Genomic DNA, 226449 nt, shown 5'->3' with positions numbered 1-226449 from the left:
ACGCTTTCCAGCTTCTTGCGCTCCTGCTCAGCCTTGGCCTGCAGCACCAGGTCGATCACGAAGTAGTGTTCGCGGTCTTCGCCACGGGAGCTGACGATGATCTTTTCCACCGGCACGAAGAGGTATTCGGCGCTCTCCTGCTCTTCCTCCTCCCCGGCGTCTTCCTTGCCGCCCTCCTTGTCGGAAGCAGCAGCGGCCGGGGCGAGGCTGGCGGACTTGATCATCTTGTAATTGACGAACACGCCACCCAGCACGACGGCGATATTCACGATGAGCATCAGTAGAACGAGACGCGGCGTGGACATGGGGTTTCTCGAAAAATCCTGTGGGGATGCGGACCGCAGACGGCCTACACGGTAATCAGTACGTCGCTGTCGCCACGCGGCGCGGAGCGCTCGCCCGCCTGCGCATCGCGCGGGTTGGCGGCGACCGCGACCTGCTCGTCGGCAAAGCGCTGGCGGTTCTGCTGGCCTTGCTGGCCGGACTGGGCATCGGGCGAGACCTGCACGTTGACCTGCAGGAAGTTCTGCCCGACCAGCTCCTGGCGCAGTCGCTCGCTGGTGTTCTGCAGCAGGCGCACGACGTCGCCGTTGCTGGCGGAAATCTGCACGTTGAGCTGGCCGGCCTCGTGGCGCACGAGGATCTCCATGGCGCCCAGCTCCGGCGGATCGAGACGGATCGTGGCGTTCTGTACGCGCTGGGTCAGTTGCAGCTCGACGTTGTCGCGCAGCGCCGTCAGCATCTGCTCGCCCCAATGGGCCTCGGTGTTGCCCTTGAGGTGCAGGGGCTTGTCGAACAGTGGCGTCGCGGCTGCGCTGACAGTGGCTGGAGCGTTGTTGTCGCCGGCCGGAAGACTCGTGACGGGCGCTGCACCAGGCAATGACGGCGCGGGGGATTCCGGTGCCACCGAGGTCGCAGTCAGGTGCTGTTGCAGCAGCGTCTGCGCCTGGCTCTGGGTGGCCTCGCGCGGGGCCGGGGCAGCGACTTTCCCAGCCTCGTCCTGCGGCTCGGCGGGCGGCAGCAGCATGTCTTCGGGCTTGACCGCAGCGGGTGCGGACTGCACAGATGGATCGACGGACTGGGTGGCGAACCCCGGAACCTGTGCGGAAGTCCGTGCCGGTGGATTATCCCGCGCCTGGACCACCAGCCCGGCCTGGCTGAGCATGCCGGCGAGCCAGCTTTCCGCGCCGGAAGGCGAGGCATCGTCGACCCGCTGGGCGGACATGTCGGCGTCGGTGTCTTCCGCAGGCAGTGCCTCGGGAAGCCCCGGCTGCGCGACGGTCGGTGGCTGCGTGGTTTGCTCGACCTGCGCCGTGTCGAACTGGGTCAGGAAGGACTGCACGCTGATCGCCCGCTCGCCGGCATTCGACTGCGTCGGCTGCTGCGCGCGGAAGCCGGCAACGCGTGAGTCGTCACGCGTTGAAACCGGCGGACGTGCCTCGGCCACCGGGCGCGCATCGCGGTCCGTGGTGGGCGGGGATTGGGTCGGTAACTGGATCACGGTCTATCGACCCTCCTGGAAGCTGTCCACCTGCATGTACGCCGAACGCCCCTCGGCGTACTCCAGGTGCGACAGCAGCAGGCGACGCAGGCGCTCGCACTCCTCGGCGCAGGCCTGGGATGCCTGCTCATGCAGGCGCTTGAGACGTTTCTTGGCCAGCAGCACATCGGCCGCCAACCCGGCTTGCGACGACATCGTCACCAGTTGCGCGCGGATCGCCAGGTCGACCTGCCCCATGGCTTTCCAGTCCTTGCGCTGCAGCGCCGCACCGAGCCGTTCGTACAGCTCGAGCAGGCGCTGGCGATCATCCACGAGCGGCACTCACGCCCTCCCAGCCTTCGCGCAGGATGCCCAGCAGGCGCACGACTTCATCGATGCCGGCGACGTCCAGCGACACGCTGACGTCGGAGAGCCGGTAGATGCAGTAGTCGTACAGGCGCGCCAGGCCCTGGACGGTGTCGCCGCCATTCTCGTAGTCGAGCGCGCCGTTGAGCCCATTGAGGATGTTCAGGCACTTCTCCAGCGAGCGGCCCTTCTGCTGATAACGCTTGTGCTCGATATGCCCACGGGCACGGGCCAGCTCGTCGAGCAGGCCGTCGAACAGCACCAGCACCAGTTCATAGGGCGAAGACGACGCGGCCTTGGCCTCCAGGTCGATCATCCGATAGCTGTCGTAGCTTTCGTTCATGCCGTAGGCACTCATCCGAACATCCCGCTGGTCTGACTCATCGACTGCATGACCTGCATCATCGAGGTGTATTGCTTGAGGTAGCGCGCGTAGTAGGTGTCGTACTGCTTCTGCAGGTTGTCGTAGTCATCGTCGACGCGGCGCAGGCTGTTGTTCAGCGCGTCCTTGCGGTTCTTCATCACACCGTTGGTGCTGTTGGTGTAGACCGCGACACCCTTGTCCAGGCTGTCGAGCAGGTTGCCCTTGCCCATGAACAGCTTGTCGAGCCCTTCCGGGTCGGCGGCGATGGCCTTCTCGAAGCGCGTGGCATCGAGGGTCAGCTTGCCGCTGCGGTCGGCGCTGATGCCGAAGTTGATCAGGTTGGCGCCGCCGAAGGTGGTGCGGACCATCTGGTTCAGCGCGTTCTCGATGGCCCGCACGCTGGAGTCGCCAGCCAGGGCGCCACGGGCGTTGCCGTTCTGGTCGCCGGCGGCGGTCAGGCTGTCGATCTGGCCGGCCAGCGCATTGAAGGCGTCGATGAAGGTCTGCACCTTCTTCTTGGTCTCGCTCTGATCCTGCGCCACGGTCATGGTGATGGGCGCCTCGCCGGGCTTCTGCGCCTGGGTGAAGGTGACGCTGACGCCGTCGATGATGTTGTCGAAGGTGTTGCTGGCGTTGCTCAGCAACATGCCGCTCTCGCCGCCCAGGCGGACACGGGCGTCCTGCGCCTTGGACAGCTCCTGCGGATTGCCGATGGCGTTCTCGAAGGCGCTGTTACCGCTGTCGGTGCCGCTCAGCGACAGGCTGATGGCATTCGCCGCGCCGGACTTGTCCGCGCCCAGTACCAGCGAGACCTGGCCGTTGCTGCGCACCAGGGTGGCCTTCACGCCGGTGTTGTCGGTGGCCTTGTTGATCGCCGCAGCCAACTCGTCCAGCGAGTTGCTGCCGTCACCGTCGGTGTCGATCTTGCTCAGGTCGATGTCGAAGGACTTGCCGTTCTGGCCCAGGGTCAGGGTGCCCTGGGTGTCGATGTCGCTGGCCTGCAAACCGGAGAGCGACAGCTGGTGACTGGTGGCGAGCTGCTCGACGAAGAAGTCGTAGCTGCCGGGCACAGCGGTCTTGTCCACCTTGGCGGTCAGGTAGCCGTCCTTGCTCAGGGTGGCGCTGTTGACCAGCATGCTGGTCTTGCTGCCGGTCACGCCCTGCAGGTTCTTCACCGCCGTGGAGAAGCTCTTGAGCGCCGTCTCCAGGGAGGTCACCGCGGTCAGCTGGGACTGGTACGACGACTTGTTGCGATCAGCCTTGCTCAGGCCGTTCTGCACTTCGTACGTGGCCAGCTGCTGGGCCATCTGTTTGACGTAATCGGAATCTATGGTCGCCATCTGAATCCACCTCTTTGTGCCCCCCCTCTGCATAAGGTCAGGAGCAATTACGATGCCAATGCCGTAAGGCCCGTCGTTCAAGGCTTTGCGGGCTACCCGGGGAGAAGGTGAACTTCCGCCCGGCGTGGTTTGGCGCGTAGCGGGAAGCGGAATTTCCGCCTGCCGGGCGCGCGCCCTGATGCAGAGGAAGGGCGACCGTGGGGAGGGATTTGTTAAGGGGTTTCGGCGGGGTGTTTTTGCAGACTCTGCAGCCGCTGCCGGACGTATCGCTGCCAGCGGCCTTCCCTCACCCCAGCCCTGGCTACGCGCCCCGCTCCTGAGGGAGAGGGGGCAGATTGTGCTGGCTGATGTCGAGGTTTCATCCTGCGCCGAACGGTCCCCTCTCCCGCAAGCGGGAGAGGGTTAGGGTGAGGGGCCTTGTGCACTGCACAGAGAGACAGGAACTCGCGTAGGAGCGGACTCCGTCCGCGATAGGTCCGCATCACGCCGGACACCATCGCGGACGGAGTCCGCTCCTACGAATCAGGTCAGTACAGCTGCTGGGAATACACCGGCTGTTCGCGCGGATCGCCCATCAGCTGGCTGAGGATGTCGTGGTGCATCGCCAGCAGCTTGCCGTTGCGCTCGTTGAGGCGCTTGCACTGGGCAGTGAGCTGGCCCAGTTGCAGCCACTCCTGCTGCAGCTCCTCACGGCGCGGCGGCGTGTAGTTGGAGAGCAGCGTGCGCATGCCCTCTGCGTCCATCGGCAGATGGAAGGCGCGCAGCACGCGGCTGCGGCGCTGGGCGCGGCCGGCGACAGCGTCGAGCAGCGCCTGGATATCGGGATTCAGCGCTTCGATCTGCGCGCTGTCCCGCGCCAGCAGGTGGCGATACAGCTCCTGCAGGCGCTCGCGCAGCGCCAGGCAATCGCGGGCATCCTGCTGGATGTCCTGCTCGATCACCTGCAACAGCCGCGCGCGCTGGGTCATGCGTCGCTGCCGCGATGGTAGGAGAGAATGCTGGTGGCGAGCAGGCGTGTGTCGTTGGCCAGATCGCCATTCATCAGGGCGCGGCGGATTTCGGCGACGCGATCCTGGTCCACGTCGGGCATGGCGCGCAGGGTTTCCTGCATCTCGTCCAGGCGCAGCGAATCGCTGACCGGCGCACTGGCGCTGGTCTCTGCCACCGGGGCGGCACGCTCGCTGCGCGCGCTCTTGGCGGACTCGCTGGTGGCCAGCGCGGCGCTGGTCAGTTGCCGGGTGATTTCCATGGTCGTTATCCGAGTATTTTTGGGGCTTTCCCTCAGAGGGCGACCGCCTCGAAGGAAAACTTAAATGCCATGTTCAGAGTTCGCCAAACGGCCGGCGGATAACCGCAAGCGGTTATTCGCCCTACGGCTCCATGTCCCGGCGTAGGGCGCATAACGCGGAACGCGTTATCCGCCATGTTCACCGGTTTCAAGCCCGCGCCCGCCACCAGGACTGCGCGGCGAGGCCATCCTGGATTTTCTGTTCCTGCTGCGCAAGCTGCGCCTGCCATTGGCCGACCTTGGCCTCGATGACCTGGGTCAGCACCTTCTCGCTGCGCATGGCCGCCAGCAACTCGCCCTGAATACGCGCCAGGGCCTGTTCGGCGACTTCCAGCTCGCGGCGCTGCAACTGCAGCATCTTGTGCAGGGTCGCCTTGTACTGCTGCTGGTTGTGCCGCTGCAACGGCGTGCTGGTGGCGACACTGAAGCCACACAGGCGGTCGAGTCCGGTGATGTTGTTGCGGTAGCGCTGGCACAGCGTCTGCTGGTAATTCACTCGACCCAGCAGCTCGCGGACCTTGCCACCGCGCACATCGGCCAGGCGCCCGAGCATGTCGATCTGCGCCTTCATCAGCGGCCACCAACGATGCTTTGCAGGGTGGCGACGCTGTTGGCCAGCTCGGCACCATCCGCCGTTTCCTGGCGCAGGTAGCGCTCCAGCATCGGCGCCAGCTGCACGGCGCGGTCGGTCTTCACGTCCATGCCCGGCGTGTAGCCGCCCAGCGGGATGAGCTCCTTGATGCGCTCGTAGGTGCCGCTGAACTCCTTGAACTGCCTTGCCGCGGAAAGATGCAGAGGGTCCGCCACCTGGCTCATGCAGCGACTGACCGAAGCGCCGATGTCGATGGCCGGGTAATGTCCGACATCCGCCAGGCGCCGCGACAGCACAATGTGCCCATCGAGGATCGCACGGGCGCAATCGACGATCGGGTCCTGGTGGTCGTCGCCTTCCGCCAGCACGGTGTAGATGGCGCTCAGGCTGCCCGTCTCGCCCTCGCCGTTGCCGGCACTTTCCACCAGTTCCGGGAGCATGCCGAACACCGACGGCGGATAGCCCTTGGTCGCCGGCGGCTCGCCCAGCGCCAGGGCGATCTCGCGCTGGGCCATGGCGTAGCGGGTCAGGGAGTCCACCAGCAGAAGCACGTCCTTGCCCTGGTCGCGGAAATACGCGGCGATGCTGTGGCACAGCTCGGTGGCCTTCAGGCGCATCAATGGCGATTCATTGGCCGGCGCCACCACCACCACGGCCTTCTGCAAACCTTCCGGGCCGAGGGAGTGCAGGATGAACTCCTGCACCTCGCGGCCGCGCTCGCCGATCAGGCCGACGACTACCACATCGGCCTTGGTCTGCCGGGTGATCATCCCCAGCAGCACGCTCTTGCCCACCCCGCTGCCGGCGAACAGGCCGACGCGCTGGCCCTTGCCCAGGGTCAGCAGGCCGTTGATGGCGCGCACGCCAACGTCCAGCGGCTCGGACACCGGGCGCCGGCGCAGCGGGTTCACCTGCGGCAATTCGGTGGGCAGGGGATGACGGCCAGCGAGTTTGCCGAGGCCGTCGAGCGGTTCGCCGAGGCCGTTGACCACGCGCCCCAGCCAGGAATGATCGATATGCAGCACTGCTTCGTCCGGTGCCGGGAATACCCGCGAGCCGGAGGTCAGGCCGACGGGTTTCTTGAAAGGCATGAGGTAGGTGATATCACGGTTGAAGCCGACCACCTGCGCCTCCAGGCGCTCGCCGTCGGCGACTTCCACGTAGCAGCGCTGGCCGGTCATGCGCCGGCAGCCGAGGCTTTCCAGCAGCAGGCCGGAGACGCGCACCAGGCGACCGCTGACCCGCGCCAGCTGGACCGAATCCAGCGAGCGCAGCGCTTCTTCGAGCTTGAAGCCGTCGCCCAGGGCCACGTCAGTCTTCGTCCTGCAGGTGCGCGCTCAGCGCTTCCATGCAACTGTCCAAGCGCTGCTGGCAACCGATGTCGGCTTCGGCCTGGGCGGTAACGACACGGCATTCGCCCAGCGCCAGGCGCTCGTCCGGCACCAGTCGCCACCTGGCGGCGCGCTCGGGGTTCAGCTCACGAATCCGCGCGCATTCTTCCGGGTTGAGCAGGATCTGCACCTCGCCCTGCTCGCCCGGCATCGCGGCAAGGGCTTCCTCGGCCAGCGTCAGCAGCTGCGTGGGATTGAGCGTGAGTTCAACACGAATGACCTGCTTCGCCACCTTCTGCACCAGCTCCAGCAGCTCTTTCTGCCGCGCATGCTGGAAGGCCTGGTGATAGTCGGTGAAGGCCTCGACGGCGGCCTGCAACGGCGCGCTGGCTTCATCGAACACTTGCCGGCCAGCGGCTCGACCTTCCTCGCGGCCCTTGCGCAGGCCGTCCTGGCGACCAGCCTCGAAGCCTTCGCGCAAGCCTGCCTCGCGGCCTTCGCCGACGCCGTCCTGGTAGCCCTTCTCCAGGCCTTCCTGGAAGCCTTCGGAGATGGCGCGCTGGCGCGCGGCCGGGTCGCTGTCCCAGCCGTGGTTGTCGGCGCTGGCGGTCGCGCAGCGTGGCGGGAAGCGGTACGGGCGCCAGGCACGGCTGTCGGCCTTGATGACTTTGATCGCCATGCGCGGTTACTCCACCGTCTGCTCGCGGAACAGCTGCACCTGCAGGTCGCCCTCGGCGGCGAGATCACGCACAACGCCCATGATCTCCTTGCGCACCTGCTCCACGCGGCTCAGCGGCACCGGGCCCTGGCGGCGGTTGATCGACTCCATCTGCTGCATCTGGCGCTTCGGCATGGCGCCCTGGATGGCGCGCACCAGCTCGGGCTCGGCGCCTTTCAACGCGACCACCCACTCGTCCAGCGGGATGACTTCCAGCAGGGTCTGCAGCACTTCCTGGTTCTGCCGGGAGAGGATGAAGAAGTCGTACATCTCATCCTCGATCTTGCCGACCAGGCTGTCGTTGTGGGCGCGCAGCAGCTCGAACATCTGGTTACGGTCGCCCTTGAAGCGGTTCATGATGTCCGCCGCCTGCTTGACCCCGCGTACCTGCGAGCCCTGGGTGGAGAGCACACGCAGGCTGCGGTCGATCAGTTGTTCCAGCTCGGCGATGACGTCGCTGTTCACTTCGCTGAGGTTGGCGATGCGGAACAGCAGTTCGTCCTGGCGTTCGGCGGGCATCGCCTCGAGCACGTCGGTGGCCATGCCCGGCGGCAGGAAGGCGAGGAACACCGCCTGCATCTGCGCGTGTTCCTTGGCGATCAGCGCGGCGAACTGCTTGGGATCGATCCACTCCATGCGCGCCATCTTGGCGCGGATTTCCTCGCCGTAGATGCTGTCCAGCAGGTTGCGCGTGATGTCGCTGCCCAGCGCCTTGCCGAGCATGCCGGCGAGGTAGGAGCGCGAGGCGCCCTTGATGCTGGACTGCAGCTTGTAGTCGTCGAAGAAGCGCCCGATGACGTCGGAGACGGTGTTCTGCTTGACGTTGGACAGCCGCGCCATCGCCTGGCTGATGCTGACGATCTCCTCGCGGCTGAAATTGCGCAGGATGCCCGCGGAGGCTTCGTCACCCATGCTCAGCATGAGGATCGCCGCCTGTTCCAGCGAGCTCACGGCGCGCATCTGCGGGCCGCGCTTTTTCGGTTCTTCAGGCAGGCTCGTGTCGGTCATTGCGGCCAATCCAGTGCTTGATCACTTCCGAGACCCGTTCCGGGTCGTTCTTCGCCAGCATCTGCAGATGCTCGATCTGGTGTTCCAGCCCCGACCCCGGCGCCGGCAGGCGGATCTCCGAGAGCGGGTTCAGCTCGCCGAGGACGTTGAGGCCACCGACGGTTTCATTGGAAAGCGCCAGGCGCCGCTCGGCATCCAGGGCCAGCGGGTAGTCGCCGGCACCGTCGGGCAGGGCCACGGTGGCTGCCGGCTGGGTGCGCTGGGTCAGGCTGCGCACTGCCGGGCGGACGCCGAAGAGCAGGAACAGCAGCGCGATCAGGCCGAGCACGGTGTAGCGCACCAGGGATTGCAGGGCGCTGCTTTCCCACCAGCTCGCCGAGGACTCTTCCACCGCGGTGGCGGCGAACGGGAACACGCTGACGGTGATCAGGTCGCCGCGCTGCGCGTTGAAGCCCACGGCGCTCTTCACCATGGCTTCCAGGTCGGCGCGGGCCTTGTCGGTCCAGCCGCCTTCGGGGGCCGTGCTGGCGTTGATCACCACCGCCACGCTCTGCTGACGCAGGGCAAAGGCCGGGTACTTGATGTGGGTGACGCTCTGGTCGAAATCGTTCTGCCGGGTGGTCTCGTTGCGGGTCGAGGTCGCGGCCTTGTTGTCGGTGCTGGCGGTCTTGCCGTTGCCGGCCGGGGCGTTGGCGTTCTGCGCCTGGCCCTGCTGCGCCTGCGGCGGCGGCTCCGGCGGACGGTTGCTCAGCGAGCCGGGTACGCCAAGGGCCAACTGGTCGAGTGTGGTCTCGTTGCGCAGCGATTCACTGCGCAGACGCGGCGCCTCGCCGTAGGCCTGCAGGGTTTCTTCCTTCTGGCTGAAGTCGATGTCGGCGGAGACGCTGATGCGGTAATTGCCCAGGCCCAGCACCGGCGCCAGCACTTCCTCGACATTGCCCACGGCCTTGCGCTGGTACTCGTCCACCGCCTGCCAGTTCTGCGATGGGCCGCCAGCGCCGTTGATGCCGCGCGACAGCAGCACACCGTTCTGGTCCACCACGCTGACGTCTTCGGGCTTGAGCTGCGGCACGCTGCCGGCCACCAGGTTGACGATGGCGCCGACCTGCTCCGGGCTCAGCCGCTGGCCGGGCGCGAGTTGCAGCAGCACCGAGGCCTTGGCCGGTTCGCGACGGCCTACGACGAAGGAATTGCTGTCCTCGCGGGCGACATGCACACGCGCCTGCTCGATACCCTTCAGGCCCATGATGGTCCGCGCCAGCTCGCCTTCCAGGCTGCGCTTGAGGCGCACGTCCTGGAGGAAATGGCTGGTGCCCAGCGGCTCATCCTTGTCGAACAGCTCGTAGCCAGCCGGCACCGATACCTTCACGCCCTTGGCCGCGAGCAGCATTCGCGCGCGGGCCAGGTCCTCTTCGCGCACCAGCACCTGGCCGCTCTGCGGGTGCAGGCGATAGTCGAAGGCTTCGGCGTCCAGCACCTGCATCACGTCGGCGGCCGGGTAGGCTTCGCCGGCGCCGTACAGCGGGCGGTAGGCCCCCTGGTCGCGCCATAGATAGAAGACCACGGCGGCGGCCAGCAACGCAGCGCCCAGGGCGATAACGAGCAGCCCCAGGCGCGGGTCGAGCTTGAGTTTGTCGAGCGGCAGGCGCCCTTTGAGTTTCTGCAGCACTGTCAGTCCTTACAGCGGCATGCGGATGATTTCGTCGAAGGCGCCGGTGAGCTTGTTGCGCACCTGCAGCAGCGCAGAGAACGACACGCTGGCCTTCTGACTCTGGATCATGGCGCCGACCAGGTCGTCGCTCTGGCCGCTGTCCACCGCGGCCATGGCGGCGCTGGACTGGTGCTGCTCGGCGTCCACCGAACGCAGCGCCTGCTCAAAGCTGGCGCCGATGCCCTGCGCCGGCGCATTGCCGGAAAGCTGCGCGGCGGGCCGCACGGCCGGGCCGCTGGCCAGGTCGGCGTAGCGGTTCATCCGGTCCAGCATGTCCTGCTGCACCTGCATGATCGAACTCATGGAAGGTCTCCCCCGGAAGACGAAATCAGAAGTGCACCTGCACGCCCTGCTCACGCATCGCGTTGAGCCGGTAGCGCAGTGCGCGGGTGGTCATGCCCAGGCTCTCGGCGGCCTTGGTCTTGTGCCCGCCGAAACGGCGGATGGTGTCGATCACGTGCTGGTACTCGGCGAGCTTGCCGCTGGCGCGCAGCGCAGCGCGGCCGCCCTCGGCCGCCAGCGGGATCACCGCGGCAACGGTGGCCATGGGCGCTTCCGGCGCAGCCAGGCCGAGGTCGCGAGGCTGGATGAACAGGCCGTTGCGCAGCACCAGGGCGCGTTGCAGGGTGTTCTCCAGCTCGCGCACGTTGCCCGGCCAGTCGTGCTGCAACAGCGCGCGGCTGGCGGACTCGGTGAGCAGGTCGTGCTCGGCGTCCTGCGGGGCGTACTGGCGGATGAAGCGGCGGGCCAGTGGCAGCACGTCCTCCTTGCGCTCGCGCAGGGGGGAGATGTGCAGCGGCAGCACGTCGAGGCGGAACATCAGGTCGGCGCGGAAGCGCCCTTCGTTGACCTCGGCCTGCAGGTCGCGGTTGGTGGCGGCGATGATGCGCACGTCCAGCTCGATCTCGCGGCGTCCGCCCAGGCGCTCCACGCGCTGCTCCTGCAGCACGCGCAGCAGCTTGGCCTGCAGCGCCAGCGGCAGTTCGCCGATCTCGTCCAGCAGCAGGGTGCCGCCATTGGCCAGCTCGAACTTGCCCGGCTGGGCAGTCACCGCGCCAGTGAAGGCGCCGCGTTCGTGGCCGAAGAGGATGGATTCGAGCATCGCCTCGGGGATCGCTGCGCAGTTCACTGCGATGAAGGGCGCGTCCGGGCTGGCGATGCCGTGGATGTAGCGGGCCAGCAGCTCCTTGCCGGTGCCGGTCTCGCCGGTGATCAGGATCGGCGCGCGGGTCTGCGCGACGCGTTGCGCCATGGCCAGCAGGCGGCGGCCGGCCTGGGAACGCGAGACGAACAGTTCCTGGGCGGCGCTGGAAGCTTCCTGGCGGCGCAGCAGCGCGGCCAGCTGGCCGGCGCCAAAGGGTGACAGCAGGTAGTCGACGCAACCGAGGTCGAGCAGGGTGGCGGCCTTGTCCTGCTCTTCATAGCCGACGATGGGCACCACATCGCGTTCGCGACCGTCGCTGAGCAGCGCGCCGACCTGCGCATAAAGGTCGGGCGCGGGGAAGGCGCCAGCGAGGATGAACAGCAGGGAGGCGTCGCTGCGTGCGCGAGCCAGTTCGGCGAACCCGGAGAAGCGTTCGACGCGGCAACCTTCGGCCAGCAGCGCCTGCAATAGAAGCGCGTGAGCGGCGTCCGAGGACGGCCCGATGATCGCAACTTTTTTCTGCGCAGGCCGCTCTTCGAGCAGCGTTTCACATAAATGATCGATCGACTGGCTTAAACTGGTCACCGCAACTTTCCATTCGCTAGTGCGTTCGATAGCCGCCATTCGTTACATCGCTTGCGTCTCCCGAAACATACATCGGGAACAGCGGAACGTTTTCCAGGACGGCTTATCTCACGGGTGGCATTGCAGCAACTTACGTCTCCATGAAGTTGCGCAACCTATAACCAACCCGCCCACACTAACAAGTGCCAGTAAATCGCCATAGCTTCCCGCCGATTAATTAAGATCAATAGACAAAAAGTTCCGTCAAAAACAGCATTTGATATCTATTGATTTAATCGGGCGACCTCAGATCGCTATCATTGCGCCATGTCAGCAGCCTGTGACGCAGCAGTCACGGGCCTCCTGACAGACAGAGCATGCCGCGAGCAACGATCAGCCGACCCCGGCGGTCAAGACACCTTGCGTGTCCTTGGGCAGATGGCAGATCGAACCTGGAAGTACGACGCTGAGCATGACTGGCAAATCAAAAGTCCACCATGGCGTGCCCGCCGACAGTCTGATTCGACTGAAACCGCAGAAACTCGGCCGGCATTATCACAAGATTCCGCAGCATATCAAAGAGATCTCCGGAAAGTATCCGCGGATCATCAGCGACTATTTCCTGCGGCATTATCGAATCAATCTCGAACTGGATAACCTGCGTATTCACGAGGAACTTCCCCGTGAACTGGAATGCCTGTTCGATTCGCCTTTGGGCAAGTTCGGTTTCGCCATGGACCGTGCCCTGCTGACCGAAGTCATCGAGTGTTATTACGGCGGCACCCTGGTCGCCAATCGCGATACGCCGCCGATCAGCAGCTCCGAGCAACGCATGCTCGACCGCCTCGGCCTGGACGTGGTCGACCTGTTCGGCCGCGCCCTGCTGATGGGCGAGTCGGTGGGCCGGCTGCAGCAGATCGACCCCACCTATGAAGAGGTGCAGTGGGAGTACGTGGCCGAGTTCAGCTACGTCAGCCACCTGACTGGCGAACATTCCTCGCTCTACCTCTACCTGGACAACCCGCTGGCGGACGAACTCACCCGCCGCCTCGCCGGCCCGCCACCACCGCGCCTGACCGGCAACCCGGTGGAGCACATCAAGCACCTGCCGCTGCGCCTGGATTGCGTCGTCGCCGCCGCCAGGATGCCGCTCTCGCAAGTGCTCGGCCTGGAGCCTGGCGATGTGCTGACGATCCGCCCGCTGGACCGCGTCGAGGTCCGCGTGAACCAGCAGAAGCTGTTCCGCGGCGCCATCTTCGAAGACGACGGCACCCTCTTCCTCTCCTCCCTGGAAAGCGTGAAAAACCCATGACCGGTTCTCTCTCCGACTCCGAGTTCGAGTCGCTGATCAACGATGGCGACCTCGACCTGACCCAGGACGTCACCGACATCCCCGCCGAGCCCGTGCGCGCGTCGCTGCCGCAGCAGGACCTGAGCTTCTTCGGCAAGATTCCGGTGAACGTCACCCTGGAGGTCGCCTCGGTCGAGATCTCGCTGAAGGAGCTGATGGACGTCGACGCCAACAGCGTGATCATCCTCGACAAGCTCGCCGGCGAGCCGCTGGACGTGAAGGTCAATGGCGCGCTGTTCGCCAAGGCCGAAGTGGTGGTGATGAACGGCAACTATGGCCTGCGCGTGCTGGAACTGTGCGGCGCCAGCCTGGACGCGCTGACCGCATGATCTGGCGCCGACGCCTGGCGGCTGCGGGCCTTTGCCTGGCCGCCCTGTGCCCGCTCTACGCGCAGGCGGCCGGCGGCGAGGTCACGCTGTTCAACCTGCACGACACGGCGGACGGCCAGGCCTTCAGCGTCAAGCTGCAGATCCTCATCGTCATGACACTGCTGGGCTTCCTCCCGGCGATGCTCATGCTGATGACCTGCTTCACCCGTTTCGTCATCGTGCTGGCGATCCTCCGGCAGGCCATCGGCCTGCAGCAGAGCCCGCCGAACAACGTGCTGGTGGGCATTGCCCTGATCATGACGCTGCTGGTGATGCGCCCGGTGTGGCAGGACATCTACGTCAACGCCTACCAGCCCTTCGAGGCCGACCAGATCAGCCTGGAAGACGGCCTGGGCCACGCCAAGCAGACGCTGAGCCGCTTCATGCTCGCGCAGACCAACCGCACCTCGCTGGAAACCATGGTCTCGCTGGCCGGCGAAACCCTGCCGGAGAAACTGGAGGACCTGGACTTCTCCCTGCTGCTGCCGTCCTTCGTGCTCAGCGAGCTGAAGACCGCGTTCCAGCTGGGCTTCATGATCTTCATCCCGTTCCTGGTGATCGACCTGGTGGTGGCGAGCGTGCTGATGGCGATGGGCATGATGATGCTCTCGCCGATGATGATCTCGCTGCCGTTCAAGCTGATGATCTTCGTGCTGGTGGACGGCTGGGCCCTGATGATGGGCACGCTGACCAGCAGCGTGCAGCCGTTCTAGCGGCCTTTCGGAAAACGCCATGCTTACCCCGGAAAGCGCCGTCGACATCGTTTCCAACGCCGTGCACATCACCGCGCTGATCGTCTGCGTGCTGATCGTGCCGAGCCTGATCGGCGGCCTGCTGGTCAGCATTTTCCAGGCCGCCACGCAGATCAACGAACAGATGCTCAGCTTCCTGCCACGCCTGCTGATCACCCTGGGGATGCTGGTGTTCGCCGGGCACTGGATCCTGCGCACCCTGTCCGAACTGTTCATCGAGTCGTTCCACCAGGCAGGCCGCCTGGTCGGCTGATGCCATGCAGCAAGGTGCATCCATCCTGCAGGCCTTCGACTACCTGCAAACGCTGCAGGCCTGGTGGTGGCCCTTCTGCCGGATCATGGCGGTGTTCGCCCTGGCGCCGATCTTCAGCCACAAGGCGATCCCCATGCGCCTGCGCATCCTCCTCGGCCTGGCGCTGACCGTCGCCCTCGGCGCCGCGCTGCCGCGCCCGCCGGCCATCGATCCGCTGTCGGCCCAGGGGTTGTTGGTGGCACTGGAGCAGGTCGCCTTCGGCCTGATGCTGGGCCTGGCGCTGATGCTGGTGTTCACCGTGTTCACCCTGGTGGGCGACGTGATCTCCACCCAGCTCGGCCTGAGCATGGCGGTGTACAACGATCCCATGAACGGCGTGTCGTCGTCCTCGATCCTCTACCAGCTGTACTTCATCCTGCTGGTGTTCCTGTTCCTTTCCATCGACGGCCACCTGCTGGTGGTGAGCATCCTCTACCAGAGCTTCGTCTACTGGCCGGTGGGCAGCGGCCTGCATTACCTGGGGCTGGAATCGGTGGCCGGCAGCCTGGCCTGGGTATTCGCCGCCGCGGTGCTGATCACCCTGCCGGTGGTGTTCTGCATGACCCTCGTGCAGTTCTGCTTCGGCCTGCTCAACCGCATCTCGCCGGCGCTGAACCTGTTCTCCCTGGGCTTTCCCATGGCCGTGCTGGCTGGCCTGATGTGCATCTGGCTGACCCTGCCGGACATCCCCGAGAACTACCTGAAGCTCACCCGCCAACTGCTCGACGCCATCGGCGTGATCTTCCGCGAGGGGCACCATGGCTGACCAGCACAGTGCCCAGGAGAAGACGGAAGAGGCCTCCCAGCAGAAGCTCAAGAAGAGCCGCGAGGATGGTCAGGTCAGCCGCTCCAAGGACCTCTCCACCACGCTCTCGCTGCTGGCCACGCTGATCGCCCTGAAGTTCTGCGTGGAGCATTTCTACGACGGCCTGAAGCAGGGCTTCGCGCTGTCCTTCATCGACCTGAGGAACAGCGAGATCGGCCTCGACGACCTGCCGCTGGTGCTCGGCCACCACCTGGTGCTGTTCATCACCACGCTGCTGCCGCTGCTGGTCACGCCACTGCTGGTGGTGCTGTTCTCGATGATCCCCGGCGGCTGGATCTTCTCCAGCAAGAACTTCATGCCCAAGCTGTCGAAGCTCAACCCGATCACCGGGTTCGGCCGCATCTTCTCGCTGCAGAACTGGACGGAGCTGGCCAAGTCGCTGCTGAAGATCGCCGTGCTGATCGCTGTCGCCCTTTACCAACTGCACGGCGCCCTGCCCGGCCTGCTCGCCTTGCAGCGCGGCGATGTGCGCAGTGCCATCGCCACGGCCTTCGGCACCTTCTACGACATCACGCTTTCACTGCTGGTGGTGTTCATCCTGTTCTCGGTCATCGATATCCCGATCCAGTACTTCTTCTTCAAGAAGAAGCTGCGCATGACCAAGCAGGAGCGCAAGGAAGAGCACAAGAACCAGGAAGGCCGCCCGGAGGTGAAGGCGCGCATCCGCCAGTTGCAGCGCCAGCTGGTGCACCGGCAGATCAGCAAGACGATCAAGACCGCCGACGTGGTGATAGTGAACCCGGTGCACTTCGCCGTGGCGCTGCGCTATGACCCGAAGAAGGCCCAGGCGCCCTACGTGGTCGCCAAGGGCCTGGACGAGACCGCGCTGTACATCCGCAAGATGGCCAAGGCCCATGACCTCGAAGTGCTCGAACTGCCGCCGCTGGCCCGTGCGATCTACGCCACCACCCAGGTGAACCAGCAGATCCCGGCGCAGCTGTACAAGGCCGTCGCCCACGTCCTGACCTACATCCTCCAGCTCAAGGCCTGGCGCTCCGGGCGCCGTGAACGCCCGGAGCTGATCCGTAACGTCCCCATTCCCGAAGAACTGCTGAACAGAGTCTGACCATGCGCCTACTGCAGTCACTATTGCCGACCTTCCAGAGCGGCCGCATCGGCATCCCGCTGATCATCCTGTCGATCCTCTCGATGATCATCCTGCCGCTGCCGCCGCTGGTGCTGGACGCCCTGTTCACCTTCAACATCGTCGTGGCGATCCTGGTGCTGCTGGTCAGCGTGTCGTCGAAGAGTCCGCTGGACTTCTCGCTGCTGCCCACGGTGATCCTGGTCACCACGCTGCTGCGCCTGACCCTCAACGTCGCTTCCACTCGCGTGGTGCTGCTCGACGGCCACACCGGCACGGGCGCGGCGGGCAAGGTGATCGAGGCCTTCGGCCACGTGGTGATCGGCGGCAACTTCATCGTCGGCCTGATCGTCTTCGTGATCCTGATGATCATCAACTTCATGGTCATCACCAAGGGCGGCGAGCGCATCTCCGAGGTGACCGCGCGCTTCACCCTGGACGCCCTGCCCGGCAAGCAGATGGCCATCGACGCCGACCTCAACGCCGGCCTGATCGACCAGAACGAAGCCAAGCGCCGCCGCTCGGAAGTGGCCAAGGAAGCCGACTTCTACGGCGCGATGGACGGCGCCTCGAAGTTCGTCCGTGGCGACGCCATCGCCGGCATCCTGATCCTGCTGATCAACCTGTTCGGCGGCCTGGCCATCGGCGTGTTCGTCTACGACCTGCCAGCCGGCGCAGCCTTCCAGCGTTACGCCCTGCTGACCATCGGCGACGGCCTGGTGGCGCAGATTCCGGCGCTGCTGCTGTCCACCGCGGCGGCGATCATCGTCACGCGGGTCAACGAGTCGGCGGAAATCACCAGCCTGGTGCGCCGGCAGATGCTCGCCTCGCCGTCGCTGCTGTACACCGTCGCCGGCATCCTCGTGGTGCTCGGCCTGGTGCCGGGCATGCCGCACACCGCCTTCTTCGCCTTCGCCGCGCTGGTGGCCTTCATCGCCTGGCGGCTATCGCTGGCCGGCCCGCCCATCGAAGCACAGACGCTGGAGCAGACCCAGGCGCTGACGCACGCGATGGACCAGGAAAAGGCGCAGCAGCTGGCCTGGGAAGACATCCCGCTGGTGGAGCGGCTGTCGATCTCGCTGGGCTACAAGTTGGTCAGCCTGGTCAACGAGGCCAGCGGCGCGCCGCTGCCGCAACGGATTCGCGGGGTACGCCAGACGCTCTCGGAGAACCTCGGCTTCCTCCTGCCGGAAGTGCAGATCCGCGACAGCCTGCGCCTGAAGGCCTCGCAGTACGCCATCCACATCAACGGCGAGCGCATCGACGGCGCGGAAATCCACGCCGACCGGCTGATGGCGATTCCCTCGCCGGAGCTGTACGGCGAGATCGACGGCATCCTCGGCGTCGACCCGGCGTACCGCATGCAGGTGGTGTGGATTCTCCCGGCCGACAAATCCCGCGCACTGAACCTGGGCTACCAGGTGATCGATTGCGCCAGCGTGGTCGCCACGCACCTGAACAAGGTGGTGCGCGAGCACCTGCCGGACATCTTCAAGCACGACGACGTCGAGCACCTGATGCAGCGCCTGACCCTGCAGGCGCCCAAGCTGGCCGAATCGCTGAAGGCGCAGCTGACCTATTCGCAGCAGCACCGGGTGTTCCGCCAGCTGCTGCAGGAAGAAGTGCCACTGAAGGACATCGTCACCATCGCCAGCGCCCTGCTCGAAGGCAGCGAGACCACCAAGGACCCGGTGCTGCTGGCTTCCGATGTGCGCTACGCGCTGCGCCGCAGCATCGTTTCCTCGATTGCCGGCGACCGGCCGGAGCTAACCGTGTTCGTCCTGGAGAACGCCCTGGAGAACACCCTGCTCGGCGCCCTGAGCATCGCCCAGCAGGCCGGTCCGGTGAGCCTGGACAATATTCCGGTGGAGCCCAGCCTGCTCAACCAGCTGCAGCACAGCATGCCGGTGGTGAAGGAAAAACTGCGCAAGGAAGGCCACCCGCCGATCCTCACCGTGATGCCGCAACTGCGGCCTCTGCTGGCGCGCTATGCGCGGGTGTTCAGTCCGGGGCTGCATGTGCTGTCGCAGAACGAGATTCCGGAGCGGGTGGGGGTGCAGATATTGGGGACGTTGGGGTGATGAGGTCTGGCGGAGCGGGTGCTTTCCTGAGCGCCCGGTGTGTGTGCTTTCCCCTCACCCTAACCCTCTCCCAAAGGGAGAGGGGACTGTCCGGAGCGGGCTGGTAGTTGCAGGCTCGCCGGCTGACTCCGGAATAGCCACAACACACCGAACGGCCCCCTCTCCCCCTGGGAGAGGGCTGGGGTGAGGGCCCGCCCGAGCGCCGAACTACCCCACCCGCAAATCCATCACGACAACCGCGCCCGCCCCAACAAACTGCGGTTGAAACTCACCGACATCGACGTCACCAGCTCGGTAAACGCCGCACTCGGCCGATCCAGCTTGAACCCCTGCTCGAAGCGAGCATTCTTGGCGTCCTTCTTCGACCACTGGCAGATCGCAGTGATATCCACCGATCGGGTGTGGTCCTCACGCACCGGAATCTCCAGGCGCATGTCGTAGCAACTGCCCGGCGCCAGTGGCTCCTCCGTCACCAGCCGCAAACCTCCCATCGAGACATCGAGCACCGTCCCCATGGAATCGCCGCTCAGGCGGTTGGTCACGTTGATCTGGCCGATGTGGCGGAAGGTCAATCGACGGTGCTTGCGCATGCTGGCCTCTTGTAGGGAACGGGCTCTGGGACGGACAGGTAAGAAAAACGCGCGCGCATCCTAGCAGCGCCAGCCGCTCAAACGAACTCAAAAGCTATCAACTGGCCAGTATTCAGCAAGAAATCCCGCGCCTTCCATCGCCCGGCACGCCGCTGCAACCACGCAGCAGATACTCTGCAAACTGCGCTGCGCACTTGCACAGAGTGCTGCGATTTTGCACACACCCCTTCCGCGCCCCCACGGCGCACGGGCGTTTCAGGCTGGCATGCAACATGCCTTGCTCTCCCTGCGGGCCGCCGAGTGGCCGCACCGCCGTGTTGGGAATTTGCATTGGAGATCTGCCTTGGAGGGAGAAATGGACCCGCTAAAACTGCTGCTGGACAGAGGCCTGTTGCTGTCCGACAGCCTGACGTCCCAGGGACGCTTCATCGAGGTTTCCGCCGAGCAGACCGACCAGCTCGGCTATGCGCCGGGTTCGCTGGACGGCCAGGGCGCCGAGCTGATCTACACCGCCGACTCGCTGAACGCGCTGATGCAGCTGTTCGCCAACCCGCCGGCCGATGAGCGCGTGCAGGACCTGGAGCTGACCCTGATTCGCCACAACGGCGGCCTGCTGCCGGTGCTTGCCAGCGGCGTGCTGCAATGGCGCGACGGCGAGCCGGCGCGCCTGTATCTGGTGAAGATGCCGCTGGGGCCGGTCAGCCGCCGGCTGGGCGAGCTGCAAAGCGCCAATGAAGTGATGAGCCAGATGCTCTTCAGCGCGCGGGTGGCCTACTGGTGCATCGAGTTCGCCGAGTCGGTGGATGTGCGCGAGACGCCGGACGAAATCGTCCGCCAGGTGTTCGAAAACCGCTCCTACTGGCGCATGTGCAACCGCGCCATGGCCAACATTTATGAGATGCCCGCCGACGTCGATTTCAGCGAACAGCCGGTGCGCCTGTACTGGCCGCGCAGCCCAGCCAACGAAGAGTTCGTGCGGCGCCTGATCGAGGCGGAATTCCACGTCGATGGCGCGCTGTCGGTGGACCGCCGTCACGACGGCTCGCCGGCCTACGTGGAGAACGACGTGCGCGCCAGCATCCACAACGGCCGCCTGCTGCGCATGTGGGGCAGCCTGCGCGACGTCAGCCAGGAGCTGCGCATGCAGCACGACGCCGAGCAGCGTATCGAAGCGCTGCGCCGGGTGTTCGATGCGGTGCCCGACGCGGTACTGGTGATCGACGAAGCGGCCCAGCCGCAATGGCGCAACGCGGCCTTCGAGCAGACCTTCGGCATCACCCGCGCCGCCGGCCTGGCTTCGACCCTGAACCGCATGCCGCTGCCCGAGCGCACCTGGCAGGTGCTCGACCTGCCGGACCAGTTCGGCAACTACCAGTCCTTCAACAGCCACTGCTCGCGCATCCTCATCCGCGAGGGCGTGGCCTGGCGCGTCTTCGTGCTGCGCCTGGCGAACAAGGCGACGGAGCTACATCCATGAGCAAAGAAGCATGAGCGAAGAAGGCTTCTTCGCGCCGCTGCGGATGGGCATGCGCTCCTCGGTCAGCGCGTCCGGGGAGATGCTCTCCGCGCTGCTGGAAACCCCGGCGCTGCACGCCCTGCTGGACAGCTTCAGCGAGGCGCTGATCGTCTGCGACGGTGACTCGCGGGTGCGCTTCATCAACCTCGCGGCGGAACGGGTCAACCGCGTCACCCGCGTCGATGTGCTGGGCCTGCCCGACGTGGACTTCTTCCAGCGCTCGGCGCTGCAGTTCGACGATTTCCAGCAGGCTCTGCGCCGTGGCGGCAAGAGTGCACTGACCCGCTCGCGCGATGGCCGGGTGTTCCTCACCCGCGCCCAGGCCGTGCCCACTGGCGCCTACGAGAAGCCCTACAGCCTGCTGATCCAGCGCGAATACGAGCCGGGCACCGCCGGCAGCCTGCGCAGCCCCTCCGGGCGCGCCTCGACCACCGACCTGCAAGGCCTGGGCGACCCGCAGGACAATGCGCTGCACATGTCGCCGCTGCTGTCCTCCATCGCCGACATGGGCGTGCGCGCGTTCCGTCGCCGTGCGCGCCTGCTGCTGCTCGGCGAACCCGGCGTAGGCAAGACCGCCATTGCCCGGCACATCCACCGCGCCGCCGGCTGGGGCGACCGGCCCTTCATCGATGTGAACTGCGCGAGCATCCCGGAGACGCTGTTCGAGTCCGAGATGTTCGGCTACGAGCGCGGCGCTTTCACTGGCGCGCTGCAATCGGGCAAGCGCGGCTACATCGAGAGCGCATCGGGCGGGACGCTGTTCCTCGACGAGATCGGCGAGATCCCGCTGCAGGTGCAGGCAAAGCTGCTCAAGTTCCTGGAAGACGGCACCATCCAGCCAGTGGGTTCGCCGCTGTCCAAGCAAGTGCAGGTGCAGGTGATCGCCGCCACCAACAAGGACCTGCGCGCCCAGGTCGCGGCCGGCGAATTCCGCGCCGATCTCTACTACCGCCTGGCCGTGCTGCCGGTGGAAATCCCGCCGCTGCGCGCCCACCGCGACGACCTGCCGGTGCTGATGGACATCCTCCTGGCGCGGATCAACCGTGATCGCCAGCCGCCGCTGCGGTTGTCCTCGGCATGCCGCGAACGCCTGCTGGGCTATGACTACCCCGGCAACATCCGTGAGCTGGTGAACATCTTCGAACGCCTGGCGGTACTGGCCGACGATGTCGCCGATGAACTGCACCTACCGCCGGAGCTGCTCGGCGCACCGCCGGCCGGCAGCCCAATCGCCGCCGCCGAACCGGTCGCGGCCATCGACGACCAGCCACTCAAGGCCCAGGTGCAGCGCTACGAGCGCCAGGTCATCCTGCGCGCGGTGCGCCTGTGCGGCAGCAAGCGCAAGGCGGCGATCCACCTGGGCATCGACGTCGGCACCTTGATCCGCAAGCTGCAGCGCGACGATTGAGCGCCGCCTGACATAGCGCACCTTGCCCCAAAGCCCCTCACCCTAACCCTCTCCCAGAGGGAGAGGGGACTAATCGGCGTGAGCTTCACCCTACGAGTTCATCGACTGACTCTCTGCTTTCAGCACGCTCCAGACGGCCCCTCTCCCCCTGACATAGCGCACCTTGTCCCAAAGCCCCTCACCCTAACCCTCTCCCAGAGAGAGGGGACTAATCGGCGTGAGCTTCACCCTACGAGCTCACCGGCTGACTCCCTGCTTTCAGCGCGCTCCAGACGGCCCCCTCTCCCTCTGACATAGCGCACCTTGTCCCAAAGCCCCTCACCCTAACCCTCTCCCGGAGGGAGAGGGGACTATTCGGCGTGAGCTTCACCCTACGAGTTCACCGACTGACTCCCTGCTTTCAGCACGCTCCAGACGGCCCCCTCTCCCCCTGACATAGCACACCTTGTCCCAAAGCCCCTCGCCCTAACCCTCTCCCGAAGGGAGAGGGGACTAATCGGCGTGAGCTTCACCCTACGAGTTCACCGGCTGACTCCCTGCTTTCAGCGCGCTCCAGACGGCCCCCTCTCCCCCTGGGAGAGGGCTGGGGTGAGGGCAGCCGCAGGCACCGAGGTACGGCGAGGTTCGCGAGCAAGCTCGCTCCTACAAATGTTATTTCCTCACCACCCGACCGCACCGCTTACCCACGCCCGGCAGAAGTCCCCTGCGACAATCCACCGCTGCATCCCTGCCTACAGCCGTTGTCATTTCTGCTTACACCTCTGATTTCGTAATTTTACTTTTTCTTTAAATTTCAATTACTTAACTATTTGGCACAGCCTGTGCTCTGTGTATCTCCGACCCGTGACCGTGCGCGGGTCCTCGAATCGCGCTGGCGCTCCTCAACGAGAGCGCCGGCAGTTCTGGAGGCACAAGAATAATGCTCATCACAGGTATCAAGAGCCGGCCGGTCTACGACCAGTTGCGTCCGCTCGCCGGTGGCAACCACCACATCATCGCCGGCCAGGGCAGTGGCGGCGGCGCCATGCTCCGTCTGCTCGCCGAGATGCCGCGCAGCGCGCCGATCCGCGTGCTGTATTCCCGCGAATCCTTCTCCGGGCAGGATCACCTCGCCGCGTTGCGCGACCTCACCGACGTGGAGTTGACGATCTACCCGAGCAACCGCGCGCTGGTCGACGACCTGCACGCCCTGCTCGGCCAGTCACGCATGGGTACCCGCCTGTATCTGGCCGGCTCGGAGAGCTTCATCGGCACCGCCATGCAGGCCGCCGACGCAATCAACCTGAACAAGGACGAAGTGCTGCGCGAACACGCCGGCTCCTTCGTCCGTCGCGTCTGGTGCGTGCATTGCGACGGCTACACCGAGAACGTTACCCAACGCGTCTTCGACTGCCCGCATTGCGCCCGCACCCTGGTGGTCCGCGACCACTACTCCCGCCGCCTCGCTGCCTTCCAGGCGGTGAAGGCCGACGCCGAAGTCCCCGGCGAGCTGCCGGAAGCCGAGGAGCTCGACACATGAGCCAGTCCAACGGAACCCTGAATGTCCGTGTCACCCGCATCGAGCAGGTGACTCCGGAGATCAAGCGCTTCACCCTGGCTTCCACCGACGGCGCGCACCTGACGCCGTTCTCCGGCGGCAGCAACGTCGTGGTGCTGATGCCCCACGCCAGCGGCACCTACCGCAACGCCTACTCGCTGATGAGCTCGCCCTACGACGCCAGCGCCTACCAGATCGCCGTGCGCCGCGTGGAAGAAGGCCGTGGCGGTTCGAAGCACATGCATGACGTGGTAAAGGAAGGCGACGAGCTGGAAATCCTCCGCCCGGTGAACCTGTTCCCGCTGAGCAAGCATGCGCGCCTGCACCTGTTCATTGCCGGCGGCGTGGGCATCACGCCGGTGTGCTCGCAGCTGGCCGAACTGCGCCTGCGCGGCACGCCCTTCGAAGTGCATCTGGCCGTGCGCGGCGACGCCCACGCACGCCTGGGTGAAGAGCTGCTGCGCGAATACGGCGATGCCGTGCACCTGTACCGTGACGACCGCGGCGAGCGCCTGGACATCAGCGCCGTGCTGGCCGACCGGCCACTGGGCAGCGACGTCTACGTCTGTGGCCCCGAGGGCATGATCCAGGGCACGATCGACGCCGCCCGCGCCCACGGCTGGACCGACAGCCACATCCACTACGAACGCTTCCTCGAACAGGGCAGTGTCGGCGAGGCGTTCCAGGTCACCCTGGCACGCAGTGGCGCAACGATCGATGTGTCGCCCGACCAGAGCCTGCTGGAAGCCGCCGAGGCCGCCGGCCACGACATCCCGTACCTGTGCCGCGGCGGCGCCTGCGGCATGTGCGAGACCAACGTCCTCGAACTGGACGGCGAGATCCTCCACACCGACGACTGGCTGTCCGACGAGGACAAGGCCGCCAACAAGAAAATCATGCCCTGCGTGTCGCGTGCCAAGTGCTCGCGGCTGGTCATCGACTGCTGAGCCGGAGAACGAACATGACCATCCAATTCCGCCCCGACGAAACCTACCGCGACGACTACACCTACGCGAACAGCCAGGCCTGTATCGACCGCGCGCCCTGGCCCTTCCCGGACGACGAGTACATGTACTCGATGAACCTGGAGCCGCACGTCTCGGTGGGCACCGATGCCTTCCGCGCGGTGTTCGACATCGACGAGCACTACATCAGCGAGTGCCGCGACCGTGCGATCACCCTGGAGAAGGACCCGGGCATGCACTACGTCTCCGCGCCGCACATGATGGAGGCGCAGTGGGACCTGCTCGAACTGATCATGGAGTCCTACGCCAAGGACTACCCGGAGTACTTCTCCCTGGAGAAGGACGGCACCCGCTGGCACTGGACCAACAAGCTGCTGAACATCGACGACACCTTCACCTTCGGTGATCCGTCGACCCTGCCCTACGAGCCGATGGAGTACGTCACCCGCCAGGCCCAGGGCGACTGGGTATTGCAGGAAGAGCGTGACGGCACCCTGTACTGGGGCGCGGGCATCGCCACCCAGCGCGCCGACTATTCGCTGCGCTTCAACCTCGGCATGGCCTGGCACGAGTTCCACGGCCCGGTGCCGCTGGTGAAGGAAACCGGCATGCTCGATCGCGCGCTGAAGTTCCTCCTGCGCCTGCGCAACGGCCACCCGGTGCGCCGCCTGAACTGGTCGCTGACGGTCAACCCGCGCCTGGACGTCTCCGCCGAGTCCCTGCCCGAGTGGGCGCCGGACCGCACCACGGTGACCGCCGAGAACGCCGGGAAAAAGGTCTACTTGCGCATCGAACTCCAACCGCTGCACCGTCTGCCGCGCAGCAACGCCATCGTGTTCCCGATCCGCACCTACCTGCTGAGCCTGGAAGACATCGCCACCAACCCGGCGTGGGCCAAGCGCATGCACCGCGTGCTCAAGTCCCTCAACCAGGAACTGGTCGACTACAAGGGCTTCACCCGCTACCACCCGCAAGCGGTGGAGTGGCTCTCGCAGTACGACGACGGCCAGTGATCGTCGCTTCGCACACATAAAAACCAACCCGAAAAGGGAACCGGCGGGCGTCGTGAGGCCCGCCGGACGATTGCCTTCTGCCCATCAACCCCCTGAGAGGAAACAACGATGAGTGGGTCCCCTGCCAAGCGTGCCGCTGGCGTTACCGATCAAGACGCCGAGCAGCTCGCTGCCCTCGGCTACAGCTCCAACTTCGAACGCAGCATGGGCCTGTGGGAGAACTTCTCCCTGGGCTTCACCTACCTGTCGCCGGTCGTCGGCGTCTACACCCTGTTCGGCCTGTGCCTGGCCGCTGGTGGTCCGCCGATGTTCTGGACCTACCTGCTGATCGGCCTGGGCCAGCTGCTGGTGTGCCTGGTGTTCTGCGAAGTGGTCTCGCAATTCCCCATCTCCGGGGGCGTCTACCCCTGGGCCCGTCGCCTGGTGGGCAAACGCTGGGCGTGGATGGTCGGCTGGGTGTATGCCTGGGCGCTGTGTACCTCCATCGCCGGCATCGCGGTGGGCGCCAGTCCGTACATGGCCGCCATGCTCGGCTTCGAGATGCACGGCAACGCCGCCATCGGCATCGCCCTGGGCCTGATCGCCCTGTCCACCGTGCTCAACCTGTCCGGCACCAAGCTGCTCGCCCGCGTCGCCATGTTCGGCTTCATCTGCGAGCTGGGCGGTGCGCTGCTGGTGGGCGGCTACCTGCTGATCTTCGAGCGCCACAACGACTTCAGCGTGTTGTTCAACACCTTCGACATCAAGGTCGATGGCAGCTACTGGCCGGCCTTCCTCGCCGCATCGCTGGCCGGTCTGTTCCAGTACTACGGCTTCGAAGCCTGCGGTGACGTCGCCGAGGAAACCCCGAACCCCGGCAAGATGATCCCCAAGACCATGCGCATGACCATCTACATCGGTGGTGCGGCGGCGATGTTCGCCTGCCTGGCGCTGATCCTCTCGGTGCCGGATATCCAGCGCGTGATCAACGGCGAAGACACCGACCCGGTGACCACCATACTTGCCAATGCCTTCGGTCCGGTAGGCTCGAAGCTGGTGATGGCGGTGGTGATGGTGTCGTTCGTGTCCTGCGTGCTGAGCCTGCAGGCCGCCGCCAGCCGCCTGCTGTTCGCCTATGCCCGCGACGAGATGATCGTCGGCAGCAAGGCCCTGTCGAAGCTCAACAGCAACCACGTACCGGCCGTTGCGCTGATGGTGGCGGGTGTGATGCCGGCAGCCATCGTCTGCCTGGGCCTGTTCATGGCCGACGCCGTGGCCACCATCGTCGGCTTCGCCGCGATCGGCATCTACATCGCGTTCCAGCTGATCGTCGTCGCCGCACTGATCGCCCGCGCCAAGGGCTGGGCACCGGGCGGCCAGTTCACCCTGGGCAAGTGGGGCGTGCCGGTGAATGTGGCGGCGCTGCTCTATGGCGTGGCGGCGATCACCAATATGGTCTGGCCGCGCACCCCGGACGCGCCCTGGTACATGAACTACTCGATGATCCTCACCACGGTGATCGTGCTCGGCGCCGGCCTGCTCTACATGCTGCTGGCCAAGCCCTACGACAAGGGCACTGCGCCAGCGGGCGACGCCCACCGGATTTCCCGCCGCCAACCATCCGTGCGCGCTGCGGGCGCGCTGACCGAACCGGCTTGATCGCAACGTTGACGCAATTCGGGCCATACGCCTGAGGGGCTGCGTCTGGAGCGCCACCTATTCCCGGTGACGCTCCCCTGCGTTTGCGCGACGGACCGCCTTCTCCCGAGGGTTGGTCCGTTTTTTTTATGGTGGCCCGTTCCCACGGGAAGTGTCGGCGCTCGGGTCGGCCCTCACCCTAGCCCTCTCCCTGAGGGAGAGGGGACCGTTTGGAGCAGGAGGAAGTCAGCCGGCCCCGAGAGTTAACTCTCCCTGCGGAAGATCGGTCATTCAACACAGGAGAAAGTCCCGGTATCAGCCGGCACGGACAGCCCCCTCTCCCTGAGGGAGAGGGCTGGGGTGAGGGGGAAGCACGGCACGGGTTTAGCCGAAAGAATTCACGGCTCGTACTGCTATCGCGCGATCCACAGCAGGCACAGCGACAGGGTCACCAGCGAGCCGAGGGTGGACAGCAGAATGCTCCGCGACACCACCGCCGCCTCGCGCTGGTAGTACTCGGCGAGCATGAACGGCCCGGTGCCGGTAGGCAGCGCACTGAGCAGCAGCGCCGAATCGGCCCACAGCGGCGGCAGGTCGAAGACCTTGTAGGCGAGGAAACCGGTAAGCAGCGGCTGGCCGATCAGCTTGATCGCTACCAGCGGCCAGGCGCCGACCTGCTCGCCCTCCTGGCGCTGGGCCAGGAACAGGCCCAGGGACACCAGCGCGCACGGCGTGGTGGCGGCAGCCAGCAGGTCGAGGAAGTGCAGCAGCGGCGCCGGCAGGCCGATGCCGGTCACCGCCCACAGCCCGCCGATGATCGGCGACACCACCAGCGGGTTCTTGCCCAGCGCCTTGGTCACCACCCACACGGCGCGGCCGATGTGTTTCTCGGTCTGCAGACCGACCTCAATGAAGACTACCGAGATGGCGAACAGCACGCAGACCACCAGCAAGGAAGCGATCAACGCCGGCTCCAGGCCGTCCTGGCCAAACACCAGCAGGCACAACGGGATGCCCATGTAACCGGTGTTGGCATAGGAAGCGCTGAGCCCGTCGATGCTCGCCGCCGGCAATGGGCGGCCCTGCATCAGGCGCCAGATCAACGTGGCGAAAAACACCAGCAGGCACCCGCCGGTGAAGGCTGCGAGGAAGCCCGGCTGCCAGATTTCTGCCCAGGTCGCGGTGGCGGTGACCTTGAACAGCAGTGCCGGCAGGCACAGCCAGACCACCAACTTGTTCACCTCCGACGCCGCCTGCGGGCCGAGGCGGTTGCTGCGCCGGCACAGCCAGCCCACCAGGATCAGCGCGAAGATCGGCAGGACGACGGACAGGACGTGGAACATGGCGACGCAACCAGGCAGTGGAACGGCCGGTGAGCATAGGGGCGAAGGCCACCACCGTCCAATACGTCCTCGGTCGAATACCGCGAGTCAGACGCGCCCAGTAACCGGGATACACGCGCCGGTAATCGCCGCCGCGTTGTCCGAGGCAAGGAACAGCAAGGTCGCCGCCAACTGCTCCGGACGCACCCAGCGGTCGAACTCGGCCTCGGGCATGTCGGCGCGGTTCTGCGGGGTATCGATGATGCTCGGCATCAGCGCATTGACGGTAATCCGCGCATCCTTCAGCTCTTCCGCCAGAGCCTCGGTGAGGCGCATGACGCCGGCCTTGGACGCGGCATAGGCACCCATCCCCAGCGCCGCACGGGTGGCGGCGGCCGCCGCGATGTTGAGGATGCGCCCGCGGCCACGCGCCTTCAGATGCGCCAGCGCGGCCTGGCTGGACACCACAGCGGTGCGCAGGTTGATGCGGTACATCAGGTCCCAGGTGTCGACGTCGCCGTCGGCCAGGGTTTCCCAGTGGAAGCCGCCGGCCACGTTGATCAGCGCATCCAGCGCGCCGAAGTGCTGGTTGACCTGATCCAGCGCGGCGCGGGCGGCGGTCGGGTCGGTGAGATCGACGCTGCCAACGGACAGTGCCCCGGCTTGTGGATAACGCGGACTGACGGCGCGGTCCAGCAGAGCGACCTGCCAGCCGGCATCGGCGAACGCCTGCCCGACCACGCTGCCCAGGTGCCCGAAACCACCGGTGATGGCGACGATTCTGTTCATGTCGTGCTTCCTCGCGAAGAAGTGGGAGGCGCACTTATAGGGTTAGCAGTCCCGGCGTGAAAGGTCGCGGGCGTCAGATGGGGGGACGGGCATTCCGGGAGGAGGGCGGTGCTGGGCGCTACCCTCACCCTCTCCCAAAGGGAGAGGGGACGGATCGGCGCGACGGGTGACTCTTGTGCCCGATGCGATATCCGCCGAGCGACGTATACGGATCACGGCGGCATCTTCGGCTGGTAGAGGACGGCCCCCTCTCCCTATGAGCGGGGCGCGTAGCCAGCGCTGGGGTGAGGGGAAAGGCCCGCTGCGGAGCCAAACCCTTACCTCACCAACCGCGCATCCAGGCTGTTCTGCGCCAGCCGCTTGGCCTGGTCCTGGGTCATGCCCAGGTGCTCGTGCAGGGCCTGGAAGTTCTCGGTGACGTAGCCGCCGAAGTAGGCCGGGTCGTCCGAGTTCACCGTCACCTTCACGCCGCGCTCGAGCATGTCGAGGATGTTGTGCTCGCGCATGTGGTCGAACACGCAGAGCTTGGTGTTGGACAGCGGGCAGACGGTCAGCGGGATCTGCTCGTCGATGATGCGCTGCATCAGCCGCTCGTCCTCGATGGCACGCACGCCGTGGTCGATACGCTCGATCTTGAGCAGGTCCAGCGCTTCCCAGATGTACTCCGGCGGGCCTTCCTCGCCGGCGTGGGCGACGGTCAGGAAGCCTTCGCTGCGGGCGCGGTCGAACACGCGCTGGAACTTGCTCGGCGGGTGGCCGACTTCGGAGCTGTCCAGGCCGACGGCGATGAAGGCATCGCGGAACGGCATGGCCTGGTCGAGGGTCTTGAACGCCTCTTCCTCGGACAGGTGGCGCAGGAAGCTGAGGATCAGGCCGTGGCTGATGCCCAGTTGCTTCTCGCCATCCTTGAGCGCGCCCTGGATGCCGCGCAACACGACTTCAAAGGGAATGCCACGGTCGGTGTGGGTCTGCGGGTCGAAGAAGGGCTCGACGTGGATGACGTTCTGCGCCTTGCACTTCTGCAGGTAGGCCCAGGTCAGGTCGTAGAAGTCCTGCTCGGTGCGCAGCACGTCGGCGCCGGCGTAGTAGAGGTCGAGGAATTCCTGGAGGTTGTTGAACGCATAGGCCTTGCGCAGGCTCTCGACGTCGCCCCAGGGCAGGGCGACCTTGTTGCGCTCGGCCAGGGCGAAGAGCAGCTCGGGCTCCAGGGAGCCTTCGAGGTGCAGGTGCAGTTCGGCCTTGGGCAGGGCATTGAGCCAGTCGTACATGGTGAGATCTCGTTATCAGGCAATCGCGGGAATTATCGCATGGCTCGGGCGGCGTGCAGGGACTCGTGCCGATGGAGTGCGCGGGTTCCCAACCCGCCGACTGCCTACGCCACCTCCTCGCGCCGGTAGGCATAGGTCGCCGCGAAGCGCGCCGTCAGCCAGTCGCCACAGGTAGTCGGCGGGTACTTCGGCGGATTGCCTTCGTCGAAGCAGCCTGGCAGGCACTCGATGGTGGTGTCCATGTGCGGCTCGGCGAAGAACGGCATGGAGTAGCGGTCCACGCCCTCCGGACTGATGACCCGGTGCGGGGTGGAGCGGTACCGGTCGTTGCTCCAGCGCGCCATCATGTCGCCGATGTTGACCACGAAGGTGCCGGCAATCGGCGGCGCGTCGATCCACTGGCCCTGGCGGTTCTGCACCTGCAGGCCGCCGGCGTCGTCCTGATAGAGCAGGGTCACGCAGCCGTAGTCGGTGTGCGCGCCGGCGCCGGGTTGGTCGCTGCTCTGGCGGGCGGCGGCCGGCGGGTAGTGGATCATGCGGAACACGCTGACCGGCTGGACGAAGCGCCGGTCGAAGAAGTCGCGGTCGATGCCCAGGGCAATGGCCAGGGCGCGCAGCACGGTCTTGGCCAGTTCCTGCATGTCCGCGTAATGCGCTTCCAGCAACGCCTCCCAGCCCGGCTGGTCGGGGTGGCGGTTGGGGCCGTAGAACGACTTGCCGGCCAGCACGTCGGGATGCTCAGGCGGCAGGTTCAGGGCCATGTCGAAGGTTTCCTTGAAATCGCTGGGCAGCGCAGGATCGAGCTGCTCGGTGGCGATTGCCCCGTAGCCCCGATGGTTGGGGCTCTGGGTGATATCGATCTTCAGCTTCTCTTCGGCCGGCTGGGCGAAGAAGACCTTGGCCGCGTGCAGCAGCGCGTCGAAACGCGCGGCCGACAGCGGATGGCCCTTGATGTAGAAGAACCCCCACTCGCGGCAGGCGCTGTCTATCTGCCGGGCCACCTCGGGCCAGGCGGCTTCGTCGCGGCCGTAGAGCGGGGCGATGTCGATGATGGGTAAGCGGTCCATGGGCGTTCTCGCTGGCTCCGGGCGGGAGCGACTGTCTTCGATTGGATGTTCGCGCCAGCCCCGGCCTTCTTCCGCAACGACAAGGGGCAGGCGGTGCCGGCTGGCAACTGGGGTCATTCTGCGCCGATCAGTCCCTCTTCCCCCTGGAAGAGGGACCGTGGCGCAGGTTTACTTGGGCAGGTCGGCCTTGATGCCGTCGACGTAATAGTCCATCGAGGCCAGGTCGGCGTTGGTCGCCTTCACGCCGGCGGCGAAGCGCTCCTTGCCGCTCTGGTCCTTGATCGGGCCGGTGAAAGGGTGGAACGCACCGCTCTTGATGTCGGCGATGATCTTGCTCGCTTCCGCCTGCACGTCGGCGGGTAGCACGTCCTTGTTGAGCGGCAGGACGATGGTCTCCTCGGCCAGCCCGCCCCAGAAGTCCTGCGGCTTCCAGGTGCCGTCCATGACCGCCTGGGTCGACTTGATGTAGTGCGGGCCCCAGTCGTTGACGATGGAAGTCAGCACGGTCTTCGGTCCGAAGTGCTGCATGTCCGAGGCGTAGCCCACGGCGTACACACCCCGGCGCTCGGCGGCCTGGATCGGCGCCGGGCTGTCGGTGTGCTGGAACAGCACGTCGACGCCCTGGTCGATCAGCGCGTTGGCCGCGTCGGCCTCCTTGCCCGGATCGAACCAGGTGTTCACCCACATCACTTTCAGTTCGGCCTGCGGGTCGTATTTGTTCAGCGCCAACTGGATGGCATTGATGTCGCGGATCACCTCCGGGATGGGGAAGGAGGCGATGTAGCCAATCTTGTGGGTCTTGGTCATCTTCGACGCGAGGTAGCCGCCAACGTAGCGGCCCTCATAGGAACGCGACAGGTAGGTGCCGAGGTTCTTGTCCTGCTTGTAGCCAGTGGCGTGCTCGAAGGTGACCTTGGGGAACTGTCGGGCTACCTTGGCGGTGGGATTCATGAAGCCGAAGGACGTGGTGAACACCAGGTCGTAACCGTCCTTGGCCATGTTGCGGATGACGCGCTCGGCGTCGGCGCCCTCGGCGACGTTTTCGACGAAGCTGGTCTTCACCTTGTCGCCGAAGTGCTCCACCAGTTCGCGGCGGCCCATCTCGTGCTGGTAGGTCCAGCCATGGTCGCCCACCGGGCCGACATAGACGAAGCCGACCTTCAGCGGGTCGGCGGCGCTGGCGCCGAGACTGGCGCCAAGGCCCATGGCCAGGACGAGGCCACGCAGCAGGGTGTTCAGGGTCTTGTTGTTCATTGACGCTCCTGTCGATGCAGTGCTGTGCGAGTGACGGAGCGCGCGGCGCTCCGGGCCCGACGGCCAATGCAATTACCTGACCAGGTGGACAAGTCACCGGTGCCAGGGCCTTCGCGGGCCCTTCGCGAACCGCGCATGACTCCCGATGGTGCGTCACTGCTCGCGCTGGTGCGCCTCTGGTGCATTGCCTAAGATGGCAAACCCGCCTCTCTCCGGAACGGATATCCCTCGATGCTGCGTGCGCTCAAAGACGAAAAATTTCTCATCATCGCCCTGCTGGTGGCTGTCGCGGTGTACCCGCTGGAGCACAGCCTGCTGGGCGGCGGCAAGATGGTCGCGGGGATCGCCGCGACGCTGCTGCTGGCGGTGATCATCAGCGTCTCGTTGCGGGTGGCGCACCACGCCGAGATTCTCGCCGAGAAGGTCGGCGAACCTTACGGCACGATGATCCTGACCCTGGCGGCGGTGCTGGTGGAAGTCGTGATCCTGGCGATCATGATGGGCCACAACCACTCGCCGACCCTGGCCCGCGACACCATCTATGCCGCGGTGATGCTCGACATGAACGGCATCCTCGGCCTGGCCGCGCTGCTGGGCGGCCTCAAGCACGGCGAGCAGTCGTACAACGACGACTCGGGCAAGACCTACGTGACCATGATCCTGACCGCCGTGGGCATCTCCATGGTGGTGCCGGAGCTGATCCCGGCCGAGCAGTGGAAGCTCTACTCGTTCTTCACCATCGGCTGCATGGTCATGCTCTACGCGCTGTTCCTGCGTATGCAGACCGGCCAGCACAGCTACTTCTTCAGCTACAACTACGCGACCCACGGCGAGCACGCCGAGGGCCACGAGGCGCCGGGCAGCAGCAAGCAATCCATGACCCTGCTGGTGGTCGGCGTGGTGCTGATCGGCGCGCTGGCCGAGGTGATGTCCAAGACCCTGGACGTCAGCCTGGAAGGCAGCGGCGTGCCGCCCATCGTACCGGCGTTGCTGGTGGCGGCGATCTCCGCCAGCCCGGAGATCCTCACCGCCCTGCGCGCCGCGCTGGCCAACCGCATGCAGCCAGTGGTCAACATTGCCCTGGGCGCCTCGCTGTCCACGGTGATCCTTACCGTGCCGGTGATCGAAGCCCTGGCACTGTTCAAGGGCCAGCCGATCCAGATGGCGATGACCCCGCTGCAGACCGGCATGATGTTCCTCACCCTGATGGTGGCCGGCTACAACCTGCATGACGGAAAGACCAACGCCATCGAGGGCATGACCCACTTCGTGCTGTTCGCCACCTTCCTGATGCTGTCGCTCATGGGACTGTGACCATGCTGAAGCTTTACCTCGCCGGCCCCGACGTGTTCCGCCCCGATGCCTTCGAGCAGGGCGAGCGGCTCAAGGCCCTGTGCGCCGAATTCGGCGTGCAGGGGCTGTACCCGCTGGATCATTCGGTGCCCGAGGGCATCGTCGAGCCAACGGCGCAGGCGCGCTGGATCTACCAGGCCAACCTGGCGCTGATCGCCGAGGCCGACGCGGTGCTGGCCAATCTCAACCCCTTCCGCGGCGCCGAGCCGGACAGCGGCACCGCCTTCGAGCTGGGCTACGCCGCCGCGCTGGGCAAACCGTTGTTCGGCTACATCGAGGAAGGCGGCAGCTGCGCGGAGCGTCTGCCGTGCGAATGGAAAGGCAACGAACCGGATCGGGATCGCGATGGCAACCAGATCGAAGGCTTCGGCCTGCCGCTGAACCTGATGCTCGGGGTGCCGGCGAAGATTGCCGTGGGCGGCCCCAGAGAAGCCCTGGAACTACTGCGCATGGAGCTGCCGCCGTTGTAGGAGCGAGCTTGCTCGCGAACATTTCTGGCCCGGATGCAGAGAGCCCCTCACCCCAGCCCTCTCCCGAGGGAGAGGGGGCTGTCCGGAGTGCGCCAGCACTGGCGGAGCCAGCCGGCAAACACAGGACGCTCCAGACGCGCCGATCAGTCCCCTCTCCCAGAGGGAGAGGGTTAGGGTGAGGGCAGCCGGCGGTATCGGTATCCACCGGTGTTCGCGAGCAAGCTCGCTCCTACCAAAGCCGTTCCCCTGACGACAAAAAACGCGCCCTGGGGCGCGTTTTTCGTTTGGCTCGCAATGGCTGTCAGCGACGCCCTTCGAGCTTGAAGAAGAACACCTTGGTCGCCTGGCGGGCGACAATCCGGCCGCCACTGACGCGGGGCTCGAAGCGCCACTTGTCCATGGCGTCGCGCACGGCATTGTCGAACATGCGCGGCGGCGACGACTCCAGCACCTGGATATCGGCGATGCGGCCATCGCTGGTGATGGTGAACAGCACCTTCACACGACCTTCGATGCTACGGGTCAGCGCCATGCGCGGATAGACCGGCGGGTCCATGCGCAGCGGCTTGATGTCGCTGTCGTTGAGGCTGCCGGTGGGCAGGCCGGCGGGACCCTGGGAGCCGGTCGGCGCGGCCTGGGCGCCCTGGGTGAACTGGCCAACGGTCGGCGCGGCAGGCGGCGGCGGGGCGGCCGGGGTCGGCGGCGCGACGGCTTCCTCGGCGGGCTCGGGATCCGGCTCGGGCTTGGGTTTCGGCTTTGGCTTGGGCGACACCTTGGGCACGGCCTTCTCGACCGGCTTGGGTTTGGGCTTGGGCTTTTCCACCGGCTTGGGCGGCTCGATGGGTTTGGGCGGCTCGGGCTCCGGCGGCGGCGGGGTCGGCGCGGCGGCGGGCGGTTGCTGCACCGGTTCGGGCTTGGGCGGCAGGGTGACAACGCTCACCTGCATCGCCTTGGGCATCTCGCCCGCACCCAGGTTCAGCTCGGCAGGCGTGGGCATCACCCAGACCAGCGCGGCGACGATGGCCACGTGCATGGCAATGGCCAGGCCCGAGGACTTCCACCAGCCACCGGTCGGCGGCGGCCCCTCGCCCTCTTCCACGCCTTCGACCGGCGCGGCGTAGGGGATCAATACCTCTTCGGGAACCACGTCCTCGTCGCGACGCGCACCGGCGCAGCTGACGAGTCGCAGGGTCGCCTCATTGACGCGCTGGGCATTCACGCTGGGCAAATGGGCGCCCTCTTCCGCTGTGGCGGAAGTGAACAGCTGTTCCTCAGCGTCCACGGCGGAATGGGTGTCCGCCGCTTTGCGCGGTTGGGGTAACGACATGAGAAAGCCTGCGGGAAGAGTTCACGAAGCAGTATCTGCTGATAATTATTATCATTCACTCGTTACGCGAGGGCAACCTCGTCTGTCAGTTAGGTGCGATGGCGCAGCGCAGAAGCCCGTCCTGCAAGGCCTGCGCATCGAGCTCGGCAGCCAGGATCAGCTCGATGCGGCTGTCCTTGCGCCAAGCGCTGGGCGTCCACGGCGCCGGTTCGTGGGTGCGGTTCAGCGCCAGCCAGTTTCCCTCGTCATGCACTATCGCCTTGGCGCGCAGCAGGCCGGGAAGCCCGGCCAGCCAGGCATCCAGCTCCGCGATGCGGAAGCTCCAGTCGCGGTGAAAACGCCAGCCAACCGCCTGTCGCCCCTCATCGAGACGCACCTGGCGCAGCGGCAGCTCGCGGCGCAACAGCAACCCCGGCTCGTTATTCCCCGACATCCGCGGCAATTCGCCGCCCGCTTCCTCGACATCCAGCATGGGCAGTTCATCCAGCGCGAGATGTCCCTGCGTCGTCCAGCGCAACGGCGCGGCGGGAAGACCAGCGGCGAGGGCCGCACGCGCCGAATCGTCCAGCCCTTCGGACTTGTTCAACAGCAGCAAGGCGGCATGCTCCAGCGCCAGCTGCTGCGCTTGCGGCAAGGGTTGTCCGGCGGCCAGTGCGGCGGCATCCAGCACCATCACCAGCGGCTGCACGGCCAACACACCCTGCCAGGGCGCCGCCCGCAACTGCGCCAGCAACTGCGCCGGATGGCCAAGGCCGGAGGGTTCGATGAACACGCGTTGCGGTCGGGCCTTGCGCAGCAGGCGAGCGAGGCCGACCTGGAACGGCGCGCCGTTCACACAGCACAGGCAGCCGCCGGCGACTTCGCCCAGGGCGATGCCGTCCTCGTCGCGGGACAGCAAGGCGACGTCCAGGCCGACCTGGCCGAATTCGTTGACCAGCACGGCCCAGCGCTCGCCCGCCGGGCGTTGCGCCAGCAGGGACTGCAGCAGGCTGGTCTTGCCCGCCCCAAGGGGGCCGGCGATGAGGTGAGTCGGGATCTGCTTCAACATTCGCCCATGGTGCCGCCTGACGCTTGCCGGGAAAAGCGCTAGAGTCGCGGCTTGTTCACACGACCCCGGATCGACCATGCGCCTGCTCCTGCCTTTCGCACTCGCCTGCCTTCCCCTCTTCGCTCATGGTGAGGCCTGCGTGGTGCACAGCCAGGGCAAGGGCGTCGACGTAAAGGTCTGCCAGCAGAACCGCAGCATTCCGCAGAAACTCTTCCGCGAGGGCTTTTGCCAGCCGCAGCTGAAGGACCAGAAAGTCGAGGTGACCTACGCCGACAGCTGCCCGACCGGCGCCTTCGGCGTCTGCGAAAATGCCCAGGTGCAGGGCGCGCCATACCGCCAGGACATCCACTACTACGGCGTCGCCAGCGACGCGCGCGTCCTCCAGCCCTTCTGCGAAAGCCAGAGCCACGGTCAGTGGCGCAAGCCCTGACAACCGTTCATCGCCCTGTCACACAACGCAGGCTTACTGATCGCGGGTACCTCACACCCTCTCGGCACCCCACGCCGGGCATGATCTTGGTGAATTGGGCCGCTCTCCCGGAGCGGCCTATTTTTTTTGCAACGCCCATGGCCTGACCATTACGTGGGTGGAGACAGGCGAATTCAGAGGGATATCAGCCTTCCGCCTCCCACGGCTCGAACGGATCAGGCAGGCGCTTCCAGGCGGTGGTGCCGGCGGCCATTTCGTCGTCGTCCAGCAGGCAGCGATCGAGTTCGGCAAACAACCGATCGAAGTCCATGTCCTGGCCGATGAACACCAACTCCTGCCGGCAGTCACCGCTGTCCTCGCGCCAATGGCGCAGCACGCCCTGCAGCTCGGTGGTGTCCTGCGGCCAATGCTCACGCGGGACGAAGCGCCACCAGCGCCCTGCCAGGCCATGGCGCATCAGCCCGCCGGCCTGGGACCAGCTGCCCGCCTCGCGGTAGCGGCTGGCCAGCCAGAAGAAGCCCTTGGAGCGCAGCAGCCGGCCGTTGCTCCAGGGTTGGCCGAGAAACGCGTGGAAGCGCTGCGGGTGAAAGGGTCGGCGCGCGCGGTAGACGCTGGAGGAAATGCCATAGGCCTCGGTCTCCGGCAGGTGCTCGCCGCGCAGCTCCTTGAGCCAGCCCGGCGCGCGCTCGGCACGCTGGAAGTCGAAGCGGCCGGTATCGAGGATGCGCGCCAGCGGCACCTGGCCCATCACCATCGGCAGGATGTCGGCGTCGGGATTGAGCCTGCGCAGGATCGCCAGTAACTCGTCGCGCTGGGCGCTGCCGATCAGGTCGATCTTGCTCACCAGGATCACGTCGGCGAACTCCACCTGCTCCACCAGCAGATCGCTGAGCGAGCGCTCGTCATCCTCACCAAGCGTTTCGCCGCGCTGGGCGAGGCTGTCGTGGCCCTGGTAGTCGGCGAGGAAGTTCAGGCCGTCGACCACGGTGACCAGCGTGTCGAGGCGCGCCAGGTCCGAAAGACTGCGCCCCTGTTCGTCGCGGAAAGTGAAGGTCTCGGCCACCGGCAGCGGCTCGGAAATACCGGTGGACTCGATCAGCAGGTAATCGAAGCGGCCCTCGCCAGCGAGACGGCTGACCTCTTCCAGCAGGTCCTCGCGCAGGGTGCAGCAGATGCAGCCGTTGCTCATCTCCACCAGGCGCTCCTGGCCACGGTTGAGACTGACATCGCGCTGCACCTCGCGGCCGTCGATGTTGATTTCGCTCATGTCGTTGACGATCACCGCGACCTTGAGACTCTCTCGATTCTTCAGCACGTGGTTGAGCAGCGTGCTCTTGCCGGCGCCGAGGAAGCCGGACAATACGGTGACGGGAAGTGGCGCTCTTGGGGACGTTTTCACGGGGCTGCTCACGGGTGGACTCCAGACAATCAGGCTTCGCGGACGTGCAGTTCGCGCCGTTCCTGGCGCTCCTTGGCCTCGATGCACAGCGAGGCGGTGGGGCGCAGCAGCAGGCGGCGCAGGCCGATCGGTTCGCCGGTTTCCTCGCACCAGCCGTAGTCGCCCCGGGCCAGGCGCTCCAGCGCCTGGTCGATCTTGTCGAGCAGCTTCTTCTCGCGCTCCAGCAGGCGCAGCTGCCACTGGCGCGCCTCCTCGCGGCTGGCGACATCAGCCTCGTCGCTGGCCCGCTCGGTGTCCTGCAGCGCCTGGAATTCCTCGTCGATGCGCCCCTGCAATTCGTCGCGCTGGTCCAGCAGCAACGCGCGGAAATAGCCCTGTTGCGCCTCGCTCATGTAGACCTCGCCGGGCTGGGCGAGCAGTTCCTGTTCGGTCATGACCGTCTCCGGAAGGGAGTGATTTTTATGTTATATTATAACCTTCCATTCTCGACAATAGCCCTCCGACGTGCGATACCCATGCTCCGCCCCACCCGCCTTTCGAGACCCTCAATGCTGCGCCGCGCCCTGTTGCTCTGCCTGTTCACTCCCCTCGCCCAGGCCAGCGGTTCTGCGCCACTGCCCTTCCCCGGCGAAGAGCCGGCGCGCTGCGCCTGGTCAGCCTCGGTGCTGGCCTGCATGGACGACTCGGGGAATCTCTACAGCATCGCCACCCAGGGCCATGACACCTACCTGCGCGGCTTCGAGGCGAGCAGCGGGCGGCGCTGGGCGCAGACCGGCACGCGCTACGGCAGCCTGACCTTCTTCAGCGGCATCACCAGCGACGGCCAGGTGTGGGTCGGCACCAGCCGCGGCATCGGCTGGACCAATATCAGCCGTTTCAGCAGCTCCTCGGGCGACAGCGCGCGGCTGACCTGCGGCCGGGTCAGCGGCTGCAAGCAGCAGGAACGCTGAAGCTCTGACGAACCCATTGCGGGAACGCCGGGAAGCAAATACGTTATATTATTACAATTGCCGACCGTGACCCGCCCATGACCACCCTGCTCCCCGATATCGCCTGCCAATCCACCCGCCTGCCCATCGCGCTCGACTGGGTCGGCATGCAGGGCATCGCCGTGCCGCTGCGGATCGCCGGCGAGCGCGTCGCGGCGTTCGCCGATGCGGGCGTAAGCCTCGATGAAGCCGACGCGCGCGGCATCCACATGTCACGCCTGTACCTGGCGCTGGAAATCCTGGAAGACCACGAACTCTCGCCCAAGCTGCTGAGGGAGTTGCTGGGACGATTCCTCAAGAGCCACGCGCAGCTCTCCCGCAGCGCCAGCCTGACGTTGCGCTTCGAGCTGATGCTGCGGCGGCCGGCGCTGGTCAGCGCGTTGAGCGGTTGGAAGCGCTACACGTGCGAACTTCATGGGCATCTGGAGGATGAATCGCTGCAGTTGGAACTGCGCCTGTCGCTGCCCTACTCGTCGACGTGTCCGTGCTCCGCGGCACTCGCGCGTCAACTGATCCAGGAACGCTTCGACGCCGATTTCGCCGGGCGCGCCCTGAATGCCAGCGACGTGCGCGCCTGGCTTGGCAGCACCCAGGGCATAGTCGCCACGCCGCACAGCCAACGCAGTGAAGCGCAGCTGCACATGCGGCTGGATCCGACGGCAACACGGCTGCCGTGCGCCGAGCTGATCGACCACGCGGAAGCGGCTCTCGGCACGGCCGTGCAGACCGCCGTGAAACGCGCCGACGAGCAAGCCTTCGCCCTGGCCAACGGACAGAACCTGATGTTCTGCGAAGATGCCGCACGCCGGCTGCACCAGGCTTTGATCCAGCGTGACGAGGTGATCGGGTTCGAGGTGCGCGTGGTGCACGCCGAAAGCCTGCACGCCCATGACGCGGTCGCGATCAGCCGATGGACGCGCGGCTAGGGATTCAGCTCGATCGCCAGGCGAATCTGGTCGCGGCACTGGATGCCGTTTTCGAAGATCGGCTCGGGATAGTGGCGGAGGAAATGGTCCGGCTCGACGCCAACGATACGAAAGCCCAGCCGCTGGTAGAGGCCCAGTTGAGCGAGGCTGGAGTTGCCGGTGGCGATGCACAAGCGGCGCAGGCCGCCGTCGCGTGCGCGCTCGATGGCAGATTCCAGCAACCTGCGTCCGAGACCGCGCCCTTGCCAGGCTTCGTCCACCGCTAGGTTGGTGATTTCCGCCTCGCCGTTGTCACCCGGCGTGACCACCACCACACCGACGGCACGTTCGCCATCGAGCATTGCCAACAGCCGTGATTGCGGCAGGTAGCTCAGCACCTGCTCACGGCTCGGATCGGCCAGCAACAGCAGTGGCCAGGGAGCCTGGTGGAAATCGAGTTCACGTAGATACAGCGAAGCCGTCATGGCGAGGTCCGTCGTAAATCCCTAGAGTCGGCCTCATTGTGCCCACTTTCATGACAGGGATGGTCATGTCGCCCAAGGAATGGCTTTCAATCTGGAACCAGCTGGATCGTGGCCTGCGCAGGCAGGCTCTGCAGGCGTGGCCCTTGCTGATGGCGCTACTCGTGGTGGCGGCGATGGTTGGCTCGATTGTCCTGGTCGGCGCGGTGAGGCGCGTGGTGGGGTACATGTAACTGCATGACTCGCCCTATCCGGGTATGTCCGACGCCGCCTTCAGCCGTTGCCTGGAGATCTCCGAGCAAACACTCAATGCCCGTGAAGCCGTCGCACGGTTGGGACGCACCCCGGCCGCCGGCACCGCCAGCGACGCCGCCCTGCAACGCGTGGAAACCCTGGCGCAAGACTATCGGCAACACTGCGATGCACAGCGTTGGGCAACAGCCTTCGAGGCAGGGAAAAGGAACAGCGGGGTAGCGCCAGCGACCAGCCCCGAAGGCTGGCTGGCCGCCGACAATGACTGACGATCAGGCGTAGATGTCGCCTCGGTTCCAGGGCAATTCCTGGCTGCCATCGGCGTGGGGTTTGCTGGCCAGTATCTGGTGCAGGTTGATCCAGCCCTTCTTGAAGCCATAGGCGCAGCCAGCCAGGTACAGACGCCAGATACGCAACGCCTCTTCGGGTACCAGCCTGGCCGCTTCGGCGAGTTTCGCTTCGAGGTTGGTGCTCCAGAAATCCAGGGTACGTGCGTAGTGCAGGCGCAGGCCTTCGACGTCCACCACTTCCAGGCCCGCCTCACTCATCCGCGCCACGGCCAGCGACAGGTGCGGCAGCTCGCCGTGAGGGAAGACGTAGCGATCGATGAAATCGCCAGCGCCTCGTCCGACCGGACGGCCATCGGTGTTGCTCGAGGTGATGCCATGGTTCATGACCAGTCCGCCCGGGCGCACCGCGTCATACAGCTGCTGGAAATACAGCCCCAGGTTGGCGTGGCCGACGTGCTCGAACATGCCGACGCTGACCACCTTGTCATAGCGGCCATCGCGCGGCAGGTCGCGGTAATCCAGCAGCTCCAGCGTCACCTTGCCTTCCAGGCCATCTGCCTTGACCCGCTCGCGGCCGAGCTTGAGCTGCTCCTCGCTGAGGGTGATGCCGTGTACCTCGACGCCGAACTCCCGCGCCGCCAATCGCGCAAGGCCGCCCCAGCCGCAGCCGACATCGAGCAGCTTCTCGCCGGCCTTCAGGCGCAGCTTGCGGCACAAGTGGCGCAGCTTCGCCAACTGGGCGGTCGCAAGATCCTCGGTGCCGCTCTCGTAGTAGGCGCAGGAATACACCATCTCCGGATCGAGCCAAAGCTGGTAGAAGTCATTGGAGAGGTCGTAGTGGTAGTGGATGGCCTCGGCGTCGGTCACCTTGTCGTGGCTCTCGCGAACGTAGTCGCCAGGGTCATCCTCGTCGCCCAGCGCTGTGCTCAGCGCATCGGCCATGGCGATCACCTCGCCAATGGGACCTTCGATGTCCATGCGCTTCTCGACATAGGCCCGCCCCAGCACATCGAGGCTGGGATGGGTGATCTCGGTCAGCAGCGCGGGATCGCGAACAACGAGAGTTACCTGCGGATCCGGCCCCAGGTCGAATGCCTGGGCCTCGCCGATGCGGATACGCAGCGGCAACTGCAGGGACAGCAACTCAGAGGGCAGATTGGCGTTCATGCATACCTCCTGGTCACAGGGCTGAAAAACTATAGACCAGCTCATCCATAGTCTTCCCCTATGGCCTGGCCCGCCAAAAAACTATCGGGGCACCGACCACGTGCCGACTCCTTTGCAGTGGAGTGCATCCGGGTGAAATGCGTTCCAAAAAACCCTGCACCGCAACGGAAGGATAGTTCGCTACGCAAGCGTAGCAGCCGATTCGCCAGCAATCGTTTCCAGGCCTGAGATAGAGCCTTTACTACCCGGCAACGATGACGTCGGCATGACAGTCCATGGCTCCATTGCACTACACTGTGGCTCCCTCCGCGCGCATTCCGACCGGAGGACCTCTGAAGTGAAGGGGGCCGTCTTGAATACCTTTTCCGAGCCGCGTCCGGCGGTCCGCACCGTGCTGGTGGGACTCATGCTGGCGATCTTCCTCGGTGCGCTCGACCAGACCATCGTCGCCGTCTCCCTGCCGGCGATCTCCGCCGGCTTCGGTAATTTCGACCTGCTCGCCTGGGTCATCTCCGGCTACATGGTGGCGATGACCATCTCCATGCCGATCTACGGCAAGCTCGGCGACCTCTATGGGCGCCGCGTGCTGATGCTGTTCGCCATCGGCCTGTTCACCGCTGCCTCGCTGCTGTGCGGCGCCGCCCAGAGCATGGAGCAACTGGTGATCGCCCGCGTCCTGCAGGGCATCGGCGCCGGCGGCATGATGTCGGTGAGCCAGGCGATCATCGGCGACATCGTTCCGCCACGCGAACGCGGCCGCTACCAGGGCTACTTCAGCAGCATGTACGCGGTGGCGAGCATCGCCGGCCCGGTGCTGGGCGGTCTGCTCACCGAATACCTGTCCTGGCGCTGGGTGTTCCTGATCAACCTGCCGGTAGGCCTGGTCGCCTTCGCCGTTTCCCGCCGCACCCTGCGTGGATTGCCGGTGCCGGGCCGCAAGCCGGTGATCGACTACCTCGGCACGATGCTGATGATCGCCGGCCTGGGAAGCCTGCTGCTGGCGATCACCGAGGTGGGCCAGGGCGCACGCTGGAACGATCCGAAGATGCTCGCGCTGTTCGCCGCCGCACTGCTGCTGATCGCGCTGTTCGTGCTGCAGGAACGCCGCGCGCCGGAACCGCTGGTGCCGATGCACCTGTTCGGTATTCGCGCGGCGACACTGAGCTGGCTGATCAGCTTCTTCGCCAGCTTCCAGGTCATCTCGCTATCGGTGCTGGTACCGCTGCGCTTCCAGTCGGTGACCGGCGCGGGTGCCGACAGCGCGGCCCTGCACCTGCTGCCGCTGGCCATGGGCGTGCCCATTGGCGCGTACTGCTGTGGCCGCCTGACTGCCATCATAGGCCGCTACAAGCCGCAGATCGTCGGTGGCGCGCTGCTGATGCCCCTGGCGATTGCGGGCCTGGCCCTGACGCCGCCGAGCGCGTACTTCCTTTCGGGAATCTGCATGCTGCTCACCGGCATCGCCGCCGGCACGCAGTTCCCCACCAGCCTGGTGGCGGCGCAGAGCGCGGTCGAGACGAAACACCTGGGTGTGGCGACCAGCAACATCACGCTGTTCCGCTCCCTCGGCGGCGCCGTAGGGATCGCTCTGATGTCGGCCCTGCTGCTGGCGATGCTGCAACCGCTGGCAGGCGATGCCGGCCACGGTCTGTCAGCCAGCGCCTTGCTGGCCAGCCTGAGTGGTGAAGGGCATGAGGAGCAGCGGCACGTGCTCGACGGGGTGTTCGGCCACCTGTTCCTGATCAACGCGGGCTTCGGTGCCCTGGCACTGCTGATCGGGCTGTCGCTGCCCGACCACGCGCTGCGCGGCCGGGCCAACGACTAGCCCTTCAACGCAGGGTCAGTCCTCGTCGTTGAGGTAGCTGACCTTGCGCAGGTCCGGCAGCAGCAGGCAGACCACCAGCGCCACGCCGCACATGACCGAGACATAGATGTAGAACACGTCCTCCATACCGATGCTCTTCAGGCCCAGCGCAGCGTACTCGGCGGAGCCACCGAAGATCGCGTTGCCCACCGCGTAGGACAGGCCCACGCCCAGGGCACGGATCTGTGGCGGGAACATCTCCGCCTTGATCAGGCCGCTGATGGAGGTGTACAGGCTGACGATGGCCATCGCCAGGATGATCAGGCCGAACGCCGCGTAGGGACTGCTGACGGTCTTCAGCGCCGCCAGGATCGGCCAGGTACACAGCATGCCCAGCGCGCCGAACCAGAGCATCGAGGTCTTGCGGCCGATCCGGTCGGACAGCGCGCCGAACAGCGGCTGCATGCACATATAGCAGAACAGCGCGAAGGTCATCACGCCGCTGGCGACCTTGGCGTCCATCCCGGCGGTGTTCACCAGGTATTTCTGCATGTAGGTGGTGAAGGTGTAGAAGATCAGCGAACCGCCAGCGGTGAAGCCCAGCACGGTGAAGAAGGCGCGCTTGTGGTGGGCGAACAGCTCGGTGAGCGTGCCGGACTCCTTGCGGTTGAGGTTGGCTTCCTTGGCCGTCTCGTTCAGCGAACGGCGCAGGTAGAAGGCGATCACCGCGGTGATCGCGCCGACCACGAAGGGAATCCGCCAGCCCCATTCCTTCAGCTCATCGGTGGTCAGCAGTTGCTGCAGGACCACCACCACCAGCACGGCGAGCAGTTGGCCGCCGATCAGCGTGACGTACTGGAACGAAGCGAAGAAACCGCGTTGCCCCTTGAGCGCTACCTCGCTCATGTAGGTCGCGCTGGTGCCGTACTCGCCACCCACGGACAGTCCCTGGAACAGCCGGGCGATCAGCAGCAACGCCGGCGCCGCGACGCCAATGGTGGCGTAGGTCGGCATTACCGCGATCGCCAGCGAGCCGCCGCACATCATCAGTACCGAGATCATCATCGCGGTCTTGCGACCCTTCTTGTCGGCGATGCGGCCGAACAGCCAGCCGCCGATGGGGCGCATCAGGAAGCCCGCGGCGAATACCCCGGCGGTATTGAGCAGTTGTACCGTCGGGTCGTCCGAGGGGAAGAAGGCGTGGGCGAAGTACAGCGCGGTGAAGGCATAGACGTAGAAGTCGAACCACTCCACCAGATTGCCCGACGAGGCGCCGACGATGGCCAGGATGCGCGAGCGGCGCTCGTGGGCGGAATACTGCGGTGCAGGTGCGTTCATGGGGATTCTCTTGTCGGTTTAACGTACGTCCCGGTTCGGTGGACGGAAATCCCTGTGCCGTCCCGAGTCGGCGCAATCCATCCCAAGGCGGGATTTTTCGCCGACACATTCGGAAACAGTATAGACACCTCCGATAGCCGGCTAACGAAATCCGCGGGTCCGACCACCGCTTTCGGTTCGAATATCGGACAACGATGAACGCGCGTTTGTCGTTTCTGATTGACCGGCCACTAGCCAGCTTCTATCGTTGGCCCGCTCCCGGCCCTGCGGGAGACTTGTCAGGTACCCCTCGCAGGGCAGGAGCCCGACCTTGTCCACAAGACAAGGTCGATTTCCATTCCCCTCGTGTAGCGGCTCAAGCCGCCTGGCCTCGGTGCCCCGTCCACACCCCCGGACGTGCAGGCACCGGGGGAATGTTGATCTTCCCCTCGCCTCTACTCCCGAATTCCCGCGCCCTGAAACGAAAAAAGGCCCCCGAAGGGACCTTTCTCGTTGCGCCTGCGCGCTTATTCCACCGTGACGGATTTCGCGAGATTGCGCGGCTGGTCGACGTCAGTGCCCTTGAGCACGGCGACGTAGTAGGACAGCAACTGCAGCGGCACGGTGTAGAGAATCGGCGCCAGGCTGTCATGGATCGCCGGCATGCCCACCACGTGGGTGCCCTCGCCATTGGCGATGCCGGTGCCGCCTTCGGCGAAGACCACCAGCTCGCCGCCACGGGCGCGCACTTCCTGCAGGTTGGACTTGAGCTTCTCCAGCAGTTCGTTGTTCGGCGCCACGGTAACCACCGGCATGTCGGCATCGACCAGCGCCAGCGGGCCGTGCTTCAGTTCGCCAGCCGGGTAGGCTTCGGCGTGGATATAGGAGATTTCCTTGAGCTTCAGCGCGCCTTCCATCGCCACCGGGTACTGCGCACCGCGACCGAGGAACAGGGTGTGGTGCTTCTCGGCGAACAGCTCGCTGACTTTCTCCACCACCTTGTCCATCGCCAGTGCTTCTTCCAGGTGGGTCGGCAGGCGGCGCAGCTCGCCCACCAGCTCGGCCTCGACGCCATCGCCCAGGCGCTTCTGCACCTGGCCGATCCCCAGGGTCAGCAGCAGCAGGGCCACCAGTTGGGTGGTGAAGGCCTTGGTGGACGCCACGCCGATTTCCGGGCCGGCGTTGGTCAGCAGGGTCATGTCCGATTCGCGCACCAGCGAGCTGGTGCCAACGTTGCAGATCGCCAGGCTCGACAGGAAGCCCAATTCCTTGGCATAGCGCAGCGCGGCCAGGGTGTCGGCGGTCTCGCCGGACTGGGAGATGGTGACGAACAGGGAATCCGGGTGCACCGCAACCTTGCGGTAGCGGAACTCGCTGGCCACCTCGACCTGGCAAGGAATGCCGGTCAGGCTCTCCAGCCAGTAACGGGCGACCATGCCGGCGTGGTAGCTGGTGCCGCAGGCGACGATCTGCACGGTGCGCACCTTGGCCAGCAGCTCGCGGGCCTGCGGCCCGAAGTTGTCCACCAGCACCTGTCCGTCACCCAGGCGGCCTTCCAGGGTGCGCTGCACCACGGCGGGCTGCTCGTGGATCTCCTTGAGCATGAAGTGGCGGTAGCCGCCCTTGTCGGCCGCCTCGGCGCCTTCGTGGTAGCGCACTTCCTCGCGCTGCACCGGATTGCCGTTCACGTCCCACAACTGCAGGCCGTCGCGGCGGATTTCAGCGATGTCGCCTTCTTCCAGGTAGATGAAGCGGTCGGTGACCTGGCGCAGCGCCAGTTGATCGGAAGCGAGGAAGTTCTCGCCGTGGCCCAGGCCCACCACCAGCGGGCTGCCGCTGCGGGCGGCGAGGATGCGATCGGGCTGCTTGCTGCTGATCACCGCCAGGCCATAGGCGCCGTGCAGTTCCTTCACCACGGCCTTGAGCGCGATCGTCAGATCGCCCAGCTCGGTCAGGCGCAGGTGCAGCAGGTGGGCGATGACTTCGGTGTCGGTCTGCGAGGTGAACTCATAGCCACGCGCCTTGAGCATCTCGCGCAGGCTTTCATAGTTCTCGATGATGCCGTTGTGTACCACCGCCACTTCGCCGCGGGAGAAGTGTGGGTGGGCGTTGGCCTCGGTGGGCGCGCCATGGGTGGCCCAGCGAACGTGGGCGATGCCCAGGCGGCCAAGCAGCGGCTGCTCCTCGATGGCTTGCTCCAGGCTGGAGACCTTGCCCGCGCGACGGCGGCGTTCCAGCGTGCCATTGGTGTCGATCACCGCCACCCCGGCGCTATCGTAGCCGCGGTATTCCAGGCGCTTGAGGCCTTCAACGAGGATCGGGGTGATGTTGCGTTCGGCGATCGCGCCTACGATTCCACACATGGCTGTGTTCTCCTTCAGTCTTCGCAGCGGGCGCGGATCACTTTCACGCCACGCGCCTGGATCAGGTCGAACGCCTCGTCACTCAGGCGTTCGTCGGTAATGAGGGTCTGGACGCTGCTCCATGGCAGTTCCAGGTTGGGGATGCGCCGGCCCAGCTTGTCAGCCTCGGCCATGACGATCACCTCGCGGGCGACCTCGGCCATGACCCGGCTCAGCCCCAGCAGTTCGTTGAACGTCGTGGTCCCGCGCGCCAGATCGAGTCCGGTTGCGCCGATGAACAACTGATCGAAATCGTAGGAGCGCAGCACCTGTTCGGCCACCTGCCCCTGGAACGACTCGGAGTGCGGGTCCCAGGTGCCACCGGTCATCAGCAGCACCGGCTCGCGCTCCAATTCGCGCAGGGCGTTGGCGACGCTCAGCGAGTTGGTCATCACCACCAGGCCGGGCTTGCGGCCCAGCTCCGGGATCAGCGCGGCGGTGGTGCTGCCGCTGTCGATGATGATCCGCGCGTGCTCACGGATGCAGGCAGCGGCTGCCTTGCCGATGGCCTGCTTGTAGCGCGACAGCGGCTGGCTCGGCTCGGCAATCAGCTCATGGGGCATCGGCACCGCGCCACCGTAGCGGCGCAGCAGCAGGCCGTTGCCTTCCAGGGCGGCCAGGTCCTTGCGGATGGTCACCTCGGAGGTGGCGAAGCGGCGGGCAAGATCGTCCACGCTGACCTCGCCCTGATCGGCGAGCAGCGCCAGGATGTCGTGGCGGCGTTGCGGCGTATTGCGTTTCGACATGGACGATTAAGTTTCGATTCGAAAGATAATTGTGCGAATCAAAACCTATGTGCTTTCGTTCGTCAAGAATTTCCGGTCAGAACGGAAGCGTTTTCCTGTAGGAGCAACGCGATCAGTCGACTTCGAGACGGTTGCGCCCACCGCGCTTGGCACGATACAGCGCCTGGTCGGCACGCTCGAAGACGGTCTCGGCGCGCTCGCCTTCGCGGAAAGCCGTCAGGCCCGCCGAGCAGGTGATGCTCAGGCGTTCGCCCTTGAAGTGAAACGGGCAGGCTTCGATGGCACCGCGCAGGACGTCGAGCAATTGCTGCCCGCCTTCCAGCGGTGTGGCGGGCAGCAGGACAACGAACTCCTCGCCGCCATAGCGGGCGATGAAATCGGTCTTGCGCACACGCTTGGCCAGCTCGTTGGCGATGATCTTCAGCACCTTGTCGCCGGCCAGATGGCCGAAGTCGTCGTTGATGCGCTTGAAGTGATCGACGTCCAGCACCGCCAGCAGCAGGTCGCCGCCGTAGCGCTGCCAGCGCGACACCTCCAGCTCCAGGCGTTCGCTCAGCGCTGCGCGGTTGGGCAGCCCGGTCAGCGCATCGGTCATGGCCTTCTGGCGCTGATCCTCGATGTTCGCCTGGAAGCTGCGGGCTTCTTCCTCCATGCTGGAGACGCGGGTCATCAGCGACTGGATGCGCTCGCCCACTTCACGCTCGCGGGCTTCGCGCTCCTCGCGGAAGCGGTCCATGGTGCCCACCAACCCTTGCAGGCGGCTTTCCACGTTGCGCTTGAGGCCTTCCAGGTCGGTGGCCTCGAGCACGCTCTCCTTCAGACCGCTGACCTGTTCGCGCAAGGTGTCGTCGAGGTCGCGGGCACTGGAGCTGGAACCGGCGTGGTTCTCGTGCACCGCTTGCAGGCCGTCGAGGAAGGCTCCCAGGCGCGCGTTGAGCTGATGCAGGTAGCCTTCGAATTCGCGCTGGCCGCTGTCGTTGAGCGACAGAACGAGCACCGCCAGGTCGTCCAGCACGGGCACCAGTTCGTACCAGTTCAGGCTACCGTGGATGCGCGAGCGCAGCGCCTCGGCCTGCGGCTGGTGGGTGAGCGGCAGGTGCATCTCGTCCAGCAGGTGCAGCAGGCTCGCCTCGATGTGCGGCGCCACCGCGCTGTACCCGGGCTCCGGACGCGCCGGCAGCGCGTAGGGATCGTTGGCCTGGCGCGCCTCTTCCGGCGTGCCGAACAGGCCCGGTGGCACCGGCAGGCTATCGAGCAAAGCGGGATCGCTGTTCGCGGCAGGCGTGGCGACTGGCGCCAACGCCGACAGGGACTCGGCCATCATCGTCGGCGCGGTCTGAGCGCCCGGCTGCCGCGCGCTGTCCTGCGCAATCACCACGGGCGCGGCATGCGGCGGGGCAATCGCTTCCGCCAGCGCCACAACCGCATCCACCGCAGGTGCGGACTCCATCGCCGGTTCGGATTTCACCGCCGGTGCCAGCTGGAGTTCGGCAGGCGCCGGATGTTCCGGCAACGCCAGTGCCGCCACGGCCGTTTCGCCAGCCGAGACCTGCACACTCGGCACCTCGGTGACAGAGGCCGGGCCGAGCTCCGTGGTCGCATTGTCGCGACCGCCGAAGAGCCGTTGCAGGAAACCGGGCCGCTGTTCCGCAGCGGCGCTGCCGAAATGCTCCAGCACCCCACGCTGCAGGCGGCTCAGCTCACTGAGCAGCGCCGGCAGCTCACGCGAGGTACTGGCGCGGCTGGGAATGTCCTTGGCCAGGCGCTTGAGCGGCTTGCGCACTTCGCCCGGCACGTCCAGGGCCAGCAGTTGCTGGGACAGCTGGCTGAGCGCGGCGATGTTCTGTTCGATGCGTTGCTGTCGGCGCTGCTCGGAGTCGAGCACGGCCTTCTCCAGCTGCGGGATGAGCCGCGCAAGGCCGGCGTCCATCTCGTCGCGCCGCAGGACTTCACGCAGCTCCTGCATGCAGGCGTCCACCGCCTTGTCGCTGCCTTCGGCGGCGAGGCTGCTGCGCACCAACCCGCGGCGCAACAGATCGACCCGCGCGTCCCAGCGCCGCTCGAGCTTTTCCTGCTGCTCGAGGCTGTCCAGGTACTTCTGCTTCCAGCGTTGGTCGTCGTCGCGACTCATTCAGGGGCCTCGTCGCACAAGGCGAGCGACGAGGACGAACGCAGGGCATCCGGCAGGCGGATTTCCACGGCCACGGGCAGGTGGTCGGAAATCGGGTGCGGGAGGACACTGACGCGTTCCAGCGCCAGCTCGGAGCTGAGCAGGATGTGGTCCAGGCAGCGCTGCGGGCGCCAGCTGGGGAAGGTGGCCTCGACCTGCGGGGCAATCAGCCGGAGGTCGCGCAAGGGCGAGCTTTCCAGCAGGTCGGTGGCATGGGTGTTCATGTCGCCCATCAGCACATGGTGGCGGTAGTCCTGCAGCAGCTCGCGGATATAGGCGAGCTGGCGGGTCCGCGTACGGGCGCCGAGGGCCAGGTGCATCATCACCACCGCAAGCGCGTCCTTGCCTTCGCCGAAGCGCATGAGGATCGCGCCGCGGCCGGGCGGGCCGGGCAGAGGATGGTCTTCCAGGGCGGCGGGTTGCAGGCGGCTGAGCAGGCCGTTGCTGTGCTGGGCGATGCGCCCGAGATTGCGGTTGAGCTGCTGGTACCAGTAGGGGAAGGCACCGAGCTGGGCCAGGTGTTCGACCTGGTTGATATTGCCGGAGCGGATGCTCCCGCCATCGGCTTCCTGCAGGGCGACCACGTCGTAGTCGGCGAGCAGTTCACCGATGCGCTGCAGGTTGTTGGCGCGCCCGGCGGCGGGCAGCAGGTGCTGCCAACCGCGGGTCAGGTAGTGTCGGTACCGTTCGGTACTGATGCCAACCTGGATGTTGAAGCTGAGCAGCCGCAGCCGGCCGTCTTCGGGCAAACCGGTGGAGGCGCCGTGGGCGGTGTTCACCCGCGGACTGCAGGCCTCCGCGACACGTTCACGAGTCCGCCGGCGCAGCATGCTCGTCGGACCTTACTGAGCAGCCTTGGCGTCGGCGCGTTCCTTGGCGATCAGCTGGTCAGCCAGCTGCAGCGCCTGTTCCGGACTGCCGGCCGAACCGATGTCGAAGCGGTATTTGCCATTGACCACCAGGGTCGGCACGCCGCTGATCTGATAGGACATCGCCAGTTTCTTGGCCTTCTCGATCTGGCCCTTGATGGCGAACGAGTTGAAGGTGCTGAGGAACTTGTCCTTGTCGACGCCCTGCTCGGCGACGAAGTCAGCCATTTCTTCCGGAGTGGTCAGCGCCTTCGGGTTGTTGTGCAGCTTCTCGAAGATCGCGTGGTGGACCTTCGTCTCGACACCCATGGATTCCAGGGTCAGGAACAGCTGGCCGTGGATGTTCCACAGACCGCCGAACATGGCCGGGATACGCACGAAGTGCACGTCGGCCGGCAGCTTCTCAATCCACGGATTGATGGTGGGTTCGAAGGCATAGCAATGCGGGCAACCGTACCAGAACAGCTCCACCACCTCGATCTTGCCCGGCTGGGAAACAGGCACGGCCTGGCTCAGCTCGGTGTAGTTCTTGCCAGCTTCGAAATCGGCAGCGTTCGCGTTGAGGGCGAACAGGCCGGCGAAGGCAAGCGCGGCGGTGAAAATCAGGTTACGCATGGTTCACTCCTTGGCTGAGCGGGTCCGCCGAGCGCGGGCGCGGCGGGATGAAGCGGTTTGACCGGAGGGGCCAGACACGGTTCCAGCATTGTAGTGGCGTCGGATATAAAAAAGGGCAGCCGAAGCCACCCTTTTTTCATTCCGTCGATTTCCGCCGGTTCGGCTGCTTAGTGCAGGCCTTCGATGTAGCTGGAGATCGCGGCGATGTCCTTGTTGGACAGCTTGGCGGCGATGCTGCGCATGATCATGGCGTCGCCGTCGTTGGTGCGCTCGCCTTCGCGGAAAGCGGTCAGCTGCTTGGCGGTGTAGGCCGCGTGCTGGCCACCCAGGTGCGGGAAGCCGGCTTCGGCGTTGCCCAGGCCGCTGGGGTTGTGGCAACCGGTGCAGGCCGGCATGCCGTCGGCCAGCTTGCCGCCACGGAACAGGGCTTCGCCCTGGGCGACCAGCTTGGGATCGGCGGCGCCGATGCTGCCGTTCTGGCTGGAGAAGTAGGCGGCGATGTCTGCCAGGTCCTGATCACTCAGATTGGTCAGCAGGCCGGTCATTTCCAGCACGGTACGCTTGCCGTCCTTGATGTCGTGCATCTGCTTGAGCAGGTAACGCTCACCCTGCCCGGCCAGTTTCGGGAAGTTGGGCGCCATGCTGTTGCCATCGGCACCGTGGCAGGCACCACAGACAGCAGCTTTCGCCTGACCGGCCTTGGCATCGCCAGCGGCGTGCGCCACACCGACAAGACCCAGGGTCAACAGCAGACTCACGATCAATTTGTTCATCAGCTAATCCAATAACGGCTAAGGGTGAAAGAGTAAGGCCTGGGAAGTTACTTCGACATCCACTGGATAATTGTCTGGTAATCCTCGGCGCTGCAGTCGGTGCACAGGCCGCGAGGCGGCATCGCGTTGAAACCGTTGGTCACATGTTGCACCAGCGTATCCATGCCCTTGTCCAGGCGTGGCTTCCAAGCGGTGGCGTCGCCCTTCTTCGGCGCCATTGGCAACTGACCATTGTGGCAGGCGCCACAGGCTCTGTTGAAAACGGCTTCCGGATCCTGGGCCGCCAGGGCGCTGGATGCCAGCGCGGCAACGATGGCTGCGAACAGCAGTTTCTTCATGATTATCCTCATCGCAGGGAACATCCACGTTCTTGTTTGCGCGGACTTCAACGTTCCCGTGTGGCTCGACCCTGGGGGATAAAGCGCACACAAAATCCGCGGCATTATATACTTCCGATGCCCAAACGGAAACGAAACCGCCCCCCGCGACACCGCGTCGCACCCGCTGCGAAGTTACCCATGTCCTCGAAGAACGCTACGAAAAACCCGATTCTCGGCCTCTGCCAACAGGCCACTTTCCTCATTTCCGCCGCCAAGGTGAACCAGTGCCCGGAAGACTCCGGACTGGAAGTCGCCTTCGCCGGCCGCTCCAACGCGGGCAAGTCCAGCGCGTTGAACGCGCTGACCCACGCGAACCTGGCGCGAACCTCCAAGACCCCCGGCCGCACCCAGCTGCTGAACTTCTTCCGCCTGGACGACGAACGCCGCCTGGTCGACCTGCCTGGCTACGGCTACGCCAAGGTGCCGATCCCGCTGAAGCTGCACTGGCAGCAGCACCTGGAAGCTTATCTCTCCAGCCGCAATGCGCTAGCCGGCGTGGTGCTGATGATGGATATCCGTCATCCGCTGACCGACTTCGACCGCCTGATGCTCGACTGGGCGCAGGCCAGCCAGTTGCCGATCCACGTGCTGCTGACCAAGGCCGACAAGCTGGCCTACGGCGCGGCGAAAAACGCGCTGCTCAAGACCCGCAAGGAAATCCTCGACGGCTGGGGCGATGTCGCCACCCTTCAGCTGTTCTCGGCGCCCAAGCGCCAGGGCGTGGAAGAGGCGCAGTTGGTCCTGGCCGGCTGGCTGGGGCTGCTGGATGAGGAAGAAGAGGAGGCCGGCGAGGAGGCCTGAGGCCAAATCGCAGGCAAAAAAAACCCCGAGCTTCGTATGGGGAGGGGGAAGTTCGGGGTTTAAGTCCGGACCGCTAGGGCGGGGTCCAGTAATCTGCCAACACTAAACACTGCAAAGGAGCATCGAAGGGCTTCACCAGCCATTCACGAGTTCTGACTCGGCTCCCAGCGGGAAAGTTCAGCGGGTCACAAAAGATTTTTTCGCGGCGCCCTGAAAAGTCCTTTGCCGCTACGTCAGAAGGCCCGGCTGATGGGCCCTCTGACCGTTCGTCAAGTCGATCAGTGGGCCTCGTCCCAGTTCGCCCCCACCCCGGCTTCGACGACCAGCGGTACGTCCAGCTGCGCCGCTCCGCTCATCAGCGGCCGAATGGCATCACGGACCTGATCGACCAGGTCCTCGTGCACTTCCAGCACCAGTTCGTCGTGGACCTGGAGGATGACGCGGGCGTCGATGCCGCTCTCCTGCAACCAGTTATCCACAGCCACCATGGCGCGTTTCATGATGTCCGCCGCGGTGCCCTGCATCGGCGCGTTGATCGCGGTGCGTTCGGCGGCCTTGCGCATGGCGCCGTTCTTCGAGGCGATTTCCGGCAGGTACAGGCGGCGACCGAACAGCGTCTCGACGAAGCCCTGCTCGGCGGCCTGGGCGCGGGTGCGCTCCATATAGGCCAGCACGCCCGGATAGCGCGCGAAGTAGCGGTCGATGTAGGCCTGGGCCTCCTTGCGCTCGACGCCGATCTGCTTGGCCAGGCCGAAGGCGCTCATGCCGTAGATCAGGCCGAAGTTGATCGCCTTGGCGCTACGGCGCTGATCGGAGCTCACGTCATCCAGCGGCACGCCGAAGACCTCGGCGGCGGTGGCGCGGTGCACGTCGCGGTCGTGGCGGAAGGCGTCCAGCAGACCTTCGTCCTTGGCCAGGTGGGCCATGATGCGCAGTTCGATCTGCGAGTAGTCCGCCGCCAGCAGCTTGTAGCCCTTGGGTGCGACGAAGGCCTGGCGGATGCGCCGGCCTTCGGCGGTGCGGATCGGGATGTTCTGCAGGTTCGGGTCACTGGAGGACAACCGGCCGGTGGCCGCCACCGCCTGGTGGTAGCTGGTGTGGATACGCCCGGTGCGCGGGTTGATCTGGTCCGGCAGCTTGTCGGTGTAGGTGCTCTTGAGCTTGCTCAGCGAGCGGTACTGCATGATTACCTTGGGCAGCTCGTAATCCTGCTCGGCTAGCTCGGCGAGGACATTCTCGGCGGTGGACGGCTGGCCGGTGGCAGTCTTCGACAGCACCGGCAGGCCCAGCTTTTCATAAAGAATGGCGCCCAGTTGCTTGGGCGAGCCGAGGTTGAACTCCTCGCCTGCCAGGTCGAAGGACTGGCGCTGCAGCTCGACCATCTTCTCGCCCAGCTCGACGCTCTGCTTGCCCAGCAGGTTGGCGTCGACCAGCGCGCCGTTGCGCTCGATACGCGCCAGCACCGGTACCAGCGGCATTTCGATCTCGGTCAGGACCTTGGCCAGCGACGGAATGGCTTCCAGCTTCTGCCACAGGGTCTGGTGCAGGCGCAGGGTCACGTCGGCGTCTTCGGCGGCGTACGGGCCGGCCTGCTCCAGGGCGATCTGGTCGAAGGTCAGCTGCTTGGCGCCCTTGCCGGCGATGTCCTCGAAGCGGATGGTGCTGTGGCCGAGGTACTTCAGCGCCAGGCTGTCCATGTCGTGGCGGGTCGCGGTGGAGTCCAGCACGTAGGATTCGAGCATGGTGTCGTAGGCAATGCCCTGCACGGCGATAGGCGTCGAGGCGTTGGCCAGGACGTTCATGTCGTACTTGGCGTGCTGGCCGACCTTGCGCTTCTTCGGGTCTTCCAGCAGCGGCTTGAGTGCCTTGAGCACGGCGTCGCGGTCCAGTTGCGCCGGCACGCCCATATAGCTGTGCGCCAGCGGTACGTAGGCGGCTTCGCCTTCCTTGACCGCGAAGGACACGCCCACCACCTGCGCCTGTTGCGGGTCGAGGCTGGTGGTCTCGGTGTCGAAGGCGATCAGGTCGGCGGCTTCCAGCTTCTTCAGCCAGGCGTCGAACTGAGTCTGCTCCAGGACGATCTCGTAGCGCTTCTCCTCCGCCGCAGCCGGGGCCTCTTCCAGCGCCAGCTGCGGGCTTCCGGCCTTGGCCGCCTGGCGTTGCAGGTCGTCCAGCCCGGTCTTGAACTCCAGGGTGCGATACAGCTCGGTCAGCGCCTCGCGGTCCGGCTCGCCGGGGTGCAGGGCATCGATCTCGATATTCAGTTCGACATCGCACTTGATGGTGGCGAGCTTGTAGGACAGGTAGGCCATGTCCTTGTGCTCTTCGAGCTTGGCCGGCAGGCCCTTGGCGCCGCGGATTGGCAGCTCGGGCACCTTGTTCAGGCTGGCGTAGAGCACATCGAGGCCGCCACCCACGCCGGTAAGCAGGCCCAGCGCAGTCTTTTCGCCGACGCCGGGCACGCCGGGGATGTTGTCGACCTTGTCGCCCATCAACGCCAGGTAATCGATGATCAGCTCAGGACCGACACCGAATTTCTCCTTCACGCCATCCACGTCGAGCGTGCTACCGGTCATGGTGTTGACCAGCGTAATGTGCCCGTCGACCAGCTGTGCCATGTCCTTGTCACCGGTGGAGATCACCACCGCCCGGCCTCCGGCCGCGCTCTGGCGGGCCAGGGTACCGATCACGTCATCGGCTTCCACGCCCTCCACGCAGAGCAGTGGCAGGCCCAGGGCGCGCACGGTGGCGTGGAGCGGCTCCACCTGCACGCGCAGGTCGTCCGGCATCGAGGGGCGATTGGCCTTGTATTCGGCAAACATCTCATCGCGGAAGGTCCCGCCCTTGGCATCGAAGACCACCGCGAACGGGCTGTCCGGGTACTGCTTGCGCAGGCTCTTGAGCATGTTCAGCACGCCCTTCACCGCGCCGGTCGGCATGCCGGTGGAGGTCATCAGCGGCGGCAAGGCGTGGAAGGCGCGATACAGGTAGGACGAGCCGTCCACGAGGACGAGAGGTGCTTGGCTCATGAGGGGAATCAACCTTTTCAGAAGGGCTCGGGCTAAAATGTCCGTAGCCAATTCGACAAAGGGACAAGGTTATCATGCGTACGTTGAACCGCCTGTTGCTCGCCGCTCTACTGGGTCTTGGCGCGACATCCGTCATGGCGGCGGACGACGCCCCGACGCCGGAACCGGATGTGACCATCCGCCAGGAGGGCGACAAGACCATCCAGGAATACCGCGTGAACGGATTCCTCTACGCCATCAAGGTCATCCCCAAGCACGGCAAGCCGTACTTCCTGGTGCGCCAGGACGGCAGCGATGGCAACTTCATCCGCTCGGACCAGCCCGACAAGCTGATTCCGCAGTGGCAGATCTTCAGCTGGTAAATCTTCCCCTCCACGACGCTCCAGAGGATTGAGCATGTCGGTATTCACGCCTCTGGACCGTCCGGTTCTCGAAGACTTCCTCGCGCCCTACGGCCTCGGTCGCCTGCGCGACTTCCGCGGCATTGCCGAAGGATCGGAGAACAGCAATTTCTTCGTCAGCCTGGAGCAGGGCGAATTCGTCCTGACCCTGGTGGAGCGTGGTCCGGTGCAGGACTTGCCGTTCTTCATCGAACTGCTGGACGTGCTGCACGAAGCCGACCTGCCGGTGCCCTATGCGCTGCGCACGAAAGACGGCGAAGCCCTGCGCCAACTCGAAGGCAAGCCGGCGCTGCTACAACCGCGCCTGGCAGGCCGCCATGAGCGATCGCCGAACAACCATCACTGCCAGGAAGTCGGCAACCTGCTGGCCCGCCTGCACCTGGCAACCCGCGAGCGAATCATCGAACGCCCCAGCGACCGCGGCCTGAGCTGGATGCTGCATGAAGGCGAGACGATGCAGTCGCATCTCTCCGGCGGTGCCGCGACCCTGCTGGGCGATGCCCTGGAAGAAATCGCCCGCCTGCTTGCCGAGCAGCCGGCGCTGCCGCGCGCCAACCTGCACGCCGACCTGTTCCGCGACAACGTGCTGTTCGATGGCCCGCACCTGGCAGGGGTGATCGACTTCTATAACGCCAGCTCCGGCTGGATGCTCTACGACCTGGCGATCACCGTGAACGACTGGTGCTCCAACGACGATGGCACCCTCGACGGCCCACGCGCCCGCGCCCTGCTGGCGGCCTATGCGACCAAGCGGCCATTCACCGCGCTGGAAGCCGAACTGTGGCCGGAGATGCTGCGGGTGGCGTGCGTGCGTTTCTGGCTGTCGCGCCTGATTGCCGCCGAAGCCTTCGCCGGACAGGACGTGCTGATCCATGACCCGGGCGAATTCGAGCGACGCCTGGCGAACCGGCAGAAAGTGGACATCCACTTGCCTTTTGCGCTGTAGGCGCAGTCAGAGTAGCGCCAGGACATTGAGATATTCCCGACAGAAATCCAGGTAGGCACGCACAATCGCCGAAGGATGCCGGTGCGACGGATACAGCAGGTTGATCCGCTGCTCCGGCAGCGGGAAATCCGCCAGCACCGGCACCAGCCGCCCATCGTCCAGCCCCGCCCTGGCCAGGAAGGGTGGCAACTCCGTCACGACTTCACCGGCCAGCGCACGGCTGCGCAGATGTGCGTAATCGTTGCTCGCGAGCAGCGCATCCGGCCGCAGACTCTGTTCGCCGAGCCGCCATGCCGTGCGCGCATTGGCGCCCTGGGACCAGATCGCGCAGGGGAAGCGGTGCAGGTCGTCCGGCACTTCCGGCGCGCCCAGGCGCTCGATCAGCTCGGGACTGGCCACCAGCAGGTGGCGGTAGTTGAGCAGATGCCGCGCCACCATCGACTCGTGTTCGACGGCGCCCACCCGCAACGCCACGTCGACGCCGTCCTCGATCAGGTCGACGCGTCGCTCCGTGGTGAATATCTGCAGGTGCACGCCCGGATAGCGCTTCTGGAACTCACCGAGCAACTCCCACCACGGCTCGAACGCCGGCGGTAGCGAGAGGCGCAGACGGCCGCGCAACAGCACCTGATCACTAAGCACCGCCCGCTCGGCTTCGCCCAGCGCCTCCACACCGCGGCTGGCGAACTCGTAGAGCCGCGTCCCGGCATCGGTCAGGTGCGTGCCGCGCGCCGAGCGCTCCAGCAATTGCACGCGCAACTCGCGCTCCAGTTCGCGCACGCGCCGGCTCAGCGTCGGCAAGGGAATCTCCAGGCGGGCCGCAGCCGCCGACAGGCTACCGCTCTGCACCACGCTGACGAACATGCGGACGGCATTCAGATCCATGGCGACTCCCTCTCGATATTGAGAGGAAGACTATCACCTGGCGATCTACCGGCTCGAATACGAGTAGCAGAAAGTGGAGTCGTCGCTGGCCAACCAGCCTCCCACCCGAAGGAAACCACTCCATGAAAGCCTATGTCATCGAACAACCCGGCGGTCCCGAAGTCCTGCAACTGCGCGATATTCCGGCCCCGGAAGCGAAAGCCGACGAAGTCCTCATCCGCGTGAAAGCCTTTGGCCTAAACCGCGCCGAGCTGTATCTGCGCGCTGGCAAGATGGGCGAAATCACCTCGCCCCGCGTACCCGGCATCGAGGCCGTTGGCGAAGTGATTCACGACGCATCCGGCACCTTCCGCAGTGGCCAACGTGTGGCCACCGCCATGGGCGGCATGCAGTTCGATCGTACCGGCAGCTATGCGGAAGTCGTCGTGGTGAAACGCAGCAACGTCATGTCGCTGGACGGTTTGCCACTGCCCTGGGAGGAACTGGCGACGCTACCGCAAGCTTTCCTCACCGTGTGGGGTGCTTTCAAGCACAGCCTGAATGTGCAACCGGGCCAGACGCTGCTGGTACGCGGCGCTACCTCATCGGTGGGGCTGGCGGCGGTCACCTATGCCAAGGCGCTGGGCCTGAATGTCTTCGCCACCACGCGCACCGAGGGGCATCTGCCGCGACTGACCGAGGCCGGTGCCGACGAGGCACTGCTCGACGTGGGACAGATTGCCCCGAAGATCCGCGAGATGTTGCCCATCGGGGTCGATGCTGCCCTCGATGTCGTCGGGGGGGCGACCTTGCTTGAGACCGCAAAGGCGATTCGCCCACTTGGCGCGATGAGCGTAATAGGACTTCTCGGCGGCGCACCGCTGCTGGAGAATTTCAACCCCATGCAAGACTTGCCCGGTTCCATTCGCCTCAGCTTCTTCTCCAGCCATCTGCTGGGTACTCCAGCCTTGCCGTTGGATGACGCACCGCTGGCGTGGATAGCCCACCAGATGCTCGGCCGACACATCCCGTCGCTCCGCGCGATGACCATGGAGTTCGACGAAGTGCCCCAGGCTCATCGGCTGATGGAAAACAACCAGGTGCTTGGCAAGCTGGTGATTCGGCTCTAGCGGCACGCCTCTGCCTGAGCGGCCAACGCCCTGCCATGGCAGGGCGCTGGCCGTTCACTCACGGGGCGATGCGAGCGGGCGTGACGCTCGGGCGAGGGGCTGGCATCGCTGTCGGAGTCCCTCTGCTGAAGTTCAGCCACGACCCGGCCATCCATGGCCGGGCGTTCGCCCTTCAAAACGCATGCGTTTTGAGCGGGCTCACCCGCACTTCGAATGCCCGCAGTTCAGGCACGTTGCGCAGCCATCCATCTGCACCACGGCCATGGTGTTGCACTTGCCGCACAGCTGCGCACCGGCGGGGAAGCCTTCGCCGGGTTCGGCCTTGTTGGTGCCCTGGGCGGCTTCGTAAGCGGCGCGCTTCTCGGCGAGATACAGGCGCTGCTCCTCGTCCAGCTGCGGGCCTTCCATCAGGCCGATGGCGACCAGGTGGCGCTCCACCACGGCGCCGATCTCGGCGACGATCGACGGCATATAGATGCCGCCGCGCTTGAGGTAGCCACCGCGCGGGTCGAACACCGCCTTCATCTCCTCCACCAGGAAGGTGCAATCACCACCCTTGCGGAACACCGCGGACATGATCCGGGTGAGCGCGACGATCCACTGGAAGTGGTCCATGTTCTTCGAGTTGATGAAGATCTCGAAGGGCCGGCGCTGCTCGTACGGGGTGTCGGGGTTGAGCACCACGTCATTGATGGTCACGTACAGCGCATGTTCGAACAGCGGCGACTTGATCTTGTAGGTCGCGCCTACCAGCAATTCCGGCCGCTGCAGGGTTTCATCCATCTTCACCACGGCGGCCGCCGCGGCGGCTTCCACGCGGGCCTTTTCCTCGGCCACGTCCACCACCTGGAAGCCTTTGATCTTCTGGTTGATCTTGACGCTCATAACTCTCTCCAGGGGTATCAGTACTTGCCGTAATAGCCTTCTTTCAGGGCATCGAAAAGGTTGGCGGCGGTATGGATCTCACCGTCGTACTCCACTTCCTCGTTGCCCTTGAGCTCGACCACGCTGCCGTCTTCCAGCTCGAAGCGGTACACCGTTTTCTCCAGGTCCGACTCCTTCACCAGCACGCCCTGGAAGGCCGCCGGGTTGAAGCGGAAGGTGGTGCAGCCCTTCAGGCCCTGGCGCCAGGCGTAGAGGTAGATGTCCTTGAAGTCCTCGAACGGGTAGTCGGTGGGGACGTTGGCGGTCTTGGAGATCGAGGAATCGATCCACTTCTGCGCGGCGGCCTGGATGTCCACGTGCTGCTGCGGGGTGATGTCGTCGGCGGTGATGAAGTAGTCCGGCAGACGGTGCTTCTCTTCCTCGGCACCCGGTACGGCGTGGTGGTCCACCTGGTCGCGGTAGGCCAGCAGTTCGTAGCTGAAGACCGAGATCTTCTCCTTGGTCTTGCGGCCAGGGCGGATCAGGTTGCGCGAGTAATGGTGGGCGAAGCTCGGCTCGATGCCGTTGGAGGCGTTGTTGGCCAGGCTCAGGCTGATGGTGCCGGTGGGCGCGATGGAGCTGTGGTGAGTGAAGCGCGCGCCGTGCTCGGCCAGCGCCTCGATCAACTGCGGCGCGTGCTCGGCGACGCGCTGCATATAGCGCGAGTACTTGGCGTGCAGGACGCGGCCCGCCACCTTGTCGCCGACCTTGATTCCGTCGGCCTTCATTTCCGGACGCTTGCGCAGCATCTCGGCGGTAACGTCGTACTCCTTGGCCAGTGCCGGCGCCGGGCCTTTCTCGCGAGACAGCTCCAGCGCGACTTCCCAGCCGACCAGCGCCATCTCGCGCGCCACTTCCTCGGTGAACACGCAGGCTTCCGGGCTGCCGTAGCGCAGCTTGAGCAGGGTCAGCGCCGAGCCCAGACCGAGGAAGCCCATGCCATGACGACGCTTGCCGAGGATCTCCGCGCGCTGCTGTTCCAGCGGCAGGCCGTTGATCTCCACTACGTTGTCGAGCATGCGAGTGAACACCCGGACCACTTCGCGATAACGCTCCCAGTCGAAGCGCGCGTTGCCGCCGAAGGCATCGACCACGAAGCTGGTCAGGTTCACCGAGCCCAGCAGGCAGGAGCCGTAGGGTGGCAGCGGCTGCTCGCCGCAGGGGTTGGTGGCGCGGATCGCCTCGCACCACCAGTTGTTGTTCATCTCGTTGACCCGGTCGATCAGGATGAAGCCCGGCTCGGCGTAGTCGTAGGTGGACACCATGATCATGTCCCACAGGTGCCGAGCCTTGACTCGGCCATAGACCTTGCAGGCCACGCGGCCGTCGTCACCGAGCAGGTATTGATCGTGCACGGGCCAGTCGCGCCAGATCACTTCGTCGGCATTCTCCAGGTCGACTTCGTCTCGTTCCTTCTGGTGGATCGGGAAGATCAGCGGCCAGTCCTCGTCGTCCTCCACCGCGTTCATGAATCCGTCGGTGATCAGCAGGCTGAGGTTGAACTGACGCAGGCGACCGTCTTCACGCTTGGCGCGGATGAATTCGCGCACATCTGGATGGCTGACGTCGAAGGTGCCCATCTGCGCGCCGCGCCGCCCGCCGGCGGAGCTGACGGTGAAGCACATCTTGTCGTAGATATCCATGAACGACAGTGGCCCGCTGGTGTGCGCGCCGGCGCCGGAGACGTAGGCGCCGCGCGGGCGCAGGGTGCTGAATTCGTAGCCGATGCCGCAGCCGGCCTTCAGGGTCAGGCCGGCCTCGTGGACCTTCTCCAGGATGTCGTCCATGGAGTCGCGGATGATCCCGGACACGGTGCAGTTGATGGTCGAGGTGGCCGGCTTGTGCCCCTGGGCGCCGGCGTTGGAGATGATCCGCCCGGCCGGGATGGCGCCGTTGCGCAATGCCCAGAGGAAGCGCTCATACCAGTGCTCGCGCAGGGCTTTGTTGGCCTCGACGTCGGCCAGGGCGCGGGCGACGCGCTGCCAGGTCTCGTCGACGCTGCCGTCGATGGGTTTGCCGCTCTTGTGTTTCAGGCGGTACTTGCTGTCCCAGATGTCCTGCGAGGCAGGTTGCAGGGCGAGAACTCCTTGGTCGGCGCCGCGAGGGCGCGCATCGGTCTTGGCCATCCGAGAAATAACCTCCTGTCGGTTGGGTGGCAGGGCGCAAAGAAGCGCGAGTAGACCCAATATGTAGGCACGAAAGACTGATCGACATCAATATCTAGTGCCTGACGCCTCCACCTTCAGACGATAGACGGTTGAGCGGAAGGCGCAGCAAATGAGCCATGTAGCCGACGATTGGCGGGAAGTTGCGGGCTAATCGGGAGGGGGAGTCTCTGGCAAGGATGGTGCGACGATCAGGCGCGGCAGTGGGATTCTACGGGAAGGTATGAGTGCGGACGGTTGCACCCTCTCCCTAGCCCTCTCCCTGAAGGGAGAGGGGACTGTCCTGAGCAGGCGGCAAGTTCGGTTTTCTCCGGCTAACTCTGATGTATTCAAACATGCCGGACGGCTCCCTCTCCCTTCAGGGAGAGGGCGGGGGAGAGGGAAATCCGAGGCCGAGGAATATCCTGGAAAGCCCTGATCAAAGCTTCTCCAGACACCCCGCAAACTCATCCACCAGATTGCCCAGCAGATTCTCGTACCCCTGGGCATCCACCTTCACCCCCACACCCAGGTCGTCCAGCTCGGCCAGGCGCACCGGCAGGCCTTGGCCCAGGGTATCGGCCAGGCGCGGGCGGATCGGCGGTTCGCTGAAGATGCAGGACGGGCCCGCCTTCTGCAGTTGCGTGCGCATGGCAGCGACGTGGCGGGCACCCGGCTGGACGTCGGCGGAAACAGCAAATACCCCGGCATGACGCAGGCCGTAGGCCTCCTCGAAGTAGTCGAACGCCTCGTGGAAGACGAAGAACGGCTTGCCCTTGAGCGGATCGATGCGCTGCTTCAGGCGAGTATTCAGCGTCTCCATGCGCTCATCGAAGGCCTTGAGGTTGGCCTGGTAGCGGCTGGCATTGGTCGGGTCGGCGATGGCCAGGTCCTCGGCCATGCGCGCGGCGATCACCTGGGCGTTGGCCGGCAGCAGCCAGAGGTGGGCGTCGATCATGCCGGGACGATGGTCGTGATCATGGCCAAGGTCGTCATGATCGTGATCGTCATGGTCCGGGTGGTTGGACTCACTGAAGTCGGCGAACTTGCGCAGGTGCATACCGGCCTGGTCCTGCAGCGCCACGCTCGGGCCCTTGCGGCTATCCAGCACCTTGGGCAGGAAGTTCTCCAGGTCCGGGCCGACCCAGTAGAACAGCTGCGCATCGCGCACACGGCGGATGTCCGAAGGGCGCAGCGAATAGCTGTGCGGCGAGGCGCCCGGCGGCAGCAGCACGTCCGGCGTCCCTTCGCCGTCCTGGATGGCGGCGGCGATCAGTTGCAGCGGCTTGATGCTGGTCAGCACGCTGACCTCGGCACGCACGGGGAGGCTGAGCAGCAGCGCGCAGCAGGCGGTCAGCAGGGCGACGGGACGGAAGGACACGGCGGCACTCACACAGGGGAGACATGAAAGAGTAATATAATAACGTCTCTGAATCCGAGCGTCGCCGCGCATGTACAAGATTGCCCCCAAGACTCCCCTCGCCTGCCGCCCGCACGACCACGCCAACTGCGTGGCCAGCGCCCTGGCCGACGCCGACGCGCTGTGCGCGCGCCAGGGCGTACGCCTGACCGAGCTGCGCCGGCGTGTGCTGGAGCTGGTCTGGGCGAGCCATAAGCCGCTGGGCGCCTACGACATCCTCGCCGTGCTGAGCGAGGAAGACGGCCGCAAGGCGGCGCCGCCGACGGTCTACCGCGCGCTGGACTTCCTCCTGGAAAACGGCCTGGTGCACCGCATCGCCTCGCTCAACGCCTTCATCGGCTGCGCCCATCCGGAACACGCCCACGAAGGCCAGTTCCTGATCTGCCGCGCCTGCCACACCGCCATCGAGCTGGAACAACCGGCCATCAGCGAAGCCATCGTCGCTGGGGCCAAGGGCGTCGGCTTCGCCGTGGAAACCCAGACCGTCGAGATCGTCGGTCTCTGCGGCGCCTGCGTCCCCGGCCAGCGGGAGGCGTGATGAGCGACGCCCTGATCCGCCTGCAAGGCGTCGGCGTCAGCTACGGCGGCCAGGCGGTGCTGCAGAATGTCGACCTGACCATCGCTCCCGGCGAGATCGTCACCCTGATCGGCCCCAACGGCGCCGGCAAGACGACCCTGGTGCGCAGCGTGCTCGGCCTGCTCAAGCCCGACACCGGCAGCGTCTGGCGCGCACCGAAGCTGTCCATCGGCTACATGCCGCAGAAGCTTCACGTCGACCCGACCCTGCCGCTCACCGTCTTCCGCTTCCTTCGCCTGGTACCCGGCGTGCAGCGCACCCAGGCGCTCGATGCGCTGAAGGAAGTCGGCGCAGCCCACGTGATCGACAAGCCGCTGCAAAGCGTTTCCGGCGGCGAGCTGCAGCGCGTGCTGCTGGCCCGCGCCCTGCTGCGCAAGCCGGAACTGCTGGTGCTCGACGAACCCGTGCAGGGCGTCGACGTCGCCGGGCAAGCCGAGCTGTACCGCCTGATCGGCCGCCTGCGCGACCGCCTCGGCTGCGGTGTGCTGATGGTCTCCCACGACCTGCACCTGGTGATGAGCGCCACCGACAAGGTGGTCTGCCTGAACCGCCACGTCTGCTGCTCCGGGCATCCGGAACAGGTCAGCGGCGACCCGGCCTTCGTCGAGCTGTTCGGCCAGGACGCCCGCAGCCTCGCGGTCTATCACCACCATCACGACCATTCCCACGACCTGCACGGCGAGGTGGTGAAACCCGCCTTCCCCGCCGGCACGCGCTTCACTCCGGTCCACCAGCACGGCCCCGACTGCAACCATGGCTGATTTCCTGCTCAACGCCCTCCTCGCCGGGCTGGCCCTGGCGGTGGTCGCCGGGCCCCTGGGTTCGTTCGTCGTCTGGCGGCGCATGGCCTATTTCGGCGACACCCTCTCCCACGCCGCCCTGCTGGGCGTCGCCCTCGGCTTCCTGCTGGACGTCAGCCCGACGCTCGCGGTGACCGTCGGCTGCGTGCTGCTCGCCGTGCTGCTGGTCACCCTGCAGCAGCGCCAGCCGCTGGCCGCCGACACCCTGCTCGGCATCCTCGCCCACAGCACGCTGTCGCTGGGCCTGGTGACGCTGAGCTTCATGAAGGAAGTACGCGTCGACCTGATGGCCTACCTGTTCGGCGACCTGCTTGCCGTCAGCCAGACCGACCTGCTGTGGATAGTCGCCGGCAGCGCCCTGGTGCTGGGGCTGATCTGCTGGCTGTGGCGCCCGCTGCTGGCGATCACCGTGCACGAGGAACTGGCGCGGGTCGAAGGCCTGCCTGTAACTGCCATCCGCCTGGCGCTGATGCTGCTGATCGCCATCGTCATCGCCGTGGCCATGAAGATCGTCGGCGTGCTGTTGATCACCTCGCTGCTGATCATTCCCGCCGCCGCCGCCCAGCGGCATGCTCGCAGCCCCGAACAGATGGCTTTCGGCGCGAGTCTGATCGGCCTGGTGGCGGTGTGCGCCGGACTCTCGCTGTCCTGGTTCAAGGACACTCCCGCCGGCCCCTCCATCGTGGTCAGCGCGGCGGCCCTGTTCCTGCTGAGCTTTGTCCTGCCGCGCCGGACGGTGTAGAATTTGGCGATTTTTTGATCAAAAGAGACCCTGACGCATGAAGTCGTTCGTCATCCGCCTGTTCTCGCTGATGGCCCTGGCGCTGGCCCTGACAGCCTGCCAGAGCACCGCGAGCAATCCGGCCAACAGCAGTGGCTTCGAAACCGAACTGGCCGCCGGCCGTCTGGAATCCGCGCAGCTCGCGCTGGGCTCCGAACAGGAAGACGCCACCCAGCTCGCCGAGCGCCGCAAGCGCCTGGCCGACGCCTATCTGGAGCGCAGCCGCGAGGCCCTGGCCAAGGGCGACGTCAACGGCGCCACCACCGCCCTGACCCGCGCCCGCTCGCTGATGCCCCGCGCGCCCGGCGTAGCCGCCGATGTCAGCGGCCTGCAGAAGCCCGCCACGCCCGCCGCCCAGCCAACCTGCACTCCGTAAGCCTCCGGGCGCCCGCTCGCGGCGCCCGTTATTTCCTTTTGTTCCGTGCTTAGCTGAACAAAGATTAATCAGCCATATAAAAGCAGGTTAAAATGCGCGGTTTTGGCTGACCGCCTACGCTCGTTTCCTACGCCTGTTCATCCGACGGCCCAGGCAGCGAGCGGCGCCTCTTCGTACCCACAAGGTTCGCTAAGTGATCGAATTCCACGACGTCCACAAGACCTATCGCGTCGCCGGACGCGATATTCCGGCCCTGCAGCCGACCCGCCTGTCCATCGAGGGCGGCCAGGTCTTCGGCCTGATCGGCCATTCCGGCGCCGGTAAAAGCACCCTGCTGCGCCTGATCAACCGCCTGGAAGAACCCAGCGGCGGGCGCATCGTCATCGACGGCGAAGACATCACCGCCCTGGACGCCGACGGCCTGCGCCGCTTCCGCCAGCGCGTCGGGATGATCTTCCAGCACTTCAACCTGCTGGCCTCCAAGACCGTCGCCGACAACATCGCCATGCCGATGCGGCTCGCGGGCACCTTCAGTGCCGCCGAAATCACCGCGCGGGTGGATGAACTGCTCAAGCGTGTCGGCCTGCAGGACCACGCCCGCAAGTACCCGGCGCAGCTTTCCGGCGGCCAGAAGCAGCGCGTCGGCATCGCCCGCGCCCTGGCCTGCCGGCCGACCATCCTGCTCTGCGACGAGGCCACCAGCGCACTCGACCCGCAGACCACCGGACAGGTGCTGGAACTGCTGGCGCAGATCAACCGCGAACTGAAGCTGACCATCGTCCTGATCACCCACGAGATGGACGTGATCCGCCGCGTCTGCGATCAGGTGGCGGTCATGGACGCCGGCAGCATCGTCGAGCAGGGTGAGGTCGCCGACGTCTTCCTGCACCCGCAGCATCCGACTACCCGCCGCTTCGTCTTCGAGGCCGAGCGCGTGGACGAGAACGAGCAGCACGACGACTTCGCCCACGTGCCGGGGCGCATCCTGCGCCTGACCTTCCGTGGCGAGGCGACCTACGCGCCGCTGCTGGGCACCGTCGCGCGCCAGACCGGCGTCGACTACAGCATCCTCGCGGGGCGTATCGACCGCATCAAGGACCAGCCCTACGGCCAGCTCACCCTGTCGTTGGTGGGCGGTGATATCGAAGCCGCGATGGCGCAGCTGAACGCCGCCGAAGTGCATGTCGAGGTGCTGCGCGCATGAGCGAGTTCTTCTCCAATATCGACTGGTCGGAAATCCTCCAGGCCAGCATCGACACCTTCTGGATGCTCGGCGGTTCGCTGCTGTTCACCATCGTCCTGGGCCTGCCGCTGGGCGTGCTGCTGTTCCTGACCGGGCCCAAGCAGATGTTCGAGAACCGCGGGGTCTATGCCCTGCTGTCCTTCGTGGTGAACGTGTTGCGCTCGCTGCCGTTCATCATCCTGCTGATCGTGATGATCCCCTTCACCGTGCTGATCACCGGCACCTCGCTGGGCGTCGCCGGGGCGATTCCGCCGCTGGTGGTGGGCGCCACGCCGTTCTTCGCGCGCCTGGTGGAAACCGCGCTGCGCGAAGTCGACAAGGGCATCATCGAAGCGACCCAGGCAATGGGCGCCAGCACCCGCCAGATCATCTGGAACGCCCTGCTGCCCGAGGCCCGCCCAGGCATCATCGCGGCCATCACCGTTACCGCCATCACCCTGGTGTCCTACACCGCGATGGCCGGCGTGGTCGGCGCCGGCGGTCTGGGCGACCTGGCGATCCGCTTCGGCTACCAGCGCTTCCAGACCGACGTGATGGTCGTCACCGTGGTGATGCTGCTGGTGCTCGTACAGATTCTGCAGACCGTCGGCGACAAGCTGGTGGTCCACTTCTCCCGCAAATAACCACAAGGCCCGCCGGATGCGGGCCGACACAGGAGCCAACCATGAAGAAACTGTTCGCCGCGTTCGCTGCCGCCGCAGTCATCGCCGCCCCGCTGGCCCAGGCCGCCGACAGCCTGACCGTCGCCGCCACTCCGGTGCCGCACGCCGAGATCCTCAACTTCGTCAAACCCATCCTGGCCAAGGAAGGGGTCGAGCTGAAGGTGAAGGAATTCACCGACTACGTGCAGCCCAACACTCAGGTCGCCGAGAAGCGCCTGGACGCCAACTTCTTCCAGCACCAGCCGTACCTGGATGAATTCAACAAGGCCAAGGGCACCCACCTGGTCGCCGTCACCGGCGTGCACATCGAGCCGCTGGGCGCGTACTCCACCAAGTACAAGAAGCTCGACGAACTGCCGGCCGGCGCCACCGTGGTGATCCCCAACGACGCCACCAACGGCGGCCGCGCCCTGCTGCTGCTGGACAAGGCCGGCATCATCAAGCTGAAGGACAACACGTCCATCACCGCGACCCCGAAAGACATCGTCGAGAACCCGAAGAACATCAAGGTGCGTGAGCTGGAAGCGGCCACCCTGCCGCGCGTGCTGACCCAGGTCGACCTCGCCCTGATCAACACCAACTACGCGCTGGAAGCCAAGCTGAACCCCACCAAGGACGCGCTGGCCATCGAGGGTTCCGATTCGCCCTACGTGAACATCCTGGTTGCCCGCCCGGACAACAAGGACAGCGCCGCCATGCAGAAGCTGGCCGCCGCCCTGCACAGCCCCGAGGTGAAGCAGTTCATCCTCGAGAAGTACAAGGGTGCCGTCGTTCCGGCGTTCTGATCGCCGACGCAGCTTCACCTCTGAAAAGCCCGGTCGAATGACCGGGCTTTTTCGTTTTTGGCTTTTGGTTTTTTGTAGGAGCGAGGGGGACGCCTAGTTCTTGCTCGCGAACCCGCCCAGCTCCGGAGCGGCCTGAAAATCCCGTTCGCGAGCAAGCTCGCTCCTACAGGCAACCGTCTATTTCGGCGCTCCCAGTCAATTTTTCGCCAACCTTCCCTGCATATTTTCCATGCCGCAAAGGCATCGGCTTTTTTCGATTTCGCTCAAAGGCACGAATGGCGCGGCCTGTAGCGACCCAGCAAAACCGCATAGTCCCGAAAGTTATTTCAATAACAAAAATAATCACTTCAAGAGCTAAGGCGCTCCGCCAATCATGCAGGTCCGTTTCAAGCGCGACTTAGAGCCGCGCAGACCTGCAAGGAGATCGTTCATGGCTCAACCCCAGCATGCCCTCGCGCCGGATACCTTCCTGCGCCACGTGCCCGGCGGCGACCTGGTCGATCTCGGCCGCCCGCTGCGCCACGCGCTGGAGCTGGGCCGCCACGTGCCGGCGAAAGCTCGCGCGCTGAGCCGTCGTGAAGCTGTCCTGCTCGGTCTGTTCGCCCTGGCGCTGCACGGCGCGGTGATCTACTGGCTGAGCCAGCAGCCCACGCCGCAATTGCCGGAGGTGCCGCCGCAGGTTCCGCCGATGACCATCGAATTCACCGCGCCCACCCCGCCGGTGGTCGAGCCGCCGCCGCCCGAACCGATCCCCGAGCCCGTGGTGCAGGAGCCGCCGCCCCCGGTGGTGGACGAGAACGCGGTGAAACCGCCGCCGCCCAAGCCGATCCCCAAACCCAAGCCGAAACCGGTCGCCAAACCCGTGCCCAAGCCGGTCGAGCAACCGGCGCCGCCCAAAGCCGAAACCCCGCCGCCGCAACCGGCTCCGCCGGCCCCCGCGGCACCGGCTCCGGCACCGCTGACGCCGCCCTCGGCCAATGCCGGCTACCTGCACAACCCGGCGCCGGAATACCCGTCGCTGGCCCAGCGTCGCGGCTGGGAAGGCACCGTGCTGCTGCGCGTCCACGTCCTGGCCAGCGGCAGCCCGAGCGAGATCCAGGTGCAGAAGACCAGCGGCCGCGACGCCCTGGACGCCGCCGCGGTGAAAGCCGTGCAGCGCTGGAAATTCGTGCCGGCCAAGCGCGGCGACGTGGCCCAGGACGGCTGGGTCAGCGTACCCATCGATTTCAAACTGAATTGATTCAACTTGCCCAGATCAGCCGCACGAGAATCGCGGAAGGAGAACACCCATGAGTCTGCCCCTGAACCCCCTGGAATCCGTCGAAGGCGCAGTCATCTGGCTGCTGGTCGGCTTCTCCGTCGTCACCTGGGCCCTGGCCCTGGTGAAAGGCGTCCAGTTCACCCGCCAGAAGTCCCAGGACAAGCGTTTCCAGAAGCAGTTCTGGAGCGCCACCAGCCTGGAATCGGCCGGTGACCAGGCCGCCGGCAAGCCCGGCGCCGGCGCCCGCGTGGCCCAGGCCGGTTTCGCCGCCATCCAGGTCCAGGACAACGGCCAGCCGGACCTGGCCCAGTCGATCAATCACCAGGATCGCCTCGAACGCGCCCTGCGCCAGCAGATCCAGCGCGAGCGCCGCTCCCTGGAATCGGGCCTCGCCGTGCTCGCTTCGATCGGTTCCACCTCTCCCTTCATCGGCCTGTTCGGCACCGTGTGGGGCATCATGGAAGCGCTCAAGGGCATCAGCGCCGCGGGTTCCGCCAGCCTGGAAACCGTCGCCGGGCCCATCGGCAGCGCACTGATCGCCACCGGCGTGGGCATCGCCGTCGCCGTGCCGGCGGTGCTGGTCTACAACTACTTCCTCCGTCGCCTGAAGCTCACCGCCGCCGACCTCGACGACTTCGCCCACGACTTCTACAGCCTCGCGCAGAAGAGCGCCTTCCGCGTCGTCGCCCTGCCCACCGCCGCGCGCAAACCAGCTGCCGGCGCCAGCGTGAAGGAGGCGAGCTGACATGGCCTTCTCGACCCAGGACAGCGACGAGGTTCTCTCCGAGATCAACGTCACCCCGCTGGTGGACGTGATGCTGGTGCTGCTGGTGGTGTTCATCGTCACCGCGCCGCTGCTGACCAACGCCATCCCGATCAACCTGCCGAAGACCGAAGCGGTCGCCCCGCCGGAGCAGAAAGACCCGCTGGTGGTGAGCATCGACGGCGGCGGCAAGTGGTTCATCAACAAGGATGAGATCCAGCCCGAACTCCTGCAAAGCAACCTGCAGGCCGCCAAGGCGAAAGACGCTGAAGTGCGCGTGCAGCTGCAGGCGGACGAGAACGTGAATTACGGCCAGGTCGCCAAGGCCATGGCCTCCATCGAGAAGGCAGGCATCACCAAGCTGGCGGTGATCACCGCGCGCTGAGGAACCTGTAAGACGCCTGAAACAGAGCGGGTGTAGAAAGGGATCTCCACAACGTACCGAGCTTCAAGGCCGCTCTCCCAATACTCAGGCAGGGGTGAGCGGCCTTTTTTTATTCGCACATTTTAATCTGCACACTGCGCGCGCCCCGCGCCGGTGCCCGGTATCGCGTAGGAGCGGACTCCGTCCGCGATCGATTCCCGGCAACTCCGAGCGGACCTCTCGCACATCGCGGACAAAGTCCGCTCCTACGCCTAGTCAGCACACCAGTGCGGCCGCCGTTCGTCGTCATCCCCGCCCCGGCAATAACCCTATGCCTTTCAGGCCCTTCCGTGGCCGCCGCACTTCCACTAAGTTGATGACAGTTCGGAGACCTGAGGGGTACCGCATGACATCGTCTCCCGCTTCGGAAGGCCCGTTTTATCCGCCGACACTGGGGGTGCCGGAACGTTTCACACCCGCACAGCTGCGCGCCTCGCTCGACATCACCATGAGCGAACATGGCGCCGGTCCCGTGTGGCTGTTCGCCTACGGCTCGCTGATCTGGCGCCCGGAGTTCCCGGTGGCCGAGGCGCGCCGTGCGCGGGTGCACGGCTACCACCGCGGGCTCTACCTGTGGTCCCTGACCCACCGCGGCACGCCGGAAGCGCCCGGCCTGGTGCTCGGCCTGGACCGCGGCGGCTCCTGCTCCGGCTTCGCCTTCCGCCTGCCGGAGGACCACCTCGACGCCAACCTCTACGCGCTCTGGGAAAGGGAGATGCCCTACGCCTCCTATCGCCCGGAATGGCTCAACTGCCGCCTGGACGATGGCACCCGCGTGCGCGCCCTGGGCTTCGTCCTCGAACGCCACCTGCCCAGCTACGCCGGCTCCCTGCCCGACAACGTCGTCGAGCACGTGCTGGCCAGCGCCCAGGGACACTTCGGCACCACCCGCGAGTACGTCGAGCAGACCGCCCGTGCACTGCGCGAATACGCCATGCCCGATCTCAATCTGGAAGGCATCCTGGCGCGCTGCTGCCCGTTGCGGCGGGCGCAGGAATAACCGCTTATAGCCATTCGTTTAGCTTAAATACTGCATAAGCAAAGAATTTCTTATTCCTTAACGAATATTAAAACCCTCCCTAGAATGCCTTCTCATGACGATTCGAGAGGGCCGCTCCATGCGCAACGAACGCATCCGCTATCTGATCGTGCCGGGCTGGCACGGATCCGACGACGCCCACTGGCAGAGCCACTGGCAGCGTGCCCTGCCGAATGCCGCGCGGGTGCAGCAACGCGACTGGATCACCCCGCAGCGCGCCGACTGGGTCGCCGAACTCGATCGAGAAATCCGCCGCGAGCCCGGCCATGTGGTGCTGATCGCCCACAGCCTGGGCTGCGTCACCGTCGCCGCCTGGGCCGCCCGCGCCGACCGCCGCGCACTCGCCCAGGTCGTCGGCGCCCTGCTGGTCGCACCGGCCGACGTGGAACGGGAAACCTGCCACGAGGCGCTGCGCAATTTCGCGCCCATCGCCTCGCAAAGCCTGCCTTTCCCTGCCGTGCTGGTGGGCTCGGACAATGACGCCGCCTGCAGCCCGCAACGCGCCATGGCGCTGGGCCGCACCTGGGGCGCCGAGACGGTGATCCTGCCGTCCGCCGGGCACATCAACGTGAAATCCGGCCACGGCGCCTGGGAAGCGGGCTACCGTCATCTGTATCGCCTGCAGTACCTGATCGACCAGCAGTCGCGTCAGCGCGCCTGAGACTCGCAAGCGGGTGCGGCATGAGCGCCGCACCCATCCCATCGGCGCGCGGATTCGGTTAGGGTGAGGCACAGCCCCCGCCGGAGACCGCCATGCCACCGTTGCACGATCTGTCCGCCGTCGAACTGCTCGCCCTCTACCGCTCGCACCAGCTTTCCCCGGTCGAGTACCTCGACCACCTGATCGCCCACATCGAACGCTGGGAACCGCAGCTCTGCGCGCTCTATACCTTCGACCCGCAGCGCGCGATCGAGCAGGCGCGGCGCTCCGAGGCGCGCTGGATCCGCTGCGCGCCCTGCGGCGAGCTGGACGGCGTGCCGGTGACCATCAAGGAACTGATCGCCACCACAGGCGACCCGATTCCCCAGGGCAGCGCCGCCACCCTCCTGCAGCCGGCGACCGGCAACGCGCCGCCCGCCGCACGCATGAACGAAGCTGGCGCCATCCTGCTGGGCAAGACCACGGTGCCGGACTTCGGCATGCTTTCCTCCGGGCTTTCCAGCTTCCACAAACTGGCCCGCAACCCCTGGGACCTGCGCATGAATCCGGGCGGCTCCAGCGCCGGCGCAGCGTCCGCCGCGGCAGCCGGCTACGGGCCGCTGCACATCGGCACCGACATCGGCGGCTCGGTACGCCTGCCGGCGGGCTGGTGCGGGCTGGTCGGCTTCAAGCCGAGCCTGGGGCGAATTCCCATCGATCCGTACTTCACCGGTCGCTGCGCCGGCCCGATGACCCGCACGCTGGATGACGCGGCGCTGATGATGAAGCACCTGGCTCGCCCCGACTGGCGCGACGCCACGGCCCTGCCGCCCGCCGATCTCGACTGGCACATCGACTACGCCGAGGTCCGCGGCCTGCGCATCGGCCTGCAACTCGACCCCGGCTGCGGCCTGCAACCCGAGCCCGAGGTGTGCGCCGCGGTGGAAGCCGCCGCAAGACAATTCGCCGCTGCCGGCGCGGAAATCATCGAGGTACGACCGATCCTCGACCGCGAGTTGCTCGAAGGCCTGGACAAGTTCTGGCGCGCGCGTCTGTGGGCCGAGCTGGAAAACCTGCCGGCGGAACGCCAGGCCAAGGTCCTGCCCTACATCTTCCAGTGGGCCGAGGGCGGCGCGGCGGTGAGCGGTGCCGACGCCGTGCGCGGCTTCAACTGCACCTTCGAGATGCGCCGGCGCGCCGCCGAGCAGTTCCAGGGCATCGATTTCCTGCTCTCGCCCACCAACCAGATCGCCGCCTTCCCGGCGGAGTGGGCATCACCGACCAACGATCCGGCGCAGCCTTTCGAGCACATCGGCTTCACCGTGCCATGGAACATGTCCGAGCAACCGGCACTCTCAATCAACTGCGGCTTCACGGCCGAAGGCATGCCCATCGGCCTGCAGATAGTCGGGCCCCGTTTTGCCGATGTCGATGTGCTGCGGTTGGGAAAAGCCTTCGAACATTGGCGCGGTCCCATCCACCGCTGGCCGCAACCGCCGGCAGCCAACTAAGCTCAGCCCACTCGCCGACCACAAGGAACTGATCGCGCGCCCATGCATTACTCCGCCTACATCGCCCACTTCCTGGTGGTGGTCCAGCTACTCGGGATCATCGCCGCGGTCCATGCCGTGCTCAGCGTGCGCACCGCGCAAGGCGCCATCGCCTGGGCGACTTCGCTGGTGTTCATGCCACTGCTTACCCTGGTGCCGTACCTGGTATTCGGCCGCAGCCGCTTCGACGCCTACATCGGCGCACGCCGTCAGGCCAACGAGGAAATGCACGTGGCCGCCGCCGAGCTGGATTGGCGCCCCTGGGTGGAAGAAGCCCTCGCCGCCCGCCAATACGACGGCTACAAGGCCCTCAAGGCGATGGTCGGCCTGGCGCGCATGCCGACCCTGGCGAACAACGAGGTACGCCTGCTGGTGAACGGCAAGGCATCGTTCGACGCGATGTTCGAAGCCATTTCGGCGGCGAAGAAAGTCGTGCTGGTGCAGTTCTTCATCATCCGCGACGACGTCCTCGGCCAGCGCCTCGCGCAGCTGCTGCTGGAGCGCGCGGCCAACGGCGTCGACGTATTCCTGCTGTACGACGGCATCGGCAGTCATTCGCTGCCGCGGCGCTATGTCGACAAGCTGCGCCAGGGCGGCGTGCAGGTGCACGCGTTCAGCACCGGCAGCGGGATGATCAACCGCTTCCAGGTGAACTTCCGCAATCACCGCAAGATCGTCGTGGTCGACGGCGTACGCGGCTTCGTCGGCGGCCACAACGTCGGCGTCGAATACCTGGGCGAGAAGCCACCACTGGCGCCCTGGCGCGACACCCACATCGAGCTGCGCGGGCCGGCGGTGGCATGTTTGCAGGAATGCTTCGCCGAGGACTGGTTCTGGGCCACTCACACGCTGCCGACGCTGATCCTGCCCGATGGCTACGACGATGCCGGGATGCTTTGCCAGGTGGTGCCCAGCGGCCCGGCGGACACCCAGGAAACCTGCTCGCTGTTCTTCGTCGAATCGATCAACGCGGCGGTGGAGCGGGTGTGGATCACCACGCCCTATTTCGTGCCGGACGAAGCCGTCGCCGCCGCCCTGCGCTTGGCGGTGCTGCGCGGCGTGGACGTGCGCATCCTGTTGCCTTCGCGGCCGGACCACAAGACGGTGTACGCCGCGTCCAGCCTCTATGCGCTGGAGGCCGTGCGCGCCGGTGTGCGGGTATTCCGCTACCAGCCGGGGTTCCTGCACCAGAAGGTGATCCTCATCGACCATGACAGCGCCGCCGTGGGCAGCGCCAACCTGGACAACCGCTCGTTCCGCCTGAACTTCGAGATCATGGTGATCACCGTCGACGAAGACTTCGCCCGTGACGTGGAGAGCATGCTGGAAGAGGATTTCGCCCAGTCCGTGGAGATGACCCTGGACGACCGCAAGCGCTTGCATCGGATGCAGCAATTGGGGATGCGGGTGGCGCGGTTGGTGTCGCCGATTCTCTGAGGGTTCGGAGCGGGGCGCCTCCCTCACCCTAACCCTCTCCCAGAGGGAGAGGGGACCGTTTGGCATGGGTGGACACTTCTGCGCTCGCTGGCTAATTCCGATATGAGTCGATGCAGAGGACAGCCCCCTCTCCCTCTGGGAGAGGGCGGGGGTGAGGGCGAATCCCCGCGCCAGACTCACCCGGCAAATTCCGCACAAAAGAAAACGCCCGATCCACTCTCGTGAACCGGGCGTTTCTTTCTCTAGCGCGAGGTCATCAGGCTGGCGCGGAGGAGCGGATCAGGTGGTCGAAGGCGGAGAGCGACGCCTTGGCGCCTTCGCCGACCGCGATCACGATCTGCTTGTACGGAACGGTGGTCACGTCACCGGCGGCGAAGATGCCCGGCAGCGAAGTCTCGCCGCGAGCGTCGACGATGATCTCGCCACGCGGGGTCAGTTCGATGGTGCCCTTGAGCCATTCGCTGTTGGGCAGCAGGCCGATCTGCACGAAAATGCCTTCCAGGTCGATGGACTTGAACTCTTCCGAGTTGCGGTCCTTGTAGACCAGGCCGGTGACCTTCTGGCCATCGCCTTTCACTTCGCTGGTCAGCGCGCTGGTGATCACCTCCACGTTCGGCAGGCTGAACAGCTTGCGTTGCAGCACGGCGTCGGCGCGCAGCTTGCTGTCGAACTCCAGCAGGGTCACGTGGCTGACGATACCGGCCAGGTCGATGGCCGCTTCGACGCCGGAGTTGCCGCCGCCGATCACCGCGACGCGCTTGCCCTTGAACAGCGGGCCGTCGCAGTGCGGGCAGAAGCACACGCCCTTGGCCTTGTATTCCTTCTCGCCCGGCACGCCCATTTCACGCCAGCGGGCGCCGGTGGCCAGGATCACGGACTTGGCCTTGAGGCTGCCGCCGCCCTCGAACTGCACTTCGTGCAGGCCGCCGACGGTCTTGGCCGGAATCAGCGCGCTGGCGCGCTGCAGGTTCATGATGTCGACGTCGTAGTGCTTGACGTGCTCTTCGAGCTGGCGAGCCAGTTTCGGGCCTTCGGTCTCGGTCACCGAGATGAAGTTCTCGATGGCCATGGTGTCCAGCACCTGGCCACCGAAACGCTCGGCGGCAACGCCAGTGCGGATGCCTTTACGGGCGGCATAGATCGCAGCCGCGGCACCAGCCGGGCCACCGCCGACGACCAGTACGTCGAACTCTTCTTTCGCCGACAGCTTCTCGGCTTCGCGGGCAGCGGCGCCGGTATCGATCTTGGCGAGGATTTCTTCCACGCCCATGCGGCCCTGGCCGAACACTTCGCCGTTGAGGTAGATGCTCGGTACAGCCATCACCTGGCGGCGCTCGACTTCTTCCTGGAACAGCGCGCCGTCGATGGCGACGTGGCGGATGTTCGGGTTGAGCACGGCCATCAGGTTCAGCGCCTGGACCACGTCCGGGCAGTTCTGGCAGGACAGCGAGAAGTAGGTTTCGAACTCGAACGAACCCTGGATGCCCTTGATCTGCTCGATCACGTCGGCTTCGAGCTTGGACGGGTGGCCGCCAACCTGCAGCAGCGCCAGTACCAGGGAGGTGAATTCGTGGCCCATGGGGATGCCGGCGAAAGCCAGGCCGATGTTCGCCCCCGGGCGGTTCAGCGAGAAGGAGGGCTTGCGGGCGTCGCTGCCATCTTCACGCAGGGTGATCTTGTCGGTCAGGCCGACGATGTCGTGCAGCAGTTCGCTCATCTCGCGGGATTTGTCGCTGTCATCGAGGGAAGCGACGATCTCGAACGGCTGCTGAACCTTTTCCAGGTAGGCCTTCAACTGGGTTTTAAGAGTGGCGTCCAACATGATCCAGATCCTCGAAATTTGAGCAAAGGGGTTCCCCGGCGAGCTCTTGGGCCCACCCTACGCACGCTTTTGGCTTTAGGTAGGGAGGATGCCGGTAGGCATCCTCGGGGTACTGCAAAACGGTGGGGGAAGCGCTGTGGGCGGGCGCCCGGTGGTTGCGCGGCAGGAGCTGCCGCGCAACCGCTTCCCGGCCGTTCTTAGATCTTGCCGACCAGGTCCAGGGACGGAGCCAGGGTCTTCTCGCCTTCTTTCCACTTGGCCGGGCAAACTTCGCCCGGGTGAGCGGCGGTGTACTGGGCAGCTTTCAGCTTGCGCAGGGTCTCGCCAACGTCACGAGCGATTTCGTTGGAGTGGATTTCGACGGTCTTGATCACGCCTTCCGGGTTGATCACGAAGGTGCCGCGCAGGGCCAGGCCTTCTTCCGGGATGTGCACGCCGAAAGCGTTGGTCAGCTGGTGGGTCGGGTCGCCGATCAGCGGGAACTGAGCCTTGCCAACAGCCGGGGAGGTTTCGTGCCACACCTTGTGGGAGAAGTGGGTGTCGGTGGTCACGATGTAAACCTCGGTACCAGCGTCACGGAACGCAGCGTAGTTGTTGGCGGCGTCTTCGATCTCGGTCGGGCAGTTGAAGGTGAAGGCTGCCGGCATGAAGATCAGAACCGACCACTTGCCCTTCAGGGACTGCTCGGTGACTTCGATGAACTTGCCATTGTGGAAAGCGTTGACCTTGAACGGTTGGACTTGGGTGTTGATCAGGTTCATTAGGCAATTCCTCGTAGAGAGTTGTCGTTTAATCGAGTGGGTCGATCGTTTTAAATTCGACAGTTAGAAGATTATCGCCTGATGACAGAAAAGGCCCATTGATTTAGGGCATTACGGACATTGAGTCTCTCTATGGAGACATCTATAAAAGGAAGAAGATTCCTATCGTCCAGGGCGCTCGCGTCGTACACACGAACACCCGCCCCCGGGCCTCAATGTCCGGCCTTCCAGGGCTGCCCCAAGGAAACCGGCGCGAACAGGCGAGTGCGCACACCATCGCGCGAAAGCAGCACCAGCACAACAATGGTCGCGACGTACGGCAGCATCGCCAACAGGTTCGCCGGGATCGCCACGCCGACACCCTGGGCCACCAGGTGCAGGATACTGGCGATGCCGAACAGCCAGGCACCGAGCAGCACGCGGAACACCCGCCAACTGGCGAATACCACCAGCGCAAGGGCGATCCAGCCGCGGCCGGCGGTCATGTTCTCCGCCCACATCGGGGTGTAGGCCAGCGACAGATAGCCGCCTGCCAGCCCCGCCATGCCGCCGCCGAACAGCACCGCCAGCGTGCGCACGCGAAGCACCGGCAACCCCATCGCGCTGGCCGCGTCGGGGTTCTCGCCCACCGCCTGGATCACCAGCCCGATACGGCTCTTCAGCAGCACCCAGGCCACCAGCGCGAACAAGCCGAAGGACAGGTACACCAGCAGGTCCTGGGCGAACAGCATGCGCCCCAGCAGCGGTAGCTCCGAGAGCAACGGAATCGCCAGCGGCGCAAAACCCTGCAGCGGCTTGCCCACCCAGGCGGCGCCGACGAAGGACGACAGGCCGACGCCGAAGATGGTCAGCGCCAGGCCGCAAGCCACCTGGTTGGCGTTGAGTCCCAGCGCCACGCCGGCGAATAGCAACGACAGCAGCATCCCGGCGAGGATCGCGAACAGCACGCCCAGCCACAGGTTGCCGGTGCTGAAGGCGACCATGAAGCCGATCACCGCGCCGAACAGCATCATCCCTTCCTGGCCGAGGTTGAGCACCCCGGACTTCTCGCACACCAGTTCGCCCAGGGCCACCAGCAGCAGCGGCGTGCCAGTGCGCACCATGGCGAACAGCACGTTGGTCAGCAGATCGATATCCATCACCACTCCGAATAGTTTTCCTGCGCAGGCGAGCCTGCGCGCGCCGCACGGAACAAGGGTCGTCAGACGGCGGCGCCCTGCCGGAACGCCCACGCGCGCAACCGAAATCCGCGCGCCAGACGCGGCCGATAGAGAATCAGCACGTCACAGGCGAGCAGGAAGAACAGCATCATTCCCTGGAACAATCCGGTCAGCGCCAGCGGCAGGTTGAGGCTCATCTGCGCCGTCTCTCCGCCCAGGTAAAGCAGCGCCATCAACAGGCTGGCGAAGAGAATGCCGAAAGGATTCAAGCGACCGAGGAAGGCCACGGTGATCGCCGCATAGCCATAGCCGGGCGAGACCTGCGGCACCAGTTGGCCGATGGGCCCGGCGACCTCGCAGACACCCGCCAGCCCCGCCAGCGCACCGGACAGCAACAGGGCGATCCATACCAGGCGCTTCTCGCGGAAACCGACGAAGCCGGCGGCGCGCCGGTCCAGCCCCAGCACCTTGATCTGGAAGCCGAGAAAGCTGCGCTGCACCAGCACCCAGACCAGCACCAGGGCGAACAGCCCGAACAGCGCGCCGATGTGCACCCGGCTGTCCTCGAACAGTACCGGCAGCAGGCTGGCCTGGCCGAACATCGCCGATTGCGGGAAGTTGAAGCCTTCCGGGTCCTTCAGCGGACCGTGCACGCAGTACAGCAGCAGGTTCAGCGCGATGTAGTTGAGCATGATGGTGGTGAGGATCTCGTTGGCGTTGAAGCGCGTGCGCAGCCACGCCGCGAGTCCCGCCCAGGCCGCACCACCGAGCACCCCGGCTGCCAGTACCCAGACCAGCGCCCAGCGGCTTTCCCACTCCAGCAACTGCAGCGCCATGGCACTGCCGGCCAGTGCGCCGATCAGCAACTGGCCCTCGGCGCCGATGTTCCAGATACGCGCCTGGTAGGCCAACGCCAGACCCAGCGCACAGAGCAGGATGGGCATGGCCTTGACCAGCAGCTCACCGACGCCATACCAGTCCTTGACCGGCTCGATCAGCACCGTGTGCAGGGTCGCCAGCGGATCGTGGCCGAGGAAGGCGAACAACGCCGAGCCGCACAGCAGCGTCAGCACGCCCGCCAGCAGCGGCGAGACAAACAGCATGGCGCGCGATTGCTGGCCACGGGGTTCGAGGGAAATCAGCATGTCGGTTCCTCAGGCGGCGGCGTCGAACTGCCCGGCCATCCAGCGGCCGACAGCGAGGGGATCGGTGGCGGCGGTGTCCACCAGCGGCGACAGGCGCCCGCTGCATAGCGCGCCCAGGCGATCGCTGATCTGGAACAGCTCGTCGAGGTCCTCGGAGATCACCAGGATCGCCGCGCCGGCATCACGCAGCGCGATCAGTGCGCGATGGATCACCGACGCCGCGCCGACGTCGACGCCCCAGGTCGGGTGCGCGGCGATCAGCAGGCGCGGCTGCTGGAGGATCTCGCGGCCAAGGATGAACTTCTGCAGGTTGCCGCCGGACAGGCTGCGCGCCGCGGTCTGCGCGTCCGGCGTCTTCACACCGAAGCGCTGGATGATGGCTTCGGCGAAGGCCAGTACCTTGCGCCGATCGATCAGCCCATGGCGCAGGAGCCCCTGCTGGAAGCCAGTGAGCAGCCCGTTGTCCGCCAGGCTCATCTCCGGCACCGCGCCGTGGCCCAGGCGCTCTGCCGGCACGAATGCCTGGCCGCGTGCGCGTCGCGCGTCCGGCGGCAGGTGGGCGATGGCCTCGCCGTCCAGGCGGATCGCCCGCGCCTCGCGCAGCCGCACTTCGCCGCTGAGCAGCGCCAGCAGTTCGTCCTGGCCGTTGCCGGCGACCCCGGCAATGCCAACGATTTCGCCGCTGCGCACGTCGAGGTCGAGACCTTCGAAGGACACGCCGAAGGGATCGTCGTTGTGCCAATGCAGATCCCGCACCTGGAGAAAATCCTGGCTGCCGCGCACCTTCGGATACCGCGCCGCAAGGCCTTCGGTATCCCCGACCATCAATCGCGCCAGCTCCAGATCGCTGCACTGCGCCGGAACGCAAGCGCCGGCGACGCGACCGCCGCGCAGCACCGTGGCACGTTCGCAGAGCGCGCGTACCTCACCCAGCTTGTGGCTGATGAAGAGGATGCTGCAGCCTTCCGCCGACAGCCTGCGCAGCACGGCAAACAGGTCGTCGGCCTCCTGCGGGGTCAGCACCGACGTCGGCTCGTCGAGGATCAGCAGGCGGATGTCCTGCATCAGGCACCGGACGATCTCCACCCGCTGGCGCTCGCCAATGGACAGGCTGTGCACCAGCCGCTGCGGTTCCAGCGGCATGCCGTAGCGCTGCGATACTTCACGGATGCGCGGCGCCAACTGCTGCGGCGTGCCGGCATCGGCGCCGAGCGCCAGGGCGATGTTCTGCGCGACGCTCAAGGTCTCGAACAGCGAGAAGTGCTGGAACACCATGCCGATGCCCAGCGCGCGGGCCTGGGCGGGGTCCTTCACGGTCGCCGTCGCGCCGTCCCACAGCAACTCGCCGCCATCGGGGCGGACCACGCCGTAGATGATCTTCATCAGGGTGCTCTTGCCAGCGCCGTTCTCGCCGAGCAATGCGTGGATTTCGCCGGGCTCGATGCGCAGGTCGACGCGATCGTTGGCCAGGCAACCCGGATAGCGCTTGCTGATGGCGCGCAGTTCCAGGCGTGGCGGTACGGGATGGGTCATGGGGTCGGGCTCGGTCGGGAATTCACCAGTGCCCGGACGTAGCAAGTTCCTGGCCAGCTGGTCAAAAACTCGCCCGAGCCTATGCTTGCCTTGAGGGCCCGCCACATCGTCCTGGCAGGATTTCTGCTTTATCTGACCATGTGGACAGCTTTAGCGGGGCGTCCGAGAGCCTTCCGGCCGCAGCGCCTCGCGTGATGACGAGGACTCCCCATGATCGAATTTCTGCTCGGCGACGAGCGAGTACAAGTCGATGGCCTGGCACCGGAAACGAGCCTGCTCGACTACCTGCGCACCCATCTGGGGCGAACCGGCACCAAGGAAGGTTGCGCCTCGGGCGACTGCGGCGCCTGTACCGTGGTGCTGGTCGAAAGCGACGGCGACACGCTGCGCTATCGCGCGGTGAATGCCTGCATCACCCTGCTTGGCGCCGTGCACGGGCGCCAGGTGCTGACGGTCGAGCACCTGGCCGAAGGCGGCGCACTACACCCGGTGCAGCAAGCGATGGTGGACTGCCACGGCTCGCAGTGCGGCTTCTGCACGCCGGGCATCGTCATGTCACTGTTCGCCTGGCGCCACTCACCGATCGCGCATGATCGTGAGTCCGCGCTGACGGCGCTGTCCGGCAACCTGTGCCGCTGCACCGGCTACCGGCCGATCCTCGATGCCGCCACGCAGATCGCCGAACAGCCCTGTGCGGATGCCTTCCAGCGAAATGCCACGCTGACGCTCGCTCGCCTGCGCGATATGCCGGCCAGCGGCACGCTGCAGGAGGGGGCCGCGATGGCCTGGCTGCCCACCTCCCTGGACGAACTGGACGACCTGCTGCAGCGCCATCCACAGGCACGTCTGATTGCCGGCGGCACCGACCTGGCACTGGACGCCACGCAGAACCTGAAACCCTTCCCGGCGCTGATCCACCTCGATCGTCTGGGCGAACTCCAGCGCCTGGAAATCCACCCCGATCACCTGCTGATCGGCGCCGCGCGCCCCTATGTCGATTGCCTCGACGCGCTGGCGGAATTCCCCGGCCTCGGCGACCTGCTCGAACGCCTAGGATCGCTGCAGATTCGCCAGCGCGGCACGCTGGGCGGCAACATCGCCAACGCCTCGCCCATCGGCGACCTGCCACCGGTGCTGCTGGCACTGGATGCCTGCCTGCGGCTGCGCCGCGCGGGCGAGGTGCGCGACGTGCCCGTCGATGGCTTTTTCACCGGCTACCGCCAGACCATCCTGCAACCGGGCGAGTACATCGAGGCGGTGCGAATTCCGCGTCTGCGCGACCATCAGCGCTTCCGCGTCGACAAGATCTCCAAGCGCCGCGACGACGACATTTCCTCCGTGTGCCTGGCGTTGCGCCTCGACCTCGATGCCAACGGCGTGGTGAGCGATGCACGCCTGGCCTGTGGCGGCATGGCGGCCACCGCGCAGCGCGGCGCGCACAGCGAAGCGGCCCTGCGCGGCAGGCCATTCGACGCGGCGGCGGTCGCGGCGGCCCAGGCGGCCATCCCCGAGGACTTCCAGCCCATCGACGACCTGCGCGCCAGCGCCGCCTATCGCCTGAAGGTAGCGCAGAACCTGCTGCAACGAGCATTACTGGAGTGGGCTCCGAGCCTTGCGGAGGTGCACCATGCGTAGCCTGCCACCGCTGGCCAGCAACGGCGTGGCGGCCGCCGTACACAGCGCGGGACAGCCCCGCGAACACGACAGCGCGACGTTGCACGTCACCGGCGCCGCCCGCTATGTGGATGACCTGAAGGAGCCGCGCGACCTGTTGCACGCCGCTGTCGGCATCACTGAAATCGCCTGTGGCGGCGTACTTTCCCTCGACCTCGACGCCGTGCGTCGCGCGCCTGGCGTGGTGGCCGTACTGACGCTCGCCGACGTGCCTGGCCACACCGACATCGGCCCGGTCTTCCCCGGCGATCCGCTGCTGGCCGGCGACCGGGTCAAGTACCACGGCCAGGCACTGTTCGCCGTCGCCGCCGAGACACTGGTCCAGGCACGTCGCGCCGCGCGCCTGGCCAAGGTGGAGTACGCGACGGAAATCCCGCTGATCGATCCGCTCCAGGCCAAGGCCGAGGAGCGCTTCGTCCGCCCGCCGCACCACATGCGCCGTGGCGATGCCGACAGCGCCCTGGCGCGCGCTCCGCGAGTGCTGGAGGCTCGCCAGTTCATCGGCGGCCAAGAGCACTTCTACCTCGAAGGCCAGGCCTCCCTGGCGCTGCCCACCGATGATGGCGGCATGCTGGTGCACACTTCCAGCCAGCACCCGAGCGAAGTGCAGAAGCTGGTGGCCGAAGTGCTGGCGATTCCGCTGGCCAAGGTCACGGTGGAAGTGCGGCGCATGGGCGGCGGCTTCGGCGGCAAGGAAACCCAGGCCGCCCCCTTCGCCTGCCTCGCCGCGTTGCTCGCGCACAAGACCGGCCGCGCCGTGAAACTGCGCCTGCCACGCGCGGACGACATGCGCCTGACCGGCAAGCGCCACCCGTTCCACAACCGTTACCGCATCGGCTTCGACGACGAGGGCCGGCTGCTCGCCGCGCAGCTGGAAGTGGTCGGCGATTGCGGCCATTCACCGGACCTCTCCGACGCCATCGTCGACCGCGCGATGTTCCACGCCGACAACGCCTACTTCATCCCCGACGTGGCCATCTCCGGCTACCGCAGCTTCACCAACATCGTCTCGCACACCGCCTTCCGCGGCTTCGGCGGGCCGCAGGGAATGATGATCATCGAGCGCGCCATGGACGACATCGCCCGCGCGGTGGGCAAGGACCCGCTCGACGTGCGCAAACTCAATCTCTACGGCGGAATGGGGCGCGAGCTGACGCCGTATCACCAGAAGGTCGAGCACAACCTGCTGGGCGAGCTGATCGCGCGCCTGGAGGCGAGCAGCGACTACGCCACGCGCCGCTCGGCGATCCATGACTTCAACGCGCGCAGCCCAGTGCTGAAGAAAGGCCTCGCGCTGACGCCGGTAAAGTTCGGCATCTCCTTCACCGCGCAGCACCTCAACCAGGCCGGCGCGCTGGTCCACCTCTACACCGATGGCAGCATTCAGCTGAACCACGGCGGTACCGAGATGGGCCAGGGGCTGAACATCAAGGTGGCGCAGATCGTCGCCGAGGAATTCCAGGTGCCGCTGGAGCGCGTGGTGATCACCGCGACGCGCACCGACAAGGTGCCCAACACCTCGCCCACCGCCGCCTCCAGCGGTACCGACCTGAACGGCATGGCCGCCCGCGATGCGGCGCGTACGCTGAAGAAGCGGCTGGTCGATTTTCTCGCCGAACGCGACGGGGTGAAGCCGCAGGAGGTCCGTTTCGAACACGGCGGCATAACGGTGGGAACACGGCACCTGGATTTCGTCGAGGTCATCCAGGCCGCCTACTTCGCGCGTATCCAGCTTTCCGCCACCGGTTTCTATCGCACGCCGAAAATCTTCTACGACCGCGAGAAAGGCCAGGGCCATCCGTTCTTCTACTTCGCCTACGGCGCGGCGGTGTCCGAGGTGGAGGTCGACACGCTCACCGGCGAGTACCGCGTGCGGCGCGTGGACATCCTCCATGACGTCGGCCGCAGCCTGAATCCGGCCATCGACATTGGTCAGATCGAGGGCGGCTTCATCCAGGGCATGGGCTGGCTGACCACCGAGGAGCTGCGCTGGGATGCCGCCGGCAAGCTGCTCACCGTGGGCCCTGCGACCTACAAGATTCCGGCGGCGAGCGATACGCCGGAGGACTTCCGCGTGACGCTGTTCGACCGCCCCAACGAAGAGGACAGCGTGTACCTGTCCAAGGCCGTGGGCGAACCGCCGTTCATGCTGGCGATCTCGGTGTGGTCGGCGCTGCGCGACGCCATCGCCAGCCTCGCGGACTATCGCGTGAGTCCCGACCTGGATACGCCGGCGACGCCGGAGCGGGTACTCTGGGCCTGTGAGGCGATGCGGCGGATTGAGCAAGAGCGCCCTCACCCTAACCCTCTCCCGCAAGCGGGAGAGGGGACTGATCGGTGTGAAACGAGCCCACCGATTCAGCCGGTAGCTACGGCCTCCGGTACCGCGACGTTCGCGACCGTTGCAGCGGACGGCCCCCTCTCCCTCCGAGCGGGGCGCGCAGCCAGGGCTGGGGTGAGGGGAAATCCACCTGCTCCGAACTCGAAAGAAGGTCCACTGTAATGACCACCTGGATGGACGCCATCGCCCGCCTGCGCGACAGCGCCGAGGCCTACGTGCTGATCACGGTGATTGGCGTGCAGGGCTCCACGCCCCGTGAATCCGGCTGCAAGATGCTGGTCACCGCCGGGGAAACCGTCGACACCATCGGCGGCGGACACCTCGAATTCGCCGCCATCGAGCACGCCCGCACGCTGCTCGTGGAAGGGCGCGACCGCCAGGCGCTGGAGCACTTCCCGCTCGGCGCGCGCCTGGGCCAATGCTGCGGCGGCCGCGCCAGCCTGCTCTTCGAGTGCTTCGCCGCGCGCGGGCCGCAGGTACTGCTATTCGGCGCCGGGCATGTCGGGCGAGCGCTGGCGCCATTGCTGGCGGGACTGCCATTGCGCCTGGAGTGGGTGGACAGCCGCGCGGCGGAGTTTCCCCGGATCGGGCCTGAGGGTGTGCGCATGCGCCTGCTGGAGGAGCCCGAAGACGCCGTGCACGAGGCGCCGCCAGGCAGCTACTTCCTGGTCATGACCCACAACCACCCGCTGGACTACGCCATCGCCGAAGCCGTGCTCAAGCGCGGCGACGCCGGCTTCCTCGGCATGATCGGCTCGCGCACCAAGGCGCGGCGCTTCCAGATGAGGCTGGAGCAGCACGGTTATCCCCAGGAGGTGATCGCGCGCATGCACTGCCCGATCGGTCTCAGCGAAGTCCCCGGCAAGCGCCCGCTGGAGGTCGCCATCTCGGTCGCCGCGCAGGTCATCGCCCGTTATCACCAGGATGCGCCGGCGCGGCAGACGCGCGAGGGCGTCGAATGGGCGGCGCTCTGCAGCGAAGGCTCGTGCAGCGATTCCCCAGCCAGGGAAAACGCAAAAACCTGACCAATGGGACAATAGTTTTTCCGCTCCTCGCCGATACGCTTCTGGCCCCGCCTTATTTCGTTCGCCAACCACCCGCGAATGGACTCGCCGAGCGTTCCGAGGAAAACAATAAAATGCGCCTGCGTAGCATCCAGACCCAACTGATCCTCAGCATGGGAGCCGCCCTGCTGATCAGCCTTCTCATCGTCCTCGGCCTCTATGCCGTGCTGGTCAATCGCCTCAGCGAGCGCTACCTGCTCGAACAGGCCCTGCCAGCCAGCATCCAGGCCATCGCCAACGATTTCGAGCGCCGCCTCACCGGCCCCATCACCGCCGCCTCCGGCATCGCCAACAACACGCTGGTGCAGGACTGGCTGGCCGCCGGCGAAGACCCCGCGCGGCTCGGCGACTTCACCCATTACCTGACCGGCGTGCGCAACTCGCAGAACGCCTTCGCCGCGCTGATCGCTTCGAGCGCCAGCGGCGGCTACTACAGCGACAAGGGCAAGGAGCGCACGCTCAGCCGCAGCAATCCGCAGGATGCCTGGTTCTTCCAGTTCATCGACAGCGGCAAGCCGCGCATCTGGAACATCGACACCGACGTGGGCACCGGCGAACTGGCGCTGTTCATCGACCAGCGCGTGGAACAGAACGGCAAGCTGCTCGGTGTCGCCGGCCTGGGCCTGAACATGCGCGAGCTGTCGGCGCTGATCCGCGACTTCCGCTTCGGCCAGTCCGGCCGGGTCTACCTGGTGAAGAACGATGGGCAGGTGCAGATCCATCCCGATCCGGCGGTGACCAAGGAGCGTTCGCTGGCCGATCTGGTCGGCGCCTCGGCAGCCTCCGCGCTACTGGGCAAGTCGAACTTCCAGAGCGCCCCCTTCGAGCGCGACGGCAAGGATTTCCTCGCCGCCAGCCTGCCGCTGCACGACCTGGGCTGGACCCTGGTCAGCGAGGTGCCCAAGGCGGAGATCTACGCCGATGCCCGCGAGGCGCTGGTGTTTTCCGGCCTCGCCGGCACCATTGTCGCGCTGCTCTGCCTCGGCCTCGTGGTGCTGATGGCGCGCAGCCTGGCCCGGCCGATCCGCCAGGTCACCGGCGCACTGCTGGAGATCGGTGGCGGCGGCGGCGATCTCACCCGCCGCCTCGACGACAGCCGCGCCGACGAGCTGGGCGACCTGGCGCGCGGCTTCAATCGCTTCCTCGAAGGCCAGCGCGCCTTGATCGGCGCGGTACTCGCCACCAGCCAGCAATTGCTGCGCACGGTGGGCGAGGTGGCGCGGGTGGTGGATAACACCGCCGAGCGCGCCGGCCGCCAGCAGGAGATGACCGACATGGTCGCCACGGCGGTGAACGAGATGGGCAGCACCGTGCAGGAGATCGCCCGCAATGCCGAGCAGGCCGCCAGCGCCTCGCAGCAGGCGCGGGAAGAGGCCGGCGAAGCGCGCCGCGTGGTCGGCGGCTCGCTACAGGTCGGCCAGCGCATGTCCGGCGAGATCGGTGAGGCGGCCAGCGCCGTGGGCGAACTGGCCGGCCAGGTGGCGAGCATCGACCAGGTGCTGGCGGTGATCCGTGGCGTTTCCGAGCAGACCAACCTGCTTGCCCTGAATGCCGCCATCGAGGCGGCGCGGGCCGGCGAGCTGGGCCGTGGCTTCGCGGTGGTGGCCGACGAAGTGCGCACGCTCGCCAGCCGTACCCAGGGCTCCACGGACGAAATCCTCGCGATCATCCAGCGCCTGAAGGACGGCGCCGAGGCCGCCGTGCGCTCGATGCAGTCGGGCCAGCAGGCCACCGGCCAGAGCCTGGCCGCCAGCGAGCAGGCCGGGGCCTCCCTGGGCGCCATCGCCGATCAGGTGGAGCGCATCAGCGACATCAACCATCAGGTCGCCACCGCCACCGAGGAACAGTCGGCGGTGACCGAGGAGATCAACCGCAACGTGCAGGGCATCGCGGACCTGGCCCATGCCACCGCCCACGAGGTGCAGCACGGTCGCGAACAATGCCGCGAGCTGCGCAGCCTCGCCGACGACCTGTCGCGGCAGATGGCGCAGTTCCGTCTCTGACGCCCTCCGGCGCCGGCTTCAAGCCGGCGCCTTTTCCCCACAGTTACCCACAGCTTTTCCGCCTCTAGCAGACCGCCCCGGCGCTTCGCTGGAGGGGCCTGCGGGTCGATCAGCGAACATCCTGTCATCCTGCGCGCCGTTATCTGCCCACAACTTGCCCACAGATTGTCCAGAGACTTTCCCCCAGCGCGACGAGCCGCTGTCGACGTTCGAGTGGAAAGCACGATACCAGGCGGTTCGAGGCCTGCATCCATCCCGTGAATAATTCACCGACCGGTCAGGACACGAAACCCGAGCTATCGCCCAGGCATTCGATCCACACGTTTTCCACAGCTTGTTCAGAAATCGATCAACAGTCCTGAAGCGAAATGATCAAAAAGTGATCGGCTCCCGGGGAGCCACGGACGATCAGGGCGAGCGCCGTCAGGCCACAGGTTATCCACAGGCGGCTCCACGGCAATTGGGGAGAAGGATCAGGCGTCCAGCGCTTGCGCCTGGATGCGCCCGCGACTGAGGTCGTTGAGCTGGCGTTGCAAGGCGTCCACAAGGGATGTGGGCAGGTTGAGCGTCACGCGAACGCCGTCGGCGCCAAAGGCCTCATCTTCGATCGACGCACCGAGCGCCAGCACCCGCGCCTTGAACAGCGCGTGCTCGGCGAAGCTGCAGGCGAAGGCCAGCCGGCTGGTCGGCACCAGCTCGATGCGCTCGGCGTCCTGCAGGCACTTGGCTGCGCAACCGCCATAGGCGCGGGCCAGGCCGCCGGTGCCGAGCTTGATGCCGCCAAACCAGCGGCTGACCAGCACCACGACGCGGTCCATGTCCTGGCCTTCGATGGCCACCAGCATGGGCCGACCCGCCGTGCCACCGGGCTCGCCGTCGTCGCTGAAGCGGTACTGGTTGCCGAGCTTCCACGCCCAGCAGTTGTGCCCGGCGCCGGCATCGCGATGCGCGGCGAGGAAGGCCATGGCCTCCGCCTCGCTGGCAATGGGTGCGGCGGCACAGTGGAAGCGGCTCTTGCGGATGTCTTCCTGGTAAACGGCGGGCGCGGCGAGGGTGAAACTCATGCCGTCGCCGGCGGCGTCAGCCCGCAACCCTTGAGGATGATGCGGATGAGGTGGTCGCTGGCATCGCTGAAGTCCTGCTTGGACATGCGCTTGCGGCCGGTGACGAAGCCGATCTGGGTGGCGAAGTCGGCGTAGTGCTGGGTGCTGCTCCAGATCAGGAAGATCAGGTTCACCGGGTCCACGGCGTCCATCTTGCCGGCGTCGATCCAGGCCTGGAACACGGCGGCGCGGCCGGCGAACCAGGTGCGGTAGTCCTGGCTGAAGTGTTCGGAGAGGCATTCGCCGCCGCTGATGATTTCCATGGCGAACACCCGCGAGGCCTGCGGATAGCGGCGGGAGAACTCCATCTTGGCGCGGATGTAGGTCGCCAGCGCGGCGGCCGGGTCGTCATCCACGGTGAGGTGGTTGAAGGTGCTGTCCCACAACTCGAGGATGTTGCTCAGCACCGCCACGTACAGCCCCAGCTTGTTGCTGAAGTAGTAGTGCAGGTTGGCCTTGGGCAGGCCGACGCGCTGGGCGATGGTGTTCATGCTGGTGCCCTTGAAACCGTGGCGGGCGAATTCCTCCTCGGCGGCGGCGAGGATGGCTTCCTCGTTCTTCTGGCGAATGCGGCCGGCGGGCTTTTCAGCGTTGGGCGCGGTATGGGCGGGTACCTGGAGGGTCATGCGGCATGTCCATGCGTCAGCGGGGTGCGCAGCATGGATAACCCAGCCGGGGCGGGCGATTCAAGCCCGATGTCGGAGAAAACTTCGATCACGCCGCTAGCGCGACGCAGGAGCGCACGGGCCCCGCCATGCGGCGGGACCCTGCGAGCCATCAGAAGTGGTACTTGACCAGGGCGCTGATGGTGTTCTGGTCGGTGGTGAAGTACTGCGAATCCTTGATGCCGTACTTGTCGGACCAGTAGTCGTACTCGATACCCACGTACAGGTGCTTCGCCTCGTAACCCAGGGACTTGCCCAGGTCGTACTTCAGCTGCGGGTTGAAGTGCAGGTTGGCGTGGTAGTCCGACTGGTTGCGCTGGCTGGAGCTGGCGTCCTTGTTGTTCACGACCCAGTCCATGAAGCCGTCGAAGAGGATGTCGGAGTTGCCCACCGGGATGGTGATGGCCCAGGCCGGGGTGATCTGCCAGGCGCCGGACGGTACGCGGTTGCCGTCGGGCTTGCGGTAGTAGAAGTTCAGCTGGAAGTAGTCGAAGCCCGGCAGCGCCAGGTCGAAGCCCGGACCGACCAGGTAGGACTCGACGTCGCCTTCGCCGAATTCGTAGGTGGTGGCCAGCAGCACGTCCTTGACCGGGCCGAAGGACAGGTCGGTGCCGGTGATCTTGCCGAACGACAGGCGCGGGCTGAACTCACCGTAGTAGGTGTTCTTGCCGTTGGTGGCGCTTTCCTTGCCGTTGTAGTTGATCTGGTCGACGAAGAACCAGATGTCGCCCCAGGTCCAGGCGCTCGCGCTCTCGAAGGTGAAGGTCTGCTGGATCGGCGGGTCGACCTTGAAGTTCTTGCCCCACAGGTAGGACAGGCTTTCGTTGTGCCAGATCAGCGGACCATCGTTGACGGCCTTGGCCGGCTCCAGGTCTTCACCGCCAGCCATGGCCTGCCCGGCCGCGAGCAGCCCGCCGGCGAGCAGCAGGGATGCGAGAGTGCGAGTCATGCGTTGCTCCTAATCAGTGCAGTCGTGTTGCGTTTGTAATTGTGAGTGGAACCTGTCCGGTCGGTCAGGCCTGGCGAGGAAAAGCAAGATTGGCGCCAATCCTGACCAAATGTTCCACTTTTATGTCGAATCCCTAGGGATTCGTCCTTTGGCAGGGATTACGCGGGTATGCGGAGCGGGAATTTCCTGACCCACAGGACAAGTTCGCCTGAATTTGGGGCAGGACCGACTCGGATGGCACAGGAATGGAGATCACCGAGAAAAAGATTGGATACATGATGAATCTGTGTTGAATCGAATCAATACAAATTGTGTATACAACCAGCCTGTGGGAAATCTACCCATCGCCTTTCGGAACACACCGCGCGTTTTTCCGGGCGCGGATAATGCCAGACAAGGGCCTTCCCCACACCTGTCAGAGTGCCTCGGGCCGCCGGGCGGTCACCGCGCAACCCGCGGGTTGTGGGGCTCCCGCCGTCCTGCCAGACTTTGCCAGTCAGCGATATTCAGCCAAGCGATACCGATGAAAGGACAAGCCCCCGAACTGCAACGCCTGATCCCGGTGCTCGAGCGCCTGCCACGGCCGGTCTACGCCCGTGCGGAGCGCCTGCGCGCCGGCTCCTGGACCAGCCGGCACCACCATGCCTGGGTGCAGCTTTCCTACGCGATCACCGGCGTGCTCGGCGTGCATACGGCCGAAGGCAGTTTCTTCGCCCCGCCGCAGCGGGCCATCTGGATTCCGGCCTTCCTCGATCACGAAGTGGTGACCTCGACCCAGGCGGAAATGCGCAGCCTGTACATCCGCGACGACGCCTGTCGCTGGGCACCGGATCGGTGCCGGGTGCTGGAGGTGACGCCGCTGGCCCGCGAGCTGATCAAGAGCTTCTGCGAGCTGCCGGTGGACTATCCCCAGGACGACAGCGCCGAGTCGCGGCTGGTGGGCGTGTTGCTGGACCAGTTGCGCCTACTGCCGGAGGTCGCCTTCTCATTGCCGATGCCGCAGGAGGGCCGCCTGCTGCAGCTGTGCCAGACGCTGATCGATGAGCCTACCGACAGCCACACCCTGGCCGACTGGGCGCAACGCATCGGCACCTCGGAAAAGACTCTCTCGCGCCTGTTCCAACGCGAGACCGGCATGACCTTCCGCCTCTGGCGCCAGCGCCAGCGCCTGCTCGCGTCCCTGGGGTCGCTGGAGGCCGGCGATAGCGTCACCGCCGCGGCGCTGGATTGCGGCTACGACTCCACCTCGGCGTATATCGCCTCGTTCAAGGGGTTGTTCGGGTTCACCCCGGGGGATTTGTTCCGCCAGCGGTAGGGTCTGTGCCGGCTGATAGCAATCGCGGACGGAGTCCGCTCCTACCCGAAGCCTGACCTCGCGTAGGAGCGGACTCCGTCCGCGATTGGCTGAATCCCCCACCGAATCCACGCTGAAGCGCCTTTCTACAGGCGTCCCACACATCGGCGGATTTCCGCTCAACATCCTCGCCAATCGGCGCCGCTTCGCCTGCCGCCGTCCCCCTGAAAATCCCCTGACCCCTTGTGCCACGCGGCTTTCGCGCCTTGGCACGCTGCCTGCTATCGCCCTGCACACTGCGCCGCCCTCGCGGTGCGCCGGCGTGCCGTTACCAGCAGTCCGCACGCCTGACGACAACAACGACAAAGAGGAATACCCATGGATAGCGCAAGCGCCGTCTCAGATTCTGCCGCACCCCGTACGACTTCCCAGCGCATCAAGTCGATCTTCAGTGGCTCGGTCGGCAACCTGGTCGAGTGGTACGACTGGTACGTCTACGCCGCCTTCTCGCTGTACTTCGCCAAGGCGTTCTTCCCCCAGGGCGATATGACTGCCCAGTTGCTGAACACCGCCGCGATCTTCGCCGTGGGCTTCCTGATGCGCCCGATCGGCGGCTGGCTGATGGGCATCTACGCCGACCGCAAGGGTCGAAAAGCCGCGCTGCTGGCCTCGGTCCTGCTGATGTGCTTCGGCTCGCTGATCATCGCCCTCACTCCCAGCTACGAGACCATCGGCTTCGGTGCGCCGGTCCTGCTGGTGTTCGCGCGCCTGCTGCAGGGCCTGTCGGTCGGCGGCGAATACGGCACCTCCGCCACCTACCTCAGCGAGATGGCCAACAAGGAACAGCGCGGCTTCTTCTCCAGCTTCCAGTACGTGACCCTGATCTCCGGCCAGCTCATCGCGCTGGCGGTGCTGATCGTCCTGCAGCAGACCCTGAGCGTCGAGCAACTGGAAAGCTGGGGCTGGCGCATTCCGTTCTTTATCGGCGCGCTGTGCGCGGTCGTCGCCATGTTCCTGCGTCGCGGCATGGAAGAGACCGAGTCCTTCAGCACCAAGAAGGAAGAGCCCAAGGAAAGCCTGATGCGCTCGCTGATGCGCCATCCCAAGGAAGTGCTGACCGTGGTCGGCCTGACCATGGGCGGTACCCTGGCCTTCTACACCTACACCACCTACATGCAGAAGTACCTGGTGAACACGGTGGGGATGAGCAAGAACGACTCCACCATGATCTCGGCGGCCACGCTGTTCCTGTTCATGCTGCTGCAGCCCATCGTCGGCGCGCTGTCGGACAAGATTGGTCGCCGTCCGATCCTGATCGCATTCGGCGTACTGGGCACCGTCTTCACCTACCCGATCCTCAGCACCCTGCACACCATCGACACCTGGTGGGGCGCGTTCTTCCTGATCATGGCCGCGCTGGTCATCGTCAGCGGCTACACCTCGATCAACGCAGTGGTGAAGGCCGAATTGTTCCCCACCGAAATCCGCGCCCTGGGCGTGGGCCTGCCGTACGCGCTGACCGTGTCGATCTTCGGCGGCACCGCCGAGTACGTGGCGCTGTGGTTCAAGAGCATCGGCATGGAGAGCGGCTTCTACTGGTACGTCACCGCGTGCATCGCCTGCTCGCTGCTGGTCTACGTGACCATGAAGGACACCCAGAAGCACTCGAAGATCACTACCGACTGATTGGGCATCTTGCCCAGGCCCCGGCGCACACTCTTCGGGGCGTTTTATCCACAAGGCCCGGCATTTCTGCCGGGCCTTGTCTTTCATGCGGGACACACGCCTCCCGCCATACGCTCTGCGCTATTCTCGGCAGCGTCCAACCAGCGTATGCATCCCATGAGCCTTTCCCCCTTCCCGGCCGGCACGCTGCGTGTTCGCGGCTTGCGCGGTGCCCTCAGCGGGCCATTCGATCTCGATCTGGAACCCGGTCGTTGCACGGTGCTCAGCGGCCCCTCCGGGATCGGCAAGAGCCTGCTGCTGCGAATGATCGCCGACCTCGATCCGAACCAGGGCGCCGTCAGCCTGGGCGGAATGAGCCGCGAGAGCCAGCCGGCCCATGTCTGGCGGCGCTGGGTGACCTACGTGCCGGCCGAGTCCGGCTGGTGGGAAGACGACGTCGCCGCGCATTTCGCCGATCTCGATGCGGCGCGCCGCCTGTTGCCGCACGTGAACCTCGACCCGGCGCTGCTCGCGGCCCAGGTGACGCAACTGTCGACAGGCGAGCGGCAGCGCCTGGCCCTGGTACGCGCACTGGTGCAGCAGCCGCATTTCCTCCTGCTCGACGAGCCGACGGCGGCGCTGGACCCGGCCAGTCGTGAGCGCGTCGAACAGCTGCTGCTGGAGATCAAGGCGCAGGGCGCGGGCCTGCTGGTGGTCACGCACGATCCCGAGCAGGCGGGCCGGCTCGGCGAGCGGCAGTTGCACCTGGACCGCGACGGCCTTTCGGAGGGACACCCATGACACCCCTGCAACTGAGCGTGCCGGAACTGGCCCTGGCAGCCCTGCTGATCGTCGCGGCGGCGGCACTCTCCTGGGCGCTGCGCCTGGGCTTGCAGCGGACCCTTCTGGTCTCCGCGGTACGCCTGGTCGTGCAACTGCTGCTGGTCGGGCTGTTCCTGCGTCAGGTGTTCGCCTTGTCTTCGCTGTGGCTGACCTCGCTGGTCGTCGCGGTGATGCTTCTCGCGGCCACCTTCGAAGTTGGCTCGCGGCAACGTCGGCGTCTCACCGGCTTCTGGCACCTGGGTATCGGCGGCGGCAGTGTCGGTATCGCCACCCTGGGCATCGCTCTGTTCGCCTTGGCTGGCAGCTTGCGCCCCACGCCGTGGTACGACGCGCGGCACGCCATCCCGCTGGTGGGCATCATCCTTGGCACCGCCATGAACGCCGCGAGCCTCGCGCTCAACCAGGTATTCACCGGCGTCACCCGCGAGCGCGCCGCCATCGAGGCACGCCTGGCCCTGGGCGCCGACCGCCACACGGCGTTCAGCGGCCTGATCCGCCGGGCGCTCTACACTGGTCTCATTCCGACGCTGAACCAGATGGCGGCGGCCGGCATCATCACCCTACCCGGCATCATGACCGGCCAGATTCTCGCCGGCATGGACCCGCTGGACGCGGCGCGCTACCAGATCCTGCTGATGTTTCTCCTCGCCGCCGCCGGCTTCCTGGCCGCCCTGGGGGCCGTCTACCTGTCGTTGTGGCGACTCAGCGATCCCCGTGAGCGCCTGCGCCTGGACCGTCTGCGCACGGAAGATTGAATCGCGCCGGCGTATGCTGGGCACTTTCCCTCGCCACAGGAGCCTGCCATGACCACCCCGAAATCCGCCCTGATCATCGGCGCCTCGCGCGGCCTCGGCCTGGGCCTGGTGCGCGAACTGCTGGACCGCGGCTGGGACGTCACCGCCACCGTGCGCGACGCCGCCCAGCCCGGCGAGCTGGCCGCGCTGCCGGTGCGTGTCGAGTCGCTGCTGCTGGACGACGTGCATTCCCAGGATCGCCTCGCCGAAGCCCTGGCCGGCACACGCTTCGATCTCATCTACATCAACGCCGGCATCTACGGCCCGCCGCACCAGTCGGCCATCGACGCCAATCTCGCTGACGTCGGCCAGTTGTTCATGGTCAACGCCATCGCCCCGCTGCGCCTGGCCGAACGCCTGCTGCCGCGCCTGGACGGCGACAACGGCGTGCTGGCCTTCATGACGTCCGAACTGGGCAGCGTCGCCGGCAACGTATCCGGCGGCATGGCGCTGTATCGCGCGAGCAAGGCGGCGCTCAACTCGCTGACCCGCAGCTTCGTCGCCGAGCTGGGCGAAACCGGCATCACCGTGCTCAACCTGCATCCGGGCTGGGTGCGCACCGACATGGGCGGCGAATCCGCGCCGCTGGACGTGCAGACCAGCGTGAAGGGCCTCGCCGACCAGGTCGAAGGCCACGCCGGACGGGGCGGGCAGTTCTACCTGGACTACCAGGGGACGACGATCGACTGGTGACGAGTCGCGCCGTGGGCGTTACCATGCGCCCACGCCTGACTCCAGAGTCAGCGAACCTGGATCAGCAGACAGGGTGAACACTGAGCTGGCTTCCCATGAACCCATGGAGCCGGCTCGAACGAACGGCTCCGTCCGTTTGGAGAATTCACCCATGTCCTCCCCGCGTCTCTGGCTGCGCAACCCGCTGGCCATCTTCACCGCTAACGACCTCGACGCCCGTGGCGGCATCGTCGTCCAGGATGGCCGCATCGTCGAACTGGTCGCTGCCGGCCAGCAGCCCTCGGCTCCCGTCCAGCAAACCTTCGACGCCAGCCAGCACGTGCTGACCCCCGGCCTGATCAACACCCACCACCACTTCTACCAGACCCTCACCCGCGCCTGGGCGCCGGTGGTGAACCAGCCGTTGTTCCCCTGGCTGAAGACCCTCTACCCGGTGTGGGCGCGCCTGACCCCCGAGCAACTGGGTGTGGCCACCAAGGTCGCCCTGGCCGAGCTGCTGCTGTCCGGCTGCACCACCGCCGCCGACCACCACTACCTGTTCCCCGACGGCCTTGAGCAGGCCATCGACGTGCAGGCCGGCGTGGTCCAGGAACTGGGCATGCGCGCCATGCTCACCCGTGGCTCCATGAGCCTGGGCGAGGCCGACGGTGGCCTGCCGCCGCAACAGACCGTGCAGAGCGCCGAAGCCATTCTCGACGACAGCCAGCGCCTGATCCGCGAGTACCACCAGCGTGGCGAAGGCGCCCAGGTGCAGATCGCCCTGGCGCCCTGCTCGCCGTTCTCGGTCACCCCGGAAATCATGCGCGCCAGCGCCGAACTGGCCGAACGCGAAGACGTGCGCCTGCACACCCACCTCGCCGAAACCCTCGATGAAGAAGACTTCTGCCTACAACGCTTCGGCCAGCGCACCGTGGATTACCTGGACAGCGTCGGCTGGCTCGGCCCGCGCACCTGGCTGGCCCACGGCATTCACTTCAACGATGAGGAAATCCAGCGCCTGGGCGCCGCCGGCACCGGCGTCTGCCATTGTCCCAGCTCGAACATGCGCCTGGCCTCGGGCATCTGCCCGACCGTGGCGCTGGAAGCCGCTGGCGCCCCGGTGGGCATCGGCGTGGACGGCTCGGCCTCCAACGACGCCTCCAACATGATCCTCGAAGCCCGTCAGGCCCTGTATATCCAGCGTCTGCGCTACGGCGCCGAGCAGATCACCCCGGAGCGCGCGCTGGGCTGGGCGACCAAAGGCTCGGCGAAACTCATCGGCCGCAGCGACATCGGCGAGCTGGCCGTGGGCAAGCAGGCGGACGTTGCGCTGTTCAAGCTCGACGAACTGCGCTTCTCCGGCAGCCACGATCCGCTCTCCGCGCTGCTGCTGTGCGGTGCGGACAAGGCCGACCGGATCATGATCGGCGGCAGCTGGCGTGTGGTCGACGGCGAAGTCGAAGGCCTCGACCTCAAGCGGCTGATCGCCGACCACACCCAGGCGGCGCGCAAGCTGCTCGGTACGCTGTAAACACCCTCCGCGCCCATACGAGCGGAGCCCCTCACCCTAACCCTCTCCCATAGGGAGAGGGGACCGTTCGGTGCAGGGAGAACCTCCAGCGTCAGCCGGCACAATCTGCCCCCTCTCCCTATGGGAGAGGGCTGGGGTGAGGGCAAGCCCCGAGCGAATATCTGCCCGCCTGTAATCCGCGCTACCCAGCCTGCCGACAAGCTTCCTAATCGAAGACCATCACGTGGCTCCGGATGCCATTCCCGCGGGCACGTTTTGCCATCAAAAAATCGCTACAGCCCGCGCCGCACAAGGGCTGCGTACTACCGCCCGTCGCCATCCAAACAGCCGCGATAAGCGGTCATTCACTGAAAACCCCTCTAGATCAAGGGTCTATCCCTCGCGACGGGAATATGCCGTCAGTTTGACATCACCCATTGGCACTCTAGTTTTAAATCGCCAGGCCGAATTCCTGCTCAAGACGTTGTCAGCAGCCGTTTGGCCCGGTTACCGGCGCCCGGCAATGGAGTGCACTTCAATGCGCGAATCACAGTTGAACCCTCTGGCGGTTCAAGAAGCCGGCCAGGGTTGGCCACGGCGCCTCGTCATCCAGTCCCTGCCCTGGGTGGTGGTCGCGGGCCTGTGCGCCGTCGGCGTGCCGTTCTGGTGGGTGCTGCCGGTAGGCTGGATCTCCAGCCTGGTGCTGAGCAGCCTGCTCTGCGCTGCCGCAACCAGGGCAGCCGATCCCCAGGCCACTACCCTGAGCGCCGAGGAACTGCCGCAGTGGCGCCCCCTGCAGGAAGCCGTGGAAGGCCACCTGGCCTCGCTCAACGGCCATAGCCACCAGATCGACAACATCCTGCACCAGGCAATCCGCCAACTGACCGACAGCTTCCACGCCCTCGTCGATCGCATCGACACCCAGCGCGGCCTGTCGCACTCGCTGATCGAGCGTTACGACGGTCGCGGCCACATGGACGGCGACATCGACTTCCAGCGCTTCATCCACGCCACCCAGGAAACCCTCGGGCTGTTCGTCGAAGCCACCCTGGAAACCAGCCGCACCTCGCAGCAGCTGGTCGAGCGCATGGACCGCGTGACCCACAAGATCGCCGAGATCCTGCAGTCCACCCAGGACATGGACGCCATCGCCAAGCAGACCAACCTGCTGGCCCTCAACGCCGCCATCGAAGCCGCCCGCGCCGGCGAGAGCGGCCGCGGATTCGCCGTGGTGGCTGACGAGGTGCGCGCGCTGTCGACTCGCTCCACGCACTTCTCCCAGGCCATTCGCGAACACGTCGACGTGGTCTACCACGAGATCAAGGACGCCGAAGGCGCCATCAGCCAGTTGGCCGACAAGGACATGACCTTCGCCCTGGATTCACGGCAGAAGATCCAGCACATGCTCGACGACCTCGACGCCATGAACCAGCACACCGTGAAGGTGGTGCAGGAGCTGGACCGCATCTCCCTGGAAGTGGGCGACGGCGTCAATGCCGCGGTCACCGCCCTGCAGTTCCAGGACATGAGCAGCCAGTTGCTCGGCCAGATCGGCAAGCACAGCGCCCGCCTCGGTGCGCTGGCTGTCGGCCTCGGCGCACTGGATGGCCGCGAGCCCCGCGAATGGGGCGAACGCCTGCGCGGCGAAGTCGCCGAGCTCGGCCGCCCGCTGAGCAACCCGGTCGCCCAGACCAGCCTCAGCGCTGGCGAAGTGGAACTGTTCTGAAGCCCCAGGAGCCACCGACATGTTGCAGTCCATCTTCGAATACCTGGCCAACCTCGCCCTGATCGGCTGAGACCCCCACACCATTTCCGCGCGCCGGGATGGCGCGAGTTAGCGCGTGCCTGGCAACCAGCAAACGCATTGCAATCCGAGGAGAACCAACGCAATGGGAAAGCAGATTCTGATCGTCGATGACTCGGCCTCGATCCGGCAGATGCTGAGCTTCACGCTCAAGTCCGCCGGCTACGAGGTGGACGAGGCCGTGGACGGCAAGGACGGCCTGGGCAAGGCCCAGCGCAAGACCTACAACCTGGTCTTCACCGACCAGAACATGCCGAACATGGACGGCCTGTCGCTGATCCGCAGCCTGCGCGACATGGCCGGCTACCGCAGCACGCCGATCCTGATGCTCACCACCGAATCCAGCGACGCGATGAAGCAGCAGGGCAAGAGCGCGGGCGCCACCGGCTGGCTGGTGAAGCCGTTCGACCCGCCGAAACTGCTGGAAGTGACCCGCAAGGTCCTGCCCTAGGGGAATCCTGAATGGCTACCGGTATGGAGCAATTCCTCCAGGTCTTCTTCGAGGAAACCGACGAACACCTGGCGACCCTCGAACTCCTGCTGATCGGGCTCAACCTCGATCAGCCGGATGCCGAGACGCTCAATGGCATCTTCCGCGCCGCCCACTCGATCAAGGGCTCCAGCGGCATGTTCGGCTTCGACGACCTGACCGCCGTGACCCACGAGCTGGAGACGCTGCTCGACCGCATCCGCTGCGGGCAGACCGCCCTGCACGTGGACATGATCGGCGTGTTCCTCGAAGCCCGCGACGTCCTGCAACGCCTGCTCGATGCGCACCGCAGCCAGGTGCCCGATCCGGACGTGCCGGTCGCCGCCACTGTTGAGCGCCTGCGCGCCTGGCTGGCGGAGCCAATCGCGGCTGCCGCCGATGACGGCGCCGGCCTGCTCGCTGGCGCTCCCGCTCCGGCCGAAGCGAGCGCAAGCAGCGACGATGATTTTGGCTTCTTCGACGATGCTCCCGGCATGCCCGCCGCCAGCGAAACCAGCGCCAGCGCGGGCGACGATTTCGGTTTCTTCGACGACGCGCCCGGCGCACCGGACGCCAAGCCGGTCGAGCCCTACGGCATCTTCGACAAGGCACCCGGCGCACCTGCCGCCGCCGCTCAGGTCGCCGTCAGCGAAGCGCCGAAAGCCGCGCCGACCGTGGCGAAGGCAGCCGCCGCACCGCGCGCCGACAGCGAATCCAGCTCCATCCGCGTCAGCGTCGAGAAGATCGACAGCCTGATCAACCTGGTCGGCGAGCTGGTGATCACCCAGGCCATGCTCAGCCAGCTCAGCGAGGACCTCGATCCCGCGCACTTCGAGCGCCTGCAGCAGGCCCTGGCGCAGCTCGAGCACAACACCCGCGACCTGCAGGAATCGGTGATGTCGATCCGCATGCTGCCGATCAGCTTCATCTTCAGCCGCTTCCCGCGCCTGGTGCACGACACCTCCGCGCGCCTGGGCAAGCAGGTCGAACTGATCCTCCAGGGCGAGCACACCGAGCTGGACAAGAGCGTCATCGAAAAGCTCAGCGACCCGCTCACCCACATCGTCCGCAACAGCATCGACCACGGCATAGAAACGCCCGCCGAACGCCTGGCGGCCGGCAAGCCGGCACAGGGTTCGGTAAAGCTCGCCGCCAGCCACCAGGGTGGCAGCGTGGTGGTGGAAATCTCCGATGACGGCCGTGGCCTGTCCCGCGAGCGCATCCTCGCCAAGGCCCGCGAGAAGGGCCTGCCGGTGCATGACGCGATGACCGACGCGGAAGTCTGGCAACTGATCTTCATGCCAGGGTTCTCCACCGCCGAGGCAGTCACCGAACTCTCCGGCCGTGGCGTCGGCATGGACGTGGTGCGGCGCAACATCCAGGCCATGGGCGGGCGCATCGACATCGATTCGGCGCCGGGCATGGGCACCCGCATGAGCATTCGCCTGCCGCTGACCCTGGCCATCCTCGACGGCCTGATCGTCGCCGTGGAGAAGGTCAACTACGTGGTGCCGCTGACCTACATCGTCGAGTCGCTGCAGGCCCGCGCCGACGACGTGCGCGGCCTGGCCGGCGAGGAGTCGACGGTGATCCGCGTGCGCGGCGAATACCTGCCGCTGTTCTCGCTGAACCAGCTGCTGCACATCGATGCCCAGCCGTTGCCGCCGGAACAGGGGATCGTGGTGATCCTCGAATCCGAGGGCAAGAGCTTCGCCCTGCAGGTGGACGAACTGGTCGGCCAGCAGCAGGTGGTGATCAAGAGCCTGGAACAGAATTTCCGCCGGATCGACGGGATCGCCGGCGCCACCATCATGGGCGACGGCAGCGTCGCCCTGATCCTCGATGTCGATGCATTGCCGCGCCTGGCGGCACAAGGAGAGTCCACCCATGAGCGCAGCTGAAGCCAGCGCGGCGAGCAGCCCGGTGCAGGAGTACCTGACCTTCACCCTGGGCCGCGAGGAATACGCCATCGACATCCTGCGCGTGCAGGAAATCCGTGGTTACGACCAGGTCACGGCGATCGCCAACGCCCCCGCCTTCATCAAGGGCGTGATCAACCTGCGCGGGGCGATCGTTCCCATCGTCGACCTGCGCATCAAGTTCAACCTGGCCGACATCAGCTACGACCAGTTCACCGTGGTGATCATCCTCAACGTCGGCCGGCGCATCGTCGGCGCGGTGGTGGATTCGGTCTCCGACGTGATTGCCCTGGCCGGCGAGGAGATCAAGCCGCGCCCGGAATTCGCCGCCAGTTTCGACACCGAGTACCTGCTGGGCCTGGCCACCTGTGGAGAGCGAATGCTGATCCTGGTGGACATCGAAAAACTCATGACCAGTCGCGAAATGGCGCTGGTCGATGAAACCGCCGCCTGATTGCGACACGACCAGAAGAATTAGCCGAGGATAACCACAATGGGCCTGTTCAACGCACACGCCGTGGCGCAGCAACGCGCCGACCGCATCACCGCCATCCTCCACAGCCTGGTGGACGGCAACCTCGACGTCGCCATCGGCGAAGCCCCCGCGCCCGGTTACGAGCGCCTGTACGACGGGCTGCGCAACGTCCAGCGCAGCCTGCGCGAGCAGCGCACGGAACTGGCCCAGGCCGAAGCCCTGGAAGCCGGGCTGATCGAGATGACGCGCCAGCACGAGCTGGGCTGGATCGACGAGGTGATCCCGGTGGACAAGTTCGCCGGCCGCCCGGCGCGCATCGCCAAAGGCATCAACGACCTGGTCGCCGCGCACATCGCGGTGAAGATGAAGGTTGTTGCCACCGTCACCGCCTACGGCAAGGGTGATTACTCGGTGGAAATGGACCGCCTGCCGGGCAAGAAGGCCATGATCACCGAAGCCATCGACGGCGTGCGCAACAGCCTCAAGGCCAGCGCCGATGCCGCCGAGTACAACGCGCGGATCAAGAGTGCGCTGGATAACGTCTCGGCCAACGTGATGATCGCCAACAACGATCTCGACATCATCTACATGAACCGCACCGTCACCGAGATGCTCGGCAACGCCGAATCGGACATCCGCAAGCAGCTGCCGAACTTCAACGCCAGCCGCCTGATGGGCGCCAACATCGACATGTTCCACAAGAACCCGGCGCACCAGCGCGGCATGCTCGCGCACCTCACCGCGCGGCACAAAGCCGAGCTGAACCTGGGTGGCCGCCGCTTCGCCCTGGACGTGGTACCGGTGTTCAACGACGCCGGCGAGCGCCTGGGTTCGGCGGTGCAGTGGACCGATCGCACCGAGGAATTCCGCGCCGAGCAGGAAGTCTCGCAACTGGTGGAAGCGGCCGTGGCCGGCGACTTCACCAAACGCATCGAAGCGGACAACAAAGAAGGCTTCTTCCTCAAGATCGCCACTGGCCTGAACAACCTGGTGGACACCGCCGACAAGGGTCTGCGCGACGTCACCCGCGTACTCGGCGCCCTGGCCCAGGGCGACCTGACCCAGCGTATCGACGCCGACTACCAGGGCACCTTCGGCGAGCTGAAGGACTACGCCAACGAGACCGCGCAGAGCCTGTCGCGCATGCTTGGGCAGATCCGCGAAGCGGCCGACACCATCCACACCGCTGCCAGCGAGATCGCCAGCGGCAACGCCGAACTCTCCACCCGCACCGAGCAGCAGGCGTCGAGCCTGGAAGAAACCGCCTCGAGCATGGAAGAGCTGACCAGCACCGTGAAGCTCAACGCCGAGAACGCCCGCCAGGCCAACTCGCTGGCGGTGAACGCCTCGGAAGTCGCCACCGAGGGCGGCAGCGTGGTGCAGAAGGTGGTGGGCACCATGTCCGCGATCAACGACTCGGCGCGCAAGATCGCCGACATCATCGGGGTGATCGACGGCATCGCCTTCCAGACCAACATCCTCGCGCTCAACGCCGCGGTGGAAGCGGCGCGCGCCGGCGAGCAGGGTCGCGGCTTCGCCGTGGTGGCCGGTGAAGTACGCACCCTGGCGCAGCGCTCCGCTGCCGCCGCCAAGGAGATCAAGACGCTGATCAACGACTCGGTGGACAAGGTCGAGAGCGGCAACACCCTGGTCGCCCAGGCCGGCCAGACCATGAGCGACATCGTGGTCGCGATCAAGCGCGTCACCGACATCATGGCCGAGATCGCCGCCGCGAGCGCCGAGCAGAGCAGCGGCATCGAGGAAGTGAATGGCGCCGTGTCGCAGATGGACGAGATGACCCAGCAGAACGCCGCGCTGGTGGAAGAAGCCGCCGCCTCGGCCGAGGCCTTGCAGGAGCAGGCCGGCAACCTCAACCAGCAGGTCGCGGTGTTCAAGCTCGAATCCATCGCGGCCACCGTGGTGCCGCTGGCGTCGGCCCGTCCGGCACGCGCCGAGCCGGTCGCCCATGCCTCCCGCGCCGCCCGCGGCGTGGCCAAGGCGGTGCGCGCCAAGGGCAAGGAGGACGACTGGGAAGAGTTCTGATCGGGCGGGGCTGAGGGATGGCGGCGGCCGGAGCAATGGGAGGGTCGGCTGCTGCGGGCGGACCAGGGATGGTCAGGCGATGACGGCTGATGTAGGCGCCAAGAGCCCCTCACCCTACCCCTGGCTGCGCGCCCCGCTCCGGAGGGAGAGGGGACTGATCGGCATGACTGGAAGTACCGCGCCACCCGGACACACCGAACGGCCCCCTCTCCCCCTGGGAGAGGGCTGGGGTGAGGGCAGCGCCCAGCGCAGAACTATCCCGATCAGACGAATGAAGTAGGGCGCATAACGCCACAGGCGTTATCCGCCATCGCGGCGGATAACCCGTTCCGGGTCATGCGCCCTACGCAATCCGCTCACCGCTGAGACCAACCAATGCCCATCCACCTGCCCGCCCCCGAGCACGAATTCCACTACACCCGCCGGGACTTCCAGCAGGTGCGTGAGCGCTTGTACCAGCACGCCGGCATCAGCCTCTCGGAGAACAAGCAGCAACTGGTCTACAGCCGCCTCTCGCGGCGCCTGCGCAGCCTGCGGCTGGGCAGCTTCGCCGAGTACTTCGCCTACCTCGAAAGCCACGAGGAAGAGTGGCAGCAGTTCGTCAACGCGCTAACCACCAACCTCACCGCCTTCTTCCGCGAGAAGCACCACTTCGAACACCTGGGCCGCTTCGCCACCGAGCAGCTGCGCGACCACCGGCCGCTGCGTTTCTGGTCCACCGCGTCCAGCACCGGCGAGGAGCCCTACTCCATGGCCATGACGTTGGTCGATGCGCTGGGCAGCTTCACCCCGCCCATCGAGCTCATCGCCTCGGACATCGATACCGGCGTATTGCAGTGCGCGCGCCACGGCATCTACCCGCTGGAGCGCATCGAAACCCTGAGCCCGGCGCAGAGGCGGCGCTTCTTCCTGCGCGGCACTGGAGCCAACGCCGGCAAGGCGCGGGTGGTCCAGGAGCTGCGGCAGATGATCGACTACCGGCAGATCAATCTGCTGGACAAGGACTGGGGCATCGCCGGCGGGCTCGACGCGATCTTCTGCCGCAACGTGATGATCTATTTCGACAAGTCGACCCAGACCCGTCTGCTCGAACGCATGGTGCGCCTGCTGCGGCCCGGCGGGCTGTTCTTCGCCGGGCACTCGGAGAACTTCGTCCACGCCAGCCACCTGGTGCGCTCGGTGGGCCGCACGACCTACCAGGCGGTGGGGAGCCACTGATGGGTGCAGCCCTGGACCACAACCGCTACTACGACCCGCGTTTCGGCATGGAAGCCGTGAAGCTGCTGCCCGGCGAGTGCTACGTCACCGCCGAGCCACTGATGCTGGTCACCGTGCTCGGCTCCTGCGTCTCGGTGTGCCTGCGCGATCGCAGTAGCGGCCTGGGCGGCATGAACCACTTCATGCTGCCCGGCGATACGGGTATGCCGGGCCTGCTGTCCAATTCCGGGCGCTATGGCGTGCACGCCATGGACCTGTTGATCAACGGCCTGATGCGCTGCGGCGGACAGCGCCGGCACTTCGAAGCCAAGATTTTCGGCGGCGGCTCGGTGCTGAAGAACCTCAGCGCCGACGTGGGCAAGCGCAACGTGGAGTTCGTCCTGGAGTACCTCGACAACGAGGGCATTCCCCTGGCAGCCCAGGACCTGCTCGACGTGCACCCGCGCAAGGTCTATTTCTTCCCCGGCAGCGGCCGGGTGCTGGTGCGCAAGTTGCGCGCGCTGGCCAACGACACGGTGCTGCAGCGCGAACAGCTGTACCGCCAGCAACTGTCCCACCGCGTACGCGGTGGGAGCATCGACCTGTTCTGAAGGAGGTACGCGCGATGTCGGTCAAGGTACTGATCGTCGACGACTCGGCGCTCATACGCAGTCTGCTCAAGGACATCATCCAGGGCGACCCGGAACTGCAATTGGTAGGCGCCGCGCCCGACGCCTTCGTCGCCCGCGACCTGATCAAGCAGCACGAGCCGGATGTCATCACCCTCGATGTCGAGATGCCGCGCATGGACGGCCTGACCTTCCTCGACAAGTTGATGAAAGGCCGGCCCACGCCGGTACTGATGATCTCCTCGCTGACAGAAAAGGGCTCCGAGGCCACCCTGCGCGCGCTGGAACTGGGTGCCATCGACTTCATCGCCAAGCCGCGCCTGGGCATCGCCGACGGCATGCAGGCCTATGCCGAGGAAATCTGCGCCAAGCTCAAGACCGCCGCCCGCGCCCGCCTGCCTCGCGCTCGCCCCAGCGCCTCGGCCAGCGCACCGGCAACGAGCAGCGCGCCACTGCTGAGTACCGAGAAAATCTTCGCCATCGGCGCCTCCACCGGCGGCACCGAGGCGATCAAGGAAGTCTTGCTGGGCCTGCCGCCGGACAGCCCCGGCACGGTGGTGACGCTGCACATGCCGCCGGGCTTCACCAAGTCGTACGCCGAACGCCTGGACCGACAGACCCGTCTGTCGGTGCGCGAAGCCCGTGATGGCGACCGCATCCTCCCCGGCCATGTGCTGGTCGCCCCCGGCGACTTCCACATGGAGGTGCAGCGCAGCGGTGCCAACTACGTCGTGCGCCTGCAGCACGAGCCGCCGGTGAACGGCCATCGTCCGGCGGTGGACGTGATGTTCAACTCCCTCGCCCGCTGCGCCGGGCGCAACCTGATCGCCGCCCTGCTGACCGGCATGGGCAAGGATGGGGCCCGGGGGTTGCAGGCGATTCGTCAGGCCGGCGGCCATACCGTCGCCCAGGACGAGGCCACCTGCGTCGTCTACGGCATGCCGCGGGAAGCGGTGGAGTTGGGCGCGGCCAAGGAAGTCCTGCCGCTGGAACGCATTGCCGCCTCGCTGCTGCAGCAGGCGCGGCAAAGCGGAAGTGGGAACCGCGTCTAGTTATGCGTGAATCATCCTCTTTGCTGGAGCGACTTTTCACACAGTGTCTAGACTCAGGCCAATCGAGTGGCGCCAAAAATATGGCGATTCGATATCAATTTGGTTTGATTGTGCCCGTATACAAAATGCACAATTGCTTTCGCCAAAAGACCGGCACACGGCGGGCGACGAGGGGAATTGGAATAGCCATGGCGGCAAGATGGGGGTTGCGCGGCAAATCGGTGGTGGCATTGCTCATCGCCTGTCTCCTGGCACTGGTACCGGCAGTCATGCTGGGCTGGAAGGCCATGGAGGACATCCGCACGCATTTCGGCCTCGCCTTCGCGAGAAACTTCACGCTGCTCAACCAGCAGAAGATCATCGCGCCGGTGATCCGCGAGCTGGCGCTGTCGCGGCGCCTTGCCGAGTCCGTGGTGACCCAGGACTGGCTGCTCGATGAAAACGATCCGGCGCGCCGCTCGCTGTTCTTCCGCGAGGCCGACGGCTATCGCGCGGACCAGCGCAACTATTCCTATTTCGTCGTGGTGGACTCCTCGCGCCACTACTACTTCAACGACTCCAGCTCGCCACTCTCCAATTCCCCGCGCTACACCCTGAGCGACACCGACCCGCAGGATCGCTGGTACTTCGATACCCTGGCCCGCGATGAGACCTACAACATCAACGTCAACTACGACGCCAAGCTGAAGGTCACCAAGGTCTGGTTCAACATGGTGGTGCGCGCCGGCAACGAGAAGGTCGGCCTGGCCGGCGGCGGCCTGGACCTCACCGAATTCCTCGACCAGTTCATCTCGCGCCGGGAAGCCGGGGTGATACCGATGATCGTCGACCCGGACGGCGCCATCCAGGCGCACCCGGACACCAAGCTGATCGCCTATGCCTCCGGTTCCAGCGGCCAGGCTCAGCACCACGTATTCGACCTGCTCGCCAATGACCAGGAACGCACCGCCCTGCGCCAAACCCTGCGCCAGGCCGAGGCCAACCCCGGCGAAGTGGAAACCATGTGGGGCACCGTCAACGGCAAGGAGCAACTGATCGCCACCGCCTATATCCCGCAGCTGCGCTGGCATGTGCTCAGCGCCATCGACCTGCATGCCGCGCAGGTCCTCGACAGCCGCTGGATCTGGCCGCTGGCGGGCACTCTCGCCGGCCTGCTGGCGATCCTCCTGCTCGGCTTCGCCTACACCGTCGACCTGCTGGTGCTGCGCCCGCTGCGCGGCCTCAAGCAGTCGGCCAAGGCGATTGCCGCGGGGCAGTACGACAGCCCGCTGCCACGCACCCGTCCGGACGAGATCGGCGAGTTGTCCAGCGCCTTCGCCAGCATGGCCGACCAGGTGCGCCGCCACACCGAAGAGCTGGAAGACAAGGTCCAGCAGCGCACCCAGGCACTGGAAGCGGCCAACCGCGAGATGGCCGCGGCGCAGAAAAAGATCGGCGACTCCATCGACTACGCCAGCCTGATCCAGCGCGCCATCCTCCCGGACCGCCAACTGCAGGCCTCTCTGGGCGAGCACCATTTCGTCCTGTGGAAACCGCGCGACGTGGTCGGCGGCGACTTCTACATCTACCGCGAAGGCCCCGGCGACAGCCTGATCGGTGTGGTCGATTGCGCCGGCCACGGCGTGCCCGGCGCCCTGATGACCATGCTCGCCCTGGCCGCCATCGACCACGCCATCGACAGCGTGAAGAGCCACGACCCGGCGGCCATCCTGCGCGAGACCGACCACGTGATGCGCGGCATGCTCAGCCAGGAAGAATTCGCCCACTCGCTGGCCACCAACATGGATGCCGGGCTCGTGCGCGTCGACCACCAGAGCCACCTGCTGCACTTCTCCGGGGCGAAGATTTCCCTGTTCGCCAGCGATGGCACCGAGGTGCGCGAATACAAGGGCGCGCGCCGGGCCATCGGCGACAAGCGCCAGGGCGACTATCAGGACGTGGAAATCCCGATGGAAGCCGGCTGGACCTATTACTTGTGCACCGACGGCTTCCTCGACCAGGCTGGCGGCGAGCACGGCTTCGGCTTCGGCAACAGCCGCTTCGCCGACCTGCTGCGCAACCACGCGCGCAGGCCACTGGCCGAGCAGGCCGACGCGTTCGCCGCTACCCTCGCCCAGTACCAGGGCGAGCGCCCGCAGCGCGACGACATCACCATTCTCTCTTTCCGCTTCGACTAGGGGTTATTCCATGGAATCGCTAGATCTGTTGGCCATGCGCGAGAGCTACACCCGGCAACGCATCCTGCTCTGCTTCAACGGGCCCATCTCGCGCAGCCTGATCGAGGAAATCGGCCACGCCCTGCGCAACTACATGCAGGCCGAACAGGCGCACCCCAGCGAAGCGATGGACGTGTTCGCCGTCTACATCGAGATGACCCAGAACATCCGTCACTACGCCACCCTGCGCGGCTACAACGACCAGGAGGCCTCCGCCACCGTGGCCATCGCCCGCGACGATGAAGGCCACTACGTGGTCTCCGCCGGCAACCTGGTGGAACTGGCCGACGGCCAGGGCCTGGTGCGCAGCATCGAAGGCATCGCCGGGCTGGACAAGGCCCAGCTCAAGGCCGCCTACAAGGAACAGCTGCGCCGCCCGCGCGACGCCGAGGCATCCACCGGCGCGGGCCTGGGCCTGCTGGACATCGCCCGCAAATCCAGCGCGCCACTGCAGACCTCCCTCACCGAACAACCCGACGGTCGCGCCTTCTTCAGCCTGCGCGCCGTGATCTGATCTTGCGAATTCAGGAAGACCCGACATGAGCGATCTACACGTCAACGGCACCCAATCCACCCCACAGATCCACGGCGACTGGCAGGCCGGCATCCTGGCGATGCAGGGCGACTCCTACCCGGAGAACTCCTACGAACTGTTCGGCCAGGTGATCGAATGGGTCGAGCGCTTCCTCACCCAGGAACAGCGCCCGCTGGAACTCGACCTGCGCCTGCTGTACCTCAACACCAGCTCGATCAAGGCGATGATGGACATCTTCGACCTGCTCGAAGAAGCCCACCGCGAAGGCCGTGCCGCCAGCGTGGCGTGGCACTACGACCGCCGCAACGAGCGCGTCGCCGAACTGGCCGAGGAATTCCGCGAGGACTGTACCTTCCCGTTCGTCATCCAAGCCTACGACGAGTAACAGCCATGACTAGCGAGCGCGAGCTGGACCTGTTGATCGAAGAGCTGCTGGCCGACCCCCAGTACGAAGGGCATCCCCTGCGCGAGGCCCTGTACGAAAAGCACCAGCAATCCCTCGACCAGCTCGCGCGCCTGGAGCGCATCGCGCGGATTTCCGACGGCTTCCAGTCCATGGCGCGGGCGCAGAACAGCACCCTCTCCGAGCGCTACCACAAGCAGCTGCGCCAGCTGGAAAAGGTGGCGCGCATCTCCGACCGCTACCAGGACATGATGCGTGACCTCAACGTCGCGCTGAAGGAAGCCTCGACCCACGACACCCTCACCGGCATCGCCAACCGCCGCCTGCTCATGGAGCGCCTGCGCGAGGAAAGCGAACGCGCCCAGCGCCACGGCGAGCCGTACGTACTGGCCATGCTCGACGTCGACCGCTTCAAGCTGGTCAACGACACCTGGGGCCACGAAGTGGGCGACCGCGTACTGGTGGAAATCGGCCGCGCCATGGAGTCCGCCCTGCGCCAGTACGACCTCTGCGGCCGCTGGGGTGGCGAGGAATTCCTGCTGATCCTGCCGGAAACCCGCCTGGCCGACGCTACCGCGATCATCGAGCGGGTGCGCAACGATATCCGCTGCCTGGCGGTACGCGTGGGCACCGACGCACTCTCCGTCACCGCGAGCTTCGGCGTCGCCGAGCACCACCCGGGCGAGAGCTACTCCCAGACCCTCAGCCGCGCCGATGCGGCCCTGCTGGACGCCAAGCGCAGCGGGCGTGACAAGTGCGAGTTCGCCACCGGCTGAACGGGCGCCGGCGCGAGCACGCGTTCACACAGGTGGTATCCCGAGCCCAATCCGATTAAGGTCCGAGGACCGCAAGGAAAGGATGCAGCATGGCCACCAAATCCTCCGCTCCGCGACAGCAGACGCACCTCGCCGTCCTGATCGACGCCGACAACGCCCCCGCCGCCATCGTCGAAGGCCTGTTCGAGGAGATCGCCAAGTACGGCGTCGCCAGCGTCAAGCGCATCTACGGCGACTGGACGAAGCCCAATCTGGGCAAATGGAAGCAGGTGCTGCTGGATCACTCCATCCAGCCGATGCAGCAGTTCGCCTATACCAGCGGCAAGAACGCCACCGACAGCGCGCTGATCATCGACGCCATGGACCTGCTCTACACCCGCCGCTTCGACGGCTTCTGCCTGGTCTCCAGCGATAGCGACTTCACCCGCCTGGCCGCGCGCCTGCGCGAGGAAGGGCTGACCGTCTACGGCTTCGGCGAGGAGAAAACGCCCAAGCCGTTCGTCTCCGCCTGCGACAAGTTCATCTACACCGAGATCCTGCGCGCCACGCCCGAAACCTCCGTCGAGCCGGTACCCGTCACCGACAAGACTGCCGCTCCGAGCGCCAACGACACGCCCAAGCCCGCCGCCAAACCCAAATCGCAGAAAGTGCCGCTGGACTTCATCGCCAAGGTGCTCGACGACATCGACGGCGACGATGACGACTGGGTCCAGCTGGGCGCGCTGGGCCAGAACATCAGCAAGCTGCAGCCTGCGTTCGATCCGCGCCTGTACGGTTTCAAGAAGCTCAGCGACCTGATCAAGGGCCATCCCAAGCGCTTCGAACTGCAGGCACGCGGCACCAGCGGTACCGGCGGCAAGGACCTTTACGTGCGCAATGTGAGCGCGGCGCGCTGAGGACCGGCGCAGCTTCAACTGATCGATACCCGCGCAAGGAGCCGCTCTGAACGATGCTCCTTTCCGCGCGGTTCTTCGCTGCACGCCCGCCGCTACCCAAGGCACCTACCCATCGCGACAGCATCTCCCTAGACTGGGTGCCTTCGCCAATCCGGAGGGCATCATGCAAAGCCAATTCAATTTCACCCTCGGCATCGACCCGCAGGCGCGCGACGTCGTGGTCAAGGGCCTGCTCGCCTACAACCTCGGGCAGATGGGCCGCAGCAACACCTACGACGACTTCGAGCTCTACGCCCGCAGCGAAGACGGCGAAGTGGTCGGCGGCATGTTCGGCCAATCCGGCATGGGCTGGCTGTACATCGACTATCTCTGGCTGCAGAACGACCAGCGTGGCAGCGGCCTGGGCAGCCAGCTCATCGCCCTCGCCGAAGACGAAGCCCGCCGCCGTGGCTGCGTTGGCCTGTTCCTCTACACCTACAGCTTCCAGGCTCCCGGCTTCTACGAGAAACAGGGCTTCGAGCGCATGGGCGTGCTCGAGGATTGCCCGCCGGGACACCAGCGCATCTACCTGAAGAAGCATCTGGGCTGATCGCCACTCCGTGTAGGAGCGAGCTTGCTCGCGAACCCACCCAACGCAGCGCTCGACGGGCCACTCGCGAACAGAGTCCGCTACCCAATGGTTCCGTGCCCGGATCGGCCCTCACCCTAACCCTCTCCCAGAGGGAGAGGGGACCGTTCGGAGCAGGATGGAACCAAAGTGTCAGCCGGCACGGACAGCTCCCTCTCCCTGGGGAGAGGGCTGGGGTGAGGGGCGGCACGAGCACGGACTCGCCAGCAGAAGACAGCGAGCGGCGGATAACCCGTTCCGGGTTATCCGCCCTACGTCTTGGCTCTGGCTCTTAAAGACTTCCAGAAAAACACCCGCGCACTCCGAACTGCCCCGTTCAGGAGGCCTCGTTGAAACTTCGATTCAACGGGGGAATTTTTCGCCTAAGCGAAAAACCAGACGGGAGGGGCAAGCCCTTTGGTTACTTTCTTGGGGGCGGCCATCCGTCGTTTGAGAAAGCGGCTCGCCCGAGGGGGCGAAACAGGAAGTCCACGCGCACGCCGAAGCGGCGCTGGAACACCTAGATGGCACGCCAACAACACCCAAGCACCGGCTCCAACCTGTAGGAGCGCGCCATGCGCGCGATCGCGGACAAGGTCCGCTCCTACAGGGAGAGACCGGCGCTGGGCGGTTCGCGAGCAAGCTCGCTCCTACACGCGCGCCGGAATCAAGCCCCAACAATAGGAAACATTCCATCTTGGGTGATCGAGAAGAAGTCAAAAAATAAAAAAGCCGGTCAATAGACCGGCCTTTTTCTTAACGCTTATTCACCATCAGCCATTGCTGGGGAAGGCAAACTGCGCCGCTTCGTGCGACTTACGCTGCGGCCAGCGCTGGGTGATGGCCTTGCGCTTGGTGTAGAAGCGCACGCCATCCGGGCCGTAGGCGTGCAGGTCGCCGAACAGCGAACGCTTCCAGCCGCCGAAGCTGTGGTAGGCCACCGGTACCGGCAGGGGTACGTTGACGCCGACCATGCCGACTTCGATCTCGTCGCAGAACAGGCGGGCCGCTTCACCGTCGCGGGTGAAGATGCAGGTGCCGTTGCCGTATTCGTGGTCGTTGATCAGCTGCATGGCTTCTTCCAGGCTGTTCACGCGCACGATGCACAGCACCGGGCCGAAGATTTCTTCCTGGTAGATGGTCATGTCCGGGGTCACCTTGTCGAACAGGGTGCCGCCGACGAAGAAGCCGTTCTCGTGACCGGCAACCTTGTAGTTGCGGCCGTCGACCAGCAGCTGGGCGCCCTGCTCCACACCGGTGTCGATGTAGCCGGTGACCTTGGCCTGCGCCGCGCCAGTGACCAGCGGGCCCATGTCCAGGCCGCAAGAGGTGCCGGCGCCGATTTTCAGGGCCTTGATCTGCGGAACGATCTTCTCGACCAGCGCGTCGCCGATCTGGTCGCCCACGCACACAGCCACGGAGATGGCCATGCAGCGCTCGCCGCAGGAGCCGTAGGCCGCACCCATCAGGGCGCTGACGGCGTTGTCCAGGTCGCAGTCGGGCATCAGCACGGCGTGGTTCTTGGCGCCGCCCAGGGCCTGTACGCGCTTGCCGCGCTTGGTGCCTTCGGAATAGATGTACTCGGCGATCGGGGTCGAACCGACGAAGCTCAGGGCTTTGACTTCCGGGGCCTCGATCAGTGCGTCGACGGCGGTCTTGTCGCCGTGCACGACGTTCAGCACGCCCTTGGGCAGGCCGGCTTCTTCGAAGAGTTCGGCGATCAGCAGGGTCGAGCTCGGGTCACGCTCGGACGGCTTGAGGATGAAGGTGTTGCCGCAGGCGATGGCCAGCGGGTACATCCACAGCGGCACCATGGCCGGGAAGTTGAACGGGGTGATGCCGGCGACCACGCCGATCGGCTGGAAGTCGCTCCAGGCGTCGATGTTCGGGCCGACGTTACGGCTGTATTCGCCCTTGAGGATTTCCGGGGCGGCGCTGGCGTATTCGACGTTCTCGATACCACGCTTGAGCTCACCGGCGGCGTCTTCCAGGGTCTTGCCGTGTTCTTCGCTGATCAGCTGACTGATGCGCGCTTCGTTGGCTTCGAGCAGTTGCTTGAAGCGGAACAGCACCTGGGCGCGCTTGGCCGGCGGGGTGTTGCGCCAGGCCGGGAAGGCGGCCTTGGCGGCGTCGATGGCCTGCTGCACGGTTTCGCGGCTGGCCAGCGGAACCTTGCGGATGGCTTCGCCGGTGGACGGGTTGAAGACGTCGGCGGTGCGGCCGGTGTCGGCGATCATTTCGCCGCCGATCAGGTGCTTGACGGTGGTCATGGGAAGTCTCTTCTCGCTGAAAGTGTGGGGCGGGGCTCTTACAAGAGCCCCTCACCCTAGCCCCCTCCCAGAGGGAGAGGGGATTGTTCGGTATGAAGCGTGGGCGGCAAGGCACGCCGGCGGCCACTCTAAGATGACTCGGTCGGCGACGCCTTCTTGCGGGCCCGCGCGCTCAGTGGGCGTGCGGCTGCCCGTCCTTGAGCTCGATCTCGATGAAGGCCACTTCGTGATCGCACGGGTTGATCACGTTGTGCTCGGTACCGATCTGGCGGGTGTAGCTCTGGCCCAGGACCAGCGGCGCGCGCCGCTCGCCCTCGGGGGTTTCCAGCAGCAGCTCGCCGCCGGTCACCGGGACCACGACGTATTCCATGCCGTGGCGGTGCCAGCCGGTCTCGGCACCGGGGGCGAAGCGCCACTCGGTGACCAGGACCTTGTCGTTGTCGATCTGTACCGTCGGGACGGCCTTCGGACGCTCGCTCACTTACGCCACCCCGTTGAGGGCGTCGCCGACGGCGCTGAACAGGCGGTCCAGGTCCTCGGGCTTGGCGTTGAAGGTCGGGCCGAACTGCAGGGTGTCGCCGCCGAAGCGCACGTAGAAACCTTCTTTCCACAGCTTCATGCTGGCTTCGAACGGACGCACGATGGCGTCGCCGTCACGGGCGCCGATCTGGATGGCGCCGGCCAGGCCGCAGTTGCGGATGTCGACGACGTTCTTCGCGCCTTTCAGGCCGTGGAGGGCCTTCTCGAAGTGCGGAGCCAGTTCCAGGGACTGCTGGATCAGGTTTTCTTTTTCCAGCAGGTCCAGCGCGGCGAGACCGGCGGCGCAGGCGACCGGGTGCGCGGAGTAGGTGTAGCCATGGCCGAACTCGACGGCGTATTCCGGCAGGTTCTGGCCCATGAAGGTGTCGTAGATTTCGCTGCTGGCGATCACCGCGCCCATGGGAATGGCGCCGTTGGTGACCTGTTTGGCGACGTTCATGATGTCCGGCTTCACGCCGAAGAACTCGGCGCCGGTGGCCTTGCCCATGCGGCCGAAGGCGGTGATCACTTCGTCGAAGATCAGCAGGATGTTGTGCTGGTCGCAGATTTCGCGCAGGCGCTGCAGGTAGCCCTTCGGCGGAACCAGCACGCCGGCGGAACCGGACATCGGCTCGACGATGACGGCGGCGATGTTGGACGCGTCATGCAGCTCGATCAGCTTCAGCAGTTCGTTGGCCAGCTCGACGCCGCCAGTCTCGGCCATACCCTTGGTGAAGGCCATGCCCGGCTGCAGGGTGTGCGGCAGGTGGTCGACGTCCATCAGTTGGCCGAACATCTTGCGGTTGCCACCGATGCCGCCCAGGGCGGTGCCGGCGACGTTCACGCCGTGGTAGCCACGGGCGCGACCGATCAGCTTGGTCTTCTGCGCCTGGCCTTTCAGGCGCCAGTAGGCGCGGGCCATCTTGATCGAGGTGTCGGCGCACTCGGAGCCCGAGCCGGTGAAGAACACGTGGTCGAGGCCGGCCGGGGTCAGCTGGGTGATCTTCTCGGCCAGCTTGAAGGACAGCGGGTGGCCGTACTGGAAGGCCGGGGAGTAGTCGAGGGTGGTCAGCTGCTTGGCGACCGCGTCGGCGATTTCCTTGCGCGAGTGACCGGCGCCGCAGGTCCACAGGCCCGACAGGCTGTCGTAGATCTTGCGGCCCTTGTCGTCCACCAGCCAGCTACCTTCGGCGGCGACGATGATGCGCGGGTCTTTATGGAAGTTGCGGTTGGCGCTGAAGGGCATCCAGTGGGCCTTCAGGTTCAGTTCGCTGGCCACCGACGGGGTGACGTTCACTTGCTGGTTCATGCAGCTTGTCCTCGAAGACAGTCTTGTTGGGCGCGCAGGCCGCGGTGGGCCTGGTGCGATGGGACTAGATTGGGCCTGACTTAACGTGAGTTAAAGCTTATTCTTCTTACGTTCAGTTTCGGATTGGTAAAACTAAAATGGCGAAACAACGAGCGCCTTCCCTGGGCCAGGTCAGCGACTTCGAGATCCGCCTGCTGCGCATCTTCAAAACGATAGTCGAGTGCGGCAGCTTCTCGGCCGCCGAGAGCACGCTGGGTATCAGCCGCTCGGCCATCAGCCTGCACATGGGCGACCTGGAGAAGCGCCTGGGCATGCGCCTGTGCCAGCGCGGCCGGGCGGGCTTCGCGTTGACCGACGAGGGCCGCGAGGTGTACCGCGCGACCCAGTCGCTGCTGGCGGCGCTGGAAGGCTTCCGCGCCGAGGTCAACGAGCTGCACCAGCACCTGCGCGGCGAGCTGAACATCGGCATCATCAACAACCTGGTGACCCTGCCGCAGATGCGTATCACCCACGCCCTGCGGGCGCTGAAGGCCAGCGGGCCAGGCGTGCGGATCAATATCGGGATGACCACGCCCAACGAGATCGAACTGGGGGTTCTCGACGGACGGTTGCATGTGGGCGTGGTGCCGCTCATCAGTCCGCTGTCGGGGCTGGAGTACTCCTCTCTATATGAGGAGCGCTCGCTGCTGTTCTGCAGCCAGGAGCACCCGCTGTTCGAGCGCGACGACGCGAGCATCACCGTGCAGGAAATCCATGCCTGCGACGCGGTGGCGCCGAGCTACCGCATCCCGGCCGAGGCGCAGGAACGGCACCAGGAGCTCTCCGGCAGCGCCACGGCCTCGGACCGCGAGGGCATGGCCTTCCTGATCCTCACCGGCAGCTACATCGGCTATCTGCCCGACCACTATGCCGCCGACTGGGTCGCCCAGGGCCGCCTGCGCGCGCTGCGGCCGGAGCGTTTCCACTACGACATCCCGCTGACCGTGGTGACCCGCAAGGGCCGCCGGCCGAACCTGGTACTGGAGCGGTTCCTCGAGGCGGTGGCGCAGAGTCGCTGAGCCTGACGCTTTCAGGAGCACGGCAGGCCTGCGGCCCCTCACCCTAACCCTCTCCCGGAGGGAGAGGGGACCGGTCGGCGTTTCGTGGCTCCTTTGGCGCTCGCCGGATAGCACCTCCATTCCGACCCGGCTCGGTCCGCCCCCTCTCCCCCCGGGAGAGGGCTGGGGTGAGGGCTGTCGCAACACGCCGAACTCCCCTGCAAGACCGTGCGGAACGCTTCGGCCTTACTCGCCGCTGCGGACTCTGTTCGCGAGCACTGACTGGGCGTCCCCCACGCTCCCACAAAGGGCACAAGGCATATTCTGCCTATCCAATTTGTCGCCCCAGCCACCAAAAATCCTATAGCCCCTCCCCTGCAGCCCGCGGGCCGCGGGGTTTGCGTGGGTGCAGCTTTTCCCTAGCCTGCGACTACAAAAAACATAATTTCGCTATTCACAGCCTCTGAACAGAATGCGGCCAACACCTCCTCCCTAGCCGCAACAAGAACAAACGTGATCAGAGTCTGAGGAAGCAAGCCATGACCGACCTGAATCCAGGCGCCTTCGGCAAGAAGTCGCTTGATAACCTGGAAATCGACACGCTGGTCGTTGGCGCCGGACAAGCCGGCGTCGCCATGAGCGAGCACCTGACCCAACAGGGCGTGCCGCACATCGTGCTGGAAAAGAGCCGCATCGCCGAAGCCTGGCGCACCGGCCGCTGGGATTCGCTGGTAGCCAACGGCCCGGCCTGGCACGACCGCTTCCCGAACATGGAATTCCCGGTCGGCCCGGACGACTTCCCGCACAAGGAGCAGGTGGCGGACTACTTCGTCGCCTACGCCAAGCAGTTCAACGCGCCGATCCGCACCGGCGTGGAAGTGAAGAAGGTCACCCGCAACGAAGGCCGCCCCGGCTTCACCGTGGAAACCTCCGAGGGCACCATTCGCGCCCTGCGCATCGTCTCCGCCACCGGCCCGTTCCAGCGCCCGGTAATCCCGGCCATCGCGCCGAAGGACGAAGGCCTCTACCAGATCCACTCGGCCAAGTATTACAACCCGCAGCAGTTGCCCGAAGGCGCCGTGCTGGTGATCGGCGCCGGCTCCTCCGGCGTGCAGATCGCCGACGAGCTGAACCGCGCCGGCAAGAAGGTCTTCCTCTCGGTTGGCGCCCATGACCGTCCGCCGCGCTCCTACCGCAACCGCGACTTCGTCTGGTGGCTGGGCGTACTCGGCCTGTGGGACGCCGAAGAAGTACAGCCAGGCCGCGAGCATGTGACCATCGCCGTGAGCGGTGCCCGTGGCGGCGAGACCATCGACTTCCGTCGCCTGGCCAACGAGGGCATCACCCTCACCGGCCTGACCAAGTCCTTCGCTGACGGCAAAGTGACCTTCCAGGACGACCTGGTGGCCAACCTGAAAGCCGGCGATGACAACTATCTCGGCCTGCTGGACGCCGCCGACGCTTATATCGAGCGCAACGGCCTGGACCTGCCGCTGGAGCCGGAGGCCCGCAAGGTCTACGCCGACGCCGAGTGCATCCGCAATCCGATCCAGGAACTGAACCTCGCCGACGCCGGCATCACCGCGATCATCTGGGCCACCGGCTACGCCGTGGACTTCAACTGGCTGCAGGTCGACGCCTTCGACGACAAGGGCAAGCCCAAGCACCAGCGCGGCGTGTCCCGCGAGCCGGGCGTGTACTTCGTCGGCCTGCCGTGGCTGTCCCGTCGCGGTTCCACCTTCATCTGGGGCGTCTGGCACGACGCCAAGCACGTGGCCGGCCACATCGCCACCCAACGTCGTTACGTCGAATATCAGGACGCCTCGCAGCGCGAAGGCTCCTCCGTTCAGAAAGCCGCATCCTGGGAGTAAGAGATGCCTACCCATACTCGCATCCGCATGTTCAACACCAAGGACACCTACCCGAACCAGACCCTGGACAACGACCTCTGCCAGGCCGTGCGTGCCGGCAACACCGTGTACGTGCGCGGCCAGGTCGGTACTGACTTCGAGGGCAACCTGGTGGGGCTGGGCGATCCGCGTGCCCAGGCCGAACAGGCGATGAAGAACGTCAAGCAACTGCTGGAAGAAGCCGGCAGCGACCTGTCGCACATCGTCAAGACCACTACCTACCTGATCGACCCGCGCTACCGCGAGCCGGTGTACCAGGAAGTCGGCAAGTGGCTGAAGGGCGTGTTCCCGATCTCCACCGGCCTGGTGGTGTCGGCCCTTGGTCAGCCGCAGTGGTTGATGGAAATCGATGTCATCGCGGTCATTCCGGACTGAAAGCTACTGCGCTAGCCATGCTGCGTTGGGGCCGGTCGAGAAAATGCTCATTTGCTACAGCAAACTCCGCTTTTCTCGCCCAACCCCGCCTCGCCTGGCCTTCGCTCGTGACGCTTTCAAGCGTGCAGGCGATGCGGATTTTCCGCATCGCCCTTTGTCGTTTTAGCTATTAGAACAAGCAAGGAGCCACCATGACCTTCTCCATCGTCGGCCGCTGCGCCGAAACCGGACAACTGGGTATCGCCATCAGCTCCTCGAGCATTGCCGTGGGCGCCCGCTGCCCTTGGGTACGCGCCGGCGTCGGCGCGGTGGCCACGCAGAACATCACGCTGCCGGCCCTCGGCCCGCAGATCCTCGACCAGCTCGAAGCCGGCCTGGAGCCGGGTGCGGCGCTGGACAAGGCGCTCTCCAGCAACGGCTACAGCCAGTACCGCCAGGTGACGGTGATCGACCAGCACGGCAAGGTCGCGCTGTTCACCGGCAGCGAGGCGCTGGGCGTGTACAACGCCGTGGCGGGTGAGAACTGCGTGGCGGCCGGCAACCTGCTGTCCTCCACGGCGGTGATCGAGGCCATGACCCAGGCCTTCGAAGGCGCCAACGGCTGCCTGGCCGAGCGCCTGCTGGCCGCGATGCAGGCGGCGATGGCCGCCGGTGGCGAAGCGGGCCCGGTGCATTCGGCGGCGCTGAAAGTGGTGGGCGATCTGGTCTGGCCGATCGTCGACCTGCGCGTGGACTGGGCGGACGAAGCGCCCATCGATGAGCTGGAGAAACTCTGGGTGGCCTACAAGCCGCAACTGGAGGACTACCTCGTGCGCGCCCTCGACCCGACCAAGGCACCGAGCTACGGTGTGCCGGGCGACGAGTAACGCCATGCCTTACCTGTGAGAGCCCCTCTCCCTAACCCTCTCCCTGAAGGGAGAGGGGACAGATCGGCGCAGGATGAAACGGAGCTATCAGCCGGTACTGACAGCTCCCTCTCCCTTCAGGGAGAGGGCAGGGGAGAGGGTAGCCGCCCGGGCATTCAAAGTATTGCATCGCCAAAAAACGCTCTGAAGCAGGACCCAACCATGCCTTCCAGCCGTGAAATCCTCGCCGACCTGATCGCCTTCGACACCGTCAGCCGCAATTCCAACCTGGCGCTGATCCACTACATCCGCGACTACCTCGCCGGCTTCGGCATCGCCTGCGAACTGTTCCACGACGCCGAAGGCGGCAAGGCCAACCTCTACGCCACGCTGGGTCCGCAGGATCGCGGCGGTGTGTGCCTGTCCGGCCACACCGACGTGGTGCCCACCGACGGCCAGCCGTGGACGGTCCCGCCGTTCGAATTGACCGAGCGCGATGGTCGTCTCTACGGACGGGGCACGGCGGACATGAAAGGCTATATCGCCTGCGTGCTGGCGGCGGTACCGGCCTTCCTCGCCCAACCGCTGCGCCTGCCGGTGCACCTGGCCTTCTCCTATGACGAGGAAGTCGGCTGCCTCGGCGTGCGCTCGCTACTCGCCGCGCTGGAGCACCGCGAGCACAAGCCGATGGTCTGCATCATCGGCGAACCCACCGAACTCAAGCCGGTGCTCGGCCACAAGGGCAAGCTCGCCATGCGCTGCCAGGTGCACGGTGCGCCGTGCCACTCGGCCTATGCGCCGCAGGGCGTGAACGCCATCGAGTACGCGGCGAAGCTGATCGGCCGCCTCGGCGAGATCGGCACCCGCCTGGCCGCACCGGAGCGTCACGATCCGCGCTTCGATCCGCCCTATTCCACCGTGCAGACCGGCGTGATCAGCGGCGGCCGCGCACTGAACATCGTGCCCGCCGAGTGCCAGTTCGATTTCGAAGTACGCGCGCTGCCCAGCGACGATCCGCAACAGGTCGCCAATGACCTGCGCGCCTTCGCCGAAACCGAACTACTGCCGAAGATGCGCGCGGTGAAAGCCGAGACGGATATCCGTTTCAGCGAGCTGTCGGCCTATCCCGCCCTGGTCACCGACCAGCAGGCGCAGGCCGCCGAGTTGATCGCGCTGCTCAGCGGCTCGCGGGACTTCACCACCGTCGCCTACGGCACCGAGGGCGGATTGTTCGACCAGGCCGGCATTCCTACCGTGGTCTGCGGCCCCGGCAGCATGGACCAGGGCCACAAGCCGGACGAGTTCGTCAGCCTGGAGCAGTTGGCCAAATGCGATGAAATGATGGCGCGGCTGGCGGAGTGGCTGCGCACCTGAGTCCCAGCCCTTCGTAGGAGCGGATCTTATCCGCGATGCTCTTCGTCCCGGCTGCGCGGGATTTCGCGGATAAGATCCGCTCCTACCCCCATTCGGAAGCTCCTCTGCACCTGCAGGTGAGCGCTTGCTCGCGAACCGCTTAGGCACAGGAATCTGCTGGGCCGGATGGCGGAGTGGTTACGCGCCTGAATCCCAGCCCTTCATAGGAGCGGATCTTATCCGCGATGCTCTTCGTCCCAGCTGCGTGGGGATTTCGCGGATAAGATCCGCTCCTACCCCCATTCGGAAGCTCCCCTGCACCTGCAGGTGAGCGCATGCTCGCGAGCCGCTCCGGCACAGGAATCTGCTGGGCCGCATGGGGAGTGGTTACGCGCCTGAGTCCCAGCTCTTCGTAGGAGCGGATCTTATCCGCGATGCTCTTCGTCCCAGCTGCGCGGGATTTCGCGGATAAGATCCGCTCCTACCCCCATTCGGAAGCTCCTCTGCACCTATAGGTAGGCGGGGGCTTGCTCGCGAGCTGCTCCGGTACAGAAGCCTCAGGCAAACGCCGCGCGCAGCTCGTCCATGCTTGCGAAGTAGTGCGCCGGGCTTTCCGCCATCAGCTCGTCACGGCTGCCGAAGCCATAGCCAACACCCGCAGCGGACAGGCCATTGCGGTGCGCGCCAATCAGGTCGTGCTTGCGGTCGCCGATCATCAGCGTCTGCGCCAGGTCCAGCTTCTCGATCCCCAGCAGGTGCTCGATCAGCTCCACCTTGTTGGTGCGGGTGCCGTCCAGCTCGCTGCCGTAGATCACCTTGAAGTGCCGGGCAAAGTCGAAGTGGCGGGCGATTTCCGCCGCGAACACGGTCGGCTTGCTGGTGCAGATGTACAAGGTGCGGCCCTGGCCGCCGAGCAGCTGCAGCAGCTCGCCAACGCCGTCGAATACCTTGTTCTCGTACAGCCCGGTGTCCTTGAAGCGCACGCGGTAGTGGTTCACCGCTTCCCAGGCGCGCGCCTCGTCGAAGTCGTAGGTGCTCATGAAGCACTGCAGCAGCGGCGGGCCGATGAAGTGTTCGAGCTGGCGCAGGTCGGGCTCGTCGATGCCTAGCTGGGCGAGCGCGTACTGGATCGAGCGGGTGATGCCCTCGCGCGGGTCGGTGAGGGTGCCGTCGAGGTCGAAGAGGATGTTCTGGTAATGCATGGGATCGGCGTCCGGCCACGAAAGTCGTGAGCAAGGATACTGGGCCGGCGCTGCTGGTGCGACGTCCGACTGGTCGACTTGCCGGTGATCAGTTGCCCGCCGCTGCCCAGGTCGGGCGGCGCTGCCAGCGCTGGTACCAGTCGAGCAGTTCGTCGGCGGGCATCGGCCGGGCAATGCCGGCGCCCTGCCCGAGCAGACAGCCGAGCTCCAGCAGCCGCGCGCCGTGGTGGGTCGTCTCCACGCCTTCGGCGATGATCTCGCACTTGAAGGCTTCCGCGAGGCCAAGGATCGCCTGCAGGATGGAGAGGTCCTCCGGATCGTCGAGCAGGCCCTGGATGAAGACCCGGTCGATCTTCAGTTGCGCCACCGGCAGGCGCTTGAGATAGCTCAGCGAGGAGTAGCCGGTGCCGAAATCGTCCAAGGCGAAGCGCACACCGATGGCGGCGCAGGCGCGGATAGTCCGCGATACACCATCGATCTCTTCCAGGGCGCTGTTTTCGAGAATCTCGATCACCAGCAGTTGCGGCGGTACGCTCGGGTGGGCGGCCAGATGCGCCTCCAGGCTCGAGACGAAGTCCGGCTGCTGCAGTTGGCGGGCGCCGACGTTGATACTCACCGGAATCCGCACACCGGCGGCCAGCCAGGTTTCGAGCTGCACCAAAGCGTTATCGATGACCCACTCACCGAGTACCTCGGACAGGTGGTTGCCTTCGATCAGCGGCAGGAAGGCATCGGGGAGCAACAGACCTTTCTCCGGGTGCTGCCAGCGAATCAACGCCTCGGTGCCGACCACTTCGCCAGTACGCATGTTCACCTGGGGCTGATGAAACAGAACGAATTCGCGCTCGCGCAAGGCCTGGTCGATACGGTCGAGCTGAGCGTTGTAGCCGCGCAGGTCGAGATCATGCTGGGCATCGAAGACGTGAAAGCGGCTCTTGCCCGCCAGCTTGGCCTGGTACATGGCCTGATCGGCCTGGCGCAGCAACTGGTCTCCGCCGATGTCGGCCGCCTGCGGAAAATAACTGACGCCGATGCTGGCCGAAACGTTGGCGCAGATACTGTCCACCGGGATCGGTTGTGAAACGATCAGCAGCAGACGCTCGAGGATCGGCAGGCTGTCATCCAGCTCTTCGAGGTCGGCGATGATCACCACGAACTCGTCGCCGCCCAGTCGGGACAGGACGCAGCCCTCGCGCAGGGTCAGCTTCATCCGTTGGGCGACCAGGGCCAGCACGCGGTCGCCCGTTTCATGACCGTACAGGTCATTGATCGACTTGAAGCCGTCAAGATCGAGGTAGGCAACTGCCAGCTTGCTGTTCTGCCGCTGAGTACGAGCCATTGCCTGCTGCAGGCGCTGGGTGAGTAGCACGCGATTGGGCAGGTGGGTCAGTGGATCATAGTGGGCCACATACTCCAGCTGACGGCGATGCTCGTGCAGCTCCGTGATGTCGGTGAACAGGGATACGTAGTTGCGCACCCCGCCGAGAGGGTCGCAGATGGCCGTGATGGTCTGCCCGGCAACGAACACTTCGCCGTTGCGGCGACGGTTCCACAGCTCGCCTTGCCAGTAGTGGTGTTCGGCCAGGCAATGCCAGAGCTCGGCGAATCGTTCGCGCTCGGTCATGCCCGAGCCCAGCATGCGCGGATTACGGCCCAGCACTTCGTCACGCGAGTAACCAGTGATGCTGCTGAAGGCCTCGTTGATTTCGACGATGTTGCCGTCCGGATCGGTGATCATGATGCCCTCGCGGGCATGGGTGAACACACTGGCGGCGAGGTTCAGCTGGCTTTCGATGGCACGACGTTCGGTGAGGTCGGTGAGGCTCACGCGAACCTCGTCGTTGTCCATTCCCTGGCGGGTGCAGTCCAGGTGCGCATACCAGTGCGATCCGTCTTCGCGCAGCAGCGTCAGCTCGCAGGCCTGGGGGGTGAAGCCACGGCACACCAGCACAAAGGTGCGATACCAGTGATCGAGATCGGGCTCGGCGATACGCGCACTGAAGCGCCGCCCCAACAGGCTTTCCCGCGGCAGGCCGATCAACTGGGCGCCGGTCAGGTTGACGGCGTCGATCTGGCCATTGAGTCCCAGGGTCAGGTAGCCAACCGGTGCATGTTCGTAGAGGTCCAGATACTGGTCCCGGGACGCTTCCAGCGCCACCTGGGTCTGGAGCAGATTCTCGTTCTGCAGCTCCAGCTCGATCTGGTGGACGTGCAGCTCGTGCAGCAACGCCTCATGGCCAACCGGCCCGTCGGGGTCGATGCTCAGGTCGGTTTCGTCGGATAACGGCTGAACTTCGATCGGGGGCGTTCTGGACATTCCATCCGGGCCTCTAGCTTCTCGGCGGCTGCATCTGCATGGCGAGCAGGATCAGGTGGGGACGAGCGCCCTTGCCTGTTACGCGTCGAGCGTTGAGGGTGATGGTTCGCGGGCCGATGCTCGGGAAGTGGTGCTCCACGACAAACCCATCGAAACTGGTATCACCCTCAAGAATGGTACCCAACTGGGTACGCAGCGCCGGTATGTCCCACTGCCGGCTGCCCAGCTCATATAGCGTGCGGTCGACCGTGTCGGCCGCGGTGGTGCGAAATTCACGGTAATAGGAGCGACTGGCCGATACGACGTGCAAGCGTTCATCGAGAACCAGCAAAGGTTCGATCATCGTGTCGACGATCGCCTCGGCGAGGTCCCGTGCGGCCTGCACCGACTGCTCGTTGGCTACGCGGGTATTGATGTCGTGGAAAGTGAGGACTACTCCGTCGATCACATTGTCCAGTGTTCGATACGGGAGCAAACGCGCCAGGAACCAGTTACCGGTCGTGGTGCACAGTTCGACCTCATAGGGAATGAGGGTATCCAGCACTTCCTGTGCGCGCACGAGCAGATCCTTTCTATCCAGATAGGACGTGATATCGGCCAGGGGGCGGCCAACATCCTTCGGAATCAGCCGGTAGATTTTCACCGCGTCACGGGTGAACCTGCGAATGGCCAACTGCGCATCAAGAAAGATAGTTCCGATATTGATGCTGTCTAGCAGATTCTTCATGTCGTTCTGCATGTCGCCGAGCTGCTCGATCTTGGCCTGCAACTCGGTGTTCACGGTCACCAGTTCCTCGTTGACCGACTGCAATTCCTCACGGGAGGTTTCCAGCTCCTCGTTGGACGACTGCAGCTCTTCATTGGTGGACTGCATTTCCTCGTTGGCCGAGCTGAGTTCCTCGTTGGCATCCTGCAGTTCGTCGATGGTCGCCTGCAGGTTCCGGCGCGTGTAGGCGAGGTCGTGCTCCAGCAACTGGATGCGCGCGGAGACCTGCGCCGAATCGCAATCGGTCGGCTGTTGCAGGGATGCAACAGGGACCTGCGCCGGCATTTCCTGGAAGCTGATCAGCAGCAGATCGCCCTGCTGGCCCTCCGGCAAGCGCCGCACGCTCAGACGGATGGCACGGGTCAATTGACCGCCGGTAATTGCGACGTCCCGGCCCAGGGTGTCCGCGCCGCCCTGTGCGGCCTGCTGAACCGCCGTGCGCAGGTCCAGCTTGAGTCCTTCGCGGGCCATGTCGATGACGTTCAACGTCGCCTGCCCCGGCGCGGGACGCAGGTAGTTACCGGTATCGCCGTGGATATAAATGATGTTGCCCTGCAGGTCGGTGACGACCGAGGCGGGGACAAAGTCCTGCAGCAGCATGCGACGCGTCAGTTCGGCGACGTTGATTTCTTTGACCATTTTCGGGGAGGTATCCGGTGGTGTGTTGACCCGCTCCGGCACCCACGACAGGTTGCCGCTCAGTGTCACGGACTTGGAAGACGATGCCTTGTTCACTCGGTAGAACTTCCATTTGCGGTGCAGCGCGGTGAACAGCGCCGTATGCCCGCCGACGCTCTCCGAAGGCGAGAGGAACAATACCCCACCGGGTCGGAGCGCGTAATGGAAGGTCGGCAGCAGCCGGTTCTGCAACTGTGGCCCGAGGTAGATCATCAGATTGCGGCAGCACAGCAGGTCCAGGCGGGTGAAGGGCGGGTCCTTGATGACGTTCTGCACCGCGAACACGATCATCTCGCGGATTTCCTTGCGAATCCGGTAGCCACCCTCTTCCTGGGTGAAGTAGCGCTGCAGTCGCCCGGCGCCGATGTCCGCGGCGATCCCTGGCGGATAGAGACCGGCGCGGGCAGTCACGATGGCGTCCTCGTCCAGGTCGGTGGCGAAGAATTGCAGTGCCAGCGACCGGCCGCTGCGCTCCATCAGCTCATGCAGCAGGATGGCCACGGAATAGGCCTCCTCGCCGCTGGCACAGCCCGCCACCCAGACGCGGAAGACATAGTCATCGGGCTTTTCCGCCAGCAGTGGCGCCAGCACTTCTTCCTTGAGTACAGTGAAGGCGTCTGAATCGCGAAAGAACTGGGTGACGTTGATCAGCAGCTCGTTGAACAACTGCCGGGCTTCATCGGGATGCTGCCGGAGATAGTCAGCGTAGCCCTGCTGGTCGTCGATCTGCTGGAGCAGCATGCGCCGCTCGATGCGCCGCAGGATGGTGCTCTGCTTGTACTGGGTGAAGTCGTGGCCGGTCACCTGGCGCAGGAACGTCAGGATGGCGCTCAACGCATCGGCCTGCTCCTCGGGCAACGCATTGCCGCGCGCTGGCCGCCCCCCCATCAGGGCTTCCGGCATGTCGTGCACCGAAAGTACCTGGCCGGCATTGCCGGCAAGGATCGCACTGCTGGGCATCCCGCCGTAGGCCGCATCTTCGGGCGTCTGGACCAAGGTTCGACCGCCGTGGTCGAGAATCGCCCGGCAGCCCAGCGTGCCATCCGCGCCCGTGCCGGACAGTACGATACCCACCGCCCGGCGCCCGTAGCGCTGCGCCAGTGAGGCGAAGAAGGTGTCGATCGGCAAGTGCGTCGTGCGTGGTGGCAGCCAAGCGGTCACATGCAAGGTGGCCTTGCCCAGGCTCAGGTCGTGGCGGGGAGGAATGACATAGACAGTCCCCGCCTCGACCGCCATGCCCTCCGCCGCCTCGACCACGCGCATGCGGGTTGCACGGCCAAGAATCTCGCACAGCAGGCTGGGATGGCCCGGGTCCAGGTGCTGAACGATCACGAATGCGAAGGCGGAGGTCTGCGGCATCGCGCGCAGGAATTCCTCCAGTGCCTCCAATCCCCCGGCGGATGCGCCCAGTCCGACGACGGTCAGGGGAGTGTCAACACCGGCGGCGCGCTTGGCTTGGGAAGGTTTGCGTGGGGCCACGTCGCGTCCTGGGGTGCCTGGGGTTCGATTGCGGAAGTCCTATCCTACCCCGCGCGGGGCCGCTGTCGTCAGTCGCCTGGCAACGACAGGTGTCACGGGGCCGGCGCCGCATACCCCTGTCCCTGGCGCAACACGCGGAATCCACCGGTAGCACTGATGGGCTCGTCCGGTGCGGCGCCAAAGGACTGGCTGTCGACGCCTGGTTCATCCTCCGGCTGCGCCAGCTGGCCGGCGAGCTTTTCCTGCACCCGCCCGCCGAGGTGATCGACGCCGGCCATCACGCCGCCGTCCGGGTCGCGCATCAGCGCCAGCCATTGTTCGTCGAACGCGGCGTTGATCTCCTTGCGCAACTGGGTTTCCACCTCCGGCCGCGCGTGGTCGTTGCCGGCCATGCTGAACAGCGTGAAGGCCACGGAGATCACGGAGCCTGCGACCTTGCCGGCCGCACCCGCGACCACGCCAACGATGCTGCGGTTCTTCAGTTCGTTGACCAGCTTGGCGCTGGTGCGCTGGGCGACCGGTGACACCCCGCTGACCTTGGTGCCAGCGCCGGCCTTGCCCGAGGCCGTGCGGATTTCCTGCATCAGCGCGGCAAAGGCGGGGAGCTTGCCGATGTCCTTGACGCGCACCACATCGTAGAGCGATGCATCGCGGCTGGACGGCGGCCCGAGGCTGATCGCCGGAATGCCCATCAGGTGCTCATCGAAGGCCTTCTGCGGGATGCCTCGGCGCTGGGGAATTTCCTTCAGCGCCACGGTCAGCAGCTCGACGTAGTGCCGGGTGGCTTTCTCCATCACGGCATCGGGGTCGACCTGTTTCGCCACGGGCACCAGCACCTGCTTGCGGTACTGCTCCTGCAGATAGGCGGCGAGCTTGTCGACGGTGGGGTCGAGGTCGCCGTGGGAGCCCATCTTGTACCAGGCGACCTTCATGCCGAGCCATTGTTGCGTCCAGTAACTGGAAAACCAGGGAATGAACTGCTGGTCGGTGCGCTGGTAGACCAGGTCCATCCACTGCTGCATGGCGTCTTCGGCGTAGGCGCGGGCCTGGGAAGTGGCGGCCAGCGAGGCGGCGCCGATGTCGGCATCGACCTGGCGCCAGGTGGCTTCGGTGATAGGCGCAGTCGGTTCTGCGGAGTGATGGGCGCAACCGCCCAGTGCCAGCAGAAGCAGGGCAATGATGCCGCTACGCTGCCAGGGCGAAGCGGTGGCGCTGGGAGAGCACAGACTGATCATGGCCGCTCGCCGGCTGGGCGACATCCCCGGCGCCGCCCGCTGTTCAGTTCGGCCGGGCACGCCCTGGCGTCCGGTCACCTTGGGTCAGTATAGGGCGTGGGGCTTGGCGCGGCGGGCCGTCTGGCGGTATGTCGGGCCTCGAAGCCTGGCTGCACAAGAGCCCCTCACCCTAATACTCTCCCGCGAGCGGGAGAGGGGACCGTTCGGCGCAGGGTGAAGCCTTGGTATCAGCCGGCACAATCTGCCCCCTCTCCCTGAGGGAGAAGGCTGGGGTGAGGGGGCAACATCGACGCTGTCGTATCAGAACGCTAAACGCAGGGCGGAAAAAGCGCTGCGCTTTATTCACTCTACGTCCAGGGTTCGCGAGCAAGCTCGCTCCTACAGAAAGCCGTAACGCCGCGAGTGCGCCCGTTGCAGGAGCGCGCTTGCTCGCAAAGCAGCAGCCCAGAAGGAATCGATCAGCCCGCAAACCCCTCGGCAATGTGCTGATCCTTCAGCTTCACGTAATTCCCGGCGGTATAGCTGAAGAACGCGCGTTCCTTGTCGGTCAGCGGGCGGGCCTTCTTCACCGGGCTGCCCACATAGAGGAAGCCGCTCTCCAGCACCTTGCCCGGCGGCACCAGGCTGCCGGCGCCGAGGATCACCTCGTCCTCGATCACCGCGCCGTCCATCACGATGGAGCCCATGCCGACCAGAATCCGGCTGCCGATGGTGCAGCCGTGCAGCAGCACCTTGTGACCGATGGTCACTTCGTCGCCGATGGTCAGCGGGAAGCCGTCCGGATTGAACGGGCCGGCGTGGGTGATGTGCAGCACGCTGCCATCCTGCACGCTGGTGCGCGCGCCGATGCGGATACGGTGCATGTCGCCGCGGATCACCACCAGCGGCCAGACCGAGCTGTCGGCGCCGATCTCCACGTCGCCGATGACCACCGCGCTGGCATCGACGAACGCGCGCTCGCCGAGGGATGGCGTTTTGCCCTGATAGGTTCGAATCGTCACGATAGCTTTCCTGTGGCTGCGGATGGGTCCGATTGTATTTAAGATGGCCGGGTGTTTCTTCAGCCAAGGTGCCACCGTGAGCGCGAATCCTCTTCTGCAGAGCTACGACCTGCCGCCCTTCTCGTCCATTCGCCCCGAGCACGTGAAGCCGGCCATCGAGCAGATCCTCACCGACAACCGCGCGGCCATCACGCACATCCTCGCCCAGCAGAACGGCACCCCGACCTGGGCCGGCCTGGTGCTGGCCATGGACGAACTGCATGACCGCCTGGGCAAGGCCTGGAGCCCGGTCAGCCACCTCAACGCGGTATGCAACAGCGCCGAACTGCGCGAAGCCTACGAAGGCTGCCTGCCACTGCTGTCCGCCTACTGGACCGAGCTGGGACAGAACCCCGAGCTGTTCAAGGCCTACGAGGCGCTCGCCAGCAGCCCCGAGTCGAAGGGCTACGACGTCGCCCAGAAAACCATCCTCGAACACGCCTTGCGCGACTTCCGTCTGTCGGGTATCGACCTGCCGGCCGACCAGCAGCAGCGCTACGCGGAAATCCAGACGCGCCTGTCCGAGCTGGGCAGCCGCTTCTCCAACCAGCTGCTGGACGCCACCCAGGCCTGGACCAAGCACGTCACCGACGAAGCCGCCCTCGCCGGCCTGACCGACTCCGCCAAGGCGCAGATGCAGGCCGCCGCGCAGGCCAAGGAACTGGACGGCTGGCTGATCAGCCTGGAGTTCCCCAGCTACTACGCGGTGATGACCTACGCCGAAGACCGCGCCCTGCGCGAAGAGGTCTACGCCGCGTACTGCACCCGCGCTTCCGATCAGGGCCCGAACGCCGGGCAGAACGACAACGGCCCGGTGATGCAGGAAATCCTCGACCTGCGCCAGGAGCTGTCGCAGCTCCTGGGCTTCAAGAACTTCGCCGAGCTGTCCCTGGCCACCAAGATGGCCGAGACGCCCGAGCAGGTGCTGAATTTCCTCCGCGACCTGGCCGTGCGCAGCAAACCCTTCGCCGCCCAGGACCTGGAGCAGCTCAAGGCCTACGCCGCCGAGCAGGGCTGCCCGAACCTGTCGAGCTGGGACGCCAGCTACTTCGGCGAGAAGCTGCGCGAGGCGCGCTACAGCGTGTCCCAGGAAGCCCTGCGCGAATACTTCCCGATCGACAAGGTGCTTGGCGGTCTATTCGCCATCGTGCAGAAGCTCTACGGCATCCAGATTCGCGAACTGAACGACTTCGAGCGCTGGCACCCGGACGTGCGCCTGTTCGAGATCGAGGAAAACGGCCAGCACGTCGGCCGCTTCTACTTCGACCTCTACGCCCGCGCCAACAAGCGCGGCGGCGCCTGGATGGACGGCGCCCGCGACCGTCGCCGCACCGCTGGCGGCGAACTGCAAGCGCCAGTGGCCTACCTGGTGTGCAACTTCACCCCGGCCGTCGGCGGCAAGCCGGCGCTGCTGACCCACGATGAAGTCACCACCCTGTTCCACGAATTCGGCCACGGCCTGCACCACCTGCTGACCCGCGTCGAACACGCTGGCGCCTCGGGCATCAACGGCGTGGCCTGGGACGCAGTGGAACTGCCGAGCCAGTTCATGGAGAACTGGTGCTGGGAGCCCGAAGGCCTGGCGCTGATCTCCGGCCATTACGAGACCGGTGCGCCGCTGCCCCAGGACCTGCTGGAAAAGATGCTCGCCGCGAAGAACTTCCAGTCCGGCCTGATGATGGTCCGCCAGCTGGAGTTCTCCCTGTTCGACTTCGAGCTGCACGCCACCCATGGTGACGGCCGCAGCGTGCTGCAGGTGATCGAGGCGATCCGCGATGAAGTCGCGGTGATGCGCCCGCCGGCGTACAACCGCTTCGCCAACAGCTTTGCGCACATCTTCGCCGGCGGTTACGCGGCCGGTTACTACAGCTACAAGTGGGCCGAGGTGCTCTCCGCCGACGCGTTCTCCCGCTTCGAGGAAGAAGGCGTGCTCAACCCGGCGACCGGCGCGGCCTTCCGCGACGCGATCCTGGCCAAGGGCGGCTCCCAGGAGCCGATGGCGCTGTTCGTCGCCTTCCGTGGCCGCGAGCCGTCCATCGACGCCCTGCTGCGCCACTCCGGCCTGACCGAGGAGGCCGCGTGATGAGCGAGGTGAAGAAGCGCTTCATTGCCGGGGCTGTCTGCCCGGCGTGCAGCGAGCAGGACAAGATCGTCATGTGGGACGTCGACGGCGTACCGCACCGCGAATGCGTCGCCTGTGGCTACGCCGACACCCTCAACGCCCAGGGCCAGTCGGTGCCCAAGGAGCTCTCCACCCGCGTCAACACCAGCGCGCTGGAAAAGCCCAAGGACCCGAAGGTGCAGGGCGTGCAGTTCTTCCCTAATCCGAAGCTGAAGAAGCCGCAGGAATGATTCCCTAGCCACGGATGGCACATGAAGTACCTGATTCTTCCCAGCCTGCTGCTCGCGCTCGCCACTTCGGCGAGCGCAGCGTTTCATGTCGAGCCGATCAAGGCGACGCACCCAAACGGGTCCGAGTACCGTTTCCCGCTGCTGACGGACAAGAATGAGGCGGCAGCCAACATCAATACCTGGCTACAGGCAGTCAGCCTGCAGAAGTTGCCGGGGCGCTATGGCAAATCGGCGTTCGAGGATATCTGGCCGGAAGGCGACGATGGCTGGCAGGGCGTGACCAGCATGGACTTCCAGCTAGTCAGCGATGAACCGGGCTACCTCAGCATGGACATTGCCTACGAGTACATGTCGGCTTACCCGTCGCAGCACACCACCACATACAACTTCGATGCGCACACCGGGCAGCCCATCCAACTACGTGATCTTTTCACCCCGGATGGTCAGCAATGGCTACGTCTGCAAGCAAGCCAAGCACGGGTGAAACGGATCGAGGGATTCCTGACCGGAAACCTGCCGGAGAAGGACTTGCGCCTTCGGAGTGATCCCGAGGAGGCCCAGGAGCAGAAACATATCTACGAGAACTGCCTGCCGTATGTTCGCGATGATGATCTGAGCTACAACGACCTGGTCCTCGGGAAAGATGCGCTGACACTGGTTCGCGAGCTGTGCGCTCCCCACGTTGTCCAGGCACTGGACGATCTCGGCGAGTACAGCAACAGCTGGAAGTACACCGAACTCACCAGATACCTGAGCGATTATGGTCGTTGCCTGCTGGTGGAGAAACATACCGACTGCGCGCCTGATCCCGCCCGCCTCTCGGCCGGCGTATCGCGAGGCAAGCTCGACGGGCGCTATCCAATCATCCTAGTGCTCGAAAACGAAAACTCGGATGGCACCGTCAGCGGCGCCTATTTCTACGAAAAATATGCCCGTTACATCAGCCTGAGCGGCAAGCGCGATGCCCAGGGCAACCTGGTGCTACGGGAAGCGGGGCCGCCGCCAGCGCTCTTTTCGCTGACGCCGAGCGCTAGCGGATTGAGCGGTACGTGGCAGCAGGAAGGCCAGAAATCGTTGCCAATTGACCTGCATTGATTCCACCCACGCGGGGGCCGGCTAGTCTGTAGAGCATCGCCGCAAGGAATCCCCCGATGCCGCCACCGACCCGAAGGAAGCCCCACCGTGCTTGATCGCTTTGGCATGCTGGAGGTGATGCGCGCCTCGCGGCTGACCCAGTTCCCGATCAGCCCTGTCCTGCGCGAGACCCACGGCTTCAAGGGGCGGCTGACGTTCTTCCTGCTGCTGGCCGCCGCGCTGGTCTTTACCTTCGCCGCGCTCGCCCATGACATCCGCGCAAGCGGCACACACCTCGAGGCCGGTTGGCCAGTGGTGGTGCTGGTGGTGGCCGTACTGATCGCCCTGGGCTTCGAGTTCATCAACGGTTTCCACGACACGGCCAACGCGGTGGCCACGGTCATCTACACCAACGCGTTGCCCCCGCGCTTCGCGGTGGCCTGGTCCGGGGTCTGGAATTTCCTCGGTGTGCTCTTCTCCAGCGGCGCGGTGGCCTTCGCCATCGTCTCGCTGCTGCCGCTGGACCTGCTGCTCAAGGTGGACAGCAGCGCCGGGCTGGCGATGATCTTCGCCCTGCTGATCGCCTCGATCCTGTGGAACCTGGGGACCTGGTGGCTGGGGCTGCCGGTATCGTCCTCGCACACGCTGATTGGCTCCATCGTCGGCATCGGCCTGGCCCACGGCGCCATGGCCGGGCACATCGGGCTGTCGGGCAATGCCTGGTCGCAGCTGACGACGGTGGGCTACGCGCTGTTCCTGTCGCCGGTGGTGGGTTTCTTCGCCGCCTTCGCGCTGCTGCGGGTGATGAGCTCGACGATCCGCAACCGCGCGCTGTTCCACGCGCCGGAAGGCCGCACTCCGCCGCCACGCTGGATTCGCGCGATCCTGATCCTCACCTGCACTGGCGTTTCCTTTGCCCACGGTTCCAACGACGGACAGAAGGGCATCGGCCTGATCATGTTGATCCTGATCGCCACCGTTCCACTGGCCTTCGCCGTGGATCGCTCCCACTCACCGGAGCAGACGCGCCAGTTGCTCGCCCTCACCCAGGCCAGCCAGGAACACCTGCAGCGCGCGGGCGGCAGCCCTGCGGCCGATCCCCGCCAGACGCTACTGAGCTACCAGGAAGACGAAGTGGTGCGGCCCGAGCTGCTGCCGTCGCTGGGCAGCGTGATCGGCGATGTGCGCGAGCGCCTGCAGCGTCACGGGCAGATGGACAAGGTGCCCGCCGAGGAAGTCCAGGATCTGCGCAACGATCTCTACCTGACGCTGGAAACCATCCGCCTGCTGGACCGCAGCGACCAGCGCTTCGAGCTGGAAACCTGGAGCAGCCTGCAGGCACTGCGCCATGAAGGCGACCGGGCCATCCGCTTCATCCCGGTGTGGGTCAAGGTCGCTGTGGCGCTGGCCTTGGGTCTGGGCACGCTGGTGGGCTGGCGGCGCATCGTCACCACGGTCGGCGAAGGCATCGGCAAGACGCCGCTGACTTATGCACAAGGCGCCTCGGCGCAGTTGGTGGCGATGCTGACCATCGGCGCGGCGGATGGATTCGGCCTGCCGGTGTCGACGACCCAGGTGCTCTCCTCCGGCGTGGCCGGCACCATGGCCGCCAGCGGCAGCGGCCTGCAGTGGCCGACCATCCGCAACATGCTGCTGGCCTGGGTGCTGACGCTGCCGGCGGCCATCGGCCTGGCGGCGGGGCTGTACTGGTTGTTCACCCGGCTGCTGTAGAACCCCGTAGGAGCGAGCTTGCTCGCGAACAGAATTTCCCGACTGCTTGGGAGCCAAGCGGTTCGCGAGCAAGCTCGCTCTTACAAAGAACCCGTTTCCGTATAAAGACGGCGTGCCCGGTGAGCAGCGCCGACCGCCGAGCAGTTATCGCTGGCTGTGGAAAACTTCGTGGATTACTGTATTCATATACAGTATTTCTTCAGAGTTTTCCCACATGACCAATGCCCTTCCACCCCGCGGCCGAGGCACCGCCAGCAATCCACACAACCGCTTCGCGCCGACCACCTCGGTGCCTGTGGATAACGATTGGTACGACGAAGTACCCAAGCCCCAGGTGACCGAAATCCGCACCGAGCTGGCAAAGACGGTGATCTCGCGCAATCAGTCGCCGGACCTGCCCTTCGATCGCTCGATCAACCCCTATCGCGGCTGCGAGCATGGTTGCATCTACTGCTACGCGCGACCCAGCCATGCCTACTGGGACCTGTCGCCGGGGTTGGACTTCGAGACGAAGCTGATCGCCAAGACCAACGCCGCCGAGGTTCTGGAAGAAGAGTTGAGCCGGAAAGGCTACGTCTGCGCGCCGATCAACCTGGGCGCCAATACCGACCCTTACCAACCCATCGAGCGCCAGCAGCGCCTGACCCGGCAGATTCTCGAGGTGCTGCTGCGCTTCCGCCATCCGGTGACCATCGTCACCAAGGGCTCGCTGATCCTGCGTGACCTCGACCTGCTGGCTGAGCTGGCCCGGCAGAACCTGGTTGCCGTGATGATCAGTCTCACCACGCTGGACGATGAGCTGAAACGCATCCTCGAACCCCGCGCCGCTGCGCCCTCCGCGCGCCTGCGGGCGATCCGCGTGCTGCGCGAACAGGGCATTCCAGTGGGCGTGCTGTGTTCACCAATGATCCCGATGATCAACGACCGCGAGCTGGAAGCCTTGCTCGAAGCGGCCCACGACGCTGGCGCGCAGAGCGCCAGCTACATGATGTTGCGGCTGCCGCGCGAGGTCGGCCCGCTGTTCGAGGAATGGCTGGCGGCGCACTACCCGCAGCGCGCCAACCATGTGATGAGCCTGATCCGCCAGCTGCGCGGAGGGGAAATCTACGACAGTCGCTTCGGCCACCGTTTCCGTGGCGAAGGCCCGTTCGCCGACCTGCTGGCCAAGCGCTTCGAGGTCGCCATGCGCCGCCTGGGGCTGGGCCGGCGCGGCAGCTTCAACCTGGACTGCACGGCGTTCGCCCCGCCGCGCAGCCAGATGAGCCTGTTCTGAGTTACCGGTCGGGCGCTACCAGGTCAGCCATCATCTGGCTGAGCTCCAGCGGCGAGTTGAGCAGCTTTTCGATGACCACCAGCACGCTCTTCTCCGCCTTGCTGACCTTGCTGCCGAAGCCGAAGAAGCCGCCGGAGGACTCCGCCACGGCCTTGCCCAGGGCCAGCAGGTCCTCCTTAAATGCCGCTGCGTCAGCGTCGCTGGCTTGCTGCTTGAGCAGGCGGTTGACGTCGACCAGGTACTGCAAGCGGTTGAACTCGGGGCTGACGAAGCGCTGCAGGAAATCCATCAGCACCGCGCGACCACTGGGCGTATCCGGGCTGAGTTCGGTCATCACCCGCTGCATCAGCACGCTGGGGTATTTGCCGGACTCCTTGAACAGCTTGCCGAAAGCTTCGGCCTCCTTGGCGTCTATCTCGCCGTCGGCGCTGGCGACCATGCAGAAGATCGCCACCGGAGCCTCGCGCAGATGCTTCCAGTCCTCGGCGGAGAAACCGGCGAAACCGGTCATGCCGGTGATCTGCTCCTGCTGGTGCTCCTTCCAGATCGCACGGCCTTCGGCATTTTCGTCGCGACCTTCATAGAAAGCATCGATCAGCGGTTGCAGCTCGTCCTGGGCGATACCAGTCACGCCCAGCAGCTTGGGCTTGAACACGGCGAAGCCTTCGTGGCTGTGGGCATGGCGATAAGGAACCGCCAGTTGCATCTCACGGCGCGGTTCAGCGTAGGAAACGACATTCAGGATCAGCGCATCGACCTTGCCGACTTCCTTGTGGGTCACGAAGCCATCGACGATCCATACCGCACCCGTCGCCTGGTGGGTGTTCTCCTGGTACATGCGCTGGCCGGCCTGCATGGCTTCTTCACCGGTATCCGCCATCAGCACCACCATCTTGAGCCGGCCATCGGGCTCCAGGCAGTGGAACATCGGCATCAGCAGCTCGCCGCCGCTGACCGTCTGCACCGCGCTCGCAGCCGCATTGCCGGCCATCTTGTAGATGTCTTGCATGGTCACATCCTTGTGTTTTTGAGGGGACTGGAGGGAAGGTCCGGCGTCGTGCGCCACGCTCGTCATCCTGACCAAGCGGTAGGCCCGATGGTCCGGGTCTGACAGCAATCGCCACGAATAATGTCACATTGCCGGCAGCGAAAATATACGCATCATCACACTAGCACCGTGACATTCCATCGCCATGATAGCTTGTCGATATCATCTTGAAATGTCGGCGAAACATCATGCAAAAGCTCATTCCAGAGCGGTTTTTTAATTTTGGTTTAATCTTGATTGTCTAGGGTTTGAGCGGAAGTGACCGGCCAGTCACTGCAGTTTTTTTTCGCACGCCTGTGTCTTTTCTCCCTAGGGAGAACGTCGGCTGACGTGGGAAAATTCTTTGTCATTTTTCGAGGCGGATACATGAACGACAAAACGCACGGTGAAGATCTGGCCCACGAAAGCGCTGACGAGGCGCTGCGCCGTATCGTCGAGGGCTTTCGCCAGTTCCGTCACGACGTCTTCCCGCAGCAGGAAGAACTGTTCAAGAAGCTGGCCCATGCGCAGAACCCACGCGCCATGTTCATTACCTGCGCCGATTCGCGCATCGTTCCGGAGCTGATCACCCAGAGCTCGCCGGGCGACCTGTTCGTCACCCGTAACGTCGGCAACGTCGTTCCACCCTATGGCCAGATGAACGGCGGCGTCTCCACCGCCATCGAATTCGCGGTCATGGCCCTGGGCGTGCAGCACATCATCGTCTGCGGCCACTCCGACTGCGGCGCGATGAAGGCAGTGCTGGCTCCGCAGACGCTGGAAGGCATGCCGACGGTGAAAGCCTGGCTGCGCCACGCCGAAGTGGCCCGCACCGTGGTCGCCCAGACCTGCGGTTGCGCCACCCAGGAGCACCTTGGGGTGCTCACCGAGGAGAACGTGGTTGCCCAACTCGACCACCTGAAAACCCACCCGTCCGTGGCCGCGCGCCTGGCGTCCGGCCAGCTGTTCATCCATGGCTGGGTGTACGACATCGAGACCAGCGCCATCAAGGCCTACGACGCCCAGGAAGGCCGCTTCCGCGCCCTCGACGGCGAAGGCCCGACGCCCAGCGCCACCCCGCGCCCGCGCTACTCCCCCCAATAAGCTTCTGATACCAGCGAGTTCCCAGGGCGCGGCGCCCCACCAGAACAATCGCCGCGCCCTTCATCTGCTTGATCCTGCCTGAGGCGCACGCTTCCACCGCGTTCGCCACTTCCTTGAATTGCGCGTGTCGATGCGGTCGAGACCGGCGTCGTGGGCTTTCGCGCGCCCGAAAAATGCTCAGGAGAACAGCGCCATGTCGGCTCCCCACTCTGTTCCATCCGGATTTTCCCAGCTACGCCACGTGCTGCCGCGCGACCTGCTCGCGTCGGGGGTGGTCTTCCTCGTCGCCCTGCCGCTGTGCATGGGCATCGCCATCGCCTCCGGCATGCCGCCGGCCAAGGGTTTGGTGACCGGCATCATCGGCGGCCTGGTCGTCGGCTTTCTCGCCGGCTCGCCGCTGCAAGTGAGCGGCCCGGCAGCGGGACTCGCCGTGCTGGTTTTCGAACTGGTGCGCGCCCATGGCATGGCCATGCTCGGGCCGATCCTGCTGCTGGCCGGCGCGCTGCAATTGTTGGCCGGAAGGCTGCGCCTGGGCTGCTGGTTCCGCGTCACTTCACCTGCCGTGGTCTACGGCATGCTCGCCGGCATCGGCATTCTCATCGTGCTGTCACAGGTTCACGTGATGCTCGATCTCAAGCCACAGGCATCCGGGCTGGATAACCTGCTGGCCTTCCCCGCGGCATTGCTATCCGAGGCCAGCGGCTTCGATGCGGCGCTACTCGGGCTGGGCACCATGGCCTGCATGGCGCTGTGGGACCGCTTCAAACCGGGCCGGCTGCGCATGCTGCCCGGCGCCCTGATTGGCGTGAGCCTGGCGACGCTGGCGAGCATCTCCCTGCAACTCGATGTGCTGCGCGTGAGCGTGCCGCAGAACCTCGGCGATGCCATCGACTGGCTGCGCCCGGAGGATCTTGGCGCCCTGCTCGACCCGACGCTGCTGCTGGCCGCCGTGGTAGTGGCCTTTATCGCCAGCGCTGAGACGCTGCTCTCGGCCGCCGCGGTGGACCGCATGCACACCGGCCCGCGCTCGGACATGGACCGCGAGCTGAGCGCCCAGGGCGTGGGCAACATGCTCTGTGGCCTGGTCGGCGCGCTGCCGATGACCGGGGTGATCGTGCGCAGCTCGGCCAACGTGCAGGCCGGCGCGCGCAGCCGCGCCTCGGCGATATTCCATGGGCTGTGGCTGCTGGGTTTCGTCGTGCTGCTGGGCGGGCTGCTGCGGCAGATTCCCATCGCCAGCCTGGCGGGCGTACTGGTCTACACGGGCATCAAGCTGGTGGACCTGAAAGCGCTGCGCTCGCTGGGGCGTTATGGGCGGATGCCGGTGCTGGTGCATGCCGCGACCGCGCTGGCCATCGCCGCCACCGACCTGCTGACCGGCGTGCTGCTGGGGTTTGCGCTGACGGTATTAAAGCTGGTGTTCAAGGCCGCACGGCTGAAGATCAACCTGCGCTATGACGAGACGGGCAACGGCGCCGAGCTGCGCCTGGTCGGTGCGGCGACCTTCCTCAAGGTACCGGCGCTTTCCAAGGCCTTGCAGTCGGTGAAACCGGGCACGCATCTGCGCGTGCCGCTGCAGCACCTGAGCTACATCGACCACGCGTGCATGGAGCTGCTGGAAGACTGGGGCCGAACCGCCGCGGCCAGCGATTGCCGGTTGTCCATCGAGGGCAACGGCCTGCGCCGCCGGGTGGAAGGCCGGGTACGCGCGCTGCAGGGTGCGAGCTGAGGCTCAGTCGCGGCCCAGCTCCAGTTCGACGCCGAACTGCCGCGACAGGCACGGCCACTGCTGCCAGGCCATCACCACCTGCGGGTCGTTGAGGCGCGCGCGGTAGCTGAGCGCGGACTCGGCGCTGAAGGTGCTGTCGTCGAGCATGCCGTTGACCGCATGGTGCACCGCTTCATCCAGCTGGTTGGCGAAGGGTTCGCCGATCAGCTGGTGCGCCACCAGGTTGGCCACCGTGGTGTCCAGCGGAATCAGCGGCTGGTTGAAATGGGCGATGTAGCGGTCGTTCACTTCCTCCACCAGGCGGTGGGCGAGGTAGGACTCGTCCAGCAGCGCGTCCAGGCCGTCGTGGCCGTCGAGCAGTGCCGGCGGCGTGAGGAAGAACTGCTCGGCGAGCTTGAGCACCGGCTTGATGCGGTCCTCGATACCGGCCGCGCGGGCCACCGCGTTGGCGGCGTCGAGGAAGTCCGGCACCTGTTCGATGTAGGCGTGCACGAAGCGCGTCAGCGTACCGCTGGGGTCCTCGCCAGCCAGGGCGATACTCGGGTGCAGACTTTGCAGTTGGCTCTGGATCAGGCGGGCGAGATGGCCGTGGCGGGATTCGAGCAGATGGGCATTCCGGATCAGCTCACGCAGTGCAGCGGTGTTCATGACGGCTCCAAGACAGCGGGTTTTGGAAATGAAGAAAGACCTTAGCCGGTGGCAGGGCGCAGCTAAGACGCGATTGTCATATTCATGAACTGGTTATGCCGGCACGGCATATCAGACGGCCATTATGGTACTCCAAACCCGCGCCGTCCGTGGCTTTGAGATCACACTTCGGTCTTTGAAAACGGTTTTTTACTCTGCGTTGTTATGTCGCAACCCATGGCTATACTCCCGTTCGACACACCGAAAACCTGATGGACCCGGCCTGCCCTGTGTGCGCCGAGGTGAAGACGGTCAAAGTTAAGTTGTCTTGGCGGTCCCTCCCTTGGCCGTTGGCTTGTTCAGGCTCGAACCCTCTGGAATGGGGTTCATAGCCGGGGCGCAATGCCGGCGGGATAAAAACAACGATAAGGGGAACCCGAATGCTGCGACATCCACGAGTCTGGATGGGCTTCCTTTTGCTCTTGGCTTTCAGTCAGGCAAACGCCGCCTGGACGGTCAACATGGCCCCCGGTGCGACGGAAGTCAGTCGTAATGTCTTCGATCTGCACATGACGATCTTCTGGATCTGTGTCGTCATTGGCATCGTCGTCTTTGGCGCGATGTTCTGGTCGATGATCGTCCACCGTCGGTCCACCGGGCAGCAGCCCGCGCATTTCCACGAAAGCACCACGGTGGAAATCCTCTGGACCGTCATTCCCTTCCTGATCCTGGTGGTGATGGCCGTTCCGGCCACCAAGACGCTGATCCACATGTACGACACCTCGGAGCCCGAGTTGGACGTGCAGGTCACCGGCTACCAGTGGAAGTGGCAGTACAAGTACCTGGGCCAGGACGTGGAGTTCTTCTCCAACCTCGCCACGCGCCAGGACCAGATCCACAACAAGGCCGACAAGGACGAGCACTACCTCCTCGAGGTGGACAACCCGCTGGTGCTGCCAGCCGGGGTCAAGGTGCGCTTCCTCGTCACGTCCAGCGACGTGATCCACTCCTGGTGGGTACCGGCCTTCGCGGTCAAGCGCGATGCCATTCCCGGCTTCGTCAACGAAGCCTGGACCAAGGTCGACCAACCCGGCGTCTACCGCGGCCAGTGCGCCGAACTGTGCGGCAAGGACCACGGCTTCATGCCCATCGTCGTCGACGTCAAATCCAAGCCGGACTTCGACAAGTGGCTGGCCGAGCGCAAGGAAGAGGCCGCCAAGCTCAAGGAGCTGACCAGCAAGGAGTGGACGAAGGAAGAGCTGGTCGCCCGTGGCGACAAGGTCTACCACACCGTCTGCGCCGCCTGTCACCAGCCCGAAGGCCAGGGCATGCCGCCGATGTTCCCGGCGCTCAAGGGTTCGAAGATCGTCACCGGGCCCAAGGAGCACCACCTGGAGACTGTCTTCAACGGCGTGAGCGGCACCGCGATGGCGGCCTTCGGCAAGCAGCTCTCGGAAGTGGATATCGCTTCGGTGATCACCTACGAGCGCAACGCCTGGGGCAACAACGACGGCGACATGGTGACCCCGCAAGAAGTGGTCGCCTACAAGCAGAAACAACAATAAGGAGGCCGCGATGAGTACAGTGATCGATCACCCCGACCATTCTCACGCCGGCGACCACCACCACGGCCCCGCCAAGGGCCTGATGCGCTGGGTACTGACCACCAACCACAAGGACATCGGCACGCTGTACCTGTGGTTCAGCTTCTGCGCCTTCCTGCTCGGCGGCTCCTTCGCCATGGTGATCCGCGCCGAACTGTTCCAGCCGGGCCTGCAGATCGTCGAGCCGGCGTTCTTCAACCAGATGACCACCATGCACGGCCTGGTGATGGTCTTCGGCGCGGTGATGCCGGCCTTCGTCGGTTTGGCCAACTGGATGGTGCCGCTGATGATCGGCGCGCCGGACATGGCCCTGCCACGGATGAACAACTTCAGCTTCTGGCTGCTGCCGGCGGCCTTCGGACTGCTGGTGAGCACCCTGTTCATGCCCGGCGGCGGCCCGAACTTCGGCTGGACCTTCTACGCGCCGCTCTCTACGACCTTCGCGCCGCACAGCGTGACCTTCTTCATCTTCGCCATCCACCTGATGGGCATGAGTTCGATCATGGGCGCGATCAACGTGATCGCCACCATCCTCAACCTGCGCGCGCCGGGCATGACGCTGATGAAGATGCCGCTGTTCGTCTGGACCTGGCTGATCACCGCGTTCCTGCTGATCGCGGTGATGCCGGTGCTAGCGGGTTGCGTGACCATGATGCTGATGGACATCCACTTCGGCACCAGCTTCTTCAGCGCGGCCGGCGGCGGCGACCCGGTGCTGTTCCAGCACGTGTTCTGGTTCTTCGGCCACCCCGAGGTGTACATCATGATCCTGCCGGCGTTCGGCGCCGTCAGCTCGATCATCCCGGCCTTCAGCCGCAAGCCGCTGTTCGGCTACACCTCGATGGTCTACGCCACCGCGTCGATCGCCTTCCTGTCCTTCGTCGTGTGGGCGCACCACATGTTCGTGGTCGGCATCCCGCTGGTGGGCGAGCTGTTCTTCATGTACGCGACCATGCTGATCGCCGTGCCCACCGGGGTGAAGGTGTTCAACTGGGCGTCGACCATGTGGCAGGGCTCGCTGACCTTCGAGACGCCGATGCTGTTCGCCGTGGCCTTCGTCATCCTGTTCACCATCGGCGGTTTCTCCGGCCTGATGCTGGCCATCGCGCCTGCGGACTTCCAGTACCAGGACACCTACTTCGTGGTGGCGCACTTCCACTACGTGCTGGTGCCCGGCGCGATCTTCGGCATCTTCGCCTCGGCCTACTACTGGCTGCCGAAATGGACCGGCCACATGTACGACGAGACCCTGGGCAAGCTGCACTTCTGGATGAGCTTCATCGGCATGAACCTGGCGTTCTTCCCGATGCACTTCGTCGGCCTGGCCGGCATGCCGCGGCGGATTCCGGACTACAACCTGCAGTTCGCCGACTTCAACATGGTCTCGTCCATTGGCGCCTTCATGTTCGGCACCACGCAGCTGCTGTTCCTGTTCATCGTCATCAAGTGCATTCGCGGCGGCCCGGCAGCACCGGCCAAACCCTGGGATGGCGCCGAAGGCCTGGAGTGGACGATTCCCTCGCCCGCGCCGTACCACACCTTCACCACCCCGCCCGAGGTGAAATGACGGGTCTTGCGTAGGAGCGGACTCCGTCCGCGATCGGCTCCCGCCACCAGCGGAGCCCGCCCCTGCGAAACGAGGACGACGAGATGAGCGACGGCAACATCGAAACGCGCAAGCTGGTAACCCGGCTGGTCATTGCCGTGGTCGCCATGTTCGCCTTCGGCTTCGCCCTGGTGCCGCTGTACGACGTGATGTGCAAGGCGCTGGGCATCAACGGCAAGACCTCCGGCACCGCCTACCAGGGCGACGGCCAGGTGGTCGATCAGTCGCGCGAGGTGAAGATCCAGTTCGTCGCCAACAACAACATCGACATGGTCTGGGAATTCCACCCCGAGTCAGAGCAGTTGGTGGTGCATCCGGGTGCGGTGAACCAGATGCTGTTCGTGGCTCGCAATCCCACCGACAAGCCGATGACCGCCCAGGCGATCCCGAGCATCGCGCCGTCGGTGGCGGCCACCTACTTCCACAAGACCGAATGCTTCTGCTTCACCCAGCAGGTGCTGCAGCCGGGCGAGCGCATCGAGATGCCGGTGCGTTTCATCGTCGACCGCGACCTGCCCAAGGATGTGCGTCACCTGACGCTTGCTTACACGCTGTTCGACATCACTGCCCGCAAGCCGCCCGTGGCCAGTAACGAGCGCTGAGAAGTCGGTGGATGATCGTGCGAGCTAGAGTGAGGCAAGGCGGAACCGGCCGAGGAGCCGGAGTTTACGAGCTGTAAATGAGGACTCCGAGGCCGGTTCCAACGCAGCCTCACCGACGCGCAGTAGATCAGCAACCGACTTCTGGGCAAGGAGAACAAGAACAATGGCAACCCACGATCCCTATTACGTCCCCGCGCAGAGCAAGTGGCCGATCATCGCCACCGTCGGCATGCTGGTGACGCTGTTCGGCGTCGGCACCTGGATGAACGACATGAGCGCCGGCCATGAGAAGTCCCACGGTCCGTGGATCTTCTTCGCTGGCGGTCTGATCCTCGCCTACATGCTGTTCGGCTGGTTCGGCAACGTCATCCAGGAAAGCCGCGGCGGGCTCTACAGCCCGCAGATGGACCGCTCGTTCCGCTGGGGCATGAGCTGGTTCATCTTCTCCGAGGTGATGTTCTTCGCCGCCTTCTTCGGCGCGCTGTTCTACGTGCGCCACTTCGTCAACCCGTGGCTGGGCGGCGAAGGCCACCACGGCATCTCGCACATGCTCTGGCCGCAGTTCGAAACCGGCTGGCCGCAGCTCAGCAACCCGGACAACAAACTCTTCCCGCCGCCCAAGGAAGTGATCGATCCGTGGAAGCTGCCGCTGATCAACACCCTGCTGCTGGTCACCTCCAGCTTCACCGTGACCTTCGCCCACCATGCGCTGAAGAAGAACCATCGCGGCCCGCTGAAGATGTGGCTGGCGCTGACCGTGGCGCTGGGCGCGTGCTTCCTGGTGCTGCAGGCCTACGAGTATCACGAAGCCTATAGCGAGCTGGGCCTGACCCTGGGCTCGGGCATCTACGGCGCGACCTTCTTCATGCTCACCGGCTTCCACGGTGCCCACGTGACCATCGGCGCGATCATGCTGAGCATCATGCTGATCCGCATCATTCGCGGGCACTTCGACGCCGACAAGCACTTCGGTTTCGAAGCGGCCAGCTGGTACTGGCACTTCGTCGACGTGGTATGGATCGGGCTGTTCATCTTCGTTTACGTGCTGTGAGGGAACCAGGCTCGCGGCTAGTTCAAGAACCCCTCTCCCCAAGGGAGAGGGGACAGTTTGGCGCAGGGTGAAAACGTAGCGTCAATCGGAACGGGCTGCCCCCTCTCCCTGAGGGAGAGGGCTGGGGTGAGGGGGAAACACAGGCACGGCGGTTTCAGAAGGAGACGATTGCTCCTGCCCAGAGCAATGCGGGATCAGAAATGCCAGGGTGCGGAGCTGCCGAGTTGGCCGCTGAAGAAGCCCCAGGCGATGAGAGCGAGAGTCAGGGCGGTGAGGGTGACACGCACGGTCAGCGCATTGACCACCCGTGAACCGTGGCCCTCGTCCTTGACCAGGAAGAACAGGCCACTGAACAGACTGACGACGGTCGCCAGCAACAACAGAACGATCGCAGCTTTGAGCACTACCGGCCTCCTGTCCGCAGGGGACTGGGGTTGAGGGGGATGTCTTGCAGTATAGCCACCACGCTACTGAGCACCGTCAAGGCCGCGCCACGCGCGCCTTCCGGCCCGGCATCGCGCCAACCCTGGTGGTCCTCGCGCTGCTGCCGGTGCTGATCGGCCTGGGTTTCTGGCAACTCTCCCGCGCCGCCGAAAAGCGCACCCTCCTCGTCGCCGCCGAAGTGCAGCGCCAGCAGGACCCGATCAGCATCGCCGAACTCGAACGCCAGCCGCCGCGCAGCTACGTCCGCGTGCGCCTGCAGGGCCAGCTCGACGCCGAACATACCGCCCTGCTCGACAACCGCACCCGCAACGGTCAGGCCGGCGTCGAGGTTCTGCAACCCTTCTTCGATCGCGTCGGTCACCAATGGCTGCTGGTCAACCGTGGCTGGGTGCCGTGGCCAGACCGCCGCGTGCCACCGAAGATCGACACGCCCACTCATGACCTGCTGCTGGATGCCTGGACCTACGTCCCGCCGCCCGCAGCCCCGATCGCGCCGGTCGCCGGCTGGCCGCGCCTGATCACCCAGGTCGACGCGCCCTTCCTCTGGGACCAGCTCGGCCGCGAAGGGCAAGCAATGGAAATCCGCCTGGAACCAGGCGACGCCGCATTCGACACCGACTGGCCGATCGTCGCCATGCCCCCGGAGCGCCACGTCGGCTACGCCGTGCAGTGGTTCGCCCTGGCCATCGCGCTCTCCGGCCTCTACCTCTACCTCGGCATCCGTCGCGCACGGGAGACCTTCGACCATGACCGCCATGACTCTGTCTGACTCCACCGCCCGCCGCCGTGGGCGCGTGCAACTGCTGCTGATCCTCGGCATGGTGCTGGGGCCGATGCTGCTCGCCACCGCTATGTACAAACTGCAATTCTGGGTGCCGGAAGGCCGCAGTTACAGCGGTGACCTGATCGCCACCGGGCAGACCCCCGCGGACCTCGGCGTACAGGCGGACAAGTCGAGCGAGCATTGGCAACTGTTGGTCACCGCACCGGAAACCTGCACCGCCGACTGCCAGCAACTGGTCTACCTGGCCCGTCAGATCAATATCGGCCTGGGCCGCGAAGCCAGCCGCGCCGAACACGCCCTCGCCTTCGCCAAGCCGCTGCCCGCCGAGTTCACCGGCCTGCTCGACAAGGACTATCCGCGCCTGCAGCGCCTGGGCCTGACGCCCAACCAGCACACCGGCGCCCAGCCGCAGCTGTGGATCGTCGACCCCCACGGCAACCTGGTGCTGCGCTACGACGCCAAGGCCAACGGCAAGTCGATCCTCAAGGACCTGCAGCTGCTGCTGAAGCTGTCCAACATCGGTTAAGAACCTGTTTACGATCTCGCGAGCTAGAGCAGAACAAGGCAAAAGCGGGCTAAAAAAGCGGAGTTTACGCGGCGTAAATGAGCATTTTTTAGCCCGCTTTTAACGCAGTTATGCCGACGCGCAGCAGATCGTAAACAGGTTCTAAGAGCTCGCCAGCCCCAGACAACAACAAGATCGGGAGCGACGCATGATCCAGGCAAGACGCAAACCCGCCTTCTACCTCGCCGTGCTGGCCACGGCGCTGGCCTTCGTGGTCATCCTGCTGGGCGCCTACACCCGCCTGACCCACGCCGGCCTCGGCTGTCCGGACTGGCCCGGCTGCTATGGCTTCGTCCACGTGCCGCTGAACGAAGCACAACTGGCCCACGCCGAAATGCATTTCCCCGACTCGCCAGTGGAAGCGCAGAAAGGCTGGAACGAGATGATCCACCGTTATTTCGCCGGCAGCCTCGGCCTGCTGATCCTCGGGCTGGCAGTGCACGCACTGGTGCGTCGTGGCCGCGACGGCCAACCGGTGCGTTTGCCACTGCTACTGCTCGCCGTGGTGATCGCCCAGGCCGCATTCGGCATGTGGACGGTCACCCTCAAGCTCTGGCCGCAAGTCGTCACCGCGCACCTGCTGGGCGGTTTCACCACGCTGTCGCTGCTGTTCCTGCTCAGCCTGCGCCTTTCCGGCGCCTTCGCCCCGCTGCAGTTGCCGTCGAAGCTGCGCGCACTGGCCGCTATCGCACTGCTGATGGTGATCGGGCAGATCGCCCTCGGTGGCTGGGTCAGCAGCAACTACGCCGCGGTGGCCTGCATCGACCTGCCGATGTGCCACGGCGAGTGGTGGCCGAACATGGACTTCGCCAACGGCTTCCACCTCACCCAGCACATCGGCCCCAACTACCTGGGCGGCCAACTCGACAGCGACGCCCGCACGGCCATCCACATGACCCACCGCATGGGCGCGCTGTGCGTGACCGCGGTGATCCTGCTGCTGGCCTGGAACCTCCAGCGCCACGGCCTGATCGGCATCACCGCGCTGATGCTGCTGGGCCTGTCCTTCCAGATCGGCCTGGGTATCAGCAATGTGCTGCTGCACCTGCCACTGCCGGTGGCAGTCGCGCATAACGGCGGCGGCGCCTTCCTGCTGCTGATGCTGGTGCTGGTGAACTACCGGGTACGTGCCCCCGCGACCAAGCACGTTGAGCTGCCCGCCAGCAACCCGATCGCCCTGGACGCCCTGGATCGTCCGGTGGCCTATCCCTCGCAGGGATGACTTTGCACGCTTGAGTACGACGGCCGGCCGGCGCCGAGGCGCGCCGGTCCCCATTCACCCGATGGAGAAATACCCATGGCCAGCGTCATCAGCACTTCCAGCCAAGCCAGCTGGCGCGACCTGCTCGAACTGACCAAACCCAAGGTCGTGCTGCTCATGCTGATCACCTCGCTGATCGGCATGCTGCTCGCCACCAAGGCCGGCGTGCCCTGGCAGGTACTGGTATTCGGCAACCTCGGCATCGGCCTGTGCGCCGGCGGCGCGGCGGCGGTGAACCACGTGGTGGACCGGCGCATCGACTCGATCATGGCGCGCACCCACAAGCGCCCGCTGGCCGAAGGCCGAGTCTCGCCGCCCATCGCTCTGGGCTTCGCCATGCTGCTGTCGGTGGCCGGGATGGCGGTGTTGCTGGTGTTCACCAACGCCCTGACCGCCTGGCTGACGCTCGCCTCACTGCTGGGCTACGCGGCGCTCTACACCGGCTTTCTCAAGCGCGCCACGCCGCAGAACATCGTCATCGGCGGCCTCGCCGGCGCCGCCCCGCCGCTGCTGGGCTGGGTCGCGGTAACCGGGCAGGTCTCGGCCGAACCGCTGCTGCTGGTGCTGATCATCTTCGCCTGGACACCGCCGCACTTCTGGGCGCTGTGCCTGCACCGCAAGGACGAGTACGCCAAGGCCGACATCCCGATGCTGCCGGTGACCCATGGCGAGCACTACACCAAGCTGCACATCCTGCTCTACACCCTGGTGCTGTTCGCCGTGACGCTGATGCCCTTCGCCATCCACATGGCCGGGCTGGTCTACCTGTTCGCCGCGCTGGCCCTGGGCGCGCGCTTCCTCGACTGGGCCTGGGCGCTCTACTGCGGCAGCCGACCCCATGCGGCGATCAAGACCTTCAAGTACTCTATCGCCTACCTGTTCCTGCTGTTCATCGCGCTGCTGGTGGACCATTACCTGCCGCTGCACCTGAACTACTGAGGGTTCGCGAGCAATAACCAGGCGCCCCCTCGCTCCTGCAAGGTGCTTTTCTGTAGGAGCGAGCTTGCTCGCGAACCTCTCTGCTTCATTCCAGACGTCCCGACCCACGAGTACCCCATGACCCGAGTCAACAAGACCGTCTTCATCCTCGTCGCCATCGTCGCCGTGATCCTCGGCCTCACTGTCCAGAAGGTGCTCAACCAGCGCCACCAGCTCGATCCGACCGTGTTGCTCGACGCCGGCATCGTGATTCTGCCGCAGACCCGCAGCGTCCCCGACCTGACCTTCACCGACCAGGACAGCCAGCCGTTCCAGACCGCCAGCCTGAAGGACAAGTGGTCCCTGCTGTTCTTCGGCTACACCTTCTGCCCGGACGTCTGCCCCACCACCCTGGCGCAACTGCGCGAGCTGCAGACCAAGCTGCCGCCAGAAGTGGCGAAGAACCTGCAGGTGGTGTTCGTCAGCGTCGACCCGCATCGCGATACCGCGCCGCGCATCAAGGAGTACCTCGGCTTCTTCAATGCCGGCTTCAAGGGCATCACCGGCTCGGAAGAGAACGTGCAGAAGCTGGCCAACGCCATGAGCATTCCCTACATCCCGGCGGACACCAGCAAGCCCAACTACACCGTCGACCACAGCGGCAACCTGGTGCTGATCGGCCCGGACGGCACCCAACACGGCTTCATCCGCGCGCCGCTGCACAACGACAAGCTCGCGGCCCAACTACCCAGCGTGATCAGCGCCGGCAACTGATCCCCGCGACACCGTGTCTCACCCCGGACGGCCACCCGATTGAGGTGGCCGTTGTTTTTTCTGCGTCATTCGTCCCTGAACCGGACAAACACGAACTTTCTGCTAAACCTCATCTCATGGCTCTGGCACGGTGTAATACGCGGTCTTGAAGCTTCCGGATGATTTTCCTGACCCCGTAGTCAATGTAAAAAATCTGCTACAGAAAGTCAGGCATCAGGAATGACTCATACTCCATATTAGAAACATTAATTAACACCTATGCCTGAGCCTGTTGCAGGATTACCGGGCCTTTCGGTGGGCATGGGGAGCCTCTGATGGGTGGTCATTCACGGCGAGGATGACATTTCCGTCCGGTCACAATAGGCAATTAGGCTAAACGCCAGGGTCCACGCGGCCTCGGTGGCGACCGGAAAACCACGGGTCCGAACGTGACTTGTAGTTATCGCTTCGTACCACTCCAGAACTTCTTGATGCCCTCCAGGTTCGATTGCACAATGCCGCGGCCACCGGGTCACAGCCCGGACAGAGAATCAGCTCCTAGAACAAAAAAATAGACCGTTGCCAGTTCAAAACCCGGGTCGCCAACGTAGTAGCCCGGACAATCCCAGGATCACGCAGGAGATTTGCGAGTGCAGATCGGTGTACCCCTCGAGACCCAAGCCGGTGAGACGCGGGTCGCAGCAACGCCGGAGACGGTCAAGAAACTGATCGGGCAAGGCCATCAGGTGGTCATCCAGAGTGGTGCGGGCGTTAGCGCCAGCCAGCCGGATGCCGCCTACGAAGCCGTTGGCGCGAAGATCGGCACTGCCGCCGATGCGCTCGGCGCGGAACTGGTGCTGAAGGTTGTCGCGCCCAGCGAAAGCGAGCTGGCGCAGATGAAATCCGGCGCCGTGCTGCTCGGCATGCTCAATCCGTTCAACAACGAGAACATCGCCCGCATGGCCGAACGCGGTATCACCGCCTTCGCCCTGGAAGCCGCGCCGCGTACTTCCCGCGCGCAGAGCCTGGACGTGCTCTCCTCCCAGGCCAACATCGCCGGCTACAAGGCCGTGTTGCTCGCCGCCCACCACTATCCGCGCTTCATGCCCATGCTGATGACCGCCGCCGGCACCGTTAAGGCTGCCCGCGTGCTGATCCTCGGCGCCGGCGTTGCCGGCCTGCAGGCCATCGCCACGGCCAAGCGCCTGGGTGCGGTGATCGAGGCCTCGGACGTTCGTCCGGCGGTGAAGGAGCAGATCGAGTCCCTGGGCGCCAAGTTCGTCGACGTGCCCTACGAGACCGATGAAGAGCGCGAGTGCGCCGAAGGCGTCGGCGGTTACGCCCGCCCGATGCCGGCCTCGTGGATGGAACGCCAGGCCAAGGCCGTGCACGAACGCGCCAAGCAGTCGGACATCGTCATCACCACCGCGCTGATTCCGGGCCGCAAGGCACCGACCCTGCTGCACGAAGCGACCGTCGCGGAAATGAAGCCAGGCTCGGTGGTCATCGACCTCGCGGCATCGCAAGGCGGCAACTGCCCGCTGACCGAAGCCGACCAGGTGGTGGTCAAGAATGGCGTGACCATCGTCGGCCTGAGCAACCTGGCCGCGCTGGTACCGGCAGATGCCTCCGCACTCTACGCACGCAACCTGCTCGACTTCCTCAAGCTCACCCTGACCGCCGAAGGCTTCACGGTGAACATGGAAGACGACATCGTCGCCGCGTGCCTGATGTGCCGTGACGGCCAGATCGTGCGCAAGAACGGCTGAGCCCTTCTTATATAAGAACGCGCCGGACCCCGCGTCCGGCCCTGAAGACCGGTGAGAAACTATGGAAGACATGCTGATCTCCCACGGCATCTACAACCTGATCATCTTCGTGCTGGCCATCTACGTCGGCTACCACGTGGTCTGGAACGTCACCCCTGCCCTGCACACCCCGCTGATGGCGGTGACCAATGCCATTTCGGCAATCGTGATCGTCGGCGCCATGCTGGCCGCCGCCCTGACCGTCACCCCGCTGGGCAAAGCCATGGGCACCCTGGCCGTGGCCCTGGCTGCAGTGAATGTGTTCGGTGGCTTCCTGGTCACCCGCCGCATGCTGGAAATGTTCAAGAAGAAAGCGCCGAAGGCGGAGAAGCACTGACATGAGCATGAACCTCGTCACCCTCCTCTACCTCATCGCCTCGGTCTGCTTCATCCAGGCCCTCAAAGGCCTGTCGCATCCGACCACTTCGCGCCGCGGTAATCTGTTCGGCATGATCGGCATGGGCATCGCGGTACTCACTACCGTGGCCCTGGTGTTCAAGATCAGCACCGAGATCGCCACCACCGGCATCGTCTACGTGATCGTCGGCCTGCTGATCGGCGGCACCGCTGGTTCGATCATGGCCAAGCGCGTCGAGATGACCAAGATGCCGGAACTGGTCGCCTTCATGCACAGCATGATCGGCCTGGCCGCCGTGTTCATCGCCATCGCCGCTGTGGTCGAGCCGCAATCCCTGGGCATCGTGCAGAACCTGGGCGACACCATCCCGGCCGGTAACCGCCTGGAGCTGTTCCTCGGCGCGGCCATCGGTGCCATCACCTTCTCCGGATCGGTGATCGCCTTCGGCAAGCTGTCGGGCAAGTACAAGTTCCGTCTGTTCCAGGGCGCCCCGGTACAGTTCACCGGCCAGCACATGCTCAACCTGGTGCTGGGCCTGACCACCCTGGGCCTGGGCCTGCTGTTCATGTTCACCGGCAACCTGACCGCCTTCGTCGTGATGCTGGCCCTGGCCTTCATCCTCGGCGTGCTGATCATCATCCCGATCGGCGGCGCGGACATGCCGGTAGTCGTGTCGATGCTGAACTCCTACTCCGGCTGGGCCGCGGCAGGTATCGGCTTCTCGCTGAACAACTCGATGCTGATCATCGCCGGCTCGCTGGTGGGCTCCTCGGGCGCGATCCTCTCCTACATCATGTGCAAGGCGATGAACCGCTCGTTCTTCAACGTCATCCTCGGCGGCTTCGGCGCCGAAGCGGACGCTGGCGGCCCGGCCGGTGCCAAGGAAGCCCGCCCGGTGAAATCCGGTTCGGCCGACGACGCCTCGTTCCTGCTGACCAACGCCGACAGCGTGATCATCGTCCCCGGCTACGGCCTGGCGGTGGCCCGTGCCCAGCACGCGCTGATGGAACTGGCCGAGAAGCTGACCCATCGCGGCGTCAACGTGAAGTTCGCCATCCACCCGGTTGCCGGTCGTATGCCGGGCCACATGAACGTCCTGCTGGCCGAGGCCGAAGTGCCTTACGAGCAGGTGTTCGAGATGGAAGACATCAACTCCGAGTTCGGCCAGACCGACGTGGTACTGGTACTGGGCGCCAACGACGTGGTGAACCCGGCCGCGAAGAACGATCCGAAGTCGCCGATCGCCGGCATGCCGATCCTCGAGGCCTACAAAGCCAAGACCGTGATCGTCAACAAGCGCTCGATGGCCAGCGGTTACGCCGGCCTGGACAACGAACTGTTCTACCTGGACAAGACCATGATGGTCTTCGGCGACGCCAAGAAAGTCATCGAAGACATGGTCAAGGCCGTCGAATAACGTCAATCCTCGCCCTACAAGACACCGGCCTCGCGCCGGTGTCCTTGTTTTTGGCTCCATGATGGCCTGATTGCCCCCAACATGTTTAGATAACGCCGCTGGCGCCTCCGGGAGGGGATGCGCCAGACACGCGGTGCCGTGAGGGCGCGCGCGTCGACCTACAACAAGAAAGCCAAAGAAGTCACGATGACAACTACCAGCCCTTCGCTGCGACAGAATGTTCCGGGCAATGTCCTCTTCCTGCTCGCCGCCCTGGCCTACATGACCTTCCATGCCCTGGGCTGCTTCTTCATCGAGGCAGACAGCTACATCTACTTCCGGGTCGCCGAGAACATTGCTTACGGTTTCGGCTACGCCTTCAGCATCGGCGACACTCCGATCTTATCCGGCAGCGGCCCCCTCTGGCAGTACCTGCTCGTGCTGGGAGTGTCGCTGGGATGCAATGTGGTGGTGCTGGCCAAGGCAATGGGCCTGATGTTCGGGCTGGGCACACTGTTCGTCTTCTATCGCGTCGCCCGACCACTTTCCACGCCGGTGACGGCGGGGGGCCTGGCAATAGCCTGCGTGCCCCGGCCACATGCGGACGGCTGGCTCAGCGCACTGGCATTCGCCCGTCGGGAAGCTTTCATCAGCGTCGGCGTCCTGTACGTCCTGCTGAGCGGCCGTCGTACACTCGCAGTCCCCACCCTGGTACTGGGCACCCTGACCTACGGCGGGTACCTCGTCTTCCGGCCACTACGGCTGAGCCTGCAATTCTTTCCCATACCCGCCGCGCGAAAGTCGCGGCGGGAACCCCGACCGTCCCGATGACACGGATGTCCGTCATGCCCGTCACACCAACGCCCACGAGAGAAGCCACCCTGGGTCGCGCACTGGTTGCGCTGGCTTTGCTCCTTTATTGCGTACTCACGGCGCTCGCCTACTTCTTCATCGAAGAAGACAGCTACATCTACTTCCGAGCGGCTGAGAACATCGCCGGCGGTTTCGGCTACGTCTTCAACATCGGCGACACACCCGTGGAATCGGGAAGCGGGCCGCTCTGGCAGTACCTGCTCGCCCTGGGCATCTACCTCGGCGCTGCACCGATCCCGTTGATCAAACTGCTGGGCCTGTCGTGCGGACTGGGCACCGTGTACCTGGTCTATCTGGCGGGCAGAAACTTCGCCAGCCCCGCCTGGGGCGGCGCCGCTGCGTTGATGATCGCCGGCAGCACGCCCTTCGTCTGGTGGGCCAATAGCGGACTGGAATTGGCCGCCTATACCTTGCTGTTGTCCGGCTGCCTTCTGATCTGCTCGCGCCCAGGGAGGATAGGGGGATGGCGGGCGATACCCTTCGTCCTGCTGCTGTTCGTGCGACCCGAGGCATTCCTGATCGTGCCTGTCTTCCTGCTGTTCTTCGCCTTCAACGGCCAACGGGCCTTCGCCCTGCGCGTCCTCATTTCGTGTGCCCTTGGGTACAGCTGCTACCTGGCGTTCCGGCTCTTCTACTTCCACGAGGTGCAGGTCAGCGCGTTCTACTCCAAGATCACGGCCGAGGGCGCCAGTTGGTCCTATATCTGGTTCGTCCTGAAGGAACTCCGGATTCTCTATCCGCTCGCCCTGGCGATTCCGGCGTTACTGCTGCTCAAACGAATGAGCCAGCCGGCAAGCTTCATGCTGCTGGTGGCACTGTCCCTGATGGGGATCTTCTTCGCTGGCTCGAACTTCGACTTCAAGCCCTATTTCCGTTTCTATGCGCTGGCCCTGCCGCAGTTCTACCTGCTGTTCGCCTGCGCGGGCCACGCGCTCAGTCAGCTGACCTGGCGTCCCAGCCGAGCCATGGTGGCGGCCTACGCGTGCTTTGCAGTGGTCGCCGTCATCTGGGTACCGCGCATAGAGCTCTTTGCCGGACGCAGCCCAAACGCACTGCTGCTGATGGGTCGCTTGATAGCAGAGGACCCCGCACGCGCGCTGGCCTCCTACCGCGACAAGTTACGTGATCCGCAGAGCCAGGTGCCGCTCGATGGCATGCTGGCGGAGCGTTCGCCCTTGCTTGCAGCGCAGTGCCTGGATCAGAACTACCAGGCGGCCATCGGCCACTTCCTGCGCGAAAACTATCCACAGGGTCTGCGCATCGTCTACGACCAGATGGGCCAGACCGCCTACCTGGCCGGCAAGCAGCAACATTTCGTCGACCTGCTCGGCCTCGCCTCGCCGCCCGTATCGCTGTACTACTTCAACCTCAACGCCGCCAATAGTCACGCGAAACAGCTCTACAAGCGTGTCGTCGACCCGCTGGTCGGACTGAGCTCGGACAGCAATCGCGACATCGGTCTGGAAGACGCCCTGCAATACGTCTATGACCAGAACCCGGACGTGGTTCTGATCCATGGATTTGTCACTCGCAATCCTCTGACGCTCACCTATCACCTCTCGCAGAGCCAGTGGCTGCGTGACAACTACATTCCGCGCTACCAACTGGCGCACTGGGTGACGGTCTACGAACGCAAGGACCATCCGTACCCGCTCAAGGCCAGCAGCTTCCCGCCGTCCCTGGACTTCCGGGCTCTCTAGCCAGCCGTTCATCCGACATCGGGCAGGTGCGCCGGGCCCATTGCCCTCCGGCAATACGCGCGCCCATGGACTTTGGTAGTAAGAAGGCAACCGGCCGGGCGATTTTTCGACCTTGGTATAAGAGCCAAAAATCGCCGAGTCCCTAGACTGGCGGCCTCGCACTTCCTACTGCCCGAGGTTTTCCCATGTTCCGTGATCGCGTGCGTATGTCCTCCCTGTTGGACAAGGTGATGACTGCCGACCAGGCCGCGGCCCTTATCAAGGACGGCATGACCGTCGGCATGAGCGGTTTCACCCGCGCCGGCGAAGCCAAAGCCGTGCCCAAGGCCCTCGCCGAGCGCGCCAAGCAGGAGCCGCTGCGCATCAGCCTGATGACCGGCGCCAGCCTGGGCAACGACCTCGACAAGCAACTCACCGAAGCCGGCGTGCTGGCCCGCCGCATGCCCTTCCAGGTCGACAGCACCCTGCGCAAGGCGATCAACGCCGGCGAGGTGATGTTTATCGACCAGCACCTGTCGGAAACCGTCGAACAGCTGCGCAACCACCAGCTCAAGCTGCCGGACATCGCTGTCATCGAAGCCGTCGCCATCACCGAGGAAGGCCACATCGTGCCGACCACCTCGGTGGGCAACTCGGCCAGCTTCGCGATCTTCGCCAAGCAGGTGATCGTCGAGATCAACGTCGCGCACAACGCCAACCTCGAAGGCCTGCACGACATCTATATCCCGACCTACCGTCCTACTCGTACGCCGATCCCGCTGACCAAGGTCGACGACCGTATCGGCAGCACCGCGATCCCGATCCCGGCGGAGAAGATCGTCGCCATCGTCGTCAACGACCAGCCGGACTCCCCGTCCACCGTGCTACCGCCGGACGGCGAAACCCAGGCCATCGCCAACCACCTGATCGACTTCTTCAAGCGTGAAGTGGACGCCGGCCGTATGAGCAACAGCCTCGGCCCGCTGCAGGCCGGCGTCGGCACCATCGCCAACGCCGTCATGTGCGGCCTGATCGAGTCGCCATTCGAGAACCTGACCATGTACTCCGAAGTGCTGCAGGACTCGACCTTCGACCTGATGGACGCCGGCAAGCTGCGCTTTGCTTCGGGCAGTTCCATCACCCTGTCCGCGCGCCGCAACGCCGAAGTCTTCGGCAACCTGGAGCGCTACAAGGACAAGCTGGTGCTGCGCCCGCAGGAGATCTCCAACCACCCTGAAGTGGTCCGCCGCCTGGGCATCATCGGCATCAACACCGCGCTGGAATTCGATATCTACGGCAACGTGAACTCCACCCACGTGGGCGGCACCAGGATGATGAATGGCATCGGCGGCTCGGGTGACTTCGCCCGCAACGCGCACCTGGCCATCTTCGTCACCAAGTCCATCGCCAAGGGCGGCAACATCTCCAGCGTCGTACCAATGGTCAGCCACGTCGACCACACCGAGCACGATGTGGACATCCTGGTCACCGAGGAAGGCCTGGCCGACCTGCGTGGCCTGGCGCCGCGCGAGCGCGCCCGGGTGATCATCGACAACTGTGTGCACCCGTCCTACCGCGACGCCCTGAACAGTTACTTCGATGCCGCCTGCGAGCGCGGCGGCCACACTCCGCACATCCTGCGCGAGGCCCTGGAGTGGCATATCAATCTGGACGAACGCGGCCACATGTTGGCGGCGAGCTGATCCAGAGCCGCTTGCGGGTCATTCAGCAATGAATGGCCCGCAAGGGTTTACAGCCGAAAAAAAACCACGTAAAAACACTCCTGAACAGATTTTTATCCCGCCTCAACTGTTCAGCTCTCCTCGCCGCCACCCTGGCCGGCACCCTCGAAATACCTCAGACGCCCACCAATTGCGCACCAGAATGGAGCGCAACGGTACAGTTCGCCCTGAAAAAGACCATTACAGTTCAAAATAACAATCGCCTGACCAGCTGCAATACTGTGCAACTGTACCTGTCCGTCCTGACCAAATAGTCAGATCATATGCTCAATCAATTCAGCAACTGACTACTCGCCACAAGCGAGAAGGATGACCACCATGGAACGTACCCTCGGTTCCGCAGCTCTCAGCACTACCCGTAGCACCTCCAGCGCCCATCGTGGCCTCGTCGGCACCGTTCGCCTGTGGCAGCGCCGCATGGAAAGCCGCCGTCAGCTGGCTCGCCTGGACTCCCGCCTGCTGGCCGACGCCGGCATCAGCGAAGCCCAGCGTTACGCCGAACTGAACAAGCCGTTCTGGCGCTGATTCAACAGTACAACTGGGCCATTCTCTCCAGGATCGCCAAAACTGTACTGCTAGATTGCCTGAGGCCGCTCATCTGGAGCGGCCCGTGGCAATACTCCCGGCTCTACCCTTCCCCGCCCTCTGGAACAGACAGTCGCTACAGCGGCAGTACAGTTCCGCATTTACCGCCGCTGTTCCCCCGTAATTTCACACCGCTGCGCCTGATGCGTCGTCGCCCGCGAATGCGAGCCTGTATCGACCGTCCCTATCGGTCATCAGGAGAATCGCCATGGAACGCGCGCTTTCACAACCCCAGCCCCGTCTCTCGCTGCTCGGCCACCTGCCACGACTGCTGAGCGAGTGGCGGCGAAATGCCCTGACCCGCCGCCACCTGGCAGCACTCAGCGAGCTGCAACTGGCCGACATCGGCATTTCTCCCAGCGAGCGTGTGCGCGAAATCTCGAAACCGTTCTGGCGCGGATAGCTGGTGACGCCGATCAGTCTTGGCTAGTCTGAGCACAGGTAGAGTGGCCGCCCCGGCCACATTTGCTAGGTCTTATCCGGAGCCACTCCATGAAGAACAGCCTTCGCCTGATCGCCGCTGCTGCACTGATCGGCTGCACCACTGGTGCCTTCGCCACCAGTTTCGTCTACACCACCGACCTGTCGGTGCGCGCCACCGGCGCCACCTCCGATGCAACCTCGGGCATCAGCAACTCCTTCAAGGACGACAAGATCGTTCTGGAAGCCCGCGACGACGCCGCGACCTTCGTCGCCAGCCAGGGCCAGATCCGTGGCGCGCACCTGGAAGCCGCCTTCGCTCACATCCGCAGCAAGATGCCGACCCTGGCCGTCAACGATCAGCAACTGGCCCAGGCCATCCTGACCATCTGATCGGCCGAACCCTGCCGCGCCGGGCGCTCCGCCCGGCGCTCTGCGCTGGCTCTCTCCGGCGCATTCCGTTAGCCTTGGCGGTCGTACTTTTCCGATCGTTCGAGTCCATGCGTACCCTGCTCTTCCTGCTGCCGCTGCTGGCCTGTTCCCTGCCCGTCCAGGCATTCGACCAGACGACTCAGTTCCCGGTGGGGACCAGCTACGCCACCAGCAAGGTCACCAGCGCGCCCTTCGACAACAAGCTGCTGCGCGGTGCCCGTGATGACGCGGCGCAATTCGTCGCCACCGACGGCGCGGTGCGCGGTGTCCGCCTGGAGGCTGCACTGCACTGGTTGCGCCAGGAACATCCGGGGCTGGCGGCGAACGATCGGGAACTGGCCGAAGCTATTCTTGCCAAATAAGTCGTGAGCAGCTCCCGCTGCCCTTTCGGAGACATCCATGCGCCTCAGCTCGCTTCCCAAGAGCCCCCTGATCCTCGGTCTGCTGCTCGCTGCCTGCGCGTCCACCGCCCAGGCCCAATCGGTGGTCCGCGTGTTCAACATCACCACCAACGCCTTCGCCCGCAGCATCGACTTCACCTCGGACACCACCACCTCCGTGCGTGACATGAAGGTCGTCCGCGAAGCCCGCGACGATGCCGCCAGCTACGTCGGCAGCGACGGCGCAATCCGTGGCGCCCAGCTGGAAGCCGCGTTCAAGGTGCTGCGCGAGCAGGTACCGCAGGCGCGCGAAGCCTCGGATCAGGTCCTGGCTGAAGCCATCCTCGCTCTGTGAGACTCCGGGCTGGCCGCTGGCTGGCGGCCCTGGCACTGATTGTCGCCGCCAGCAGCCACGCCTCGCTCCGCCTGGAGCTGGACGACAAAGGCCTGAGCGCCGCCCAGCGCCAGGCCAGCCAGCAACTGCTCGACGAGGCCCTGCACACCTTGCCGGACAGCTTCGTCGCCCAGTTGGACCGCAAGGTCGACGTGCAATGGCGCGACGACCTGCCCAGCAATGGCATGGGCCGCACCCTGCGCCCCGGCGCCATCGCCCTGAACACCCGCTATCTCGGCCCACTCACCGACGGCAGCGCCGCCACCGAGCAGACCGGCCGCACCCACGGCACCCTGCGCCGCGAACTGCTGGCCACCCTGCTCCACGAACTGACCCACCTCTATGACCGCGCGCGCCTGTGGGAAACCGACGAAGGCCGGGTGATCAACCGCTGCACGATGCGCGACAAGAGCCTCGGCCGCGTTGGCGCGCCGGACGAATGCCGCGGCCAGACCGGCCGCCGCTTCACCCTCTCGGACGACCCACGCCTGCTCGACCTCGCCGGCTGGCCGCAGTACGCCGGCAAGCACGGTGAGCGCGAGCAGCACAACCGCTTCCTGCTGCGCAGTCCGGACAAGTACGAAGTGACCAACCCGCGCGAGTACGTCGCGGTGAACATGGAGTACTTCCTCCTCGACCGCAGCTTCGCCTGCCGCCGTCCCGCGCTCTATCGCTACTACGCGGCGCGCTTCGGCGAGCGTCCGCACGATGAATGCTCCACAAGCTACGCCTACCTCAATGCCGGCCGCGACTTCGGCCGCCAGCCCCTGGGTTATCTCGACCCGGAACGCGTCTACGAGGTCGACTACCTGATCGCCGAGGCCAACACCGAGATCGCCAGCCGCTGGGGCCACACCATGCTGCGGCTGGTGGTCTGCGCCCCCGGCCGCCCGCGCGGCCCGGCCTGCCGCCTGGACCTGGACCAGCACCTGGTGCTGTCCTACCGCGCCTTCGTCGGCGACCTGCAGCTCTCCAGCTGGGATGGCCTGACCGGCGCCTACCCGTCGCGCCTGTTCGTGCTGCCGCTGTCCCAGGTGATCGAGGAGTACACCAAGGTCGAGCTACGCAGCCTCGCCTCGATTCCGCTCAAGCTCAGCCGCGATGAGGTCAACAGCCTGGTGGAGCGCTCCGCGCAGAGCCACTGGAGCTACGACGGCAACTACTACTTCCTCTCCAACAACTGTGCGGTGGAGACGCTCAAGCTGCTGCGCAGCGGCATCCAGCGCCAGAGCCTGCAGACCATGGATAGCATCACGCCCTATGGCGTGCTTGGCCTGCTGGAGAACAAGGGCATCGCCGACGCCAGCGTGCTGGACAACCCCAAGGAAGCCCTGCGCCTGGGCTATCGCTTCGACTCCTTCCGCGACCGCTACCAAGCCATGTTCGACGTGCTGAAAAAGCGCATGAATGTCCCGCAGGACAAGGTGGAAGACTGGCTCGCCCTCCCGGCCGTCGAGCGCCGCCAGTGGTTCGACAAGGCCGACCTGCGCTCCAGCGCCGCCCTGCTGCTGCTCGAACAGGCCTCGCTGCGCCGCCAGCTGTTGCTGGCCCAGGATGAGCTCAAGCGCCTGTACCTGAGTGACCGCGACAGCATGCAGGCCAAGCCCGATCTCGCTGCTGCCGGCAAGACGCTGCAGCAGATCCTCGACGACAGCGGCTTCCTCAGCCGCCCTGCCGAGCTGCTCGACGGCGGCTACGGCCTGCCCCAGGCGCCGGAGACGGCGACCCTGGAGAAGCAGACACAGCAGCGCCAGCAACGCCTGCGCCAGCTCAGCGACAACCTCGACCGTGAAGTTCGCGCCCTGCTCACCCCGGAGCGCCGCGACGAGCTGGCCGCGCTGGAAGCCAACACCAAGCAGATCGGCGCGCACCTGCGCGAGCTGCACAAGGCGGCGGGCGGGTTGGAGTTGCCCTGAAGCCAGCCGATCGCCGGTTCGCGAGCAAGCTCGCTCCTACAGGTAGCGCATTGTTGCTCTTCGTAGGAGCGAGCTTGCTCGCTAACAAAACCGAACCGCGAACCCTAGAGCTTCTCCTCCCACTCCTCTTCCAGCTGCTCGTCCAGGTGAATCCACGGCAGCCGGCTGTTCACCCAGATATGCCGGTTGGGCAGCACCGTTTCGACCTCCTCCAGCGTCGCCGTGGTGATATCCATCGTGTCCGGCGCCTGGTCCGTGAACAGCGCCAGCTGGGCGCCACAGTTGCGGCAGAAGTAGCGCACGCACGGCGGTGAAGAGGGGTACTCGGCTGGTTTGCCGTGGGTCCAGCGGAAGCTCTTCAGCGGCACAGTGACCCAGGTGGTGACGATGCCGCCAGTGGTGCGCCGGCAGATCGAGCAATGGCAATGGGCGACGTCCGTCAGCTCGGCATCGCACTCGTAGCGCAGCTGTCCGCAATGGCAGCCGCCGGCATGCACCTTACTCATCTCCAGTCCTCCCGGACGCAGTGATTCAATCGTATTCCGCCGCCTCATGGTCACCCAGCAGACGGCGCTGGCGCGGCGTGCAGGCGGCCAATACCTGGGGGTTGAACGCCCAGTCCAGGTAGGGCGAGAACTTCTGCGCGACCATGCGCCGGCCATAGTGCACCTGCAGAAGATAGCGCGTGCGCTGGCTCGTATTGCGACTGCCGGCATGCCACAAGTCGCTGCGGAACAGCAGGCAGTCGCCGGCGCGGCACAGCACCGGTTCGGCGGCCCTGCCCTGCCACTCGTACTCGTCCGGCTGCGGCGCGCGGCCGGCGCGATGGCTGCCGGGAACTACCCAGGTCGGGCACAGCGCCTCGTCGATATCGTCGAGGTAGATCTGCGCGGTGCAGATGAACATCGGCACATCGACGGCGGGCAGCGCCACGGGCAGATAGTCCTGATGCAGCTCTGCGCCGATGAAGCCGGGGTGGCAACGCCAGGCGGTCTGGCCGATCACATGGCAGTCATCGCCCAGCGCCGCTTCGGCCAGCTCGATAAGCCCCGACGGATCGAGATACGGCAGCCAGCGCGGCGAACGGTTGAACACGCATTTGTAGTGATCCACCAGGCCCTCATAGTCCCAGTGCAGCGGCCGCAGGTCGTCGATCAGTGCGCGCACCTCAGCGACTTGCGCCACGCCCAGCAGGCCGCGCAACAGGACGAAGCCTTCGTCGTGCAAGGCGCGCAAGGCGTTCATGCCAGCGCCACGCCATTGCCCAGTCGTGCCTGGGCGCGCTCCAGCGCATCGAGGAAAGCCGCGAGCGCCTCGCCGGGCTCGGCCCCCTGGCGCGTGACGCAATGGAATTCCGAGACATAGGCCAGTTGCGCCGGACGGATCGCGCGCAACCGACCATCGGCCACCCACTCGCTCGCGTAGTGGCTCGGCAGGTAGCCGATGAAGGTGCCGCTGAACACCAGGTTGGCGATGGCCTCCATGCTGTAGGCATTGGTCGCGCGGCTGAACACCAGGCCGTGGGGCCGCCGGCTTTCCGCCATGTAGCCGCGCCCGACATACTCGGCGGCGCAGATCTGCTCCAGCGTCGGCTCGTCGTCCTGGCGGGCGAAGAACGGATGCTCGCGGGCGCAGTAAAGGTTCTGCTCCTCGCTGAACAGGGGCTGGTAGCGAAGGCCGGACAAGCGGTGGTGGAAGGCGCCGATGGCCAGTTGCAGGCGCTCTTCCAGGACGGCGTTTTCCAGTTCATCCGGGCGCTGCGTATGCAGGTTCAGGCGCACCCGCGGGCAGTCCCGGCGGAACAGCTGGATTGCCAGTGGCAGGGGCCAGCAATGCTGGCCGAGCACACCATCGACACAGCCCAGGTGCAGGGTTTCACGGTCGCGCCCCCCCAGGCCGGTGACCTGTTCGCGGAAGCGCTCGATGTCGACGAACAGGCCCAGCGCCGCCTCGTACAGCTCCTGGCCCTCATCGGTGAGCTGGAAGCCGCTGCTGCCGCGCCGACAGAGCGAATAGCCCAGGCGCAGTTCGAGATCACGCACCAGCACGCTCAGGCGCGACAGACTGGTGTTCAGGCGCACCTGGGCGGCGGTGAAGCCGCCCGCCTCGACGATGGTGCAGAAGGTGCGCAGCAGGCGCAGGTCGATATCGGAAAGATTGCCCAGCATGGGAGTTCTCGCGGCGGCGGGCGCAGGCCTTTCGTTATAGCGCCGAGGACGCCGTCGCGTGAACCCCCATCGCGGTCAGCGGCGAGCGGCCAGCGAGTCGGCGAGCACGCAGAGCAGCTCGAACATCATGGTCGCGCCCACCAGCGCAGTCGCCCCGCCCTGGTCGAACGGCGGCGAGACTTCCACCACATCCGCGCCGATCAGGTTCAGACCTTGCAGGCCGCGGATCATGTGCTGGGCCTGCAGCGTGGTCATGCCGCCGATCTCCGGCGTGCCGGTGCCGGGCGCGAAGGCCGGGTCGAGCACATCGACGTCGAAGGTCACGTAGGTCGGCTCCTGCCCCACCACGCGGTGCACCTCAGCCAGCGTTGCCTCGACACCCAGGTCGGCGAACTCTTCCATGTGGATCACGCGGATGCCGCACTCCCGGGCAAAGGCTTCATCGTCTGCGTCGTAGATCGAACCGCGGATGCCAATCTGCACCGTGCGTTTCGGATCGAGCAGCCCCTCTTCGATGGCGCGGCGGAACGGCGTGCCATGGGTGTACGGGTTGTCGCCGAAATAGCGGTCGTTGGTGTCGGAATGGGCGTCGAAATGCACCATGCCGATGGGCCGCTCGGCGGCCAGCGCGCGGAAGATCGGCAGCGTCACCAGGTGGTCGCCGCCCACCGACAGCGGGATGGCGCCAGCGGCGTGAATGCGCCGGTAGAAGCCCTCGATGCGCTTAAGCGAATCGAGCAGGTCGATGGGGTTCACCGGCGCATCGCCGATGTCGCCGACGCGCACCAGCTCGTAGGGAGCGATGTGGCTGACATGGTGCACCTTGCGCATCAGGCTGGACTGGTTGCGCACCTCGCGCGGACCATGGCGGGCGCCGGCGCGGTTGGTGGTGCCACCGTCCCAGGGCACGCCGAGCAGCGCGATGTCCAGCTGGGCCGGGTCTTCGAAGATGGGCAGGCGCATGAAACTGGGAATGCCGGCGAAGCGGGGAATCTCGGCGGCGTCCATCGGTTGCGGGAAATCATGGGTCACGGTTCGTCTCCTGGCTGCGAAAGGGATTCAGTCGGCCTGCGGCTGCAGGCCGATGGCAGGCTTGCCGGCGAGGCTGACCACCACGAAGGTGACCAGGCTGGCGAGCAGGCCATAGGCGATGGGGGTGTTGGCGAGGATGCCGTCGATGGCCATGAACAGGACCACCACGACGCTGCCGACGACGATGCTGGCGATCGCCCCGCGGGCCGATGCGCGGCGCCACAGCAGCGCGCCAAGGATCGGCACCAGCAGGCCGCCCACCAGCAGGTTGTAGGCAATGCTCAGCGCGCCGATGACGTCGTTCACCAGGCACGCCAGGACCAGCATCACCACGCCCATCAGCAGGGTGAACAGGCGGCTCTCACGCAGGCCATTGGGCGCACCGGGGCGCAGGAAACGTGCGTAGACGTCCTCCTGCAGCACAGTGGCGGCGGCGAGCAGGCAGCCGGAGGCGGTGGACATGATGGCCGACAGCGCTGCCGCTACCACCAGCCCGCGCACGCCCGGCTCCAGTACCTGCCGGGTGACCTCGGCGTAGGCGTTCTCCGGCACCGCCAGGTTGGGGATCAGCACGTGGGCGGCGGCGCCGATCAGCGCGCAGGCCAGGCCGTAAAGCATGCAGTAGATACCGGCGCCGAGGCCGGCGTAGCGCACCACCTTCTCGCTGCGCGCAGTGAACACGCGCTGCCAGATGTCCTGCCCGATCAGGGCGCCGAAGAAGTACAGCAGGAAGTAGGTGAGGATGGTGTCGAGGCCGATGTGGCCAAGGTCGAAGAAGCCCGCCGGCAGCACCTCCTGCATGCGCGACAGGCCGCCCGCCTCGTGGATCGACATGGGCAGCAGCACGGCGAAGATGCCGAGGGTCTTGATCACGAACTGGATGATGTCGGTGAGGGTCAGCGACCACATGCCGCCGATCACCGAGTAGAAGATGACGATGCCGCCGCCGCAGAGGATCGCCGGTATACGCGGCACATCGAAGACCACCTCGGTCACCGAGCCGATGGCGATGGTCGCGGTGACCGCCACCATCAGGTCGTAGGCGACCATCACGATCCCGCCGATCAGCCGCGAGGACGCCTGGTAGCGCTGCTCGAGGATCTGCGTGACGGTGTAGACCTTGAGCTTGGCGATCTGCCGCGAGAACACCAGGCTGAGGACGATGATCCCCAGGCCCAGCATGAACACCAGCCACAGGCCGGACAGCCCGTAGAGATAGCCGAGCTTCACCGTACCGATGGTGGACGCGCCGCCAAGCACCACGGCGGCCATGGTGCCCAGGTAAAGGCCCGGGCCTAAGCGGCGCCCGGCGACGAGGAAGTCGTTCTGGTTGCGCGCCTTGCGCATTCCGTACCAGCCCAGGGCAAGCATGCCCAGGGCGTAGACCAGCATGATCAGGTAATCGAGCAGCATCGCGGGGCTCCTGTTGTTGTTGTGTGGGCCGCCCGGCAAGCCTGATGCGCCCCGCCTCGCCAACAAATCCCCGATGCCGGAAGCCAACTTTCGCCGGCGCGAAAGTGATGCTCCGCCCCGCGCCAACCGGGCCTGGAGCGCTCTGCGCCACTTCTGCCGATGAAAAACTTCTACCCTGCCAAGTGCTTGATTCGTATACGTATGTTATCGTTGTAAACACTGTATACAGCGTAAACGGAGCTGTTCAAAAAGTGACCACCGTTGTTTCGTTCCGCGCCGATGACAGCCTCGTGGCGGCGCTGGACCAACTGGCCCGCGCCACCCACCGGGACCGGCCGTATCACCTGCGCCAGGCCCTGGCGCAGTACTTGGAACGCCAGAGCTGGCACGTGGCGGCCATCGATGAGGGGGTGGCAGACGCCGATGCCGGCCACCTGCTGGAACACGCCGCCATCGAAGCCAAGTGGGGCCTGGCATGAGTCTGCAGTGGACGCACAAGGCGGCGGCCGACCTGGACGCCATCTACGACCACTACGTGGTGCTGATCGGGCCGGAGAAGGCGCTGCGGGCCATCCAGGACATCGTCGAGCAGGTCAGCCCGCTGGCGAACCTGGAGATGAGCAGCAGCGGTTCACCCAGCGAGGTGCCAGGCGTACGCGAATTAGCCGTTGAGCGCTGGCCGTACCAGGCCGCTTTCCGGGTAAAGGGCCGTTCTGTACAGATTTTGCGCATCGACCGTGTGGATAACTCGGGGTAAAAGTGGCCACACGGTTACAAGATGTTTCAAAGCATTGACATTCTAGGTTGATCAAAAAGCAACCAAACGCACAGGATTGTTTCATACGGTCAGTCGGTAAAATTCGGTGATTCACCTGAATATTTCGTGACTAATACTTCACTCTTTGGTCACAAATCCTGAGCGACGCCTGGCTTTTTCCAGGCCACAAAAAACCCGGCCTTGGCCGGGTTTTTCAGTTTTTGCGTTTTTCGTCGGCGATTTTCAGGCGGCTTGCCAGTTCACCGGCAGTTGGCCCTCTTTCCAGGCGAAACGGTCGAGGTGGCTGACGACCACGCTCTGCAAGCGCTCAAGGCCTTCCGCATCAGCGGACTCGGCTTCCATCAGCAGGGCTTCGGGCGTTGCGTGCAGGCGGCAGGTACCGAAATCGAAGGTCAGCACGCCGCGGTCTTCGGTCAGTTCGACCGGCAGCTTGTGGGCGAAGTGGTTGCACAGGCGCTTGAGGTAGCGCGCGGCATCGGGGGTAGGGACGTTGGCACGGCTCGAAGGCATCGTTTCTCTTCTCCATTTTGGGAGATGACATCCTAGGTGCCGGCAATCAAGGGAAAAACCCGCTATTTTGCCTTTCACTCTTTAGCGGAGCTTCACAATGGACAATCTTCGCGGCATGGCGGTGTTCGCCACCGTGGTCTCGCGCGGCTCCATGGCCGCCGCGGCCGAGGCCCTCGGCATGACGCCCTCGGCAGTCAGCCAGCAGATTCGCAAGCTCGAAGCCCACGCCCAGGTCACGTTGCTACACCGCACCACCCGCAAGCTGACACTGACCGAAGCCGGCGAAGCCTTCTACCGCAGCTGCGCGCAGATGCTGGCGATTGCCGAGGAAGCCGAGCAGCGCCTGGGCGAATGGCGCGAGGCGCCGGTGGGCGAGCTGCGGCTGGCGGCACCGGTGGGCTTTTCCGGCAAGTTGATCACCGAAGCGCTGCGGCCGCTGCTGGAGAACCACCGGCAACTACGCTTGCAGCTGTTCTTCCATGACGAGCAGATCGACCTGATCGAACAGCGCATCGACCTCGCCATCCGCGTTGGCAGCCTGTCCGATTCGAGCCTGGTGGCGCGCCATCTGGCGGAATGGAACAACGTCATCTGCGCGGCGCCGGCGTACGTTCGGCGCATCGCGGCCATCGACCATCCGCAACAACTGCAGAACGTTGACTGGCTGGCGCTGAACACCGTGGCGCACCAGGCGTATCTGAACTTCAGTGGGCCGGGCGGGGAGAGCTGCAAGCTGCGGCTCGAAGCGCGTGTGGCCGCCAACAGCATGATCGCCCTGCGCCAGTTCACCCTCGACGGCCTCGGCGTTTCCGCCCAGCCCGAGCCGGAAGTCCGCGAGGCGCTGGAGGAGGGCAAGCTGGTGCGACTACTGCCGGAGTGGTCGCTGCCGCCGTTCGGCATCTACGCCGTTACCCCGCGTCGCGACGCCCAGCCGGCCAAGGTGAAGGTCGCCATCGAAGCCTTGCGCCGGCACCTGGGCGGGTCCGCGACACTGCGCTTCCACGCGCCGGTGTGAGCCGCGCTACCATGGCCTTCTCGATGATCGGAGTGAACAGAACATGGCCCTGAACTGGACCTGCAAGCACCATAGCGACCTGACCAAGGATGAGCTCTACGCCATCCTGCAACTGCGCACCGAAGTCTTCGTGGTGGAGCAGAAATGCCCGTACCAGGAAGTCGATGGCCTCGACCTGGTCGGCGACACCTGCCACCTGATGGTCGAGCAGGATGGCCAGCTGATCGGCTACCTGCGCCTGCTCGATCCGCAACGCCATGACGGCGACGTGGTGATCGGCCGTGTGGTGATTGCGCCGGCCGGGCGCGGCACCGGCCTTGGCCACCAGCTGATGGAGCAGGCGCTGCAGGCCATCGCCCAGCGCTGGGCCGGCCTGCCGATCTACCTCTCGGCCCAGGCGCACCTGCAGGGTTACTACGGCCGCTACGGCTTCACGCCGGTAACTGAGGTCTATCTGGAAGACGACATCCCGCACATCGGCATGCGCCGCAGCGCCTGAGTCAGCGGGGCAGGGCGTCGCGCCAGGCACCCGGGCTGGTGCCATACCAGCGGCTGAAGGCGCGGGAGAAACTCTGCAGATCGCCGTAGCCCAACAGGTCGGTGATCTGCGCCAGGGACAGCGCCGAATCCTCCAGCAGATCCACCGCGCGGAAGCGCCGCTGTTCGTCCAGCAACTCGCTATAGCGCCAGCCATGACTGAGCAGCCGCCGCGCGGCGGTGCGTTCGGTCAGATGGCGGGACTCGCAGAAGGACTGGAAACTCGCGCCCTGGGGCAACTCGCGGGCGATATAGTCGGCGGCCTCATCCAGCAAGGTGCTCTGGGTCTGACTACGCGCCTGTTCGAGCAGGCCGACCAGCGTGCCCTCCAGCCCGGCGTTGGGCGGCGACAACGGGCGGCGGAACAGTTCCGGCGACAGGTGCAGGACGATCGCCTCACTGCGCCAGCGCAGCGGCACGCGGAGTGCCTGTTCGTAGACGTGCGCATTGGCCGGCTCGATGCCGGGCAGGTCGATGCACAGCAGCGGGTCCTGCTGGATGCCGCTGGCCAGCAGCTTGCGCCGCAGCAGGCTGCAGATACCCACCACCGTGTATTCGCGGCTCTGCCGGCCGGAAAGCAGGGCGCCCTGTTCGCTGAGCACCAGGGCGATCTGCCCGCGATCCTCGCGCAGCTCGGCGCACAACGAGCCGTTGAAGTAGGGGAAGTAGGTGGCGAAGTAGGCGCAGGCCGATTCCAGGGTCGGCGCCACGTCGAACAGGTAGGTCAGGCCGTTGGTCAGGGTCGAGGCGAAGCGCTTGCCCGCCAGCAGGCCGATGGCCGATTCGCCGCTGGCCGCTTCGGCCTGGTCCCAGAAGCGCCGTGCGAGGAACAGCGGCACCCGCACCAGCGGCGTGCGCAGTTCCAGCAATGTACGGCGGAAGCACGCCTCCAGGTCTTCACCCGGCACTCCGCGCGACAACAGCTCCTCGAAGGCCGGCAGCAGGGTCGGCGCGTAGAAGGCGTTGGACAGGTCGGCGGGACGTGGGCTCATGGGCTCGGCAGCTCGGGATAGCGGCGCGACCGACCTTACGCATTGCGCCCGACGCCCACAAGCGCCAACGAATTCAGGCCGGGTAATGGCGCGTGAAGAAGTCCAGCAGGTACGCATTCACCTTTTGCGGCTGCTGGTTCTGGATCCAGTGCCCGCAGTCCTCCAGCACATGCTGTTCGAGGTTCGGCACATGCTCGGGCATGCGCTGCACGGTATACGCCTCGAAGCGCCCGACCGGGTCGCGGTCGCCGATCAGGAACAGTGTCGGCTGCTGCACCTGGCGCCCGGCCAGTGGCTCGGTGCGCTGCCAGCTGCGCTCGAAGTTGCGGTACCAGTTCAGCGCGCCGTGGAAGCCGCGGCCCTGGAAAGTCCGCACGTAGAACTGGAAGTCCTCGGCGCTGCACCAGCTCAGGTGCTCCGGCGGTGTCGGCAGGCCGTCGAACAGGCGGCCATCGGGCGACTGGTCGGGCGCCAGGCGCACATTGTCACCGAGGAAGTGCCGCAGGCTGATGGCGATGTCCGCGTCCAGTTCGGCCTCGGCGCGCCCCGGCTGCTGGAAGTAGAGGATGTAGAAGAACTTGCCGGCGAACACCTCGCGCATGATCTCCACGGCGGGCCGTTTGGCGCGGCCGGCGAAGGGAACCGACAGCGTGGCGAGCACCTCGACACGCTGCGGCTCCAGCAGCGCCAGGTGCCAGGCCACCGGGGCGCCCCAGTCGTGGCCGACCATCGCCACGCGCTCGTGGCCAAGGGCGTCCATTGCCCCCTGGATATCCGCGCACAGGGTCAGCACATCGTAGGCATCCACCGCGTCGGGCGCGCTGGTCTGGCCGTAACCGCGCATCTCCGGCACGAACACGCGGTAGCCGGCGGCGGCGAGGGCGCGCATCTGGTGCTGCCAGGAGTGCCAGCACTCGGGGAAGCCATGCAGCAGCCACACCGGCTTGCCACTCGCCGGGCCGCAGCTGTAGAGGCTGAGCTGGATGCCGTTGACCGCCAGCAGTTGGTGTTCGAACTCGTTCATGGCCGGGCTCCCGCGAAGAGTGATGACACAGGGAGAACCACTATGCCAATCCGCGCGCGCATCGCCGAAGCGCATTCACCGGACGAATGCCGGCACCGCGTTCATCGGCGCAGCGCACGGATGATCGGAAATTGTCCTGTAGGGCTGACGGCGCGGGGCAGGGCGGTCACTAGCATCCGCCGCTCGCTTTCGCGCCCAACGCGGTACTCGCTATGCTCGACCTACGCCAACTGGACCTCAACCTGCTGCTGGCCTTCGACGCCATCTACCACCAGCGCAGCATCACCCGCGCCGCCGAGGTGATGAACCTCACCCAGCCGGCGATGAGCAACGCGCTGCGCCGCCTGCGCCTGCTGTGCGCGGACCCGCTGTTCGTCAAGACGCACCTGGGCGTGGCGCCGACCTTGGTGGCGCACCGGCTCTCCGGACACGTCCGCGACGCCCTCGACAGTCTGCGTGACGCCCTGCACCACACACCCGCAGCGCTGGCCACAACGCCCACGCGCAGCCTGCGCCTGAGCTGCCCGGAGGCATTCCAGCCGCTGCTGCTCGATGCGCTGTGCGAGCAGCCGGAGCAGGACTGGCAGGTGCGCTATTACCAGGCTCGTCGCCGCGAAGCGCTGCAGGAACTGGCCACCGGCAAACTCGACCTGCTGATCGACATCGACCAGCCGATGTCCCAGCAGAGCGGCCTGCGCAAGCTGTCCCTGCTCAGCGACCACTATGTGTTCGCCCATGGCGCGGCCTTGCAGCAGGCGCCGCGCACGCTGGAGGAATACCTGCGGGTGCCGCAGATTCAGGTGTCGCAGCGCCGCGAAGGCCTCGCGCCGGTGGACCTGGAATTGGGCCTGCGCGGCCAGCGCCGGAGCATCGCCGTGAGCGTGCAGAGCGCCCTGGCTGCTCGCCTGATCGCCGACCGCCAGCCGTTCGGCCTGACCCTGCCCAGCCGCGTCGCCCAGCTGCTGGGGCTGCAACAGCGTCCGCTGCCGCTGGAGCAACCGCTGCGTCTGGAGTTGTGTCTGTATGTAGAAAGCCGCTACCGCTTCGAGCACGCGATGGAGCGGGCGCTGACCTGTATCCAGCAGGCGTTCGCCGGCCTGCAGAAACAGCCACAGCGACGCATCGCGCTGGAGCGCTAGTCGAGCGTTCCCAGGCATGCGGCCGGTGGATAAGCTTGCGGCCAACGGATGCCATCGACAGCGGGAACCCCATGAAGCGACCCCCTACCGCCAGCCTGTGCCCCGAGCTCGACGCGATCCTTCGCGCGGAGCTGAGTGCCGGCAACCAATTGGGCGAAGGTCCAGTACGAACCGACTGGCCGCAGCCCGGTTCGATCTATGCCGCGTTGCGCGACAGCCTCCGGGTCCCGTTGGGCGAGCAGGCGGGGCCGGTGAAGCACTCGATCTGCCGTGACCCGCACTATGGCTGGCACGACGAGTGTTTCTGCGAGCTGCATGGCGATCTGTTGGTGGCCGGCAGCACGCAACATCCCTGATGGTCCAGCAGGCGTAGGAGCAACTGTCTTTCTCGGGAAGCCCGTGCCGATGCTTTCCTCTCACCCTGGCCCTCTCCCAAGGGGAGAGGGAGCCATCCGTGCCGCCTGACGCCGACGTTTCATCCTGCTCCGAACGGTCCCCTCTCCCCCTGGGAGAGGGTTAGGGTGAGGGCCGACCCAAGCGCAGAAGCATCTCGTCGGTGCGCCCCATCAACCCGCATGGCCTCCACGCGGCAACCGCCGATCTGCCGCGAAGATCGCCTCGATCATCGCCTGCGCCGCCGGCGACAGGCCGTAGCCCGCGCGGCTGACGATGCCGTAGTGCAGGCGCAGTTCGGGGCGGTCCTGGGGCACGTCGACGATCTGCAGGATCGCCACCTCGCCGCGCTGCACCGGATCGTGCAGGGCCTCGACCGCGGCGAGGCCCACGGCATCGGAACGCGCGACGATATGCAGGATCGCGGCGAACTGCGCGCACTCGACGTTCATGTGGAAATCACGCTCGCCGAGCACCTCGGCCAGCACTTTGCGCAGCGGCGGCGGGATACGCGTACCGACGCGCGGGTAATCGAGCAGAGCGGCCAGGCGCAGAGTGCCCTGTTCGGTCAGCGGGTGCCCCGGCCGGCAGAAGAAGCGCCCCGGGCGCAGGTCCATCCAGCGCACGTGGTAGTCAGGGTCACCGGCGAAATTGCGTGCATCGCCGATGAAGAATTCCACCTGCTCTTCCTTGAGCAACTGCGCCATCTGCTCCCAGTCGCCCATCAGGAAGCCGACATCGATGGCCGGGTGTGCGCGGATGAAGTCGGCCATCGCTTCCGGCACCAGCAGCTGGGCGGGGTAGGGCCCGCAGCCGAAGCGCAGCTCGCCGGCATTGAGGCCGTTGTACTGCGCCAGCTCGTTGCGCAGCGAACGGGTGCCGCTCAGCAGGCGACGGGCGTGCTGCAACACCAGCTGGCCCTGGCCGGTGAGGCGGAAGTCGCGACTCTGGCGGTCCACCAGCTCGCAATCGAGGTCGCGCTCCAGGGTCTGGATGCTGCGGCTCAGCGCCGACTGGCTGAGACCGATGGCATCGGCGGCGCGCTGGTAATTCTGGAAGTCGGCGAGGGCGACCAGGTGGCGGAGCTGTCGGAGTTCCATCATGCATCCTGCGCATCAAAGTGTTGAGTCGAATGAATTTGATGGATAACAGAGCGAGCTGATCTAGTAAACCGGTCGCTGAACCGGTACCCCGCCATGTCCCCCCTGCTCTTCGCTTCCAGTGCCTTCGCCAGCACCATCCTGCTGCACGCCGCCCGCCTCGGGCTCAGCGCCGTCGACCTGCGGCTGCGCGCCGGCATCGCCGAGGCGCTGCTGGAGGATCACCGCGCGCGCATTCCGGCATTGCAGGTGGAACAGCTGTGGCGCGAGTGCGAGCGGGCCAGCGGCAATCCGCACTTCGGCTGCGAGCTGGTCAACGGCATGGCGACTCATTGCCTGCAGGGGCTGAATATCCTGCTGGACTCCGCGCCGGACCTGGGCACCAGCCTGCGCGCCTTCTGCGAGCACGTGCCGACGGTGACCAATTGCGTGGACGCGCGGTTGGAGTTAGATGGCGAGAACACTCGCCTGGTCCTCGATCCGGTCACCCAGGACCTGCACCACTTCGGCCTCGACGCCGCCGTGCTCACCTTGATCCGCAATATCTCGCGGCGGATCGGCCGCTCGCCGCAGGGCGTGTTCAACGCCGTGGGGATCGGCCCGCGCCAGCGCTGCGAGGAAATGCTGACGCTCTGGAACGTGCCGTGGCAGGTCACGCCGACGCCGTTCCTGCAATTGCCCACTGCACTGCTGGACACGCCGCTGCTGGGCGCCAACGAGTTCCTCTACCAGAGTCTGCACCGCCAATGGTGCGGCGCCGCGCAGACCGGGGAGGGCGATGGCCTGAGCCTGGCGCGCATCTGGCTGCGCTCCTCCGACCAGCCCATCGAGCGCATCGCCGAACGCATCGGCTACCGCCAGAGCGGCAACTTCATCCGCGCCTTCCGTAAACGCTTCGGCGTCACGCCCAAGCAGTTCCGCCTGGGCCAATCGATCCACGCATGATCGAAATTTGTCGCTCCCGGCTTGTGGCTGAAAAGCCCGCCGCCGTCATGGTGCTCCCGCGGTACCTCATACCCGGAGCCCATAATGACAAGAATCCATCCGGCCGCCGTTCCCCCCGTCTGCCGGGGGCGGCGCCCACGCTGCATTGCCCAACCTCTCCTGCTGAGCCTCGCGGTAACCGGCGCCAGCCACGCGCAGGCCACCACCTTCGAGCTGAATGACGACTGGAGCCTGTCCACCAAGACCACCCTGAGCCTGGGCGCCAGCTGGTCGGCGCAGGACCCGGACCGGCACCTGATGACCCACGCCAACGCGGTGCAGGCCCAGCACATCAATAACGCCGACGGCACCAGCGTCAGCGCCGACGACAACCGCCTGAACTTCAAGAAAGGCGACCCGATCTCGCAGATGTTCAAGGGCCTTACCGACTTCAGCCTGGACGGCCAAGGGCAGGGCGCTTTCATTCGCTTCAAGTACTGGTACGACCACGCCTACGAAACCGGTGACGGACGCTTCAAGGACTTCGACGACAGCGGCTGGCCGACCCTGGCGCGCTACCACGGCTTCGATACCCTCGATGCCTACGTGTGGAAGGACTTCGACGTCGACGAGCATCCGCTGAACCTCAAGCTCGGCAAGCAGGTGCTGTCCTGGGGCGAGGCGATCCTGATCCAGAACGGCATCAACGTGATCAACCCGCTGGACTACAGCGCCTTCAACAAGCCCGGCGTGGACATCAAGGAAGGCCAGTTGCCGGTGGAGATGCTGTCGTTCAACCTCGGCCTGAGCGACAAGGTCAACCTCGAGGGCTTCTACCAGTACAACTGGCGGCCCAGCGTACTCGATGGCTGCGGCACCTTCTTCGCCACCAGCGACGCCATCCAGCCCGGCTGCGGACCGCTGTACCTGAGCCAGGTGCAGACCGACGCGCAGATGCAGGCCAGCGGTCTGTACGCTGCCCACGGCAAGGACCAGGACCCATCCGACCAGGGCCAGTGGGGCGTCGCCCTGCGCACCCTGATCAGCTCGCTGAACGATGCCGAGGCGGCGTTCTACTACGTCAACTACCACGCGCGCCTGCCCTACCTGGAGCTGACCGCGCGCGATGCCAGCAAGCCCGGCAACTTCCCCATCGGCCGCGTGCAGGGCCCGATGTACGCCGCTGCGTTCCCGGAGAACATCCACCTCTACGGCCTGAGCATCAACGGCGCGCTCCCCGGCTGGGGCACCTCGCTGGCGGCGGAACTGAGCTACCGGCCGAACATGCCGGTGGGCTTGAACGGCCCCGACATGAACGTGGCGATGATCACCGGCCCGTCCGGCAGCTCGGCCATCGAGGGTATTCCGGCCAGCGCCACCACCACCGGCCAGAGCCTGGACGGCTGGGTGCGCAAGCCGGTGTGGCAGATGACCACCTCGGCCACCCAGATCATCGACAACGTGCTCGGCGCCACGCGCCTGACCCTGCTGGGCGAGGCCGGCGTGGTGCATGTCGGCGACCTGGGCGACGAACGCCTGGGGCGCAACGCCGCCTTCGGCCGCAGCGCGCGCCTGGACGGTGCCGCCTGCAACGCGCCGAGCACCGGCGTGACCAACCGCTACTGCACCGACGAGGGCTTCACCACGCCCTGGTCCTGGGGCTACCGCCTGCGCGCCGGCCTGGAATACAGCGACGTGCTGCCGGGCGTGAACATGCTGCCCAGCGTGAACTTCCGCCATGACGTGGAGGGCTACTCCTACGATCCGGGCGGCCCGTTCCAGGAAGGCCAGATGGCGGCCGGTCTGTCGCTGGCCTTCAACTACCTGAACGATTACAGCCTGGAGTTCGGCTACAACGCCTTCTTCGGCAACAACAAGTACAGCACGCTCGACGACCGCGACTTCTACAGCGTCAGCGCCAAGGTCGACTTCTGAGGAACCTGCCGATGCAACTCATGCGAATCACTGCCCTGGCGCTGGCCATGGGCCTGGCCGTTGGCGCCCACGCCGACACCGCAGCCGACCTGGGCGGCAAACTCACCCCGGTGGGCGCCGAGAAGGCCGCCAACGCCGACGGCAGCATCCCCGCCTGGGACGGCGGCCTGGCACCCAGTGCCGGGCAGGTCGACGCCAAGGGCGGCTACGCCAACCCCTACGCCGCCGAGAAGCCGCTGTTCAGCATCACCCCGGCCAACGCCGCGCAGTACAGCCAATGGCTGAGCCCCGGCGAGCAGGCGATGCTCAAGCGCTACCCCAACACCTACAGGATCAACGTCTACCCCAGCCACCGCAGCGCACGGCTGCCTGACGAGATCAACGCCGAGACCCGCAGGAACGCCGAGCAGAGCAAGCTCGCCGACGGCGGCAACGGCGTGCTGAATTACCACCGGGGCGTCCCGTTCCCGCTGCCCAGGGAGGGCGTCGAGGCGATCTGGAACCACATCACCCGCTACCGTGGCGGCAGCATCGAGCGAACCTTCAGCTCGGCCAACGTGAAGGAAAACGGCGTCTACAGCCTGGTGCGCTCGCAGACCGAGATGAACTACGCCCAGACGATTTCCGACCTGCCGGCCGACGCCAACATCCTCTACCTGTTCAAGACCCGCGTGCTGGAACCGGCGCGGCTGTCCGGCGAAGCCGTGCTGTCCCACGAGCCGATGGATCAGGTCGCCGAACCGCGCGCCGCCTGGCAGTACATTCCCGGCCAGCGCCGCGTGCGTCGCGCCCCGCTGATCGCCTATGACAACAGCGCGCGCTACAGCGACGGCATGATCACCGCCGACAGCCTCGATGGCTTCAACGGTGCACCGGATCGCTACGACTGGAAACTGGTGGGCAAGCAGGAACTGTTTGTGCCGTACAACAGCTTCAAGCTGTACGACCGTTCGGTGAAGTACGCCGACATCCTCAAGACCAACCACATCAACCCGGACCTGGCGCGCTTCGAGAAGCACCGCGTGTGGGTCGTCGAAGCCACCCTCAAACCCGGCGCACGGCACATCTACAGCAAGCGCCGCTATTACCTCGACGAGGACAGCTGGAACATCGTCCTCGGCGAGTTCTACGACAGCCGTGGCGAGCTGTGGCGCAACTACCAGTCCCACGCCATGCCGTACTACGACCAGCAGTTCACCTACGAGGCGCTGGCGGGAGCGTTCGACCTGATCAGCGGGCGCTACTTCGTCAACGGCCTGATGAACGAGGAGAACAGCGGGCTGAAGACCGGGCAGACGGCGAAGATGAGTGACTACACGCCGTCGGACCTGCGGCGCTGGGCGAAGTAAGGTCTCCGCTCCCTTGTCCCGGCTGGGCGTAGCTGGGGCTGAGGCGCCCTCTTCGGAATCTGGAGAGGGCGTTTTTGTTTTTCGGCGGGTGCTGCAGGGTGGATCGGTGCAAGTGCGTTCCCTCACCCTAACCCTCTCCCAGAGGGAGAGGGGACTGTCCTGAGCGAGCTGTTCGGTCGGCGCTCGCCGGTGACTTCGAAACCTAGCCGCGCACCGAACGGCTCCCTCTCCCTCCGGGAGAGGGCTGGGGTGAGGGCAAGCCCGAGCACAATTCCCCCCTTGTAGGAGCGAGCTTGCTCGCGAACGAGGTTTCCGGCGACTCCGGTACCGGACGGTTCGCGAGCAAGGGCTAGGCGCCCCCTCGCTCCTACAAGAACATCCATCACCGTCCTATCGACAAGAAAAAATCAACACCGTATTCTGCACAGCGAAACATGATTCCGTAAAACAAAAGAAAGACGGAGCACAGCATGTCAGAAGCGGTACAGCTCGAACGCCGGGGTGACATCGCCCTGGTGACGGTCGACAACCCACCGGTGAACGCCCTCGGACACGCTGTCCGCGCCGGGCTACTCGCCGCCTTCCAGCAGGCCGAGGCCGATCCGCAGGTCCGCGCGGTGGTGCTGGTCTGTTCCGGGCGCACCTTCATGGCCGGCGCCGATATCCGCGAATTCGGCAAACCGCCGCAGGCGCCTTCGCTGCCGGAGGTGGTCGAGGTCATCGAAGGCTCGACCAAGCCCAGTGTCGCTGTGATCCACGGCACCGCCCTGGGCGGCGGCCTGGAAGTCGCGTTGTCCTGCCATTACCGCATCGCCCGCCGCGATGCCCAGGTCGGCCTGCCGGAAGTGAAGCTCGGCCTGCTCCCCGGCGCCGGCGGCACCCAGCGCCTACCGCGTCTGGCCGGTGTGGAAAAGGCCCTCGACATGATCGTCAGCGGCGCGCCGATCCGCGCGCCGGAAGCCCTCGAATTCAATGTCGTCGACGAACTGTTCGACGGCGACCTGAGCGAAACCGGCCTCGCCTTCGCCCAGCGCCTGCTGACGGACGGCAAGGGCCCGCGCCGCACCGGCGAACGCAACGAGCGCGTGCAGGAAAGCGGCCTCGCCGAACTGATCGCCCACAAGCGCGGAGAAGTGCAGAAACGCCTGCCCGGCCAGTTCTCCCCGCAGCGCTGCATCGACGCCGTCGAAGCCGCCACCCAATTACCGCTGCGCGAGGGTCTCGCCCGCGAGCGCGCGCTGTTCCAGCAATGCATGGAATCGCCGCAGCGCGCCGCGCAGATCCACGCCTTTTTCGCCGAGCGCGAAGCAGCCAAGGTCGAAGGCCTCGCGCCCGAGACTCAACCGCGCGAGGTGCGCAGCGCCGCAGTGATCGGCGGCGGCACCATGGGCGTGGGCATCGTCCTGTGCTTCGCCAACGCCGGCATCCCGGTGAAGCTGCTGGAAGTGAACGACGAAGCCCTGCAACGCGGCCTCGACCGCGCCCGCAGCCTGTACGCCGCCAGTGTGGCGCGTGGCAGCCTGGGTGCCGAAGAGATGGAGCGGCGCATGGGCCTGATCAGTGGCGTACTCGATTACGCCGCGCTGGGCAACGTGGACGTGGTGGTCGAAGCCGTATTCGAAAGCGTGGACGTGAAGCGCCAGGTCTTCGAACAACTGGACGCCGCCTGCAAGCCCGGCGCGATCCTTGCCAGCAATACCTCCTCGCTGGACCTCGACGAAATCGCCGCCTTCACGAAGCGTCCGCAGGATGTGGTCGGCCTGCACTTCTTCAGCCCGGCCAACGTCATGCGCCTGCTGGAAGTGGTGCGGGGCAAGGCCACCTCGGACGCCGTGCTGGCCACCGCAATGCAGCTGGGCAAGCGCCTGAAGAAAGTCTCGGTGGTGGTCGGCGTGTGTGATGGCTTCGTCGGCAACCGCATGATCTTCCAGTACGGCCGCCAGGCTGAGTTCCTGCTGGAGGAGGGCGCCACACCCGCGCAGGTGGACCGTGCGCTGCGCGCCTTCGGCATGGCCATGGGGCCGCTGGCGGTGCGCGATATGTCCGGCCTGGATATCAGCCACGCGATCCGCTCGCGCCAGCGACCGAACCTGAAACCCGGCCAGACCCTGCCCACCGTACTCGACCACCTGATCGCCGCCGGGATGCTCGGGCAGAAGACCGGCACCGGCTTCTACCAGTACGGCGAAGGCGGCCGCGCCCCGCAGGACAACCCGGCGCTGCCGGCCATGCTGGAGCAGGCCGCGGCCGACCGTGGCATCACCCGTGGACCGGTGAGCGACGAGGAGATCGTCGAGCGCTGCATCTACGCGCTGATCAACGAGGCGGCGAACATCCTCGACGAAGGCATCGCCCAGCGCGCCAGCGACGTCGACGTGATCTTCCTCAACGGCTACGGCTTCCCCACCTGGCGCGGCGGCCCGCTGTTCCATGCCGACAGCGTCGGCCTTGCCCACGTGCTCGAACGAATCCGCGAGTTCCACCAGCGCCTTGGCGCCTGGTGGAAACCCGCGCCGCTACTCGAACGCCTGGTGGCCGAAGGCCGCCGCTTCGCCGATCTCTGAGGACCTGCCATGGACATCCATTTCACCCCCGACGAACTGGCCTTCCGCGATGAAGTCCGCGCCTTCCTCGAAGCCAAGTTGCCCAAGGACATCGCCACCAAAGTGCGCCTGGGCAAGCACCTGAACAAGGGCGACCACCAGCGCTGGCAGCGCGTGTTGACCGAGCAGGGCTGGTACGCCACGCACTGGCCCGAGGAGTACGGCGGCACCGGCTGGAACGCCGTGCAGAAGCACATCTTCGAGGAGGAATGCGCCGCCTTCGGCGCACCGCGCACCGTGCCGTTCGGCGTCAACATGGTCGCCCCGGTGATCATCAAGTTCGGCACGCCCGAGCAGCAGGCGCACTACCTGCCGCGCATCCTCGACGGCACCGACTGGTGGTGCCAAGGCTACTCCGAGCCGGGCGCCGGGTCCGACCTCGCTTCGCTGAAGACCCGCGCCGTGCGCGACGGCGACCATTACGTGGTGAACGGCCAGAAGACCTGGACCACCCTCGGCCAGCACGCCGACTGGATCTTCTGCCTGGTGCGCACCGACCCCGAAGCGCAGCAGCAGCGCGGCATCAGCTTCCTGCTGATCGACATGCAGACGCCGGGCATTACCGTGCGCCCGATCATCACCCTGGACGGCGAGCACGAGGTCAACGAGGTCTTCTTCGACAACGTGCGCGTGCCGGTGGAAAACCTCGTCGGCCGCGAGAACGAAGGCTGGACCTGCGCCAAGTACCTGCTCACCTACGAGCGCACCGGGCTCGCCGGCATTGGCGCGTCCAAGGCGGTGCTCGCGCACCTCAAGAGCGTGGCCAGCCGTGAGCTGTGCGACGGCAAGCCGATGCTCGAAGACCCGCTGTTCCGCGCCCAGGTGGCGGAGGTGGAAATGCAGCTGATGGCCATCGAGATGAGCACCCTGCGCATCCTCGCCGCCGCCCGCGAAGGCGGTGTGCCGGGGGCGGAAAGTTCGATCCTGAAAGTGAAGGGCACCGAAATCCGCCAGGCGATCAGCCACCTGCTGCGCAAGGTGCTCGGCCCCTACGCGCTGCCCTTCATCGAAGACGAATTCGAGCTGGGCGCCGAGCCGCTGCACGCGGACTATTCGGCGGCGCCCGCCAGCCAGTACTTCAACCTGCGCAAGCTGTCGATCTTCGGCGGCTCCAACGAAATCCAGAAGAACATCGTCTCCAAGATGATTCTCGAACTGTGAGGCACCGAGCATGGACTTCAAACTGAGCGAAGAGCAGCAGATGCTGCAGGACACCGCGGCGCGTCTGGTGCGCGATGCCTATCCATTCGACAAGCGCGAAGGCTTCAGCCAGAGCGAGCTGGGCTACAGCGTCGAATTCTGGCGCCAGCTCGGCGAGCTGGGGCTGACTTCGGTGTCGCTGCCGGAAAGCCACGGCGGCTTCGGCGGCGGCGTCGAGAGCATGCTGGTACTCACCGAGCTGGGCCGCGGCCTGTGCCTGGAGCCCTACCTGCAATCGGTGGTGCACGCAGGCGGATTGATCGCCCAGCTGGGCAGCGACCCGCAGAAGGATCACTGGCTACCGCGCATCGCCAGCGGCGAGGCGCAATTGGCCGTCGCGCTGGAAGAGCCGCAAAGCCACTACCAGCTGCACGACGTGCAGACCCGCGCGGAACAAACCGGCGCAGGCTGGAAACTGAGCGGCCGCAAGGCGGTGGTGATCGGCGGACAGAGCGCCAAGGCGATCCTCGTGTCGGCGCGGGTGTCCGGCAATGCGCGGGACGAGGCGGGCATCGGCCTGTTCCTGGTCGACCCGCAGCAGGCCGGCGTCACTCGCCGTGACTATCCGACCGTGGACGGCCAGCGCGCCTGCGAGCTGTTCCTCGACGGCGCCCTCGGCGAAGCCATCGGCACGCCGGGTGACGCGCTAGCGGCGCTGCGTTATCAGCAGGGCCGCGCCATCGCCGGGCAATGCGCCGAAGCCCTCGGCAGCCTGCAGGAAGCCTGCGCGCTGACCCTGGACTACCTGAAGACGCGCAAGCAGTTCGGCATCCCCATCGGCAAGTTCCAGGTGCTGCAGCACCGCATGGTGGACATGCGCAGCGAGCTGGAACAGGCCACCAGCATGGCGATCCTCGCCGCCTGCGTCGCCGACCAGCCCGACAACGCCGAGCGCAGCCGCACCCTGGCGGCGGCCAAGTTCATCGTCACCCGCGCGGCGCGCTACGTCGCCGAGCAGGCGATCCAGCTGCACGGCGGCATCGGCATGACCTGGGAATACGTGCTGGCGCACCACGCCAAGCGGTTGGTGATGCTCAGCCACCAGTTGGGCGATGACGATCATCACCTGAAGGTTTATGCGGAGTTGATGGAGGTCGCGTGATCGGCCGCTCCTGCGGGAAGGTTGGGGGACGGGCGGATGCACCCTCTCCCTAACCCTCTCCCTGAAGGGAGAGGGGACTGTTCTGAGCTCGCGGATAGGCCGGCGCTCGCCGGCTAGCTACGTCATTTCCGAACACGCCAATCGGCTCTCTCTCCCTTCTGGAAGAGGGGACTGTTCTGAGCTCACGGATAGGCCGGCGCTCGCCGGCTAGCTACGTCATTTCCGAACACGCCAATCGGCTCTCTCTCCCTTCTGGGAGAGGGGACTGTTCTGAGCTCACGGATAGGCCGGCGCTCGCCGGCTAGCCACGTCATTTCCGAACACGCCAATCGACCCCCTCTCCCAAAGGGAGAGGGGACAGTCCGGAGTACCCGTAAAGTCAGGCGCTCGCCGGCAGACTCCATTGCTTCCACCGGCACCGAACGGCTCCCTCTCCTCGGGGAGAGGGCTGGGGTGAGGGGACGGAATGGCAGAGGAACTGCAAGGAAGAAAATCAGGCCCCAAGGCTCTCGATATCCCGCGCCAGAATCTCCAGCTCATGGGCCAGCGACCCGCGCAGCGTCTCTTCGCTGAGCTGGAACGACGGCGCCCCGCAGGTCAGCGCCATCAGCCCGCCGTCGGCCAGGCGCAGCGGTACGCCCGCTGCGCGCACGTTGCGGTCCCAGTCGCCCAGCGACAGGCAGAAGCCATGCTCGTAATACTCCTCGAAGGAAGCATCGAGGGAAGCACGCATCACCGACCAATCCCCTTCGTGACGCTCCCGCAGCGCCGACAACAAGTGCTCGCGCTCCTGCTGCGGAGTGGCAGCGAGGTACGCGCGGCCGGCAGCGGTAGTGGCCAGCGGCAGGCGCACGCCGGCGTCCATGCGCAGGGACGTCGCTTCCGGCGGGCGGCAGTTTTCCACGTAGATCATCGACAGCCAGTCACGGCAGGTCAGTCCCACCGTGGTGTTTGTGCGACGGGCGAAGGCGTCCATGTATGGCTTGGCCAGCTGGCGCACGCGCAGGTTGGAAACATACGCGTAGCCCAGCGCCAGCACGCCGGAATCGAGCTGGTACTTCTCGTGCTGCTGCGAGTAGCAGAGGTAGCCCAGCTGGGTCAGGGTGTAGGTCATGCGCGACACCGTTGCCTTGGGCAGGCCGGTGATCCGCGAGATTTCCTGGTTGCCGAGCACCACCGAGCCGTGGGTGAAGGCACGCAGCACGTCCAGTCCGCGGGCGAGCGCCTCGACGTACTTGCGGTCCTTGGGGTTGCTGCTGTCTTCGACGTCGTCGCTCATGGGGCCTCGGCGGGGTATTCGGGTGGGCGAGCGCCGCGCGCGGCGCGGGCGAACGATAGCAGATCGACCGCATTCCCCGTAGCGGTCCGGGCCTGCTCGTTGCGCCAGGCAAGCCTATCGCATACCATCAATTTCGACACGCTGTTTCACTGTGCAGAACAACAATTCGAAGCTCAGAGAAAAAGTACGGAGAAGTCGATGCCTGCCATTGCGACCGGATACGTGGCCAGCGAGATCGCCCGCCACGCCTACCAGAACCTGTACGACCTGCTGCAACGTGCCTGCCGCGAGTTCCCCGAACGCCACGCGTTCTCCTGCGGCGACAGCCATCTCACCTTCGCCGAACTGGACCGTCGGGCCGACGCCTTCGCCCGCTACCTGCGCCATCACGCCGGCCTGCAACCCGGCGATCGCCTGGCGCTGATGCTGCCCAACTCCCTGCAGTACCCCATCGCCACCTTCGGCGCGCTGAAGGCCGGCGTGGTGCTGGTGAACACCAATCCGCAGTACACCGCCAGCGAGCTGCGCCACCAGTTGGCCGACTCCGGCGCCAGCGCCGTATTGCTGCTCGACCGCCTGCTGCCGCTGCTGCGCGGCGTACAGGCGCACAGCGAGGTGCGGCAGATCCTGCTGACCTCCATCGACGACATGGAGCGCCCGCAGTTCGACAGCGACGAAGCCGACTGCACGCGCTTCCAGCAGGCCCTGCGCCTGGGCGCCGAGGCGCCGCAGGTGCAAATCGAGCCGGGGCTGGATCGCCTCGCACTGCTGCAATACACCGGCGGCACCACCGGCGTCTCCAAGGGCGCGATGCTCAGCCACCGCAGCCTGATCGCCAACGTCGTGCAGACCCTGGAACTGTTCCTGCGCCCCGGCCTGCTGGAGCCCGCCACCGACGTGCGCATCGCGCCGCTGCCGCTGTACCACATCATGGCGTTCTCGACGAACCTGCTGTCCTCGGTGGGGATGGGCCTGCACACGGTGTTCATCCGCGACGGCCGCAACCTCGACGAGATCATCGGCGCCATGCGCCGCTACCCCTTCACCCTGATGAGCGGGATCAACACCCTGTTCGTCGGCCTGATGAACCACCCGGATTTCCCCGGCATCGACTTCAGCCACCTGAAGTGGGTGACCTCCGGCGGTGCGCCGCTGAACCGCGAAGTGGGCCGGCGCTGGGAGGCCGCGACCGGCGCGCCGGTGCGCGAAGGTTTCGGGCTCACCGAGGCGTCGCCCGTGGTCTCGACCGGCACGCTGCACAGCCCGTATCGCGAGGGCTACGTCGGCCAGGCGCTGGTGGATACCGAGCTGCGCACCGTGGACGAGGAGGGCAACGACAGCGGCCCGGACCAGCCCGGCGAGCTGTGGCTGCGCGGCCCGCAGGTGATGCAGGGCTACTGGCAGCGCCCGGAGGAAAGCGCCCAGGGGCTGACCGCGGACGGCTGGCTGAAGACCGGCGACATCGCCGAACTGGACGCCAATGGCATGCTGAAGATCGTCGACCGCAAGAAGGACATGATCCTGGTGTCGGGCTTCAACGTGTTCCCCAACGAGGTGGAAGACGCCGTGATGCGCCACCCCGGCGTGCGCGAGTGCGTGGCCATCGGCGTGCCGGACGAGCGCAAGGGCGAGTCGGTGAAACTGTTCGTCAGCCTCAAGGATGAGTCGCTGGCGCCGGCGCAGATCATCGCCCACTGCCGCGAGCACCTCACCGGCTACAAGGTGCCGAGCTTCGTCGAGGTACTCGACGAGCTGCCCAAGACCAGCGTCGGCAAGTTGCTGCGCCGTCAGCTGCGCGACCTGGAGCTGGCGAAAAGGACCACCGCGTGAGCACAACGTCTATGGTTGAAGCAGGTTCGCACGACGAGACCCGCCGCATGACCGAGTCCTTCAACCGTATCGGCGTCGTCGGCGCCGGCGCCATGGGCCGTGGCATCGCCCAGCTGTTCGCCGGCGCCGGCCTGCCGGTGCGCCTGTACGACAGCAACCCGCAGACCGTGGAGCAGGCCCTGGGCTTCAACCGCGAGCTGCTGGAGCGCGCGGTGGCCAAGGGCAAGCTCAGCCCGGAGGCGCTGGCGGCGACGATGCAGCGCCTGCTGCCGACCCACAGCCTCGATGAGCTGGCCGACTGCGACCTGTTGATCGAGGCCATCATCGAGGACCTCGGGGCCAAGCAGGCGTTGCTGGCGGAGCTGGAAAAACGCGTAGCGCCAGACGCCGTGCTCGCCAGCAACACCTCGTCGCTGTCGGTCACCCGCATCGCCGCGCGCTGCCGGCATCCGGAACGGGTCGCGGGCTTTCATTTCTTCAACCCGGTGACGCTGATGCGCATCGTCGAAGTGGTGCGCGGCCAGCGCACCGACGAGTCGGTGGTGCGTCGCCTGAGTCGGCTGGCGGAGCAGGCCGGGCACTTCCCGGCGGTGTCGCCGGACAGCCCCGGCTTCATCGTCAACCACGCCGGCCGCGCCTTCAGCACCGAAGCGCTGCGCATCCTCGGCGAAGGCATCGCCAGCCCCGCGCAGATCGACCGCATCCTGCGCGATGGCGTGGGCTTTCGCATGGGGCCCTTCGAGCTGCTCGACCTGACCGGCCTGGACGTTTCCCACGCGGTGATGGAATCGCTCTACCAGCAGTTCTACCAGGACCCGCGCTACACCCCGTCGCCGCTGGCCGCGCAACGTGTCGCCGGCGGCCTGCTCGGGCGCAAGAGCGGCGAAGGCTTCTATCGCTATCGCGACGGCCAGCCCGTTCGTGAAGCCGAAGAACAGCACGACACCGTGTTGCTCAATCGCCCGTACTGGCTCGACAGCCAGGACCCCGAGCTGCGCCACCGCGTCGCCGCGATCCTCACCCTCGGCGGCGTGGTGCTGGAGACCGGCGAGGCTCCGTCATCCCGCGCCATCTGCCTGGTCACGCCGCTGGGCGTGGATGCCAGCACCCGCATCGACGCCCTCGGCCTGCCGGCGGAACGCAGCCTGGCGCTGGAAACCTTCACCGAGCTGGACCGCCGCCGCGTGCTGATGCGCCAGCCGGCGCTCGATCCGCAACTCGAAGCCCAGGCACGCCAGGCGCTGGGCAGCGACGGGGTGCCGGTGGAAGTGATCAACGATTCGCCCGGCTTCATCTGCCAGCGGGTGATCGCCGGCATCGTCAACCTCGGCTGCGAGATCGCCCAGCGTGGCATCGCCACGCCGGTGACTCTCGACCGTGCGGTGCAACTGGCGCTGGGCTATCCCTTCGGCCCGCTGGCCTTCGGCGAGCACTACGGCGCGGCGCGCATCCTCACCATCCTCCAGGGCCTGCAGGCCTGCTACGGCGAGGCGCGCTACCGGCCCAGCCCCTGGCTGCGCCGCCGCGTGCAACTAGACTTGCCGCTGCACAGCCCCGATCGGGCGGAGTGATCCGCCAGCGGCGATGATCGTTTTCTGTCCGCTGGCGCTTACGGCCGGCAGCTCGGCGTGAAGCACTCTGCGGTGATGCCCACTGCCGGCGCACCCACGGTGTCGGGCATCCATAAAAACAACGAGGAACACGTCATGCGCCCATGGCTGCCCGCGCTCGCCCTTCTGCCCCTGCTCGCCGGCCACGCCTGGGCCGCCGGGCCGACTCCGCAACAAGCCCGCGAACTGGCCTCGCAGGCCTATCTGTTCGCCTTCGCCACCGCCGAGCACGGCAAGACCCTGCAGGCCATCGCCGCCAAGCTGCCGGTCAATTACCTGTACAACAAGACCGCGCTGCTCGGCCCGGAAGACCGCACCGTGGTCTCGCCGAACAACGACACGCTCTACTCCTACGCGCTGCTCGACCTGCGCGAGCACCCGGTGGTCCTCGACGTGCCGGCCGTGCCGCAGCGCTACTACAGCTTCCAGCTGATCGACATGCGCACCAACAACCTCGACTACATCGGCACCCGCGCCACCGGGCGCGCGGCGGGCAGTTTCCTGATCGCCGGTCCCGACTGGGATGGCCAGGTGCCCGAAGACTTCACGGGCCAGGTGATCCGTTCGCCCAGCCGCATCGTCTTCCTGCTCGGCCGCACCGCGGTCGATGGCGAAGCCGACCTCGACGCGGCGAAGGCCGTGATGGACGGCTACAAGCTGCGCAGCACCAAGCCGACACTGCTGCCGCACAAGATGGACGTGCCGGAATACCTGCCGACCAAGGAAGGCCCGGCGGAAAACGCCTTCATCGACTTCAACGGCCTGTCGGCCTGGCACGCCTGGACTCCGGAAGAACAGGAGCGGCTGAAGCAGTTCGCGCAGATCGGCGTGGGCACCGGCAAACCCTTCGACGCGAAGCAGCTGCCTGCGGACATCGCCCAGGCGGTGGAGCAGGGCGCCCAGGACGGCCGCGAGAAGATCCTCGCCGCCACCGAGCGCTTCGCCGCGCCGGTGAACGGCTGGCAGAATTCGCCGACCAATATCGGCCACTACGGCAACGACGACCTGACGCGCGCGGCGGTCGCCTGGAGGTACATCTACGCCAACGACCCCGCCGAGGCGATGTACCCGCTCACCCGCGTCGACGCTACCGGGCAGGCACTGGACGGCAGCCGCGCCTACAGCCTGCACTTCGCCCCCGGCCAGCTGCCGCCGGTGGATGCCTTCTGGTCCGTCACGCTCTACGACGGCAAGACCCAGATGCTCGCGGCGAACCCGCTCAACCGCTACGCCATCAACAGCGCCAGCGACCTGAAGAAGGACGCCGATGGCGGCCTGACCCTGACCATCCAGCATGCCCAGCCGGCCGGTACCGACAACTGGCTGCCGGCGCCGCCGGGGCCGTTCAACCTGATCCTGCGCATGTACCTGCCGCAGGAAAAAGCGCTCAAGGGCGAATACCAGCCGCCGGCCGTCCAGCCCGTCGGCACCCAGCCGATCGCCACCAAGGAGTAAGCCATGAACCCGACCCTGACCCGCCGCCGTCTCATCGGCGCCAGCGGTGCGCTCGGCTTCGGCCTGGCGCTTCCCAACTGGCTGCTCGCGGCTTCCGCATCCCAGGCGAGTGACCCTGCCATGCCCCAGGAAACAACCGACCAGGAAACCGTCCGCCAGGCGTGGCTCTACGCCTACCCGATGCTGATGCACTACCAGACGATGCAGAAGCAGGCGCTCGATGCGAAATCGCCGGAGTACGTCGGCGGCTTCGGCGTGTTCCGCCACTACAGCGAACTGTTCACGCCGAAGAACCGCGACATCGTCACGCCGAACAACGACACGCCCTACTCCTGGGCCTGGCTCGACCTGCGCGCCGAGCCCTGGGTGCTGAGCGTCCCGGCGGTGGCCGAGGACCGCTACTACGTGCACCAGCTCGTGGACCAGTACACCTTCAACTTCGGCTATGTGGGCGTGCTCAGCACCGGCCGCGAAGCCGGTGACTATCTGATCGCCGGGCCGGACTGGAAAGGCAAGACGCCCGCCGGCATCCGCCAGGTGCTGCGCAGCGAAACGCAGATCGCCATGGTCCTGGGCCGCACCGGCCTGCGCGATGCCAACGACTTGCCGGCCGTACGCGAATTGCAGCAGCAGTACCGATTGCGCCCGCTGCACGAGTTCGCCGGCAGCGCGGCACCAGCGGCCGCGCCGGCGGTGCAGTGGCTGCCGTGGGAATTTCCCCGCGACCTGGGACCGGGCTTTATCCCGCACCTGAACCAGATCCTCGCCTTCTGCCCGGTGGACCCGAGCGAGGTCGAACTGCGCAAGCGCTTCGCCCAGGTCGGCATCGGCGCCGGACTGACCTTCAACCCAGCCGCCCTCTCGCCCGCGCAACGCACGGCGCTGGGCGCCGGCATCCAGCAGGGCGTGGCGGAACTGAAGGCGAAGGTGGCGACGCTGCGTTCCTCCGCCGGCCTGTTCGGCACCCGCGCGGCGATGCACAACGACTACCTCAGCCGCGCCGCGGCGGCGGCCAGCGGCATCTATGGCAACAGCGTGGAGGAGGCGATCTACTTCGGCACGCGCAGCGACATCAGCCAGCAACCACTGGTGGGCGGCCAGCGTTACCGCCTGCACTTCCCGGCCGACGCGTTGCCGCCAGCGAAGGAATTCTGGTCGATCACCCTCTACGACCTGCCGGACCGGCAGCTGGTGGACAACCCGATCCAGCGCTACTGCCTGAGCAGCCGCGATCACCTTGTCCGCGACGCCGATGGCGGGGTGACGCTGTACATCCAGGCGGATTCTCCGGGCAAGGCGCTGGAGGCGAACTGGCTGCCGTCGACGAAGCAGGGGCCGTTCAACGTCATCCTGCGGATCTACGGGCCGGAGCAGCAGGTAGTGGGCGGGACGTGGAAGATGCCGGGGGTGGAGCGGGTCTGAGGGCGACAGTGCGGTCGCTCAAGAGCCCCTCAGCCTAACCCTCTCCCGAAGGGAGAGGGGACTGTCCGGAGCGCTCTGACACCTCGATGCCCGCCGGCGAGCTCAGTCATTTCCATCTACGCAGAACGACCCCCTCTCCCTCTGGAGCGGGGCGCGCTGCCAGGGCTGGGGTGAGGGAAGAATCCCGCGTGTAGGAGCGGACCTTGTCCGCGAATCCATCCACACACGCCGTTGCTCGCGGAGAAGCTCCGCTCCTACAAAAGCCACTCACCGAAAGCTGACGAACGCCCCGGCCTTCAGCTTTTCCAACGCCGCCTTGCGCTCATCCGCCGGCAGGGCCCCGAGCTTCTCCACCCGCGCATAGAACGCTGGCCAATTTCCGCCGACCTGCCTGAACAACGTCGCAAACGCCGGTACCCACTGGTCATACAGCCCGAAGGGCAGCAGCTTGGCGTTGTTCATCGGGCCGTTGACCCAGGCGTCGAACGGCGCCTTGCCGCCCCAATCCTGATCACGCATCTGTGCATAGTCGTGGCGCAGACGCTCGAACTCGGCGGCCTTGCCGGCGCGCTTTTCCGCGTCACTGCGTGGGCTGACGTACAGCGCGTGCAAACGCTCGCGGGTATCGAGCACCAACTGCGTGAAGCGCTTGCGCTGCTCATCCAGCAGCGGCGATTCATCCGGCAGGTTCCGCGCAGCGCGCCAGCGGCGGCCACCTTCTTCCTCGACGAACGAGGCGTAGGATTCGTTGAAGGCGGTGTCACCGGGCAGGTAGAACTTCTGGTGCGCCAGCTCGTGGAAGATGGTTTCCGCCAGGCGCTGGTCGCCCCAGCGCATCATGCTGCTGAGGATCGGGTCGTTGAACCAGCCCAGGGTCGAGTAGGCCTCGACGCCGCCGATGTAGACGTCCAGTCCCTCGCCCTTCAGGCGGTTGGCTTCGGCCTGCGCGCCCTCGGCGCCGTAGTAGCCGCGATAGGCCACACAACCGGCAATGGGGAAGCAGTGGGTCAGCGGCTGCAGTGACAGCTCCGGCGTGGCGAAGACGTTCCACACCACGTTGGGCCGGTGGATATCGGCGTAGAGGCGATAGCTCTGGTTGTCCGGCAGGCCCAGCTCGGCGCTGGCGAAGTCACGGGCCTCCTGGGACAGCTCCAGACGCTGGCGCAGCGCGGGGTCGCGGCTCGGGTCGGCGACCACCTCGGCCACCGGTTCGCGGGCGGCGAGCAGGCGCAACTGGCCGTTCGCCAACTGGCCGTAGTAACCCACCGTGGAACAACCGCTCAGCGCCCAGATGGCCAGGCAGGGAACCCAGCGGCACAGGCGGCGGTCGAGTGTCGGGATAAGAAGGCGGAAGGGCATGCGCGGAACATAGCACAGCGCCTGGTCCGCCCGCTGCCGCCCCTTTCTGACCAGGAGCCACACCGATGCGCACCCTCCTCATTCCTGCCGGACTACTCGCCCTGAGCGGCTGTTCCATGCTGATGCCCCAGCCGGACCCGAACCGCGCCTGGGTCGACCTGGACACCAATAGCCAGAGCGACCTGGCGGCGATGCAGGTGGACAGCAAGGACTGGTCCAGCACGCGCTACTTCGAAGTCGACCCCGGCTCCCACGAGTTGCGCGTGCGCTTCCAGTTCCAGGTCGAGCCGGTGGACATCGGCCCGGTGGACGAGGCGCTGTGGCGCGATTGCGAGATGACGGTGCAGTACAAGGATTTCAGCGCCGGCCAGCGCTACCGCCTGGAGACCGGCAGCATCGGCTTCCGCCCCTGGGCCAAGCTCTACAACGCCCAGGGCGGCGAGATCGCCCGTGGCCGCGAACGGGGTTGCGACCACGCCTGACGTCGCGGGGTTTATGCTGTGGAGTGAACTCACTCACGGTGGATCCCCATGCGCCCGCGCTACCTGCTGCTGACGCTCGCCCTGCTGGGCGGCTGCGCCAGCCCGCTGCCTCCCCACGATCCGCAGATGGCGTGGGTCGATCTCTACACCACGCCGGGCAAGACCCTGATGGCCGAGCGCCTGGACGGCAAGCCAGTGAACGACGGCCGCTTCTACCAGGTGACGCCGGGCCGGCATGAGCTGGTGGTGCGCTTCCAGTACGAGATTCCCAGCGGCGGCGGCATGGGCGCGATGAGCGACCCTTCGGAGCTGACCTGCCGGGTCAAGGTGACCTACGACGACTTCGCCGCTGGCCAGCGCTACCAACTGGAACTGCGCCCGCAGCTACGCAGCGCCCTGGCGCTGCTGACCGACGCCAACGGCACGCTGGTGGCGAAAACGGATTTCCAGGGCGCGGTGAGTTGCGGGCCGTTCTAGCGGAATCGCAGGCTTCGTGGGAGCGACTGTCTTTCTTGGGAAGCCCGTGCCGATGCTTTCCCCTCACCCCAGCCCTCTCCCAAGGGGAGAGGGAGCCGTTCGGCGCTTTGGGGATGTTTCTGAATCAGCCGGCGAACGCCGAATGAGCAGCTCGCTCAGGACAGTCCCCTCTCCCCCTGGGAGAGGGTCAGGGTGAGGGCCGACCCAAACGCAGAAGCATCTCGTAGGAGCGGACCTTGTCCGCGAAGCTTCCCACACGCGCCGGAAGCCAATCGCGGATAGAGCCCGCTCCTACGCGGAAATCAAACACGGCGTAAGGGGAAACTCAGCCGTCGTTCTTCTGATAGATGATCCGCCGTTTACCGCTGTCGCAGGTGCCAACCACCATGTTCGGGTCCTTCACCTCGGCCTTGTCCACGATCTCCAGGGTATAGGACGTCACGCCTGCGGCCTGGATCTTGGTCTCGATCTCGGCCTTGAGCTCCTCGCAGGGCTTCACTGCCGCCCAACTCGCGCCGCTCGCCAGCAGGAGCGCCGCACCGGTCGCCACGGCCCACTTCATCGTCGTCATCACATTCCCTCGTCAGAGCCCCACGACGGGGCACCCTATCCTAACGGTGGACCTCCATCGCAGGACAGAGTGCCGCGCGGGCTCATTCGAGGCTGGCGTCGAGGGTGATGCGCGCATTGAGCACCCGCGAGACCGGGCAGCCGGCCTTGGCCTTGTCGGCGATGGCCTGGAAGGTCTGCGCATCGGTGCCCGGCACCTTGGCCTTCAGGGTCAGGTGCACGGCAGTGATGGTGAAGCCATCGGTGAGTTTTTCCAGGCTGACTTCGGCCTTCGTGTCGATGCTTTCGGCGGTCAGGCCTTCCTCGCCCAGCATCATCGACAGCGCCATGGAGAAGCAGCCGGCGTGGGCCGCGCCGATCAGCTCCTCGGGGTTGGTACCCGGCTTGTCCTCGAAGCGCGTGTTGAAGCCGTAGGGCTGTTCCTTCAGCGCGCCACTTTCAGTGGAAATCGTGCCCTTGCCATCCTTCAGGCCACCCTGCCAGTGAGCCGATGCCGATTTTTTCATGTCGCGTCCTCCGCGTGGGTTGCTGTCAGGACGTTCGAGGCTGCGCAGGCCGGGAGGGTTCAGCTTTTCGCGCGCGGCGTCCGTCCGTGCAGGAGCGGTCCAGCCGAATTGCAACCATGAAAAAGGCCGGGCCCCTCGCGGGTGCCCGGCCTGCCGGCGTTCGCCGGGAATCACTTCGAATAGACGATTTCCTTGGTGCCGCCTTCACAGGTGCCGACGACTTGCTTGCCGCCTGCGCTGCCCTTGTCGACGATCTCCAGGTTGAACGAGGCGACGCCTTTGGCCTTGATCTTCGCCTCGATCTCCGATTTCAGCTCTTCGCACGGCTTGCCGGCGGCCATTACGTTGCCGGCCAGGGCGAAAACCCCCACAGCGATCAGGAACTTCTTCATCGGTAACGCTCCCTCGTCGTTCACAGGAAAAGGCCCGAACGGGCCGGAAAACCGGGATACCCCGGTGCGCACATCCACGCGCCGCACCAGCATGGCCGAAGCGCGTTACAAAAAAGCCGCGTGGCAAAAAAGACCTAGCTGTTGGCAATCCTGAAACCGACCTTGATGGTCACCTGGTAGTGGCCCACCGCGCCGTTCTCGATGTGCCCACGGGTGTCCACCACCTCGAACCATTCCAGGAAATCGATGCTCTTGGCCGCTTCGGCCAGGGCGTTGTTGATCGCGTCCTCGATGCTGGTGCGCGAGGAGCCGACCAGCTCGATCTTCTTGTAGGTGTGGTGATTCGACATCGCGTGCTCCCAGGCGCGCTCCATGGCGCGCGGTGAGTGAGTGTCCCCTGTTGGACCCTAGACGATGGGCACAAGTGCAGCAAATTGCCGGTAGCGGCGAATTGCCGTCTCTTCATGAAAATGTATAATGCGAAGCATTCTTATTTAACTTCCAGGGATGGTCTCCGTGACCGGCTCACTTTCCAGCAAGCTGGGGTTCTTCTTCAGCGACCACCACCGCTGGCTGCTGCAGCACGTGCAGCGCTACCTGGAAAACCGCGCCGACAGCGAGGACACCGCCGCCGAGGCGTTCTGCCAGATGCTCGCCGCCCGCGTGGACCCGCAGACCATCGAGCAGCCGCGCGCCTACCTCTCCACCATCGCCCGCCGGCTGATCTACGACCGCCATCGGCGCCGCCGCCTGGAGCGCGCCTACCTGGATTACCTGGCCTTGCAGCCGGAAGCGCTGGAGCCCTCGCCGGAAGACCGCGCGCTGATGCTCGAAGCCTTGCTGCTGGTGGACCGCACCCTGGACGGCCTGCCGCAGGTGGTCCGCCGCGCCTTCCTGCTCAGCCAGCTCGACGGCCTGGGCTACGCCGAGATCGGCCGGCGCCTGGATGTCAGCGAACGCACCGTGGGCCGCTACATGAAGCAGGCGCTGCGGCAGATCTACCTCAACGAGCTGGTGCCATGAGCGACGTACAGCTGGATACCGCTGGCGAGCAGGCCATCGACTGGATGGTGCGGCTGCGTTCGGGTCATGCCGATGCGCGGCTGCAACGCCAGCTGCAGGCCTGGCTGAACAGCGATCCAGCCCATGCCGACGCCTGGGCGCGGCTGCAACGCGGCCTGGGTGCGCCCTATGACAACCTGCGGCGCATGCCCGGCGCCGCCGACCTGCTGTTGCACCAGCACAGCACGCGGCGCCAGTTGCTACGCAGCATGGCCGGCCTCGGCCTGCTGGGTGGCGGGCTGTGGCTGACCGCCAGCAGCGCGCCGGTGCGTGACCTGCTTGCCGACCTGCGTACCGGTACGGGTGAGCGCCGCGATTTCTACCTGAACGATGGCAGCCGCCTGAGCCTGAATGCCGGCAGCGCCGTGGACCTTTCCTTCGATGCGAACCAGCGCCTGATCCTCCTGCGCCGGGGCGAACTGGTGATCCAGGTGGCGCCGGACGCGCAACGTCCGTTGATCGTCCGCAGCGCCCAGGGTGAGGCCCGCGCGCTGGGCACGCGCTTCCTGGTCAGCCAGGAAGAACACGCCACCCGCGTGGTGGTGCTGGAGCATTCAGTGAGGGTCAGCCTGGCGAGCCTGGACGAATGGCGCGACCTCGCAGAAGGCGATGCCGCGTTGCTCGACGCAGGCTCCATCCGCCCGCTGCGGGACCAGGCGTCCCGCGCCGACTGGCTGCGCGGTCAGCTCAGCGTCACCGACGAGCCGCTGGACGCCGTGGTCGATGCCTTGCGGCCGTACCTGCCCGGCTATGTCCGCGTCGAACCGCGTGCGCGCAGCCTGCGCGTGCAGGGAGTCTTCCCCCTGGACCGCCCCGAGCACGCCCTGGCCGCGCTGCAGGAAACCCTGCCGCTGGAGATTCGCCGCTTCGGCCCCTGGCTGACGCTGGTCAGCCTGCGCGAGGGCTGACATGCCCTGCGCGGAAAAAAACTTCACGGTGGCTGTCCGGTTTTTCCCCGTCATCGCACCTAGCTCCTGAATACGACTTATTCTCAGGAGAGAAACGTGCCTTCACCCTGGCCCCGCGCCCTCGTCACCGCCCTCGCTCTGGCCGTCGCCAGCCCGCAACTGCTGGCCGCGCAAACCCTGCACTTCGACCTGCCCGCCGCCAGCCTGGGCACCACGCTGAACGCCATCGCCCGGCAGAGCGGCGAGGTGATCTCGCTCGACCCGGCCCTGGTACGCGGCCACCAGGCACCCGCCATCAGTGGCGAGCTGAGCGTGGAGGAGGCGCTGCAACGCGCCCTGTCGCGCAGCAACCTGCAACTCAAAGTCACCGCCAGCGGCGCCTACAGTGTGGAACCGGCGACCACTGGCAGCGCGCTGGAAATGGACAGCACCACGGTGACCGGCCAGGGCCTGGACGCTACCACCGAGGGCAGCGGTTCCTACGCCGCGCGGGCCACCACCATCGGCAAGGGCGAGCACGCTCTGAAAGACATCCCGCAGTCCGTCACCGTGATCACCCGCAAGCAACTGGACGACCAGGACATCACCGACCTGCGCGATGCGGTCAACCACACCACCGGTCTGGTCGGCGCCACCGGTATCGGCCCGGGCATGGTGATTTCCTCGCGCGGCTTCCAGATCGACGACTGGCAGTACGACGGCGTGCCGGTCCCGCGCAATACCTACGTGCTGGGCAACTGGGCGAACCAGGACCTGGTGTTCTTCGACCGCGTGGAAATCCTCCGTGGCGCCTCCGGCCTGTTGCAGGGCGCCGGCAGCCCCGGCGGCGCCATCAACCTGGTGCGCAAGCGCGGGCAGAACACCCCTACCGCCACCTTCACCGGCAAGGCGGGATCATGGGACCACTACGGCCTGCAGGCCGATGTGGGCGGCCCGTTGAACGACAGCGGCACGATTCGCGGGCGCATGGTGGCCGACCAGGACGACACCCACTCCTTCACCGACTACGTGTGGAGCAAGACCACCTCGCTGTATGGCGCGCTGGACTTCGACCTGAGCCCGGACACCACGGTCGGCATCGGCTTCAGCGATTCCGACCTGGACTCGCGCCCGATGATGCGCGGCCTTCCACGCTATCCGGACGGCAGCGACATCGGCTTCTCGCGCTCCACCTACAGCGGTGCGACCTGGAACAGCAACGACATCGAGCAGACCACCGTCTACGCCGACCTGACGCACCGCTTCGATGACAATTGGAAATTCAAAGCCGCCGCCGTGCGCATGCGCGAACACAACGACTCGACCCACCAGCGCATGCACGGGGATGTGCAGCCCGATGGCAGCGGGCTGAACTTCGCCGACTGGATCACCAACTTCGAGTCCACCAGGATCGGCCTGGACATGTACCTCGACGGCAAATTCGAGGCGTTCTCGCTGGAGCAGGAACTGATCCTCGGCGGCAACTACTCCAAGTACACCACGGACGACTTCTACGCGCGGCGCTTCGTCCCCGGCGGCAACATCTTCGACATCGATCACCACCGCCCCAAGCCGAGCCTGGACGACATCCTCTCCTCGCCGGGCGGACGCTCCGTCAACGCCGACTACGACATCCGCCAGAAGGGCCTGTACAGCAGTTGGCGGGTGAAGCTCGCCGAGCCGCTGACCGCCGTCGTCGGTGGCCGGGTGAGCTGGTACGACTACGCCTACAACCTGCCGGACGACGACTACACCGACAGCATGACCGAGACCGGCGAAGTCACGCCGTACTTCGGCCTGGTCTACGCGCTGACGCCCGAATGGTCGGCCTACGCCAGCTATACCGACGTGTTCGAACCGCAGAGCGCACGCGATGCGCAGCAGAAGATGCTCGAACCGGTGATCGGCACCAACTACGAGGTAGGCCTGAAGGGCGAGCTGCTGGATGGCCGGGTGAATACCTCGCTGGCGGTGTTCCGCTACGACCAGAAGAACCGCGCGGTGCTCGACGAGTCCTCTGGCTACGCCTGCGACGGCTGGTACTGCTCCACCGCCTCCGGCAAGGTGCGCAGCCAGGGCATCGAGGCCGAGGTGAGCGGCGAGGTGCTGCGCGACCTGCAACTGTTCGCCGGCTACACCTACAACACCACCAAGTTCCTCGACGACCCGGAGAACAAGGGCCGCGTGTTCAGCCAGTGGACGCCCAAGCACATGCTGCGGATGTGGGCCGACTACCAGCTGCCGGGCGACTGGAATCGCGTCAGCACGGGCCTTGGCTTCGTCACCCAGAGCCACACCGTGAGCTTCGACCGCGAGTTCGACGTGCCCGGTTTCACCGTCTGGAGCGCGCGCCTGGGCTATCGCCTGACGCCGGAAGTCGAGCTGGCGGTGAACGCCAACAACCTGTTCGACAAGCGCTACTACCTGCCCGGTTACGCGGCGGCCGATGGCGCCAACAACTTCGGCGACCCGCGCAACCTGATGTTCAGCGTGAAATACACGCCGGAGTTCTGAGGCACGCTCAGCCCAGTTCCTGGCGCAGCCATTGCGCCAGGCGCTCGGCGCGCGGATCGGCGCGGCGCTCGGGCACCCACAGCGCGAGCCGCGCGGTGGTCTCGACGAAGCCCCAGGGCGCGGCCAGGCGGCCGGCTGCGAGATCGTCTGCGACCAGTTGCTGCGGCGCGATGGCCACGCCCAGCCCGGCCACCGCGGCTTCCAGCAGGTAATAGAGGTGCTCGAAACCCTGGCCGAGCTTCAGCCGCGATGGCTCAAGACCGTGGCGTGCCGCCCACTCCGGCCACGCTTGCGGACGCGAGACAGTGTGCAGCAGCGATTCGCCCAGCAGCGCCTCGGCCGGAGCCGAACTCAACTGCTCGAAGCGCGGTGAGCGCGGGCTGAGTACCGGGCCGATGCGCTCCACCGCCAGTTCCAGCACGCGCATGTCCGCAGGCCACGGCGGCGCGGCGAAGCACAGGGTGGCATCGAGGCCGCCACGCCGTGGATCGAGGTCGCCATCGCTGGCGGAAAGCTGCAGACGCAGGTCGGGCAGGTCACGGTTCAGGCGGTCCAGGCGCGGGATGAACCAGCGCGCCAGCAGACTGCCGGGGCAACCGAGGACGAACGGCGCGTCACCGCCAGCCTGGCGGCGCAGCTCGGCGCAGACACTGCGCAGGCGCTCGAAGGATTCGCTGGCCACTTCGCTCAGGCGTACGCCGGCATCGGTGAGTTTTACGCCGCGTCCTTCCTTGACGAACAGGGTGACGCCCAGTTCTTCCTCCAGCAGGCGGATCTGCCGGCTGATCGCCCCGTGGGTGACACTCAGCTCATCCGCCGCTGCGCTCACGCCGCGCAGGCGGGCAGCAGCTTCGAAGGCGCGCAGGGCATTGAGGGGCGGAAGGTCGCGGCTCATGGCATTCAACCTGTGAGTTTTTCTGACATGTCATAGCGATCTTATCGCTTTTCCCCGTCATCACACAGCCGTATCCTGAGTGCCATTCGTAGGCGCCGCGCCGCCATGGTCCGCCCCTACAAGATCAGAGCCCCTCTCCCTAACCCTCTCCCGCAAGCGGGAGAGGGGACCGTTCGGTGCAGGATGAAACCTTGGTATCAGCCGGCACATACGGCTCCCTCTCCCTTCAGGGAGAGGGCTGGGGAGAGGGGAAGCCCAGACACAATGTCTCGGAAAGAGGCAGGTTCCAACCAGGAGTGATCCCATGTCCACACTGCGCACCGGTCCAGACGCCAAGGGCCTGTTCGGCCACTTCGGCGGCCAGTACGTCGCCGAGACCCTGATGCCGCTGATCCACGACCTGGCCCGCGAGTACGAGAAGGCCAAGGACGATCCGGAGTTCCAGAAGGAGCTTGCCTACTTCCAGCGCGACTACGTCGGTCGCCCGAGCCCGCTGTACTTCGCCGAGCGCCTGACCGAGCACTGCGGCGGCGCGAAGATCTACTTGAAGCGCGAAGAGCTGAACCACACCGGCGCGCACAAGATCAACAACTGCATCGGCCAGATCCTCCTGGCCAAGCGCATGGGCAAGAAACGCATCATCGCCGAGACCGGCGCCGGCATGCATGGCGTGGCCACCGCCACCGTGGCCGCGCGCTTCGGCATGGAATGCGTGATCTTCATGGGCACCACCGACATCGATCGGCAGCAGGCCAACGTATTCCGCATGAAACTGCTCGGCGCCGAAGTGATCCCGGTCGTCTCCGGCACCGGCACCCTGAAGGACGCGATGAACGAAGCCCTGCGCGACTGGGTGACCAACGTCCACAACACCTTCTACCTGATCGGCACCGTGGCTGGCCCGCACCCGTACCCGGCGATGGTCCGCGACTTCCAGGCGGTGATCGGCAAGGAAACCCGCGAGCAGCTGGCTGAGAAGGAAGGGCGCCTGCCCGATTCGCTGGTCGCCTGCATCGGCGGCGGCTCCAACGCCATGGGCCTGTTCCACCCGTTCCTCGATGACGCCAGCGTCAAGATCATCGGCGTCGAAGCCGCCGGCCACGGCATCGAGACCGGCAAGCACGCAGCCAGCCTGAACGGCGGCGTACCCGGAGTGCTGCACGGCAACCGTACCTTCCTGCTGCAGGACGAGGACGGCCAGATCATCGACGCGCACTCCATTTCCGCCGGCCTGGACTACCCCGGCATCGGCCCGGAACACGCGTGGCTGCATGACATCGGCCGCGTCGAGTACACCTCGATCACCGATCACGAAGCCCTCGACGCGTTCCACCAGTGCTGCCGCCTGGAAGGCATCATCCCGGCGCTGGAGTCCTCCCACGCCCTGGCCGAAGTCTTCAAGCGCGCGCCGAACCTGCCCAAGGACCACATCATGGTGGTGAACCTGTCCGGTCGTGGCGACAAGGACATGCAGACCGTCATGCACCACATGCAACAGGAGCCGCAAGCATGAGCCGCCTGCAGACCCGCTTCGCCGAACTCAAGCAGCAGAACCGCGCCGCCCTGGTGACCTTCATCACCGCCGGCGACCCGGGCTACTCCACCTCGCTGGACATCCTCAAGGGCCTGCCCGAAGCCGGCGCCGACGTGATCGAGCTGGGCATGCCGTTCACCGACCCGATGGCCGACGGCCCGGCGATCCAGCTGGCCAATATCCGCGCCCTGGGCAACGGCCAGAACCTGGCCAAGACGCTGAAGATGGTCCGCGAATTCCGCGCCGGCAACGACACCACGCCGCTGGTGCTGATGGGCTACTTCAACCCCATCCACTACTACGGCGTGGACAAGTTCATCGCCGACGCGAAGGAAGCCGGCGTCGACGGCCTGATCGTCGTGGACCTGCCGCCGGAGCACAACGAAGACCTCTGCCACCCGGCCCAGGCCGCGGGCATCGACTTCATCCGCCTGACCACCCCGACCACCGACGACAAGCGCTTGCCGACCGTGCTCGATGGCAGCTCGGGCTTCGTCTACTACGTCTCGGTAGCCGGCGTGACCGGCGCCGGCGCGGCGACCCTGGAACACGTCGAGGAAGCCGTGGCGCGCCTGCGCCGCCATACCGACCTGCCGGTCTCCATCGGCTTCGGCATCCGCACCGCCGAACACGCGGCGAGCATCGCGCGCCTGGCCGACGGTGTGGTGGTAGGTTCGGCGCTGATCGACAAGATCGCCGAAGCGACCAGCTCCGCCGATGCGGTGCAGGGCGTACTCGGCCTGTGTCGTCAGCTGGCCGAAGGTGTGCGCAACGCTCGCTGAATCCGCGGTGCCGCTCTTGGCACCCTCTCCCTAACCCTGGCTGCGCGCCCCGCTCCGAAGGGAGAGGGGACCGGATCGGAGCGGAGCGTCGCCACAGTTCCATTCTGGAATCGACGCATCAGAATCACTTGAATCCCGCGCTTCACACGAATACGCCCTCTCCCTTCGGAGCGGGGCGCGCAGCCAGGGCAGGGGAGAAGGGAAGCTTTCGCACCGAAACTCCCGTGAACACCACATGCATAAAAAAGCCCGGCGAATGCCGGGCTTTTTTTCGTTCCAGGCGCGGCTTACTCCACGCTTTCTTCCTGCGGCTCTTCCTCGGCACCGGCAGCAGCGCCGCCGCCCAGGCCCAGGCCTTGTGCGGAGCCCATGGCGAAGGCCATGAACTCCGGCACGCTCATGTCCTTGCCGTTGAACTTCACCTGGTCGTTGGCGTAGGCCAGCGAGCTGGACAGGGCATTGCCATCGAGCACGGCCCACTGCGAGTTCAGGGCCATGCCGCTGAACAGATCAGTCATGGCGTCGGACTGCTGCTTGAGCGCCACCGGGTCGACGCTGCCAGCGGCCTCGCCACCCAGGGAACCTTGCAGCGCGACGATGTCGCCGATCACCGCCTTGTCCACCTTCAGGTCAGCCTTGAGCGCGGCCAGGATGCTGCGGGCCATCTCGTCCGGGGTGGCAGCGGCGGCATTGGGCTTGCGCAGGTCGACCGAGAAGGACGCCTTGGCCACGCCATGGGCGGTCTGCAGGGACAGCTCGTCCAGCGACAGCACCGGCGAGCCTTCCAGCAGGGCCAGGCCGAGCTTCTTCAGTTCCTCTTCCTGCTCGGGCTTCAGCTCGGTGCTTTCCAGGCTGTCCAGGGCCATCTTGTTGTAGGACTCCTTGAAGGTCTTGAGCACGCCCTCGTCGAGGTTGCGCAGGCTCAGGTCCAGCTTCACGCCGCCGATTTCCTGGCCCTGCACCACGACCTTGCCGACGCGGTAGGAGACGCTCTGGTCCAGGCCCTTGCCGCCTTGCTTGAGGGTTTCCTCGACGACGGCGTCGCGCAGTTCGACTTCCGGGGAGCCCGGCGACTTGATGCTCAGGCTCTTGATGGTGGCGGAGCTGGGGCCCAGGGCGAAGCCATTGGCGTTCTCCTTCTTGTCGCCCTGCATGCCCAGGTCGCGCAGTTGCACGCGCGCCGGCTGGCCGCTGTTCTCGTCGGTGAAGTCCAGGTCCACCTCGGCGAGGTTACCGACGGCGCTGACGTCCTTCTTGTCGCCGGACACGTTGAAAGTGATCTTGGCGGGGGACAGGCGAACCTTGTCGCTTTCCTTGGCGAATTCCAGGGCGGCGGTTTCGATCACGCCGTCCTGCTTCTGGTCGTAATGGAGGGTCAGCTCGCCGAACAGCGGCGCCTTGCCGCCAGCGGCGGTGAACAGCGGAGCGGTGAGTTCGTTCTGCTCCAGGGCGAAATGGCTCTGCGCCATGACCGGCGCCAGCTTGCCGGCCGCCAGGCGCGAGGCCGGGAAGGGACCGTGCTCGAGGCGATCGGTGAAGACCAGGGTCTGCGGCGCCTCGCCGTCCTTCGCGGCGAAGGTGACGTTGTAGCGCGCGGTGCTGGAGAACAGGCCACGCTGGATGTCCACCAGGGTGAGGCTGGCGCCCAGGCCCGGCGCTTCCTGCTTGAGCAGCTCATTAGCCTGGGCGATGCCGCTGTTCACTTCCTGCTCGACGCGGGTACCGGTGTACCAGGCGCCGGCAACGGCGGCGCCGACGATGGCGACGGGAATAGCGATGGCCAGTGCGGTCTTCTTCATGCGGATTCCTTTCGAGTGCGGCCGTACGGGGGACGTCCTGTCGACCGTTATTTGAGGGTTGGCGGCCGCATGCTAGCAGGCGTAATGCTATCGCTCCAGCGCCAGCAGCGAACGACTTCACAGCGCCAGCATTGACCGCCAGGGCACGGCTGGCAGGATAGGGCGATCCCCACCCGGACGAAGCCCACCGCCATGGCCCTGCTGCACAGCCTCCACCACGTCGCCCTGATCTGCTCGGACTACGCGCGCTCGAAACACTTCTATACCCGGGTGCTCGGCCTGGCGGTGATCGCCGAGACCTATCGCGAAGCCCGCGACTCCTGGAAGCTCGACCTGGCGTTGGGCGATATCCAGCTGGAACTGTTCTCCTTCCCCGGCGCGCCGCCACGGCCTTCCTATCCCGAGGCGCAGGGACTGCGCCATTTGGCCTTCGCCGTGGACGATCTCGAAGCCGCCGTCGCGCATCTGCAAAACCATGGCGTGGCGTGTGAGCCGATCCGCGAGGACGAGCTGACCGGCAAGCGCTTTACCTTCTTCGCCGACCCGGATGAGTTGCCGTTGGAGCTTTACGAGCGCTGATTGCCGGCTTTGGGTGCCTGGGCATGCCCTCACCCTAACCCTCTCCCAGAGGGAGAGGGGACTGTCCCGAGTGTCTTGAAAGCTCGGGGCCCGCCGGCTGGCTCCGTCGTTTCATCGCACGCCGAACGCCCCCTCTCCCTGAGGGAGAGAGGACTGTCCCAAGTGTCTTGAAAGCTCGGAGCCCGCCGGCTGGCTCCGTCGTTTCATCGCACGCCGAACGCCCCCTCTCCCTCAGGGAGAGGGCTGGGGTGAGGGGGAAATTCAACGCGCCAATGCCCAGCTGAATCACCCGTAGGAGCGGACTCTGTCCGCGATGTGTAACCGGCCGGCTCGGAGCGCCCGGAAATCGATCGCGGACGAAGTCCGCTCCTACGCGAGCTTTCTGGCCTGCGGATTACGCCGGCACGGCCTCGCTGTCCAAGGCACCGCGCAGGCTCGCCAGGTCGCGCAGCGGCGGCGCGCCGAACAGGCGGCTGTATTCGCGGCTGAACTGCGACGGGCTCTCGTAGCCGACGCGATGCCCGGCCACTGCCACTTCCAGCCCCTCGGAGAGCAGCAGCCGCCGCGCTTCCTGCAGGCGCAGCTGCTTCTGGTATTGCAGCGGGCTCAGGGCGGTCACTTCCTTGAACCGGTGGTGCAGGGTGGACACGCTGAGGTTCACCTCGCGGGCCAGGTCCTCGATGCGCAGGGACTTGTCGTAGTTGCGGTTGAGCCACTCGATGGCACGGGTGACGCGGTGGGTCTGGCTGTCGGTCATCGCCAGGTCGTGCAGCAGGTGGCCCTGCGGGCCGCGCAGCAGGCGATAGAGGATCTCGCGGACGAACAGCGGCGCGAGCATGTCGATGTCGCGCGGCGTATCCAGCAGGCGCATCAGGCGCAGCAGGGCGTCGAGCACCGTACAGTCCAGACGCTGCAGGTAGATGCCCCGGCTGGCCGGGCGCGGCGCGCTGCCGGCGAGGCCAGCCTCGGCGATCAGCCGGGTCAGCTCGCCGGGGTCGATGTCCAGGCGGATGGACAGGTAGGGCTTCTCCGGCGAAGCCTCGATCACCTGGCCGGATACCGGCAGCGTCACCGACACCACCAGCAGGTTGAGTTCGTCGTAGCGATACACCTCGCTGCCCAGGCGTACTTCCTTGCAGCCCTGGGCGATCACGCACAGGGCGGGGCGATAGAGGGTCGGCATGCGGCCCTCGTGGGGGCAGTCGCTGCGACCGACCAGCAGGGAATCGATGGCGGTCTCGAAGACACCTTCACCTTGGCAGTGGCGCTGGATGATGTCGGCCAGCTCCTGGCGGCCGGCGGCAATGGGATCGTAGGCGGGAACGGACTGGGACATGCACAGGACCTCCAGTGGCGGCGCTCGAAGCTTACGCCCACGGCGCAGCGCCCAGTGTGTCAGTAAGGCAGCCGCTGGAGGATCAGGCAAGCAATCGGCAGGAATGGACAAGCCGCAGCGCTATCCACGCGCGCACCGTGGCGGTGCATGGACCGGAAACGGCCTGTTACAGAGGTTGGCGAAACTGCCGCAGGATCAGGCAAGAAGGCGGCAGCATCTGGATAACGCCCGAGCCTGGCGGGGCCGTACGCTTGCTGTCAGTCGTCCGAGGAGCCACTTCGGACTTCTTCGGCGTAACGCGGAGGACAGGACATGCACTGGCAAACACCCATCGAACACGAATTGCAGATCCACCCCCGGCTGGGGCACGAGGCGGAACTCGGCGCCTTGATCGACAACCTGGTCGACGGCGCACGCCGCGCGCCGGGGTGCCTGCGCTGCCAGCTGGTCGCCCGTGAGAACGGCCAGCCGTGGCTGCTGCAAGGCAGCTGGAAAGACGAGGAAGCCCTGCTGGACTACTTCGCCACACCCTCATTGCAGCTGCTCGGCGAAGTGCTTTTATGCCACTGCCGAAGGCTTAGCGGCGGCATAGTGGAAACCCTCGATCAGGCCACCGGAAAGGTGGCCTGAGTCTTTTCAGAGAGAGCGCTTTCAGACGCTCAATATTCCAGGCTCCAGCCCAGGGTGAAGGTGCGGCCGCGGCCCTGGTAGTCATAGAGATAGGCCGGCCCATAGGTCGGCGAATAGAACAGCGCGGCGCGCTGGCCCCAGACGGTGCTGTACTGCTTGTCCAGCAGGTTCTGGATACCGGCGCTGAAGGTGCCGAAGCCGGTCTTCTGCTCGCCCATCAGGTCGAAGGTGGTGTAGCCGTCGATCTCGTGGTCCGCATCGTCCTTCAGGTTGAACGCGTGCTGGGCCTGCAGGCGGGCACTGCGCTCACCATCGCCCCAGCCGACGAACGCGGTGGACTTGGACAGCGACGCATAGCGCGCATCACGCTTGATCCAGTCGCCATCGGCATCCTCTTCTTCCGAGCGCACCAGGTGCAGCGTGGTGCCGCCCTGCCAGCCGTTCTCGAAGTAACGGGTAACCGCGCCCTCGAAGCCAAAGTCGCGGCTCTTCTGGTCTTCCACATCGATGGTCAGGGTCGCCGCGTCGGTGGTGATGATCTTGTCCGACCAGATGTAGTAGACCGCCGCCTGGGTCTGCCACTGCATGTCGCTGTAGCGCCAGCCGGTCTCGACCTGGCGGCTCTTGATGCCGGCCAGCGGGTTGTCGTCCACCGACAGGCCCGCCTTGCCGTAGTACTTGGCCGGGTCGGGCAGGTCGAAGCCTTCGCTGTAGTTGGTCCAGACCTGATGGCCGTTCTTGAAGTCGTAGATCGCGCCGAGGTTGAACAGGTTGACCTGGTAGTCGTTGCTGCCGCCGGGCACGCCTTTGAAGTCGTCCACCTCGACGTCCATCTTCTGGTGGCGCGCGCCGCCGGAGATGGTCAGGTTGTCGGTGGCCTTCCAGTCCAGCTGGCCGTAGAAGGACAGGCCGTCGACGATGTAGCTCGGGTAGCGCGGCGCGCTGCTGGCGGTTTCCAGGTCCAGGCCACCGCTCTCGGAGGACAGGCGCTGGTCGAAGACCTTCTGCTCGGCGTTGAAGCGCTCGTGGTCGAGGTCCACGCCATAGGTGAACTTGAACGCATCCCACTGCTTGCTGAACAGGCCCTTCAGGCCGCTGACCTCGAAGTTCTGCTGCGAGCCGGCGAAGTACACGCCCTTGGAGCCGGTCGGCTTGCCGGTGTTGTAGTAGGGGAAGGGATAGAAGTTGTCGTCTTCCTTGCGGTAGTACGCCTGCAGGTAGAAGTCCTGCTCCAGCAGGTTGCTGTGGTGGTAGTTGGCATTGAGCAGCACGCGGCGCGAACGCGGCTCGAGATCGGTGTCCATTCCGCTGCGGATTTCCGCGTCTTCCAGGTTCGACGGGCCCTGGTACTTCAGGTTGGGAAAGTAGATGCCGGTGCTGCCGTCGTTGCCCGAATCGTAGTACTGCGCCAGCAGGTCGAGGCTCTGCTCGTCGGTGAACTGCGCGGTGAGGTTGCCCATCACGTCGACGGTGCGGTTGTACTGCAGGTCGGTCTGGGTGTTGTCGATGAAGATCTGGTTGCCGCCGCCGTCGTAGAAGGCTTCGTTCTTCTCCGCCGAGACGCCCAGGCGGCCAGCTACGCGGTCGTTGCCGCCGCTGATGGACTGCGCAGCGCGGGTCGACAGGTCATCGCTGTTGTTGAAGCCGCTGGTGGCGCCCAGCTGCGTCTCGAAGCGCGCATCACCCGCCGCGCCCTTCTTGGTGATGATGTTGATGATGCCGCCGGTGGCGCCGCCGCCGTAGATCGCGCTGGCGCCGGAGAGCACTTCGATGCGCTCGACGTTGAACGGCGAGATGCTGTCGAACTGCCGCGACAGGCCGCGCGAGCTGTTCTGGCTGACGCCGTCGATCATCACCAGCACGTTGCGCCCGCGCATGTTCTGGCCGTAGTTGGTGCGGCCCTCGGGCGCCAGGTCAAGACCGGGAACCAGCTTTCCCACGGCCTCCTTCAGGCTGACGCCGGTGTCGAGCTGTTCGCGCAGCTGGGTCTGGTCGACCACCCAGACGGTGCCGGGGATCGAGCTGATGTCGGTGGGCGTGCGCGCCGCCACGCTGATCTGCATCGGCGCCAGGCTCAGGGCGGCGGAATCGTCCTTCTCGCGCTTGAGCAGCACGGTGCGCTCGTCGGTGAAGCGCCAGCTCACGCCACTGCCGGAGAGCAGTTGGTTGAGCGCTTCCTCGGTCGTGTAGGTACCGTCCAGCCCTTCGCTCTGCAGGCCCTGGATGTCCTCGGAATTGAACAGCAGGTACAGCCCTGCCTGGTCGGCGAACTGGGTCAGGGCACTGTCCAGGCTGCGCGGGGCGATGTGCAGTTCGACGGCGGCAGCGTTCGCGGCGTGGACGACGGGCGCGGCGGCGCCGAGCAGGGAAGCGAGCAGAATCGCGCGGTGCAGCGGGGAAGGACGGTAATGCATGCGGGTGAAATCCGTTCTTGTGTGGCAGGGTCGCGTATTGAGAATTTTTCGCGTTCCTGCCTACGACGAAACGGTCATGCAAACCTTGCAGTGCTGAATGAAAAATATTTTCATTTTCCTGGGTGGAGCAGCTGAGACCGGCGCCAATTTCACTCCGTAGGAGCAACTGTCTTTCTCGGGAAGCCCGTGCCGATGCTTTCCCCTCACCCCGGCCCTCTCCCAAGGGGAGAGGGAGCCGTTCGGCGCTTTGGGGATGTTTCTGAGTCAGCCGGCTAACGCCGAATGAGCAGCTCGCTCAGGACAGTCCCCTCTCCCCCTGGGAGAGGGTCAGGGTGAGGGCCGACCCAAGCGCAGAAGCATCTCGTAGGAGCAGATCGTCAGGCCTTGGGCGCCGGGCGGATCAGCACCAGCCACGGCAGATGCGTGACCGTCACCGGCTGCAGCCGCTCCAGCGTCTTGAGCAAGGCGCCAGGGTCCTGCAGGTCGAACACACCGCTGACCTTGTGTTGGCGCAGCGCGCTGTCGGTCAGCACGATGCGCCCGGGCACGTAGCGCTCCAGTTCATCGAGCACCTCGCCCAGCGGCCGCTGGTTGAAGATCAGCTTGCCGCGCTGCCAGGCACTGGCGCTGGACAGGTCCAGCGGCTGCGCCGGCTCGGGCGCGACACGCTCGCGGTAACTCAGGCGCTCGCCTGCGGACAGCCGCACCGGCGCGCTGCCGGCGCTATTCACCTGCACCACGCCTTCGGTCACGTCGACGCGCACCTGCGGCCCGCGGCTGTCGACGTCGAAGCGCGTACCCACGGCGCGAACCTCGCCGCCCCGGGCCTCGACGATGAAGGGCCGCGCGGGATCTTTCGCCACCTCAAACAGGGCTTCGCCGGTGTGCAGGCGCAGGCGCCGCTGCTGTGGGCTGAAGTCCACGGACAGCGCGCTGTCGCTGTTCAGCCACACGCGGCTGCCATCGTCCAACGCCAGCATCCGCCGCTCTCCGGTACGGGTGGCGTAGTCGGCATACACGCCCGCCAACGGTTCGGGCAGGGCAATGGTTACGGCAATCGCTCCGACACAGGCCGCCGCGGCCAACGCCAGCCAGCGGCGCGGACGCCGGGTGCGACGGCGATAATCCTCGGCATGGCGGGTTTCCGGCAAGGCACCCCACAGCGCCTCGGCCTCGCGGGCGGCGCGCTCGTGTTCCGGGCTCTGCCCGCGCCAGCGCAGGAAGTCCATGCGCTCGCCAGCGCCAGCACTGCCCGAATGCAGTTGCACCAGGCGCTCGATGGCTTCATCGCCCAGCAGGTTCTGTTCGACGCAGCTCATGGCGCGTCCCCCTGGCGCTGCGCCCAGTCCCGGCAATGGCGCATGGCCTGGACGATGTACTTGCCCACCATGCTCTCGGAAACGCCCAGGCGCTGGGCGATTTGCGCATGGGTCAGGCCGTCGAGGCGGTTCATCAGCAGTGCAGCGCGAGCATTCGGCGGCAACTGGTCGAGGGCGGCGTCGAGGTGTTCCAGCGCCTCATGGGCGAGCAGGCGGTGCTCCAGCCCGGAAGCGGGATCGCTAAGGTCATTGGCGGCCGCTTCATCGACGTGCAACTCGGCCAGCCGGCCCTCGCGGCGCAGGTTGTCGATGGCGATGTTGCCGGCGACACGGAACAGGTAGGCGCGGGGGTCCTGCACCTCGGCTTCGGCAGGGTGGTCGGCCAGGCGCAGCCAGGTGTCCTGGGCCACGTCCGCCGCGCGCTGATTGTCGCCCAACCGCCGCGCAAGGAAGCGCATCAGGTCCGCGTAATGCGCCTGGAAGCTCTGCAGCAGGGAGGAGGAGGCGAAGCGCCGCATGATGGCCGAAATACCCCGAAAAACCGGCCAACGTCTGTCAGACCGATGCGAAGGGACGGCAGCATACACCGAATCGAGAATTATTATCGAATGCAAAAACGTGTCAGCTCGTGAACTGCGAGAGGTCCAGCGGGCGCACTTCGCCCATCCACAGGCCGTGGTCGCGGTGGTCGCGCAGGTCATCGCCGGTGTTGGGATGGACGAAGATCACCAGGCCATCGCGATTCAGCGCCAGCCACGGCACCAGGGTGGCGAAGGTGGCGTTGTCGAAGGCCAGCTGGCAGCTCCAGTCCGGATGCGGTCCGACCGGTCGCTCATGCACCCGGCCCATCTTCGCGCCGAACCGGCGCGCGGCCTCTTCGCACAGCGCCCGGGCGCGCTCAATGCTGCTCGCGTCGAAATAGACGTGGGCGTGGAAATCCTTGATCGGTGTGTCGGTCATCGGTCCTGCTCCAGTTCCGCCTGCAGCCAGTCGACGAAACGCTGCGCCAGCGTCCCGACGAAGGTTGCGTGCTCGTCCGCGATCATCGCCGGCAGAACCGGCGATCCAAATCAGCCTTTCAGCTGCCGCCGCAACTCTTCCAGCACCGGCGCCGAATCCGGCCGCACGCCGCGCCACAGCAGGAAAGCCTCCGCCGCCTGCTCCACCAGCATGCCCAGCCCGTCGATGCAGCGCGCCGCGCCGTGCTCGGCGGCCCAGCGGTTGAAGGCGGTGATGTCCTTGCCGTACATCATGTCGTAGCAGACGGTATGGCCCGGCTTGATCAGCGCCGGGTCGATGGGCGGCAGTTCACCGGCCAGGGAAGCCGAGGTGCCGTTGACAATCAGGTCGAAGGGCTCGCCCTTGAGGTCGAAACCGCCGCCGCGCACGTCGCCCAGATCCTTGAACTCCCCGGCCAGTTGCGCAGCCTTGGACGCCGTGCGGTTGGCAATCACGATGCAGGCCGGCTGCTCGGCCAGGAAGGGTTCTAGAATGCCGCGTACCGCGCCACCGGCGCCCAGCACCAGGATGCGCGCACCGTGCAGGACGACGCCGTGGTTCACCGTCAGGTCGCGAGTCAGCCCGGCGCCGTCGGTGTTGTCGCCCAGCAGACCGCCACCGTCGAGCTTCTTCAGGGTATTCACCGCACCGGCCCGCCGAGCACGCTCGCTCAGCTCGCTGGCCAGGCGGTAGGCGTCTTCCTTGAACGGCACGGTGACGTTGCCGCCCAGGCCCTGTTCGAAGAACTCGCGGGCGTTCGCGGCGAAGTCGTCCAACGGCGCCAATCGCGCGTCATAGCTCAGCGCCTGACCGGTCTGCTCGGCGAACAGACGGTGAATCTGCGGCGACTTGCTGTGGCCGATGGGGTTGCCGAAGACGCAGTAGCGGTCCATTGGGGAATCCTGAGCGTGAAAATCGAAAGGCCGAGAGAGTGCCGGTTTCCCCCCACGCTGCCAAGCCTGCAAGGGCGCGCCACGGATAGTTAGAGCCGCCGGGCCATTCGGAATGGCTTTTGTAGGAGCGGAGCTTCTCCGCGATCACCGCGGCAGCGGTGCAATCCTCAACCACTGGCCGGTCGGCCTGGTCGCGGAGAAGCTCCGCTCCTACAAGGGCAGGTCAGCCCTGCGCCAACCAGTCCCGATCAGTAAGGAAGTACTCGGTCAGCCGCGCTTCCTCGCTACCCGGCTCCGGCTTCCAGTCATAACCCCAGCGCACCTGAGGCGGCAGGGACATGAGGATCGACTCGGTGCGGCCGCCCGACTGCAGGCCGAACAGGGTGCCGCGGTCGTAGACCAGGTTGAACTCGACGTAGCGGCCGCGGCGGAAGGCTTGGAATTCGCGCTGCTGCTCGGTGTACGGCGTGTTCTTGCGCTTGCGCACGATGGGCAGGTAGGCGTCGATGTAGGCATCGCCGATGGCGCGCAGGAAGGCGAAGCTGGTGTCGAAATCCCATTGGTTCAGGTCGTCGAAGAACAGGCCGCCGACACCGCGCGGTTCGTTGCGGTGCTTGATGTGGAAGTAGCGGTCGCACCATTCCTTGTAGCGCGGATAGACGTCCTCGCCGAAGGGTGCGCAAGCATCGCGGGCGACCTGGTGCCAGAGCACGCAGTCTTCTTCGTGGGCGTAGTAGGGCGTCAGGTCGAAGCCGCCGCCGAACCACCACACGGCCTCTTCGCCTTCCTTCTCGGCGATGAAGAAGCGCACGTTGGCGTGGGAAGTCGGCACGTGGGGGTTGGTCGGGTGGATCACCAGCGACACACCCAGCGCCTGGAAGCCGCGGCCGGCCAGTTCCGGACGATGCGCGCTGGCGGACGGCGGCAGGCCGGCGCCGAAGACGTGGGAGAAGTTCACGCCGCCCTTCTCGATCAACGCACCATCGCCGATCACCCGGGTACGACCGCCACCGCCGGCCGGACGCTGCCAGGCGTCTTCGACGAAACTTGCGCTGCCATCCTCGGCTTCGAGTGCGGCGCAGATGCGGTCTTGCAGGTCGAGCAGGTAGGCCTTCACGGCCTCGATGCGGTCGGTCACGAGAATCACCTTGGAGCGGGAAAGCCACGCGTGGCGCGGGCCGGAGCGGTATTTAGGGGCGAAAACGGGCGCAAGCATACCACCCTCGCCGGGAAAGCTGGCCTTGACGGCGGTCAAGCGTCCGGCTTGGATGAAAGTCTTTTCCCAGAGCGGCGCCGACCTCGTCGACGCCCCGTCATTCAGGAGAACGACATGGCCAAGCGTGTTCAATTCGCCAAGACCGGCGGCCCGGAAGTCCTCGAACTGGTCGACTACACCCCAGCCGATCCCGGCCCCAACGAGGTGCGGGTGCGCAACCGCGCCATCGGCCTGAACTTCATCGACACCTATTACCGCAGCGGCCTGTATCCCGCGCCGGCGATGCCCTCGGGCGTGGGCACCGAAGGTGCCGGCGAGGTGGAAGCAGTCGGCAGCGCAGTGACCAACGTGAAAGTCGGCGACCGCGTCGGCTACGCCACGGGCCCGCTGGGTGCCTACAGCGAGCAGCACACTCTACCCGCCGCCAGCGTGGTGAAACTGCCGGACGCCATCACCTTCGAGCAGGCTGCCGCGGTGATGCTCAAGGGCCTGACCGTGCAATACCTGCTGCGCCAGACCTACAACGTGCAGCCCGGCCAGACCATTCTCTGGCACGCGGCCGCCGGCGGCGTCGGACTGATCGCCTGCCAGTGGGCCAAGGCTATCGGCGCGCACCTGATCGGTACCGTCAGCTCCGCCGCCAAGGCTGAACTGGCGAAAGCCCACGGCGCTTGGGAAACCATCGACTACAGCCACGAGAACGTGGTGGAACGCGTGCTGGCGCTGTCCGATGGCAAGAAGTGCCCGGTGGTCTATGACTCGGTGGGCAAGGACACCTGGCTGACCTCGCTGGACTGCACCGCGCCGCGCGGCCTGGTGGTGAGCTTCGGCAATGCATCAGGCCCGGTGGACGGGGTGAACCTGGGCATCCTCTCGCAGAAGGGCTCGCTGTATGTCACCCGCCCGACCCTGTTCGGCTATGCGAGCACGCCGGAACGCCTGCAGGCGATGGCCGACGATCTGTTCGGCATGATCACCAGCGGCAAGGTGAAGGTGGAGATCAACCAGCGCTTCGCCCTGGCCGATGCGGCCAAGGCACAGACCGAATTGGCGGCGCGGCGCACCACCGGCTCTACCATTCTGTTGCCGTAAAGCACGATACTTTCGTAGGAGCGGAGCTTCTCCGCGATCACCGCGAGAGCGGTGCGATCTCCAGTTGCCGGCCTTCCGGCCAGCTTCGCGGACAAGATCCGCTCCTACGGGATCAGGACGGTCTTACGGTCTCGCCGGTGCGCAGGTCGCGAATCAGGCTCGGATTGCGGCGGCCGCCCAGTGCGCCGCCGAGCACGCCGTCCAGCTCGCCACGGAAGTACTGCTCGACACGCAGCCGGCTGCGCGCGGCCGGGCGCCCGGCGGGGTTGGCGGAGGTGGAGATCAGCGGGCCTGTATAGCGGCACAGCTCGCGCACCAATGGGTGATCGGTGACGCGCAGGGCGACGGTATCGTGTTCACCCGTCACCCATTCCGGCAGGCGTCCCTGGTGCGGCACCAGCCAGGTGTTCGGGCCGGGCCAACTGGCGGCGAGCTTGTCCTGCCAGGCTTCGGGCAGGTCTTCGAGGAGGAAGTCGAACTGGCGGATGTCGCCGGCCACCACGATCATGCCCTTTTCCACCGGCCGCGCCTTGATCGCCAGCAGGCGATACACGGCATCGGCGCTCCACGGGTCGCAGCCCAGGCCCCAGACGGCTTCGGTCGGATAAGCGATCACACCGCCATCGCGCACGACCTTGGCCACGCGCTGGGTACGCCAGTTGCTGTACATCGGGAACTCCTCGGATCTCGGTGCGCGGCAGTTTACGTGCTCACGGAGCACGATGCACCCAGCCCCCCGCCTCGCACGCCACCCGTCCGTCCAGCTCCAGTTCGGTCAGCGCGGCCAGCACCGAAGGCAGGTCCTGCCCACTGTTGGCGGCCAGTTGCTCGCTGCTCTGCGGCGCCGCGCACAGCAGGTCGACCAGCGGATGCGGCGCAAGAGCCGGAGCCGGCTGAATGGGTACGGACCCCGTCCAGCCCTGCAGGCCCTCGAGAATGTGCTCGACGGTTTCCACCAGTGTCGCGCCCTGGCGGATCAGTTCGTGGCAACCGCGCGCACCGGAATGGTGGATGGAGCCCGGAATCGCGTAGACCTCGCGGCCTTGCTCGGCAGCCAGGCGCGCAGTGATCAGCGAGCCACTGGACGGGCTGGCCTCCACCACCAGGGTGCCGACGGACAGGCCACTGATGATCCGATTGCGCCGCGGAAAGTTCGCCGCCTGCGGCGTGGCGTGCAGTGGCAGCTCCGAGACCAGCGCGCCGCCACCTTCGACGATGCGTTGGGCCAAGTCCAGGTGACGGCGTGGATAGATGTGCTCCAGCCCGGTGCCGAGCACCGCGACGGTCTTGCCGGATGCTTGCAACGCGCCCTCGTGGGCCGCACCGTCGATGCCGAGGGCCAGGCCGCTGGTGATTACAAAGCCACCGCCGGCCAGGCTGCGGGCGAACGCGCGGGCCGTGTCCAGCCCCGGTTTGCTGGCCCGGCGGCTACCCACCATCGCCAGTTGCGGGCGTTCCAGCAGCGTGGCATCACCAGCGACGAACAGCAGGGGCGGGGCGTCCGTCAGCTCGGCCAGCAGCGCCGGGTAGGTGGCGCCATCCCACATCACCAGATGATGTTCGGGCGCATCCAGCCAGTGCAGCGCCGTGGCGGCCAATTCACGGATGCGCGGGTCACGTCGCTGCTCGGCGGACTCGGCGGGCAAGCCGAGCGAGCGCCAGGCGGCCGCCGGTGCGCTCAGTGCGGCGGATGCCGAGTCGAAGGCGGCGAGCAATTTGCGAAAGCGGCGCGGCCCCAGCTCCGGGAGCGCGTGCAGGCGCAAGCGGGCTTCACATTCGGCGGGGGAGATATCGTAGGGCATGTCGGCAATCCTTTGCGGCGATCATTTATCCGCCAGACTATGCCGCTGCGCCAAATGGCGGCGCTGTCGGACCGGTCCGAATCGCGCCCACAAAAAACCCCGCCGAAGCGGGGTTTTCAGACGACCTGCGCGATCAGGGATTCTGCACGCGGTCGTTGACTTCCAGCGAACGGGTGGCGGTCAGTACCAGGCCGTAGCTGAGGCGGCCGTAGGTGCGGAACACCATGACCAGCCCGGAGCGCTCGTCGGGGATCTTCACCATGTCGCCGGTCACGCGGTCGCGCACGGTCTCGCCCAGCTTGTAGATCGCCAGCACGTTGCCTTCGGCCAGGCCGTCGCGGGAGCCCTTGTCCAGGGTCACCACGTCGTACTTGCCGATCTGGGTCACGCCGCGCGGCACGTCGATGATGGTGCCCTTGATCGGGGTGCTCGGCTCGCTGGGCATGAAGGTCGAGGTGATCGCGCGTTCCTCGGTGGGGAACAGGCGGTCGCCCGGACGGACTTCCTGCGTGGTGCGGGTCAACATGAGGGTGGCGACGTCGTCTTCCTTGGCGGTGACGTTGGCACCACCGACGTCCATGGCATCGATGCCCAGGACTTCGTTGGTTTCCGGGTCGGTATAGACCTTGGCCTGGCGGAAGATGCCGTAGCTGTTCTCTTCGGCCAGCGATTTGCCACGTGCGTAGGCACGGTCACCGGCGCCGGTGATCACGCTCTCGTTATCGCCGGCGACGACATAGGGCGCGTCGGTGAAGACGGCTTCGCTGTCGACGATGCGGTTGGAGAGCAGGAAGGCGTTGATCTTGTCCAGCGGAATGGTCGGGATCGCCTCGGCGATCGGGGTGCTGCGCACCCGCGGCGACAACTTGATGGTCCCGCGCGACGCGCCGCGGTTGAGCATCAGGCGTGGCTGGCCATCGATATACACCAGACTCAGCTCGTCACCCGGATAGATCAGGTGCGGGTTCTGGATCTGCGGATTCACCTGCCAGATTTCCGGCCACTTCCACGGCTTGCTGAGGAACTTGCCGGAGATGTCCCAGAGGGTGTCGCCCTTCACTACGGTATAGCGATCCGGATGGCCGTCCTTGAGCTGCACGGCAGCCTGCGCCACCCCGCCTGCGGCGAGCAGCAGCAGGGCGAGTAGTGTTTTCCTCATGCGGTGAATCCCTTTATTATGTGTACACATGAAACGCCTGGAAGCCGCCCCTACCGCGCTTTCCAGCCGTTTTTCGATGCTGCTCAGCATATTAGCAGCCGATTTTGACTTTATTCCACAAGTGCATCACAAACGTATATGGCCATTCTGAACATTCTCGAATTCCCCGATCCGCGCCTGCGGACCATCGCCAAGCCGGTCACGGTCTTCGATGACGCCCTGCGCACGCTGATCGACGACATGTTCGAGACCATGTACGAGGCGCCGGGCATCGGTCTTGCGGCGACGCAGATCAACGTGCACAAGCGCGTAGTGGTGATGGACCTGTCCGAAGACAAGTCCGAACCGCGGGTCTACATCAACCCGGAGTTCGAATTCCTCACCGACCAGATGGACCAGTACCAGGAAGGCTGCCTGTCGGTGCCCGGCTTCTACGAGAACGTCGACCGCCCGCAGAAGGTGAAGATCAAGGCCCAGGACCGCGACGGCAATCCGTTCGAGGAAGTCGCCGAAGGCCTGCTCGCCGTGTGCATCCAGCACGAGTGCGATCACTTGAACGGCAAGCTGTTCGTCGATTACCTGTCCAACCTCAAGCGCGACCGCATCCGCAAGAAGCTGGAAAAGCAGCACCGGCAACAGGCGTGACCCCATCCCCCAAAGGCTTGCCCCGGCAAGCCTTTTGTTTTTTGTGAGCCCGATAATGAGCCAAGCACTGCGCATCGTCTTCGCCGGCACCCCGGAATTCGCCGCCGAACACCTCAAGGCCCTGCTCGATACTCCCCATGAGATCGTCGCCGTCTACACCCAGCCGGACCGCCCGGCCGGCCGCGGCCAGAAGCTGATGCCCAGCCCGGTCAAGCAGCTCGCCCTGGAGAACGGCCTCACCGTGCTGCAGCCGCCGACCCTGCGCGATCCCGCCGCCCAGGCGGAGCTGGCCGCGTTCAAGCCGGACCTGATGGTGGTGGTGGCCTACGGGCTGATCCTGCCGCAGGTAGTGCTGGATATCCCGCGTCTGGGCTGCATCAATAGCCACGCCTCCCTGCTGCCGCGCTGGCGCGGCGCCGCGCCGATCCAGCGCGCGGTGGAGGCGGGCGATGCCGAAAGCGGCGTCACCGTGATGCAGATGGAAGCGGGCCTGGACACCGGGCCGATGTTGCTCAAGGTCAGCACACCGATTTCCGCCGAGGACACTGGCGGCAGCCTGCATGACCGCCTGGCCGAGCTCGGCCCGAAAGCCGTGGTCGAGGCCATCGCCGGCCTCGCCGCCGGCACCCTCAAGGGCGAGGTGCAGGACGACGCCCTGGCCACCTACGCGCACAAGCTGAACAAGGAAGAGGCGCGCATCGACTGGGCGCGCCCGGCCGACGAGCTGGAGCGCCGCATCCGCGCCTTCACCCCGTGGCCGGTCTGCCACACCAGCCTCGGCGACGCCGCGCTGAAGGTGCTCGGTGCCAAGCCCGCGCAGGGCAAGGGCGAGCCCGGCAGGATTCTCGATGCCAGCCGCGACGGCCTGTTGGTCGCCTGCGGTAAAGGTGCGCTGCTGTTGACCCGCCTGCAACTGCCCGGCGGCAAGCCGCTGGCCTTCGCCGATCTGTTCAACAGCCGTCGCGAGCAGTTCGCTCCCGGCCAGACGCTTGGTCAACCAGGGCAGGGCCAATGAGCACCAATCCCCGTCTGGCCGCGGCCCGCGCCCTGGCCGCCGTCCTCGCCGGCCGCGCCTCGCTGGGCAGCTCGCTGCCGACCCAGCTGGAGAACGTCGAGCCACGCGACCGGGGCCTGGTGCAGGAACTGGCCTTCGGCAGCGCCCGCTGGCAGCCGCGCCTGTCCACCCTCGCCGCGCGCCTGCTGCAGAAACCGTTCAAGGCCGGCGACCGTGACGTCGAGGCCTTGCTGCTGGTCGGCCTGTACCAGTTGCTCTACACCCGTATTCCACCCCACGCCGCCATCGGCGAGACCGTCGGCTGCGCGGACAAGCTGAAGAAGCCCTGGGCCAAGGGCCTGCTCAACGCCGTGTTGCGCCGCGCCCAGCGCGAGAGCGAAATCCTGCTGGCCGAGGTCGACAAGGACCCGGCGGCACGCCTGGCGCACCCGCGCTGGCTGCAGAAGGCGCTGAAGAAATCCTGGCCAGAGCAGTACGAGGCCATCTGCGCCGCGAACAACGCCCACCCGCCGATGACCCTGCGGGTGAACCGCCGTCACGGCAGCCGTGATGCCTATCTGGAAGAGCTCAACCGCGTCGGCTTCGAAGCCACCGCCTGCGAGTTCAGCCGTGACGGCATCAACCTCGTGCAGCCGTGCGACGTGCGCGAGCTGCCCGGCTTCGCCGAAGGCCGCGTCAGCGTTCAGGACGAGGCCGCGCAACTGGCCGCCGACCTGCTCGAGCTGGCGCCGAACCAGCGCGTGCTGGACGCCTGCTGCGCCCCCGGCGGCAAGACCTGCCACCTGATGGAAGCCGAATCCGCGCTGGCCGGTGTGGTCGCCGTGGACCTGGAGGAAAGTCGCCTGGTGCGCGTTCGCGAGAACCTCGCGCGCCTGCAACTCGAAGCCGAGCTGTTCGCCGCCGACGCCCGCGATACGGCCAAATGGTGGGACGGCAAGCCGTTCCAGCGCATCCTGCTGGACGCACCGTGCTCCGCCACCGGGGTGATCCGCCGCCATCCGGACATCAAGCTGACCCGCACCGCCGAGGACATCGAGGCGCTGGCAAAGCTGCAGGGCGAACTACTCGATGCGCTGTGGGCGACCCTCGAAGTCGGCGGCGTGATGGTCTATGCCACGTGCTCGGTGATGCCGCAGGAAAACAGCGAGCAGATCGCTGCGTTCCTCGGTCGCACCCCTGGCGCCCGCGAGCTGGATCTGCCCGGTCCCTGGGGCATCAAGCAGCCCCACGGCCGCCAGTTGCTGCCGCAGCAGGGCGGGCATGACGGCTTCTACTATGCCAAGCTGATCAAGATTTCCGCCCGCTGATAGCGGGCGCAACGCAGTCCGATACGGAAAGCACGCCGCTCCCATGAAGATCATCATCCTCGGCGCCGGCCAGGTCGGCGGAACCCTGGCCGAGCACCTCGCCAGCGAAGCCAACGACATCACCGTGGTCGACACCGACGGCGAACGCCTGCGCGACCTCAACGACCGCCTGGACATCCGCACCGTCCACGGCAAGGCCTCGTTCCCCACCGTGCTGCGCCAGGCCGGCGCGGATGACGCCGACATGCTGGTGGCGGTGACCAACAGCGACGAGGTGAACATGGTGGCCTGCCAGGTCGCCTACACCCTTTTCAACACCCCGACGCGCATCGCCCGCGTGCGCGAGGCGGCGTACCTGACCCGTGCCGGGCTGTTCGACAACGAAGCGATCCCGGTCGACGTGCTGATCAGCCCCGAGCAGGTGGTGACCAACTACATCAAGCGCCTGGTGGAATACCCCGGCGCCCTCCAGGTGATCGACTTCGCCGAGGGCAAGGCGCAGCTGGTGGGCATCCGCGCCTATTACGGCGGCCCGCTGGTGGGCCAGGAGTTGCGCCAGCTGCGCGAGCACATGCCCAACGCCGATACCCGTGTGGCGGCGATCTATCGCCGTAACCGCCCGATCATTCCCCAGGGCGACACGGTGATCGAAGCGGACGACGAGGTGTTCTTCATCGCCGCCAAGGCTCACATCCGCGCGGTAATGGGTGAGATGCGCCGGCTGGAGGACAGCTACAAGCGGATCATCATCGCCGGCGGCGGCAACATCGGCGAGCGGCTGGCCGAGGCCATCGAGAACCGCTACCAGGTGAAGATCATCGAGATGAACCCGGCGCGCTGCCGGCACCTCTCGGACAACCTGGACAGCGCCATCGTGCTGCAAGGCAGCGCCTCCGACCGCGACCTCCTGCTGGAGGAGAACATCGGCGAGACCGACCTGT

Annotated in this window: 211 protein-coding genes (2 of these 211 running past the window's edge); 126 read left to right on the top strand and 85 right to left on the bottom strand. The window is 65.8% G+C overall.

The window, feature by feature from the left end; all coding sequences use genetic code 11:
* The 14 genes from JVX91_RS06545 to JVX91_RS06480 all read right to left on the bottom strand — a co-directional run.
* On the bottom strand, positions 1-305 hold the 5' portion of the coding sequence (locus JVX91_RS06545) for a flagellar basal body-associated FliL family protein (RefSeq protein WP_205338533.1). 184 nt of this gene lie to the left of the window's left edge; the window shows 305 of its 489 coding nt (coding positions 1-305); it begins with the start codon at positions 303-305; its stop codon lies beyond the left edge, outside the window.
* Between the two features lie 44 nt (positions 306-349).
* Positions 350-1501: a flagellar hook-length control protein FliK gene (locus JVX91_RS06540; protein WP_205338532.1), complete on the bottom strand. Its 1152-nt coding sequence runs from the start codon at positions 1499-1501 to the stop codon at positions 350-352.
* A gap of 3 nt (positions 1502-1504) precedes the next feature.
* Positions 1505-1822, bottom strand: a complete 318-nt coding sequence (locus tag JVX91_RS06535; protein ID WP_205338531.1) for a hypothetical protein — start codon at positions 1820-1822, stop codon at positions 1505-1507.
* The gene (fliS, locus tag JVX91_RS06530; protein WP_205338530.1) at positions 1806-2204 is read right to left on the bottom strand and encodes a flagellar export chaperone FliS; all 399 of its coding nucleotides are present in this window, start codon (positions 2202-2204) and stop codon (positions 1806-1808) included. The genes JVX91_RS06535 and fliS overlap by 17 nt, the downstream gene beginning before the upstream one ends.
* Positions 2201-3550 carry a flagellar filament capping protein FliD gene (gene fliD, locus JVX91_RS06525; protein ID WP_205338529.1) on the bottom strand — a complete coding sequence of 450 codons (1350 nt, stop codon included), beginning with the start codon at positions 3548-3550 and terminating at the stop codon, positions 2201-2203. The genes fliS and fliD overlap by 4 nt, the downstream gene beginning before the upstream one ends.
* 527 nt (positions 3551-4077) lie before the next feature.
* Positions 4078-4518 carry a flagellar protein FlgN gene (locus JVX91_RS06520; RefSeq protein ID WP_205338528.1) on the bottom strand — a complete coding sequence of 147 codons (441 nt, stop codon included), beginning with the start codon at positions 4516-4518 and terminating at the stop codon, positions 4078-4080.
* Positions 4515-4799 (bottom strand): flagellar biosynthesis anti-sigma factor FlgM, encoded by a 285-nt coding sequence (gene flgM, locus JVX91_RS06515; RefSeq protein ID WP_205338527.1) that lies wholly within the window; start codon positions 4797-4799, stop codon positions 4515-4517. Before flgM ends, JVX91_RS06520 begins: the two co-directional genes overlap by 4 nt.
* Before the next feature lie 187 nt (positions 4800-4986).
* The gene (locus tag JVX91_RS06510; RefSeq protein ID WP_196912514.1) at positions 4987-5409 is read right to left on the bottom strand and encodes a flagellar FliJ family protein; all 423 of its coding nucleotides are present in this window, start codon (positions 5407-5409) and stop codon (positions 4987-4989) included.
* Positions 5409-6740 (bottom strand): flagellar protein export ATPase FliI, encoded by a 1332-nt coding sequence (fliI, locus tag JVX91_RS06505; RefSeq protein ID WP_205338526.1) that lies wholly within the window; start codon positions 6738-6740, stop codon positions 5409-5411. Before fliI ends, JVX91_RS06510 begins: the two co-directional genes overlap by 1 nt.
* A gap of 1 nt (position 6741) precedes the next feature.
* A complete protein-coding gene (fliH, locus tag JVX91_RS06500) occupies positions 6742-7440 on the bottom strand; it encodes a flagellar assembly protein FliH (protein WP_205338525.1) in 699 nt (232 codons plus the stop codon).
* A 6-nt stretch (positions 7441-7446) separates the two neighbouring features.
* The gene (locus tag JVX91_RS06495) at positions 7447-8487 is read right to left on the bottom strand and encodes a FliG C-terminal domain-containing protein (RefSeq protein WP_205338524.1); all 1041 of its coding nucleotides are present in this window, start codon (positions 8485-8487) and stop codon (positions 7447-7449) included.
* The gene (fliF, locus tag JVX91_RS06490) at positions 8465-10156 is read right to left on the bottom strand and encodes a flagellar basal-body MS-ring/collar protein FliF (RefSeq protein WP_205338523.1); all 1692 of its coding nucleotides are present in this window, start codon (positions 10154-10156) and stop codon (positions 8465-8467) included. Before fliF ends, JVX91_RS06495 begins: the two co-directional genes overlap by 23 nt.
* 9 nt (positions 10157-10165) lie before the next feature.
* A complete protein-coding gene (locus JVX91_RS06485; RefSeq protein WP_205338522.1) occupies positions 10166-10501 on the bottom strand; it encodes a flagellar hook-basal body complex protein FliE in 336 nt (111 codons plus the stop codon).
* Positions 10502-10526: 25 nt separating this feature from the next.
* Entirely contained in the window at positions 10527-11966 is a 1440-nt protein-coding gene (locus tag JVX91_RS06480) for a sigma-54 dependent transcriptional regulator (RefSeq protein WP_240201709.1), read from the bottom strand.
* Between the two features lie 412 nt (positions 11967-12378).
* Between JVX91_RS06480 and JVX91_RS06475 the strand changes: the two genes are divergently transcribed.
* From JVX91_RS06475 to JVX91_RS06445, 7 genes are read left to right on the top strand one after another with little or no spacing between them, the layout of a single operon-like run.
* The gene (locus JVX91_RS06475) at positions 12379-13218 is read left to right on the top strand and encodes a FliM/FliN family flagellar motor switch protein (protein WP_205338521.1); all 840 of its coding nucleotides are present in this window, start codon (positions 12379-12381) and stop codon (positions 13216-13218) included.
* A complete protein-coding gene (locus JVX91_RS06470) occupies positions 13215-13586 on the top strand; it encodes a FliM/FliN family flagellar motor switch protein (protein WP_205338520.1) in 372 nt (123 codons plus the stop codon). Before JVX91_RS06475 ends, JVX91_RS06470 begins: the two co-directional genes overlap by 4 nt.
* A complete protein-coding gene (gene fliP / locus JVX91_RS06465; protein ID WP_205338519.1) occupies positions 13583-14338 on the top strand; it encodes a flagellar type III secretion system pore protein FliP in 756 nt (251 codons plus the stop codon). Before JVX91_RS06470 ends, fliP begins: the two co-directional genes overlap by 4 nt.
* A gap of 19 nt (positions 14339-14357) precedes the next feature.
* Positions 14358-14630 (top strand): flagellar biosynthetic protein FliQ, encoded by a 273-nt coding sequence (locus JVX91_RS06460; protein WP_045213351.1) that lies wholly within the window; start codon positions 14358-14360, stop codon positions 14628-14630.
* A gap of 4 nt (positions 14631-14634) precedes the next feature.
* Entirely contained in the window at positions 14635-15435 is an 801-nt protein-coding gene (gene fliR, locus JVX91_RS06455) for a flagellar biosynthetic protein FliR (protein WP_205338518.1), read from the top strand.
* Entirely contained in the window at positions 15428-16561 is a 1134-nt protein-coding gene (flhB, locus tag JVX91_RS06450) for a flagellar biosynthesis protein FlhB (protein WP_205338517.1), read from the top strand. Before fliR ends, flhB begins: the two co-directional genes overlap by 8 nt.
* A 2-nt stretch (positions 16562-16563) precedes the next feature.
* Entirely contained in the window at positions 16564-18660 is a 2097-nt protein-coding gene (locus tag JVX91_RS06445) for a flagellar biosynthesis protein FlhA (protein ID WP_045213356.1), read from the top strand.
* Positions 18661-18887: 227 nt separating this feature from the next.
* Here the strand turns inward: JVX91_RS06445 and JVX91_RS06440 are convergent, their stop codons facing one another.
* Positions 18888-19250, bottom strand: a complete 363-nt coding sequence (locus JVX91_RS06440) for a PilZ domain-containing protein (RefSeq protein ID WP_054909495.1) — start codon at positions 19248-19250, stop codon at positions 18888-18890.
* Between the two features lie 355 nt (positions 19251-19605).
* Here JVX91_RS06440 and JVX91_RS06435 point away from each other — a divergent pair, with 355 nt between their 5' ends.
* From JVX91_RS06435 to JVX91_RS06410, 6 genes are all read left to right on the top strand, one after another.
* Entirely contained in the window at positions 19606-20727 is a 1122-nt protein-coding gene (locus JVX91_RS06435) for a PAS domain-containing protein (protein WP_205338516.1), read from the top strand.
* 10 nt (positions 20728-20737) lie between these two features.
* On the top strand, positions 20738-22174 hold the full coding sequence (locus tag JVX91_RS06430) for a sigma 54-interacting transcriptional regulator (protein WP_205338515.1): 1437 nt from the start codon (positions 20738-20740) through the stop codon (positions 22172-22174).
* 919 nt (positions 22175-23093) lie between these two features.
* Positions 23094-23693, top strand: a complete 600-nt coding sequence (locus tag JVX91_RS06425) for a dimethylamine monooxygenase subunit DmmA family protein (protein ID WP_205338514.1) — start codon at positions 23094-23096, stop codon at positions 23691-23693.
* Positions 23690-24658, top strand: coding sequence for a PDR/VanB family oxidoreductase (locus JVX91_RS06420; protein ID WP_205338513.1), 969 nt, complete (start codon positions 23690-23692; stop codon positions 24656-24658). The genes JVX91_RS06425 and JVX91_RS06420 overlap by 4 nt, the downstream gene beginning before the upstream one ends.
* A gap of 14 nt (positions 24659-24672) precedes the next feature.
* The gene (locus tag JVX91_RS06415; RefSeq protein WP_205338512.1) at positions 24673-25689 is read left to right on the top strand and encodes a DUF3445 domain-containing protein; all 1017 of its coding nucleotides are present in this window, start codon (positions 24673-24675) and stop codon (positions 25687-25689) included.
* 108 nt (positions 25690-25797) lie between these two features.
* Entirely contained in the window at positions 25798-27327 is a 1530-nt protein-coding gene (locus JVX91_RS06410) for an amino acid permease (protein WP_205338511.1), read from the top strand.
* A 392-nt stretch (positions 27328-27719) separates the two neighbouring features.
* Here the strand turns inward: JVX91_RS06410 and JVX91_RS06405 are convergent, their stop codons facing one another.
* The 5 genes from JVX91_RS06405 to JVX91_RS06385 form a co-directional block, all read right to left on the bottom strand.
* Entirely contained in the window at positions 27720-28649 is a 930-nt protein-coding gene (locus tag JVX91_RS06405) for an AEC family transporter (RefSeq protein WP_205338510.1), read from the bottom strand.
* Between the two features lie 87 nt (positions 28650-28736).
* Positions 28737-29417, bottom strand: a complete 681-nt coding sequence (locus JVX91_RS06400; protein ID WP_205338509.1) for an SDR family NAD(P)-dependent oxidoreductase — start codon at positions 29415-29417, stop codon at positions 28737-28739.
* 317 nt (positions 29418-29734) lie between these two features.
* A complete protein-coding gene (locus JVX91_RS06395; protein ID WP_205338508.1) occupies positions 29735-30685 on the bottom strand; it encodes an adenosine deaminase in 951 nt (316 codons plus the stop codon).
* 104 nt (positions 30686-30789) lie between these two features.
* Positions 30790-31752: a 2-oxoglutarate and iron-dependent oxygenase domain-containing protein gene (locus tag JVX91_RS06390; protein WP_205338507.1), complete on the bottom strand. Its 963-nt coding sequence runs from the start codon at positions 31750-31752 to the stop codon at positions 30790-30792.
* Positions 31753-31920: 168 nt separating this feature from the next.
* Positions 31921-33006 (bottom strand): BMP family ABC transporter substrate-binding protein, encoded by a 1086-nt coding sequence (locus tag JVX91_RS06385; RefSeq protein ID WP_205338506.1) that lies wholly within the window; start codon positions 33004-33006, stop codon positions 31921-31923.
* Between the two features lie 231 nt (positions 33007-33237).
* On the opposite strand from JVX91_RS06385, the gene JVX91_RS06380 reads away from it, so the two are divergent.
* Positions 33238-34320: a calcium:proton antiporter gene (locus JVX91_RS06380; protein WP_205338505.1), complete on the top strand. Its 1083-nt coding sequence runs from the start codon at positions 33238-33240 to the stop codon at positions 34318-34320.
* Between the two features lie 2 nt (positions 34321-34322).
* A complete protein-coding gene (locus JVX91_RS06375) occupies positions 34323-34829 on the top strand; it encodes a nucleoside 2-deoxyribosyltransferase (RefSeq protein WP_205338504.1) in 507 nt (168 codons plus the stop codon).
* Positions 34830-35130: 301 nt separating this feature from the next.
* On the opposite strand, the gene JVX91_RS06370 is transcribed toward JVX91_RS06375, so the two are convergent.
* Both JVX91_RS06370 and JVX91_RS06365 read right to left on the bottom strand, forming a co-directional pair.
* Entirely contained in the window at positions 35131-36156 is a 1026-nt protein-coding gene (locus tag JVX91_RS06370) for an energy transducer TonB (protein WP_205338503.1), read from the bottom strand.
* An 85-nt stretch (positions 36157-36241) separates the two neighbouring features.
* On the bottom strand, positions 36242-37204 hold the full coding sequence (locus JVX91_RS06365) for a CobW family GTP-binding protein (RefSeq protein WP_205338502.1): 963 nt from the start codon (positions 37202-37204) through the stop codon (positions 36242-36244).
* A 76-nt stretch (positions 37205-37280) separates the two neighbouring features.
* Here JVX91_RS06365 and JVX91_RS06360 point away from each other — a divergent pair, with 76 nt between their 5' ends.
* Complete coding sequence (locus JVX91_RS06360) at positions 37281-37634, top strand: NADH:ubiquinone oxidoreductase (protein WP_205338501.1); 354 nt, start codon at positions 37281-37283, stop codon at positions 37632-37634.
* Between the two features lie 184 nt (positions 37635-37818).
* Here the strand turns inward: JVX91_RS06360 and zigA are convergent, their stop codons facing one another.
* Positions 37819-39033: a zinc metallochaperone GTPase ZigA gene (zigA, locus tag JVX91_RS06355; RefSeq protein ID WP_205338500.1), complete on the bottom strand. Its 1215-nt coding sequence runs from the start codon at positions 39031-39033 to the stop codon at positions 37819-37821.
* A gap of 29 nt (positions 39034-39062) precedes the next feature.
* The gene (dksA, locus tag JVX91_RS06350) at positions 39063-39467 is read right to left on the bottom strand and encodes an RNA polymerase-binding protein DksA (RefSeq protein WP_205338499.1); all 405 of its coding nucleotides are present in this window, start codon (positions 39465-39467) and stop codon (positions 39063-39065) included.
* Positions 39468-39581: 114 nt separating this feature from the next.
* Here dksA and JVX91_RS06345 point away from each other — a divergent pair, with 114 nt between their 5' ends.
* A complete protein-coding gene (locus JVX91_RS06345; RefSeq protein WP_205338498.1) occupies positions 39582-39983 on the top strand; it encodes a hypothetical protein in 402 nt (133 codons plus the stop codon).
* Between the two features lie 77 nt (positions 39984-40060).
* Positions 40061-40948 (top strand): GTP cyclohydrolase FolE2, encoded by an 888-nt coding sequence (folE2, locus tag JVX91_RS06340; RefSeq protein WP_205338497.1) that lies wholly within the window; start codon positions 40061-40063, stop codon positions 40946-40948.
* Here folE2 and JVX91_RS06335 read toward each other — a convergent pair.
* A complete protein-coding gene (locus JVX91_RS06335) occupies positions 40945-41412 on the bottom strand; it encodes a GNAT family N-acetyltransferase (protein WP_205338496.1) in 468 nt (155 codons plus the stop codon). The two genes, folE2 and JVX91_RS06335, sit on opposite strands and share 4 nt — an antisense overlap.
* A 65-nt stretch (positions 41413-41477) precedes the next feature.
* On the opposite strand from JVX91_RS06335, the gene JVX91_RS06330 reads away from it, so the two are divergent.
* Both JVX91_RS06330 and JVX91_RS06325 read left to right on the top strand, forming a co-directional pair.
* The gene (locus JVX91_RS06330; RefSeq protein WP_205338495.1) at positions 41478-41642 is read left to right on the top strand and encodes a hypothetical protein; all 165 of its coding nucleotides are present in this window, start codon (positions 41478-41480) and stop codon (positions 41640-41642) included.
* 24 nt (positions 41643-41666) lie between these two features.
* Positions 41667-41930: a hypothetical protein gene (locus JVX91_RS06325; protein ID WP_205338494.1), complete on the top strand. Its 264-nt coding sequence runs from the start codon at positions 41667-41669 to the stop codon at positions 41928-41930.
* 3 nt (positions 41931-41933) lie between these two features.
* Here the strand turns inward: JVX91_RS06325 and cfaB are convergent, their stop codons facing one another.
* The gene (gene cfaB / locus JVX91_RS06320; RefSeq protein ID WP_205338493.1) at positions 41934-43118 is read right to left on the bottom strand and encodes a C17 cyclopropane fatty acid synthase CfaB; all 1185 of its coding nucleotides are present in this window, start codon (positions 43116-43118) and stop codon (positions 41934-41936) included.
* Between the two features lie 352 nt (positions 43119-43470).
* Between cfaB and JVX91_RS06315 the strand changes: the two genes are divergently transcribed.
* On the top strand, positions 43471-44943 hold the full coding sequence (locus JVX91_RS06315; protein WP_205338492.1) for an MDR family MFS transporter: 1473 nt from the start codon (positions 43471-43473) through the stop codon (positions 44941-44943).
* A gap of 15 nt (positions 44944-44958) precedes the next feature.
* Here JVX91_RS06315 and JVX91_RS06310 read toward each other — a convergent pair whose 3' ends face one another.
* The 8 genes from JVX91_RS06310 to JVX91_RS06275 all read right to left on the bottom strand — a co-directional run bounded on the left by JVX91_RS06310 (position 44959) and on the right by JVX91_RS06275 (position 54152).
* Positions 44959-46260, bottom strand: a complete 1302-nt coding sequence (locus tag JVX91_RS06310) for an MFS family transporter (protein WP_205338491.1) — start codon at positions 46258-46260, stop codon at positions 44959-44961.
* Between the two features lie 506 nt (positions 46261-46766).
* Positions 46767-48602 (bottom strand): glutamine--fructose-6-phosphate transaminase (isomerizing), encoded by a 1836-nt coding sequence (gene glmS / locus JVX91_RS06305; RefSeq protein ID WP_205338490.1) that lies wholly within the window; start codon positions 48600-48602, stop codon positions 46767-46769.
* 14 nt (positions 48603-48616) lie between these two features.
* On the bottom strand, positions 48617-49387 hold the full coding sequence (locus JVX91_RS06300) for a DeoR family transcriptional regulator (protein ID WP_205338489.1): 771 nt from the start codon (positions 49385-49387) through the stop codon (positions 48617-48619).
* Between the two features lie 112 nt (positions 49388-49499).
* Entirely contained in the window at positions 49500-51518 is a 2019-nt protein-coding gene (locus JVX91_RS06295; RefSeq protein ID WP_205338488.1) for a GGDEF domain-containing protein, read from the bottom strand.
* Positions 51515-52387, bottom strand: coding sequence for an endonuclease/exonuclease/phosphatase family protein (locus tag JVX91_RS06290; protein ID WP_205338487.1), 873 nt, complete (start codon positions 52385-52387; stop codon positions 51515-51517). The genes JVX91_RS06295 and JVX91_RS06290 overlap by 4 nt, the downstream gene beginning before the upstream one ends.
* Before the next feature lie 12 nt (positions 52388-52399).
* Positions 52400-53041, bottom strand: coding sequence for a thiol:disulfide interchange protein DsbA/DsbL (locus JVX91_RS06285; RefSeq protein WP_205338486.1), 642 nt, complete (start codon positions 53039-53041; stop codon positions 52400-52402).
* 167 nt (positions 53042-53208) lie between these two features.
* The gene (locus JVX91_RS06280) at positions 53209-53814 is read right to left on the bottom strand and encodes a c-type cytochrome (protein WP_205338485.1); all 606 of its coding nucleotides are present in this window, start codon (positions 53812-53814) and stop codon (positions 53209-53211) included.
* 47 nt (positions 53815-53861) lie between these two features.
* Positions 53862-54152 (bottom strand): c-type cytochrome, encoded by a 291-nt coding sequence (locus tag JVX91_RS06275; RefSeq protein ID WP_024766806.1) that lies wholly within the window; start codon positions 54150-54152, stop codon positions 53862-53864.
* Between the two features lie 180 nt (positions 54153-54332).
* Here JVX91_RS06275 and yihA point away from each other — a divergent pair, with 180 nt between their 5' ends.
* Complete coding sequence (gene yihA, locus JVX91_RS06270) at positions 54333-54995, top strand: ribosome biogenesis GTP-binding protein YihA/YsxC (protein ID WP_169935173.1); 663 nt, start codon at positions 54333-54335, stop codon at positions 54993-54995.
* Between the two features lie 278 nt (positions 54996-55273).
* On the opposite strand, the gene polA is transcribed toward yihA, so the two are convergent.
* Complete coding sequence (polA, locus tag JVX91_RS06265) at positions 55274-58024, bottom strand: DNA polymerase I (RefSeq protein WP_205338484.1); 2751 nt, start codon at positions 58022-58024, stop codon at positions 55274-55276.
* A 74-nt stretch (positions 58025-58098) separates the two neighbouring features.
* Here polA and JVX91_RS06260 point away from each other — a divergent pair, with 74 nt between their 5' ends.
* Both JVX91_RS06260 and JVX91_RS06255 read left to right on the top strand, forming a co-directional pair.
* Positions 58099-58386 (top strand): DUF2782 domain-containing protein, encoded by a 288-nt coding sequence (locus tag JVX91_RS06260; RefSeq protein WP_205338483.1) that lies wholly within the window; start codon positions 58099-58101, stop codon positions 58384-58386.
* A 34-nt stretch (positions 58387-58420) separates the two neighbouring features.
* Positions 58421-59371 carry a homoserine kinase gene (locus tag JVX91_RS06255; protein WP_205338482.1) on the top strand — a complete coding sequence of 317 codons (951 nt, stop codon included), beginning with the start codon at positions 58421-58423 and terminating at the stop codon, positions 59369-59371.
* A gap of 6 nt (positions 59372-59377) precedes the next feature.
* Here JVX91_RS06255 and JVX91_RS06250 read toward each other — a convergent pair whose 3' ends face one another.
* Complete coding sequence (locus JVX91_RS06250) at positions 59378-60256, bottom strand: LysR family transcriptional regulator (protein ID WP_205338481.1); 879 nt, start codon at positions 60254-60256, stop codon at positions 59378-59380.
* A 122-nt stretch (positions 60257-60378) separates the two neighbouring features.
* On the opposite strand from JVX91_RS06250, the gene JVX91_RS06245 reads away from it, so the two are divergent.
* Positions 60379-61365, top strand: a complete 987-nt coding sequence (locus JVX91_RS06245; protein ID WP_205338480.1) for a zinc-binding dehydrogenase — start codon at positions 60379-60381, stop codon at positions 61363-61365.
* A gap of 198 nt (positions 61366-61563) precedes the next feature.
* On the opposite strand, the gene JVX91_RS06240 is transcribed toward JVX91_RS06245, so the two are convergent.
* From JVX91_RS06240 to znuA, 3 genes are all read right to left on the bottom strand, one after another.
* Entirely contained in the window at positions 61564-62250 is a 687-nt protein-coding gene (locus JVX91_RS06240; protein WP_017521239.1) for an NrdJb, read from the bottom strand.
* Between the two features lie 17 nt (positions 62251-62267).
* The gene (locus JVX91_RS06235) at positions 62268-64415 is read right to left on the bottom strand and encodes an adenosylcobalamin-dependent ribonucleoside-diphosphate reductase (protein ID WP_205338479.1); all 2148 of its coding nucleotides are present in this window, start codon (positions 64413-64415) and stop codon (positions 62268-62270) included.
* Between the two features lie 457 nt (positions 64416-64872).
* Positions 64873-65814 (bottom strand): zinc ABC transporter substrate-binding protein ZnuA, encoded by a 942-nt coding sequence (znuA, locus tag JVX91_RS06230; RefSeq protein ID WP_205338478.1) that lies wholly within the window; start codon positions 65812-65814, stop codon positions 64873-64875.
* Positions 65815-65884: 70 nt separating this feature from the next.
* On the opposite strand from znuA, the gene zur reads away from it, so the two are divergent.
* The 14 genes from zur (at position 65885) to cls (ending at position 78191) form a co-directional block, all read left to right on the top strand.
* Complete coding sequence (gene zur / locus JVX91_RS06225) at positions 65885-66391, top strand: zinc uptake transcriptional repressor Zur (protein WP_205338477.1); 507 nt, start codon at positions 65885-65887, stop codon at positions 66389-66391.
* Positions 66391-67191 (top strand): zinc ABC transporter ATP-binding protein ZnuC, encoded by an 801-nt coding sequence (gene znuC, locus JVX91_RS06220; protein WP_205338476.1) that lies wholly within the window; start codon positions 66391-66393, stop codon positions 67189-67191. The genes zur and znuC overlap by 1 nt, the downstream gene beginning before the upstream one ends.
* Positions 67184-67972, top strand: a complete 789-nt coding sequence (znuB, locus tag JVX91_RS06215; protein WP_017521234.1) for a zinc ABC transporter permease subunit ZnuB — start codon at positions 67184-67186, stop codon at positions 67970-67972. Before znuC ends, znuB begins: the two co-directional genes overlap by 8 nt.
* Positions 67973-68009: 37 nt before the next feature.
* Positions 68010-68387, top strand: coding sequence for a hypothetical protein (locus JVX91_RS06210; protein ID WP_205338475.1), 378 nt, complete (start codon positions 68010-68012; stop codon positions 68385-68387).
* Between the two features lie 193 nt (positions 68388-68580).
* Positions 68581-69591 (top strand): methionine ABC transporter ATP-binding protein, encoded by a 1011-nt coding sequence (locus JVX91_RS06205; RefSeq protein WP_205338474.1) that lies wholly within the window; start codon positions 68581-68583, stop codon positions 69589-69591.
* Entirely contained in the window at positions 69588-70253 is a 666-nt protein-coding gene (locus JVX91_RS06200; protein ID WP_205338473.1) for a methionine ABC transporter permease, read from the top strand. The genes JVX91_RS06205 and JVX91_RS06200 overlap by 4 nt, the downstream gene beginning before the upstream one ends.
* A 41-nt stretch (positions 70254-70294) precedes the next feature.
* Positions 70295-71077: a MetQ/NlpA family ABC transporter substrate-binding protein gene (locus tag JVX91_RS06195; protein ID WP_205338472.1), complete on the top strand. Its 783-nt coding sequence runs from the start codon at positions 70295-70297 to the stop codon at positions 71075-71077.
* 430 nt (positions 71078-71507) lie between these two features.
* Positions 71508-72317, top strand: coding sequence for an energy transducer TonB (locus JVX91_RS06190; protein ID WP_205338471.1), 810 nt, complete (start codon positions 71508-71510; stop codon positions 72315-72317).
* A gap of 49 nt (positions 72318-72366) precedes the next feature.
* Complete coding sequence (locus tag JVX91_RS06185) at positions 72367-73083, top strand: MotA/TolQ/ExbB proton channel family protein (protein ID WP_024766993.1); 717 nt, start codon at positions 72367-72369, stop codon at positions 73081-73083.
* A gap of 1 nt (position 73084) precedes the next feature.
* Positions 73085-73486 (top strand): biopolymer transporter ExbD, encoded by a 402-nt coding sequence (locus tag JVX91_RS06180; protein WP_205338470.1) that lies wholly within the window; start codon positions 73085-73087, stop codon positions 73484-73486.
* Between the two features lie 385 nt (positions 73487-73871).
* Positions 73872-74525 (top strand): gamma-glutamylcyclotransferase, encoded by a 654-nt coding sequence (locus JVX91_RS06175; protein ID WP_205338469.1) that lies wholly within the window; start codon positions 73872-73874, stop codon positions 74523-74525.
* 118 nt (positions 74526-74643) lie between these two features.
* Positions 74644-75225, top strand: coding sequence for an alpha/beta hydrolase (locus tag JVX91_RS06170; protein WP_205338468.1), 582 nt, complete (start codon positions 74644-74646; stop codon positions 75223-75225).
* Positions 75226-75317: 92 nt separating this feature from the next.
* Positions 75318-76715: an amidase gene (locus JVX91_RS06165; RefSeq protein WP_205338467.1), complete on the top strand. Its 1398-nt coding sequence runs from the start codon at positions 75318-75320 to the stop codon at positions 76713-76715.
* Positions 76716-76757: 42 nt separating this feature from the next.
* Complete coding sequence (gene cls / locus JVX91_RS06160) at positions 76758-78191, top strand: cardiolipin synthase (protein ID WP_205338466.1); 1434 nt, start codon at positions 76758-76760, stop codon at positions 78189-78191.
* A 256-nt stretch (positions 78192-78447) separates the two neighbouring features.
* Here the strand turns inward: cls and ahpF are convergent, their stop codons facing one another.
* The 5 genes from ahpF to JVX91_RS06135 form a co-directional block, all read right to left on the bottom strand.
* The gene (ahpF, locus tag JVX91_RS06155; RefSeq protein ID WP_205338465.1) at positions 78448-80013 is read right to left on the bottom strand and encodes an alkyl hydroperoxide reductase subunit F; all 1566 of its coding nucleotides are present in this window, start codon (positions 80011-80013) and stop codon (positions 78448-78450) included.
* 197 nt (positions 80014-80210) lie between these two features.
* Positions 80211-80774, bottom strand: a complete 564-nt coding sequence (gene ahpC / locus JVX91_RS06150) for an alkyl hydroperoxide reductase subunit C (RefSeq protein WP_037016170.1) — start codon at positions 80772-80774, stop codon at positions 80211-80213.
* Between the two features lie 212 nt (positions 80775-80986).
* The gene (locus JVX91_RS06145) at positions 80987-81913 is read right to left on the bottom strand and encodes an ABC transporter permease (RefSeq protein WP_205338464.1); all 927 of its coding nucleotides are present in this window, start codon (positions 81911-81913) and stop codon (positions 80987-80989) included.
* Positions 81914-81975: 62 nt separating this feature from the next.
* The gene (locus JVX91_RS06140) at positions 81976-83079 is read right to left on the bottom strand and encodes an ABC transporter permease (RefSeq protein ID WP_205338463.1); all 1104 of its coding nucleotides are present in this window, start codon (positions 83077-83079) and stop codon (positions 81976-81978) included.
* 9 nt (positions 83080-83088) lie between these two features.
* Complete coding sequence (locus JVX91_RS06135; RefSeq protein ID WP_205338462.1) at positions 83089-84612, bottom strand: ABC transporter ATP-binding protein; 1524 nt, start codon at positions 84610-84612, stop codon at positions 83089-83091.
* Between the two features lie 210 nt (positions 84613-84822).
* Here JVX91_RS06135 and xdhA point away from each other — a divergent pair, with 210 nt between their 5' ends.
* From xdhA to JVX91_RS06115, 4 genes are all read left to right on the top strand, one after another.
* Positions 84823-86247 (top strand): xanthine dehydrogenase small subunit, encoded by a 1425-nt coding sequence (gene xdhA, locus JVX91_RS06130; RefSeq protein ID WP_205338461.1) that lies wholly within the window; start codon positions 84823-84825, stop codon positions 86245-86247.
* Positions 86240-88789, top strand: coding sequence for a xanthine dehydrogenase molybdopterin binding subunit (gene xdhB, locus JVX91_RS06125; protein WP_205338460.1), 2550 nt, complete (start codon positions 86240-86242; stop codon positions 88787-88789). The genes xdhA and xdhB overlap by 8 nt, the downstream gene beginning before the upstream one ends.
* Positions 88789-89652, top strand: coding sequence for a xanthine dehydrogenase accessory protein XdhC (xdhC, locus tag JVX91_RS06120; protein WP_205338459.1), 864 nt, complete (start codon positions 88789-88791; stop codon positions 89650-89652). The genes xdhB and xdhC overlap by 1 nt, the downstream gene beginning before the upstream one ends.
* Before the next feature lie 113 nt (positions 89653-89765).
* Positions 89766-91694 carry a methyl-accepting chemotaxis protein gene (locus JVX91_RS06115; RefSeq protein WP_205338458.1) on the top strand — a complete coding sequence of 643 codons (1929 nt, stop codon included), beginning with the start codon at positions 89766-89768 and terminating at the stop codon, positions 91692-91694.
* A gap of 473 nt (positions 91695-92167) precedes the next feature.
* On the opposite strand, the gene JVX91_RS06110 is transcribed toward JVX91_RS06115, so the two are convergent.
* The 3 genes from JVX91_RS06110 to JVX91_RS06100 all read right to left on the bottom strand — a co-directional run bounded on the left by JVX91_RS06110 (position 92168) and on the right by JVX91_RS06100 (position 94411).
* Positions 92168-92758, bottom strand: coding sequence for a YigZ family protein (locus JVX91_RS06110; protein WP_205338457.1), 591 nt, complete (start codon positions 92756-92758; stop codon positions 92168-92170).
* Positions 92755-93423, bottom strand: a complete 669-nt coding sequence (locus tag JVX91_RS06105; protein WP_205338456.1) for a TetR/AcrR family transcriptional regulator — start codon at positions 93421-93423, stop codon at positions 92755-92757. The genes JVX91_RS06110 and JVX91_RS06105 overlap by 4 nt, the downstream gene beginning before the upstream one ends.
* Positions 93424-93574: 151 nt before the next feature.
* Complete coding sequence (locus tag JVX91_RS06100) at positions 93575-94411, bottom strand: outer membrane protein OmpK (protein ID WP_205338455.1); 837 nt, start codon at positions 94409-94411, stop codon at positions 93575-93577.
* Positions 94412-94928: 517 nt separating this feature from the next.
* Between JVX91_RS06100 and JVX91_RS06095 the strand changes: the two genes are divergently transcribed.
* The 20 genes from JVX91_RS06095 (at position 94929) to JVX91_RS06000 (ending at position 116192) form a co-directional block, all read left to right on the top strand.
* Positions 94929-95726, top strand: a complete 798-nt coding sequence (locus JVX91_RS06095) for a helix-turn-helix transcriptional regulator (protein ID WP_205339945.1) — start codon at positions 94929-94931, stop codon at positions 95724-95726.
* 357 nt (positions 95727-96083) lie between these two features.
* Positions 96084-97391: an MFS transporter gene (locus JVX91_RS06090; protein ID WP_205338454.1), complete on the top strand. Its 1308-nt coding sequence runs from the start codon at positions 96084-96086 to the stop codon at positions 97389-97391.
* A 156-nt stretch (positions 97392-97547) separates the two neighbouring features.
* Entirely contained in the window at positions 97548-98171 is a 624-nt protein-coding gene (locus JVX91_RS06085; RefSeq protein WP_205338453.1) for an ABC transporter ATP-binding protein, read from the top strand.
* On the top strand, positions 98168-98968 hold the full coding sequence (fetB, locus tag JVX91_RS06080; RefSeq protein ID WP_205338452.1) for an iron export ABC transporter permease subunit FetB: 801 nt from the start codon (positions 98168-98170) through the stop codon (positions 98966-98968). Before JVX91_RS06085 ends, fetB begins: the two co-directional genes overlap by 4 nt.
* Positions 98969-99016: 48 nt before the next feature.
* Positions 99017-99700, top strand: a complete 684-nt coding sequence (locus JVX91_RS06075) for an SDR family oxidoreductase (protein ID WP_205338451.1) — start codon at positions 99017-99019, stop codon at positions 99698-99700.
* 151 nt (positions 99701-99851) lie between these two features.
* The gene (locus JVX91_RS06070; RefSeq protein ID WP_205338450.1) at positions 99852-101210 is read left to right on the top strand and encodes an 8-oxoguanine deaminase; all 1359 of its coding nucleotides are present in this window, start codon (positions 99852-99854) and stop codon (positions 101208-101210) included.
* A 502-nt stretch (positions 101211-101712) separates the two neighbouring features.
* Positions 101713-102915, top strand: coding sequence for a methyl-accepting chemotaxis protein (locus tag JVX91_RS29180; protein WP_345890282.1), 1203 nt, complete (start codon positions 101713-101715; stop codon positions 102913-102915).
* A gap of 163 nt (positions 102916-103078) precedes the next feature.
* Positions 103079-103444, top strand: coding sequence for a response regulator (locus JVX91_RS06060; protein WP_054910295.1), 366 nt, complete (start codon positions 103079-103081; stop codon positions 103442-103444).
* A gap of 11 nt (positions 103445-103455) precedes the next feature.
* Positions 103456-105363 carry a chemotaxis protein CheA gene (locus tag JVX91_RS06055; RefSeq protein WP_205338448.1) on the top strand — a complete coding sequence of 636 codons (1908 nt, stop codon included), beginning with the start codon at positions 103456-103458 and terminating at the stop codon, positions 105361-105363.
* A complete protein-coding gene (locus JVX91_RS06050; RefSeq protein ID WP_205338447.1) occupies positions 105350-105835 on the top strand; it encodes a chemotaxis protein CheW in 486 nt (161 codons plus the stop codon). Before JVX91_RS06055 ends, JVX91_RS06050 begins: the two co-directional genes overlap by 14 nt.
* A 39-nt stretch (positions 105836-105874) precedes the next feature.
* Positions 105875-107899 carry a methyl-accepting chemotaxis protein gene (locus tag JVX91_RS06045; RefSeq protein ID WP_205338446.1) on the top strand — a complete coding sequence of 675 codons (2025 nt, stop codon included), beginning with the start codon at positions 105875-105877 and terminating at the stop codon, positions 107897-107899.
* A 375-nt stretch (positions 107900-108274) separates the two neighbouring features.
* Positions 108275-109117 carry a CheR family methyltransferase gene (locus JVX91_RS06040; protein ID WP_205338445.1) on the top strand — a complete coding sequence of 281 codons (843 nt, stop codon included), beginning with the start codon at positions 108275-108277 and terminating at the stop codon, positions 109115-109117.
* Positions 109117-109707, top strand: a complete 591-nt coding sequence (gene cheD, locus JVX91_RS06035; RefSeq protein ID WP_205338444.1) for a chemoreceptor glutamine deamidase CheD — start codon at positions 109117-109119, stop codon at positions 109705-109707. Before JVX91_RS06040 ends, cheD begins: the two co-directional genes overlap by 1 nt.
* A 14-nt stretch (positions 109708-109721) precedes the next feature.
* Entirely contained in the window at positions 109722-110777 is a 1056-nt protein-coding gene (locus JVX91_RS06030; RefSeq protein ID WP_205338443.1) for a chemotaxis response regulator protein-glutamate methylesterase, read from the top strand.
* A 188-nt stretch (positions 110778-110965) separates the two neighbouring features.
* Positions 110966-112954, top strand: a complete 1989-nt coding sequence (gene siaA / locus JVX91_RS06025; RefSeq protein ID WP_205338442.1) for a biofilm regulation protein phosphatase SiaA — start codon at positions 110966-110968, stop codon at positions 112952-112954.
* 10 nt (positions 112955-112964) lie between these two features.
* Positions 112965-113507 carry a biofilm regulation protein kinase SiaB gene (gene siaB, locus JVX91_RS06020; protein ID WP_205338441.1) on the top strand — a complete coding sequence of 181 codons (543 nt, stop codon included), beginning with the start codon at positions 112965-112967 and terminating at the stop codon, positions 113505-113507.
* A 25-nt stretch (positions 113508-113532) separates the two neighbouring features.
* Positions 113533-113913 (top strand): biofilm regulation phosphoprotein SiaC, encoded by a 381-nt coding sequence (siaC, locus tag JVX91_RS06015; protein ID WP_205338440.1) that lies wholly within the window; start codon positions 113533-113535, stop codon positions 113911-113913.
* Positions 113914-113918: 5 nt separating this feature from the next.
* Positions 113919-114707, top strand: coding sequence for a biofilm regulation diguanylate cyclase SiaD (siaD, locus tag JVX91_RS06010; protein WP_205338439.1), 789 nt, complete (start codon positions 113919-113921; stop codon positions 114705-114707).
* An 89-nt stretch (positions 114708-114796) separates the two neighbouring features.
* Positions 114797-115603 carry an NYN domain-containing protein gene (locus JVX91_RS06005; protein ID WP_205338438.1) on the top strand — a complete coding sequence of 269 codons (807 nt, stop codon included), beginning with the start codon at positions 114797-114799 and terminating at the stop codon, positions 115601-115603.
* A gap of 163 nt (positions 115604-115766) precedes the next feature.
* Complete coding sequence (locus JVX91_RS06000; protein WP_205338437.1) at positions 115767-116192, top strand: GNAT family N-acetyltransferase; 426 nt, start codon at positions 115767-115769, stop codon at positions 116190-116192.
* 791 nt (positions 116193-116983) lie between these two features.
* Here the strand turns inward: JVX91_RS06000 and JVX91_RS05995 are convergent.
* From JVX91_RS05995 to JVX91_RS05985, 3 genes are all read right to left on the bottom strand, one after another.
* Positions 116984-118480, bottom strand: coding sequence for a CoA-acylating methylmalonate-semialdehyde dehydrogenase (locus JVX91_RS05995; RefSeq protein ID WP_205338436.1), 1497 nt, complete (start codon positions 118478-118480; stop codon positions 116984-116986).
* Positions 118481-118652: 172 nt separating this feature from the next.
* On the bottom strand, positions 118653-118961 hold the full coding sequence (locus JVX91_RS05990) for a cupin domain-containing protein (RefSeq protein ID WP_205338435.1): 309 nt from the start codon (positions 118959-118961) through the stop codon (positions 118653-118655).
* Positions 118962-120308 (bottom strand): aspartate aminotransferase family protein, encoded by a 1347-nt coding sequence (locus JVX91_RS05985; protein ID WP_205338434.1) that lies wholly within the window; start codon positions 120306-120308, stop codon positions 118962-118964.
* 137 nt (positions 120309-120445) lie between these two features.
* On the opposite strand from JVX91_RS05985, the gene JVX91_RS05980 reads away from it, so the two are divergent.
* The 5 genes from JVX91_RS05980 to argE all read left to right on the top strand — a co-directional run bounded on the left by JVX91_RS05980 (position 120446) and on the right by argE (position 125849).
* Entirely contained in the window at positions 120446-121366 is a 921-nt protein-coding gene (locus JVX91_RS05980; protein ID WP_205338433.1) for a LysR family transcriptional regulator, read from the top strand.
* A 518-nt stretch (positions 121367-121884) separates the two neighbouring features.
* Entirely contained in the window at positions 121885-123216 is a 1332-nt protein-coding gene (locus JVX91_RS05975; RefSeq protein ID WP_205338432.1) for an NAD(P)/FAD-dependent oxidoreductase, read from the top strand.
* A 3-nt stretch (positions 123217-123219) separates the two neighbouring features.
* Positions 123220-123630, top strand: coding sequence for a RidA family protein (locus JVX91_RS05970; RefSeq protein ID WP_015474916.1), 411 nt, complete (start codon positions 123220-123222; stop codon positions 123628-123630).
* Between the two features lie 191 nt (positions 123631-123821).
* A complete protein-coding gene (locus JVX91_RS05965) occupies positions 123822-124496 on the top strand; it encodes a DUF1028 domain-containing protein (protein WP_205338431.1) in 675 nt (224 codons plus the stop codon).
* A 201-nt stretch (positions 124497-124697) separates the two neighbouring features.
* Complete coding sequence (gene argE / locus JVX91_RS05960; protein WP_205338430.1) at positions 124698-125849, top strand: acetylornithine deacetylase; 1152 nt, start codon at positions 124698-124700, stop codon at positions 125847-125849.
* A 536-nt stretch (positions 125850-126385) separates the two neighbouring features.
* On the opposite strand, the gene JVX91_RS05955 is transcribed toward argE, so the two are convergent.
* The 5 genes from JVX91_RS05955 to JVX91_RS05935 form a co-directional block, all read right to left on the bottom strand.
* Positions 126386-127030, bottom strand: coding sequence for an HAD family hydrolase (locus tag JVX91_RS05955; protein ID WP_205338429.1), 645 nt, complete (start codon positions 127028-127030; stop codon positions 126386-126388).
* An 88-nt stretch (positions 127031-127118) separates the two neighbouring features.
* A complete protein-coding gene (locus JVX91_RS05950; protein ID WP_205338428.1) occupies positions 127119-129347 on the bottom strand; it encodes a GGDEF and EAL domain-containing protein in 2229 nt (742 codons plus the stop codon).
* 13 nt (positions 129348-129360) lie between these two features.
* Positions 129361-132270, bottom strand: coding sequence for a chemotaxis protein CheB (locus JVX91_RS05945; protein WP_240201708.1), 2910 nt, complete (start codon positions 132268-132270; stop codon positions 129361-129363).
* Positions 132271-132362: 92 nt separating this feature from the next.
* Positions 132363-133505 (bottom strand): hypothetical protein, encoded by a 1143-nt coding sequence (locus tag JVX91_RS05940; protein WP_205338427.1) that lies wholly within the window; start codon positions 133503-133505, stop codon positions 132363-132365.
* Between the two features lie 458 nt (positions 133506-133963).
* Positions 133964-134506 carry a gamma carbonic anhydrase family protein gene (locus JVX91_RS05935; RefSeq protein WP_205338426.1) on the bottom strand — a complete coding sequence of 181 codons (543 nt, stop codon included), beginning with the start codon at positions 134504-134506 and terminating at the stop codon, positions 133964-133966.
* 76 nt (positions 134507-134582) lie between these two features.
* Here JVX91_RS05935 and prlC point away from each other — a divergent pair, with 76 nt between their 5' ends.
* The 5 genes from prlC (at position 134583) to JVX91_RS05910 (ending at position 140975) form a co-directional block, all read left to right on the top strand.
* Positions 134583-136628, top strand: a complete 2046-nt coding sequence (gene prlC / locus JVX91_RS05930; RefSeq protein ID WP_205338425.1) for an oligopeptidase A — start codon at positions 134583-134585, stop codon at positions 136626-136628.
* On the top strand, positions 136628-136897 hold the full coding sequence (locus JVX91_RS05925; RefSeq protein WP_024763727.1) for a YheV family putative zinc ribbon protein: 270 nt from the start codon (positions 136628-136630) through the stop codon (positions 136895-136897). The genes prlC and JVX91_RS05925 overlap by 1 nt, the downstream gene beginning before the upstream one ends.
* A 21-nt stretch (positions 136898-136918) precedes the next feature.
* Positions 136919-137992, top strand: a complete 1074-nt coding sequence (locus JVX91_RS05920) for a hypothetical protein (RefSeq protein WP_205338424.1) — start codon at positions 136919-136921, stop codon at positions 137990-137992.
* 87 nt (positions 137993-138079) lie between these two features.
* Positions 138080-139702 (top strand): inorganic phosphate transporter, encoded by a 1623-nt coding sequence (locus JVX91_RS05915; protein WP_240201707.1) that lies wholly within the window; start codon positions 138080-138082, stop codon positions 139700-139702.
* Between the two features lie 214 nt (positions 139703-139916).
* Positions 139917-140975: a PA0069 family radical SAM protein gene (locus tag JVX91_RS05910; RefSeq protein ID WP_205338423.1), complete on the top strand. Its 1059-nt coding sequence runs from the start codon at positions 139917-139919 to the stop codon at positions 140973-140975.
* Position 140976: 1 nt separating this feature from the next.
* Here JVX91_RS05910 and JVX91_RS05905 read toward each other — a convergent pair whose 3' ends face one another.
* Positions 140977-141984, bottom strand: a complete 1008-nt coding sequence (locus JVX91_RS05905) for a hypothetical protein (protein WP_205338422.1) — start codon at positions 141982-141984, stop codon at positions 140977-140979.
* A 405-nt stretch (positions 141985-142389) separates the two neighbouring features.
* On the opposite strand from JVX91_RS05905, the gene JVX91_RS05900 reads away from it, so the two are divergent.
* Positions 142390-143106 carry a carbonic anhydrase gene (locus tag JVX91_RS05900; protein WP_205338421.1) on the top strand — a complete coding sequence of 239 codons (717 nt, stop codon included), beginning with the start codon at positions 142390-142392 and terminating at the stop codon, positions 143104-143106.
* Positions 143107-143299: 193 nt separating this feature from the next.
* Complete coding sequence (locus tag JVX91_RS05895) at positions 143300-144835, top strand: SulP family inorganic anion transporter (protein WP_205338420.1); 1536 nt, start codon at positions 143300-143302, stop codon at positions 144833-144835.
* A 3-nt stretch (positions 144836-144838) separates the two neighbouring features.
* Here the strand turns inward: JVX91_RS05895 and JVX91_RS05890 are convergent, their stop codons facing one another.
* Positions 144839-145483 (bottom strand): hypothetical protein, encoded by a 645-nt coding sequence (locus tag JVX91_RS05890; RefSeq protein WP_205338419.1) that lies wholly within the window; start codon positions 145481-145483, stop codon positions 144839-144841.
* A 419-nt stretch (positions 145484-145902) separates the two neighbouring features.
* Here JVX91_RS05890 and coxB point away from each other — a divergent pair, with 419 nt between their 5' ends.
* The 4 genes from coxB to JVX91_RS05870 all read left to right on the top strand — a co-directional run bounded on the left by coxB (position 145903) and on the right by JVX91_RS05870 (position 150325).
* A complete protein-coding gene (gene coxB / locus JVX91_RS05885) occupies positions 145903-147027 on the top strand; it encodes a cytochrome c oxidase subunit II (RefSeq protein WP_205338418.1) in 1125 nt (374 codons plus the stop codon).
* A 10-nt stretch (positions 147028-147037) separates the two neighbouring features.
* Positions 147038-148633, top strand: coding sequence for a cytochrome c oxidase subunit I (gene ctaD, locus JVX91_RS05880; RefSeq protein ID WP_024763722.1), 1596 nt, complete (start codon positions 147038-147040; stop codon positions 148631-148633).
* Positions 148634-148716: 83 nt separating this feature from the next.
* The gene (locus tag JVX91_RS05875) at positions 148717-149274 is read left to right on the top strand and encodes a cytochrome c oxidase assembly protein (RefSeq protein WP_169935228.1); all 558 of its coding nucleotides are present in this window, start codon (positions 148717-148719) and stop codon (positions 149272-149274) included.
* A 163-nt stretch (positions 149275-149437) separates the two neighbouring features.
* Complete coding sequence (locus tag JVX91_RS05870; protein WP_205338417.1) at positions 149438-150325, top strand: cytochrome c oxidase subunit 3; 888 nt, start codon at positions 149438-149440, stop codon at positions 150323-150325.
* A 194-nt stretch (positions 150326-150519) separates the two neighbouring features.
* On the opposite strand, the gene JVX91_RS05865 is transcribed toward JVX91_RS05870, so the two are convergent.
* The gene (locus JVX91_RS05865) at positions 150520-150729 is read right to left on the bottom strand and encodes a twin transmembrane helix small protein (RefSeq protein WP_037011706.1); all 210 of its coding nucleotides are present in this window, start codon (positions 150727-150729) and stop codon (positions 150520-150522) included.
* 44 nt (positions 150730-150773) lie between these two features.
* On the opposite strand from JVX91_RS05865, the gene JVX91_RS05860 reads away from it, so the two are divergent.
* The 17 genes from JVX91_RS05860 (at position 150774) to JVX91_RS05780 (ending at position 167033) form a co-directional block, all read left to right on the top strand.
* Positions 150774-151538, top strand: a complete 765-nt coding sequence (locus JVX91_RS05860) for an SURF1 family protein (protein WP_205338416.1) — start codon at positions 150774-150776, stop codon at positions 151536-151538.
* Positions 151516-152079, top strand: coding sequence for a hypothetical protein (locus tag JVX91_RS05855; RefSeq protein WP_205338415.1), 564 nt, complete (start codon positions 151516-151518; stop codon positions 152077-152079). The genes JVX91_RS05860 and JVX91_RS05855 overlap by 23 nt, the downstream gene beginning before the upstream one ends.
* Before the next feature lie 187 nt (positions 152080-152266).
* A complete protein-coding gene (locus tag JVX91_RS05850; RefSeq protein ID WP_205338414.1) occupies positions 152267-153340 on the top strand; it encodes a COX15/CtaA family protein in 1074 nt (357 codons plus the stop codon).
* A 75-nt stretch (positions 153341-153415) separates the two neighbouring features.
* Positions 153416-154318, top strand: coding sequence for a heme o synthase (gene cyoE, locus JVX91_RS05845; RefSeq protein WP_054907495.1), 903 nt, complete (start codon positions 153416-153418; stop codon positions 154316-154318).
* A 117-nt stretch (positions 154319-154435) separates the two neighbouring features.
* A complete protein-coding gene (locus JVX91_RS05840) occupies positions 154436-155071 on the top strand; it encodes an SCO family protein (protein ID WP_205338413.1) in 636 nt (211 codons plus the stop codon).
* 629 nt (positions 155072-155700) lie between these two features.
* A complete protein-coding gene (locus tag JVX91_RS05835) occupies positions 155701-156819 on the top strand; it encodes a Re/Si-specific NAD(P)(+) transhydrogenase subunit alpha (RefSeq protein WP_054907497.1) in 1119 nt (372 codons plus the stop codon).
* 61 nt (positions 156820-156880) lie between these two features.
* Positions 156881-157195: an NAD(P) transhydrogenase subunit alpha gene (locus tag JVX91_RS05830; RefSeq protein ID WP_015474896.1), complete on the top strand. Its 315-nt coding sequence runs from the start codon at positions 156881-156883 to the stop codon at positions 157193-157195.
* A 1-nt stretch (position 157196) separates the two neighbouring features.
* Positions 157197-158633: an NAD(P)(+) transhydrogenase (Re/Si-specific) subunit beta gene (locus JVX91_RS05825; protein ID WP_205338412.1), complete on the top strand. Its 1437-nt coding sequence runs from the start codon at positions 157197-157199 to the stop codon at positions 158631-158633.
* Between the two features lie 117 nt (positions 158634-158750).
* Positions 158751-159443, top strand: a complete 693-nt coding sequence (locus JVX91_RS05820; protein WP_205338411.1) for a hypothetical protein — start codon at positions 158751-158753, stop codon at positions 159441-159443.
* A gap of 14 nt (positions 159444-159457) precedes the next feature.
* Entirely contained in the window at positions 159458-161185 is a 1728-nt protein-coding gene (locus JVX91_RS05815; RefSeq protein ID WP_205338410.1) for a hypothetical protein, read from the top strand.
* Between the two features lie 185 nt (positions 161186-161370).
* Positions 161371-162867, top strand: coding sequence for an acetyl-CoA hydrolase/transferase family protein (locus JVX91_RS05810; protein WP_205338409.1), 1497 nt, complete (start codon positions 161371-161373; stop codon positions 162865-162867).
* Positions 162868-163224: 357 nt separating this feature from the next.
* Positions 163225-163431 (top strand): DUF1127 domain-containing protein, encoded by a 207-nt coding sequence (locus JVX91_RS05805; protein ID WP_015474893.1) that lies wholly within the window; start codon positions 163225-163227, stop codon positions 163429-163431.
* A 268-nt stretch (positions 163432-163699) separates the two neighbouring features.
* Positions 163700-163894 (top strand): DUF1127 domain-containing protein, encoded by a 195-nt coding sequence (locus JVX91_RS05800; RefSeq protein ID WP_205338408.1) that lies wholly within the window; start codon positions 163700-163702, stop codon positions 163892-163894.
* Between the two features lie 89 nt (positions 163895-163983).
* On the top strand, positions 163984-164304 hold the full coding sequence (locus JVX91_RS05795; protein ID WP_205338407.1) for a DUF2388 domain-containing protein: 321 nt from the start codon (positions 163984-163986) through the stop codon (positions 164302-164304).
* Positions 164305-164411: 107 nt separating this feature from the next.
* Entirely contained in the window at positions 164412-164705 is a 294-nt protein-coding gene (locus JVX91_RS05790; protein ID WP_205338406.1) for a DUF2388 domain-containing protein, read from the top strand.
* A gap of 37 nt (positions 164706-164742) precedes the next feature.
* Positions 164743-165078: a DUF2388 domain-containing protein gene (locus tag JVX91_RS05785; protein WP_205338405.1), complete on the top strand. Its 336-nt coding sequence runs from the start codon at positions 164743-164745 to the stop codon at positions 165076-165078.
* Positions 165075-167033: a DUF4105 domain-containing protein gene (locus tag JVX91_RS05780; protein ID WP_205338404.1), complete on the top strand. Its 1959-nt coding sequence runs from the start codon at positions 165075-165077 to the stop codon at positions 167031-167033. The genes JVX91_RS05785 and JVX91_RS05780 overlap by 4 nt, the downstream gene beginning before the upstream one ends.
* 104 nt (positions 167034-167137) lie before the next feature.
* Here the strand turns inward: JVX91_RS05780 and JVX91_RS05775 are convergent, their stop codons facing one another.
* The 5 genes from JVX91_RS05775 to JVX91_RS05755 form a co-directional block, all read right to left on the bottom strand.
* Positions 167138-167539: a GFA family protein gene (locus tag JVX91_RS05775; protein ID WP_205338403.1), complete on the bottom strand. Its 402-nt coding sequence runs from the start codon at positions 167537-167539 to the stop codon at positions 167138-167140.
* 25 nt (positions 167540-167564) lie between these two features.
* Positions 167565-168278, bottom strand: a complete 714-nt coding sequence (locus JVX91_RS05770) for a phytanoyl-CoA dioxygenase family protein (protein WP_205338402.1) — start codon at positions 168276-168278, stop codon at positions 167565-167567.
* A complete protein-coding gene (locus JVX91_RS05765) occupies positions 168275-169201 on the bottom strand; it encodes a LysR family transcriptional regulator (protein ID WP_205338401.1) in 927 nt (308 codons plus the stop codon). The genes JVX91_RS05770 and JVX91_RS05765 overlap by 4 nt, the downstream gene beginning before the upstream one ends.
* A 75-nt stretch (positions 169202-169276) precedes the next feature.
* Positions 169277-170233 (bottom strand): agmatinase, encoded by a 957-nt coding sequence (speB, locus tag JVX91_RS05760; RefSeq protein WP_205338400.1) that lies wholly within the window; start codon positions 170231-170233, stop codon positions 169277-169279.
* A gap of 27 nt (positions 170234-170260) precedes the next feature.
* Positions 170261-171646 (bottom strand): sodium:solute symporter, encoded by a 1386-nt coding sequence (locus tag JVX91_RS05755; RefSeq protein WP_205338399.1) that lies wholly within the window; start codon positions 171644-171646, stop codon positions 170261-170263.
* A 251-nt stretch (positions 171647-171897) separates the two neighbouring features.
* On the opposite strand from JVX91_RS05755, the gene JVX91_RS05750 reads away from it, so the two are divergent.
* Complete coding sequence (locus tag JVX91_RS05750; protein ID WP_169935257.1) at positions 171898-172125, top strand: CopG family ribbon-helix-helix protein; 228 nt, start codon at positions 171898-171900, stop codon at positions 172123-172125.
* A complete protein-coding gene (locus tag JVX91_RS05745) occupies positions 172122-172403 on the top strand; it encodes a type II toxin-antitoxin system RelE/ParE family toxin (RefSeq protein ID WP_205338398.1) in 282 nt (93 codons plus the stop codon). Before JVX91_RS05750 ends, JVX91_RS05745 begins: the two co-directional genes overlap by 4 nt.
* A 243-nt stretch (positions 172404-172646) precedes the next feature.
* On the opposite strand, the gene JVX91_RS05740 is transcribed toward JVX91_RS05745, so the two are convergent.
* Complete coding sequence (locus JVX91_RS05740) at positions 172647-172934, bottom strand: DUF2218 domain-containing protein (protein ID WP_205338397.1); 288 nt, start codon at positions 172932-172934, stop codon at positions 172647-172649.
* A 97-nt stretch (positions 172935-173031) separates the two neighbouring features.
* Between JVX91_RS05740 and JVX91_RS05735 the strand changes: the two genes are divergently transcribed.
* Positions 173032-173949, top strand: coding sequence for a LysR family transcriptional regulator (locus JVX91_RS05735; RefSeq protein ID WP_205338396.1), 918 nt, complete (start codon positions 173032-173034; stop codon positions 173947-173949).
* Positions 173950-173992: 43 nt separating this feature from the next.
* Positions 173993-174448 (top strand): GNAT family N-acetyltransferase, encoded by a 456-nt coding sequence (locus tag JVX91_RS05730; RefSeq protein ID WP_205338395.1) that lies wholly within the window; start codon positions 173993-173995, stop codon positions 174446-174448.
* 1 nt (position 174449) lies between these two features.
* Here JVX91_RS05730 and JVX91_RS05725 read toward each other — a convergent pair whose 3' ends face one another.
* The gene (locus JVX91_RS05725) at positions 174450-175478 is read right to left on the bottom strand and encodes an AraC family transcriptional regulator (protein WP_240201706.1); all 1029 of its coding nucleotides are present in this window, start codon (positions 175476-175478) and stop codon (positions 174450-174452) included.
* Positions 175479-175551: 73 nt separating this feature from the next.
* Positions 175552-176502: an alpha/beta hydrolase gene (locus JVX91_RS05720; RefSeq protein WP_205338394.1), complete on the bottom strand. Its 951-nt coding sequence runs from the start codon at positions 176500-176502 to the stop codon at positions 175552-175554.
* A gap of 212 nt (positions 176503-176714) precedes the next feature.
* Here JVX91_RS05720 and JVX91_RS05715 point away from each other — a divergent pair, with 212 nt between their 5' ends.
* Positions 176715-177641 carry a LysR family transcriptional regulator gene (locus JVX91_RS05715; RefSeq protein WP_205338393.1) on the top strand — a complete coding sequence of 309 codons (927 nt, stop codon included), beginning with the start codon at positions 176715-176717 and terminating at the stop codon, positions 177639-177641.
* Between the two features lie 71 nt (positions 177642-177712).
* Positions 177713-177997: a hypothetical protein gene (locus JVX91_RS05710; protein ID WP_205338392.1), complete on the top strand. Its 285-nt coding sequence runs from the start codon at positions 177713-177715 to the stop codon at positions 177995-177997.
* Positions 177998-178207: 210 nt separating this feature from the next.
* On the opposite strand, the gene JVX91_RS05705 is transcribed toward JVX91_RS05710, so the two are convergent.
* Entirely contained in the window at positions 178208-179134 is a 927-nt protein-coding gene (locus tag JVX91_RS05705; protein WP_205338391.1) for a LysR family transcriptional regulator, read from the bottom strand.
* A gap of 96 nt (positions 179135-179230) precedes the next feature.
* Between JVX91_RS05705 and JVX91_RS05700 the strand changes: the two genes are divergently transcribed.
* The 6 genes from JVX91_RS05700 (at position 179231) to JVX91_RS05675 (ending at position 188247) form a co-directional block, all read left to right on the top strand.
* The gene (locus JVX91_RS05700; RefSeq protein WP_205338390.1) at positions 179231-180079 is read left to right on the top strand and encodes an AraC family transcriptional regulator; all 849 of its coding nucleotides are present in this window, start codon (positions 179231-179233) and stop codon (positions 180077-180079) included.
* A gap of 84 nt (positions 180080-180163) precedes the next feature.
* Positions 180164-181993 (top strand): DUF1302 domain-containing protein, encoded by a 1830-nt coding sequence (locus JVX91_RS05695; RefSeq protein WP_240201705.1) that lies wholly within the window; start codon positions 180164-180166, stop codon positions 181991-181993.
* A gap of 11 nt (positions 181994-182004) precedes the next feature.
* Positions 182005-183342 carry a DUF1329 domain-containing protein gene (locus JVX91_RS05690; RefSeq protein WP_240201704.1) on the top strand — a complete coding sequence of 446 codons (1338 nt, stop codon included), beginning with the start codon at positions 182005-182007 and terminating at the stop codon, positions 183340-183342.
* Between the two features lie 470 nt (positions 183343-183812).
* Positions 183813-185906, top strand: coding sequence for a 3-hydroxyacyl-CoA dehydrogenase NAD-binding domain-containing protein (locus JVX91_RS05685; protein WP_205338387.1), 2094 nt, complete (start codon positions 183813-183815; stop codon positions 185904-185906).
* A 9-nt stretch (positions 185907-185915) separates the two neighbouring features.
* Positions 185916-187106, top strand: coding sequence for an acyl-CoA dehydrogenase family protein (locus JVX91_RS05680; RefSeq protein WP_205338386.1), 1191 nt, complete (start codon positions 185916-185918; stop codon positions 187104-187106).
* Between the two features lie 10 nt (positions 187107-187116).
* Positions 187117-188247 (top strand): acyl-CoA dehydrogenase, encoded by a 1131-nt coding sequence (locus JVX91_RS05675; protein WP_205338385.1) that lies wholly within the window; start codon positions 187117-187119, stop codon positions 188245-188247.
* Between the two features lie 493 nt (positions 188248-188740).
* Here the strand turns inward: JVX91_RS05675 and JVX91_RS05670 are convergent, their stop codons facing one another.
* Entirely contained in the window at positions 188741-189526 is a 786-nt protein-coding gene (locus JVX91_RS05670) for an IclR family transcriptional regulator (RefSeq protein WP_205338384.1), read from the bottom strand.
* A gap of 198 nt (positions 189527-189724) precedes the next feature.
* On the opposite strand from JVX91_RS05670, the gene JVX91_RS05665 reads away from it, so the two are divergent.
* The 4 genes from JVX91_RS05665 to JVX91_RS05650 all read left to right on the top strand — a co-directional run bounded on the left by JVX91_RS05665 (position 189725) and on the right by JVX91_RS05650 (position 195843).
* Complete coding sequence (locus JVX91_RS05665; protein ID WP_205338383.1) at positions 189725-191356, top strand: long-chain fatty acid--CoA ligase; 1632 nt, start codon at positions 189725-189727, stop codon at positions 191354-191356.
* Positions 191357-191403: 47 nt separating this feature from the next.
* Positions 191404-192927 (top strand): 3-hydroxyacyl-CoA dehydrogenase, encoded by a 1524-nt coding sequence (locus JVX91_RS05660; RefSeq protein WP_205339939.1) that lies wholly within the window; start codon positions 191404-191406, stop codon positions 192925-192927.
* A gap of 135 nt (positions 192928-193062) precedes the next feature.
* Entirely contained in the window at positions 193063-194421 is a 1359-nt protein-coding gene (locus JVX91_RS05655; protein ID WP_205338382.1) for a DUF1254 domain-containing protein, read from the top strand.
* A gap of 3 nt (positions 194422-194424) precedes the next feature.
* A complete protein-coding gene (locus JVX91_RS05650) occupies positions 194425-195843 on the top strand; it encodes a DUF1254 domain-containing protein (RefSeq protein ID WP_205338381.1) in 1419 nt (472 codons plus the stop codon).
* A gap of 267 nt (positions 195844-196110) precedes the next feature.
* Here JVX91_RS05650 and JVX91_RS05645 read toward each other — a convergent pair whose 3' ends face one another.
* Entirely contained in the window at positions 196111-197202 is a 1092-nt protein-coding gene (locus JVX91_RS05645; protein ID WP_205338380.1) for an aminopeptidase, read from the bottom strand.
* 65 nt (positions 197203-197267) lie between these two features.
* On the opposite strand from JVX91_RS05645, the gene JVX91_RS05640 reads away from it, so the two are divergent.
* Together JVX91_RS05640 and JVX91_RS05635 are read left to right on the top strand one after the other, a co-directional pair.
* Complete coding sequence (locus JVX91_RS05640) at positions 197268-197684, top strand: hypothetical protein (RefSeq protein ID WP_205338379.1); 417 nt, start codon at positions 197268-197270, stop codon at positions 197682-197684.
* Between the two features lie 48 nt (positions 197685-197732).
* Positions 197733-198161 (top strand): hypothetical protein, encoded by a 429-nt coding sequence (locus JVX91_RS05635; protein ID WP_205338378.1) that lies wholly within the window; start codon positions 197733-197735, stop codon positions 198159-198161.
* A 325-nt stretch (positions 198162-198486) separates the two neighbouring features.
* On the opposite strand, the gene JVX91_RS05630 is transcribed toward JVX91_RS05635, so the two are convergent.
* The 4 genes from JVX91_RS05630 to JVX91_RS05615 form a co-directional block, all read right to left on the bottom strand.
* Entirely contained in the window at positions 198487-198723 is a 237-nt protein-coding gene (locus JVX91_RS05630; protein ID WP_205339938.1) for a DUF1161 domain-containing protein, read from the bottom strand.
* A 91-nt stretch (positions 198724-198814) separates the two neighbouring features.
* Positions 198815-199237: an OsmC family protein gene (locus tag JVX91_RS05625; protein WP_205338377.1), complete on the bottom strand. Its 423-nt coding sequence runs from the start codon at positions 199235-199237 to the stop codon at positions 198815-198817.
* Between the two features lie 170 nt (positions 199238-199407).
* Positions 199408-199629, bottom strand: coding sequence for a DUF1161 domain-containing protein (locus JVX91_RS05620; protein WP_205338376.1), 222 nt, complete (start codon positions 199627-199629; stop codon positions 199408-199410).
* Positions 199630-199763: 134 nt separating this feature from the next.
* The gene (locus JVX91_RS05615) at positions 199764-199979 is read right to left on the bottom strand and encodes a dodecin (protein ID WP_017518905.1); all 216 of its coding nucleotides are present in this window, start codon (positions 199977-199979) and stop codon (positions 199764-199766) included.
* A 166-nt stretch (positions 199980-200145) separates the two neighbouring features.
* Between JVX91_RS05615 and JVX91_RS05610 the strand changes: the two genes are divergently transcribed.
* The 3 genes from JVX91_RS05610 (at position 200146) to JVX91_RS05600 (ending at position 204092) form a co-directional block, all read left to right on the top strand.
* Positions 200146-200652 carry a sigma-70 family RNA polymerase sigma factor gene (locus JVX91_RS05610; protein WP_240201703.1) on the top strand — a complete coding sequence of 169 codons (507 nt, stop codon included), beginning with the start codon at positions 200146-200148 and terminating at the stop codon, positions 200650-200652.
* Positions 200649-201599 (top strand): FecR family protein, encoded by a 951-nt coding sequence (locus JVX91_RS05605; protein WP_205338374.1) that lies wholly within the window; start codon positions 200649-200651, stop codon positions 201597-201599. Before JVX91_RS05610 ends, JVX91_RS05605 begins: the two co-directional genes overlap by 4 nt.
* A 96-nt stretch (positions 201600-201695) precedes the next feature.
* The gene (locus tag JVX91_RS05600) at positions 201696-204092 is read left to right on the top strand and encodes a TonB-dependent siderophore receptor (protein ID WP_205338373.1); all 2397 of its coding nucleotides are present in this window, start codon (positions 201696-201698) and stop codon (positions 204090-204092) included.
* Positions 204093-204099: 7 nt separating this feature from the next.
* Here the strand turns inward: JVX91_RS05600 and JVX91_RS05595 are convergent, their stop codons facing one another.
* Complete coding sequence (locus JVX91_RS05595; RefSeq protein ID WP_205338372.1) at positions 204100-204987, bottom strand: LysR family transcriptional regulator; 888 nt, start codon at positions 204985-204987, stop codon at positions 204100-204102.
* A 304-nt stretch (positions 204988-205291) separates the two neighbouring features.
* On the opposite strand from JVX91_RS05595, the gene trpB reads away from it, so the two are divergent.
* Positions 205292-206500: a tryptophan synthase subunit beta gene (trpB, locus tag JVX91_RS05590; RefSeq protein ID WP_205338371.1), complete on the top strand. Its 1209-nt coding sequence runs from the start codon at positions 205292-205294 to the stop codon at positions 206498-206500.
* Positions 206497-207303, top strand: a complete 807-nt coding sequence (trpA, locus tag JVX91_RS05585) for a tryptophan synthase subunit alpha (protein WP_205338370.1) — start codon at positions 206497-206499, stop codon at positions 207301-207303. Before trpB ends, trpA begins: the two co-directional genes overlap by 4 nt.
* 287 nt (positions 207304-207590) lie before the next feature.
* Here the strand turns inward: trpA and JVX91_RS05580 are convergent, their stop codons facing one another.
* Complete coding sequence (locus JVX91_RS05580; protein ID WP_205338369.1) at positions 207591-209102, bottom strand: YdgA family protein; 1512 nt, start codon at positions 209100-209102, stop codon at positions 207591-207593.
* 198 nt (positions 209103-209300) lie between these two features.
* Between JVX91_RS05580 and JVX91_RS05575 the strand changes: the two genes are divergently transcribed.
* Positions 209301-209681, top strand: a complete 381-nt coding sequence (locus JVX91_RS05575; RefSeq protein WP_205339937.1) for a VOC family protein — start codon at positions 209301-209303, stop codon at positions 209679-209681.
* Positions 209682-210075: 394 nt separating this feature from the next.
* Here the strand turns inward: JVX91_RS05575 and JVX91_RS05570 are convergent, their stop codons facing one another.
* On the bottom strand, positions 210076-211017 hold the full coding sequence (locus JVX91_RS05570; RefSeq protein WP_205338368.1) for an AraC family transcriptional regulator: 942 nt from the start codon (positions 211015-211017) through the stop codon (positions 210076-210078).
* 312 nt (positions 211018-211329) lie between these two features.
* On the opposite strand from JVX91_RS05570, the gene JVX91_RS05565 reads away from it, so the two are divergent.
* Entirely contained in the window at positions 211330-211647 is a 318-nt protein-coding gene (locus JVX91_RS05565; RefSeq protein ID WP_205338367.1) for an antibiotic biosynthesis monooxygenase family protein, read from the top strand.
* Between the two features lie 29 nt (positions 211648-211676).
* Here the strand turns inward: JVX91_RS05565 and JVX91_RS05560 are convergent, their stop codons facing one another.
* The 6 genes from JVX91_RS05560 to hemF form a co-directional block, all read right to left on the bottom strand.
* The gene (locus JVX91_RS05560; RefSeq protein WP_205338366.1) at positions 211677-214061 is read right to left on the bottom strand and encodes a TonB-dependent receptor; all 2385 of its coding nucleotides are present in this window, start codon (positions 214059-214061) and stop codon (positions 211677-211679) included.
* Between the two features lie 377 nt (positions 214062-214438).
* Entirely contained in the window at positions 214439-215380 is a 942-nt protein-coding gene (locus tag JVX91_RS05555) for a FecR family protein (protein ID WP_205338365.1), read from the bottom strand.
* Entirely contained in the window at positions 215377-215898 is a 522-nt protein-coding gene (locus JVX91_RS05550) for a sigma-70 family RNA polymerase sigma factor (protein WP_205338364.1), read from the bottom strand. Before JVX91_RS05550 ends, JVX91_RS05555 begins: the two co-directional genes overlap by 4 nt.
* Before the next feature lie 103 nt (positions 215899-216001).
* Positions 216002-216340, bottom strand: coding sequence for a DOPA 4,5-dioxygenase family protein (locus JVX91_RS05545; protein WP_205338363.1), 339 nt, complete (start codon positions 216338-216340; stop codon positions 216002-216004).
* Positions 216341-216450: 110 nt separating this feature from the next.
* A complete protein-coding gene (gene aroE / locus JVX91_RS05540) occupies positions 216451-217272 on the bottom strand; it encodes a shikimate dehydrogenase (RefSeq protein ID WP_205338362.1) in 822 nt (273 codons plus the stop codon).
* A 223-nt stretch (positions 217273-217495) separates the two neighbouring features.
* Positions 217496-218410 carry an oxygen-dependent coproporphyrinogen oxidase gene (hemF, locus tag JVX91_RS05535; protein ID WP_205338361.1) on the bottom strand — a complete coding sequence of 305 codons (915 nt, stop codon included), beginning with the start codon at positions 218408-218410 and terminating at the stop codon, positions 217496-217498.
* A 192-nt stretch (positions 218411-218602) separates the two neighbouring features.
* Between hemF and JVX91_RS05530 the strand changes: the two genes are divergently transcribed.
* Positions 218603-219580 (top strand): NADPH:quinone reductase, encoded by a 978-nt coding sequence (locus tag JVX91_RS05530; RefSeq protein WP_205338360.1) that lies wholly within the window; start codon positions 218603-218605, stop codon positions 219578-219580.
* A 112-nt stretch (positions 219581-219692) separates the two neighbouring features.
* Here JVX91_RS05530 and JVX91_RS05525 read toward each other — a convergent pair whose 3' ends face one another.
* From JVX91_RS05525 to JVX91_RS05515, 3 genes are all read right to left on the bottom strand, one after another.
* Positions 219693-220250, bottom strand: a complete 558-nt coding sequence (locus tag JVX91_RS05525; protein ID WP_205338359.1) for an L-threonylcarbamoyladenylate synthase — start codon at positions 220248-220250, stop codon at positions 219693-219695.
* Between the two features lie 40 nt (positions 220251-220290).
* Positions 220291-221382, bottom strand: coding sequence for a DNA-processing protein DprA (gene dprA / locus JVX91_RS05520; protein WP_205338358.1), 1092 nt, complete (start codon positions 221380-221382; stop codon positions 220291-220293).
* A gap of 133 nt (positions 221383-221515) precedes the next feature.
* Positions 221516-222541 carry a LysM domain-containing protein gene (locus tag JVX91_RS05515; protein ID WP_205338357.1) on the bottom strand — a complete coding sequence of 342 codons (1026 nt, stop codon included), beginning with the start codon at positions 222539-222541 and terminating at the stop codon, positions 221516-221518.
* A gap of 138 nt (positions 222542-222679) precedes the next feature.
* Here JVX91_RS05515 and def point away from each other — a divergent pair, with 138 nt between their 5' ends.
* The 4 genes in view from def to trkA are tightly spaced (at most 55 nt apart) and all read left to right on the top strand, a layout consistent with a single transcriptional unit that may run on beyond the window.
* Positions 222680-223186, top strand: coding sequence for a peptide deformylase (def, locus tag JVX91_RS05510; protein ID WP_205338356.1), 507 nt, complete (start codon positions 222680-222682; stop codon positions 223184-223186).
* A 55-nt stretch (positions 223187-223241) separates the two neighbouring features.
* Positions 223242-224201 (top strand): methionyl-tRNA formyltransferase, encoded by a 960-nt coding sequence (gene fmt, locus JVX91_RS05505; protein WP_205338355.1) that lies wholly within the window; start codon positions 223242-223244, stop codon positions 224199-224201.
* Positions 224198-225508: a 16S rRNA (cytosine(967)-C(5))-methyltransferase RsmB gene (gene rsmB, locus JVX91_RS05500; protein ID WP_205338354.1), complete on the top strand. Its 1311-nt coding sequence runs from the start codon at positions 224198-224200 to the stop codon at positions 225506-225508. Before fmt ends, rsmB begins: the two co-directional genes overlap by 4 nt.
* A 43-nt stretch (positions 225509-225551) precedes the next feature.
* Positions 225552-226449: the 5' portion of a Trk system potassium transporter TrkA gene (gene trkA, locus JVX91_RS05495; protein ID WP_205338353.1), read on the top strand. 476 nt of this gene lie beyond the right edge of the window; the window shows 898 of its 1374 coding nt (coding positions 1-898); it begins with the start codon at positions 225552-225554; the stop codon falls past the right edge of the window.

The organism is Pseudomonas sp. PDNC002, assembly GCF_016919445.1.
Taxonomy (GTDB): Bacteria; Pseudomonadota; Gammaproteobacteria; order Pseudomonadales; family Pseudomonadaceae; genus Pseudomonas.
The sequence above is the reverse complement of the archived record's forward strand: the minus strand, read 5'-3'. Positions and strand labels throughout refer to the sequence as shown.

What these genes read in the sequence shown, in the direction of transcription:
- fliS (WP_205338530.1), bottom strand. Translation starts at nt 2,204, where the DNA reads ATGAGTGCCTACGGCATGAACGAAAGCTACGACAGCTATCGGATGATC.
- fliD (WP_205338529.1), bottom strand. Translation starts at nt 3,550, where the DNA reads ATGGCGACCATAGATTCCGATTACGTCAAACAGATGGCCCAGCAGCTG.
- JVX91_RS06520 (WP_205338528.1), bottom strand. Translation starts at nt 4,518, where the DNA reads ATGACCCAGCGCGCGCGGCTGTTGCAGGTGATCGAGCAGGACATCCAG.
- flgM (WP_205338527.1), bottom strand. Translation starts at nt 4,799, where the DNA reads ATGGAAATCACCCGGCAACTGACCAGCGCCGCGCTGGCCACCAGCGAG.
- JVX91_RS06510 (WP_196912514.1), bottom strand. Translation starts at nt 5,409, where the DNA reads ATGAAGGCGCAGATCGACATGCTCGGGCGCCTGGCCGATGTGCGCGGT.
- fliH (WP_205338525.1), bottom strand. Translation starts at nt 7,440, where the DNA reads ATGGCGATCAAAGTCATCAAGGCCGACAGCCGTGCCTGGCGCCCGTAC.
- JVX91_RS06495 (WP_205338524.1), bottom strand. Translation starts at nt 8,487, where the DNA reads ATGACCGACACGAGCCTGCCTGAAGAACCGAAAAAGCGCGGCCCGCAG.
- JVX91_RS06485 (WP_205338522.1), bottom strand. Translation starts at nt 10,501, where the DNA reads ATGAGTTCGATCATGCAGGTGCAGCAGGACATGCTGGACCGGATGAAC.
- JVX91_RS06480 (WP_240201709.1), bottom strand. Translation starts at nt 11,966, where the DNA reads ATGGCGGCTATCGAACGCACTAGCGAATGGAAAGTTGCGGTGACCAGT.
- JVX91_RS06475 (WP_205338521.1), top strand. Translation starts at nt 12,379, where the DNA reads ATGACTGGCAAATCAAAAGTCCACCATGGCGTGCCCGCCGACAGTCTG.
- JVX91_RS06470 (WP_205338520.1), top strand. Translation starts at nt 13,215, where the DNA reads ATGACCGGTTCTCTCTCCGACTCCGAGTTCGAGTCGCTGATCAACGAT.
- fliP (WP_205338519.1), top strand. Translation starts at nt 13,583, where the DNA reads ATGATCTGGCGCCGACGCCTGGCGGCTGCGGGCCTTTGCCTGGCCGCC.
- JVX91_RS06460 (WP_045213351.1), top strand. Translation starts at nt 14,358, where the DNA reads ATGCTTACCCCGGAAAGCGCCGTCGACATCGTTTCCAACGCCGTGCAC.
- fliR (WP_205338518.1), top strand. Translation starts at nt 14,635, where the DNA reads ATGCAGCAAGGTGCATCCATCCTGCAGGCCTTCGACTACCTGCAAACG.
- flhB (WP_205338517.1), top strand. Translation starts at nt 15,428, where the DNA reads ATGGCTGACCAGCACAGTGCCCAGGAGAAGACGGAAGAGGCCTCCCAG.
- JVX91_RS06445 (WP_045213356.1), top strand. Translation starts at nt 16,564, where the DNA reads ATGCGCCTACTGCAGTCACTATTGCCGACCTTCCAGAGCGGCCGCATC.
- JVX91_RS06440 (WP_054909495.1), bottom strand. Translation starts at nt 19,250, where the DNA reads ATGCGCAAGCACCGTCGATTGACCTTCCGCCACATCGGCCAGATCAAC.
- JVX91_RS06435 (WP_205338516.1), top strand. Translation starts at nt 19,606, where the DNA reads ATGGACCCGCTAAAACTGCTGCTGGACAGAGGCCTGTTGCTGTCCGAC.
- JVX91_RS06430 (WP_205338515.1), top strand. Translation starts at nt 20,738, where the DNA reads ATGAGCGAAGAAGGCTTCTTCGCGCCGCTGCGGATGGGCATGCGCTCC.
- JVX91_RS06425 (WP_205338514.1), top strand. Translation starts at nt 23,094, where the DNA reads ATGCTCATCACAGGTATCAAGAGCCGGCCGGTCTACGACCAGTTGCGT.
- JVX91_RS06420 (WP_205338513.1), top strand. Translation starts at nt 23,690, where the DNA reads ATGAGCCAGTCCAACGGAACCCTGAATGTCCGTGTCACCCGCATCGAG.
- JVX91_RS06415 (WP_205338512.1), top strand. Translation starts at nt 24,673, where the DNA reads ATGACCATCCAATTCCGCCCCGACGAAACCTACCGCGACGACTACACC.
- JVX91_RS06410 (WP_205338511.1), top strand. Translation starts at nt 25,798, where the DNA reads ATGAGTGGGTCCCCTGCCAAGCGTGCCGCTGGCGTTACCGATCAAGAC.
- JVX91_RS06405 (WP_205338510.1), bottom strand. Translation starts at nt 28,649, where the DNA reads ATGTTCCACGTCCTGTCCGTCGTCCTGCCGATCTTCGCGCTGATCCTG.
- JVX91_RS06400 (WP_205338509.1), bottom strand. Translation starts at nt 29,417, where the DNA reads ATGAACAGAATCGTCGCCATCACCGGTGGTTTCGGGCACCTGGGCAGC.
- JVX91_RS06395 (WP_205338508.1), bottom strand. Translation starts at nt 30,685, where the DNA reads ATGTACGACTGGCTCAATGCCCTGCCCAAGGCCGAACTGCACCTGCAC.
- JVX91_RS06390 (WP_205338507.1), bottom strand. Translation starts at nt 31,752, where the DNA reads ATGGACCGCTTACCCATCATCGACATCGCCCCGCTCTACGGCCGCGAC.
- JVX91_RS06385 (WP_205338506.1), bottom strand. Translation starts at nt 33,006, where the DNA reads ATGAACAACAAGACCCTGAACACCCTGCTGCGTGGCCTCGTCCTGGCC.
- JVX91_RS06380 (WP_205338505.1), top strand. Translation starts at nt 33,238, where the DNA reads ATGCTGCGTGCGCTCAAAGACGAAAAATTTCTCATCATCGCCCTGCTG.
- JVX91_RS06375 (WP_205338504.1), top strand. Translation starts at nt 34,323, where the DNA reads ATGCTGAAGCTTTACCTCGCCGGCCCCGACGTGTTCCGCCCCGATGCC.
- JVX91_RS06370 (WP_205338503.1), bottom strand. Translation starts at nt 36,156, where the DNA reads ATGTCGTTACCCCAACCGCGCAAAGCGGCGGACACCCATTCCGCCGTG.
- JVX91_RS06365 (WP_205338502.1), bottom strand. Translation starts at nt 37,204, where the DNA reads ATGTTGAAGCAGATCCCGACTCACCTCATCGCCGGCCCCCTTGGGGCG.
- JVX91_RS06360 (WP_205338501.1), top strand. Translation starts at nt 37,281, where the DNA reads ATGCGCCTGCTCCTGCCTTTCGCACTCGCCTGCCTTCCCCTCTTCGCT.
- dksA (WP_205338499.1), bottom strand. Translation starts at nt 39,467, where the DNA reads ATGACCGAACAGGAACTGCTCGCCCAGCCCGGCGAGGTCTACATGAGC.
- JVX91_RS06345 (WP_205338498.1), top strand. Translation starts at nt 39,582, where the DNA reads ATGCTGCGCCGCGCCCTGTTGCTCTGCCTGTTCACTCCCCTCGCCCAG.
- folE2 (WP_205338497.1), top strand. Translation starts at nt 40,061, where the DNA reads ATGACCACCCTGCTCCCCGATATCGCCTGCCAATCCACCCGCCTGCCC.
- JVX91_RS06335 (WP_205338496.1), bottom strand. Translation starts at nt 41,412, where the DNA reads ATGACGGCTTCGCTGTATCTACGTGAACTCGATTTCCACCAGGCTCCC.
- JVX91_RS06330 (WP_205338495.1), top strand. Translation starts at nt 41,478, where the DNA reads ATGTCGCCCAAGGAATGGCTTTCAATCTGGAACCAGCTGGATCGTGGC.
- JVX91_RS06325 (WP_205338494.1), top strand. Translation starts at nt 41,667, where the DNA reads ATGTCCGACGCCGCCTTCAGCCGTTGCCTGGAGATCTCCGAGCAAACA.
- cfaB (WP_205338493.1), bottom strand. Translation starts at nt 43,118, where the DNA reads ATGAACGCCAATCTGCCCTCTGAGTTGCTGTCCCTGCAGTTGCCGCTG.
- JVX91_RS06310 (WP_205338491.1), bottom strand. Translation starts at nt 46,260, where the DNA reads ATGAACGCACCTGCACCGCAGTATTCCGCCCACGAGCGCCGCTCGCGC.
- glmS (WP_205338490.1), bottom strand. Translation starts at nt 48,602, where the DNA reads ATGTGTGGAATCGTAGGCGCGATCGCCGAACGCAACATCACCCCGATC.
- JVX91_RS06300 (WP_205338489.1), bottom strand. Translation starts at nt 49,387, where the DNA reads ATGTCGAAACGCAATACGCCGCAACGCCGCCACGACATCCTGGCGCTG.
- JVX91_RS06295 (WP_205338488.1), bottom strand. Translation starts at nt 51,518, where the DNA reads ATGAGTCGCGACGACGACCAACGCTGGAAGCAGAAGTACCTGGACAGC.
- JVX91_RS06290 (WP_205338487.1), bottom strand. Translation starts at nt 52,387, where the DNA reads ATGCTGCGCCGGCGGACTCGTGAACGTGTCGCGGAGGCCTGCAGTCCG.
- JVX91_RS06285 (WP_205338486.1), bottom strand. Translation starts at nt 53,041, where the DNA reads ATGCGTAACCTGATTTTCACCGCCGCGCTTGCCTTCGCCGGCCTGTTC.
- JVX91_RS06280 (WP_205338485.1), bottom strand. Translation starts at nt 53,814, where the DNA reads ATGAACAAATTGATCGTGAGTCTGCTGTTGACCCTGGGTCTTGTCGGT.
- JVX91_RS06275 (WP_024766806.1), bottom strand. Translation starts at nt 54,152, where the DNA reads ATGAAGAAACTGCTGTTCGCAGCCATCGTTGCCGCGCTGGCATCCAGC.
- yihA (WP_169935173.1), top strand. Translation starts at nt 54,333, where the DNA reads ATGTCCTCGAAGAACGCTACGAAAAACCCGATTCTCGGCCTCTGCCAA.
- polA (WP_205338484.1), bottom strand. Translation starts at nt 58,024, where the DNA reads ATGAGCCAAGCACCTCTCGTCCTCGTGGACGGCTCGTCCTACCTGTAT.
- JVX91_RS06260 (WP_205338483.1), top strand. Translation starts at nt 58,099, where the DNA reads ATGCGTACGTTGAACCGCCTGTTGCTCGCCGCTCTACTGGGTCTTGGC.
- JVX91_RS06255 (WP_205338482.1), top strand. Translation starts at nt 58,421, where the DNA reads ATGTCGGTATTCACGCCTCTGGACCGTCCGGTTCTCGAAGACTTCCTC.
- JVX91_RS06250 (WP_205338481.1), bottom strand. Translation starts at nt 60,256, where the DNA reads ATGGATCTGAATGCCGTCCGCATGTTCGTCAGCGTGGTGCAGAGCGGT.
- JVX91_RS06245 (WP_205338480.1), top strand. Translation starts at nt 60,379, where the DNA reads ATGAAAGCCTATGTCATCGAACAACCCGGCGGTCCCGAAGTCCTGCAA.
- JVX91_RS06240 (WP_017521239.1), bottom strand. Translation starts at nt 62,250, where the DNA reads ATGAGCGTCAAGATCAACCAGAAGATCAAAGGCTTCCAGGTGGTGGAC.
- JVX91_RS06235 (WP_205338479.1), bottom strand. Translation starts at nt 64,415, where the DNA reads ATGGCCAAGACCGATGCGCGCCCTCGCGGCGCCGACCAAGGAGTTCTC.
- zur (WP_205338477.1), top strand. Translation starts at nt 65,885, where the DNA reads ATGTACAAGATTGCCCCCAAGACTCCCCTCGCCTGCCGCCCGCACGAC.
- znuC (WP_205338476.1), top strand. Translation starts at nt 66,391, where the DNA reads ATGAGCGACGCCCTGATCCGCCTGCAAGGCGTCGGCGTCAGCTACGGC.
- znuB (WP_017521234.1), top strand. Translation starts at nt 67,184, where the DNA reads ATGGCTGATTTCCTGCTCAACGCCCTCCTCGCCGGGCTGGCCCTGGCG.
- JVX91_RS06210 (WP_205338475.1), top strand. Translation starts at nt 68,010, where the DNA reads ATGAAGTCGTTCGTCATCCGCCTGTTCTCGCTGATGGCCCTGGCGCTG.
- JVX91_RS06200 (WP_205338473.1), top strand. Translation starts at nt 69,588, where the DNA reads ATGAGCGAGTTCTTCTCCAATATCGACTGGTCGGAAATCCTCCAGGCC.
- JVX91_RS06195 (WP_205338472.1), top strand. Translation starts at nt 70,295, where the DNA reads ATGAAGAAACTGTTCGCCGCGTTCGCTGCCGCCGCAGTCATCGCCGCC.
- JVX91_RS06190 (WP_205338471.1), top strand. Translation starts at nt 71,508, where the DNA reads ATGGCTCAACCCCAGCATGCCCTCGCGCCGGATACCTTCCTGCGCCAC.
- JVX91_RS06185 (WP_024766993.1), top strand. Translation starts at nt 72,367, where the DNA reads ATGAGTCTGCCCCTGAACCCCCTGGAATCCGTCGAAGGCGCAGTCATC.
- JVX91_RS06180 (WP_205338470.1), top strand. Translation starts at nt 73,085, where the DNA reads ATGGCCTTCTCGACCCAGGACAGCGACGAGGTTCTCTCCGAGATCAAC.
- JVX91_RS06175 (WP_205338469.1), top strand. Translation starts at nt 73,872, where the DNA reads ATGACATCGTCTCCCGCTTCGGAAGGCCCGTTTTATCCGCCGACACTG.
- JVX91_RS06170 (WP_205338468.1), top strand. Translation starts at nt 74,644, where the DNA reads ATGCGCAACGAACGCATCCGCTATCTGATCGTGCCGGGCTGGCACGGA.
- JVX91_RS06165 (WP_205338467.1), top strand. Translation starts at nt 75,318, where the DNA reads ATGCCACCGTTGCACGATCTGTCCGCCGTCGAACTGCTCGCCCTCTAC.
- cls (WP_205338466.1), top strand. Translation starts at nt 76,758, where the DNA reads ATGCATTACTCCGCCTACATCGCCCACTTCCTGGTGGTGGTCCAGCTA.
- ahpF (WP_205338465.1), bottom strand. Translation starts at nt 80,013, where the DNA reads ATGTTGGACGCCACTCTTAAAACCCAGTTGAAGGCCTACCTGGAAAAG.
- ahpC (WP_037016170.1), bottom strand. Translation starts at nt 80,774, where the DNA reads ATGAACCTGATCAACACCCAAGTCCAACCGTTCAAGGTCAACGCTTTC.
- JVX91_RS06145 (WP_205338464.1), bottom strand. Translation starts at nt 81,913, where the DNA reads ATGGATATCGATCTGCTGACCAACGTGCTGTTCGCCATGGTGCGCACT.
- JVX91_RS06140 (WP_205338463.1), bottom strand. Translation starts at nt 83,079, where the DNA reads ATGCTGATTTCCCTCGAACCCCGTGGCCAGCAATCGCGCGCCATGCTG.
- JVX91_RS06135 (WP_205338462.1), bottom strand. Translation starts at nt 84,612, where the DNA reads ATGACCCATCCCGTACCGCCACGCCTGGAACTGCGCGCCATCAGCAAG.
- xdhA (WP_205338461.1), top strand. Translation starts at nt 84,823, where the DNA reads ATGATCGAATTTCTGCTCGGCGACGAGCGAGTACAAGTCGATGGCCTG.
- xdhB (WP_205338460.1), top strand. Translation starts at nt 86,240, where the DNA reads ATGCGTAGCCTGCCACCGCTGGCCAGCAACGGCGTGGCGGCCGCCGTA.
- xdhC (WP_205338459.1), top strand. Translation starts at nt 88,789, where the DNA reads ATGACCACCTGGATGGACGCCATCGCCCGCCTGCGCGACAGCGCCGAG.
- JVX91_RS06115 (WP_205338458.1), top strand. Translation starts at nt 89,766, where the DNA reads ATGCGCCTGCGTAGCATCCAGACCCAACTGATCCTCAGCATGGGAGCC.
- JVX91_RS06110 (WP_205338457.1), bottom strand. Translation starts at nt 92,758, where the DNA reads ATGAGTTTCACCCTCGCCGCGCCCGCCGTTTACCAGGAAGACATCCGC.
- JVX91_RS06105 (WP_205338456.1), bottom strand. Translation starts at nt 93,423, where the DNA reads ATGACCCTCCAGGTACCCGCCCATACCGCGCCCAACGCTGAAAAGCCC.
- JVX91_RS06100 (WP_205338455.1), bottom strand. Translation starts at nt 94,411, where the DNA reads ATGACTCGCACTCTCGCATCCCTGCTGCTCGCCGGCGGGCTGCTCGCG.
- JVX91_RS06090 (WP_205338454.1), top strand. Translation starts at nt 96,084, where the DNA reads ATGGATAGCGCAAGCGCCGTCTCAGATTCTGCCGCACCCCGTACGACT.
- JVX91_RS06085 (WP_205338453.1), top strand. Translation starts at nt 97,548, where the DNA reads ATGAGCCTTTCCCCCTTCCCGGCCGGCACGCTGCGTGTTCGCGGCTTG.
- fetB (WP_205338452.1), top strand. Translation starts at nt 98,168, where the DNA reads ATGACACCCCTGCAACTGAGCGTGCCGGAACTGGCCCTGGCAGCCCTG.
- JVX91_RS06075 (WP_205338451.1), top strand. Translation starts at nt 99,017, where the DNA reads ATGACCACCCCGAAATCCGCCCTGATCATCGGCGCCTCGCGCGGCCTC.
- JVX91_RS06070 (WP_205338450.1), top strand. Translation starts at nt 99,852, where the DNA reads ATGTCCTCCCCGCGTCTCTGGCTGCGCAACCCGCTGGCCATCTTCACC.
- JVX91_RS29180 (WP_345890282.1), top strand. Translation starts at nt 101,713, where the DNA reads ATGGAGTGCACTTCAATGCGCGAATCACAGTTGAACCCTCTGGCGGTT.
- JVX91_RS06060 (WP_054910295.1), top strand. Translation starts at nt 103,079, where the DNA reads ATGGGAAAGCAGATTCTGATCGTCGATGACTCGGCCTCGATCCGGCAG.
- JVX91_RS06055 (WP_205338448.1), top strand. Translation starts at nt 103,456, where the DNA reads ATGGCTACCGGTATGGAGCAATTCCTCCAGGTCTTCTTCGAGGAAACC.
- JVX91_RS06050 (WP_205338447.1), top strand. Translation starts at nt 105,350, where the DNA reads ATGAGCGCAGCTGAAGCCAGCGCGGCGAGCAGCCCGGTGCAGGAGTAC.
- JVX91_RS06045 (WP_205338446.1), top strand. Translation starts at nt 105,875, where the DNA reads ATGGGCCTGTTCAACGCACACGCCGTGGCGCAGCAACGCGCCGACCGC.
- JVX91_RS06040 (WP_205338445.1), top strand. Translation starts at nt 108,275, where the DNA reads ATGCCCATCCACCTGCCCGCCCCCGAGCACGAATTCCACTACACCCGC.
- cheD (WP_205338444.1), top strand. Translation starts at nt 109,117, where the DNA reads ATGGGTGCAGCCCTGGACCACAACCGCTACTACGACCCGCGTTTCGGC.
- JVX91_RS06030 (WP_205338443.1), top strand. Translation starts at nt 109,722, where the DNA reads ATGTCGGTCAAGGTACTGATCGTCGACGACTCGGCGCTCATACGCAGT.
- siaA (WP_205338442.1), top strand. Translation starts at nt 110,966, where the DNA reads ATGGCGGCAAGATGGGGGTTGCGCGGCAAATCGGTGGTGGCATTGCTC.
- siaB (WP_205338441.1), top strand. Translation starts at nt 112,965, where the DNA reads ATGGAATCGCTAGATCTGTTGGCCATGCGCGAGAGCTACACCCGGCAA.
- siaC (WP_205338440.1), top strand. Translation starts at nt 113,533, where the DNA reads ATGAGCGATCTACACGTCAACGGCACCCAATCCACCCCACAGATCCAC.
- siaD (WP_205338439.1), top strand. Translation starts at nt 113,919, where the DNA reads ATGACTAGCGAGCGCGAGCTGGACCTGTTGATCGAAGAGCTGCTGGCC.
- JVX91_RS06005 (WP_205338438.1), top strand. Translation starts at nt 114,797, where the DNA reads ATGGCCACCAAATCCTCCGCTCCGCGACAGCAGACGCACCTCGCCGTC.
- JVX91_RS06000 (WP_205338437.1), top strand. Translation starts at nt 115,767, where the DNA reads ATGCAAAGCCAATTCAATTTCACCCTCGGCATCGACCCGCAGGCGCGC.
- JVX91_RS05995 (WP_205338436.1), bottom strand. Translation starts at nt 118,480, where the DNA reads ATGACCACCGTCAAGCACCTGATCGGCGGCGAAATGATCGCCGACACC.
- JVX91_RS05985 (WP_205338434.1), bottom strand. Translation starts at nt 120,308, where the DNA reads ATGAACCAGCAAGTGAACGTCACCCCGTCGGTGGCCAGCGAACTGAAC.
- JVX91_RS05980 (WP_205338433.1), top strand. Translation starts at nt 120,446, where the DNA reads ATGGCGAAACAACGAGCGCCTTCCCTGGGCCAGGTCAGCGACTTCGAG.
- JVX91_RS05975 (WP_205338432.1), top strand. Translation starts at nt 121,885, where the DNA reads ATGACCGACCTGAATCCAGGCGCCTTCGGCAAGAAGTCGCTTGATAAC.
- JVX91_RS05970 (WP_015474916.1), top strand. Translation starts at nt 123,220, where the DNA reads ATGCCTACCCATACTCGCATCCGCATGTTCAACACCAAGGACACCTAC.
- JVX91_RS05965 (WP_205338431.1), top strand. Translation starts at nt 123,822, where the DNA reads ATGACCTTCTCCATCGTCGGCCGCTGCGCCGAAACCGGACAACTGGGT.
- argE (WP_205338430.1), top strand. Translation starts at nt 124,698, where the DNA reads ATGCCTTCCAGCCGTGAAATCCTCGCCGACCTGATCGCCTTCGACACC.
- JVX91_RS05955 (WP_205338429.1), bottom strand. Translation starts at nt 127,030, where the DNA reads ATGCATTACCAGAACATCCTCTTCGACCTCGACGGCACCCTCACCGAC.
- JVX91_RS05950 (WP_205338428.1), bottom strand. Translation starts at nt 129,347, where the DNA reads ATGTCCAGAACGCCCCCGATCGAAGTTCAGCCGTTATCCGACGAAACC.
- JVX91_RS05940 (WP_205338427.1), bottom strand. Translation starts at nt 133,505, where the DNA reads ATGATCAGTCTGTGCTCTCCCAGCGCCACCGCTTCGCCCTGGCAGCGT.
- JVX91_RS05925 (WP_024763727.1), top strand. Translation starts at nt 136,628, where the DNA reads ATGAGCGAGGTGAAGAAGCGCTTCATTGCCGGGGCTGTCTGCCCGGCG.
- JVX91_RS05920 (WP_205338424.1), top strand. Translation starts at nt 136,919, where the DNA reads ATGAAGTACCTGATTCTTCCCAGCCTGCTGCTCGCGCTCGCCACTTCG.
- JVX91_RS05910 (WP_205338423.1), top strand. Translation starts at nt 139,917, where the DNA reads ATGACCAATGCCCTTCCACCCCGCGGCCGAGGCACCGCCAGCAATCCA.
- JVX91_RS05905 (WP_205338422.1), bottom strand. Translation starts at nt 141,984, where the DNA reads ATGCAAGACATCTACAAGATGGCCGGCAATGCGGCTGCGAGCGCGGTG.
- JVX91_RS05900 (WP_205338421.1), top strand. Translation starts at nt 142,390, where the DNA reads ATGAACGACAAAACGCACGGTGAAGATCTGGCCCACGAAAGCGCTGAC.
- JVX91_RS05895 (WP_205338420.1), top strand. Translation starts at nt 143,300, where the DNA reads ATGTCGGCTCCCCACTCTGTTCCATCCGGATTTTCCCAGCTACGCCAC.
- JVX91_RS05890 (WP_205338419.1), bottom strand. Translation starts at nt 145,483, where the DNA reads ATGAACACCGCTGCACTGCGTGAGCTGATCCGGAATGCCCATCTGCTC.
- coxB (WP_205338418.1), top strand. Translation starts at nt 145,903, where the DNA reads ATGCTGCGACATCCACGAGTCTGGATGGGCTTCCTTTTGCTCTTGGCT.
- ctaD (WP_024763722.1), top strand. Translation starts at nt 147,038, where the DNA reads ATGAGTACAGTGATCGATCACCCCGACCATTCTCACGCCGGCGACCAC.
- JVX91_RS05875 (WP_169935228.1), top strand. Translation starts at nt 148,717, where the DNA reads ATGAGCGACGGCAACATCGAAACGCGCAAGCTGGTAACCCGGCTGGTC.
- JVX91_RS05870 (WP_205338417.1), top strand. Translation starts at nt 149,438, where the DNA reads ATGGCAACCCACGATCCCTATTACGTCCCCGCGCAGAGCAAGTGGCCG.
- JVX91_RS05855 (WP_205338415.1), top strand. Translation starts at nt 151,516, where the DNA reads ATGACCGCCATGACTCTGTCTGACTCCACCGCCCGCCGCCGTGGGCGC.
- JVX91_RS05850 (WP_205338414.1), top strand. Translation starts at nt 152,267, where the DNA reads ATGATCCAGGCAAGACGCAAACCCGCCTTCTACCTCGCCGTGCTGGCC.
- cyoE (WP_054907495.1), top strand. Translation starts at nt 153,416, where the DNA reads ATGGCCAGCGTCATCAGCACTTCCAGCCAAGCCAGCTGGCGCGACCTG.
- JVX91_RS05840 (WP_205338413.1), top strand. Translation starts at nt 154,436, where the DNA reads ATGACCCGAGTCAACAAGACCGTCTTCATCCTCGTCGCCATCGTCGCC.
- JVX91_RS05830 (WP_015474896.1), top strand. Translation starts at nt 156,881, where the DNA reads ATGGAAGACATGCTGATCTCCCACGGCATCTACAACCTGATCATCTTC.
- JVX91_RS05825 (WP_205338412.1), top strand. Translation starts at nt 157,197, where the DNA reads ATGAGCATGAACCTCGTCACCCTCCTCTACCTCATCGCCTCGGTCTGC.
- JVX91_RS05820 (WP_205338411.1), top strand. Translation starts at nt 158,751, where the DNA reads ATGCGCCAGACACGCGGTGCCGTGAGGGCGCGCGCGTCGACCTACAAC.
- JVX91_RS05815 (WP_205338410.1), top strand. Translation starts at nt 159,458, where the DNA reads ATGCCCGTCACACCAACGCCCACGAGAGAAGCCACCCTGGGTCGCGCA.
- JVX91_RS05810 (WP_205338409.1), top strand. Translation starts at nt 161,371, where the DNA reads ATGTTCCGTGATCGCGTGCGTATGTCCTCCCTGTTGGACAAGGTGATG.
- JVX91_RS05805 (WP_015474893.1), top strand. Translation starts at nt 163,225, where the DNA reads ATGGAACGTACCCTCGGTTCCGCAGCTCTCAGCACTACCCGTAGCACC.
- JVX91_RS05800 (WP_205338408.1), top strand. Translation starts at nt 163,700, where the DNA reads ATGGAACGCGCGCTTTCACAACCCCAGCCCCGTCTCTCGCTGCTCGGC.
- JVX91_RS05795 (WP_205338407.1), top strand. Translation starts at nt 163,984, where the DNA reads ATGAAGAACAGCCTTCGCCTGATCGCCGCTGCTGCACTGATCGGCTGC.
- JVX91_RS05790 (WP_205338406.1), top strand. Translation starts at nt 164,412, where the DNA reads ATGCGTACCCTGCTCTTCCTGCTGCCGCTGCTGGCCTGTTCCCTGCCC.
- JVX91_RS05785 (WP_205338405.1), top strand. Translation starts at nt 164,743, where the DNA reads ATGCGCCTCAGCTCGCTTCCCAAGAGCCCCCTGATCCTCGGTCTGCTG.
- JVX91_RS05775 (WP_205338403.1), bottom strand. Translation starts at nt 167,539, where the DNA reads ATGAGTAAGGTGCATGCCGGCGGCTGCCATTGCGGACAGCTGCGCTAC.
- JVX91_RS05770 (WP_205338402.1), bottom strand. Translation starts at nt 168,278, where the DNA reads ATGAACGCCTTGCGCGCCTTGCACGACGAAGGCTTCGTCCTGTTGCGC.
- JVX91_RS05765 (WP_205338401.1), bottom strand. Translation starts at nt 169,201, where the DNA reads ATGCTGGGCAATCTTTCCGATATCGACCTGCGCCTGCTGCGCACCTTC.
- JVX91_RS05755 (WP_205338399.1), bottom strand. Translation starts at nt 171,646, where the DNA reads ATGCTGCTCGATTACCTGATCATGCTGGTCTACGCCCTGGGCATGCTT.
- JVX91_RS05745 (WP_205338398.1), top strand. Translation starts at nt 172,122, where the DNA reads ATGAGTCTGCAGTGGACGCACAAGGCGGCGGCCGACCTGGACGCCATC.
- JVX91_RS05740 (WP_205338397.1), bottom strand. Translation starts at nt 172,934, where the DNA reads ATGCCTTCGAGCCGTGCCAACGTCCCTACCCCCGATGCCGCGCGCTAC.
- JVX91_RS05735 (WP_205338396.1), top strand. Translation starts at nt 173,032, where the DNA reads ATGGACAATCTTCGCGGCATGGCGGTGTTCGCCACCGTGGTCTCGCGC.
- JVX91_RS05730 (WP_205338395.1), top strand. Translation starts at nt 173,993, where the DNA reads ATGGCCCTGAACTGGACCTGCAAGCACCATAGCGACCTGACCAAGGAT.
- JVX91_RS05725 (WP_240201706.1), bottom strand. Translation starts at nt 175,478, where the DNA reads ATGAGCCCACGTCCCGCCGACCTGTCCAACGCCTTCTACGCGCCGACC.
- JVX91_RS05720 (WP_205338394.1), bottom strand. Translation starts at nt 176,502, where the DNA reads ATGAACGAGTTCGAACACCAACTGCTGGCGGTCAACGGCATCCAGCTC.
- JVX91_RS05715 (WP_205338393.1), top strand. Translation starts at nt 176,715, where the DNA reads ATGCTCGACCTACGCCAACTGGACCTCAACCTGCTGCTGGCCTTCGAC.
- JVX91_RS05710 (WP_205338392.1), top strand. Translation starts at nt 177,713, where the DNA reads ATGAAGCGACCCCCTACCGCCAGCCTGTGCCCCGAGCTCGACGCGATC.
- JVX91_RS05705 (WP_205338391.1), bottom strand. Translation starts at nt 179,134, where the DNA reads ATGGAACTCCGACAGCTCCGCCACCTGGTCGCCCTCGCCGACTTCCAG.
- JVX91_RS05700 (WP_205338390.1), top strand. Translation starts at nt 179,231, where the DNA reads ATGTCCCCCCTGCTCTTCGCTTCCAGTGCCTTCGCCAGCACCATCCTG.
- JVX91_RS05695 (WP_240201705.1), top strand. Translation starts at nt 180,164, where the DNA reads ATGACAAGAATCCATCCGGCCGCCGTTCCCCCCGTCTGCCGGGGGCGG.
- JVX91_RS05690 (WP_240201704.1), top strand. Translation starts at nt 182,005, where the DNA reads ATGCAACTCATGCGAATCACTGCCCTGGCGCTGGCCATGGGCCTGGCC.
- JVX91_RS05685 (WP_205338387.1), top strand. Translation starts at nt 183,813, where the DNA reads ATGTCAGAAGCGGTACAGCTCGAACGCCGGGGTGACATCGCCCTGGTG.
- JVX91_RS05680 (WP_205338386.1), top strand. Translation starts at nt 185,916, where the DNA reads ATGGACATCCATTTCACCCCCGACGAACTGGCCTTCCGCGATGAAGTC.
- JVX91_RS05675 (WP_205338385.1), top strand. Translation starts at nt 187,117, where the DNA reads ATGGACTTCAAACTGAGCGAAGAGCAGCAGATGCTGCAGGACACCGCG.
- JVX91_RS05670 (WP_205338384.1), bottom strand. Translation starts at nt 189,526, where the DNA reads ATGAGCGACGACGTCGAAGACAGCAGCAACCCCAAGGACCGCAAGTAC.
- JVX91_RS05665 (WP_205338383.1), top strand. Translation starts at nt 189,725, where the DNA reads ATGCCTGCCATTGCGACCGGATACGTGGCCAGCGAGATCGCCCGCCAC.
- JVX91_RS05660 (WP_205339939.1), top strand. Translation starts at nt 191,404, where the DNA reads ATGACCGAGTCCTTCAACCGTATCGGCGTCGTCGGCGCCGGCGCCATG.
- JVX91_RS05655 (WP_205338382.1), top strand. Translation starts at nt 193,063, where the DNA reads ATGCGCCCATGGCTGCCCGCGCTCGCCCTTCTGCCCCTGCTCGCCGGC.
- JVX91_RS05650 (WP_205338381.1), top strand. Translation starts at nt 194,425, where the DNA reads ATGAACCCGACCCTGACCCGCCGCCGTCTCATCGGCGCCAGCGGTGCG.
- JVX91_RS05645 (WP_205338380.1), bottom strand. Translation starts at nt 197,202, where the DNA reads ATGCCCTTCCGCCTTCTTATCCCGACACTCGACCGCCGCCTGTGCCGC.
- JVX91_RS05640 (WP_205338379.1), top strand. Translation starts at nt 197,268, where the DNA reads ATGCGCACCCTCCTCATTCCTGCCGGACTACTCGCCCTGAGCGGCTGT.
- JVX91_RS05635 (WP_205338378.1), top strand. Translation starts at nt 197,733, where the DNA reads ATGCGCCCGCGCTACCTGCTGCTGACGCTCGCCCTGCTGGGCGGCTGC.
- JVX91_RS05630 (WP_205339938.1), bottom strand. Translation starts at nt 198,723, where the DNA reads ATGAAGTGGGCCGTGGCGACCGGTGCGGCGCTCCTGCTGGCGAGCGGC.
- JVX91_RS05625 (WP_205338377.1), bottom strand. Translation starts at nt 199,237, where the DNA reads ATGAAAAAATCGGCATCGGCTCACTGGCAGGGTGGCCTGAAGGATGGC.
- JVX91_RS05620 (WP_205338376.1), bottom strand. Translation starts at nt 199,629, where the DNA reads ATGAAGAAGTTCCTGATCGCTGTGGGGGTTTTCGCCCTGGCCGGCAAC.
- JVX91_RS05615 (WP_017518905.1), bottom strand. Translation starts at nt 199,979, where the DNA reads ATGTCGAATCACCACACCTACAAGAAGATCGAGCTGGTCGGCTCCTCG.
- JVX91_RS05605 (WP_205338374.1), top strand. Translation starts at nt 200,649, where the DNA reads ATGAGCGACGTACAGCTGGATACCGCTGGCGAGCAGGCCATCGACTGG.
- JVX91_RS05595 (WP_205338372.1), bottom strand. Translation starts at nt 204,987, where the DNA reads ATGAGCCGCGACCTTCCGCCCCTCAATGCCCTGCGCGCCTTCGAAGCT.
- trpB (WP_205338371.1), top strand. Translation starts at nt 205,292, where the DNA reads ATGTCCACACTGCGCACCGGTCCAGACGCCAAGGGCCTGTTCGGCCAC.
- trpA (WP_205338370.1), top strand. Translation starts at nt 206,497, where the DNA reads ATGAGCCGCCTGCAGACCCGCTTCGCCGAACTCAAGCAGCAGAACCGC.
- JVX91_RS05580 (WP_205338369.1), bottom strand. Translation starts at nt 209,102, where the DNA reads ATGAAGAAGACCGCACTGGCCATCGCTATTCCCGTCGCCATCGTCGGC.
- JVX91_RS05570 (WP_205338368.1), bottom strand. Translation starts at nt 211,017, where the DNA reads ATGTCCCAGTCCGTTCCCGCCTACGATCCCATTGCCGCCGGCCGCCAG.
- JVX91_RS05565 (WP_205338367.1), top strand. Translation starts at nt 211,330, where the DNA reads ATGCACTGGCAAACACCCATCGAACACGAATTGCAGATCCACCCCCGG.
- JVX91_RS05560 (WP_205338366.1), bottom strand. Translation starts at nt 214,061, where the DNA reads ATGCATTACCGTCCTTCCCCGCTGCACCGCGCGATTCTGCTCGCTTCC.
- JVX91_RS05555 (WP_205338365.1), bottom strand. Translation starts at nt 215,380, where the DNA reads ATGAGCTGCGTCGAACAGAACCTGCTGGGCGATGAAGCCATCGAGCGC.
- JVX91_RS05550 (WP_205338364.1), bottom strand. Translation starts at nt 215,898, where the DNA reads ATGCGGCGCTTCGCCTCCTCCTCCCTGCTGCAGAGCTTCCAGGCGCAT.
- JVX91_RS05545 (WP_205338363.1), bottom strand. Translation starts at nt 216,340, where the DNA reads ATGACCGACACACCGATCAAGGATTTCCACGCCCACGTCTATTTCGAC.
- aroE (WP_205338362.1), bottom strand. Translation starts at nt 217,272, where the DNA reads ATGGACCGCTACTGCGTCTTCGGCAACCCCATCGGCCACAGCAAGTCG.
- JVX91_RS05530 (WP_205338360.1), top strand. Translation starts at nt 218,603, where the DNA reads ATGGCCAAGCGTGTTCAATTCGCCAAGACCGGCGGCCCGGAAGTCCTC.
- JVX91_RS05525 (WP_205338359.1), bottom strand. Translation starts at nt 220,250, where the DNA reads ATGTACAGCAACTGGCGTACCCAGCGCGTGGCCAAGGTCGTGCGCGAT.
- dprA (WP_205338358.1), bottom strand. Translation starts at nt 221,382, where the DNA reads ATGCCCTACGATATCTCCCCCGCCGAATGTGAAGCCCGCTTGCGCCTG.
- JVX91_RS05515 (WP_205338357.1), bottom strand. Translation starts at nt 222,541, where the DNA reads ATGAGGAAAACACTACTCGCCCTGCTGCTGCTCGCCGCAGGCGGGGTG.
- def (WP_205338356.1), top strand. Translation starts at nt 222,680, where the DNA reads ATGGCCATTCTGAACATTCTCGAATTCCCCGATCCGCGCCTGCGGACC.
- fmt (WP_205338355.1), top strand. Translation starts at nt 223,242, where the DNA reads ATGAGCCAAGCACTGCGCATCGTCTTCGCCGGCACCCCGGAATTCGCC.
- rsmB (WP_205338354.1), top strand. Translation starts at nt 224,198, where the DNA reads ATGAGCACCAATCCCCGTCTGGCCGCGGCCCGCGCCCTGGCCGCCGTC.